This is a genomic window from Reichenbachiella carrageenanivorans (genome assembly GCF_025639805.1).
Lineage (GTDB): Bacteria > Bacteroidota > Bacteroidia > Cytophagales > Cyclobacteriaceae > Reichenbachiella > Reichenbachiella carrageenanivorans.
In genome coordinates, this window is sequence record NZ_CP106735.1 from 2327501 (window position 1) to 2558186 (window position 230686).

163 protein-coding genes and 2 rRNA genes (2 of these 165 cut by a window edge) are annotated in these 230686 nt (G+C 42.8%); 117 read left to right on the top strand and 48 right to left on the bottom strand.

Going from position 1 to position 230686, the window contains the following annotated elements; translation table 11 throughout:
* The 7 genes from N7E81_RS09280 to N7E81_RS09310 all read left to right on the top strand — a co-directional run.
* Positions 1 to 1455, top strand: a 23S ribosomal RNA gene (locus N7E81_RS09280) (it extends 1430 nt beyond the left edge of the window).
* A 129-nt stretch (positions 1456 to 1584) separates the two neighbouring features.
* Positions 1585 to 1696, top strand: a 5S ribosomal RNA gene (gene rrf / locus N7E81_RS09285).
* A 211-nt stretch (positions 1697 to 1907) separates the two neighbouring features.
* Positions 1908 to 3293: a sulfatase-like hydrolase/transferase gene (locus tag N7E81_RS09290; RefSeq protein WP_263053007.1), complete on the top strand. Its 1386-nt coding sequence runs from the start codon at positions 1908 to 1910 to the stop codon at positions 3291 to 3293.
* 177 nt (positions 3294 to 3470) lie between these two features.
* A complete protein-coding gene (locus N7E81_RS09295) occupies positions 3471 to 4724 on the top strand; it encodes an MFS transporter (protein ID WP_263053008.1) in 1254 nt (417 codons plus the stop codon).
* A 429-nt stretch (positions 4725 to 5153) separates the two neighbouring features.
* On the top strand, positions 5154 to 8273 hold the full coding sequence (locus tag N7E81_RS09300) for a SusC/RagA family TonB-linked outer membrane protein (RefSeq protein ID WP_263053009.1): 3120 nt from the start codon (positions 5154 to 5156) through the stop codon (positions 8271 to 8273).
* A gap of 20 nt (positions 8274 to 8293) precedes the next feature.
* Positions 8294 to 9997, top strand: coding sequence for a RagB/SusD family nutrient uptake outer membrane protein (locus N7E81_RS09305; protein ID WP_263053010.1), 1704 nt, complete (start codon positions 8294 to 8296; stop codon positions 9995 to 9997).
* Between the two features lie 41 nt (positions 9998 to 10038).
* Positions 10039 to 11637, top strand: a complete 1599-nt coding sequence (locus N7E81_RS09310; protein WP_263053011.1) for a hypothetical protein — start codon at positions 10039 to 10041, stop codon at positions 11635 to 11637.
* A 158-nt stretch (positions 11638 to 11795) separates the two neighbouring features.
* Here N7E81_RS09310 and N7E81_RS09315 read toward each other — a convergent pair whose 3' ends face one another.
* Positions 11796 to 15764 (bottom strand): hybrid sensor histidine kinase/response regulator transcription factor, encoded by a 3969-nt coding sequence (locus N7E81_RS09315; RefSeq protein ID WP_263053012.1) that lies wholly within the window; start codon positions 15762 to 15764, stop codon positions 11796 to 11798.
* A gap of 323 nt (positions 15765 to 16087) precedes the next feature.
* On the opposite strand from N7E81_RS09315, the gene N7E81_RS09320 reads away from it, so the two are divergent.
* The 12 genes from N7E81_RS09320 to N7E81_RS09375 all read left to right on the top strand — a co-directional run bounded on the left by N7E81_RS09320 (position 16088) and on the right by N7E81_RS09375 (position 38874).
* Positions 16088 to 17302 (top strand): glycoside hydrolase family 88 protein, encoded by a 1215-nt coding sequence (locus N7E81_RS09320; RefSeq protein WP_263053013.1) that lies wholly within the window; start codon positions 16088 to 16090, stop codon positions 17300 to 17302.
* Between the two features lie 16 nt (positions 17303 to 17318).
* Positions 17319 to 18869 (top strand): DUF4955 domain-containing protein, encoded by a 1551-nt coding sequence (locus N7E81_RS09325; RefSeq protein ID WP_263053014.1) that lies wholly within the window; start codon positions 17319 to 17321, stop codon positions 18867 to 18869.
* On the top strand, positions 18870 to 20405 hold the full coding sequence (locus tag N7E81_RS09330) for a hypothetical protein (protein ID WP_263053015.1): 1536 nt from the start codon (positions 18870 to 18872) through the stop codon (positions 20403 to 20405).
* 12 nt (positions 20406 to 20417) lie between these two features.
* Positions 20418 to 23555: a SusC/RagA family TonB-linked outer membrane protein gene (locus tag N7E81_RS09335; protein ID WP_263053016.1), complete on the top strand. Its 3138-nt coding sequence runs from the start codon at positions 20418 to 20420 to the stop codon at positions 23553 to 23555.
* 12 nt (positions 23556 to 23567) lie between these two features.
* Complete coding sequence (locus tag N7E81_RS09340) at positions 23568 to 25268, top strand: RagB/SusD family nutrient uptake outer membrane protein (RefSeq protein ID WP_263053017.1); 1701 nt, start codon at positions 23568 to 23570, stop codon at positions 25266 to 25268.
* 90 nt (positions 25269 to 25358) lie between these two features.
* On the top strand, positions 25359 to 26159 hold the full coding sequence (locus N7E81_RS09345; protein WP_263053018.1) for a YesU family protein: 801 nt from the start codon (positions 25359 to 25361) through the stop codon (positions 26157 to 26159).
* 13 nt (positions 26160 to 26172) lie between these two features.
* Positions 26173 to 27744: a sulfatase family protein gene (locus tag N7E81_RS09350; RefSeq protein WP_263053019.1), complete on the top strand. Its 1572-nt coding sequence runs from the start codon at positions 26173 to 26175 to the stop codon at positions 27742 to 27744.
* Between the two features lie 4 nt (positions 27745 to 27748).
* Positions 27749 to 29236 (top strand): sulfatase, encoded by a 1488-nt coding sequence (locus tag N7E81_RS09355; protein WP_263053020.1) that lies wholly within the window; start codon positions 27749 to 27751, stop codon positions 29234 to 29236.
* 37 nt (positions 29237 to 29273) lie between these two features.
* Positions 29274 to 30110, top strand: coding sequence for an alpha/beta hydrolase (locus N7E81_RS09360; protein WP_263053021.1), 837 nt, complete (start codon positions 29274 to 29276; stop codon positions 30108 to 30110).
* Between the two features lie 166 nt (positions 30111 to 30276).
* On the top strand, positions 30277 to 33027 hold the full coding sequence (locus tag N7E81_RS09365; protein WP_263053022.1) for a DUF4955 domain-containing protein: 2751 nt from the start codon (positions 30277 to 30279) through the stop codon (positions 33025 to 33027).
* 60 nt (positions 33028 to 33087) lie between these two features.
* Positions 33088 to 36144 (top strand): chondroitinase family polysaccharide lyase, encoded by a 3057-nt coding sequence (locus N7E81_RS09370; RefSeq protein WP_263053023.1) that lies wholly within the window; start codon positions 33088 to 33090, stop codon positions 36142 to 36144.
* 126 nt (positions 36145 to 36270) lie between these two features.
* A complete protein-coding gene (locus N7E81_RS09375) occupies positions 36271 to 38874 on the top strand; it encodes an InlB B-repeat-containing protein (protein WP_263053024.1) in 2604 nt (867 codons plus the stop codon).
* A gap of 526 nt (positions 38875 to 39400) precedes the next feature.
* Here N7E81_RS09375 and N7E81_RS09380 read toward each other — a convergent pair.
* Genes N7E81_RS09380 through N7E81_RS09390 form a run of 3 tightly spaced genes read right to left on the bottom strand, consistent with a single transcriptional unit; the run spans position 39401 to position 43389 of the window.
* Positions 39401 to 40936 (bottom strand): sulfatase family protein, encoded by a 1536-nt coding sequence (locus N7E81_RS09380; RefSeq protein ID WP_263053025.1) that lies wholly within the window; start codon positions 40934 to 40936, stop codon positions 39401 to 39403.
* Between the two features lie 10 nt (positions 40937 to 40946).
* Positions 40947 to 42332 (bottom strand): phosphoglucosamine mutase, encoded by a 1386-nt coding sequence (gene glmM / locus N7E81_RS09385; RefSeq protein WP_263053026.1) that lies wholly within the window; start codon positions 42330 to 42332, stop codon positions 40947 to 40949.
* A gap of 10 nt (positions 42333 to 42342) precedes the next feature.
* Complete coding sequence (locus N7E81_RS09390) at positions 42343 to 43389, bottom strand: LacI family DNA-binding transcriptional regulator (protein ID WP_263053027.1); 1047 nt, start codon at positions 43387 to 43389, stop codon at positions 42343 to 42345.
* 241 nt (positions 43390 to 43630) lie between these two features.
* On the opposite strand from N7E81_RS09390, the gene nagB reads away from it, so the two are divergent.
* From nagB to N7E81_RS09405, 3 genes are all read left to right on the top strand, one after another.
* The gene (gene nagB / locus N7E81_RS09395) at positions 43631 to 45550 is read left to right on the top strand and encodes a glucosamine-6-phosphate deaminase (protein ID WP_263053028.1); all 1920 of its coding nucleotides are present in this window, start codon (positions 43631 to 43633) and stop codon (positions 45548 to 45550) included.
* Positions 45551 to 45645: 95 nt separating this feature from the next.
* Positions 45646 to 46587: a nucleotidyltransferase family protein gene (locus N7E81_RS09400; protein ID WP_263053029.1), complete on the top strand. Its 942-nt coding sequence runs from the start codon at positions 45646 to 45648 to the stop codon at positions 46585 to 46587.
* Between the two features lie 10 nt (positions 46588 to 46597).
* On the top strand, positions 46598 to 47671 hold the full coding sequence (locus N7E81_RS09405) for a phosphotransferase enzyme family protein (RefSeq protein WP_263053030.1): 1074 nt from the start codon (positions 46598 to 46600) through the stop codon (positions 47669 to 47671).
* 235 nt (positions 47672 to 47906) lie between these two features.
* Here the strand turns inward: N7E81_RS09405 and N7E81_RS09410 are convergent, their stop codons facing one another.
* Complete coding sequence (locus N7E81_RS09410) at positions 47907 to 48923, bottom strand: LacI family DNA-binding transcriptional regulator (protein WP_263053031.1); 1017 nt, start codon at positions 48921 to 48923, stop codon at positions 47907 to 47909.
* Between the two features lie 118 nt (positions 48924 to 49041).
* Between N7E81_RS09410 and N7E81_RS09415 the strand changes: the two genes are divergently transcribed.
* The 8 genes from N7E81_RS09415 (at position 49042) to N7E81_RS09450 (ending at position 57398) form a co-directional block, all read left to right on the top strand.
* Positions 49042 to 50223 (top strand): DUF4861 domain-containing protein, encoded by a 1182-nt coding sequence (locus tag N7E81_RS09415; RefSeq protein ID WP_263053032.1) that lies wholly within the window; start codon positions 49042 to 49044, stop codon positions 50221 to 50223.
* Positions 50224 to 50244: 21 nt separating this feature from the next.
* Positions 50245 to 51084 carry a 5-dehydro-4-deoxy-D-glucuronate isomerase gene (kduI, locus tag N7E81_RS09420; RefSeq protein WP_263053033.1) on the top strand — a complete coding sequence of 280 codons (840 nt, stop codon included), beginning with the start codon at positions 50245 to 50247 and terminating at the stop codon, positions 51082 to 51084.
* A gap of 13 nt (positions 51085 to 51097) precedes the next feature.
* Positions 51098 to 51889: a gluconate 5-dehydrogenase gene (locus N7E81_RS09425; RefSeq protein WP_263053034.1), complete on the top strand. Its 792-nt coding sequence runs from the start codon at positions 51098 to 51100 to the stop codon at positions 51887 to 51889.
* Entirely contained in the window at positions 51879 to 52883 is a 1005-nt protein-coding gene (locus N7E81_RS09430) for a TRAP transporter substrate-binding protein (RefSeq protein WP_263053035.1), read from the top strand. The genes N7E81_RS09425 and N7E81_RS09430 overlap by 11 nt, the downstream gene beginning before the upstream one ends.
* Position 52884: 1 nt before the next feature.
* The gene (locus tag N7E81_RS09435; RefSeq protein ID WP_263053036.1) at positions 52885 to 53358 is read left to right on the top strand and encodes a TRAP transporter small permease; all 474 of its coding nucleotides are present in this window, start codon (positions 52885 to 52887) and stop codon (positions 53356 to 53358) included.
* 1 nt (position 53359) lies between these two features.
* Entirely contained in the window at positions 53360 to 54664 is a 1305-nt protein-coding gene (locus tag N7E81_RS09440) for a TRAP transporter large permease (protein ID WP_263053037.1), read from the top strand.
* Between the two features lie 656 nt (positions 54665 to 55320).
* Entirely contained in the window at positions 55321 to 56106 is a 786-nt protein-coding gene (locus tag N7E81_RS09445) for an SGNH/GDSL hydrolase family protein (protein ID WP_263053038.1), read from the top strand.
* Positions 56107 to 56192: 86 nt separating this feature from the next.
* Positions 56193 to 57398: a cation:proton antiporter gene (locus N7E81_RS09450; protein WP_263053039.1), complete on the top strand. Its 1206-nt coding sequence runs from the start codon at positions 56193 to 56195 to the stop codon at positions 57396 to 57398.
* Here the strand turns inward: N7E81_RS09450 and N7E81_RS09455 are convergent.
* Genes N7E81_RS09455 through uxaC form a run of 6 tightly spaced genes read right to left on the bottom strand, consistent with a single transcriptional unit; the run spans position 57367 to position 64612 of the window.
* Positions 57367 to 59004 carry a UxaA family hydrolase gene (locus N7E81_RS09455; protein WP_263053040.1) on the bottom strand — a complete coding sequence of 546 codons (1638 nt, stop codon included), beginning with the start codon at positions 59002 to 59004 and terminating at the stop codon, positions 57367 to 57369. The genes N7E81_RS09450 and N7E81_RS09455 overlap by 32 nt on opposite strands.
* The gene (locus tag N7E81_RS09460; RefSeq protein WP_263053041.1) at positions 59001 to 60428 is read right to left on the bottom strand and encodes a tagaturonate reductase; all 1428 of its coding nucleotides are present in this window, start codon (positions 60426 to 60428) and stop codon (positions 59001 to 59003) included. The genes N7E81_RS09455 and N7E81_RS09460 overlap by 4 nt, the downstream gene beginning before the upstream one ends.
* Before the next feature lie 6 nt (positions 60429 to 60434).
* The gene (locus N7E81_RS09465; protein ID WP_263053042.1) at positions 60435 to 61727 is read right to left on the bottom strand and encodes a TRAP transporter large permease; all 1293 of its coding nucleotides are present in this window, start codon (positions 61725 to 61727) and stop codon (positions 60435 to 60437) included.
* The gene (locus N7E81_RS09470) at positions 61714 to 62190 is read right to left on the bottom strand and encodes a TRAP transporter small permease (RefSeq protein ID WP_263053043.1); all 477 of its coding nucleotides are present in this window, start codon (positions 62188 to 62190) and stop codon (positions 61714 to 61716) included. Before N7E81_RS09470 ends, N7E81_RS09465 begins: the two co-directional genes overlap by 14 nt.
* The gene (locus N7E81_RS09475) at positions 62180 to 63199 is read right to left on the bottom strand and encodes a TRAP transporter substrate-binding protein (protein ID WP_263053044.1); all 1020 of its coding nucleotides are present in this window, start codon (positions 63197 to 63199) and stop codon (positions 62180 to 62182) included. Before N7E81_RS09475 ends, N7E81_RS09470 begins: the two co-directional genes overlap by 11 nt.
* Positions 63200 to 63202: 3 nt before the next feature.
* Positions 63203 to 64612: a glucuronate isomerase gene (gene uxaC / locus N7E81_RS09480; RefSeq protein ID WP_263053045.1), complete on the bottom strand. Its 1410-nt coding sequence runs from the start codon at positions 64610 to 64612 to the stop codon at positions 63203 to 63205.
* A 524-nt stretch (positions 64613 to 65136) separates the two neighbouring features.
* Here uxaC and N7E81_RS09485 point away from each other — a divergent pair.
* From N7E81_RS09485 to N7E81_RS09540, 12 genes are all read left to right on the top strand, one after another.
* The gene (locus N7E81_RS09485; protein WP_263053046.1) at positions 65137 to 68268 is read left to right on the top strand and encodes a SusC/RagA family TonB-linked outer membrane protein; all 3132 of its coding nucleotides are present in this window, start codon (positions 65137 to 65139) and stop codon (positions 68266 to 68268) included.
* 11 nt (positions 68269 to 68279) lie between these two features.
* A complete protein-coding gene (locus N7E81_RS09490; RefSeq protein ID WP_263053047.1) occupies positions 68280 to 69908 on the top strand; it encodes a RagB/SusD family nutrient uptake outer membrane protein in 1629 nt (542 codons plus the stop codon).
* A gap of 6 nt (positions 69909 to 69914) precedes the next feature.
* Complete coding sequence (locus N7E81_RS09495; protein ID WP_263053048.1) at positions 69915 to 71165, top strand: hypothetical protein; 1251 nt, start codon at positions 69915 to 69917, stop codon at positions 71163 to 71165.
* Positions 71166 to 71235: 70 nt separating this feature from the next.
* Positions 71236 to 72009, top strand: coding sequence for a rhamnogalacturonan acetylesterase (locus tag N7E81_RS09500; RefSeq protein ID WP_263053049.1), 774 nt, complete (start codon positions 71236 to 71238; stop codon positions 72007 to 72009).
* Positions 72006 to 73358: a pectate lyase family protein gene (locus N7E81_RS09505; protein WP_263053050.1), complete on the top strand. Its 1353-nt coding sequence runs from the start codon at positions 72006 to 72008 to the stop codon at positions 73356 to 73358. The genes N7E81_RS09500 and N7E81_RS09505 overlap by 4 nt, the downstream gene beginning before the upstream one ends.
* The gene (locus N7E81_RS09510; protein WP_263053051.1) at positions 73351 to 74568 is read left to right on the top strand and encodes a glycoside hydrolase family 88/105 protein; all 1218 of its coding nucleotides are present in this window, start codon (positions 73351 to 73353) and stop codon (positions 74566 to 74568) included. Before N7E81_RS09505 ends, N7E81_RS09510 begins: the two co-directional genes overlap by 8 nt.
* Positions 74569 to 74570: 2 nt before the next feature.
* On the top strand, positions 74571 to 75551 hold the full coding sequence (locus tag N7E81_RS09515; RefSeq protein WP_263053052.1) for a pectinesterase family protein: 981 nt from the start codon (positions 74571 to 74573) through the stop codon (positions 75549 to 75551).
* 22 nt (positions 75552 to 75573) lie between these two features.
* Positions 75574 to 77268: a glycoside hydrolase family 28 protein gene (locus N7E81_RS09520; protein WP_263053053.1), complete on the top strand. Its 1695-nt coding sequence runs from the start codon at positions 75574 to 75576 to the stop codon at positions 77266 to 77268.
* Between the two features lie 23 nt (positions 77269 to 77291).
* Complete coding sequence (locus N7E81_RS09525) at positions 77292 to 78764, top strand: right-handed parallel beta-helix repeat-containing protein (RefSeq protein WP_263053054.1); 1473 nt, start codon at positions 77292 to 77294, stop codon at positions 78762 to 78764.
* The gene (locus N7E81_RS09530) at positions 78757 to 79698 is read left to right on the top strand and encodes an alpha/beta hydrolase (RefSeq protein WP_263053055.1); all 942 of its coding nucleotides are present in this window, start codon (positions 78757 to 78759) and stop codon (positions 79696 to 79698) included. Before N7E81_RS09525 ends, N7E81_RS09530 begins: the two co-directional genes overlap by 8 nt.
* A gap of 135 nt (positions 79699 to 79833) precedes the next feature.
* Positions 79834 to 81063: a DUF4861 domain-containing protein gene (locus tag N7E81_RS09535; protein ID WP_263049356.1), complete on the top strand. Its 1230-nt coding sequence runs from the start codon at positions 79834 to 79836 to the stop codon at positions 81061 to 81063.
* A 2-nt stretch (positions 81064 to 81065) separates the two neighbouring features.
* On the top strand, positions 81066 to 81509 hold the full coding sequence (locus tag N7E81_RS09540) for a cupin domain-containing protein (protein WP_263049357.1): 444 nt from the start codon (positions 81066 to 81068) through the stop codon (positions 81507 to 81509).
* On the opposite strand, the gene N7E81_RS09545 is transcribed toward N7E81_RS09540, so the two are convergent.
* The gene (locus N7E81_RS09545) at positions 81510 to 85637 is read right to left on the bottom strand and encodes a hybrid sensor histidine kinase/response regulator transcription factor (protein WP_263049358.1); all 4128 of its coding nucleotides are present in this window, start codon (positions 85635 to 85637) and stop codon (positions 81510 to 81512) included.
* A 219-nt stretch (positions 85638 to 85856) separates the two neighbouring features.
* Complete coding sequence (locus N7E81_RS09550; RefSeq protein ID WP_263049359.1) at positions 85857 to 86420, bottom strand: TlpA family protein disulfide reductase; 564 nt, start codon at positions 86418 to 86420, stop codon at positions 85857 to 85859.
* A 140-nt stretch (positions 86421 to 86560) separates the two neighbouring features.
* Between N7E81_RS09550 and N7E81_RS09555 the strand changes: the two genes are divergently transcribed.
* From N7E81_RS09555 to N7E81_RS09570, 4 genes are all read left to right on the top strand, one after another.
* Positions 86561 to 88801: a Tex family protein gene (locus N7E81_RS09555; RefSeq protein ID WP_263049360.1), complete on the top strand. Its 2241-nt coding sequence runs from the start codon at positions 86561 to 86563 to the stop codon at positions 88799 to 88801.
* 123 nt (positions 88802 to 88924) lie between these two features.
* Complete coding sequence (locus N7E81_RS09560; RefSeq protein WP_263049361.1) at positions 88925 to 90793, top strand: hypothetical protein; 1869 nt, start codon at positions 88925 to 88927, stop codon at positions 90791 to 90793.
* Positions 90777 to 91253 carry a hypothetical protein gene (locus tag N7E81_RS09565; protein ID WP_263049362.1) on the top strand — a complete coding sequence of 159 codons (477 nt, stop codon included), beginning with the start codon at positions 90777 to 90779 and terminating at the stop codon, positions 91251 to 91253. Before N7E81_RS09560 ends, N7E81_RS09565 begins: the two co-directional genes overlap by 17 nt.
* A gap of 87 nt (positions 91254 to 91340) precedes the next feature.
* Positions 91341 to 92714: a pyridoxal-phosphate dependent enzyme gene (locus N7E81_RS09570; RefSeq protein WP_263049363.1), complete on the top strand. Its 1374-nt coding sequence runs from the start codon at positions 91341 to 91343 to the stop codon at positions 92712 to 92714.
* Between the two features lie 97 nt (positions 92715 to 92811).
* Here N7E81_RS09570 and N7E81_RS09575 read toward each other — a convergent pair whose 3' ends face one another.
* From N7E81_RS09575 to tamL, 6 genes are all read right to left on the bottom strand, one after another.
* Complete coding sequence (locus N7E81_RS09575; RefSeq protein WP_263049364.1) at positions 92812 to 93414, bottom strand: superoxide dismutase; 603 nt, start codon at positions 93412 to 93414, stop codon at positions 92812 to 92814.
* Between the two features lie 249 nt (positions 93415 to 93663).
* Positions 93664 to 94353, bottom strand: coding sequence for an HAD family hydrolase (locus N7E81_RS09580; protein WP_263049365.1), 690 nt, complete (start codon positions 94351 to 94353; stop codon positions 93664 to 93666).
* A 97-nt stretch (positions 94354 to 94450) separates the two neighbouring features.
* Entirely contained in the window at positions 94451 to 95833 is a 1383-nt protein-coding gene (locus N7E81_RS09585; protein ID WP_263049366.1) for an Ig-like domain-containing protein, read from the bottom strand.
* 255 nt (positions 95834 to 96088) lie between these two features.
* Positions 96089 to 96538 carry a DUF1987 domain-containing protein gene (locus N7E81_RS09590; protein ID WP_263049367.1) on the bottom strand — a complete coding sequence of 150 codons (450 nt, stop codon included), beginning with the start codon at positions 96536 to 96538 and terminating at the stop codon, positions 96089 to 96091.
* A 232-nt stretch (positions 96539 to 96770) separates the two neighbouring features.
* Positions 96771 to 97661 carry an oxygen-dependent coproporphyrinogen oxidase gene (hemF, locus tag N7E81_RS09595; RefSeq protein ID WP_263049368.1) on the bottom strand — a complete coding sequence of 297 codons (891 nt, stop codon included), beginning with the start codon at positions 97659 to 97661 and terminating at the stop codon, positions 96771 to 96773.
* Positions 97662 to 97671: 10 nt separating this feature from the next.
* Entirely contained in the window at positions 97672 to 100041 is a 2370-nt protein-coding gene (tamL, locus tag N7E81_RS09600) for a translocation and assembly module lipoprotein TamL (RefSeq protein WP_263049369.1), read from the bottom strand.
* Positions 100042 to 100224: 183 nt separating this feature from the next.
* On the opposite strand from tamL, the gene N7E81_RS09605 reads away from it, so the two are divergent.
* Complete coding sequence (locus tag N7E81_RS09605) at positions 100225 to 100965, top strand: TrmH family RNA methyltransferase (RefSeq protein ID WP_263049370.1); 741 nt, start codon at positions 100225 to 100227, stop codon at positions 100963 to 100965.
* Between the two features lie 44 nt (positions 100966 to 101009).
* Here N7E81_RS09605 and N7E81_RS09610 read toward each other — a convergent pair whose 3' ends face one another.
* Positions 101010 to 101891, bottom strand: a complete 882-nt coding sequence (locus N7E81_RS09610; protein WP_263049371.1) for a LysR family transcriptional regulator — start codon at positions 101889 to 101891, stop codon at positions 101010 to 101012.
* A 165-nt stretch (positions 101892 to 102056) separates the two neighbouring features.
* Between N7E81_RS09610 and hutH the strand changes: the two genes are divergently transcribed.
* The 3 genes from hutH to N7E81_RS09625 all read left to right on the top strand — a co-directional run bounded on the left by hutH (position 102057) and on the right by N7E81_RS09625 (position 105846).
* Complete coding sequence (gene hutH / locus N7E81_RS09615) at positions 102057 to 103619, top strand: histidine ammonia-lyase (RefSeq protein WP_263049372.1); 1563 nt, start codon at positions 102057 to 102059, stop codon at positions 103617 to 103619.
* Positions 103597 to 105273: a urocanate hydratase gene (hutU, locus tag N7E81_RS09620; protein ID WP_263049373.1), complete on the top strand. Its 1677-nt coding sequence runs from the start codon at positions 103597 to 103599 to the stop codon at positions 105271 to 105273. The genes hutH and hutU overlap by 23 nt, the downstream gene beginning before the upstream one ends.
* Before the next feature lie 96 nt (positions 105274 to 105369).
* Positions 105370 to 105846, top strand: a complete 477-nt coding sequence (locus N7E81_RS09625) for a nuclear transport factor 2 family protein (RefSeq protein ID WP_263049374.1) — start codon at positions 105370 to 105372, stop codon at positions 105844 to 105846.
* Here N7E81_RS09625 and N7E81_RS09630 read toward each other — a convergent pair.
* Both N7E81_RS09630 and N7E81_RS09635 read right to left on the bottom strand, forming a co-directional pair.
* Positions 105843 to 106913, bottom strand: coding sequence for an AI-2E family transporter (locus tag N7E81_RS09630; RefSeq protein ID WP_263049375.1), 1071 nt, complete (start codon positions 106911 to 106913; stop codon positions 105843 to 105845). The two genes, N7E81_RS09625 and N7E81_RS09630, sit on opposite strands and share 4 nt — an antisense overlap.
* Positions 106914 to 106946: 33 nt before the next feature.
* Positions 106947 to 107858: a DUF58 domain-containing protein gene (locus N7E81_RS09635; protein WP_263049376.1), complete on the bottom strand. Its 912-nt coding sequence runs from the start codon at positions 107856 to 107858 to the stop codon at positions 106947 to 106949.
* Between the two features lie 243 nt (positions 107859 to 108101).
* Here N7E81_RS09635 and N7E81_RS09640 point away from each other — a divergent pair, with 243 nt between their 5' ends.
* The 14 genes from N7E81_RS09640 to N7E81_RS09705 all read left to right on the top strand — a co-directional run bounded on the left by N7E81_RS09640 (position 108102) and on the right by N7E81_RS09705 (position 123704).
* A complete protein-coding gene (locus N7E81_RS09640) occupies positions 108102 to 108458 on the top strand; it encodes a PUR family DNA/RNA-binding protein (protein ID WP_263049377.1) in 357 nt (118 codons plus the stop codon).
* A 67-nt stretch (positions 108459 to 108525) separates the two neighbouring features.
* Positions 108526 to 109629, top strand: coding sequence for an AI-2E family transporter (locus tag N7E81_RS09645; RefSeq protein ID WP_263049378.1), 1104 nt, complete (start codon positions 108526 to 108528; stop codon positions 109627 to 109629).
* Positions 109630 to 110727 carry a redox-regulated ATPase YchF gene (ychF, locus tag N7E81_RS09650; protein WP_263049379.1) on the top strand — a complete coding sequence of 366 codons (1098 nt, stop codon included), beginning with the start codon at positions 109630 to 109632 and terminating at the stop codon, positions 110725 to 110727. It abuts the gene before it with no gap.
* A 164-nt stretch (positions 110728 to 110891) separates the two neighbouring features.
* On the top strand, positions 110892 to 113693 hold the full coding sequence (locus N7E81_RS09655) for a bifunctional aconitate hydratase 2/2-methylisocitrate dehydratase (RefSeq protein WP_263049380.1): 2802 nt from the start codon (positions 110892 to 110894) through the stop codon (positions 113691 to 113693).
* 154 nt (positions 113694 to 113847) lie between these two features.
* Positions 113848 to 116115, top strand: a complete 2268-nt coding sequence (locus tag N7E81_RS09660; RefSeq protein WP_263049381.1) for an aconitate hydratase — start codon at positions 113848 to 113850, stop codon at positions 116113 to 116115.
* Positions 116116 to 116249: 134 nt separating this feature from the next.
* Positions 116250 to 116723, top strand: a complete 474-nt coding sequence (gene greA, locus N7E81_RS09665; protein ID WP_263049382.1) for a transcription elongation factor GreA — start codon at positions 116250 to 116252, stop codon at positions 116721 to 116723.
* A 2-nt stretch (positions 116724 to 116725) separates the two neighbouring features.
* Positions 116726 to 117124 (top strand): HIT family protein, encoded by a 399-nt coding sequence (locus N7E81_RS09670; RefSeq protein ID WP_263049383.1) that lies wholly within the window; start codon positions 116726 to 116728, stop codon positions 117122 to 117124.
* Between the two features lie 9 nt (positions 117125 to 117133).
* On the top strand, positions 117134 to 118033 hold the full coding sequence (locus N7E81_RS09675; RefSeq protein WP_263049384.1) for a WD40 repeat domain-containing protein: 900 nt from the start codon (positions 117134 to 117136) through the stop codon (positions 118031 to 118033).
* 299 nt (positions 118034 to 118332) lie between these two features.
* Positions 118333 to 119163: a DivIVA domain-containing protein gene (locus N7E81_RS09680; RefSeq protein WP_263049385.1), complete on the top strand. Its 831-nt coding sequence runs from the start codon at positions 118333 to 118335 to the stop codon at positions 119161 to 119163.
* Between the two features lie 3 nt (positions 119164 to 119166).
* Complete coding sequence (gene folB, locus N7E81_RS09685) at positions 119167 to 119520, top strand: dihydroneopterin aldolase (protein WP_263049386.1); 354 nt, start codon at positions 119167 to 119169, stop codon at positions 119518 to 119520.
* Between the two features lie 72 nt (positions 119521 to 119592).
* Positions 119593 to 120678 (top strand): DUF4097 family beta strand repeat-containing protein, encoded by a 1086-nt coding sequence (locus N7E81_RS09690; RefSeq protein ID WP_263049387.1) that lies wholly within the window; start codon positions 119593 to 119595, stop codon positions 120676 to 120678.
* A gap of 171 nt (positions 120679 to 120849) precedes the next feature.
* On the top strand, positions 120850 to 122067 hold the full coding sequence (locus N7E81_RS09695) for a di-heme oxidoredictase family protein (RefSeq protein WP_263049388.1): 1218 nt from the start codon (positions 120850 to 120852) through the stop codon (positions 122065 to 122067).
* A gap of 4 nt (positions 122068 to 122071) precedes the next feature.
* A complete protein-coding gene (locus N7E81_RS09700; RefSeq protein ID WP_263049389.1) occupies positions 122072 to 122479 on the top strand; it encodes a QcrA and Rieske domain-containing protein in 408 nt (135 codons plus the stop codon).
* 64 nt (positions 122480 to 122543) lie between these two features.
* The gene (locus tag N7E81_RS09705; protein WP_263049390.1) at positions 122544 to 123704 is read left to right on the top strand and encodes a hypothetical protein; all 1161 of its coding nucleotides are present in this window, start codon (positions 122544 to 122546) and stop codon (positions 123702 to 123704) included.
* 126 nt (positions 123705 to 123830) lie between these two features.
* On the opposite strand, the gene N7E81_RS09710 is transcribed toward N7E81_RS09705, so the two are convergent.
* Both N7E81_RS09710 and N7E81_RS09715 read right to left on the bottom strand, forming a co-directional pair.
* Positions 123831 to 124130, bottom strand: coding sequence for a hypothetical protein (locus tag N7E81_RS09710; protein ID WP_263049391.1), 300 nt, complete (start codon positions 124128 to 124130; stop codon positions 123831 to 123833).
* Between the two features lie 396 nt (positions 124131 to 124526).
* On the bottom strand, positions 124527 to 126281 hold the full coding sequence (locus N7E81_RS09715) for an ATP-binding protein (RefSeq protein WP_263049392.1): 1755 nt from the start codon (positions 126279 to 126281) through the stop codon (positions 124527 to 124529).
* A 216-nt stretch (positions 126282 to 126497) separates the two neighbouring features.
* Between N7E81_RS09715 and N7E81_RS09720 the strand changes: the two genes are divergently transcribed.
* Entirely contained in the window at positions 126498 to 127175 is a 678-nt protein-coding gene (locus tag N7E81_RS09720; RefSeq protein ID WP_263049393.1) for a SiaB family protein kinase, read from the top strand.
* A gap of 67 nt (positions 127176 to 127242) precedes the next feature.
* On the opposite strand, the gene N7E81_RS09725 is transcribed toward N7E81_RS09720, so the two are convergent.
* Together N7E81_RS09725 and N7E81_RS09730 are read right to left on the bottom strand one after the other, a co-directional pair.
* Positions 127243 to 128409, bottom strand: coding sequence for a BamA/TamA family outer membrane protein (locus tag N7E81_RS09725; protein WP_263049394.1), 1167 nt, complete (start codon positions 128407 to 128409; stop codon positions 127243 to 127245).
* A gap of 46 nt (positions 128410 to 128455) precedes the next feature.
* Positions 128456 to 128884: an OsmC family protein gene (locus N7E81_RS09730; protein ID WP_263049395.1), complete on the bottom strand. Its 429-nt coding sequence runs from the start codon at positions 128882 to 128884 to the stop codon at positions 128456 to 128458.
* 220 nt (positions 128885 to 129104) lie between these two features.
* Between N7E81_RS09730 and N7E81_RS19395 the strand changes: the two genes are divergently transcribed.
* Genes N7E81_RS19395 through N7E81_RS09745 form a run of 3 tightly spaced genes read left to right on the top strand, consistent with a single transcriptional unit; the run spans position 129105 to position 130754 of the window.
* Positions 129105 to 129260, top strand: coding sequence for a Lacal_2735 family protein (locus tag N7E81_RS19395; protein ID WP_263049396.1), 156 nt, complete (start codon positions 129105 to 129107; stop codon positions 129258 to 129260).
* A 4-nt stretch (positions 129261 to 129264) separates the two neighbouring features.
* The gene (locus N7E81_RS09740; RefSeq protein WP_263049397.1) at positions 129265 to 129492 is read left to right on the top strand and encodes an SRPBCC family protein; all 228 of its coding nucleotides are present in this window, start codon (positions 129265 to 129267) and stop codon (positions 129490 to 129492) included.
* Complete coding sequence (locus N7E81_RS09745; protein ID WP_263049398.1) at positions 129483 to 130754, top strand: cryptochrome/photolyase family protein; 1272 nt, start codon at positions 129483 to 129485, stop codon at positions 130752 to 130754. Before N7E81_RS09740 ends, N7E81_RS09745 begins: the two co-directional genes overlap by 10 nt.
* Here N7E81_RS09745 and N7E81_RS09750 read toward each other — a convergent pair.
* On the bottom strand, positions 130751 to 132235 hold the full coding sequence (locus tag N7E81_RS09750; protein WP_263049399.1) for a dihydrolipoyl dehydrogenase family protein: 1485 nt from the start codon (positions 132233 to 132235) through the stop codon (positions 130751 to 130753). The genes N7E81_RS09745 and N7E81_RS09750 overlap by 4 nt on opposite strands.
* Before the next feature lie 217 nt (positions 132236 to 132452).
* Here N7E81_RS09750 and N7E81_RS09755 point away from each other — a divergent pair, with 217 nt between their 5' ends.
* The 10 genes from N7E81_RS09755 to N7E81_RS09800 all read left to right on the top strand — a co-directional run bounded on the left by N7E81_RS09755 (position 132453) and on the right by N7E81_RS09800 (position 147703).
* On the top strand, positions 132453 to 132956 hold the full coding sequence (locus N7E81_RS09755) for a paraquat-inducible protein A (protein WP_263049400.1): 504 nt from the start codon (positions 132453 to 132455) through the stop codon (positions 132954 to 132956).
* Complete coding sequence (locus tag N7E81_RS09760; RefSeq protein WP_263049401.1) at positions 132957 to 133718, top strand: hypothetical protein; 762 nt, start codon at positions 132957 to 132959, stop codon at positions 133716 to 133718.
* Positions 133719 to 133808: 90 nt separating this feature from the next.
* A complete protein-coding gene (locus tag N7E81_RS09765; RefSeq protein WP_263049402.1) occupies positions 133809 to 134876 on the top strand; it encodes a DUF4421 domain-containing protein in 1068 nt (355 codons plus the stop codon).
* Between the two features lie 59 nt (positions 134877 to 134935).
* Positions 134936 to 135376 (top strand): IPExxxVDY family protein, encoded by a 441-nt coding sequence (locus N7E81_RS09770; protein WP_263049403.1) that lies wholly within the window; start codon positions 134936 to 134938, stop codon positions 135374 to 135376.
* A gap of 16 nt (positions 135377 to 135392) precedes the next feature.
* Positions 135393 to 136814: a pyruvate kinase gene (gene pyk, locus N7E81_RS09775; RefSeq protein ID WP_263049404.1), complete on the top strand. Its 1422-nt coding sequence runs from the start codon at positions 135393 to 135395 to the stop codon at positions 136812 to 136814.
* An 82-nt stretch (positions 136815 to 136896) separates the two neighbouring features.
* Positions 136897 to 138717: an ABC transporter substrate-binding protein gene (locus N7E81_RS09780; RefSeq protein ID WP_263049405.1), complete on the top strand. Its 1821-nt coding sequence runs from the start codon at positions 136897 to 136899 to the stop codon at positions 138715 to 138717.
* Entirely contained in the window at positions 138701 to 139996 is a 1296-nt protein-coding gene (hemL, locus tag N7E81_RS09785) for a glutamate-1-semialdehyde 2,1-aminomutase (protein WP_263049406.1), read from the top strand. Before N7E81_RS09780 ends, hemL begins: the two co-directional genes overlap by 17 nt.
* 17 nt (positions 139997 to 140013) lie before the next feature.
* Entirely contained in the window at positions 140014 to 142536 is a 2523-nt protein-coding gene (priA, locus tag N7E81_RS09790; RefSeq protein WP_263049407.1) for a replication restart helicase PriA, read from the top strand.
* A gap of 199 nt (positions 142537 to 142735) precedes the next feature.
* Positions 142736 to 146959 carry a CHAT domain-containing protein gene (locus N7E81_RS09795; RefSeq protein WP_263049408.1) on the top strand — a complete coding sequence of 1408 codons (4224 nt, stop codon included), beginning with the start codon at positions 142736 to 142738 and terminating at the stop codon, positions 146957 to 146959.
* Positions 146960 to 147055: 96 nt separating this feature from the next.
* Positions 147056 to 147703 (top strand): YdeI/OmpD-associated family protein, encoded by a 648-nt coding sequence (locus N7E81_RS09800; protein WP_263049409.1) that lies wholly within the window; start codon positions 147056 to 147058, stop codon positions 147701 to 147703.
* 127 nt (positions 147704 to 147830) lie between these two features.
* On the opposite strand, the gene N7E81_RS09805 is transcribed toward N7E81_RS09800, so the two are convergent.
* The 4 genes from N7E81_RS09805 to smc all read right to left on the bottom strand — a co-directional run bounded on the left by N7E81_RS09805 (position 147831) and on the right by smc (position 155352).
* A complete protein-coding gene (locus N7E81_RS09805) occupies positions 147831 to 150830 on the bottom strand; it encodes a chondroitinase-B domain-containing protein (protein ID WP_263049410.1) in 3000 nt (999 codons plus the stop codon).
* A 485-nt stretch (positions 150831 to 151315) separates the two neighbouring features.
* Positions 151316 to 151477, bottom strand: a complete 162-nt coding sequence (locus N7E81_RS09810) for an Ig-like domain-containing protein (protein WP_263049411.1) — start codon at positions 151475 to 151477, stop codon at positions 151316 to 151318.
* Entirely contained in the window at positions 151449 to 151769 is a 321-nt protein-coding gene (locus tag N7E81_RS09815) for a hypothetical protein (RefSeq protein ID WP_263049412.1), read from the bottom strand. The genes N7E81_RS09810 and N7E81_RS09815 overlap by 29 nt, the downstream gene beginning before the upstream one ends.
* A 34-nt stretch (positions 151770 to 151803) precedes the next feature.
* On the bottom strand, positions 151804 to 155352 hold the full coding sequence (gene smc / locus N7E81_RS09820) for a chromosome segregation protein SMC (RefSeq protein ID WP_263049413.1): 3549 nt from the start codon (positions 155350 to 155352) through the stop codon (positions 151804 to 151806).
* 147 nt (positions 155353 to 155499) lie between these two features.
* Here smc and N7E81_RS09825 point away from each other — a divergent pair, with 147 nt between their 5' ends.
* Positions 155500 to 155985, top strand: a complete 486-nt coding sequence (locus N7E81_RS09825) for a hypothetical protein (protein WP_263049414.1) — start codon at positions 155500 to 155502, stop codon at positions 155983 to 155985.
* On the opposite strand, the gene nadE is transcribed toward N7E81_RS09825, so the two are convergent.
* The 4 genes from nadE to N7E81_RS09845 are packed head-to-tail and all read right to left on the bottom strand — an operon-like array spanning position 155982 to position 160128.
* The gene (gene nadE / locus N7E81_RS09830; RefSeq protein ID WP_263049415.1) at positions 155982 to 157844 is read right to left on the bottom strand and encodes an NAD(+) synthase; all 1863 of its coding nucleotides are present in this window, start codon (positions 157842 to 157844) and stop codon (positions 155982 to 155984) included. The two genes, N7E81_RS09825 and nadE, sit on opposite strands and share 4 nt — an antisense overlap.
* 18 nt (positions 157845 to 157862) lie before the next feature.
* Entirely contained in the window at positions 157863 to 158582 is a 720-nt protein-coding gene (gene rnc / locus N7E81_RS09835; protein ID WP_263053071.1) for a ribonuclease III, read from the bottom strand.
* A gap of 23 nt (positions 158583 to 158605) precedes the next feature.
* On the bottom strand, positions 158606 to 159859 hold the full coding sequence (gene fabF, locus N7E81_RS09840; RefSeq protein WP_263049416.1) for a beta-ketoacyl-ACP synthase II: 1254 nt from the start codon (positions 159857 to 159859) through the stop codon (positions 158606 to 158608).
* Between the two features lie 32 nt (positions 159860 to 159891).
* Positions 159892 to 160128, bottom strand: a complete 237-nt coding sequence (locus N7E81_RS09845) for an acyl carrier protein (RefSeq protein ID WP_263049417.1) — start codon at positions 160126 to 160128, stop codon at positions 159892 to 159894.
* Between the two features lie 315 nt (positions 160129 to 160443).
* On the opposite strand from N7E81_RS09845, the gene infC reads away from it, so the two are divergent.
* The 3 genes from infC to rplT all read left to right on the top strand — a co-directional run bounded on the left by infC (position 160444) and on the right by rplT (position 161665).
* Positions 160444 to 161004, top strand: a complete 561-nt coding sequence (infC, locus tag N7E81_RS09850; RefSeq protein ID WP_263053072.1) for a translation initiation factor IF-3 — start codon at positions 160444 to 160446, stop codon at positions 161002 to 161004.
* Positions 161005 to 161026: 22 nt separating this feature from the next.
* Complete coding sequence (gene rpmI, locus N7E81_RS09855) at positions 161027 to 161221, top strand: 50S ribosomal protein L35 (protein ID WP_263049418.1); 195 nt, start codon at positions 161027 to 161029, stop codon at positions 161219 to 161221.
* 99 nt (positions 161222 to 161320) lie between these two features.
* A complete protein-coding gene (gene rplT, locus N7E81_RS09860; RefSeq protein ID WP_263049419.1) occupies positions 161321 to 161665 on the top strand; it encodes a 50S ribosomal protein L20 in 345 nt (114 codons plus the stop codon).
* Positions 161666 to 162102: 437 nt separating this feature from the next.
* Here the strand turns inward: rplT and N7E81_RS09865 are convergent, their stop codons facing one another.
* The 4 genes from N7E81_RS09865 to N7E81_RS09880 all read right to left on the bottom strand — a co-directional run bounded on the left by N7E81_RS09865 (position 162103) and on the right by N7E81_RS09880 (position 168782).
* On the bottom strand, positions 162103 to 163185 hold the full coding sequence (locus tag N7E81_RS09865) for a phytase (RefSeq protein WP_263049420.1): 1083 nt from the start codon (positions 163183 to 163185) through the stop codon (positions 162103 to 162105).
* A 1-nt stretch (position 163186) separates the two neighbouring features.
* Positions 163187 to 164164, bottom strand: coding sequence for a hypothetical protein (locus N7E81_RS09870; protein WP_263049421.1), 978 nt, complete (start codon positions 164162 to 164164; stop codon positions 163187 to 163189).
* 17 nt (positions 164165 to 164181) lie between these two features.
* Positions 164182 to 166917 (bottom strand): TonB-dependent receptor, encoded by a 2736-nt coding sequence (locus N7E81_RS09875; protein ID WP_263049422.1) that lies wholly within the window; start codon positions 166915 to 166917, stop codon positions 164182 to 164184.
* A 182-nt stretch (positions 166918 to 167099) separates the two neighbouring features.
* Positions 167100 to 168782 carry a tetratricopeptide repeat protein gene (locus N7E81_RS09880; protein ID WP_263049423.1) on the bottom strand — a complete coding sequence of 561 codons (1683 nt, stop codon included), beginning with the start codon at positions 168780 to 168782 and terminating at the stop codon, positions 167100 to 167102.
* 192 nt (positions 168783 to 168974) lie between these two features.
* Between N7E81_RS09880 and N7E81_RS09885 the strand changes: the two genes are divergently transcribed.
* Positions 168975 to 169763 (top strand): RMD1 family protein, encoded by a 789-nt coding sequence (locus tag N7E81_RS09885; RefSeq protein ID WP_263049424.1) that lies wholly within the window; start codon positions 168975 to 168977, stop codon positions 169761 to 169763.
* Positions 169764 to 169793: 30 nt separating this feature from the next.
* Here the strand turns inward: N7E81_RS09885 and N7E81_RS09890 are convergent, their stop codons facing one another.
* A complete protein-coding gene (locus N7E81_RS09890; RefSeq protein WP_263049425.1) occupies positions 169794 to 170357 on the bottom strand; it encodes an RNA polymerase sigma factor in 564 nt (187 codons plus the stop codon).
* Between the two features lie 38 nt (positions 170358 to 170395).
* Here N7E81_RS09890 and N7E81_RS09895 point away from each other — a divergent pair, with 38 nt between their 5' ends.
* The 4 genes from N7E81_RS09895 to N7E81_RS09910 are packed head-to-tail and all read left to right on the top strand — an operon-like array spanning position 170396 to position 174538.
* A complete protein-coding gene (locus N7E81_RS09895; protein WP_263049426.1) occupies positions 170396 to 171154 on the top strand; it encodes a C39 family peptidase in 759 nt (252 codons plus the stop codon).
* 3 nt (positions 171155 to 171157) lie between these two features.
* Positions 171158 to 172594 (top strand): RimK family protein, encoded by a 1437-nt coding sequence (locus N7E81_RS09900; protein WP_263049427.1) that lies wholly within the window; start codon positions 171158 to 171160, stop codon positions 172592 to 172594.
* Position 172595: 1 nt separating this feature from the next.
* The gene (locus tag N7E81_RS09905; protein WP_263049428.1) at positions 172596 to 173852 is read left to right on the top strand and encodes a carboxylate-amine ligase; all 1257 of its coding nucleotides are present in this window, start codon (positions 172596 to 172598) and stop codon (positions 173850 to 173852) included.
* Positions 173831 to 174538: an N-formylglutamate amidohydrolase gene (locus tag N7E81_RS09910; RefSeq protein ID WP_263049429.1), complete on the top strand. Its 708-nt coding sequence runs from the start codon at positions 173831 to 173833 to the stop codon at positions 174536 to 174538. The genes N7E81_RS09905 and N7E81_RS09910 overlap by 22 nt, the downstream gene beginning before the upstream one ends.
* A gap of 86 nt (positions 174539 to 174624) precedes the next feature.
* Here the strand turns inward: N7E81_RS09910 and N7E81_RS09915 are convergent, their stop codons facing one another.
* Both N7E81_RS09915 and N7E81_RS09920 read right to left on the bottom strand, forming a co-directional pair.
* The gene (locus tag N7E81_RS09915) at positions 174625 to 175845 is read right to left on the bottom strand and encodes a M56 family metallopeptidase (protein WP_263049430.1); all 1221 of its coding nucleotides are present in this window, start codon (positions 175843 to 175845) and stop codon (positions 174625 to 174627) included.
* A complete protein-coding gene (locus N7E81_RS09920) occupies positions 175838 to 176215 on the bottom strand; it encodes a BlaI/MecI/CopY family transcriptional regulator (protein WP_263049431.1) in 378 nt (125 codons plus the stop codon). Before N7E81_RS09920 ends, N7E81_RS09915 begins: the two co-directional genes overlap by 8 nt.
* Before the next feature lie 157 nt (positions 176216 to 176372).
* Here N7E81_RS09920 and N7E81_RS09925 point away from each other — a divergent pair, with 157 nt between their 5' ends.
* The 10 genes from N7E81_RS09925 (at position 176373) to N7E81_RS09970 (ending at position 192415) form a co-directional block, all read left to right on the top strand.
* Positions 176373 to 176801: a Fur family transcriptional regulator gene (locus N7E81_RS09925; RefSeq protein WP_263049432.1), complete on the top strand. Its 429-nt coding sequence runs from the start codon at positions 176373 to 176375 to the stop codon at positions 176799 to 176801.
* Between the two features lie 25 nt (positions 176802 to 176826).
* Positions 176827 to 179166: a TonB-dependent receptor gene (locus tag N7E81_RS09930; protein WP_263049433.1), complete on the top strand. Its 2340-nt coding sequence runs from the start codon at positions 176827 to 176829 to the stop codon at positions 179164 to 179166.
* Positions 179167 to 179211: 45 nt separating this feature from the next.
* Positions 179212 to 180048, top strand: coding sequence for a DUF4625 domain-containing protein (locus N7E81_RS09935; RefSeq protein ID WP_263049434.1), 837 nt, complete (start codon positions 179212 to 179214; stop codon positions 180046 to 180048).
* A gap of 96 nt (positions 180049 to 180144) precedes the next feature.
* Positions 180145 to 181197: a S66 peptidase family protein gene (locus N7E81_RS09940; RefSeq protein ID WP_263049435.1), complete on the top strand. Its 1053-nt coding sequence runs from the start codon at positions 180145 to 180147 to the stop codon at positions 181195 to 181197.
* 525 nt (positions 181198 to 181722) lie between these two features.
* A complete protein-coding gene (locus N7E81_RS09945; RefSeq protein WP_263049436.1) occupies positions 181723 to 182274 on the top strand; it encodes a TetR/AcrR family transcriptional regulator in 552 nt (183 codons plus the stop codon).
* Positions 182275 to 182330: 56 nt separating this feature from the next.
* Positions 182331 to 183635, top strand: coding sequence for a TolC family protein (locus N7E81_RS09950; protein WP_263049437.1), 1305 nt, complete (start codon positions 182331 to 182333; stop codon positions 183633 to 183635).
* A 6-nt stretch (positions 183636 to 183641) separates the two neighbouring features.
* Entirely contained in the window at positions 183642 to 184772 is a 1131-nt protein-coding gene (locus N7E81_RS09955; protein WP_263049438.1) for an efflux RND transporter periplasmic adaptor subunit, read from the top strand.
* A 30-nt stretch (positions 184773 to 184802) separates the two neighbouring features.
* Entirely contained in the window at positions 184803 to 187964 is a 3162-nt protein-coding gene (locus N7E81_RS09960) for an efflux RND transporter permease subunit (RefSeq protein ID WP_263049439.1), read from the top strand.
* Positions 187965 to 188438: 474 nt separating this feature from the next.
* The gene (locus N7E81_RS09965) at positions 188439 to 191345 is read left to right on the top strand and encodes a CBM96 family carbohydrate-binding protein (RefSeq protein ID WP_263049440.1); all 2907 of its coding nucleotides are present in this window, start codon (positions 188439 to 188441) and stop codon (positions 191343 to 191345) included.
* A 2-nt stretch (positions 191346 to 191347) separates the two neighbouring features.
* The gene (locus N7E81_RS09970) at positions 191348 to 192415 is read left to right on the top strand and encodes a peptidylprolyl isomerase (RefSeq protein ID WP_263049441.1); all 1068 of its coding nucleotides are present in this window, start codon (positions 191348 to 191350) and stop codon (positions 192413 to 192415) included.
* A 23-nt stretch (positions 192416 to 192438) separates the two neighbouring features.
* On the opposite strand, the gene N7E81_RS09975 is transcribed toward N7E81_RS09970, so the two are convergent.
* A complete protein-coding gene (locus N7E81_RS09975; protein WP_263049442.1) occupies positions 192439 to 196593 on the bottom strand; it encodes a two-component regulator propeller domain-containing protein in 4155 nt (1384 codons plus the stop codon).
* Positions 196594 to 197396: 803 nt separating this feature from the next.
* On the opposite strand from N7E81_RS09975, the gene N7E81_RS09980 reads away from it, so the two are divergent.
* The 20 genes from N7E81_RS09980 to ftsZ all read left to right on the top strand — a co-directional run bounded on the left by N7E81_RS09980 (position 197397) and on the right by ftsZ (position 225536).
* The gene (locus tag N7E81_RS09980; protein ID WP_263049443.1) at positions 197397 to 198665 is read left to right on the top strand and encodes a hypothetical protein; all 1269 of its coding nucleotides are present in this window, start codon (positions 197397 to 197399) and stop codon (positions 198663 to 198665) included.
* 126 nt (positions 198666 to 198791) lie between these two features.
* Complete coding sequence (locus N7E81_RS09985; protein ID WP_263049444.1) at positions 198792 to 200591, top strand: glycoside hydrolase family 2 protein; 1800 nt, start codon at positions 198792 to 198794, stop codon at positions 200589 to 200591.
* 407 nt (positions 200592 to 200998) lie between these two features.
* Positions 200999 to 203941 carry a SusC/RagA family TonB-linked outer membrane protein gene (locus N7E81_RS09990; protein ID WP_263049445.1) on the top strand — a complete coding sequence of 981 codons (2943 nt, stop codon included), beginning with the start codon at positions 200999 to 201001 and terminating at the stop codon, positions 203939 to 203941.
* 38 nt (positions 203942 to 203979) lie between these two features.
* Positions 203980 to 205626: a RagB/SusD family nutrient uptake outer membrane protein gene (locus tag N7E81_RS09995; protein WP_263049446.1), complete on the top strand. Its 1647-nt coding sequence runs from the start codon at positions 203980 to 203982 to the stop codon at positions 205624 to 205626.
* A 143-nt stretch (positions 205627 to 205769) separates the two neighbouring features.
* Positions 205770 to 207254, top strand: a complete 1485-nt coding sequence (locus N7E81_RS10000) for a glycoside hydrolase 5 family protein (protein WP_263049447.1) — start codon at positions 205770 to 205772, stop codon at positions 207252 to 207254.
* 95 nt (positions 207255 to 207349) lie between these two features.
* Positions 207350 to 208945, top strand: a complete 1596-nt coding sequence (locus tag N7E81_RS10005; protein ID WP_263049448.1) for a sulfatase — start codon at positions 207350 to 207352, stop codon at positions 208943 to 208945.
* 460 nt (positions 208946 to 209405) lie between these two features.
* Positions 209406 to 209744 carry a hypothetical protein gene (locus N7E81_RS10010; protein WP_263049449.1) on the top strand — a complete coding sequence of 113 codons (339 nt, stop codon included), beginning with the start codon at positions 209406 to 209408 and terminating at the stop codon, positions 209742 to 209744.
* Positions 209745 to 210287: 543 nt separating this feature from the next.
* Complete coding sequence (mraZ, locus tag N7E81_RS10015) at positions 210288 to 210731, top strand: division/cell wall cluster transcriptional repressor MraZ (protein WP_263049450.1); 444 nt, start codon at positions 210288 to 210290, stop codon at positions 210729 to 210731.
* Entirely contained in the window at positions 210728 to 211636 is a 909-nt protein-coding gene (rsmH, locus tag N7E81_RS10020) for a 16S rRNA (cytosine(1402)-N(4))-methyltransferase RsmH (RefSeq protein WP_263049451.1), read from the top strand. The genes mraZ and rsmH overlap by 4 nt, the downstream gene beginning before the upstream one ends.
* 2 nt (positions 211637 to 211638) lie before the next feature.
* Positions 211639 to 212010 (top strand): FtsL-like putative cell division protein, encoded by a 372-nt coding sequence (locus N7E81_RS10025; RefSeq protein ID WP_263049452.1) that lies wholly within the window; start codon positions 211639 to 211641, stop codon positions 212008 to 212010.
* Positions 212007 to 214103, top strand: coding sequence for a penicillin-binding protein (locus tag N7E81_RS10030; protein WP_263049453.1), 2097 nt, complete (start codon positions 212007 to 212009; stop codon positions 214101 to 214103). The genes N7E81_RS10025 and N7E81_RS10030 overlap by 4 nt, the downstream gene beginning before the upstream one ends.
* Positions 214100 to 215566 (top strand): UDP-N-acetylmuramoyl-L-alanyl-D-glutamate--2,6-diaminopimelate ligase, encoded by a 1467-nt coding sequence (locus tag N7E81_RS10035; RefSeq protein WP_263049454.1) that lies wholly within the window; start codon positions 214100 to 214102, stop codon positions 215564 to 215566. Before N7E81_RS10030 ends, N7E81_RS10035 begins: the two co-directional genes overlap by 4 nt.
* Before the next feature lie 3 nt (positions 215567 to 215569).
* A complete protein-coding gene (gene mraY, locus N7E81_RS10040; protein WP_263049455.1) occupies positions 215570 to 216784 on the top strand; it encodes a phospho-N-acetylmuramoyl-pentapeptide-transferase in 1215 nt (404 codons plus the stop codon).
* Positions 216785 to 218161, top strand: a complete 1377-nt coding sequence (murD, locus tag N7E81_RS10045) for a UDP-N-acetylmuramoyl-L-alanine--D-glutamate ligase (protein ID WP_263049456.1) — start codon at positions 216785 to 216787, stop codon at positions 218159 to 218161. It begins immediately after the preceding gene.
* Positions 218158 to 219315 carry an FtsW/RodA/SpoVE family cell cycle protein gene (locus N7E81_RS10050; protein ID WP_263049457.1) on the top strand — a complete coding sequence of 386 codons (1158 nt, stop codon included), beginning with the start codon at positions 218158 to 218160 and terminating at the stop codon, positions 219313 to 219315. The genes murD and N7E81_RS10050 overlap by 4 nt, the downstream gene beginning before the upstream one ends.
* Positions 219315 to 220424: an undecaprenyldiphospho-muramoylpentapeptide beta-N-acetylglucosaminyltransferase gene (gene murG, locus N7E81_RS10055; RefSeq protein WP_263049458.1), complete on the top strand. Its 1110-nt coding sequence runs from the start codon at positions 219315 to 219317 to the stop codon at positions 220422 to 220424. The genes N7E81_RS10050 and murG overlap by 1 nt, the downstream gene beginning before the upstream one ends.
* A complete protein-coding gene (gene murC / locus N7E81_RS10060) occupies positions 220421 to 221803 on the top strand; it encodes a UDP-N-acetylmuramate--L-alanine ligase (protein WP_263049459.1) in 1383 nt (460 codons plus the stop codon). The genes murG and murC overlap by 4 nt, the downstream gene beginning before the upstream one ends.
* Complete coding sequence (locus tag N7E81_RS10065) at positions 221800 to 222564, top strand: cell division protein FtsQ/DivIB (protein ID WP_263049460.1); 765 nt, start codon at positions 221800 to 221802, stop codon at positions 222562 to 222564. The genes murC and N7E81_RS10065 overlap by 4 nt, the downstream gene beginning before the upstream one ends.
* Positions 222565 to 222572: 8 nt before the next feature.
* Positions 222573 to 223883, top strand: coding sequence for a cell division protein FtsA (gene ftsA / locus N7E81_RS10070; RefSeq protein ID WP_263049461.1), 1311 nt, complete (start codon positions 222573 to 222575; stop codon positions 223881 to 223883).
* Positions 223884 to 223970: 87 nt separating this feature from the next.
* The gene (ftsZ, locus tag N7E81_RS10075) at positions 223971 to 225536 is read left to right on the top strand and encodes a cell division protein FtsZ (RefSeq protein ID WP_263049462.1); all 1566 of its coding nucleotides are present in this window, start codon (positions 223971 to 223973) and stop codon (positions 225534 to 225536) included.
* Between the two features lie 365 nt (positions 225537 to 225901).
* Here ftsZ and N7E81_RS10080 read toward each other — a convergent pair whose 3' ends face one another.
* The 5 genes from N7E81_RS10080 to N7E81_RS10100 all read right to left on the bottom strand — a co-directional run.
* A complete protein-coding gene (locus N7E81_RS10080) occupies positions 225902 to 226972 on the bottom strand; it encodes a hypothetical protein (RefSeq protein ID WP_263049463.1) in 1071 nt (356 codons plus the stop codon).
* A gap of 148 nt (positions 226973 to 227120) precedes the next feature.
* Positions 227121 to 227642, bottom strand: a complete 522-nt coding sequence (locus N7E81_RS10085) for an NADPH-dependent FMN reductase (RefSeq protein ID WP_263049464.1) — start codon at positions 227640 to 227642, stop codon at positions 227121 to 227123.
* 280 nt (positions 227643 to 227922) lie between these two features.
* Positions 227923 to 228207, bottom strand: coding sequence for a hypothetical protein (locus tag N7E81_RS10090; RefSeq protein ID WP_263049465.1), 285 nt, complete (start codon positions 228205 to 228207; stop codon positions 227923 to 227925).
* 222 nt (positions 228208 to 228429) lie between these two features.
* Positions 228430 to 229947: a leucine-rich repeat domain-containing protein gene (locus N7E81_RS10095; RefSeq protein WP_263049466.1), complete on the bottom strand. Its 1518-nt coding sequence runs from the start codon at positions 229945 to 229947 to the stop codon at positions 228430 to 228432.
* Between the two features lie 8 nt (positions 229948 to 229955).
* Positions 229956 to 230686, bottom strand: the end of a protein-coding gene (locus N7E81_RS10100; RefSeq protein ID WP_263049467.1) for a hypothetical protein. The gene runs 1216 nt beyond the window's last position; only the last 731 of its 1947 coding nucleotides appear in the window; its start codon lies off the right edge, out of view; its stop codon occupies positions 229956 to 229958.

The following is a 230686-nucleotide window of genomic DNA, read 5'->3' on the forward strand; positions in this document are numbered from 1 at the left end:
TACCATACTCAGTGATGGGGTGACGGAGTAGTGAAAGCGCTGCGAACTGACGGAATAGTTCGTTGAAGAGTGTAGGTATTGGACCGGTAGGTAAATCCGCCGGACTAGCTGAACTTGATAGTACCTTGATCCTTCGGGAGACGGGATAATGCGCCTAATCAGACTTCCAAGAAAAACCTCTAAACTTATGAATATGGTACCTGTACCGCAAACCGACACAGGTAGTCAAGGAGAGAATCCTGAGGTGCTCGAGTGATTCATGGCTAAGGAACTAGGCAAAATGGCCCTGTAACTTCGGGAGAAGGGGCGCCAGCTTCGGCTGGCCGCAGTGAAAAGGCCCAGGCGACTGTTTAACAAAAACACATGGCTTTGCGAAATCGAAAGATGATGTATAAGGCCTGACACCTGCCCGGTGCCGGAAGGTTAAGGGGGGGCGTTATTGACTTCGGTTGAGAAGCGCTGAACTGAAGCCCCGGTAAACGGCGGCCGTAACTATAACGGTCCTAAGGTAGCGAAATTCCTTGTCGGGTAAGTTCCGACCTGCACGAATGGTGCAACGATCTGGGCACTGTCTCAGCCATGAGCTCGGTGAAATTGTAGTCGCGGTGAAGATGCCGCGTACCCGCAACGGGACGGAAAGACCCCATGAACCTTTACTATAGCTTCACATTGGTATTGGGTAAATGATGTGTAGGATAGCTGGGAGGCTTTGAAGCTGTGTCGCTAGGCATGGTGGAGCCGTTGGTGAAATACCAGCCTTTATTTATCTGATGCCTAATCCGACTATGTCGGAGACATTGTGTGGTGGGTAGTTTGACTGGGGTGGTCGCCTCCAAAAGAGTAACGGAGGCTTTCAAAGGTACCCTCAGCACGTTTGGTAACCGTGCGTAGAGCGCAATAGCATAAGGGTGCTTGACTGTGAGGCCAACAAGCCGATCAGGTACGAAAGTAGGATATAGTGATCCGGTAGTTCCGTATGGAAGGGCTATCGCTCAAAGGATAAAAGGTACTCTGGGGATAACAGGCTGATCTCCCCCAAGAGCTCATATCGACGGGGAGGTTTGGCACCTCGATGTCGGCTCGTCACATCCTGGGGCTGGAGAAGGTCCCAAGGGTTGGGCTGTTCGCCCATTAAAGTGGCACGCGAGCTGGGTTCAGAACGTCGTGAGACAGTTCGGTCCCTATCTGTTGTGGGCGTAAGAAATTTGAGAGGCTCTGACTTTAGTACGAGAGGACCGAGTTGGACGAACCTCTGGTCTACCGGTTGTGGTGCCAACTGCACCGCCGGGTAGCTACGTTCGGTGAGGATAAGCGCTGAAAGCATCTAAGTGCGAAACCCTCCTCAAGATGAGATTTCTTTTAAAGGTCGTTATAGACGATGACGTTGATAGGCTACAGGTGTAAAGGCAGTAATGTCAAAGCTGAGTAGTACTAATTACCTGTAAGCTTTCTATAACAGTGTTATATCATTCTTTCTTTCACAATATTCATGTCAAGTTTACTTTGTTAAGCATGAACTTTAAGACATTAAATGAGTAGGCAAAAGAGTCTAAGATCTATTTAGATAGATGCTCATTAAGATTTTATGGTGATTATTGCGAGTGTGTCCACCTCTTCCCATTCCGAACAGAGCAGTTAAGCCACTCAGCGCCGATGGTACTACGGTAATACGCGGGAGAGTAGGTCGTCGCCAGTTTTTATCAAGACCCTGATTATAAATATAGTCAGGGTTTTTTTATGCCCTCTTTTATCCAATTAATAAAAATAACACAAGAGAAGATGGGTAATATAGTGCAGGATAGAGGTAAGCTGTGTTGGTTGTTCATAAATGGATTCTGCTAAGATTGCATCTGTACCTTAAAAAGATACTTTTTAAGGTACAGATTAAGCCGAATACATTTTAAGCTATGAAAAACAGGAAATACATCCTCTTGCTACTCACATTTTTTAGTGTCCGAGTCGGGCTAAGCCAATCAAGTGATCAACCCAATATTATCTTGCTGTTCTCAGATGATGCTGGGTTTGCAGATTTCGGGTTTCAAGGAAGTACAGATATGAAAACGCCATATCTGGATAAGCTAGCTAAAGATGGTGTCGTTTTTTCACAAGGTTATGTATCAGATGCAACTTGCGGCCCTTCTAGGGCAGGTTTAGTTACTGGTAAATATCAACAGAGGTTTGGTTATGAAGAAATCAATGTTCCAGGCTATATGAGTAAAAATTCGGGGCTGCTTGGTGATGATATGGGTTTGCCTCTTGATCAAATAACCATGGCGGATTATTTGAAAAAACTAGGTTATAAAACAGCACTTTATGGTAAGTGGCACTTGGGTGACGCAGATCGTTTTCACCCACTCAATAGAGGATTTGACGAATTTTATGGCTTTAGAGGGGGCGATCGCAGTTACTTCAATTACAAAGACATGTCTAAAGTTTACCATGACAAGCAAATGGAACGAGGTTTTGGTCAGTTTGAAGAACCTGAGAAATATGCCACTGATGCTTTCGCAGACGAAGCTGTAGATTTTATCGAGCGCAATAGGGACAATCCATTTTTCATTATGCTATCTTTTAACGCGGTGCATACGCCAATGGAAGCCACTGAAGAAGACCTTGCCCTATTTCCTGAGCTTACTGGTAAACGCAAAGAATTAGCGGCTATGACATTGGCATTGGATAGAGCCTGTGGTCGAGTGTTGGACAAACTTGAAGAATTAAAATTAGACAAAAACACGATTGTGGTATTTACAAACGACAATGGAGGTCCAACTGATAAGAATGCTTCTAGCAATAAGCCTTTGAGTGGTACCAAATCTAATCACTTAGAAGGCGGTATCCGAGTGCCATTTGTGATGAAGTGGCCAGATGAGGTAAAGAAAAAATCAATATATGACTTACCAGTAAGCACGTTAGATCTACTTCCAACCTTTTATGTCGCAGGAGGCGGTGATTTGGCTGACCTCAAAGATATAGATGGGGTTGACCTACTGCCATACATTACTGGGGCTCATGAGGGGAGGCCTCATGAGCAGATGTATTGGAAAAAAGAAACACGAGCAGTGTATAGAGAAGGAGATTGGAAATTGATCAGGATGCCAGACAGACCTGCAGAGTTGTATGATTTGTCGAAAGACATTGCAGAGCACAATAATTTAGCGGAAGCTAATCCTGAAAGAGTGAGAGAGATGTTTAAAAAACTGTTTGAGTGGGAGCTGACTCTCGAAAGACCCTTGTGGCTATTGGATAGAAAATACGAGAAGTACGATGTCGATCGTATGGACAAATACAGGTAAACAGAGAATAGATTTAGTATGTTTAGTTGAATAAAGTGAGAGAGGGAAAGGAGAAGAGTTTTTGTGATGTCCTATTAAAGTTCGCCCGGATAGAGACTGGATGAAGACAAAAACTCTCTTCTCTTTCACTTTATATAGCAGTAGCTAGTCTTTGTAAGAACAAAACACAAAACCTTCATGAAAACACACACTACATCAAGAGCTGCCTGGGTTGTATTCAGTGCTGGTGCATTCTTTTTCTATAGTTTCATTCAGATGACACTATTTAGTACGGAGGCTATGAAGACCCATTTTATGGGTAAACTTGCTCTGGAATCAGCTGCGGACTTTGGGAGTTTTGCTGGTACATTTTTGTATGGCACGGTGTTACTGCTCTTACCTATAGGTGTATTGCTGGACAAAATATCTGTTCGAAAAACCATTATAGCGACGCTGCTACTTATGGTTGTTTGTACATTCGCTACCGCCTTTACTTCTGATGTGAAAGTTGCTATGGCTTTGAGATTTCTCATGGGAGTAGCCCATTGTGTGGCATTTATGGCGCCATTTAGACTAGCACCTCGATGGTTCCCATCTAGTCAATTGGCTTTAGTAGCAGGGCTGGTTGTGACTTTTGCTGTCTTTGGGGGATGGGTTTCTGGAGCTCCTATGCTGATGCTGATTACTGCTTTGGGTGGACATTCCACACTTTTAGTTAATGGACTCTTAGGAGTGCTGATACTAATAATCATTCTGATTTTCGTGAAAGATAGCCCTGAAGTAGAAACTAACGAATCCTCAACTGGAAGCCTTTCTTTAGCCGAAGGATTGAAATTGGCTGCTGCCAATAAACAAAACTGGTTAGCAGGTTTGTTTATTGGTTTCCTCAATTTATCCGTATTGTTACTAGGTGCTATTTGGGGCACAACTTATCTCAAATTTGTAAACCCAGATTTTAGTGAATCGACCTATACGGGCATCATAGGTATGATTTTTATCGGTACCATGATCGGTTCGCCAGCGTGTGGGTGGCTGTCGGATAAACTTCAGTCCCGTAAAAAAGCCATGATCGGTGGTGCGGTAATGTCATTAATCGTTATGTTGTTGATTATGTTTCCGTTGGATACATCTGCAGGGTATTTCTATTTTATTTTCCTTCTTTTAGGCTTGATTACGTCTGCCCAAAGCATAGGCTACCCTGTGATCGGTGAGTCGAATGAAGATCGAGTGCTCGGTACTGCCAATGGCTTGTCAGCAGTAGTTTTGATGGGGATGGGAGCTATTGGTCAGCCGTTGTTTGGCTGGTTCGTAGCTCAATTTGGGGGTGCGGCTGGGGCTACTCCTATTCAGTTGCAAGGAGCTTTTCAGACGGCTATTTGGATGATGCCGGTTGCATTTGTAGGAGCTATCCTATGTGCTGTGTTTTTGCGAGAAACTTTTCATAAAGCATAACCCCCTTTTTCTAGTTTGTAAATAAGGCCTAAAAAAAAGGTGCCATCAATTTTTATTGATGGCACCTTTTTTTTGCTCTTTCAGTGACTTGTTCAGCAAAAGGTTACCCTAGAGTAGGTCGAGGTATAATAGTTTCAGTGCATAGCTACACCTACACTAAATACACACTAAACAATAATTAGTTGTAATAGTTGGGGTAAAATAGGTTAGGTGATGGGTAAATATTATCATTTCTTGAGCTATTAGCTCATTTACATTTGTTAATAAGTAAAGTGAAGAAGACCCGAAAGGCGAGCACTTTGCTGGAATAAAAGCAAAAAATGAAGAGACCAATTGTGTGATCTAATTAGTGTTTTATGACCAGATACTACACTAATCAAACAATCCAGACAATTGACTCTCCATTGGATAACAAACTAAAATTAACGTATGAAATTAAAATTACTCTTAAAAAGGAGGACAAACTTTAAAAAACTAATGACAGCCATGGTGCTTACATTGAGTTTTGGGTTTGTTCAGGCCCAGAGTCACACAGTCAAAGGCGTCGTGACAGGAGAAGGCGATGCGCTACCAGGTGTAAATGTAATCATCAAGGGTAGCACAGTAGGTACAGTGACCGATATAGACGGTCAGTTTCGGATAGAAGCAAGCCCAGAAGATGTGCTAATCTTTAGTTTTGTAGGGTTTCTCACCCAAGAAGCATCTGTGCAAAATAGAAGTACAATAGATGTAATACTAGAGTCAGATGCACAGTCGCTAGATGAAGTGGTCGTTGTGGGTTATGGTACACAGAGCAAAAAGGAAGTAACAGGAGCGGTGAACAATGTAAGTGGCGAAGCTATTTCTAGAATACCTACTCCAGATTTAGGAACTGCTCTTCAAGGGCAAGTTGCTGGAGTCAATGTGCAAGCATCGAGCGGGAGTCCAGGGGAGCCCGCTAATATTCAGATTAGAGGAGTAGGCTCATTGGGCGCGGGATCTCTTTCGCCGCTGTATGTGGTAGATGGTATCCCTTATCAAGGTAATCCTGATATTCCGCCAAGTCAGATCAAGTCTATTGATGTGTTGAAAGATGGAGCTGCAGCCGCTGTTTATGGGGTTAGAGCTTCCAATGGAGTCATTATCATTACCACAAAAACAGGAGAAGCAGGAAGACTCAGAGTGGACTTCAATGCATGGGGTGGTGTACAAAATATTACTTCTGGTACAGCTTTGATGAATGCTGAAGATCAATTTTACTTTGACGAAGTTAAAAGTGAAGGTTTGGGAATCGAGTCGACCGTATTGGCAGTAAACCCACGTGCATTAGAAAACGATACTGATTTTGTAGGTGCCATTCAAAATGACAACGCAGCGATACAAAACTATGAGATGAATGTCTCTGGTGGGCAAGGCGATGTGACTTTCAATACCAATGTAAATTACTTTAATCAGGAAGGTGTTTTGATCAATTCAGGATTTGAGCGTTTGTCTACAAGACTTACAGGCCAGATCAAAAAGGAAAGGTTTAAAATGTACGCTAGTGTGGGAGTAACCAACGAAAATAGACAACGTGAGCCATGGGCACTCTATGAAAATGCGATTCGTCAGATGCCTTGGAATACTCCCATTGAAGACCTGCCAACCAATGGAGATATCATTCAGGTTCCAGATCAAAACGAAATTACATATAGCTATTTATCTGGAATCCTAGAGAATACCGATGAGCAAAATACACGTCGAGTAAATGTTGCCATGAATGCTTCTTATGAAATATTGAAAGGGTTGTCTTATCAGGCAAGAGTAGGGTACAATACTACCAGCTCTATACGAAAGCAATTTCAACCAAAGTATATCATTCTGGATTCGAAGGGAAATTACAACCCTACAGCTTCTAGACCACAAGCTAGATTGAACGAAGATTATACATGGAATAATAGAAGTGTGCTAGAGAATATTTTGTCTTATAATAAGGATATAGGAAAGCACAACATAGGATTGACAGGTGTACTCTCGTATGAAAAATTTGAAAGTAAAGTGGCTGGTATAGGAGTGACGCATTCAGAGAGTGGAAATAACGACATACAAACACTTGGTGCAGCTGTATCCTCGTCCAATCCTACAAGTTTCAATTACAACAATACATCTATAGGGATGATGTTTAGAGCGCAGTATAGCTACGATAGTAGATACTTGTTGTCTGCAAGTTTGAGACGAGATGGTTCATCGGTATTTAATGAAGATAATTATTGGGAGTTTTTCCCAGGTGTGTCTGCTGGGTGGAATATTAGTGAAGAAGCATTCTGGAATGTAGATCCTATCGATGGTTTTAAACTTCGAGCGAGCTACGCAGGAGTGGGTAATAACCGTGTGGGCAATGAATATGTAGCTAACTCGACTGTAGATGGAGGGATCAACTACCTATATGGAAGTGCTCAGACACTTACACCAGGTTTGATACAGAGAAGTATGGCGAACCCAGACATTAGATGGGAAACGCAAACCTCTACCAACATTGGTATCGACTTGGCGATGTTAAACAACAGATTAGAATTTACTGCTGATGTGTATGAGAATAAGAAAAATGATATGATCCTAGCCAAGCAATTGCCTCCGTCATCAGGTACGGAAGTGACTGGCGCTGCAAACAGCTACAATAGAGTAACTGTTAATGGGGGTGAAATGATCAACCGAGGATTAGAATTGGCTCTTTCATATAGAAATCAGACAAGTTCTGGCTTGAGATATAGCTTCTCTGCGACTTTTACTAAGAACAACAATGAAGTAACGGATCTAAACGGTATTGAGAGAGGATATGCTGATGGAAGACCGTTGTTGACGCACAACTGGGCGGATAATGTGACTTATCTAGCTGTAGGTCATGAGGCTGGTGCATTCTTTCTTGTTAAAACAGACGGAATCATCAAAACAGATGAAGAACTAGAGGCTTATCAAAAATATGATCCTAATGCGAGGAAAGGTGATGTTCGGTATGTCGATCAGTTGACAATAGACTCTAATGATGATGGTATCCTAGATCTAGGAGATAGTACGATTAATGATGGTGACAAAATCTATTATGGCTCAGGACAAGCAGACTTCGAAATGGGGCTCGTATCTACTGTAGAATTCAAAAATTTCGATTTCTTTATCCAAGGCTACTATTCTCATGGTGCTGAAATATACAATGGATCTAGACTATATGCTTATGCCGAAGGTAGACATCAAGAGCAAATGGGAATGTGGAGTCCACAAAATCCTGATTCTGATATACCTACATATAGAAACAGACAAGATGAAAATGTACGAGCACAGTCAGACTTGTTTTTAGAAGATGGCACTTACTTCCGTATTCGCACCATTACCCTAGGGTATAATTTCAAGATGCTAGAAAAACATGGACTCACTAAAGCTAGAGTTTATGTGTCAGCAGTCAACCCTTTCACATTCACCAAGTACACGGGATATGATCCAGAAGTGGGTGGTGATGGCCTATTCTTTAGGGGTGTAGATAGAGGAAACTACCCAGTTTCGCGTCAGTTTCTCATAGGTGCCCAATTAAGTTTCTAATCAGATAAGATCTAAGAATTATGAAAAAGATAAAAAATACGATACTGTCTGTGATCGTCTTGAGTGTCCTGATACTTTCAGGTTGTGATCACGATGATTTTTTGACAGAAGTCAATCCGAATGCAATTACATCGGATACTTTTTGGAAAACCCAGTCTGATGCTCATGCAGCATTGACGACTGTGTACGCTGCTCTTCAGTTTCAAGCAGTGAGTGGTGGCCAATTACAATATGAAATGGCTAAAAGTGACTTAGGAGGTACCAACGATTGGACTCGTCATTATCCATATACTGAATTTTCGGTGTCTGATAGCGAAACGCCAGTATTACAAAGATGGTCTGAGTTATATATGGGTGTATATCGTGCCAATCAAGTCATCAACAATATCCCAACTATGGATGTTTTAGAAGATGATGAAAAAGAGTTGATCGTAGCGCAGGCAAGGTTTTTACGAGCTTTCTTTTATTTTGATTTGGTGCACACTTTTGGTGAAGCCGTGTTGACTACAGCTTCATCAGGTAAGGAAGAAGATGTTCAAGTAGGCTTGTCTACAATAAAACAAGTGACTGATTCTGTCATTGTTCCAGATCTGATATTTGCTAGAACAATACTCCCTAATACATGGGAAGATGCTGAACTCGGTAGAGTGACTTGGGGCGCCGCTACGGCATTACTAGGCAAATCATACCTATACAATGAAGATTGGGACAATGCTTCCAAGATGTTTTTGGAAGTGATAAATTCAGGGTTATATAGCCTAGTTTCTGACCCTTTGGACAATTTCAATGATGTTACTTTCAATAGCGAGTCAATATTTGAAGTGCCATTTGATGGATCAGTTAACGCAGGTACGCCCAATTCTCATTATGTTGATGACAATCAGTTTAATTCTGGAGGAGAATCTACCTCTATGTCTAGATGGTTTGCTCCCTATTCATTGGGTGGCTGGCAAGTAGTAATGCCCACTTATTGGTTGCATGAATTGATGACAGCAGATTCTATCCCTGGCTCCACAGGACACTCGAGTAGATATACAGCAAGTGTTGCTGGTAGAGATGCTGAAGGCCTGTACTATGGAGAAACAGCAGCAGACCTAAAAGTAGCTGTACCTAGACGATGGACATTTGGAGAGAGCTCTTATGTGAAAAAGTACACCAATTGGTATCACTTAGGGGTAGAAAGCAACGAATGGAGATCATCTATCAACTTTAAGCATATTCGCCTGGCGGATGTATACTTGATGTATGCCGAGGCAGTTTTGCAGAAAGACGGGAGTGCTGGTGTGGCCACTGCTATTGATTATATCGATAGGGTGAGAGCGAGAGCTGGGGTCGTCTTGCTCCAAGATTATATAGATGCCAACAACACCATTCCTCAACTACACATAAGTATGGAATTGTATGGTACCAGACCAGAAGTAGCACCGACTGCGGACAATATCATGACTCATCTCCGTATGGTAGAAAGACCTACAGAACTTTGCTATGAAAATCTAAGATGGAAAGATTTGGTGAGATGGGGTATTGTAGCGTCTGTCTTCGATATGCACCATAAAGATGAGGTAGCAAGAACGGCTTTAGGCCCTGACCCTGCTCGCGCTCCATTATTTATAGAGCAACGTATTCGTCCTGATTTTGTGAATAATTATGCGTTTTATAATTCAGATGCACATGATTACTTCCCAATTCCAGCGACTGAAGTACAGACGAATGAAGCATTTTAATAATAAAAAGAGAAATGATGATAACGCATATATATAAAGAAATGAAAAAGTACGGAGTGCTTATGGTGCTGGTACTTTTAGTAATCAGTTCGTGTGGAGAAGAGTTTAATACTCCAGTAGTGATCGAGCCGAGTCATAGTGTAATCAAGGTCTCTCAGTCGAGTAATGGAAACATACTTAATGTGGGTGGTAGTATTGATTTTGCAGATGTATCTCAAGGTATTTCAAGTAGAGAATGGGTATTTCCGAGTACTGATGTAGAGATTGAAGGAGAAATCACAGATTCAAAAGTGAAAGTAACCTTTCTTAAAGTAGGTAGCTATGAAGTAGAATTGCATCAGGAGTTTATGGATTCTGCCTATGTAGAACGAGGTGATGATAAAATAGGAATGATGTATGATACCACTATCGCTGTGACAGTAATGCCTGCAGTAGAGGTATCAGCACTGAAAGCCAATTTGCTAGATGGAGCAGGCGTAGTAGGAACTGAGATCGACCTTGATGCAGATACTCCTACTGAAATTCCTTTTGGTAGTATTATCCGTTATGCATACACTGCAACAGGAAATCCTACTGAAGTTATTGGTGATTTTGATGGAGCTGAACTAGTGGCAAATGACTCTGAAAATAGTACGTTTGATGTGAAGTACAACGGGCTAGATAAAGTGTTTAGCATATTTCCAGTTTTTCGAAGACCACAGCCAGAAAGTAGAGATACCTTATACTATACTGATATTGTGAAATGTGTAAGGTCGACAGAACCCGTTACATTGATTGAGGTGTATGCTAAGGATAGTGACCTAGGAATAGAATTCTCTAGAGGTTTGGATAAATCTTCTGTAAAAACAGACCAATTCAGCGTTACGATCACAACAGCAGGAAGTGGAGATATTACACCAGAGTTTGAGGCCAAAGTTGATCCGAATAATTCGAGTGTGGTTTTATTAACCATGACAAATGATGAATTCTACAGCGATGATATGGTGAAAGTGACTTATAGTGGTGCATCACTTGAAACGGCAGATAAAGCTCCAATTGATCCTTTTGCAGACGAAGAAGCAACTATTATTGAGACCAATTTGCTAGAGGAAGCTAGTTACGATTACGACATGGAAGATGCAGGCGTGACTTGGGTCGCTGGTACTACCGGTTGGCTAGGGGGTGATTTCACCAATACATTAGAAAAAACTACTGTGAGAGCCACAAAAGGAACTACTAGTCTCAAAATATCTGTAGACCCATATAGTTCGGGGGCTTGGGGCAATGGTACCATCGTAGAGCCGACCATAGGTGGAGCACTCCAAAGGTTTCCATATACTTCGGAAGGAGACAATAAAGTGAAAGTGGCGTATGATGTATTTTTAGAAGCCAACGGAGGGGGTATTGACCCATCGGTACCTAATCAGTTTGCGACTAATATGAGGATGTATATCAACTGGGGAGCAGGAGGTACAGAAACCGCCCAATCTCTAGGAGGATCAGCTACGGGCGCATGGCAGGAACTCACTGATATTGTGACGATTTCAGATCCTGGCAATGCTCCATTTAGTATGGCCATTAAAATTGCTCAAACGGGCGAGGAAGTATTTACGGCATATATAGACAATATTAGAGTGACTAGATGGAACCCTAGACCATAGTCTTACCAGCCAACGTTCATTTAAATAAGTAGAAGCCTCCCTTATTCTGCATAGTAGGATAGGGGAGGCTTTTGTTTTATAACTTTTGAGGCTGAACAGTTTTCTACATCCGCAGTTCTGTTTTGAACTTGTACGAAGCAAACAAAAACTATTTCAGCTTACTCCAAATACTTAGAAGGAGATTTTCCAAAGTGTTTCTTAAAGCTTCGGCTAAAATAATGAGGGTTAGAAAAACCACAGGAATAAGCGATTTCGGCAATAGTTGCCTCAGGTTGTGTGGCGATCAGATGTGCTGCTTTTTTTAGCCGCATGGTCATGATAAGCTCATTGGGAGTCTGACCCGTGATGGCTTTTATTTTGGCAAACAAGTTGGTGCGGCCTAGCATCATATCTCTGGAGAAGGCCGCCACATCATACTTCGTGTTGCTCAGGTTTTCATTTATTGTTGTTTCCATCTTCTCCAAAAACTCTCTGTCAATCCTATTTTTGGCCATTTTTGATGTAGTAGATACAGGGTCTACGGCAAATTTCTTCTGTATGGCTCGGTGATTATTGAGGATGTTGTTGATTCGCGCTACCAGTATTTTAGTGTTGAATGGTTTGGTGATATAATCGTCGGCACCTGTTTCCAGTCCCTCTATTTTGTGTTCTACGGCAGTACGGGCAGTGAGCAAGACTACTGGTATGTGAGAGGTCGTAAGATTAGTCTTTAGTTTACTGCACATTTCAGTACCACTCATTACAGGCATCAGCACATCGCTGAGAATCAGATCTGGCTGTAGGGTTTGTGCTCTTTCAAAACCTTCTTGTCCATTGCAGGCTACATGTACCTCGAAGGATACCTGCATCAGTTCTTGTAAAAATTGGCGTACCTCATCGTTGTCTTCTACGACTAGTATGGTAGAAGTTGCATGTGTTTTTACAACCGTTTCTGTATCGGGGACATCCTGGGTTATTACCGCAGGGGCAAACTCAAGTTCCTCCGAAATGATCGGAGTGTCCAAGTCTTCAGTGTGCAATTCAGAAGCATCAAAATGGATATGCCCAGTAGGAATATGTACGGTGAATGACGTGTGGTCATTTTTCTCACTCATCACAGATATACTGCCTTTGTGTGCCGTGATAATGCCTTTGGATAGGGCTAGACCAATGCCTGTACCTTGCTTGCTTTCGGTGGATAAGTGATCCAATTGGTAGAACCTGTCAAATATTCTATCTAGGCTTTCTTGTGGCATGCCTACGCCAGTATTGATGATTTCGACAGCCATTTCAGTGTCCTGAAAATAGAGCTTAATAGTGATCTTTCCTTTTTTTGGAGTGAATTTGAAGGCATTTGAAAGCAAATTGTAAAAGACTTTTTCAAGTTGGGGTTTGTCATACCAGAGTTCTACAGTAGGTAGGTCGTTTTCTAAGGTATAGTCAATCTCTGCGTGCTGAGCCAATTCGACAAAGCTCAAATAGATCTCCTCAATGAATGGAATAAAATCATGCTTCGATGCTTTGATTTTAAGATGACCTTGCTCTTGTTTTCTAAAATCTAGAAGCTCCGAAATGAGGGTCTTCAGTCGTAAAGTGTTTTTATGAATATTGAGCACTTTCTTGTAAGTAGATGGGGATAGGTTTTGTTTTTCGAGCAGTAGGTCTATCTGTCCAGCTATGAGCGTGAGTGGCGTTCTGAATTCATGAGAGATGTCTGTAAAGAATCGAAGCTTAGATTGGTTGAGTTGTACATTCTGATCTAGTTTTTGATGCTCCATTTCTAGTTCATCTTCAAGCCTTTTCCTAGATAGGTATTGTTGATTGAAGAGAAAAAGGATACCAATGGCTACCAATAAATATATGATATAAGCTGTTCTTGAGAGATAAAACGGCGGATTCATCTTGATTTCCAATCGTGCTTCCAAGGTAGGTGCGTTGATGTTTCTTACACGGAAGACGTACTTACCATCGTCCAAGCTGGTATAGGTGGCTTCGCTATTCTGTGAGGCAGTCACCCATTTTTGATCAAACCCCTCTAGTTTAAATTCTAATGCTTGCTTTTCTGATTTGGAGAAAGCCATATCCGTAAAGCGGATAGTGATCGCTGAGTGAAAATGACTAAGGTCTATACTTTTGGTTTTGAAAATACTCTGACTCAGAATTTCGGGATGAGTCGTAGGATCTACTTTTTCGTTGTTGATGAATAGCTCACTTATTTGTGGCGTTTTCTTGCTCGATTTGTTGAGTACAGCTTGTTCGTTGAACGAGGCCATGCCATTGAAGCCACTGACAAAAACTTCCCCGTCGGAGGTGATAAATAGCCCGCCTTCGTTGAGCTCATTGAGGGGAAGTCCATTGGCGTAAGTGATGTTTTTGAAAGTCTTCTTGTCTACGTTGAAAAAGCTCACCCCTTTATTGGTGGCGAGAATAAGCCCTCCAAACCTGGAAGCAGCTATGCTAAATACAATATTGCCAGGGAGCCCTTGGTCTGTGTAGTATTTGATGAAATCATTGCTTTTAGGAAGAAATTGGTTGAGGCCATTGGCCGTGGCAATCCAAATCCTGGAATAGTGATCTTCGAATATTTGATAGACAAAATTATTGGCCAGACTTCGCTCATCATCTGGTTTGTGAGCAAACGATAAAAATTCGCCATTGCGCATAGAATAACGGAAGAGCCCCGAATATTCCGTGCCGATCCAGAGGTATTCTTCGGAGTCTATAAATAGACTGATGATACGCTCGTTGATACGCTCATTGATATAATCGGGTAGAAACTTTGAGAAGGTTTGATGCTCAGGATCAAAGTGAATGACTCCGTAAATCGTACCAAGGATAAACCCGTTTTTGTATGAAATGAGTGTGGATATGTCTCCTACAGGTAGTGAATCTGGATTGTATTTGGCATCGAGATAGGAGGTGAATTTTTTCGTTTCCAAATCCATCTTATTCAATCCTCCACGGTGAGTACCGATCCACAATATCGAATCTCCTTGGTTGAGAAGCCCTTTTACATTGTTGTGAGAGATACTGTTTTTGCCTGGTGTGTACTTGTAGTATTCAAATTTGTTTTGTTTTCGGTCGAAGAAGTTGAGGCCTCCACCATCGGTACAGATCCATAGGTTGTGGTTTTTGTCTTCGATCATGCGGCCTACTACTCTGAAGTTGATACTTTCATGGTTGGTCGTGTTTTCGGGGTAGAAGGAGAAGATGTTTCGAGTAGGATTAAAAAGATTAGCACCACCATAATAAGTGCCTGCCCACATGGCACCACTTTGATCTTTAAACAACGACCAGATAGAATTGTGAGACAGTCCATAAGGACGGCTTTTATCCACTGCGTAGTGCTTGATTTGTCCCTCTTTGGTGATTTCGTCTAGCCCATAAAATGTACCGACCCAAATATTGCCGTGATCATCTTCTTGGATGCATCTTACAAACTCATGACTCAGTTGATCGCCACTGAGGTGCTTTATCAGACCTGAGGGGTCGCGTTTGAGCAGGCCGTTGTTGTCAGTGCCTATCCAGATGTTTTGTTCGGAGTCTATGAAAATGCTTTTGACCTGCACATGGTTCATAAGTGTGGTCTGTGCAGTTGCATTTAGTACCAATAGACGATGGTTAGTACCTATCAGTAGTTGGTCTCCATGAGGTTCTATTTCAGAGATGATTTCATCGGCTCTGAGAACTAATTTTTTGGGAATGTATTGTTTGGAATCTTGATCTAGTAGATAGGCATCTTTTTCTGTGATTACCCAAATCCCTCCATGATATATACCAAACGATTTGAGACCAGGCTGTGGATAGTTGGTTATTTGCTCTGTGTGGGTATCAAAGCGATTCATTGCATTAGGAGTGAGTATCCACACATCATCACCATGCGTTTTTATTCTTTTGATTTGATTTTCAAAAAGTGAATTTTTAGAGTCACTGCCAGTAGAATAGGTCGTCATGGTAGTGCCATTGTATCTATTCAGACCATTGCGTGTACCTAACCAGATATTGCCTAGTGCATCTTGGGAGATGGCCATCACCGAGATCTGGCTCAGACCATCTTCTAGATCGATGTGTTCGAAGTTGATGACTTGGGCTTGAAGGTGGGTGATTGACCCGATCAGGGTCGCAAATAGTACAAAAAAAATCCTCATTTGATTAACTGCTATAAATACTTTTCTTTTGCATTTCCTTCATGTAAATGAATAGTCTGAAAAGTGGCTTTCATTTCAATAGCCAATCTAATTCCTTTTTTTAATATGATGAATCAGAATGATTTGACAGATGTCAATATCGTTCGGAATGCTTGTACAAATGTACAGATTGACCAAAGATTTAAACTCCTACCTTTTCTGATGCCTGAACTAACCTATTGTACGAAAGTGCAAGAGGTATGGATGATTGTGTACAGACTTGCTTAGTGCTCAAAGTAGTTTTGGGTTAGGAATTTTTAGAATAATCACAAATAATGAAAACAATGAATTGGTTAGCCATCATATCTTTCGCAGTTGTCGTCGCAGGATGTACCAGTAGTACTGGCAAAAACAGCGAGCGAGTAGAAGACCATACACTACAGAGTGTAGAGCAGCAGCTGAGCTTACTACTTGCCACGGCAGAGGAAGCAAATAAAAATCCACGTACTATAGACGAAGACGGTGAAATCCACTGGGCGACTAAAGCACCTACTTCCAATCGTCTTGGTGGTTTCGATTGGACCTTAGGTTTCTTCCCTGGTAGCTGTTGGTATATGTATGAGTATACCCAAGATGAAAAATGGAAAGATGCGGCGATCAAATTTCAAAGCCTTCATGAAAATTTTAAAGACCTAACAGGGTCTCACGATATGGGCTTTGTGTTCAACTGCTCTTATGGCAATGCCTATCGCCTGACCAAAGAAGACAAGTACAAGGAAGTGATGATTGATGCTGGTGATGCCTTGATTCAGAGATTCAACCCTACAGTAGGCTGCATCCAAAGCTGGGATGTAGACAAAGGATGGCAAGCCACTAGAGGTTGGAGGTATCCTGTCATTATAGACAATATGATGAACCTAGAGTTGTTATTCGAGCTAACCAAACTGACAGGCGATTCAAAATACAAGGAAGTGGCGATATCTCATGCCGATAAGACTTTACAAAATCATTTTAGAGCAGACTACAGCTCCTACCATGTGGTAGATTATGATCCAGAGACAGGCGCTGTGCGCAAAAAAAACACCGCTCAAGGTTATGCACATGAGAGCGCATGGGCGAGAGGACAGGCATGGGGGTTGTATGGATATGTAGTATGCTATCGATACACCAAAGACCCAAGGTATTTGGAACAGGCCATAAAAATCGCAGATTTTATTCAGTCATTTGATGGCACGCCTAAGGATGGGATTCCGTATTGGGACTATCAGGCACCTGAGATTCCAAACGAACCAAGAGATGTGTCGGCAGCAGCGATTACCGCCTCGGCCTTGGTCGAACTCAATGGGTACACGAAAGATGCTTACAAGCCTTTTGAAAATAAGTTGATGACCTCATTGGCTTCTCCTGCATATACGGCCAAAGCAGGCGAAATCCACAACTTTGTGCTGAAGCACAGCGTGGGTAGCATCCCGCACAACAACGAAATAGACGTGCCTCTCAACTACGCAGACTATTATTATATAGAGGCACTTGTACGTCAATACGAATTAAGTAAATAATACAAAACACACAACGATGAAAAACTACTTAGCATTAATAGGCTTACTAGTAAGTGCTCAGTTGGTGGCACAAGAATCTCCTCTGTGGGAAGATTTTGTGCAGGCCAAGAAGGACGGGACAGAAGCCATTTTGCCAGACTTTTCTTATGCGGGATACCATAGGGGAGAGAAAGAAGTACCCGATGTCAATCATAAAGTATTCAATGTACAGGATTTTGGTGCTGTGGCCAACGACGGAAAGTCTGATCGGCAGGCAGTAGAAGAGGCCATAGCCGCTGCCAAGGCTAACAAATCTGGGGTGATATTTTTCCCTAAAGGAAGATATGATTTCAATACAGCAGGAGAAGAAAAGAAATCCATTCTAGTGAATGCAAGCAATATTGTGTTCAGAGGCGAAGGTTCAGGAGCTGGTGGTACTTTGCTTTTTATGAACGAAGACATGCCTCCCGCAGATCCAGATAAGATGTGGACGTGTCCGCCCATGTTCAAATTTGCAGGAAGTGGAAAAGATGAGAAAGTAGCCAATGTGGTAGCCGATGCTGGCAGAGGTACTTTCAGTGTCGATGTAAATAATGCCAAATCTATTAAACCTGGTACGTGGGTGAGGCTGGCCGTCAAAAATGCAGACCCTGAGTTTGTGAAAGAAGAGATGGCTCCTTATCCGATTTATGAAGAATGGACCAAACTCAACGAGGGGGGTGTCATTATAAACGAATACCACGAAGTAGACAAAGTAAAAGGCAATACAGTCTTTTTCAAAGAACCGATACTTAGGGCTGTGAGTGCCAAGTATGGATGGAAAATCTATACCTATGGTCATGGAGAAGAAGTAGGAGTGGAAGATATCGCCTTCGAGGGCAACTGGCACGAAGATTTTGTGCACCACAAATCTGCACTGCACGACACCGGCTACACCCTGATGCAGTTTAGCCGATTGACCAACTCATGGATGAGAAACTGTAAGTTCACCAACTTCAATAGTGTATTTAGCACTGGGCTTTCGGCCAATATCTCCGTCTATAATTGTGACCTCACGGGTACGCCAGGGCATAGTGCCATGAGTGCCAATGGGTCTAGCCGCGTGTTTTTTGGTAAGATCAATGACACAGCCGAGCACTGGCATGCTACGGGTATATCTAATGAATCTATCGGCACAGTGATCTGGCGCAATACCTTTTCGGCCAATAGCTGCTTCAATAGCCATGCTTCACAACCTAGAACTACATTGTTTGATTGTACTGAAGGAGGCTTTTTCTTAGGTCGTGCAGGTGGTGCTAAGTTCAACCTGCCCAACCACTTGAGAGAGCTGGTTTTGTGGAATTTTAAAGAAACGGATGAGGCTGAAGAAAACTTCGAATTTTGGTCTTCCCAAACGTGGTATTGGAAAATAATACCACCGATAGTTGTCGGCTTTCACGGAAGTGGGACTACTTTTTTGCCCGAACAAGTCGGCATATTAGAGAGCGTGGGTACACCAGTGAAGCCTGAATCGCTCTACGAAGAACAACTTAAATTGAGGTTGGGTAGTTTGCCCAACTGGCTTGTTACATTAAAAACTACTAATTAAATGAGAAAAATTTTACCAATTGTTGCCATTTTCAGCTGGCTGTTTATGCTTGGCTGTGTGGAGGACACATTTATGGATGATGCCTCCAGTGTGAAAACGCCCGAAGCACCTAGTGGACTGACGTACACGCCAGTGATCAATGCGCGGGAGTTTACCAGAATTTTATCTGGCCCACCAGTAATGAATACGGCTGGTTTGATTCCGACTTTCGAAGTCGTAGAAATCAAAGATGCCGACAAAAATACGCTCGACGAGAGTTATACCCAGTTTGTAAGTGTAATAGATACCTCTATGGTTGTAACCAATCTGACAGAAGATGATTGGTTTGTCGACGCGAGTGGAGATACTGTCAAACAAACGACTTCAATCAATTTCCAAGACATTGGCACGATAGTCATCGGAGATGGCAACACTTTCGCTAATGGCACTTATTATTTTACTGTAAAGGTGACTACCCAAGATGGTGAGCAGTTGTACTCTTCTGTTTTCGAAGATGTTTTCGAATTGCAGGTAGGTCCTAAGCTAGCCACAGACTTGTTGTATATCCCTACTACGCAAAACTTGCTAATCGGTCAGGATCAGAAAACGACAGAGCCGATCGTGTATAATGCGAACAGCGACATCAGGTTTGAGCTGGCCAATTACAAAGACACACTGGAGATAGACCCAGTCACTGGTAAGATATCGGTAGCAGACAATTATATCTCTATTTCTGGAGCGGATGAGTTTTCTCCAACTGTCAATGTGGTGAGTAATATATCTGAGGAAGTAGTTTCTTTTGATGATGCGATCACCGTTTGGGTGTCTAATTTTCCGGTGTATATACCTAAGGATACAGTGATGATCTATTACCCTACTTTCCAAGCAGAAAGTACGCTATATGGCTATCAAGTAGAGATCGAAGAACTAGGCTTGGTAAGCGAGCCATGGAAACGAGTAGGAGCTACTGCACAGACAGCTGAAGACCGTCCAGATGAAAATACCGCTCAGCGTATGCTGAAACTACAGGTCAACTCAGGTACTGCTTCACAGCCTCATACTTCGTGGTTGATTATCAACTCTCAAGATTTAAGTAAGTATGAATTAGGTTTTAACCTAGAAGCTAAATTTTATATTCTTAATCAGTACGTAGAGTATTTGCCAGATGGTACTACACCCTCTGAGCTTGGGATATTTATTTCTACCGATTTCTCCAATGACTTTGCATCAGCTAGCTGGACTAGAGTAGACGACCAAGTAGAGAGTATCATATACGACGGTAGCGGATACCCAGAGGCCAATGCCTTTATGGGATTGCCATATCCTGGAGATCAAACAGGCGTAGATCCTGATGGCCGCAAGGACTTGACTAAAAACGCAGATGGTACATGGACGAAGTGCCGCCTAGACTTGGCGCCATATAAGAGTGAGACTAATGTGACTTTAGCATTCAAATTCATTTCCAATTTTGAAGGTGAAATAGTCTTTACAGACGGGCACTCAAGAGGAGGGTCTCACAATGTAGCAGATGTGCATTTTATGGCTTACGAACAATAAGAATCAGAGAACATGAAGAAATTTATAATAACAATACTAGCACTATCTTTCTCATTGGTCGGCTGGGCACAGCAGCATCAGGTGAGTGGTAAGGTAGTAGACGAAAGAGGAGAGGGTTTGCCAGGTTCTTATATCCTTGTCAAAGGAGGAAATGTAGGCGTAGTCACAGATGTAGATGGTAATTACAGGTTAGATAAGTTATCAGACACAGACGTACTCATTTTTAGCTTTTTGGGATACAAATCTCAGGAAATAGCGATTGCTGGACGTAGCGTAGTTGATGTGAATTTAGAACCAGAGGCTACCAGCCTACAGGAAGTGGTCGTGGTAGGCTACTCAGAGGTGAAAAAGAGAGATGTCACAGGTGCAGTAGGACAGGTAGATACAGAAGATATCATGAAGACTGCCACCTCCAATTTCGATCAGGCACTTGCCGGTCGGATAGCAGGGGTACAGGTGACTGCTTCTGATGGTACGCCAGGGGGAGCAGCTCAGATTGTGATCAGAGGAGGAAACTCCATTACTGGAGACAACTCACCACTATATGTGATAGATGGAGTGCCTTACGAAGGATTCGATCCAGCCAGTTTAAGTTCACAAGATATCAAGTCATTTGACGTACTGAAAGATGCATCTGCTACAGCTATTTATGGATCTAGAGGTGCCAATGGAGTGATCGTGATTACGACCAAAGGAGGACGAACAGACGGCAAAACCGATGTGCACTTAGGGATTTCTCAAGGGGTTCAATACATACCTAAAAGATTAGAAGTCCTTAGCCCATATCAGTATGCTAAGTATCAAGAAAACGTAGCTTATGCCAAAGACGGCTATGGCGTGGGTACATACACTAATCAGTATAGAAAAAACTGGGGAGACCCAGAAGCCTACAAAGGAATGGAAGGTACTAGCTGGCAAGATGAAATTTTCAGAGAAGCCTCTCTGAAAAAATACAGCTTGTCTATGAACGGAGGTAATAAAACTACCTCGATCTACTACAGTGGAGAGTATGTGGACCAAGAAGGTACGTTGGTCAATACAGGGTTTAAGAAAATCATAAACAACCTCAAGTTTACCCACAAGCTCAATGATAAACTACAAGTACGTGGGGCTTTGCAGTACAGCTATATCAACAGAAGCGGTATCAATATTTCAGGTAACACTTACACCAGTATCATTAGAGATGCGATTCAGTTTAGACCGATAGACCCGATCAATGATGATGGGTTGATCGATGGGTATGACGAAAACGACCCTCAGTTTCAGTACCTTTTCAATCCTTTGAAAAACTTGCAGAATACGACCAGAAACTATCGTTACGATGTGATCAGAGGTAATGTAGATTTAATTTATAAAATCATCAAAGGGCTTACTTTTAAAGCATCTGGTGGTTTTCAGTCTGACAACAGAAAAGAGAATGTATTTTATGGTGCAGAGACGCAGCAAGGATTCAGAGGCAATGATCACGTGAATGGTACCATTACCAATCGTCGTTATCAGACACTCACTACGTCAAACACATTAAACTACAAGGTCCCACTATCTAAAGCACATGATTTGCAGGTGTTAGGTGGATTCGAAGGACAGGCCAGATTGTATGATTACGCTTGGTTGAAAAGTTCAGAAATCCCTACCGATGCCTTTGGTATAGACAACCTCGGTTTGGGTACTTCGCCAGCTATTCCACAGACCTTCAGATCAGAAAACACACTATTGTCGTACTTCGGTAGAGTGAGCTATTCGCTTAACGATAAGTACTTGTTGACAGCCAATTTCAGAGCGGATGGATCATCCAAGTTTTTAGAAGAAAATCGATGGGGTTACTTCCCGTCATTTGCAATGGCTTGGAGATTGGGTGACGAAGAGTTTATGAAACCTGTAGGTATCATTTCAGACTTGAAAGTGAGAGCTGGTTGGGGACTTACAGGAAACAACCGAATCGGAGATTACGATGCCTACAACTTGCTCGGAGTCACTACCAGTAGTGGATATGTGTGGGGTACAGGTGAAACCTACGTGCCAGGTGCACAGCAGACTAACTTGGGTGTGCCAGATTTGAGATGGGAGACTACAGCTCAGTCTAATATTGGGGTTGATTTCGGCTTTATGGCACAGCGAGTCCAAGGTTCCGTTGACGTCTATCTCAAGCGTACCAAAGATCTATTGCTGAATGCAGAAATGTCGTTGAGCACTGGGTTCGACAAGGTAAGACAAAACATCGGAGAGGTAGAAAACAAAGGTTTGGAGATCAGCCTGACGAGCACCAATGTGAGGTCTGGCAAATTTGAATGGCGATCTAATTTCAACATTGCTTTCAATAGAAACAAAGTAATTCAACTCAACGAAGGCCAAGAAGCGATATATACAGATCCTGAATGGAACAACGGGTTTGCAGAATATCAGTACATCACCAAGGTAGGCGAGCCAGTAGGTCAGGTCTTTGGGTTGGTCTACGATGGCCTTTATCAAATGGACGACTTTGTATGGGATGCACAGACGAACAACTACATACTCAAAGAGGATATACCAGACAACGGTACTTCGCCTGTAGCTCCTGGTAGTATCAAGTATGTCGATGTAAACGGTGACGGTACCATCAATATCGACGACAGACAGATCATAGGAAATACCCAAGCCAAGCATACAGGTGGATTCTCCAACGATTTCAGACTTGGAGGATTCGACTTGCAAGTATTCTTTCAGTGGTCGTATGGTGCAGAGATACTTAATGGTAACCAAGCAGCTTTTGCTACACCTAGTGGCTCTTCGTTGAGTGGCTTCCCAGAGTTGCTCGATGCATGGACTCCTCTCAATACCGATACAGATGTCAATACCGTAGTATATAACCTGGTCTATGGTGCACCGCCAAAAGGCAACCAAATAAGTGATAGATATATTGAGGACGGGTCATTCATTCGACTAAAAACGGTATCGTTGGGTTACAACTTGCCAGCTTCTTTGCTGGAAAGAATCAAAGTGAAATCTTGTAGAATTTCTGTGTCTGCACAAAATCTCAAGACTTGGACCAACTATTCTGGCTACGATCCAGAAGTATCAGTGGGTAAGTTCGGAGCGCTCACGCCCAATTTAGATTATTCAGCATACCCTCAGAGTGTTACTATTTCTGGTGGCTTGGATATTACATTTTAAGACAGCGACAAGATGAAAAAGATAAAAGAACATAAAGCAAATTGGCTGAAGCACATAGGAGTGATGGTACTCCTGATGATAAGTGCGAGTAGCTGTAAAGAATACCTCGAAGTAGAACCTTATTCTGATTGGAATGCAGATGAATTTTACTCCAACGAGGACGAAATAGAAATAGCACTGGCAGGGATATATTCTATTCTTGCTTCTGATGAAGTGTATGGACAAGCGATGACAATCATCATGGAGTCAGGTACTGATGAGGGCTATTACAACCGTAGATACAATGAAAACTGGACGGTAGGGCTCTACCGTCATACTGCTGCCGATAATTATGTGGCAGGCTTGTGGAAAACGCTCTATTCCTGTATCAATCAAGTCAATCTATTCGAAGAAAAAATGGATAGGTCGGCATTTGAAGAAGAAGTGGCTAATCAATATTTAGCAGAAGTGAGATTTCTTAGAGCGTTGGCTTATGCCAATCTTACCAACTGGTATGGCGAAGTGCCTTTGAAATTGACTCCAGTCACAGATCAGAGCGACAATGATCAGGCTGTAGCTACATTGGGTGAGTTGTATGCGCAAATTATCGCAGATTATACTTTTGCCACTGAACATTTGCTGAGAGCAAGCGATCCAAATTATATCCCAGGCAGAGCCAACAAAGCGGCTGCTCATGGTTTACTCGCTAGAGTGTATTTGAAAATGTCGGGTTATCCGTTATTCGAAAATCACTACGAAGACGTAATGGCGCAGTGTGATAGTGTATTTGCAGACGGTTATCACGGTCTTACTCAGGCTACTGGTACCAACGACGGCTATCGCGAGCATTTCCTCAATTACATAGAGAATACGTACAGCCCACAAGAAAGCTTGTTCGAAGTCTCATTTTCTTATTTAGGAGAATTGGGTCTTACAGTACACGGCAGATTGGGTGGATTGAACGGCGTAGTATTTGGTTATGGTGGAGGTCAGGAAGGATACCCTTCGGCCTATGCGATGTACAATGCCTCACCAGTGATGGATAACATCTATGATGATCCTGACGATGTAAGGTTGGCTTGGAATGTGGCTAGTTACCAGTATACAAATGGTGGTGATATCAAACGAGTTACTGGGCCATTGGCTACACAGCATTGCCCTGCCAAATACCGAAGATGGGAGCCATTGGATTGGGCTGATCTCGATATTACACCAGCTTCGGGAACATTAGAGCCCTACAAAATACTAGAGACGGCATCTACACTCAATAGAAACTTTACCTCGATCAATTTCCCTGTGTTGAGATATTCGGATGTGTTGCTCATGTATGCCGAAGCTGCCAACGAGCACAACGGTACACCTACAGTCAAAGCTTTGGAATCACTCAACCAAGTGAGAAACAGAGCAGGGTTAGCCAATATCGAAACCATAGCACCAGTAGTAGCGACTAATCATGACTTGTTCTTCAAAGAGATCGTAGATGAGCGTTTGCGCGAATTGTGTTTCGAAGGTGTGCGTAAGCACGATTTGATTCGCTGGGAATTACTAGATGATAAATTGGCTGAAACAGCCGCTGCTATCAAGGCCAGTCCAGACTATAATCCAGGAAACGAAGATCAAAACGCTTTCTTGAGAGCGTCCAACAACTTTGATCCGTCTAAGCACCTCTCGTTGCCTTACCCGCTACAAGAAGTGACCATCAATAAGCTCTTGGCTCAAAAGACAGGGTGGTAATTGGTTCTAGGTTATTGAAATAATTCACAACAACAATTCATACAACGACCGAAAGCATATTTCGGTCGTTGTTTTACTATATCACACCAAATGAAAGTAATTAGACCTCAATGGATCATGGCTTTGATGGGCTTGATATTCTTTCTAGAGACTTATGGCCAAAGTCAAAAAGCACAGACTTTCGATAGACTCCTATCGGCCAACTGGAAAGAGGTCTTGGTAGAGGAGGGTACTAGCCCTTGGCAGGACCAATGGTTTTTGGATGGTCTGGAGGCTAGGGTAGAGCAGACGCCAGGTGGTTTTTCATTCTATGCTGGTCCAGATCAGTTCAATGACAGTAGCCATGCTGTACTTTGGACCAAAAAATCATTCAAAGGAGATATCAAGATCGAATATGATTTCACTAAACTCGACGATCGTTTGGTCAATGTAAACATCCTCTATATTCAGGCCATGGGGCATAGCCCAAAACCTAAAGACATTCGCAAATGGGCAGACCAGCGTACCGTACCTGCTATGCGCTTATATTTCGACCATATGGACGCATATCACATCAGTTATGCTGCCTTTCATACGGTCAACTCAGATGAGCAAGCTGATTACCTACAAGCTCGACGATATATGCCCGAGTGGGAGCAAGGGCTTAAAAATACAGCATACGGACAACGCTACGAAAAGACAGGCCTTTTTCAAACAGGCGTAACGTATCACCTAGTAGTAATAAAAAAAGGCAATGACCTGTATATGCAAGTGACGGGTAAGGACGAAGATCGTTTGTTCCATTGGCAGGACAACAGTTTTCCTTTGATTAACGAAGGGCGTATAGGACTCAGACAGATGTATACACGGCATTCAAAATATAGAAATTTTAAGATCTCAACAGCTAAATAATTAATACAAAAACATGAAACTATTTACATACCTATTGTTGATCTCTACCTGTATCAGTTTTCAGAGCCGAGCCACTGAGCCGGCCGATGGAGAGAAGAAAAAGAAACCCAATGTATTGATCATCTTTCCAGACCAATTGCGCAGGTATAGCGCTGGTTTTTGGTCTGAGGAACCTTATAGAGATCAAGTGATAGGCAAGCCAGATCCTGTGGTCACGCCCAACATAGACAAGCTCGCTAAAAATGGTGTAGTGTTTACTCAGGCAGTGAGCAACTTCCCGCTTTGTAGCCCATACCGAGGCATGATGCTGTCGGGCAGGTACCCTGAGCAAAATGGTATTTGGAACAACTGTAGACAAGACAGAAACGAAAGTCTAAGAGATGATATTCCCACCATTACGGATTTGTTTTATGATGCTGGATACAACACTTCCTATTTCGGAAAATGTCATTGGCTGAAAAACGACCCGCTTTTCGACGAAAACGGCAACTATAAGGGAACCACAGAGGCACCTGGCGGGCACTATGCCAATCAGTACGATACTTACATCCCCAATGGCCCATCACGGCACAGTATTGAGTATTTCTACCAGTCTGTGAAAGATGAACACTACAACCCTATGGTGTATGCTAGTGACCCAGCGGCAGTAGGTGGCAAGTCTGATGGTGAGTTGTATCTGCCCAAGACATTTTCAGCTAAAAACGAAGCGGATCTTATCGTCGATTACTTAAAAAATCAAAACAAACAAAGAGATAACGACAAGCCGTTTTGCATGATTTGGTCGCTAAACCCCCCACACAATCCATGGACGGATGAAAGTACAGACATGGAAGCGCTACATGAGCATTACGACACAGACAAATTCCCTAAAGTAGATCAGTCGTTGGTAGTAAGAGAAAATGCAGACTTAGAAGTAGCCAATTACGCCAGACACTACTTTGCCAATGTGACGAGCGTAGATACCTACATTGGCCAAGTATTGGATCAGCTTAGCGCAATGGGAGAACTGGACAATACGATTGTGATCTTCAGCTCAGATCACGGCGAAATGCTCGGTAGTCATGGAAAAGAAGGTAAAAACACAGTAGAATTAGAGGCTATGGCCATTCCATTTATCGTGCATTACCCTGATAGACTCAAAGGAGAATCTATCACAGATTTGCTCATCAGTGTGCCAGATGTATTGCCTACCACTATGGGATTAGCTGGTTTGAATAAGCAAATACCCAAAGGAATAGAAGGGTACGATTTTTCTGATTACCTAGAAAACCCTGCCAAGAGCAAAGTGAAAAAGCCAGAAGCAGTATTGGTGATGCTAGGCAATGCCAGAGGCGTACTGTCGGATAGATACACGTTATGCCTAAGAGAAAACAAAAAAGCATGGGCAAAAAAGCAAGGAACAGATTTGGCGGAATCTTTTATGTATGACAATGTAGAAGATCCTTATCAGCTCAATAAAATTCCTTTGGATCAAAAGCCAACAGAGTCCAAAGCGCTATTAAAAATATTAGCCGAAGAGCTCAAACGCACCAACGATCCTTGGTACCAAAAGAAAAAATACAGCGAAGTCATCCCTTACAACTAAGCCGATGAGTATCCTTCGAACAACCTGTATACTGGCATTACTTGTAGTGGCTTTGGTCGCTTGCAAACAGCACAAACCAGAGGTGAAACCGCCCAATGTGCTCTTTATCGCAGTAGATGATCTCAATGATTGGGTGGGAGCACTAGGGGGACACCCTGATGCACTCACCCCCAACATAGACAGGCTGGCAGCTCGTGGCGTTTTGTTTGAAAATGCCAATTGTCAGGCACCATTGTGTGGCCCATCTCGGGCATCTATCATGACGGGTCTATTGCCATCTACTACAGGTATCTATCAGCACATTGCAGACGATCAGATCAAAAAAAGCAGTACATCATTGGCGCAAGCTCAGTTGCTTCCAGAATACTTTGCCTCGCATGGCTACAAAACTATGGGAGTAGGCAAGCTCTTGCATAGTGGAGATGAAGCAGGTGCTTTTCAGCAATTCGGAGGAACCTTCGGTATGTTTGGTCCTTATCCAGAGCGGAGATTTAAGTTCGACCCAGAGTGGTTTGGTCAGCCCAAAGGCACGGTTACCGACTGGGGAGCTTTTCCGAGTCAGGACGAATCTATGCCAGATTACAACATTGCCCAGTGGGCGATAGATCAGCTTCAGCAGTCGCACAAAGATCCATTCTTTTTAGGTGTAGGGTTTGTGCGTCCGCATGTGCCGTGGTATGTGCCACAGCAGTGGCTGGACAAGTTCGAACTAGACAGTATCGATCTGCCGCCTTATTTGGCTACTGATTTTGAGGACATCCCTGCGATAGGTCAGGCCATAGCAGAAGTGCCCATGATGCCAACTGCCGAATGGGCCAAGCAGTCTGGAGAATGGAAAGCCGCAGTACGCGCCTATTTGGCTTGTATGGCTTTCACGGATCATTATGTGGGCGAGGTGCTAAAGGCCTTGGCGCAAAGCGAGTATGCCAACAACACGATAGTGGTGTTGTGGTCGGATCATGGATATCACTTGGGTGAAAAAAATCGCTTTGCTAAGCATTCGCTATGGCAACGCTCCACACATGTGCCGCTTATTTTTGCAGGTCAAAATCTACCTCAAAACAAGAAGGTAGAGGCCGCAGTAGGGCTGATCGATATGTACCCAACACTCGCCGATCTGTGTGGATTGCCTGTAGTAGATCAGCTAGACGGACACAGTCTACGACCTTTGATCGATCAACCCAACCAGGCGTGGCCTTATGCTGCCATTACGACCTACGGAGAAAACAATCACAGCATAAAACTAGGAGCATACAACTATATCAGTTATGAAGATGGTACAGCAGAACTCTACGATCATCAGACAGACCCAAACGAATGGTACAATGTGGCTTCTGATACTGCCTATGCATCGGTGGTAGCCGAACTGAAAAAGCAACTGCCTCAAGTAAACGCAGCACAGGTAGAGCACAGCCTGAGCAAGGTCAATGCCTACTTTCGGAATAAGAAACTGGTAGAATACCCCAATGCCTTCGACGAGCCAAAGGAATGAATAGGGTAAAGCATACGAAAACAAAAGTGATCGTTCGATGAGACGAATAGCAACCGTAGTATTATTGGTACTTGTAGGTGTGAAAGTTGGTTTGTGGGCTGCGCCAGACAAAATTTTGAAAAATAATAATGACATGACACAAAGCAAATCGCAGCGAGATACTTTGATTCAACTTTATGATTCATCATTAGTTCAGGAGCCAGAGATATTGAGGGATACGGAGCATCGAGTGCTCAAGTATACGAAAGTGTCAAGCCCCGTTGTAGAGCTTTTTATACCAAATCCAGCGAAGGACAATGGGAAAACGCTGATTGTGTGCCCTGGAGGAGGCTATCAGCTATTGGCGATGGATCTCGAAGGCTATGAGGTCGTAGATTGGCTCACTGGCCTTGGGTATTCAGTTGGCTTGCTGCAATACAGTGTGCCTCAGCAAAAAGATCGGGCCATGCAGGATCTGAAAAAGGCAGTAGATCAGGTACGCCAATGGATGGCCGTACAAGGCAAGTCTAAACTGGGAGTGATGGGTTTTTCTGCAGGAGCACACCTTTCCCTTCGGTCGAGTAGTAGCACCAAAGAGGCGACGCCAGTTGCTGATGTAGATTTTGTGTTGGCAATCTATCCAGCCTATTTGGATCACGAAACGCCGATTGAATGGGGTATAAATAAAAACATGCCTGATACTTTTATATTCAGTACGGCAGACGATGGATACGGGCAAAAGATACCTGCATTTGTAGATGCCTTGTCGAAAATTGGAATAAATCCATTTGTTAGAATACTGCCAGACGGAGGACACGGCTATGGCCTAAGAAAGGGCAATGTAGCAGCAGAGACTTGGCCCAAATTGGCAGAAGCTTGGATGGCCAAGCAATAGCTTGTTTTGTAGCACTTTGGGCTCTTGCCAGCCATTCTGAACTATTGTTCATCAAATCTGAACGTATCTGCAAAGCCTCACAGGTCGCTTTAGCTAGTTTTACCTCATGCAACACAAGTGTTTCGAAAGTACATGTGTGTAGAAAGCTATGGTAAAAAGAAAGAATATGAAACTAACGAAAATACTAATACTGGTCTTGGTTTGGTTGCCAGTGGGCTCATCTATGGGTCAAAATCCAAGTGCTCTTTGGGAGGCTTATGTGAACGCAAGAGCCAACGATACAGAACCAGAATTACCTGATTTTTCTTATGCTGGATATCACAACGGTGAAGATCCAATACCTACCACTTTTTCTTATAAGGTCTTTGATGTAACAGACTACGGGGCTATCCCCAATGACAATATTTCGGACAAAAACGCTTTTATGCAAGCCATTCAAGCAGCGGAGGCCAATGGGGAAGGCGTTGTGTATTTTCCAGCAGGCGATTTTTTGATTAACGAGTCGTCGGACGACATCAATCAAATTATTTATATCAAAAAAAGCAAGATCGTAATCCGAGGAGCAGGCTCTGGCCCTGATGGTACCAAACTGATCCAAAACAGCTATACCGAGCCGTCTAATCCCAGTCAGATGTGGACTTCTCCCTTTTTGATCCAGTTTGTGCCAGCGAGTAAAAGCACTTCAAAAATATCCGACGTGACGGCCAATGCTACACGAGAAACTTTCAGTGTACAACTCGCCAATGCATCCAATGTTTCTGTAGGGCAGTGGGTGCGATTGGTACTTTCGGACAATGATCCCGATCTGATCGAAGAAGAATTTTCGCCCTATGATATAGATCCTCTATTTACAGGAATCAATACTAAAGTAGAGCTCAAAGAAGTACATCAGGTAGCTGCTGTAAATGGCAACACGGTCACCTTCAAAGAACCCATTCACCGTTCTGTCAATACTCAATACAATTGGTATTTGGAAACCTTCCCTCATTTGGAAGAAGTAGGCGTGATGGATTTGGCTTATCAAGGAGGGTTTAATGTCACCTTCGTACACCATAGAAGCTGGCAAGACGATTCTGGATGGAGTGGCATTCAGCTCAATCAAGTAGTGAATGGTTGGATCTACAACGTAGAATATTCGAACATGAGTCAGGCAGGTCAGTTCAAACTCTCTGGTTATTGTTCTGGGTTGAACAACAGATACGTAGGCAATCCAGGACACGACTTTGTAACCTCCAATGCCAGTACGGGTACAGTGATTGGTCTCAATGCCGACTATACCACGGGTGTGTGGCATGGTTGCGGATTGGCGGCAGCGGCCATTGGCAATGTCATTTGGAAAAACTACCAACCAGCGTCTAGCGGTGTGGAAATTCACTCTTCTCAGCCTAGAGCCAATTTGCTAGATGGTGTAGTAGGTGGGTTTGGGTTCAATATGGGCGGAGCTGTAGGCAGTTTGCCCAATCACCTCAGGCACTTAGTTGTTTGGAATGTTGACGCTACGGGTGCTCAGGTGGACAAAGATCCTTATTATGTGTATTGGGAGCCAGGGACGGGTGCTGGGCACAAGCTGGTGATGCCTATCGTATCTGGTCTCAAAGGTTTCGAATCGATGCCAGGACAGACACAAGTAAACGAATCACCAGGAGAGCATGTAGATGAAGCCTCGCTGTACGAGCATCAGCTTACTCACAGGGTAGGTTCACTGCCTTCCTGGATCAGTAGCTCATCCAATAGCCTCTTGTCGATCAAGGTAGATGGCAAAGCATTGGACAATTTCGATCAGCGTCTCATGCGATATCCTATAGTGGCATCTACTATACCAGAGGTAACTGTAGTGCCAGAGGTAGCAGAAGCTATTGTAGATATCCAATACCCATCTACATTACCTGGTAGTATAGAGATCAAAGTCACCTCTACTACAGGGATAGATAGAATTTACATGCTGGATTTAGAATTGTTTTCTTACACAGAGACGCTCGATAAAATACCAACCGAAGGCTGGCAAGAGACTACTTATACTGGAGACAATGACTTCAAGTGGACTGTAGATGGTCGAGTGATCGATGGATATCTGGATGGCTTTAGTCGTTCGATGTATTTTAACTCAGGTGAAACAGGCCTTACTTCAGAGGCCATTGCTGGAGGGATTCGCTCATTCAGCGCACGCTGTCTTAATAAATGGGACGAGGGGAGTGTTAGAAAACTAGAGTTGCTAGTGAATGGTAATGTAGTAGGCTCTCAGACACACTCGGATGATGCTAAGTATGATTTTGTGGTGGAAGATATTTTTATAGAAGGCGATGTAGTGATAGCCATCAGGAATGCCTCAGCAACTAGTAGCAACAATGCCGTGGCCATTGATGATATCTCATGGGTGCCTATGGAAGGTGATTTCGCTTCTGGCAATAACTACCTGTCTGATATTCTGGTAGACGGCAAATCATTGGAGGTATTCATTAGGCAAGTAACGGAATATACAGTACCTGTGTCCGAAGTGCCTGAAGTGACTGCTGTGGCAGAAGACACTAAAGCTGAGGTACAGATCAAGCAAGCAGCATCTTTGTCGGATAAATCCATCATTACAGTTGTGGCAGAGAACGGAACAAAGCGAACATATGAACTGTCGTTTTTTTATAGAGAGGCCTTGACGGTAAATGAGCGAGAAGCAGCGTCTTTGGTTGTTTTTCCTAATCCAGTAGCCATCGGGCAAACCTTGTTTTTACAAACGAAAATACAGAGAGGAGAAAAGCCTATTGTGATGCTTACCACCCTTTCGGGAGAACAAATACCTTTGACGGTAGCCCTTTCGTCTAGCGGCTATGGGCTCACATTGCCGAGTACTTTGCGATCAGGTATGTATTTTCTGACTGTGAGCGAGGGCGCATCAAGGCAAGTCACGAAGCTGCTTGTGCACTAAGCCGTTTCGAACCAAGGAATCCAAACCAACCATTTTTAGCACGAATTTTTTTAAAGGAATATGAAGGGATTATTTAATAATGTAAGGGTTTGGGTGAGGGGAGCGATTCTCGCAGGTTTGGGTACGGTGGCTATACACAGCTTAGAAGCACAGGTTATAGCATCGTTCGAATCTACTTCGGACTTGGAGAAGTACAGCTCTAGCGGAGGCAGCCGCTTGTCTCTGAGTGGAGATAGGTACAAGTTTGGTAGTCATGCGTTGCATTGGGAATGGACAGGACAAAGCACGATCAGTACCGAGGATTTCTTGATCTTGTCTCACGACGAGAGTCCTCTTAAATACGGCGATCATTTCCCTGCTAGTCCTACTTTTTGTTTCTCTATTTACAATGAAAAAGCACAAGAGACTCCGCTCAAATTTACTTTTAGCAAAGGGGTACAATCAGAGGTTTGGTTCTCGATAAACTTGGACTTTACAGGGTGGCGTACACTTTGGGTGCCGTTTCATGAAATGGAAGGCCAAGCTCCTCAGCGAGGAGAAGAAATCGCCTACGATGGTCTTACGATGTCAGTAGATGAGACAACTAGTTCGGGTAGCATTTACTTCGATGATATCATCTATTCGCAGTTTATCGACGATAGACATGCCTATCCAGATCAGTTAGTGCCTTTTATCAAAAGAGACAAAGAGCCAGGGGCAGATCATTGGATGCCACTCATCAGAGATATAAACAGAATTAACCATGTCGAGTTGGTTCCTCTGGAGCCGAATACCCTTGCTGAGTTGGCTAAAATAGAATCACGTATGAGTAGCTACACCGCATTAGCTCCTAGATACAAAATCTATATGGATCGTTTGGAGAGTGATTTTGATAAACTAGAACTTAAAGAAATTGATGGGCGAGTAGTAGGGCCTCCGCTCACATTTAGTCATTCAGAATTTTCATATGGCAAAAATGAAGTAAACAACGGCAAGCACAACGACATCATGGACTTTGGAAAGACGATGAAGTCCTTGGGTACCTACTATGATCGGGCAGATGCTGGTCAGCGTACTAAAATCGAGGAGATGTTTGTGCTCGGTACTAAATACTACTTAGATCAAGGCTGGCAAGAAGGGGCCTCTGGTGGTACCAGGCATCACATCGGGTACAACACTCGTGAGTTGGCATTGGGCTTCTTTGTGATGCGGGAGGCACTTGAAGACAACGGCTTGATCAATGAAGTAGGCGCAAGCCTCATGTGGCTGTTCAATCTAGGTAAAATACTAGGGGACGAAAGTGAGTTTCACGCCAATATAGATTATCTCAATACACAGGCTTTTTATCACCTGATGCTCATATTCTTGACCGATGACAAAGCCAAGCAACAGGCTCTTCTGCTTGCCTATTCCAATTATATGTCGATTGTACTCGCGCAAGACGATGAAAAGGGCGTGTTTAAAGTAGATGGCACGGGTTGGCATCACAATGGACACTATCCAGCCTATGCACTGGGTGCTTATCGCAATGTGCCATCTATCATCCAGGCACTATCGAGTACTTCGTTTTCCATTAGCCCTGAAGGGCATGCCAATTTCCGAAAGGCATTTATGGCTACCAGACTTTATAGTCATGGGTATGATATCGGATTCGGTAATGCTGGTCGTCATCCATTAGGCACAGATATTCGATCGCTTCGTGAGGCTTATTTGCAAATGACTAATGCGGGAGCGCCAGGGAGCACATCTGGTATAGACAAGGAGGTGGCAGCGGCTTATTTGAGTCTTTGGGGTGAGGAAGATCCCATTTCGGCACGTGTATTTGCAGCCCTCAATGGCGTAGAGAAAGAGGAGCTGTCAGGTTATTATACCTTCCCCTATGCGGCCACTGCTGTGCAAAAGAAAAACAACTGGGCGGCCATAATCAAGGGCTATAGCAAATATGTGTGGGCTTCTGAGATTTATGTGACTGACAATCGCTACGGGAGATACCCCGCCAATGGCACCATCCAGCTCTACAACGAAGGAGGCAATGAAGGCAGTGGTTTTGCTCACGACGGGTGGGACTGGAATCGCTACCCTGGAGCTACAGTGATCAATCTGCCCTTCGAAGAACTCGAACCCGAAGCAGCACTGATCATGTATCGATCTGGAGAGACCTTTGCTGGAGCAGTAGAGCAAGATGGCAACGGTGTGTTTGGAATGATACTGAGTGAAACGAAGGGGTCGAATGCCGATGGTCCAGAGGTTAATATCGGTTACCCTGGACATCTGAAAGCTAAAAAATCAGTCTTTTCATTTGGCGATAAATTGATATGTATTGGTACAGATATCTCTAGTATAGATGCTGAGCACCCTACCCAGACCAACTTGTTTCAAGTGGCGCTGCCAGATCAGAAAATGAAAATCTTGTCGTCCGAAACAGATCTTGGCTCTTTTCCAGAGACCCATCAGCTAGAAGAATCCAAGCAGGCCTGGGTGATCGATCCTTATGGTAATGGCTATCACTTATTAAGCGCACGAAAAGTGCATTTGCAAAAGAAACACCAGCAGTCTTATCACAATAAGTACTCCGTGAGAACGGGAAAGGCTTCTGGTAAAACAAAAGGGCAAAACGAAACCGAAGGGGATTTTGCTACGGCATGGATCGATCATGGCTTGGCGCCAAAGGGAGCGTCTTACCAGTATGTGATCTACCCATCGCTACCAGAAGACCAGTGGAAAAAATTTGGGGGCGCTTTGAAAAAAGAGAAAAGTTACGAAGTGCTACAAGCCAATGGTCAGGCGCATATTGTAAGAGATAAGAACAATCGTACGACGGGGTATGTGATCTATGAAGCGAGTGAGAACCTAACACATGGGCCGCTCACGGCTACGACTGATCCTCTGCTCATGATGATCAAAGAAGCGAAGGGGCAACTCCTAATTCAGGTGGTACAACCCGATCTGAATTTTGAAGGCCATGGCAATAAATATGAGAACATGAGTAGGCCAGTGACGACCACATTTTCAGTGTCTGGCGTATGGAAAAAAGCCAATGATTCGGACGATGTGCAGGTAAAAGTAGAAGGGAGTTTTACCCACGTGACCGTGACTTGTGTGCACGGCTTAGCAACTAAGGTACGATTAGTACGATAAGCTAGCACGATCGTTCAAATCGTGCTCCTGGGCTTTGTATGAGCATTATTAGTCTGTTAATTACACTGCTGATAATGAAGAAATGACTCGCTTTTTTCCGGTCATTGAAAAATAAAAACATAGCTTATGAAACATTTTACAAGAAGAATTATAGCCTTGATACTGCCAGTTTTATTGGCCACAGGAGCTAGTGCACAAGATGAGATAAGATGGGATGGAGGAGGAACTTCTACCGACTGGGATGATGCTGCCAACTGGGCTGGCGATGTCCTTCCTACTGCAGAACAGATCGCAGTTTTTTACTTAGGAGGAGTAGTAACCGAATATACGGTGACAGGCTCGAATGCTACCGCTCCAGCAGGACTAAAGGTCAATACTGACGTGACCGATGATAGTAAAGCCGTTTATTTGAATGGTAATTTTAATATTGGAAACGCTAACCCTACGCTGGCGACTAAAGGAACGGTTATTATAGACCCTAAAGGTAAATTGGTAGTAGGTGATGGCGGTACACTTACTATTCAATCTACTACTGGTGTTTTGCCTGCCATCGATTTGGATGGTACTTTGGAAGTGTCTGGTACGATCAATATTCCAGGTACAACAGACCAAATAGGAGTAGATGCTCGAAATGTAGGCTCTCTAGTCACGATCAAGAATGGAGGAGTTATCAATGTGTCAGGTGGTAAATTAGGTTTCTCGTGTTACTTAAATGGGGGATTTACTCAAGCTGCAGATTTTCTTATAGAAGCTGGTGGCGAATTCAATGTCTCAGGCACGACTGATCACGCCATTTTCTTGCAAGATGGTTATACTATGGTGAACTATGGTGAAATAAATATCAGCTCAGATGGAATGACCGACGTAGATAAGTATGCCATGGAAATTGCAGATGAAACATCCTCTTTCAAAAACATGGCAGGCGGTGAGTTATCCATTGTTAATACAGGGGAAGCTAGATCGATTAGTCTGAAGTCTGGCGCGATTACCAATGCTGGTGTGATGAACATGACAGGAGGGGCTTCTTATAAAAACAGTTTGATTCTTGATGATTTCACCAATGAAGTAGGAGGAATTATTAACCTAAATGGAGATAATCAAATTAGACTAAACGATGCAGCTAATGCTGTATTTACTAACAATGGCTATATCAAATCTAATGGAGAGGGCTCGGTATTTAATCTAGTGGCAGAGTCGGGTGCTGCGATCAACAATGCCTTTTATTACTATGCAAACAAAGATTGGCCAAGTACTGACAATGGTTCGCTCCATCAAGACAATGGCGTGGAGGTAGATGCCAATGGTGATTTTGAGGTTGACCCATCTGGATCAGCTACTTTCAATGTAGGCATCAAGACCGCCTACGATTGGTTTGAGGAGGCAGCTAATACCACGGCGATCGGCTCCAACGACGCCAGTGGTGCAGTCACGCTCACACCTACGGCGGATTGTGACTTTACTTTCTACACAAGTTATGGAGACCTAATCACCATGACTGTAGTCGAATACGAATTTGGATCTACTTGCACAGGAATAATTACCATGGCAGCGACCAATGGTAGCGTGACCTTAGCGGGAACTACCGTAGGTACTTCGGGCATCAGGTATCCGCTCAATCAAGTCAATGCTTACACGGCAGTGCCAGAGGTTGGATATGAATTTAAAGATTGGACTTTCAGCAATGGTACGGCGACTACTACAGCTAATCCATTGAACTACACCATTACAAAAGACGAAACAATTACGGCTAACTTCCGATTGTTGAATTATGACATCACTGTGGCTACGCCTGCCAATGGCACAGTAGAGTTGAGCGGGAGTACAATAGACAATACGCCAAATAATTATGACGCCAATACACAAAATGTGTACACAGCCGTGTCAGCGTCTGGCTATAGATTTGTGTCATGGGCATTTAGTGGTGCTACGGCAGAGAGTACTGCCAATCCGTTGACCTACACTGTATTGGAAGACGAAACCATCACTGCTGTGTTCGAATTAGTTCCTGAGCAATTCGATATTTCTGTAGTGAGCGACAATGGTCTAGTGACTAAAGATGGTGTGACAGCAGCGAGTGGCCCAGTCGTGACCGACAAAGACGCCATGAGTGAGTACGAGGCTACGCCTGCCTTTGGCTACGAGTTTGTCAATTGGACATTTAGCGGAAGCACAGAGACAACCACAGACAATCCGATGACCTATACGGCCAAGGAAGATGAAGTAATTACGGCTAATTTTTCGTCGATTATGTTCACTATTGTGGCCAAAGCGGTGAACGGTACCGTGACACCTGAGGCAGGGCAGTACGCTAAAGGCGTGCCGCAGACATTTACCGCCACACCTGCAGCAGATGCGAAATTTGTTGGCTGGTTTGGTGATGTAGAAGGTACAGAGCTGAGTATCACAGTGACGCCAAACCAAAACATGACGCTCACTGCGTTGTTTGAAATTCCACTAAGCACCGAAGACCTAACGATCGATCATCAGTCGAGCATCTACCCAGTACCTGTGCGTAACGAAGGTTTTAACATTGATCTATCTAACGTGCAAGCCAAAGGTGATTTGGAGGTAAAGCTTTTTTCTACCCAAGGACAAGTGGTCTATCAAAAGCGAGCAAAAGCAGGGCAGAAATTGTTTGTGCAGCGAGCAGCTGCTTGGCAAACAGGTCTTTATTTGGTAAGTATCACGGGTAAAGATCATCAAGAAGTAAAGCGAATCACCATCCAGTGATAGCGAATATAGCAGATTAAAAACACTACTCGTAAAGTAGATTTGGTTAAACTCCACGGATTAGTTTCGTGGAGTTTTTTCTTTTGTAGAAGTTGGATTCGCCAGCAGTGGCTGGGTATGGATCAGTCTGTAAAGTTGGGGAATTACTACTTCGATAATTGATGTCCAATTTAAAAACGATCCTTTTTATCAAGAAAAAGGACGAGTCTCCATGGCTTTAATGGTGGTAATCAAAATTAGTTTAACCTGCATGATGGATTAGGACTTGGTAATGAGCGGTTAAAAAGTGATAAATCAGGAGGTTTCACCGCTATGGTGATGAGTAAAACGAAACGAAGTGTCTGATTTGAAGCTGTTTAATCTCGGAATAGATTTCTTAATGCATCATGCAGGTTAAACTGGATATATATTCAGGTCTCCCCAGAAATACGGAGTGATTCCTGAGTCTTGGTGAGCCAAAAGATAGATGTTGATGCTGGCTTTGTAGTCTATAGTCCCTTCATCAAATGCTTCTGGATTTCACCAATTACCATTGAATGGGCTGGTAGTCTAAATAGTCTTCCCCTCTGATTTCTACAAATGCATCAAGCATTTGCTTTAGCCTTTCAGGTTCTGTTTCAGCGAGGTTGTGTTGCTGAGCTACATCCTCTTTTAGGTTGTAAAGCTGGAATGTGGTGTCGTTGCCAATTTCAATATTCACATCAGTCAATAATTTTCGTCCACCATAAGGAGGAATCATGATCCAATCACCTTCACGGTAGGCGGTGCGAGTGGTTGCTTCTATTACAAGTGCTTTTCTGCCCGTATGAGTTTGTCCCAGCAAAGCACTCAAGAGATCCTGACTGTCGCTAGTGGCTACTTCAGTGCCCACCAATCTAGCCAAAGAGGCTAAGAGGTCCATTTGGCATACGAGTGCTTCTGATACTGTAGGTTTTATTTTCCCTTTCCAGTAGGTAGCTAGTGGTACGCGAGCACCAGCGTCGAATAGACTGTATTTGCCCCCGCGCAAACCGCCAGTAGGTGTGTGGTCGCCCAGCAGCTCCACGGCTTGATCGTCATATCCATCATTGAGTACCGGGCCATTGTCGCTAGAGAATATAAGCAGGGTGTTTTCGAGTAAATCTTCTTCTTCCAATGTTTTCATCAATTCACCTATACACCAATCGGCCTCTAGAATTACATCACCACGAGGCCCTAGTTTAGATTTTCCTGCAAATCGAGGGTGAGGAATGCGTGGTACATGAGGCTGTTGCATGGCGTAGTAGAGGAAAAACGGCTCGGTTTTATGTGCTTGGATAAATGCCTGAGATTTGGCTAGAAAATGATCGGCCATGTCTACATCTTTCCATCGGGCAGTAGCTCCTCCTTTCATGTAGCCGATACGAGGTACGCCATTTACTATTGTGTTTTGATGGCCAATGAGCGGTTTCATCGTGAGTTTTTCTGGGTGAGATACTGCTGTGGGTACATCTGCCAATGGCTGCTTGTAGCTCACCGTTATTGGATTGTTTGGGTCAAGGTTGGCTACATAGCCATTGTCGATATAGACAGTAGGTACTCGATCTTGCGTAGCGGCCATGTAGTAGGCATCGTCAAACCCTACCTCATTCGGCCCCGGAGTAATCTGCTCATTCCAATCTACCGAGCCATCTCCTAAGCCCAAATGCCATTTGCCTACAAGGCCAGTGGCATATCCGCCTTTTTTTAGCATTTTAGGTAGCGTCATTTGAGCGGTATCGATGATTAGTGGTGCGGTACCTGAGAGTATTTTAGCATTTTTCCGCCAAGGGTACCTGCCAGTGAGTATTGCATATCTACTGGGTGTGCATGTTGCCGAGGAGGCATAACCGTTGATAAACTTGACCCCACCATGGACCAATCTATCGATATGTGGGGTTTGAAGTTCGGTAGCTCCATAGCTACTAAGGTCACCATATCCCAGATCGTCTAAGTAGATCAGGATGATGTTGGGTTTGATCACATCATGTGTGGCTTCTTTTTGGGAGGTACAGCCCAAAAGGAGACTCAGGCCGACAAGGTAGAAGAATGGAAATCTATTCATGGTTGTAGGATTATGATAAATGTTTCTGAATGTATGAGGAAGCTAGATCAAACAAAGCAATGGCTTTGCTTTCATTTTCCGACTCACTATAGATACGGATGATCGGTTCTGTGTTGGATTTTCGTATGTGAATCCACTCATTGCCATAGTAAACTTTGAGTCCATCCTCCGTGTTGATCGGTTGGTCTGCAAAATCTTTCTGTAGTTTGGAGAGTAGAGTATCTACATCTATTTTAGGTGTCAGTGTGATTTTATTCTTTGCGATAAATGAAGCAGGAGCATCTGCGCGGAGCTGCGAGACGGTGCTTTTGCATTTAGCTAGATAGGTCAAAAACAGGGCAATGCCTACCAGTGAGTCGCGACCATAATGTAATTCGGGATAGATGATACCGCCATTGCCTTCGCCTCCGATTACGGCATTTACGGCTTTCATTTTGGCAACTACGTTCACTTCGCCTACAGCAGAATCGTGCCGTGTTTGTCCATGTTTTTCGGCTACTTGTGCCAGTCCAGCCGAGGACGACATGTTGGATACTACATCGCCAGGAGTCTCCTGCAGTACGTAATCGGCCACAAGTATAAGCGTATATTCTTCTCCTATAAAATGGCCTTTCTCATCGATGATTGCCAGGCGATCTACGTCTGGATCCACCACAAATCCTACGTCATACTGCCCCTTTTTGATCAAATCGCAAAGATCTGTCAGGTGCTCAGGCAATGGCTCTGGGTTGTGAGGAAAGTGGCCTGTAGGCTCACAGTAGAGCTGCTCTACGGTAGTCACGCCCAGTGCTTCTAGTAGTGGAGGAATAGATATTCCGCCAGTAGAGTTGACTGCGTCTATGGCTACGCGAAGGTTGCTTTTTCGGATCAGGTCGGCATCTACGAGGGGTAGTGCCAGGATATCGTCTATATGCGATGCGATGTGTCGATCCGATTTAGTGATTTTGCCCAGGTCCATCACATCGGCAAAGTCGAACTGATTGGCTTCAGCCAAGGCGATGATCTGTTCTCCTTCTGCGCCTGAGAGAAATTCTCCCCATTGGTTTAGGAGTTTGAGGGCATTCCATTGTTTGGGGTTGTGACTGGCGGTGATGATGATACCACCGCCAGCATTTTCTTTGGGTACTGCTACTTCTACAGTGGGGGTGGTAGTGAGACCGATATCAATGACTTCTATTCCCATGCCTACGAGTGTTTGGGCGATCAGCTGGCTGATCATCTCTCCTGAAATTCGGGCATCTCGTCCGATCACTATTTTTTTGTTGTTGGGAGACGCCTTGCAGACCCACTGGCCGTACGCTGCCGCAAACTTCACAGTGTCTATAGGAGTTAGGTTTTCTTCTGGCTTGCCGCCAATGGTGCCTCTGATGCCAGAGATAGATTTGATTAAAGTCATGGTGTACTTTTTATTTTATGGTATCTAGGTTTTCTTTTATGATAATATCTAAGGGTAAAAAAGTGATGGCTGGCATCTCTTTGTTTAGAATGAGGTGATCGGCTAGGTTTTTTGCTGCTAGGCTCACCTGCATTTTTGGATTTTGATAAATCAGGTAGTCGATTGTGCTTTTGGTCAGATATGTTCTATTTTCCTGTATCAGATCATACCCAATCAGTAAGCAATCAATGTCGTTGTTGGCTAGGTACTGTGCCACTTTGTAGCACTTGGAGTTGGTCACATAGACCGCTACGATTCCTTTCTGTGTTTGAAAGACTTCATCAAAGTAAGAGAATAGCTCAGAGGCATCGTCTTTCTGAATATTGACTGTAGTGAGTTTGTAGCCTGCGTTTTCGGGTTTGCTGTAAAAATCGAAAAACCCAGCTTCTTTCTTTTGCATATGCAGTGCATTAGATACACTTTCATCGAAGTGTACGATCAGGATGTCTCCTTTTGTAGCGGTCGATTTTTTTATTAGACTGGCTGCTACCTGTCCGCTTTGAAATAGATCTTGCCCGATAAACGGCTGTGCACATTCTTTGAGTTGCGTGTTGAAAGTCACACATGGAATGTCTTGTTCTTTGCATTGCGTAAGGAATGCAATAGACTCTTGATAGAAAAATGGAGCGAAGATCACGCCATCAGGATGGGCATCGAGTAGTGCCTGGCTTTGATTGATAAAATCCTCCTTGTCCTTGGGGTCGAAGTAATAGCTGGCTACCTCGATGCTAAATAAGTCCATGGCGTCTACTGCTTGCTCCAGACCTTGCTGAGCAAACTGCCAATATTCATCAAGTTCGGGCGATGGAATTAAAAAAGCCATGACAGTTATTTTATTGGCTTGTAAAGCCTTAGCAAGCTTATTTGGTTTATAGTCTTGCTCTTCCAATACCTTCATCACCTTCTCTCGGGCTTTGTCCGAGACCTTGCCACGCCCATGCAATACCCGATCTACAGTGCCACGCGATACATCGGCCAACTTGGCGATGTCTTTGGTAGTGAGTCTTTCTTTTTTCATATGCTTCGTCTTGTCTGAAGGTAAAAGTAAATACCCGCAGTGGAGGATTCTAAATGATTGTGCAAGTATAGTCAATATTTATAAATGTTCATGTGAACAATATTAATGTGCACGTGAACAAAACTAAATTATTTCTTGTTTTTAATCTTCGAATGTGTCAGGTTTGTAATCAATTAGAGAAGATTGGTGTCTATGACCCGTCTCTGTTTTAGTAAAAAAGTAACCCCAAATAGCAAGTCGTATGATATCTGAAAAAGTAGATTATGGAAAAGGGAGTGTTGAAAGACTGCCTGTTAGTGTATTTAAATCCAATCAGATTGGGAGTATAGCTGTAGCGGAGCAGATCGCCCGAATTATTCGTAGCAAAGCAGCCAAAGGCCAGCAGGCTGTTTTGGGGCTGGCTACTGGATCTAGCCCGATCAAAGTGTATGATGAGCTGATACGAATGCACCGCGAAGAGGACCTTTCTTTTGAGCATGTAGTTACATTCAACTTAGATGAATATTATCCCATGAGCAATCGCTCGACCAAGGGGTATAATTATTTTATGCACGAGCAATTGTTTAATCATGTAGATATCAAACCAGAGAATATACACATTCCTAATGGTGAAATTTCGATACAAGAAGTGCATGACTATTGTGCCGACTATGAACGAAAAATAGACGAAGCGGGAGGTTTGGATGTGCAATTGTTGGGTATCGGGCGTACAGGTCATATCGGGTTCAATGAGCCAGGGTCACATTTGGAGTCTCGTACTCGTCTGGTCAAGTTGGCTTCGCTTACTATACAAGATGCCGTCAATGATTTTGGGCGAGAAGAGCTTGTGCCCAGTCGTGCCATTACCATGGGAGTTCATAGCGTGTTTAAAGCCAAAAAAATTATAATGCTCGCTTGGGGTGAGAAAAAAGCACCAATCGTAAAAGAAGCTGTAGAAGGCGAAGTGAATGAAAAAGTGCCTGCTACTTTCTTGCAAAAGCATCCAGATGTAGAGGTGGTCCTCGATGAGCATGCCGCTTTACATTTGTCGAGAGTCAAGACCCCTTGGGTTTCTTCTGTATGTGATTGGGACGCTCGACTTACCAAGTCTGCCGTGATTTGGTTGAGCAGAAAACTCAACAAGCCTATTCTAAAATTGACAGACGAAGACTATCGACTCAATGATCTCAATGATTTGCTGGCACTCTATACCGACAGTCAGGCTCTCAATGTCGAGATTTTCAACGCCTTGCAACGTACCATCACAGGTTGGCCGGGAGGTAAGCCAGGTGTAGACGATAAAAACAGGCCTGAACGAGCAGAGCCACAGCGTAAGCGTTCGATTGTATTTAGTCCTCACCCAGACGACGATGTGATCTCTATGGGAGGGACATTTCTCAAACTGGCTGAGCAAGGGCATGACGTGCATGTTGCTTATCAGACCTCTGGCAACATCGCTGTATTCGATGACGATGCTCGCCGATTTATGGAATTTTATAAGGACTTAAATCATGTATTGTCAGAAGACACCAAGGCCGCAGATCAGCATTTTGATGAGGTAGTCGCAGGGCTAGCCAACAAAGAAAATGAATACACAGATTTGCCGCTAGTCCGTACCATCAAAGGACTTATTCGCAAAGGAGAAGCTGCGGCAGGTGCTCGATTTGTAGGCTTGGCAGATGATCATATGCATTTTCTCAATATGCCTTTTTATGAAACAGGAAAAGTGGATAAAAAAGGGCTCGGAGAGGAAGATATCGACATCATCGTGCAGTTGCTCAGAGAGGTAAAACCTCATCAGGTATTTGCTGCAGGAGATTTGAGAGACCCGCACGGGACGCACAAAGTTTGTCTGGATGCGATATTGGCGGCATTGGCCATTGTAAAAAAAGACGATTGGGCCAAGGACTGTTACCTATGGCTCTACCGTGGGGCATGGCAAGAGTGGGATATAGAAGAGATAGAAATGGCCGTGCCGCTCAGTCCAGTAGACTTGATGAAAAAACGAAAGGCCATTTTCAAACATCAATCTCAAAAAGATTCTCCAGTTTTCCCAGGTGACGACAAGCGGGAGTTTTGGCAGCGATCAGAAGATAGAAATAGGGAAACTGCCCGAGGGTATGATCAATTGGGCTTGACCGAATACGAAGCCATGGAGGCCTTTGTTCGATACGAATTCTAAAAACATGTTGTTGAAAGGGTCGATCCTTGCCGCGGTGTTTGCAGGCTTGGTGTATTTACTAATTAGACTTTGGTCAAAATTGAATATTGAAGAAAATGAAGAAGGAAAATAAACCTGTATTGGTCGTGTTGGCTGCTGGCCTAGGAAGTAGATATGGTAGCCTCAAGCAAATGGATCATTTTGGTCCATCAGGGGAGACTATTGTAGATTATGCGATATATGATGCGATAGCCGCGGGGTTCGACAAGATCGTTTTTGTGATAAGAAAAAATTTCGAAGAAGAATTCAAAGAAATATTTGGACCCAAGATGGAAGGGCGAATCAAAGTAGCCTATGTCTATCAGGAGCTAGAAAACTTGCCAGCAGGACTGGATGTGCCAGCTGGGAGAGAAAAACCATGGGGTACTGGGCATGCTGTGATGATGGCCGCTTCAGAGGTAGATCAGCCTTTTGCGATTGTGAATGCAGATGATTTTTATGGACGTACGTCTTTTGATAAGATTATTGACCAATTGAAAGCCATGGACAATAGTAAGTTGGATGCTTGCTTAGTTGGGTTTGTACTGAAAAATACGCTTTCAGATCATGGGCGTGTGTCCCGAGGGGTTTGCAAAGTGAATGATGCAGGGTGTTTGGATACCATTACCGAAAGGACACATATTTACAAGAAAACAGAAGGTGGAGCTTATTATGAGGAACAGGGGCAGCGCACAGATTTGACAGGAGAGGAATGCGTGTCTATGAATTTGATGGGCTTTACTTCCAAAGTGTTTGATGATATGGAAGACGCTTTTGTGGACTTTTATCATGTACAAGTTGGAGACCTAAAGGCTGAGTTTTTCATTCCCACGGTGTTGGACAATGTGAGAAAATCTCAAATTCCTGTTACCGTACTGACGAGTACTGAGCAGTGGTTTGGAGTGACTTACAAAGAAGATAAACCGATCGCGCAAGCCAATTTGAAGGCATTGGTACAGAAAGGAGTTTACCCAAACAACTTGTGGGCAACTACAGGGGAGGAATTAGAAAAGAACTAAAATCAAAAACATGAAAGAGATCATATCGCAGTTTTTTGGTGACAAAAAATTTAGTAAGGCCATTCCATTTGGTTCGGGACATATCAACGATACCTATAGAATAGTGGGAGTAGAAGGGGTGCAAGAGGATTTTTTGCTGCAGCGGATCAATCATCATGTTTTTCAGGACGTCCCCTTGCTTATGGGCAACATGGTGGCTGTCACGGATCACCTCAACAGAAAGATCGTAACTTCAGCTGAGTTGTCAAGTACTACACAGACGATTGATATTATACCTGCGATCAACGGGCAAAGCTTTATTGAGGATGGTTCTGGGGATTTTTGGAGAGTGATGGTTTTCCTCAAAGGGTATGAGTCTTACGATCTAGTTGAAACACCCGAACAGGCTTATTATGGTGCTCGTGCTTTTGGGCAGTTCATGATGATGCTGGATGATTTCGATGCGAGTACATTGGGAGATGTGATTCCTGATTTTCACAATATCATCAGTCGATTGACTGCTTTTCAATCGGCTGTATCTCAAGATGTTGCTGGTCGGGTAGCCAGATGCCAAGATGAGATCAAGTATGTGCTTTCATTGGCAGATCAAATGTGTGGCATCGAAAAGCTGAAACAATCGGGTGCTATTAGGCAAAGAGTCACTCACAACGACACCAAGTTCAACAATGTACTGTTGTCTGCCGACCACCAGCGCAGCTGTGTGATCGATCTGGATACTGTGATGCCCGGAGTGGTGCATTATGATTTTGGCGATGGGGTACGTACGAGTACAGGCACCGCAGCAGAAGATGAGCTTAATTTGGATAAAATACAGTTCGATATGGAGAAGTTTGAGGCCTTCGCTCATGGTTATTTAGAAATGACCCGAGAGGTGTTGCAGCCAATTGAGCTCGCCCATTTGGCCTTGTCAGGTCCCTTGCTCGCATATATTATGGGGGTACGTTTTCTTACGGATTACCTCAGTGGAGATCATTATTACAAAATCGCCTACGAGCAGCATAACTATGATCGAGCCCGAAACCAGCTGACATTTACTAAAAGAATGATGGAACGCCTCCCAGACATGGCTGCTATTCTAGCATAGTGGCCTTAGGAGGCACAAGGTCAAATCGGTACTATATGACTTGCTTGGTGGCTTCTCTGTGTCAGTGTTTGGCTTTTCTGTACCAGCCGTTGGACAATGTTTTAATCTCTTAGGGCTTCATGGGGCACAAGAGGAATTTGAAACTATACCCTTTGTGCATTTCGCTTTAGCTTCTACAAACCTCTAGTGTCTAGCCATCTTGCGTCATGACCTCATACGCTTGCGCTGATAGAGTTCACCCTTTTTTAAGAGACGAAGCTCTCACTACCAGATGAGCTGGCACCAAGCGGTCTGTGTCGGGCGACGGCTTAGTCGACAATTCGCCCAGTAGGGTTTGCATTGCTACTTTTCCTATTTCTTTTGGGTTTTGATTGACAGAGGTGAGGGCAGGGCTAAGGTAGTTGCCCAGCGGCTCGTTGCTAAAGCCCACGAAGGCGATGTCCTCAGGTATCTTCACACCCTTTTCTATGAGCAACTGCATAGCAGAAATAGCCGTGAGGTCATTGGCACAAAAGATACCATCTGGTCGCAGGGGCATATCCAAGACCTGCTGAGCGAGTAGTTTGCCATCTGCTTCTTTCAGTGCACTGGTCAGTATTAGCTCTTCAGACACCACAAGGCCGTGGTCTTTTAGGGCTTGACAATAGCCTTGTTTTCGATCGTGGTAGATGCTGATTTGGTCCGATCCAGTAAAATGTACAATGCGTCTGCATCCTTGATCGATCAGATGTTTGGTGGCTTCATAGCCCATCTGAAAATCATCAATATGGATGGTTGGCAAGCTCAGCCCATTGCATTTTCTGTCAAAAAGCACAAGTGGTACTTCCTGATTCAATACATGCTTGAGGTGATCCGTGTTTTCGGTTTCCATAGAAATAGATACCAGCAGCCCATCTACCTGATATGAGAGTAGCGTTTGTATCATCTGCTGCTCGCGCTCGATCTGGTCGTGCGACTGACAAATAATGACTTGATAGCCGTTTTCAGTCGCGTGCTCTTCTATTCCTGCTATCACAGTAGAGAAAAAATACCGAGAAATATAAGGAACTACCACCCCAATGGTTAGTGTGCGCTTGGAGCGCAAATTAGAAGCCACCACATTTCTAGAATAGCCCAGTTCTTTGGCTTTCGCCTGAATGAGGTCACGTGTTTTTTGTTTTACACGTGGGCTATTAGCCAATGCTCTAGACACCGTAGAACTGTCAATGTTCAGCATTTTGGCTAAGTCATGGATGGTTACTTTTTTTTTCATGTAGCGAATTTATTTAAAAAATTTCCCATAAAATACAATCGATTGTATTTTTTATCAATACTTTTGAGGATAGTTAGACTATTAGTGATGAACCCTAACATAAAAAAACACAACAGTTATGATTAAAAATATTGCATACTTGATGAGTCTATTTTTGTCAGTGTCGGCCTGTGTGCAGCAGCCACAAGGCATAGAAGTGGTCGTGACCAACGCACTAGACGAAGATAGAACTAGTGAGGTCGTCACCATTTCGATAGACCAATTGAAATTGGAGGAAGGCCAGTCTTTGACCGACTTTGGTGTATTCGACGAGTTGGGTAGCCAGCTCATCGTGCAGCCTGTAGACAGCGACGAAGATGGGCAAGTCGATGGGCTTTTGTTTCAGCCATCTGTAAAAGCACAATCTAGCAGCACCTATGTGTTGAAGCCCATAGGTGCTATTAATCAACAAGTCGCAGACTCTACGTGCTTTGCGAGGTTTGTACCAGAGCGTACAGATGATTACGCATGGGAAAACGACCGAGTGGCCTTTAGAACATATGGGCCTACGGCGCAGCGCATGATCGAAGAAGACATTCCAGGTGGTACACTATCTAGTGGTATCGATTGCTGGTTGAAAAAAGTAGATTACCCGATCATCAACAAGTGGTACAAAGCCAACGACGAAGAGCCAGGCGCCTATCATAAGGATAGAGGCGAAGGACTTGATAATTTTCACGTAGGGTCTAGTAGAGGCTGTGGAGGTATCGCAGTGCGAGACAGTGGGGCGTATTTCATTTCCAAAAATTTTATCGCTTGGGAAACCAAAGCTATTGGGCCATTGAGCACGTCATTCGATTTGGAATATGAAGATTGGACGGCTGGAGAAAAGGTGATTTCTGAAGTGAAGCATATTTCGCTAGACAAGGGGAGCAACCTGTCTAAGTTTACAATAGAAGTGGGAGGCACGGCCGAGATCTCGGCTGGGTTGACTTTGCATGAAAATGACGGCGAGGTGACCATCAACGATGCGTACGGATGGGTGAGCTACTGGCAGCCACATGCGGACAGCTATTTGGCGACAGCCCTGATCGCTGCCCCAGATGCTTATATAGGTGCCGAGACATATCTGACAGACGAAAAGGATTTGAGCAATGCCTTTATGCATTTGAAAGTGGCTGATGGGTCTGTGACTTACTACACAGGGTTTGCTTGGCAAGAAAGTGGACAATTTGCCAACAAAGAGGCTTGGGAAAACTACCTAACGGCATTTGCCAAGCGTCTCAAACAACCATTGAAAGTAGAAATTAAAAAGAATTAAGAATAAATAAATCATAGAAAAATGAGTACAACATTCGAAACAAGATATGCTTCTAGCCCAGAGGCAGTAAGCAAATATGGGACAACAGCTCTCAGAGACGAATTTTTGATAGATAACCTAATGGAAGCTGGTAAGGTAGTATGGGTATACACCCACTATGACCGCTACATGGCTGGTTCTGCAGTGCCTACTTCTGCCTTGAAGTTAGAAACCATAGATCCGTTAAAATCTGATACTTTTTTAGCACGTAGAGAGCTTGGAATTATCAATGTAGGCGGAAACGGTAGCGTGACGGTAGACGGCGAAAAGCATGAGTTGGGTTACAAAGACGCCCTATACATTGGCCAAGGAGCCAAAGACGTGGTATTCGAAAGCAACGACGCGGCTAACCCTGCTAAGTTTTACCTAAATTCAGCACCTGCACATCACGCATTTCCTACTAAGAAAGTGACATTGGCGGAAGCCAGCAAACTAGACCTAGGTACACCAGAAACGGCCAACGCTCGTACGGTAAATCAAATGCTGATCGGTGGTGTGGTAGATACTTGCCAGTTACAAATGGGAATGACTGAATTGAAATCAGGAAGCGTATGGAATACCATGCCAGCTCACGTACACGACAGAAGAATGGAAGTATACTTCTACATCGAAGTGCCTGAAGGTCAGTCGGTATGTCACTTCATGGGACAGCCACAGGAGACCAGACACATCTGGATGCAAAACGAAGAGGCGGTGATCTCTCCCCCTTGGTCTATCCACTCAGGCGCAGGTACGTCTAACTACACTTTCATCTGGGGAATGGCTGGAGAAAACCTCGACTACGGCGATATGGACGTAGCAGCAATCAACGATTTGAAATAAAAAAATTAGAACAATGTCAATTAAATTATTCGATACCAGTGGAAAAGTGGCGCTCGTGACGGGCGGCACGCACGGATTAGGGATGGCTATGGCCAAAGGCATAGGCCTATCAGGTGCGACGATCATAGTAAATGGCAGATCTCAAGACACAGTAGATGAGGCAGTAGCCCAATACCAATCTTGGGGCATCACGGCGCATGGATATGCCTTCGACGTGACCGACGAAAAAGCAGTAGATGCAGCCCTTACTAAAATAGAAAACGAAGTAGCACCAGTAGATATCCTAGTCAACAATGCAGGGATCATCAAGCGTACGCCTTTGTTGGAAATGGAGTTGGAAGATTGGAATGCAGTGATCGAAGTGGATCTGACTGCTCCATTCATCGTGTCTAAGCGAGTGGTGAAAGGCATGATCGAGCGTGGTCATGGCAAGGTGATCAATATCTGCTCTATGATGAGCGAATTGGGTAGAAATACCGTGGGCGCTTATGCAGCGGCCAAAGGTGGCCTGAAGATGTTGACCAGAAACATGGCGACCGAGTGGGCGCGTCACAACATCCAAATCAACGGCATCGGGCCAGGTTATTTTGCGACTTCGCAGACGGCTCCTATCAGAGTAGATGGTCATCCGTTCAATGATTTCATCATAGGCCGAACACCTGCAGCCAGATGGGGAGACCCTTCTGACCTCGAAGGTGCAGCAGTATTTTTGTCTTCGAAAGCGAGTGATTTTGTCAATGGGCAGATCGTATATGTAGACGGAGGTATTTTGGCTACTATTGGTAAACCTGCCAATGAGGCCTAATCAGTATAAAAAGAAAACCCTTTCGGGTTTTGCCCAGTGGATGGGATGGTTTGGTGTCCTGTTGGTGCTTAGTATGGGGTGCACTTCTCGCAATGAGAAGGTACTCTTTCTTGCGCACAATTTGCCAGAGACCCATCCCGTTCACAAAGGGATACAGTTTTTTCAAAGCGAACTCAGCAAGCTGTCTTCTGGCACTTTAGAGGTTCATATCTTCCCCAATAGTCAGCTAGGGAGTGAGCGAGAAGCATTGGAACTACTCCAGATCGGTACCATCGCGATCACCAAAGTGAGCTCCGCTGTAATGGCCAACTTTTCGCCTGAATACAAAGTGCTCGGCGTGCCTTATCTCTTTAGAGACAAGCAGCACTTTTTCGATGTGCTCGAAGGCGAAGTAGGACAGCAGATGCTCGATGGTAGCAGCGACTACTTGCTCAGAGGTTTGTGCTTTTATGATGCAGGCAGCCGTAGTTTTTATACCAAAAAACCGGTGAGAGTACCTGCGGATCTCGAAGGGCTGAAAATCCGAGTGATGAATCACCAGTTGTCCATAGATATGGTCAATAATTTTGGTGGATCGGCTACTCCCATGGCTTCGGGCGAACTCTATACCGCCTTGCAGCAAGGTGTAGTGGATGGTGCAGAAAACAATGCGCCTACTTTTGTTTCGTCTAATCAGTTTGAAGTATGCAAATACTTTACGCTGGATGAGCACACCTCTATTCCTGATGTGATGGTGATTAGTACCAAGTTTTGGGACACACTCTCTGATCAGGAGAAAAAATGGGTAACTCAGGCAGCTAAAGCTTCGGCACAGGCACAGAAAAAATACTGGGAAGAATCTGTGACAGCGTGTATGGAGATACTTGAAGAAAATCAAGTAGAAGTCATTCGGCCAGACAAAACCTTGTTTTATGAAAAATCAATCCCTCTCATCGAGGAATTTGCTAAAGACAAGGATATGAAAATTATAATTGATAAAATCAAATCTTATTGAATTGATACTACTCGGCAAAGCTTATCAGACGATCAATCGTGTACTTGAAAAGTTCATGGTCATCATTTTTTCGTTGTTGATTGTGGACGTACTCGCACAAGTATTTTCTAGATATTTACTGTCCTATTCTCCTTCGTTTACCGAGGAGTTTGCACGGTTTTCATTGATCTGGCTCAGCTTGCTGGGCATGGCCTATCTCACGGGGCAGCGCGAGCACCTCACGATGGACTATGTGTATCAAAAATTCTCTGAACAAAACAAAAAGAAAGCGACCATCTTTATAGAGTCTATCATCATCCTATTTGCTACAGTAGTGATGCTGATCGGAGGAGGCAATTTGGTTTATATCACATTAGACTTGGGTCAATTGTCGTCTGCCTTGCAAATACCGCTAGGCTATGTCTATATGGTAGTGCCGGTGAGCGGACTACTTATCGTTTTCTATTCTATTCACAACATCTCTAAGGTATCCTGATATGGAAGTCGAAATTGCTGGTATTCTTTTCTTGTTTGTAAGCTTCTTCGGACTGCTGGCCTTGGGTGTGCCAGTCGTGTATGGTATTGGTATTTCTACCACCTGTACATTGCTACTCAGTGTGAGTGGTATGCCTGCGCTTACTACTGTGGCTCAGCGGATGACCACAGGTATTGATAGCTTTTCGCTATTGGCTATACCGTTTTTCGTGTTGGCTGGTGAGCTGATGAAGCAGGGTGGTATAGCCAATCGCTTGATCAATTTGGCCTATGCCTTGCTAGGGCGATTGCCTGGAGGGATGGCCTTTGTGAATGTGCTTTCTGCTATGATGTTTGGCGCCGTATCGGGATCTGCTGTAGCGGCGGCTTCGGCCATAGGTGGCATCATGACCGATCGTATGGAAGACGAAGGGTACCCACGCGCCTTCAGCGCATCTGTCAATATTACCGCATCGACTACAGGACTGCTCATTCCTCCGAGTAATGTCTTAATTATTTATGCCCTAGCCAGTGGGGGGACAGCTTCTGTAGCTTCCTTGTTTTTGGCGGGCTATGTACCTGGTTTTTTAGTAGGCTTTGCGCTTATACTCACCGCAGCTTTTCAGGTACACAGAAAGAAATTGCCGAAAGGCGAAAAAGTAGGCTTTGCCAAAACACTGACTTATCTGAAAGAATCTTTTTTCAGTCTTATGCTTTTGGTTGTGGTGGTAGGTGGTATCGTAGCGGGTATATTCACCGCTACAGAGGCCGCAGCGATTGCGGTGTTATATGCGGGTATTTTGGCCTTTATCTACAAGACCGTGACGGTCAAAGACCTTCCTTCCATTATCCTCAATAGTGGCAAGACCACTGCGCTGGTCATGGCGGTGATTTGTACTTCGATGGCGATGTCTTGGTTGTTTTCGTTTCAGAGCATTCCGCAGTTTATTTCTAGTTTGCTCATCGACAATCTGACCAATCCGATCGTGATCATTTTGATTATCAACCTGACCCTACTGATTGTAGGTACGTTCATGGATATGTCGCCAGCGATTCTGATATTCACACCTATATTTTTGCCTGTAGTTACTTCATTGGGCATGGATCCTGTGCATTTCGGGATGGTCTTGGTACTCAACCTATGCATTGGTCTTTGTACGCCGCCGGTAGGTACTATTTTATTCGTAGGTAGTGGTGTAGCCAAAGTGAGTGTGTCGAGCGTCATCAAGCCCTTGATTCCTTTTTTGGTAACGATGATCGTGGTGCTGCTCCTCGTGACCTACATACCACAGATTTCGCTATGGTTGCCAGGTCTCTTCGGGATGTAACTTAGCACAATACTAATAATAGCATTGGCTTTTCTGCACGCCGTGGGAGATTACCCGATAGCGCCTTTCTGCGTCTGACGCTTCGTATTTCTGAAGGGAATCTGAATGTATATTCAGTTTAACTAATTTCGATTACCACCATTAAAGCCATGGAGGCTCATCCTTTTTCTTGATAAAAAGGATGCAAAAATCAAGAAAAATTTAACCTGCATGATGCATTAAGAAATCTATTCCGAGCTTAAACAGCTTCAAATCAGACACTTCGTTTCGTTTTTCTCATCACCATAGCGGTGCTATGCTTTCTTCGCAAAACTTCCTGATTTATCGCTTTTTAACCTCTCATCACGAAGTCCTAATGCATCATGCAGGTTTAAAGGCGCAAGGCCATTACCCACATCGCCACCAATTTTTCGCCAGCCCACCGAAGGGACTAATATTTAAATTGATGTTCTAATTTTCGTCGCCCCTGCTGTTCGTGTTGTCACCCACAGGCTGCTGGGGATGGGGTGTCTGGCGTGCCTCTCCCCCAGTCATATCGCAGTGAGGCATGAGTGGAGATATCTCATGAGCGTGTCTGCCTCGCGATGGAGGCAGTGGCTACCGAGCGGGTGCTACAACCAGAGGAGGGGAGTCTTAGTACGTGTGTTATTGCGTGAATGACAATCCATAAAACCATTCCTTTCGTATATCAATGCATGATGAGTTATTTTCATGTGATTAGGTCTTGGCTTTGGATGGTCATTTGTTTGTTTTTGATGGCTTGTACGGAGGATGAGCCACCTAAAAATACTCCAGGATATAGCCCCAATGGAGGACTGGAAGGCACTACCGAAACGGGGTTTCATTACTTGGCACTGGGCGATTCTTACACCATCGGACATGGGGTGTCCAAGAGTCAGTCTTGGCCTGTGCTGTTGACAAAGGCACTACTGGAGGCAGAGGTGTCTATGGCTGATCCTGAAGTCATAGCGGCCACGGGATGGACAACTAGTGATCTGCTGCGTGCCATTAAGAGTAAAGACGATCTACGAGAGACTTATGATCTCGTTTCTTTGTTGATAGGTGTAAACAATCAATTCCAAGGAAGATCATTGAGCCAGTTTGAGCAAGAATACAGGGCATTACTCAGCGAAGCTCTAGCGTTTGCAGGTAATAATAAAAATAGAGTCTTTGTTTTATCTATCCCCGACTATAGCGTGACCCCTGTGGGAGCAAGTAGGGATGTTGAACAAATCCGTCAGGAGATCGACGCCTTCAACGCCTCTAAAAAACGGATCACAGAAGAGATGGGTGTGCAGTATTTCAACATTACTGGCATATCGCGAGATGCTGCCAACAACCCTGCTCTTATCGCTAGTGATGGTTTGCATCCATCTGGCAAGATGTATCAGTTTTGGATGGAATCTATTTTCTCTAGAATAAAGAATATGCTCATGAGCTAAAACTGATTTGATCTCAATATTTCTGTTTCCAACAAATATTTATACTGTCATGATGTGTTAGATTTGATTAGAAATTTAATCCGATTATGCTAGCAGTTATAGAGAGCAACCCTTACTTGCTCAAATTTGTATCCATGACACTCGCCGTGGTGATTGTGGGCTTTTTTTTGAAAATGCTCAAGCAAACGCACGTGATCGTTTATATCATCACTGGAGTGGTGGTGGGGCCACATGTGTTGGGTGTATTTACTGACGCCGAACTGATCACTTCATTAGGCTCACTGGGTTTGATCCTGCTGCTTTTTTTCATTGGCATGGAGATTTCTCTACAGAAGCTCGTGGCCAATTGGAAGATATCTGTGATAGGCACCATCCTCCAAGTGATATTTAGCGTGCTAGCAGTATGGCTCATAGGCCAATATTATGACTGGTCTATGGCTAGAATATTGACCTTAGGGTTTGTGGTGAGCTTGAGTAGTACAGCCGTGATTGTGAAATTACTTCAAGACTCTGGAGAGATAGATCATCCCGTGGGGCAAAATGTACTGGGCGTATTGCTAGTGCAAGATGTACTGATTGTGCCTATGCTCATTTGTATGAGTTACTTGTCTGGCACAGAGACTTCCGTGTCAGAGATTGCTTTGCAGTTGGTCGGAGGGGTACTCCTGATTGGGTTCGTTCTGTTTTTGTTTTACAAAAAGGAAATCAGACTGCCCTTTCACAAGACCTTGAAAAGTGACCACGAACTGCAAGTGTTTTTTGCCTTTGGCCTATGTTTCGGGTTTTCCACCATTTCGGGTTTTTTCGGACTGTCTACTGCCTTAGGAGCTTTCATTGCAGGTATTTTTGTAGCTACATCCAAGTCTACCAATTGGTTTCATAAAAGTCTATATTCCTTTAAGGTTCTTTTTGTGGCACTATTTTTCATCTCCATTGGCATGTTGATAGATATCCACTTTTTGTGGGAACATTTGGTTGTGATAGGCGCTTTGGTGATTGTAGTTTTTATTTCCAACAACCTGATCAATGCGTTAATTATGCGTGGATTTAAAATGAGCTGGAAAGACAGTCTCTATGCAGGTGCTTTGCTTTCGCAAATAGGGGAGTTCAGTTTTGTACTGGGGCAGTTGGCTTATTCCAATGAGATCATTACCAACTTTGGTTATCAGACCATTGTGGCAGTGATCTCATTGACGCTTCTGCTCAGTCCGTTTTGGATCGGGCTGACGAAGCGTTTTACAAGTACAGCGGAGGTGTCTTCTACAGCGACACGCCACGCTTCCAAGGAATAAAATCCTCTTGGTTCATCAGTACAGCTTTAGCAGCTACCTGTCCACTGGCTATCTGAATGATTTGATTGAGCATTTCTTCTCCCATTTCTGCTATCGTCTTTTTGCCTTCGATCACCACACCTGCATTAATGTCGATGATATCGGGCATGTGCTCGGCCAGTTTGGTGTTGGACGATACTTTCAGTATTGGCGCGATCGGGTTACCTGTAGGCGTACCCAGTCCTGTGGTAAACAAAACAACATTGGCACCAGAGCCCACTAGGCCAGTCGTAGACTCTACGTCATTGCCTGGGGTGCAGAGTAGGCTGAGGCCATTGTTGTTGGCATACTCGGTGTAGTCTAGTACATCCACTACGGGCGATGTACCGCCTTTTTTGGCTGCTCCGGCCGACTTCATGGCGTCCGTGATCAGGCCGTCTTTGATATTGCCGGGAGAGGGGTTCATGTCGAACCCAGAGCCTACATCCTCTGCCGATTTGGCGTAAGCCCGCATCAGGGAGATGAATTTTTTGGCATGAGCTGGATCCTTCGTGCGGTTGATCAGCTCTTGCTCCACACCGCACAACTCTGGAAACTCTGACAAGATGGCTTTGCCGCCCAAGGCGGTGATCATGTCCGATACATGGCCTAGCGCAGGGTTTGCCGAAATACCCGAAAATCCATCCGATCCGCCGCATTCTAGCCCGATGGTGAGCTTAGAGAGCGGTGCCGGCTGGCGCGTGATTTTGTTGGCTTCGATCAGCCCTTTGAACGTGTCTTTGATTGCGTTCTCGATCAGGTCGGACTCCTTGCCCGTTTCCTGCTGATCAAAGATCAGGAGCGGTTTGGTGAGCGTACCCGACGTGTCGGCTATGGCGCTTTGTAGGATGCTTACTTGGGCATTCTGACAGCCCAGGCTGAGCACAGTAGCCCCTGCTACGTTGGGGTTTTTGAGGTAGCCAGCGAGTAGTCGGCAGAGCGTGTCGCTGTCTTCGCGTGTGCCACCGCAGCCCGCTTGGTGCGTTATGAATTTTACTTTTACGTTTTCAAACAGCTCCTTTTTTTCTGCTTTGATAGCTGTCTCTAGTTTGATTTCGTCGAAAGACGCGCCGTTTTTATATTGGTCTACGAGGGTAGAGGCAAAGTCATTGTAGGCGTTGCTGTCTTCGTAGCCGAGGGCCTTTTCGAAGGCCTTTTTGATGGTGAGTATGTTTCTGTTTTCACAGAAAACCAATGGAAAGACTAGCCAGACGTTGTCTGTGCCCACTTGGCCGTCGGCACGGTGGTAGCCGTCGAAGGTGCGCTGCTCGAAGCGGCTCACATCCGGAGCCGCCCATTGGAAGTCGCTCGTGGCTTGGTCTGTAAAGGAGGTGGCTTTGTGTGCCGTGTTTTCGACTGTGATGGCTTGTCCTGCCAGGATGGCCACCTTGGCTGTGCCTACTACCAGACCGTACATGTACATTTCGTCGCCTATGGCGAGATCGTGCAGGGCAAACTTATGTTTGGCCTGTATGTCTTGCTTGAGGCTGACCTCGGCTCCGTTGATACTGATGGTAGCACCTGTTTGGAGGTCGGTCAGGGCTACGCCCAGATTGTCCGACTCGTTTATTGTGATGGCTTTTTTCATGCTTTTGTTGTTAGAAAGTCTGAAATAGTGGCGCCGTCGAGTAGTTGTTCAAACTGGGTTGTAACTAACTCGCCAAGCCCAGCGATTTGGTTCAGGTCTCGGTTCCAAAATTCTGTTTTAGCTAAGATTGACTGAATGATTTGCTCAGGGCTATGAGTGCTTTGTCTGAGGTATTTGAAATACTCCTTTACCCCTTCGTCGTCCTGTATCTCATAGGAGGAGAGGTAGAGCCTGATCAGATGAGTAAGTGCAAGTACCAGTCCTTGTGGCAATTCTCCATTGGCGGCTAGTGCATCCAATAGAGAAGGCAATACACGTACTTTGTATTTCGAAATAGAATTGAGTGAAATGCTTTTGAGTTCGTGTCTGATGTATGGGTTTCTGAATCTTTCGATCACTTCCTCGGCGTAGGCTTCTAGCTCTGCTTTTGGGAGAGCTATCGTGGGAGCTATTTCGTCAAATATGATTTGCCGTACAAATGCCCCTACCACTTCGTCTTCTACGGTTTCTTTTACTGTTTCTAGGCTGTTGAGCAAGCCTACGGGTACCATAGACGTGTGGGCGCCGTTTAGGATTCTTACTTTTCGTACACGGTAGGGCGTCAGATCCTTGGTATAGATCACGTTGAGGCCGCACTGGTCGGCAGGGAATGCTGCTTGTATTTCTTTGCTGCCTTCGATTACCCACAGATGAAAAACCTCAGAGGATACAATCAATTGATCGTCGAAGCCAATAGCCGCCTGAATGTCGGCCACTTCGTCTCGTGGATAGCCCGGTACGATTCGATCTACCAGCGTATTTGCAAAATAGTTGTGCGTATTTACCCATTCCGCGAAAGCGGCGGGCAAGTCCCAAAGACTAGCATAGTTTAATATCGCCTCTTTCAGCTTTTTACCATTTTTGTCGATCAGTTCTACGGGGATAAACTTTAAGCCTTTGCTTGTATCTCCACTGTAGTGCTCATATCTCGCCCATAGGAGCTGGGTCACCTTGCCAGGAAATGTCTCGGCCAGTTGGCCCGCACTTGGCTGGTCGTCTGCTTTGTACACGATGCCCGCTTCGGTGGTATTGGAGATCACCACTTCTAGGTCTTCGGAGATAGCTAGTTGGTCGTATTCGGCTCTGGCCTCAAACGGGCTGATCGCTGTCTGAATACAGGAAATCAATCGAGTCTGGCTTGTAGCTTTTCCGTCTTGTAGGCCACGGTAGATGTGGTGATACAGGTTGTCTTGCTTGCGAAGCATGTCGGTCATGCCTTGGGCAATGGGCTGCACTACGGCTACACCGGCGTTGTACCCATGGTTTTCGTTCATCAAGTCAATCATCCAATCGGCAAATGCACGTAGGAAGTTGCCTTCTCCGAATTGGAGAATTTTGATCGGTAAAGGTGTGGTGGGTACGGTTGTTCTATTTAGTGCTTTCATAATTTCTTATTCAAATAATTGTGGTAAAAACAGACTGATCTGAGGGATGTAGGTGACCAAAAGCAAGACGATGACCATGGCTATAAATAGCGGAATCAACGGCTTGATCACTTTGTCGAGCGAGATACCCGCCACACCGATCCCTACAAACAATACGGAACCTACGGGAGGCGTACAGAGTCCGATACATAAGTTCATCACCATGATGATCCCGAAATGAACGGGATCTATCCCAATCGCAGTGACTACAGGTAGGAATATGGGAGTGAAAATCAAAACGGCGGGTGTCATGTCCATGAAAATACCTACGGCTAGTAGTAGCAGGTTGATCAATAATAGGATCACGATCGGATTGTCCGACACGCTGAGTAGACCCGCTGTGACGGCCTGTGGGATATTGGCATACGCCATGACCCAAGACATGCTCATGGAGCAGGCGATCAGCAAGGCCACCACGGCAGTAGTGCCTATTGAGCTTACTGTGATATTTCTAATTTTATCGAGCGTCAGTTCTTTGTAGATGAGCGACAAGACGAAGGTATATAGTACGGCAATACCCGAGGCTTCGGTAGCGGTGAAGATCCCGACCACAATACCACCAATCACTACGACGAGCATCATCAGGCTAGGGAAAGCATGAATGAAGGTGATGAGAATGGTTTTGAGTGTTGACTTTTCTCCTCTTGGATAATTTTTGATTTTGGCGTAGACCGCCGCTACTAGCATGAGCGCCAGCCCCATCAAAATGCCTGGAATATAGCCCGCCAAAAACAGTGCGGCAATAGATACACCACCACTGGCGAGTGAATATACGATCAGAATATTGGATGGCGGAATGACCAGACCAGTCGTAGACGATGCGATGTTGACCGCTGCGCTGTAGGACTTTTCATATCCTTCTTTTTCCATGCGAGGCCCCAAAGTGCCGCCGATGGCAGACACTGCCGCCATGGCCGATCCAGAGATCGCACCAAAGAGCATCGCGCCGATGATATTGACATAGGCCAAGCCGCCAGGAAACGACCCCACGAGTGCCTTGGCAAAAGCGATGAGCCGCTGAGCGATACCGCCCTGGTTCATGATCTGGCCTGCCAGTATGAAAAATGGGATGGCCAACAGCGAAAAACTGTCTAGTCCTGTGGCCATGCGCTGTGCCATGGTCGTATAGGCAGGCATCTGATCGATATTGACTAGGATAGTCAATAAAGAAGACAGGCCTACGCTATAGGCTACAGGTACGCCTATGACTAGGAATACCAAAAAGCTGATGACTAAAGTATATATCTCAAGATGCTCCATGATTGTCTTTTAGCTGAGTGAAAAAATCTGAAAGGGCATAAAAACAGATGAGCAATCCGCTCAGCGGAAGTGCCAGATAGACATAGCCTAGCGACAAGTGCATGGCAGAAGAGGTCTGCCCGAGCTGAAACGAAATGATGACAAGTCGAGTGCCCCCAACAATCAAAGCGACGATCGAAAAGGCCGATATGAGTATTCTGATGGTCAGTTGCTGTATGTGTTTTTGCTGCGTGGTGAGTTTTCGTTCGAGCAGTTCTATGGCTACGTGCATGCCTTTGCCGGAGGCATAGGCGGCACCGAGTAGCCCTACCCAGATGAGTAAATACCTAGACAGTTCGTCGGTAAATGCGCTAGGGTCGTTGAGCAAGTACCTGGAGGCTACCTGCCAGAGTACATTGAGTACCATCAGGCCTAATAATAGGCTGAGGCTGATCTCTAAAAATTTATCCAACTTATTTCTCATCTTCTTCTTCCGTTTTTAGGGTTTGCCCAATGGCGTCAATATCTTTTATGAGCTGATACAGTTCTGGCTCGGACTGATACTGCTCGTAGAGCGGTTCTACTTTTACCTGAAAGGGTAATTTTTCAGGGTAGTAAATCGTAACACCGGCTGCTTTTACTTTTTCGAGGCTTTCGGCTACCGATTTGGCCCATACCTGTTTTTGATAGATCACGGCACGGTCTGCAGCTTCCTGTAGCCATTCTTTTTGCTGATCGGTGAGCCGATTCCAGAGGTAAGTGCTCACGATGAGTACATCGGGTATGGTGGTGTGCTCATCTATAGAGTAGTGCTTGCAAATCTCGTAGTGACGAGAAGTGTAAAAGCTTGGCGGATTGTTTTCTGCGGCGTCTACTACGCCCTGCTGCAGTGCCGTGTAGAGCTCTCCAAACGATACAGGCGTAGGAGTACCACCTAAGGCACTCACCATGTCGAAGGCCGATTGGCTATTCATCACGCGTACTTTCAATCCTGCCAGCTCTTCAGGAGACTGTATGGGGGCATCTTTGGAGTAAAAACTCCGGCTACCTGCATCAAAAAAGCATAGGCCGCGGAGCTTGTAGTTGCTGCCTTTCATTAGTAGTTTTTTGCCAATCGCTCCCTGTAGTACACCAGCTGCGTGAGCGGAGTCTCTAAACAAGTAGGGCAAGGTCAATACTTTGATTTCAGGCACGAAGTTTTCCAAGGCACCTGCCGACACTTTGGTCATATCTAAGCTGCCGATCTGAAGGAGCTCTAGCAAGTCTCTTTCTTTGCCGAGCTGCCCATTGGCGTATATTTCCATGGTAAATGCTCCCTCCGAAATCTCGTCGAGCAGTCGGGCCATTTCTACCATCCCGATGTGTACGGGGTGGGTTTCGTTGAGTTCGTGGGCTAGCTTTAGCACGCGGCCTTCTTTCTTATTGGCACAAGAAAGAAGGCACGTACTAAATACAACTAAAACAAAACCTATCCATTTATTTTTTATTCTCATCAGCTATTCTTTAAGGTCAAAATCAAAGTAAGCCTTCGCGTTGTGATAGCATATGTCTTTTACCATCTGGCCGAGGAGGGGAATATCGTGTGGCAGTTCGCCGTTTGCTACATCTGTGCCGAGCAGATTGCAAAGGATACGGCGGAAGTACTCGTGTCTGGGGAAAGACAAGAAGCTGCGCGAGTCGGTGAGCATGCCTACAAATCGGCTAAGCAAGCCCATGTTCGACAGGGAGTTCATTTGTGCTTCCATGCCAGTTTTTTGATCCAAAAACCACCAGCCCGTGCCGAACTGGATTTTGCCTACGGTCTCCCCGTCGTTGAAGTTGCCAGCCATAGTAGCCATCAGGTCGTTGTCGCGAGGATTGAGGTTATATAGTATCGTCTTGGCCAGTTGGTTGGAATCATCCAGTTTATTCAAAAACTTAGACAAAGCCACCGCATGGTTGAAGTCGCCAATAGAATCGAACCCCGTGTCTGGACCGAGCTCTCGGAGACCACGATCGTTGTTGTTGCGAAGCGCACCTAGGTGAAACTGCTGTGTCCAGCCTTTGGCGTGGTACATTTTGCACAGTTCGAGTAGGAGGTGAGCTTGTAGTGCCGCCACATCGGCTTCCGCCAAATTTTGTCCACCTCTTACCTTAGCAAACAGGCGATCTACAGGAGCAGACTCGTCGAGTAGCGGTATGGTATTGAAGCCCAAGTCGGACAATCTGCCGCCCAACTGATGGAAATAGTCCACTCGGCTTTGTAGCGCGCTCAATAGATCGTCCAAATTCACGATCTGAGTATTACAGACACTGGCCAGTTGATCTAGGTAGCTGTTGTAGCTCTCAGCATGATCCACACCCAATGCCTTGTCTGGTCTGAACGACGGGAAGACATTGAGACTGGAGGAGGAATTTTGCACTTGTTTGTGATAGCGCAGGTCATCTATAGGGTCGTCTGTAGTACAGACTACTTCTACGTTCATTTTTTTGAGGAGCCCTTGACAGGAATAGGCAGAGGACTGCAGTTGCTCGTTGGCTGCGGTATAGATGTGGGCGGCGGATTTTCCGTCGAGCAAGTCTGAGATACCGAAGTAGCGCTGGAGTTCGAGGTGTGTCCAGTGGTAGAGCGGGTTTCTCAAGGTATAAGGTACCGTCTCAGCCCACTTCTGAAACTTCTGATCATCTGGCGCTTCACCTGTAATGTATTTTTTGTCAATCCCATTGGCACGCATCGCTCGCCATTTGTAATGATCGCCACCGAGCCATGCTTCTGTGATATTGCTAAACTGATGGTCTTCGGCGATATACGCTGGGATGAGATGATTGTGGTAATCTATAATAGGCATATCCGCCGCATAGTCGTGGTACAACTCTTCAGCGACTGTATTAGCTAGTAAAAAGTCTTTGTCTAAAAAATTCTTCATCTTGTTTTCTTCTACTTGACGTGGAGGGTATCACACGTCAGAATTCAACCTTTCTTACATACTGTTTGTGATCTTCAAGATTAGCTGATATTGGTACTCAGGGCTATTCACCAATTACCATTCTCTATTCAGTATTTATAGAAGAGCTCGCCAGAATCTTGAAATAATGATTAAATCAGGTTTGTTTCCACTAGATAGTAGAGTCGCAGTCGAACCCTTTTTAGCCGTTTGTTGGGCTATGTTGCCATCGATAAAAGGGGGGGGCTGATGAGACTGTTTTCTATTTATTTCACTATATTATTGTAATCTTTTTCAGAAGTAATGCCGTCTGATAAAGGAAATAATCACCCTCCATCTTTCCTAAGCCGTGTTTTTTCCACCTTTCCAAAAAATGCTAGGCATATGTTAAGTATTGAATATTGATTCGGTCATCATCTGATCAGATTTGAATATTCCGAATTGTATCCGGCCAGACTGAAGGACACAACGAGGAGCTTAACATAAGTCAAACTAAATAAGATGATATGTACACAAAATTACGCATGTATTGTTCTTCTCAGGTGAGGAGGAAATTTTACTTGGGACTCATGTCTCTACTGGTTTCTACAGTAGCCATGTCCCAGAGTACAGTGACCGGAGTGGTGACTGGTCCAGATGGCGAGAGCCTTCCGGGAGCCGCAGTAATTGCAGAAGGTACCACGGCAGGAGCGGTGACCGACCTAGAAGGTAAGTATACCTTAGCCGTTCCGGAGGAAGCTACCAACCTTAAGATCAGTTTTATTGGATACGCAGCTCAGTCTGTAGTCATTGGTAGTCGTACGACCATCGATGTGGTACTACAAGAAGACAATGAGATGTTGAGCGAGGTGGTGGTGATTGGATATGGTACACAAAAGAAAAGCGATCTGACTGGTGCTATTGTAGGCGTAGATGATCAAGTGATCAACGAACGTGGTGTTACCAGCCCTATGCAAGCCCTACAAGGCAGTATAGCTGGTGTGCAGGTAGGCAATTCCACAGGACGCTTGGGCGATGGTTTTAATGTTACCATTCGAGGAAAAAACACCTTGACTAGTGAAGATAATTCGTCGGCTGCAGCCCCATTGTATGTAGTGAATGGTGTGGTGGTAGACAATATCGACTTCCTAAACCCACAAGACATTGCCAGTATGGATGTATTGAAAGATGCAGCCTCGGCAGCTATCTATGGATCTCGAGGGTCTAACGGTGTGATCCTAATCCAAACCAAAGGCGGAGTGAATGTGCCTAGCGGTACTACGTTCTCTGTAGAATCTTATTACGGATTCAAAGAAGCCACAAGACTGCCAGAAATGATGAGCTTAGCCAAATGGAAAGAATACCATACAGGTGCTTATATGGCAACTACCAAAGATTACGATTTGCTCACGCCAGAGGAGTATTATGGTACCAAAGTAGTGTCTGATGGTTCTAACTCAGTCTTGAGAAGGCGTTTTGACGAACTCGACGGATTTGATTGGTATGATGCTGTGCTTCAGTCTGGCACACAGTCTAACAATCACATTTCTATGAATCATAGAGATGGAGGGTCGTCTTACTCTTTAGGCTTGGGGTATCAAAACGAAACAGGCAACATCACCAATGAGTCTTTGGATAAGTACACCATCAGGGGTAGTATAGATCAAGAAATCGGCAAAAAATTCAAAGTAGGTGCTAGTTATTCTTCTTCACTTATGAACAATGAGCGAGGCAACCCTAACGCCATGCAGGATGCTTTCCGTCTGAATCCTTTTCTTTCACCTTGGGCTATCGATGCCAATGGAGATGAAATCGTAGGAGAGTTGTTCAATCAACCAGGAAAACTGCTGTACCCTGATGGTACGAGAGCCATCGATAAGACGAGTACATTTAATCCGCTATTGGAAATCGCCAATGCTACAGACAATACCAGACAGTGGAACAACATTGGGAATATGTATTTGCAATACCAAATCACCGATTGGTTGAAAGTAAAATCTTCCTTTTCTACAGGATACAAGTCTTATAGAAGAGGTAAGTATTGGGGAGCGAGAACCGACATAGGATCTAAGAACGGGTTTTTGCCTTCTTCAGAGTTGAAAAATTTCGAGAACTTCAATTATGCATGGGACAACCAAGTGGACGTGACCAAGACGATCGGCAGCATGCATACTTTCAATTTTATGGGGCTACAGAGTATCTATGTAGACCGTACAGAAAGTTCAGAAATGTCTTCTTTGCAGCAGCCATTCGAAACAGGTTTCTATAATCTAGGTTCTGGACAGCAGAGTACTTATAACGTGAGCAACTATTTTAGAAAGAGTCAGTTAGCTTCGTTTGCCATGCGATTAAACTATGTATTGGCCGACAAGTATATCTTTACGGCGACCAATCGCTGGGATGGCTCTTCGCTCTTGGCTGAAGGTAGAAAATGGGAGTCGTTTCCATCCATTTCTGCCGCCTGGAAAATCGGTAACGAGGCCTTCCTAAAAGGAAACGCTGTAGTTTCTGATTTGAAATTGAGAGCTAGCTACGGTACCACTGGCAACAATAACATAGCGCCATATGCTTCGGTAAACACCCTAGATCAACAAACTTATTATGATTTCAATGGCTCATCTGCTAATGGCTGGGTGCCAAAAAACCTAGCAAATAAGTTCTTGACTTGGGAGAAAACGAAAGAATTCAACCTTGGATTGGATTACGGGTTCTTCAATCATAGAGTCACAGGTAGCATCGACTGGTACACACGTACTTCGGATGAGCTACTTGTAGAGCAGCAATTGCCACTCGAAACAGGCTACCCTGCGATTACTGCCAATGCAGCATCTGTGAAAAACACTGGAGTAGAGGTGATGTTGAGCACGGTCAATGTACAAACGACTAAGATCAGATGGGAAACAATCTTCACCTTTGGGGCGAATAAAAATACAATAGAGTCGATTTACGGACAGTCGGAAAACGACGATGTTGGAAACAACTGGTTTATTGGAGAATCTATTGATTCGCACTACAACTACAAGTTTGATGGCATATGGCAAGCAGACGAAAAGGACTTGGCTACTCTTTACAACCAAACAGAAGGACAAGCCAAGGTGGTAGATGTAAACAACGACGGTGTGATCGACCCTACCGACGATCGAATGATATTGGGCTCGTCTGATCCGAAGTGGACAGGTGGTTTGATTTCTAGATTGAATGTGGGAAACTTTGATTTGAACATTACGGTGTATGCTAAGCATGGATCGCTGGCTTTTAGCAACTTTCACAGAAACTTCGAAGACGTAACAGATAGAGGTCGTCAGAAAGCCAACATAGACAGCTGGTATATCCCGGCCAACAATGTGGGGGTTCCTGCACAAGCATCCAACACTTACCCGCAGCCAAGAAACGGTGGGACTTACTGGGAAAACGAACTGGTGGGTTATTACAAAGACGCTTCATTTGTTAAAATCAACAATATTTCATTGGGCTATACTTTGCCAGATGCATTGTTAGAAAAACTGAGACTTCAGCAGTTTAGAATTTATGTAAACGTGCTGAACCCATTCACTTTCACTGATTACAACGGATGGGATCCAGAGTGGGCCGAGGCTTCATTTGGTTCTGGTCGTGTGAGTACGATGACTACTCAGTTGGGTCTAAGTCTAAAATTTTAAATTAAAGAGACATGAAAAATATTATTTCAATACTAGCACTGACATTACTTTTTCTAGCAGGTTGCGAAAGTTTCTTAGAAGAAGAAAATAAGTCGAACGTGACAGCAGAGGAGTTTTATGTCACAGAAGAAGGATACTCTGCATTGATAAATGCCAACTATTCGGCTCTGAGAGAGATATATGGAGATTTTGCTTGGCTGTTTTGCGCAGGTACAGATATGTACTCAGAAGGCAGGGATTCCGAGCCAGTAGGCTTGAGCCGATATTCTAATTTAAATTCTTCGTCTGAAGGGGTAGATCATTTGTACAAAACATGCTTTACAGCAGTACAAAGAGCCAATACGGCGATATACTATGCTTCATTGACAGAGCCTACAGCTGATCTGGATCAAAGAGTGGCAGAAATGAAAGCTTTGAGAGCACATGCCTACTTCCTATTGGTACAGACTTATGGAGGCGTGCCTTTGATCACAGATTTGATTGCAGATGCTATTGTAACTTTCGATAGAAGCAGTGCTGAAGATATCTATACGCAAATCGTAACAGACCTTACTGAGGCATTGCCAGTAGTGAGTGCTGGAGCATTCGATGGTAGAGTCAATCAGAAAACAGTTCAGTTCTTATTAGCCAAAGTACTTTTGACAAGAGGGTATGAAAGTTTTGCAGGTGCTACTGATTTTGCAGATGCGGCTGCTTATGCTGATGCAGTTATAGGTGGACAGGCACTCGACATTCCTTTCAACGACTTATGGTTGCCTACTAACGAAATGAATGCAGAAACGATTTTTTCTGTGCAGTTTGATCAAGGCTCTACCAGCGCCGTACAAGGAGAGTTGGGCAACAGACAGCAAAACTTCTTCGGTTCGTACACTGGAGGAACAGAAGTGGCAGGCAAAGCGCCTTATAAAAGCTACAACCTGTGTCCTAACAATTTTGCTCTGAGCCTCTTTGAGCAAGGAGACGAAAGATGGGAAGGCACTTTTATGACTACCGTATATGATCGTTATTTTGATTATTTCGATGTAGAAGACAAGTCCACTCTGGATGTAGCGCATTTTTATGCACCAGCGTGGTACACCGCTGCAGATAAATTAGCCTTTACTACGGCCAATCCTGATGCGACTTATCATGACTATGGAACATACGATCCAGAAGGCGCTGATATCTCTGGAAACTGGGCGACGATTATCGTTAAAAAGTTTGATGACCCCAAGGCACAATTTGGCGCCAATGGCGACAAAGGAAGAACAAGTAATAGAGACGTAGTGATCGCCAGATTAGCTGATGCCTATTTGGTAGCTGCCGAAGCTTATTTGCAAGCGGGCGATGCGACTACAGGTTTAGCCAAGCTCAATGTGGTACGAGCCAGAGCCAACGTAGCCAACGCTACTGCTGGTGAATTCGATATCGATTACATCCTCGATGAGCGTGGTAGAGAGCTGCTAGGCGAGTACCACAGATGGTTTGATTTGAAAAGAACAGGTAAGCTTGTAGAGCGAGCAGCGGCGCATCACATGTGGATCGAAGCGTCCAATTTCGTAGGAAACGGAGGCGAAATGAAAGTCCTCAGACCTATACCACAGTCCGCTTTGGATCTCAATCAGAATAAGGATTTTGCCCAAAATCCAGCATATAACTAAAAGATCATGAAAAATATATTTTATTCAATTATAGCGTGTTTGGCACTCGCCATGGCAGTGTCATGCACAGACGATAATAACGGAATCGATCAACCCATAGTGATTGATTTAGATCAAATGCCTATCGATTTTGCTCCAGTAGACCTAGATGGCGAATGGACCAAGTTGACAGGAAGTGTATCCTCAGACGTAGATTTAGCTAAAGTTTCTTTCGTAGCTGTGTCTGGCGACAAAGAAGAAGCCTTTCAAGAGGTTTCTTCTTTCGATGGCGGAAGCAGGTCTTACGATTTTGAGGTAGAAGTGCCTTGGACTGTAGATGTAAGCTTTGTGAAAGTCATTGCCGAAAACACCACTGGCGATGTAGTAGAAATCTCCAGAAAAGTTTTGATCAAAGGCGGCCCAGTCATTGATATCGAAGCTACTGAGTTTGTGATTGATCTTTCGGTAAGTGCTAAAGATACTATTCAAGGGACAATCAAATCAGAATCAGGCTTGTCAGAAGTATTAATTACGGTGACTAAAAAAGGAGAAGAAAGCACATATAAAAAAATCAACCCGTCAGGGGCTGATGCCAACGAGCTGAATCTCTTTGAGATCATCACTTTCGATTTGGATCACGAGGCTTTCAATATTCTAGCTACTGATGCAAAAGGCAATACAGCCTCGCACGACATCACGGTATCTGTAGTAGAATCTCCTGTGTATACTATGTTTGCCTATAGCGATATCGAACTACATGGTACAGACAAAAGAAAAACAGGGGTGGATATTGGCGTGTCGCTGAGCGACGGTAAGTCGCATGCTTACGATCCGATCATAGCCGATGCCAATGGTTTGGATATCGACTTCATGATTTCGAGTGCTGATTCTGGCTCTCCTCAAGTGAGGTATTTCTCTCCTGCCACTGAGTATGGTGACAAATTTAAACTAGGTACTGAAGGAAATGCAGATATAGTATTGAACGATACTCAGTTTTCTAAACTGGACAGAGGAGATGCAGCCTTTTTTGCTGCGGCTACCGCCGAAAGTATACAAGCCATGTCTTTGACGGATGAAGGTGCAGATGCTACAGATATCCTCAAAGATATCAACCATGATGACAATGGTGTAGATATCATCAATGGCAAAGTAGTCTATTTCGAAACTGCTTGGGGCGCGCAATGCTTGGTGATGATCACAGAGACCATAGATAATAATGGAAATAGAAAAGGAGATAGCTACATGCTAGACTTCAAAGTAGTCTACCAGACTAACTAAGAATGAAACACCAGCTGGGATGCGAGTCCTGGCTGGTTATTTTTCTCATTTCGACTAAATGTTATCTATCATGCGATTTTTTCAAATCTGCCTGCTAGCGCTGTGCCTTATGGCGTGCCAGCCAGAGCAATATACCCTACATCTTATTGGCGATTCTACCATGGCCAATAAACTCAATCCTGCAACTAACCCTGAGAGGGGATGGGGACAGGTATTGCCAGAATACTTCACTGATCAGGTAGAGGTAATCAATCATGCGGTGAATGGACGGAGCAGCAAAAGCTTCTATACGCTGGGGCATTGGGCCAAGGTCGACGTACAGCTACAGGCTGGAGATTACCTCTTAATCCAATTTGCTCACAACGACGGAAAAATGACAGATAGTGTCCGTTTTACCAACCCATATACAGGCTATAGAGCTTATCTTAATTTTTATATCAATGAAGCAAGAAAAAAGGGAGCCATTCCAGTCTTGCTTACTTCAGTAACTCGAAGAAAATTCAATAAGCAGGGAAGTTTAATCGATACGCACGCACCTTACACAGAGGTCATGCGAACCATTGCCAGAGAACAAAAAGTCGATTTGGTAGATATGCAAATGCTGTCAGAAGCAGCCATCAAAAACCTTGGGAAAGAACCCTCCAAGGCCATGTATCTGTGGTATGAGGTTGGGGAGCACCCATATTATCCAGAAGGGATCACAGACAATACTCATTTTAGTGTGGCAGGAGCCCACCTAATGGTTAAGCTGGCACTATCAGGTTTGGCAGCATATGACTTCCCTTTTCTGAAGGCACTCAATCAGCCACTTCCAGAGCCGCAAATAATAATAGGTAAGATATGATGAGCAAAACAACGTCTACATACCGCTTTTGCCTCTTGTTGTATGGCTGCTTGCTAGGTTCAAGTATGAGCTGGGCACAGCCCTTGGCTTTTCCTGGAGCCGAAGGGCATGGCAAGTTTGTGACTGGAGGCAGAGGAGGAGTAGTCATTTATGTTACCAACCTCAACGACGATGGGCCAGGTAGTCTACGCGAAGCCATCAAGCAAACAGGCCCTCGAACAATCTTATTTGCCGTGTCTGGCAATATAGAACTGCAATCCCGACTAGACATAAAGTCTGGTGATCTCACTATTGCTGGGCAGTCTGCTCCAGGCAGTGGTATTTGTATCCGCAATCAACAAGTCTCGATCAAAGCAGACAACGTAATCATTAGGTACATCCGCGTTAGACTAGGAGATCGGTCGGGTGTAGAGGCAGATTGCATAGGAGCAGTTCGCCATAAAGATATCATATTGGATCATTGCTCCTTCAGCTGGGCAACGGACGAAGTTGCCAGTTTTTATGACAATGAAAATTTTACACTTCAGTGGTGCCTCATTACAGAAAGCCTAGCGGAGTCTGTACATAAAAAAGGACGCCATGGTTATGGCGGAATTTGGGGAGGAAAAGGAGCCAGTTTTCATCATAATTTACTGGCACATCATACCAGCAGAAATCCCAGATTTTGTGGTGCACGCTATCACAAACAGCCCGAGAGAGAGCAGGTAGACTTCTGGAATAATGTCATTTACAATTGGCAGTTCAACACCGCCTATGGCGGAGAAGAAGGCAACCATCAAATGGTTAATAATTATTTCAAACCAGGCCCTGCTACACACAAGAGCAAGAAAGCTCGAATAGTAGCACCTTCAGAACCTTACGGTAAATATTATGTGTCTGGCAATGTCGTAGAGGGCGATTCTGTCATTAATGCAGACAACAGCAATGGGGTAGTGGGTGACGTGCCAGCGGAATTTTTGCCATTGAGCCCTATGTGGCCCATGCAGGAAGAGATAAGCTCAGCCGCTACAGCATATCCCGAAGTACTGGCCCATGCAGGAGCATCTTATGCGCGAGACGATTTAGATCAGCGTGTAATAGATGAAGTGCTAAACGGGCAAGCCTCTAAAGGCCCTAAAGGGGATGGTATCATCAATACGCCAAGTGAAGCAGGAGGATGGCCAGTACTCCTCTCCAAAAAAACTTTGAAAGACACCGATCAGGACGGCATGCCTGACGATTGGGAAGTAGCTAATGGATTGGATAGAAAAGATCCTTCTGATCAATCACGTGCAGATAGACACGACTACTATACCAACTTAGAAATGTATCTCAATGAATTAATCCTAAAATCAAGACCACATGAATAAGCTAATAAATGTACTCCTTTTAGTTATGCTTTCAGCCTGTAGCCAATCGGTCGGCGAAAGAGTAGAAACCATTGATGTGGCGAAGCCATTGACCATCTATGAGCAAATGGCTAATTCTGAAATCATCAGAAACCCTGATCCAAGGTTGCTGGATTTTAGGAAAGCCCCTAAATGGGAGTATTCCAATGGGCTGATCTGTAGCGCCATGCTCAAAACATGGCAGGCTACTGGTAATAAGAAATACTACGATTACGTGAGATATTATACGGATTCACTTATCAACCCAGATGGGAGTATCAAGACGTATCATAAAAGTGACTTCAATATCGACCGGGTCAACTCTGGTAAAATTCTATTCACATTATATGAAGAGACTGGCGACGAAAAATACCGGTTGGCCATAGATACACTTCGAGATCAAATGAGAGACCAGCCGCGTACGTCGGAAGGTGGGTTTTGGCACAAAAAAATATACCCATATCAGATGTGGTTGGATGGATTGTATATGGGATCCCCCTTTTTGGCACAATACGCCAAGGAGTTCAATGAGCCTGCATTGTTCGACGACGTGGCACTTCAAGTGGCTCAAATAGAGAAGCATACTTACCATGTCGATAAGCAATTGTATTACCATGGCTATGATGAAAGCCGTGACCAGCGATGGGCAGATCCTGTCACGGGTCTTTCGCCAAATGTATGGGGCAGAGCCATGGGTTGGTATGCTATGGCCTTGGTCGATATCTTGGATTTTTTCCCAGAAGATCATCCAAATAGAAAAGATATACTGGCCGCTATCGATCGTATGGCCGCAGGACTGATCAGATATCAAGATGACGAAACGGGATTGTGGTGGCAGATCATGGATAGACCTGGAGACAAAGACAACTACCTTGAGGCTTCTTGTTCAAGCATGTTTACCTATTTCTTCCTCAAAGCGGTAGAAAAGGGTTACCTACCTGCCGATCATAAAGCGGTGGCTGTCAAGTCTTATGAGGGTATAATGGCTCATTTCATTGAAACGAACGACGATGGTACGGTGAGCCTCACGACCAACTGTGCAGTAGCTGGACTGGGAGGCAATCCTTACAGAGATGCCTCCTACGAGTACTATGTAAACGAACCTAAACGAGACAATGACCCTAAGGGAGTGGGGCCATTTATCATGGCAGCTATTTTATACCAAAATCAGAAAGCAGCAGAAACTAACTAAGTATGAAGTACCTATTGACCTTATGGTGTAGTGTAATCTATGTGGCTAGTATGGCGTTGCCACAGGAGGGCAGCTATGATCTGATTGTAGGGCAGGATCAGTCTAGTGATTATCAAAGCATACAAGCGGCTATCGATGCCATTCCTGATTTTCGGAAAGCCGTTACTACCGTTTTTATCAAATCGGGAACCTACAAAGAAAAATTGGTTTTGCCAGCTTCCAAGGTTAATGTGACTTTCATTGGAGAAGATGCAGAGACAACCATTATCACCTTTGATAATTATGCAGATAAACTCAATTGTTTTGGAGAGAAAATGGGAACGTCTGGGTCGGCTAGTTTTTACGTGTTTGCAGATGGTTTCAATGCTGAAAATTTGACTTTCGAAAATACCGCAGGCCCAGTAGGGCAGGCAGTGGCTATACGTGTAGATGGCGATCGAGTTTTTTTCAAAAACTGCCGTTTTTTGGGCTATCAAGACACACTCTATACTTATGGGAAAAAGAGTCGACAGTATTATCTCAACTGCTACATCGAAGGCACTACAGATTTTATATTCGGAGCATCTCAGGCAGTATTTGATCGATGTACCATTTATTCAAAATCAGGAGGACACTACATCACCGCAGCCAATACGACTATAGAAGTAGCTTATGGTTATGTTTTTCTTCAATGCAAATTGGTAGGAGATGCGCCCAAACACGATGTGTACTTGGGTAGGCCTTGGCGAGACGACGCACGTACAGTATTCATTTCATGCGAAATGGCTGAACATATCAAACCAGAAGGTTGGCACAACTGGGGCAAGCGGTATGCAGAAAAAAGATCTTATTACGCAGAGTATCAATCTACTGGAGCAGGCGCCAATGCTGCACAACGAGTCAGTTGGTCACATCAGCTGACCGACAGTCAAAAAAATAGATATACTCTAGGTAGTGTGTTTGGGGATTGGAACCCAATAGATACAGAAATAGTGAAGCCATGATAGGCAAAACAGTAAACTAAATATGACGATGGTGAGTTTTAGGAAATTAGTAATGATCGGTCTGCTGACAACTTTGAGTGCAGCAGGTATCAACTATACAGGAGATACAGAAGGACAAGCCACAGATTGGCTGTATAAAGGAGTGGAGTTTGACATGCCCAAGGTACAAGAAACTACCTTTCCAGACTATCAAGTCAATGTCTCGGATTTTGGAGGCAAAGGCGACGGTCTTACCGACAATACTGAGGCTATTGCAGCAGCCATTGCGGATGTGTCTGGCAAAGGAGGAGGCAAAGTAGTGATAGCCAAAGGCATCTGGCTGACAGGACCTATTACCCTCAAAGACAATATCAATCTACATGTAGAGGCAGGTGCTTTGGTCTTGTTTTCTGATGATTTCGATAAGTACCCCCTCATTGCGACCAGCTTCGAAGGCTTGGAGACTTATCGATGTATATCACCTATTAATGGTAAAAACCTGACCAATATCGCCATTACTGGCCAAGGGATATTCGATGGGTCTGGCGACTCTTGGCGTGCAGTCAAGCGAAGTAAACTCACGATAGGACAATGGAATCAGAAATTGAAATCAGGTGGTGTACTCAGTGATGACAAGCAGACTTGGTATCCAAGTGAGAAGTCGAAAAAAGGAGATACTAATGGCAATTTTAATGTGCCAGACTATGAGACTATTGAAGAGTTTGAGGCGGTAAAAGACTTTATGCGCCCAGTCATGGTGAGCCTCATCAGTTGCAATCGCGTATTGCTCGATGGACCTACATTTCAAAACTCCCCAGCATGGAATCTACACCCACTAATGTGTGAAAATGTAATCCTTAGAAACCTCACTGTCCGCAATCCTTGGTATTCGCAAAATGGAGATGGGTTGGACTTAGAATCTTGCAAAAATGTGCTGGTGTATAACAATAGTTTCGATGTGGGCGATGACGCTATTTGTATCAAATCTGGAAAGGATGAAGATGGCTTAAAGAGAGGTATTCCTACACAAAACGTAATCATCAAAAACAATGTGGTGTATCATGGTCATGGTGGATTTGTAGTAGGAAGTGAGATGTCTGGTGGAGTCAAAAATATGCATGTGTCCAATTGTACTTTTATCGGTACCGATTGTGGGCTTAGGTTCAAAAGTACACGTGGCCGTGGAGGTGTAGTAGAAAATATATACATCTCAGACATTGATATGATAAATATAGCGGGTGAGGCTATCCGTTTCAATTTGTTTTATGGAGGAGAATCTCCTGTGTCTGAAGAGGGCGAGACGGGGGAAAATGTACAAAAAGCAGTGCCAGTGCCAGTGACGCGCACCACGCCATCTTTTCGCAATATTTATATGAAAAACATCACTGCAACAGGCTCTGGTGTTTCGGGATTTTTCCAGGGATTACCTGAGATGAAACTCCAAAACATCCAATTGGAGAATGTAAACTTAGAAGGAGAGCGAGGTATCACCATTATAGACGCCGAAGGCTTCGATTGGTCTGGCGTGAGTGTGAGTGTGACTAAAGGCAAGCCGATCACTTTATACAATACAAGTAAAATGAATTTTAATGGATTGTCTGTAGATGGGGTGCAGGGGAAGACTTTGATCAATGTGTATGGCGACAGTCAAGTAGAGTTTTCAAACACAAAAATAAAGCGCAATGAGATTTTTGTAGGTAGTGAAGTAGGTAAGAAAAATGTAAAAGTGAACAAATGAAAAGAATTGATCAAATTGCAAGAATGATAAAATTATTGCTTTTAGTGACGCTGTTTGGTGCCTGTGGCGAAGAAAGCGAGCAAGAGATGGAGGACATAGGAAAGACAATATATGCCGAATCTATCCAATTGACTGCGCAGGATCTGGTGACCGATACCCAGCGTCAAATTACAGTTGCTTTTCAGCCTGTGAATACAACTGACCAGTCGGTGAGCTGGGCCGTATCAGATGAGGCGATTGCGGAGATCTCAAGTACAGGCCTTCTGACAGCCAAGGCCAATGGCTCTGTCACGGTAACAGCCACGGCTAATGACAAAGGAATGGTGACAGGACAAGTGATTTTGAATATCACGAGTGTACTGCCCTCAGCCCATAATGACATTGATGTGTCTACAGTTGATGAACTCAAATCGGCACTAAATGTCGCAGAAGCAGGAGATGTCATCGTACTCGAAGGCGGTACATACACCATGACTGAAAGGATTGTACTAAATACATCTGGTACGGCTGCCGAATTTATTGTTGTGATGGCAGCAAGCACTACGGCAACAGAAAGGCCCGTTTTAGATTTTTCTAATTTGTCCGAAGGCCCGTCTAATCAAGGTATTCAGCTCAAAGGGGACTATTGGCATTTCAAAGGCATCGATATCCGCAAGGCGGGAGACAATGGTATGCAAGTCAAAGGCTCAAACAACATCATTGAGTTTTGCTCTTTTTATGAAAATTCAGATACAGGTTTGCAATTAGACGAAGGTGCAGCCGACAATTTGATCCTCAATTGTGATTCGTATTTCAATGCAGATTCTAAGGTTGAAAATGCCGATGGATTTGCGGCTAAGCTCACCGTGGGAAGCGGTAATAAATTTGTGGGCTGCAGGGCTTGGCAAAACCTCGACGATGGTTGGGATGGGTATCTTCGAGACAACGATAATGTAAAGACTACTTACGAAAACTGCTGGGCTGTGAAAAATGGTTTTTTGAAGTCTGGCACAGAGGGAGGAGGAGACGGCAATGGCTTCAAAACTGGAGGTAGCGACGGCAAGGATTTGACCCACAATGCTGTGTACAAAAATTGTATCGCTGCGGGCAATGTAAACGACGGATTCGATCACAATAGCAATCGGGGCACAGTGACTCTTCATAACTGTGGCGCTTACGACAATGGCACCAATTACAATTTTAGTTCTACTAACCCACTTTCCTATTTGGAGGTAAAAAACAGCGTGGCTGTAGGGACTGTAGGCAGCCTCAATGCCAGTACCAAAGACCTCAGCCACAACAGCTGGCAGTCGCCGCTGAGTGGGACTGCGGATGATTTTAAGCGCCTAGATATAGACTTATTGCTCGGCGACAGAAATGCAGACGGCAGTTTGCCTGCTGTGGATTTTATGAAACTAAAAGCGGAAAGTGACCTTATAGATGCTGGGGTTGATGTCGGGCTGCCTTTTGAAGGGACTGCGCCAGATGTAGGACCATTTGAGCAGGTCAATGAATAGCATAAGCATATGGATAAGGCGTATTTCAGTTTTGATTGTAATAGGCCTTTTTCTAGTTGTTACTTGTGCTGGGCAGTCTTACCCTAGAGATACGAGCTACACAGCTCAGAGCGCATTTCAGAAGTACAAACGACAGTTTCCGACAATTCAGCTAGCAAAGCCCTCCGAACCAGGTCGGGTCAGGGTTCTGAAAGATATTCCATATTCTTGGACAGGAAATCGTTTTTTGACGCTCGATATTTTTTCAATTGCGGAAGCAGAACCCAAACGGTTTCCCATGATTTTTATGATACACGGGGGCGGATGGAAGTCGGGTCACAAAAACATGCTGTATCCATTAGCCTCTGATTTAGCGCAAGCGGGATACCGGACTTGTGTGGTAGAATATAGGTTGTCACCTGAGTCCAAATACCCTGCAGCACTCAAGGACATCGCAATGGCTATGCAGTGGGTAGTGGCTCATGCCGATACACTGGCTGTAGACACTAGACAAATGGTGCTTTTGGGCTGCTCATCTGGTGCACAGTTAGCCACACTGTTGGGCGTGTCTAGTCTGTGGGAGGTACCTAAGGTGCAGGCGATTGTCAATCTTGATGGAATATTGGCATTTCATCACCCAGAGTCGCAAGAGGGCATCGCTGCCGCACAATGGCTTGGAGGTACCTATGAGGAAGTGCCTGATCGTTGGGAGGAGGCTTCCCCACTGCATCACGCAGATGAAAATGACCCACCTATTCTGTTTGTTCACAGTCAGTACCCGAGATTTCAAGCGGGCAGAGACGATATGATGACGAAGCTACAAAATGAACAAATAAAAGTGTATGAATGGCCAAATTCGCCCCATGCCTTCTGGTTATTCGATCCTTGGTTTGCACCTACAGTAGCTTATATCGATGTGTTTTTAGCTCGTGTATTAGCTGATCAGGTAGACTGAAATGTTTTTTTTCCTATGTGAGTAATAGAAAATGTACAGTCTCAGTTATTGCTAGGGTTTTGGTGATTATTGAATAATCGATTAGGGAGCAGGCGTCTACTTTTGGTTTAATTAATAGGAATAATTACACTGAAAATGAAAATAAAATATTATTTGGGAGTTGCCCTTGCAGGCTTGATCGCTGGGTGTGGATCTAATGCACAAACCAACCAAAAAGTAGACGATGGGTTCATCATTCAATTGCGTAACCCCATGGTGAAAAACAGGAACGAAATGGTGGTCTTGTCTGACCCTAATTTATTTGTCAATTCGCTTGCGCCTGGTGCAGTTACTATCAAAAGCAACGCAGCAGAGCTTGTAGATGTCGATGGAGACAGCAAAGCAGATCGCTTGATTATGAATCTGGATCTGAGCGCAGAGGCTTCTTTGTCGATGGCATGGCCGACTGATATTGAAAGAGAAGTTATGCCAGTCAAAAAAACACAAGCTGAAATCTCTCACAAAGTAGGAGGAGAGTGGCAAGGTAGAAAGTATATAGGAGGCGAATTTCTGAATGTGGACTATCTGCGTGTACCCGATGAGCATACCGACCATTCTTATTTCATTAGATACGAGGGGCCAGGTTTGGAAAACGACCTGATTGGCTATCGATTTTATCTCGATTGGAGAAATGCGATGGATATCTTCGGCAAACGAGTAGATACGCTTGTGCTGCAGGTAGTGGGGCAAGATGGTTTCGATTCTTATCATGAAAATGCTCCATGGGGGATGGACATTCTCAAAGCAGGTAAGTCGCTCGGCATTGGAGCTATTGGTCAATACATCGATGGTAAAGTTGAACACTTTAAACAAACCGATTCGGTAACCTGTGAGATTGTAGCAGATGGCTTACTGTCTGCCGCAGTAGAAACGAAATATTATGGCTGGCAGACTTCCAACAAGACCTGCAATTTGACCTCACTAATGACTATCGAAGTGGGGGATCGTTCGGTTTGTCATCAGCTGACTTTCGATCATCCTATCGAAGATTTTTGTACAGGAATCGTAAAGCACGACTCAGCTACAAGTTTTACATCCTTGGTGGGGTCTAGTGGATGGGCTTACTTAGCCACTTATGGCAAGCAAAGCCTCTCCAATGACAAGTTGGGGTTGGCCATTTTTTATAACACCAAAGATGTATCGGAGGTGTTAGATTCGTCTTATGATCACTTGATCGTGTTCAAACCTGTGGATACGCTCAGCTATTACCTGTTAGGTGCTTGGGAGCAAGAGGAAAATGGTGTAGGTAGCATGGAGGAGTTTCAGCAATACCTAGACGACAAACTGGTGCGATTGAATCAGCCAATAGAAATAACAATCAACTAATCATGAATATGAAGTTATTGAAAGAAAAATTAGCCCTAGGCTGTCTGTTATATGGTTTAGTGATTGGTCATGTTAAGGCACAGGAACGTTCCGTTCCGGCCTTAGACCTGTCCGATTGTGTACGTACTTATGATCCTGCAATAGCTTCGACGACTAAAGTTGGTCACCAGTTTTGGTTTGTAGATAAGCAATTTTTGGATGGGCGCACACTCAAGTTGAGTGCAGTAGCACCAGGCAAAGCTACGCATCCGCCACATCAGCACGAGGAGGATGAGTTTTTTTTAGTGCTCGAAGGGCGAGCAGAGTTTTTCCTTGACGGAAAAACCAAAGTGGTGGAGCCTTACACCACGCTGTATTGTCCCCCATTTTCTATGCATGGCATTCGGAATGTGGGCGAGGTAGAACTCAAATATTTGGTAATTAAAAAGTATAAGCTAGGAGAATAATTAGCTTTTGCTCTGCTCTGCAAACTGAGTGGGAGTAACTCCAAATTCATTTTTGAATGCCCGAGTAAAGGAATTGGGCAAGTCATAACCCACCATGTAGCCAACCTCAGATACGTTGATTTTGTTTTGTTCTAGCAATTGTTTTGCACGAGTCAGACGGAAGGATTTGAGTAGTTCCATGGGTTTTTTGTCTGTGAGCTGCTTCACTTTTCTAATAAAGTGCATATGGCTCATGCCAATCATATTACACATCTTTCCAATGTCGAATTGAGCATCAGATACATGAGTTTCCATCAAGGAAGCTATGTTTTCTAAGAAAGCCTCATCTACAGAGGTTACTTGGATCTCCTTGGGTTTAAATCGTAAGTCGGCAGCAAATCGTTGCTTCATTTCATCGCGAAATTCCAGCAAATTGTTCACGCGAGCCAGTAGCAACTCTGGCAAGAAGGGCTTTACAATATACGAATCTGCCCCAGACTCATAGCCAGAGATGCGCTTTTCATCTAGCGCTAGCGCAGTGAGTAAGATCACGGGCAAGTGGCTGGTGGTAGGGTTTGCTTTTACTTGATCACAAAACGAAATACCATCTAGTTCGGGCATCATGATATCACTGATGATCAAATCTACATACTCCCGATCGAGCAGGTCGAGACCAGCTTGTCCGTTGTCGGCCTGTAATACCACATAGTTTTCTTGTAGCAAGCTGGTGATAAAGAAGCGCATGTCTTCGTTGTCTTCTACCACGAGTATGCGTTTGCTTTCATTATTGGTAGAAGTAGTTGAGTTTTTTAGCGGTACTTCGGCAGCTAGCAGACTAGCATCTACTGTCTCTCCTAGTTTGAAGTCACCCCATTCTGGACGGGCAGCTTCGGGTCGCATATTTTCAGGTATATACACGGTGAAAGTCGTGCCTTTGCCTGGCGTACTTTGATAAGTGATTTTACCTTGATGAAACTCGACCAGATCTTTGATGTATGAGAGCCCTATACCGCTGCTTTCTTGTAGCTCATTTTTGATAGGGGCTTTCCCCACACTAAACCTTTCGAACAAATGGTCTTGTAAGTCTTGATCTATGCCTGTACCATCGTCGCTCACGATCATGCGCACATACTGACTAACGCCACCCGTTCCATCATCCTTGAGCAATTTCACGTTGATTTTTCCATTGGCAGATGTGTATTTCATTGCGTTGGATAGCAAGTTGAATAGAATCTTTTCTATTTTGTCCTGATCAAAATAGAGGGTTAGTTTTTCAAAATCGGACTGAAATCCTAGTCGAATTTCCTTTTCTATGGCCTTGTTGGTAAACAGGTTTTTGGTGTCTCTGACAAACTCGACTAAATCCGTTTGGTGCAGCTGTAGCTCTAGTGTTCCAGATTCTATTCTGCGGATTTCGAGTAATTGATTTATGAGTTTTTGTAGGCGGAGGGCATTTTTCTTAATCAGATTATAGAAGCTGAATTCATTAGACTTGGCATCAGATTGAGAGGTGAGCCGCTCGATAGGCCCTAAGATCAAACTAAGTGGGGTTCTAAATTCATGTGTGATATTGGTGAAAAACCTCATTTTGGCCTGAGAGAGTTGATCGATTTGCTGTATCAGCTCTTCGAGCGAATCTTTTTGCTTTTGAATTTGAACATTTTTGGTTTCAAGTTCTTCGTTTACGGTGTGAAGGGAACTGTTTAGTCTTTCTAGTATTTGTCTTTTTTTGATGATTTGATATTGGTAAAAACCAATAGCGATCAAGAAAGAAGAGATCATTAAAACAAACCAAACTTGTTTCCAAATCGGAGGCAAGACTACAAAAGAAACTGACGCTGGAGTTAGATCGATGTTTCCTTCCTTGTCCATCGCTCGAACCTCAAATAGATAGTGGTCGTCGTCTAGTCCAGTAAAAGTATGGCTATGCAGCGGAGTGAAAGGTGACCAGTCGCCTTTGTTTAGACGGTAAGAATAAAGCAGGTCGCTGGCTTCTGTTTTGTTGAAATAGTGTCTGCCAGACCAAAATACAGTGGTATTGCCTGATTGGTCTACTTCTTCGGAATAGATCTCGATGGCTGTCTCAGGTGCGATACTGTCTTTTACAAAACGATGGGTCATAAACTTGTCTTGCACCGTTTGGTTGGGCTTTTTGCCTGTGTATATTCGTCGTTTCCATTCGCGAAGAGAGCGGCTGATCCAGATTTCGCTCGATTGCCCTAGGTGAATAGAACCTCCTTCGTAGGATAGTGTGAGAGAAGGAGGGAAGGTGTTGTTGATCCAGAAGTCACCGTTGAAAAAACTATATCCACGGTCGGTTCCCAGCCAGATTTCAGTACTGTCTTTGACAGCCAGACTTATGATGTTGTTACTGATCAATCCGTTTTGGACGGAGTAGTTTTTCCAACCCCCTTGGGCTGTGTTTATGAAGAGTCCGTGCTGGCGAGAGGCTACATAGAGAATGCCATTTATGTCATTGCATACGTCATTCACATAGTTGTTTAGATCTGGTGTGTTCGTATAGTGCCATTGTCCACCATCAAATGCGCATAGCCCTGTGCCTCCTATCCATAAATTGCTGTCCCGTGTTTGTGCAATACCATAGGCATTGAGTTGGTTGAGACCCAAGGTTCGAGACCTGAAGTAGTTGAGTTGACGGTCACCGCTGTAGGGGTTTACGATTTGTACCAGGCCGCCCGTTTGGCCGAGTTCTAGAAAAACGTCGGTGCTTCCACCTACCCAGATAGATCCGTCTTGAGCTTCTATAATGGCTCGGTAATCGAGTCCCCAAGAGATGGAATCGATTAAGATATTGTTCCAGCGATTGTTGGAGAGGTAGCCTGCGCAAGCTTGTTCGTTTTGGCTACCTATAGCCCAGACAACATCCTTAGAATCGGCATAAAGGCTCACCGCGCCGTTCATCATGAGATGTTTTTGGTTGTATTTTTGCCAAACTTCTCCATGGTTGGATATGGCCTGTCCAGAAATATCCAAAAACCAATGGGTGCCATCCGATTGTGTACATTGGTAATTGAGGTTTTTGTAGGTTTTCCATTTTTCATCAGATAGATCCACGCGATAGACCTCAGACTGATAGCCTAGTACCCAGAGATCAGTCTCATGACCGGTATGCAATACGATGTGCCCCTGAGGGATATTGAGGGTTTGGGAGCTGTATTTGCTCCATTCTCCATTATGATCCATGGCGTATAAGTTGCCTATACCGCTCAGCCAGAGTTTGCCATCCTTGGTTTCTAGAATACTCTCGGAGTATTCGTCATCTCCGAATTGTTGACCGTAAGGTACCTCTTCCCATCGATGGTTTTTGTACCGGATAGCAGGTAGTCGGTTCGATTTGTTGATAATCCAAATGTCGCCATTAGACACCTTTAGAATTTTCTGTTCATAGCCCAGTTGTACGTGGTAGTATTTGCTAAAAAGATTGTAGTGGACTACTTGTTCGGATAGGATTTCCTTTTCGGAAAACATCATGATGTCGCCTTTTTCATCTTCTAATAAATAAGTTACTGCGATCCAGAGTTGGCCTGGTGATACTTCGAATACATCAGAGATATTGTCGAACTGTCCATGAATGAGGAGCGTAGAGGGGATTTCTACAAATTTAAAATTAGGCAGGTGGTCCTTTATATGGCTCCAGTTTTTTGCTGTGGTGAGTAGATAAGACTGGTCTGGTGTCACAAATACAGCACCGTGTGTGGTGCCACAGACCAGATTGCCACTGGCCAGTTGGATGATGGATTTGAAGTTGAATTGAATCTCTGCATGAGTTTGAAACAGATTTTTCCATTGGTCTTTAGCAAAGGTGAAAAGCCCGTCGGAAGTGGCAGCATAGATTTGGTCATTTTTATCTAAGAATACCTTTTGGACGGGAAGTCCGGATAGACCCTCTTTGTTGCCATAGGTGTGCCAGTCGAAGCCATTATAGGAAACTACACCAGAGTCTAACCCAAACCAGTATGTGTTGCTTTGCCGCGAAGAGGTCATGGACCGGACGCCTTTGTCGTCCAATTCAGGAAAGTAGGAGTAACGCCAATCCTCAAGCATTGGGTCTGCAAATTCTGGTTCATAACTTTCTTGTGCAGTGGCACATAAGGGTAGCCACACCATGACTAAAACCAATTTCCTCAAATCAACCATTTATCTGTTCCTACTGTAATTCTAAAACTACCCAGCTAGATGCATGACTACACCATTGGGCATGACTATGAATTGTAAAATACTTAATATGAATGTCTAAACTAAAATCAAAAAGAAAAATGAATATCGAATGTTGAATGCTGTATAGTCAGGGGCGGATCTGCCTATTTTCAGACAAAATAGTATGGGAAAGACAAGAAGCTCATGCGGTTATTCCCCACGCAGCAGCAATTCCCTGAAACTTTCTGTGTCATATTTGACCATACCTACACGTTTAGCTATGATTTTTCCTTTTGGAGAAATGACAAAAGTGGTAGGTATCGAAGAGCTGGCAAATACTTGCGGCAGAGGAGAGACCAACTGGTAGATAGGAAAGGTATAGCCCTTTCGCTCCATGAAGTTTTTTGCTTTGTCAAAATTTTTATCCTGACTGATCAGGACAAAGGCAACGTTTTCATTTTGCATCTTGAGGTATAGGTCATGGATGTCGGGCATTTCTGCTAAGCAAGGTGGACACCAAGTCGCCCAAAAGTTGAGAAAGATAGTTTTGCCTTTGAATTGGGTAAATGGCAGAGATTCATTTTGCTCGTTGAGGAGCTGAAAGTGGTAGGCTGCATCTGCTTGCTCATTTTCTTCTATGTGCTCAGGTCTCAATAACCCTGTAGTCAGAATGATTTGCTGGAGAAATCCGGCCACCTCTGTGTGAAGTCCTGTAAAATAGAGCGCACCTATTATACCCAAAATAATACCCCACTCTTTCAATAGTTTTTTCATAAAATTCTGTCATTCACTTCATTCCCACGCATGTGGAAAACTTCTTTGAACATATACAAAAGTAGAGGGATATTAATTCCAAGAGGTGATTAAATTTGATGCACTCAATTTTTAAGTATCAAAAAAAACAATAGAACCGAATGAGTCAAAAGCACATTTCTCTCATTGCCACAGAGCATAATGTTTCAGTTTCAGGTGTTGCAGCCGTAGTAGCCTTATTAGACGAAGGGGCAACGGTTCCGTTTATTTCTCGGTATAGAAAGGAGCAAACCGGGAGTTTGGATGAAGTGGCCGTGGCCTATATTAAAGATCGTATTGCTAAGTTGCGAGACTTAGATAAGCGAAGAGAAGCGATTCTGAAATCTATAGATGAGCAAGGCAAGCTGACTGATGAGCTGAAAAAGAAAATTGAAGCGGCGCTCACCATGACAGAGCTAGAGGATATCTACCTGCCCTACAAGCCCAAACGAAAAACTCGTGGCTCTATGGCCAAAGAAAAAGGACTGGAGCCATTGGCAAAAGTTATTTTTGACCAAGGCTTGGGAGACCCCGTCGAGCTGGCACTACAGTATGTAGATGAGGAGAAGGAAGTGAAAGATGCTGAAGAAGCCTTGCAAGGAGCTAGAGACATCATTGCTGAATGGGTGAGTGAGGATGCTGAAGTTAGAGCAGGGCTTAGAAAGTTGTTTTTGGACAAGGCGGTGATCAAGTCTACCGTCATGAAAGGCAAAGAACAAGAAGGACAAAAGTATAAGGACTATTTTGAATGGGAAGAACCTTTGAAAAAATGTCCATCTCACCGATTGTTGGCGATGAGACGTGGCGAAAAAGAGATGATTCTCTCTCTTGATATTTTTCCAGACGAAAATGACGCCAATTTCTTGTTGGAAAAGAAAATAATCACAGGGCAGAACGCCAATGTAGAGCAGGTTAAAATCGCTCTTAAGGATGCCTATAAGCGTTTGCTCAAACCATCGATGGAGACAGAGACCCGTGTATCATCAAAGAAAACAGCCGACGACGAAGCGATTCAGGTATTCTCCGAAAATTTGAGGCAATTGTTGTTGTCTCCAGCTTTAGGACAAAAGAATGTATTGGCGCTTGACCCTGGTTTTAGGACTGGTTGCAAGGTGGTGTGTTTGGACAAACAAGGTAAGCTGCTAGAGTTTGAAGCCATCTTTCCACACGAGCCACAGCGTAGAACGGCCGAAGCTGCCGCTACCATCAAACACATGGTAGAAAAACATCAAATAGAAGCCATTGCCATCGGCAACGGCACCGCGAGTAGGGAATCAGAGAGTTTTATCCGATCTATAGGATTGCCCTCGCATATCATTGTTGCGATGGTGAGCGAAAGTGGTGCCTCTATTTATTCTGCGTCGGAGGTTGCTCGTGAGGAGTTTCCCGACCAAGACCTTACGGTAAGAGGAGCAGTTTCGATTGGGAGAAGGATGATGGATCCACTAGCTGAGCTCGTAAAGATCGACGCCAAGTCGATTGGGGTAGGGCAGTATCAGCACGATGTAGATCAAAACTCCCTAAAACATTCGCTGGACGAAGTGGTAGAGCGCTGTGTAAACGGCGTGGGTGTAGAACTCAACACCGCCAGCAAGCAGTTATTGACTTATGTATCAGGGTTAGGGCCTCAGTTGGCAGAAAATATCGTGAAGTATAGAAACGAAAATGGGCCATTCAAAAACAGAGCAGCAGTAAAAAAAGTACCTCGCATGGGCGACAAGGCTTTTGAGCAAGCTGCTGGGTTTTTACGCATTCGCGAAAGCGACAACGTACTAGATGCCAGTGCCGTACATCCAGAGCGGTACGCTACGGTGGAGAAAATGGCTGCGGATCTCAACAGTACCGTAGCAGAGTTGGTAAAGGACTCGGTTGTACGTGCCAAGATCGACCCTAAGAAATATGTGACTGATGAAGTGGGACTACCTACTCTTAAAGACATCATGGATGAATTGGCCAAGCCTGGTCGTGACCCTCGTGAGCAATACGAAGTGTTTAGTTTTCAAGAAGGAGTAAATGCCATCAGCGACCTGAGAGAAGGCATGAAGTTGCCAGGAATCGTGACCAATATCACCAAATTTGGTGCTTTTGTGGATGTGGGCGTGCATCAGGATGGATTGGTACATGTGAGCCAGTTGTCGGACTCGTTTGTGAGCGATCCTGCTGCCGTGGTAAAACTTCAGCAGCAAGTGCAGGTGACAGTCACAGAGATCAATGTACCGCAAAAGCGTATTTCCCTGTCTATGAAGTCAGACCCATTTGGTAAGCCAAAGAAAAAATTTGAGCGTAAGCAAGAAGCCAAACAAGAAGCACAAGGAGACTTGCAATCCAAATTAGCGATGCTCAAAGGAAAATTTAACAGCTAGGAGCTCGTTTAAATAATATTTGTAAAAGGTTTTTGCTAGAAAAATAGTCTAATTTATGCTAGGAAAAATCTTTTACTACTTTTGTAGTACATACACCAAACAATCAATCAGAAAGAGATCGAAATGCAGAAATCATTCATACTAGTGCTCAGTATAATATCTTGTTGTGCCTTCCATTCTTCTTTTGCTCAGAAAAAGTACAAATACGACAAGGATATATTTCCTCTTATAGAGGCTAAAAATTACGATCAAGCTATACCTATGCTTTGGGAATATTTGTCGGATCCTAAAAACGCAGAAGAACCAAATGCTAACCTTCAAATTGGCCTTTACTATGAAGGGTTGGTCAATGATTATCACATTGTATCAGATTCTACCGCTATTTTGGGAGCTACAGATACCGCTGTAGTATATCTCACCAAGGCCAAAGCTTATATTACTGAAAAGGAACTGAAAAAGAACGATGAATTCTATCAGGCCTTTTATAGAAGAGATTTGAGAACAGGAGACTTTGGGATCAAAATATCAGATGTACAGCTCGACATCGAAAAGAAACTGCAAAGCTTGAGGAATATAAACAAGTATGCCAAGTCTATTTATGCAGATTTGTATAGCGTCAACGCTGCCAATGCCTATTCTCTAGCGGCTTATAAGGCTTTTGCGGCCAACTATCCAGATATTAAAAATTTGTATATGATGGCCACACAAGAGACCGAAGATAGTCTGGTTGTCATCTTGGATAAAAACACTGAAATCAAAGAGAAGTTTGAAAAAGTACGTGATGCAGTAAGCCGTATTGGCAAAAAAGGCTATAGTCCAGAGTTGGAGTTTAAGAAGATAGAAGCCTATGGTGAAGACGGCATGACTTCGGTGGATTTCTTTGCCAATGACGTAGTCGCTTGGAACTATGGAGATTGGGCTTATGAAGTGGAGGACGTCATTAGAAAAGATGTCTCAACACTGAAAAACAAAATAATAACGATCAATGAGGAGCTGAAGACTCAAGGAGAAAAGATTAACTCTGGCTCTGGAATCTTGGATGCTCCTATTGTGACTTCGTTAGATGCAGATTTGATCAGTGCTATCAATGACTATGATAGCAATTCACTAGGACTGGATCTATTGAGTATTTTGATAAATAAAAACAAGTTTGACTATCTCACTAGTGAAGTGCTCAATGAGCGTTTGGCGGATAGTGAAGATGTGGATTATCAGTTGGCAGTATCCGATAGCCTGATGCAGTTGATCAACTTGATGGATGCTTCGGTAGCTACATTGGTAGAACCAGGTATCACGGTAGGAGCTAAAAAATACCCTAAACTGGTAAATGATAGTTATGGTGGCGAAATGGGGTTGATCAAGTACCGCAAGGGGCTAGAGACACAGCTTGCTTCTGCTCGCAGCAAATGGCTCGCCTACAACGAACAGTATAGACTCCGTGCCAGATGGGGCGTGAGTGCAGATGGTGCCGATTCATTGTATTTGATCCCTCGAATGGACTCTACTTTTGTGCCACACGATTTTTCTAAGTTCTATTCAATTGTGTCTATGAAAGACGATTCGTCTAACACTTATGTGGTTGGGCTGGAGTTTCAAGGGGCATCTGATCAAGGTTTTGTAGCCAAGGTTAATAATGCCAGAAATATCGTTTGGAAGAAAAATTTTGCTTTGACAGGCTTTGAGTACAGCGACAGTGAGTTTTTAGTGAATGGCAAATTTGTGCCTACACAAGCAGGCTCAATAGCAGTCTATATTTTCTCACTTGTGCCAAGTTCTAAAAACAATATCATCACGGTATCTGTAACTCCAGGGGGAAATACCAACTGGGTAAATCAATTAAAAATAAGCCGTGCACCTGTAGATGTTAAGTTCAATGACATCGTGAAGGAGACCATCTTCTATACCAAGACAGAAGCAGAGTTGGAAAGTGGTGGAGGAGATCCAAACGATCCTGGGTATTTTGTAGTAGATAGAAGTGGCAACGTTAGATAATCACTATTCTTTTATTGGATTGGTTCTGCTGATGTTTTTGGCGCAATGTGGCGTGAAGGACATCAGCAGATCATTGGATGATACACAGACCAACCGTTTGCTGTCGGCAGGAGATGAAAAATCTTGGGTGCTGGTGAGGCGTATCGAAGACGGCTCAGATGTATTCGGCTCGTGCCTAGAAGATAATGTTCTCACTTTTGTAGATGCTTCGGCAGTGGATTCACTATACCTCATGGGGCGAGTGGCTAATTGTGGCGGCGCCAGTAGTGTAGATACACTCTACAAAGCAGAATATACCATGGATGTAGATGACAGCGATGTTTTTCAAAATACCATCTCACTGACTGAGGAACAGCATGCTAGCATAGGCCTATTTTCTGTCGATGACTTGACATCCACTTCGCTCAAACTCACGTATACCTTGGACGGAAAGCAAATAGTCGAGCGATATACTTACTAAATTGACCTCTTCCTTATTCAAATTTGCCAGATGGGTAGGATTGCCTATTTATCTTTCTAATTTTGCCTTCAGAAATAAATCTCAATTATGAAATTTCACAATTCAATAATCGAAACGATTGGCGATACGCCTTTAGTAAAGCTCAATAGCCTAGCAAAAGGCGTAAAAGGAACCATACTTGTAAAACTCGAATACTTTAACCCGGGTAATTCTATGAAAGATAGAATGGCCTTGAAGATGGTCGAAGATGCAGAAAAAGCGGGCATTCTCAAACCAGGAGGCACCATCATAGAAGGCACTTCAGGCAATACAGGAATGGGTTTGGCTCTGGCAGCAATTGCCAAAGGGTACAAATGTATTTTTACTCTGGCAGATAAGCAGAGTCCAGAAAAGATAGACATTCTACGTGCCGTAGGTGCGGAAGTACACGTTTGCCCTACCAATGTAGAACCCGAAGATCCTCGTTCGTATTATTCTGTGGCGAAAAAACTCAATGCGGAGATTCCTAATTCATTCTACCCCAATCAGTACGACAACTTGTCGAATGCAGTTGCACATTATGAAAGCACAGGCCCTGAGATCTGGAGAGATACAGCAGGCAAAATCACACACTACGCAGCTGGTGTAGGTACTGGTGGCTCTATGTGTGGTGTAGCCAAATACCTAAAAGAGCAAAATCCAAATGTGACCACCGTGGGTATAGATACCTATGGGTCAGTATTCAAGAAATATAAGGAGACTGGAAAGTTCGACGAAAACGAAGTATATCCATACCTCACTGAAGGTATCGGAGAAGATATTCTACCTAAGAATGTAGACTTCGATTTGATCGATACTTTTGTGAAAGTAACCGACAAAGACGGCGCTTTGATGACCAGAAGATTGGCCAAAGAAGAAGGCATGTTTGTAGGGTGGTCATGTGGATCTGCCGTACACGGAGCCATAGAATATGCTAAAGAGAACCTAAAGGAGGATGATGTGATGGTGATCATTATGCCAGATCACGGAACCAGATACCTAGGCAAGATATATAACGACAACTGGATGAAAGATCATGGCTTTACGGAGACCGGGTCATTTGCTACAGCTAGAGATATTATAGCTAGCAAGAATGGACAAGGTGAATTGTTCACCATTGAAAGCTCTGCTAAGATTGGAGATGCCATTGCGACGATGAATGACCATGGCATCGATCAAGCACCAGTAGTTGAAAAGGGACAGTTTGTAGGCAGTATATCGGATGCTAAAATCCTAAAAGCATTGATTGAAAATCCTTTACTTAAAGATCAGCAGATCTCAGAAATCATGGATGCTTCATTCAAATTTATAGCACTAGACAATACCGTAGACGTGATGTCTAAGGTGCTGGACAAAGACACGAAAGCGCTGCTGGTGAGAGACGACAACAATCAGGTGCACATCCTCACACAAACGGATTTGCTAGTGAGCTTAACGAAGTAAGTAAAAGACCATTTATGTGAGCTTACTCACGTCAAAATAAAAAACGCCATCGTAGATCATCTACGATGGCGTTTTGCTTATAGTTTTATTCGGTTGCTTATTTAGCAGCAGCGAATCTCTTGTTTACTTCTTCCCAGTTGATCACGTTGAAAAATGCAGTGATGTAGTCAGGACGTCTGTTTTGGTAGTTGAGGTAGTACGCGTGCTCCCATACGTCTAAGCCCAAGATAGGAGTGCCACCACAGCCTACGCCTGGCATCAATGGATTGTCTTGGTTGGCAGATGAGCATACTTCTAGTTTGCCATCTTTTACGCAAAGCCAAGCCCATCCAGATCCGAATCTAGTAGCGCCAGCTTTAGCGAAAGCGTCTTTGAAAGCGTCGAATGAGCCGAAAGCTTCGTCGATCGCACCAGCGATGTCGCCAGTAGGATTGCCGCCGCCATTAGGGCTCATTACAGTCCAAAACAAAGAGTGGTTGAAATGTCCACCGCCGTTATTTCTTACAGCAGGTACGTCAGCGTGCTCTGCACATAGCGCTTCGATAGATTTGCCTTCCATGTCTGTGCCAGCAATAGCGCCGTTCAGGTTGGTTACATACGCGTTGTGGTGTTTTCCGTGGTGGATTTCCATGGTGCGTACGTCGATATGTGGTTCCAATGCATCGTGTGCGTAGGGTAAAGATGGTAATTCAAAAGCCATGATAACTCTATGTTTATGTTAAAAAATTCCTTTCAGTAAAATTAGGTGTAAATCTATAATATTCTAAGCCAAATGATCACTCTATTCTATCTATTGATAGATAATTGAAATAATGGCGGATAACGGCCAGATAGAAGGGAAATAAAGTGGCCTCGTCAGCTTGGATAGGTCCTCAGTCTAATTTTATAGCCTTCTAAAGTTGACATACGAAGAGAAGTAGCTATGGTTGACTATTTGACCTGAGCACCGCTATTCTTTTTTTTTAAAAAAAGGAAGCAGATCCGTGAGGCGGGTGAGCGAATGAAAGTTTTCGTGTATGATTTCGCGGTCTACATGCTCATGTGCCCAGGTGACGTGATAGGGGATGTGAAAGGCCGTGCCGCCGAGTGCTAGTACAGGTAGTACATCTGATTTTAGCGAATTGCCGATCATAATAAAATCGTTTGGGGAGATGTCGAGACGACGGATTAGGCGCTCATAGTCGAGTGTTTTCTTTTCGGACATGATTTCGATGTGGTGAAAATATTTTCCTAGGCCAGATTTGGTGAGCTTGCGATGCTGATCCAGCAGGTCGCCCTTGGTGGCTAGTACCAGCTTGTACCTGCCATGCAAGGCCTGTAGTACTTGTTCCACATCATCGATTAGCTCCACGGGCATTTGCAGTAGCTCCTTGCCATACTGGATGAGCTTCTGGATGTCGGCTAGCTCGATGGTGCCTTCGGAGATCTCCATGGCGCTCTCGATCATAGACAGCGTAAAGGCCTTGATGCCGTAGCCATACAATTCCAGATTTTGCATCTCTACTCTAAAAAGCTCCTTGGCGAGGGCATGCTCGGGAAGATAGCTTTCCAGTAGGGCATAAAATTTCTTTTCGGTTTCTCTAAAATAGGACTCATTGTGCCAGAGGGTATCGTCGGCATCGAAGGCGATTATTTTCATGGGATAAATGTAGCCTGCTCAGCCTTTTCTTTTTTAGTCAGGTCATAAAAAAAGACCAAGGGGTGCCTTGGTCTTTTGGTTTAAGTTTGATGAGAGTCTAGCATCCATTATAGTCTATCACCACATTAATAGTGTGAGACAGACTTGTACCATCAGTAGTTGTAGCCGTTATTTGTACTGTTTCATTAGTAGGAGAGGAAGCCTTTGCTCCAAGAGAAAGAACCCCATTATTACTTACTTCTAGCATGTCAGGTTTTGAAGAACTCCATATGACATTGAAAGAAGTTTCATATTCTGGTTCGATGTTTAGATAGAGTTTGTAAGTGCCACATCCATTGAAGTTTAGTGAGCCTTCTATTGTTTCAAAATCATTATCCAGAATGGAGATGCTTTCAGCCAACTTGTAAATTTCAAATCCTACTTCTTTATAGGCAGGTTCGGGATCGTCGGTTGCTGTGGCACTTACGCCTAGGCGGGTGCATTCGTTATTATATCTTTGAGAGGGAGTGATCACGCCGTTTTGGCTTATTGTGGCATAATCGGATATAGGAATTTCTGAGGCTAGTGTTCGTACGTTTTGGCAGCTGCCATTTGGCACGTATACGATATCCCATTCTATGACTTGATTGGTGGCATTTGTGGGATCTATGGTGAACTTCATTTGTTTGGATTTGCCTATGTAGGTTTCAAATAGTTTGTTTGGGTCTAGAAAAATCGCTTTGACCTTGATGAAAATAATCTCAACGGGGATTTTTTCTGATACTTCTACACCTCCATTGGCAGTAGCTACCACATAGAGTCCGCAGTCGTCGCAGGCTTTGTGGCCTGTCAGGGTCAGTGTTTCTATATCTAGGCTTGCGTAGTCGTCGACCGTGATCTCGGGGCCTTTTGCATAGCTTCTTCCGGTTTCCTCTGTTGGTTCGTAGACCAAAGACCAAATGATCGATTGATCAGTGGCATCAGCGGGAGCTACTGTAGCGGAGAGTTGTACTTTTTCATTTCCAGTAATGGTAATTAAAGTGGAACTAGGGGAAATCGTGAGGCCAGTTACCTCGACTGTTGCTGGTTCTTCCTCTTCCTCTTCTTCCTCTTCCTCTTCTTCCTCTTCCTCTTCCTCTTCTTCCTCTTCCTCTTCCGTCTCTGCTACCACATTTACTTCTATAGTCGCCGTATGGTTGGTGTTGGTTTCGGTGGCTTCTATGGTGGCGGATCCGATGCCTACTGCAGTGAGGATGGTGCCGTTTACGGTCACTACTTTCTCGTTGTCCGAGGTTAGGGTGATTTTGGCTTTGCTGGCATCTTCACCTACAATGGCGAGTAGATCTTTGAGGTCTACAGTTTCTCCTTCTACTACTTCTACGGATGCTTGGTCGAAAGATAAGCTGGTGATTTTGAAATCTGGGTCTTCATCGCCTGTGCAGCTTACTGCGACTAGGCTGATCATCAATAGGCTGAGGATCGATTTTTTTAAATTGCTCATGAGAATATAGGTTTGTTATTTAGTACAATTTAAAGTTTTTATTGAAATATAGTAAGTGAACTCGGCGATAGTTGATGAATACTCGATGACGAAGGGAGTGTCTTCGATGGTTGAATATCAATGAGTTAGGATTTGGCCTTGTAAGAAGGGGGCTTCTTCGGGCGGCCTGCGAGTCTCATATGAGATTTCTACAGTCGTGTCTCTTTGCGAAATGACTTTTGTGAGTGTATAAAAAAATGATGGGCTTTTACATATTTATCCTATCATCTCCAGTTCTACAAATCGAAAGGGGATATCACATACGATTTCGTAGTCCTCGCCTGCTTCGATCATATCTTCGTCGTTTTCTTCATAGTACCAGATGATTTTCACTTCTATGCCGTTGGCTTTTATTTGTTTGAGGATTTTCATCAGATCAAAAAGACATTTGGCTGTGCTACTGTTGAAGTAAGTGAGGCTCACATGTACTGATAGTTTGTTTTTGCCTGTTAAGGGGTAATTTTTTAAACCTAAAAAAACTAGGTTGTAAAATTTGATGGTGTCTTCTGGACTGGATTTGCCTTTGATTAGAAAGAGTTGTTTTTCTGGGTCGATAAGAATGTAAGGCGTGATTTTGGAAGGGTATATTTTGAGTTTTGATGTTTGTGTTAGGTGTTCTTTGTAGAGCAAAGTCGTGACATGGGGACTTTTCTTTTTCGTTTCCATAGCTGCTGTTAGTAGTCATTAACCATCCAAATTACGGTGAAAACGGTGGGTTGATAAAAGAATCCATATTACCAAATGATGAATATAACGTGAAGGCTAAGTAGCAAAGTCTATGTAAAAGGCATAAGGTACTCGAAGCTAAACTGCTGGGTGTAGCAAAGCTTCGAGTGGTGCTTGTACTTAGTCTGGTTGTACGCAATATTTAAGGCAGATATATGTGTGCTTCGTAGGTTTAGACCCAGTCTACTCCTTTTTTCAGTAGGTTCAAAGTTGTTTGTTCTTTCGAACCAATAGCTGGTACGTGGTTGTAGGCCCAGTTGGCTTGTGGAGGGAGGCTCATCAGGATAGATTCGGTACGCCCGTCGGTGTCTAGTCCGAACTTGGTGCCTTTGTCCCAGACGAGGTTAAATTCTGCATAACGGCCTCTACGGAGAAATTGCCACTGTTTTTCGTTTTCGCCAAAAGGCAAGTCTTTGTTTTTGGACATTAGCTCAGTGTAGATAGGAGCAAATTGACTGCCTACGTCTTGCACAAATGCCCAGCGATCCTCCAGACTAAAGTTCTCATTGGCCGACAGGCGATCGAAGAAAATTCCGCCTACACCTCTGGTTTCTTTGCGGTGTTTGATATAGAAATAGTCGTCGGCCCATTTTTTAAATACTGGATAGTAGGAGGTGTTGTGGCGGTCGCAGCAGGCTTTGAGTTGGGCGTGGAAGGCTTTGGCGTCGGGTTCGTCTACATAGTGAGGGGTCAGGTCTATCCCGCCGCCAAACCAACTGGTGCCGTTGCTCATTTCGAAATAGCGTACGTTCATGTGAATAATAGGCACCATGGGGCTATGTGGATGCATCACGATAGATACGCCTGTGGCGAAGAAATCGGCCTGTTCTAGGCCTAAGGCTTCTAGTATTTTAACTGGCGTGGGGCCTTCTACGGCTGAGAAATTGACTCCACCCTTTTCGATGATGTGTCCCCCAGTGATGACTCGGGTTCGGCCACCACCACCTTCAGGCCTTTGCCATAGGTCTTCTTGAAATTGACCTTTGCCATCAGTTTTTTCTAAGTCCATACAGATCTTGTCTTGTAGGCTTTTGAACCATTCTTGTATCTCTTCCTTGTTCATGATGCTTTGCTTAAAACGGATAACCTATCCCCAGATTCCAAACCAATCTTTTGTAGTTGTCATAGTCGGGTAGTTCGAATCCTCCTCGTGAGAGATTGTTGCCGTGTCTGTTTTGACTGCCAGGGTCATATAATTTCCAAGCGGCGTCGAGTCGGAGGAGCAAAAAGGAAAAGTCCAGCCTCACGCCATAGCCGCCGCCTATGGCTATTTCTTTCAAAAAACTATCGAATTGGAATTGGCCGCCGGGTCTTACGGCTTCGTCTTGCATGGTCCATACATTGCCCATGTCTATAAAGAGTGCGCCGAATAGGAAGCCAAATATTTTGTGACGAAGTTCTATACTCGTTTCTAGTAAGATTTCTCCTGGTTGCTCAAAGTTGTTGCTGTATACTCCTGTAGAATCTATGGGCAAGTAAGACCCAGGACCAAGTCGTCGTGGTTCCCAGGCACGAATACTGTTGCTGCCACCAGCGAAGAAGAATTCTTCGTAGGGGAGTGTTTTGTTAGCCCCATAAGGTACAGCTACACCTAAGTGGGCACGGTACGCCATGGTTATTCTTGAGTTGATAGGTGAGGAATGTCGGTAGTCGATGTCTACTTTGGCGTATTTGAAGTACTCAAGGTTGCGGTCGGAGGCTTGTTTGGCTATGGCACTGTAGAGATTGCCGCCAGATTCTATTTGATACCTGAGGTAGGCAGATTTTTCTTGGCGATTGCCATATTCGTTGATGTTGTGCGTGACCGAAAACCAAGTGCTACTCACAAAAGAGGGAAGGAAAGAGTTTGTCAGGTTGTTGCCATTTTCTTCTAGGTCATCGAGAAATGCTTGATACTCGTCGGTCACGTTAGAATCGATAAAACTGATGTCAGCGATATTGAGCGAATAACTGCGACGTTTTTTGTAGTTCTGCCAGCTTAGAATGAGCGAAGTGTTTACGTTGGTTCGGATGTATTCAGGTCTGTTGGTGTAGTTTAGACCAAAAGATAGTCGTGTTTTTGGGTTGAGTCTACCCAGTTTGGATTTGAATTCCGATCCGATCGGCAACATAAACTGAGGGAAGGTGAAGGTTAGATTTGCCCCGTAGTCTAGTGATGAGTAGGGGTTGCCAGTATCTGTAGCACCTGAGAGTCCTTCGAATCCTACTCGCCCGCTCAGTTCCATTACTTCCAACCCTTTGAAAGTGTTTCTGTTTTTGATGGAGGCATTAAAAAACGGCCCTGGTAGTCCTTTGCTTACATTCAATCCTAGCTCGGAAGAGGTCTGAAACTTCTTGAGCGGACTGGTGAATACGTTCGAAATGAATTGTCCCCCAGTGGTGTCGTAGTTCACATTGATGAATTTGAAAATGTCCATATTAGAGAGCTGTTTTTGCGTTTCTAATGTGTTGGATTTCTTGTATAGTTCGCCAGGTTTGAGAAAGATTCTTCTGTCGAGTATTTTTTCAGAATAGCGTTTGCTATAAAACTGATAGGTCACACCTTCAAAAGCTTCGTTTTGGCGATTGGATGCTAGTCCAGAGATGTCGGCATCGGTGGTGAATATGACCGAGTCTATGGTGTAGATTTTGTGTGCTGATAGGTTGTTTGGGTTTCGAACGGTGAGCCCGATGATTACTTTCTTGTCGCTCAGATATGAAGAGTCTACTACGAAAGTGATAAACTGCCTATTGAAATTGTAGTAGCCATTGTTGAGCATCAGGTCATTGAGTCTGTCTCTTTCTTTTACTAGATTTTCTTGTTCGTAATTTTCTCCTTTTTGCAGGGTAGATTCTGCTAGGTTTTCTTGTATTCTGTTGTAGATAGCGGTGTCGGGTATATTAAAGAAAATAGAATCGATCACATAGGGCTGATTGCGCTCTATGGTGTAGATGCTGGACACCATTTTGTACGTTTCCTCAGAGGTGTGGCTTACTTTGGCATTGAAGTAGCCTTTCGTCTCCATATAGTTCTGGATCTTGCGGACAGTTTCATTTTCTTTGGCGGTGTCATATATCGCTAATGGCTCTCCCATACGCATTCCGAAATTGCCTTCCTTGATGTTTCGGTGCTGTTTGTTCACCTTTTTGTTCATCTTGTCTCGCAAGTTTTCCTTCTTCTTTTCCTTGTCGGTCTTGGCTATTTTTTTAGTGAATTTGGTCTGTATTTTCACTTTTTTTTGTTCGTATTTTAGCGAATCATAGCGTTTCAGTCCGCCTTGATACAGATCTACATAGGGAGACCAAGGAATAAAAAGGATCTTCCGGTTGGGTTTGTAGGCATAGAGGGATTCGATTTCGTCTTTGTCCAACTTCTCCGCACCGTCGAGCTTTTGCTCTACGAGTAAGTTTTTGCCTGCTGGCAAATACCTGCGCCCCATGCAGCCCGTCAATAGGAAAAACATGGCCATAAGTATGGGCCCATATGAAAGTTTGAAGTTGTTGATGTTTTTCTCTGTCTAGTCGATTGTCGATGGCCTTGATTTACTGATTATCCATTAAGTTTGGAAAAATATCAGCTGTCGGTTTTAGATCGCCTTTGAATGCCGCGCAAAAGCTAATCTTTGATAAATAAAGCACAACAATTGATGATTTCAAATCGAGAGTCAAAATTCATTAAATCCCTACAATTAAAAAAATTCAGACAGCTGGAAAATCAGTTTGTAGTAGAGGGTGCCAAAAATGTGCTTGAACTGCTCCAGTCTAATCTAGAGATTGTAAATGTATACGCTACCAAGGACTTTCAAGACAAACATAGCGTAGAACTCAGTCAGGTTTCTTCTTTAGTAGTGGAAGCCAAGGCAGCTGAGCTCAGCAAAGTGGGTACGTTCACCAATAATAATTCGGTGTTGGCGATAGCCAAAATACCTGTAGCTATTGAGATAGACTCATCTCAGTCTATTTTGGCATTTGATCGTATCAAAGATCCAGGTAATTTAGGGACTGTCATCCGAATCGCAGATTGGTATGGGTTTAAGCAAATCGTGTGTTCACCAGAGTCGGTCGATTGCTACAATCCCAAAGTAATTTCCGCTACTATGGGATCGTTTGCGCGGGTGCGTGTACACTACACGTCACTAGCGGGCTTGCTACCTACTGCCCAGCATGTGTATGGGACTACCCTTCAGGGCGACAACATCCATCAGCTCAAGTTTCAGGAGCCAGCCATCGTAGTCTTTGGCAATGAATCCGAAGGCTTGCATGAAGAGTTGAAACAATACCTTACCCAAGAAGTCTTTATCCCCGGCTATGGTGAAGCAGAGTCCTTGAATGTGGCAGTGTCCACAGCTGTGTTTTGTGATAATTTTAGGCGATTATTGAAGAGGTAGGCTTGGTGGATTTGCTCCCGTTCATCCTGCTATATTCTACTTCCCTAACCGAGCAATGATACAAATTTTTTGATCAACTCATTGGAAGTGCTTTCTTTCCAAATCAGGGAGAGATAAGTGATTTGCTTTACATTTTTCAATTCAATGAATTTGATGTCGAGGTCAAAACCATGCTGTAGGGAGGTGGGAACGATGGCTACTCCGAGCCCATTCTCAACCAGTCGAAAGATGGTGTTGGCGTGTACCGACTTGTGGGATATCTTTGGCGCAAAGCCATGATCGTCGAAAATACTCATCACCTTGTTGTAATACGTACGGCTGTAGTCGCTAGAAAACAGGATGAAATTCTCTTGTGCAAATTGACTCAAGTCTTTGAAATTTTGCGTGTCGATTGGATGTGCTTTGGGTAGCACAATTGAGAAATTATCTTTGAATATCTGCCTAGAAGCAATGCCATCAGGCGCTTGCTTAGCACGAATAAATCCGATGTCGAGCTTGTTGTGCTCGATAGCAAAAATTTGATCTTCATTCGACATCTCTTCCAGAGAGGTGTGGATTTTAGGAAATTGCTCTTTCAGTTTCAGTAGCAAGCGCGGAATCACGGCCTGCATGGCCGATCCTACAAAGCCGATATTTAATTCGCCTTCTTCCCCTTTGTCTATCAGCTTGATTGATCGTTTGATAGACTCTAGTTGATTCAAAAGGTTGGAACTTTCATCATAGAGGTATTTGCCAGCATCGGTCAGCTCTACAGTTCGTTTATTTCGGATAAAGAGCTGTACGCCCAGTTCGTCTTCGAGTTGTTTGATCTGCCTGCTGAGGCCAGGCTGCGTGATAAACAACCTTTCAGAGGCTTTTCGGAAATGTAATTCCTGTGCTACAATCATGAAATAGCGCAAGTGCCGGAACTCTATTTGATTACTCATGGTTATCAATTGTTGATCTACAAAGTATTTTCAGTAATCAAAATTAGCCTTTAATATTGTTTCGTAAATGAAAACATAGACTTTTTCATTTATGAGGAATTAGTAAAAACGTTATGTTTTTGTAGCTCCTTAATAGCAACAACCCAATTGATAAACCAATAGATCATGCCGATTTTCAATTATGGAATTGATCATTTGACCCCAGGAGTAGCGATCGATATTGCCGAAGGCCGCATGATAGGAGTACTGAATGAGGAGGCCATCCAAAAGATTTTGGCCAGTCGCCAAAATGTACTTGATATCACCGAACAGGAAAAGATCGTGTACGGAGTCAATACAGGCTTTGGCTCGTTGTGTACCACTATCATTTCCAAGGCCGATACAGGCCGATTACAGGAAAACATCCTACGTAGCCATAGTGTGGGGGTAGGTGCAGAAACGCCGCTAGATGTGGCTAAACTTATGATGATTCTGAAAGTGCATGCTCTCTCCAAGGGCTACTCTGGTGTGGCACTCGAAACTTTGGAACGTATCATCTGGCATATTGAAAACGACTTCATTTCTTATGTGCCGCAGCAGGGTTCTGTGGGAGCATCTGGAGATTTGGCGCCATTGGCTCATTTGTTTTTGCCTCTGATAGGCGAAGGCAAAGTATGGAAAAATAAAAAGTGGATCAGCACACAAGAGCTCTTTCAGCAAGAAAACAAAGCTCCTCTGGCGCTAGGCCCGAAAGAAGGTTTGGCGCTGATCAATGGCACACAGTTTATAGCGGCTTATGCACTCAAGGGGTTTGTAAGGATGGCCAACTGTCTGGATACGGCAGACATCATAGGAGCCATGAGTTTGGAGACACTCAAAGGGTCGATGAAACCTTTTGATAAGGAACTTCATCAGATCAGACCCTATCAAGGGTCTATCTATGTGGCTGATCGCTTGGAGAAACTGGTGGAAGGTTCTGAGATTATCAATTCTCATCAAAACTGTAGCAGGGTGCAAGATCCATACTCGTTGCGTTGTATGCCACAGGTGCACGGTGCCTCTCGCAATGCTTGGCTACACCTCAAAGAAATGCTGACCATCGAGCTAAACTCTGTGACGGACAACCCCATCATTTGTAGTGTAGACAAGACCATCAGTGGAGGCAATTTTCACGGGCAGCCTATGGCGATGCCGATTGATTATGCTTCGCTGGCTTCCGCCGAAATCGGCAATATTTCAGATCGAAGAGTGTACCTTATGCTAGAAGGAGATGTGGAGGGGTTGCCTGCTTTGCTGATGAACAACACTGGATTGAATTCAGGGTTCATGATTCCTCAATACACCTCAGCGGCCTTGGTTAGTGAAAATAAAGGCCTTTGTTTCCCTTCGAGTGCTGATAGTGTACCTACTTCTCTAGGGCAAGAAGATCATGTCAGTATGGGGTCTATCGGTGGCCGAAAGCTCAATACTATTTTGGACAACCTAGAGAATATCTTGGGAATAGAATTGTTCTGTTCTGCACAAGGGTTTGACTATAGAAAACCCTTAAAATCAAGTGCGATTTTGGAAGAAGTACATGCACACATCAGGGAGCATATCAGCTTTGCTACTGAAGATAGGATCTTTGGCGACGATATGGCTAGAGCCACTGAGCTGATTAGAAATAAAGAAATAGTAGCTGTAGCGAATGGTGCAGCGGATCGACATCACATCAACTTGTACAATCATGAAGTATTCGGAATTTATTAATCAATACGCAGCGCACCCTTACTACAAAGCACCTACGGGCGCTCAGCTGCATGCCAAATCTTGGCAGACAGAAGCCGCTCTTCGTATGCTGCTCAATAATCTGGATGCTGAAGTGGCCGAAGATCCTGCTGAGCTGGTGGTCTATGGTGGTACAGGTCAGGCGGCCCGAAACGTAGAGTCGCTGCACAAAATCATTGAGCTACTACTCAAACTAGAAATAGACGAAAGCCTACTGGTGCAATCAGGCAAACCTGTGGGTATTGTACGTACGCATGCCGAAGCACCTAGGGTCTTGATCGCCAATTCCAATTTGGTGCCTGCTTGGGCTAACTGGGAGCATTTTCAGTCACTTAAAGAACGAGGCCTAATGATGTATGGTCAGATGACGGCTGGCAGTTGGATATATATCGGTTCTCAGGGGATTCTACAAGGTACGTACGAGACTTTTGTGGCCTGCGGAGAAAAACATTTTGGCGGAAGCCTAAAAGGGAAACTGGTGGTGACAGCAGGCCTGGGAGGTATGGGGGGTGCACAGCCATTAGCAGCGACCATGGCAGGGGCTACCTTTCTAGGGGCGGATATAGACCCTGCTCGCATTCAGAAAAGATTAGGTACGAAATACATCGATAGGATGACCCACGATTACGAAGAAGCACGTGATTGGGTGATGGAAGCTAAGGCCAAAGGTGAAAACCTGTCTGTAGGGCTAGTCGCTGATGCAGGAGATATGCTGGAACGATTGATAGCAGATGGTATTGTGCCTGAGGTGCTGACAGATCAGACGTCGGCTCATGATCCTGTATTTGGCTATGTACCCAACGGGCTGACACTAAAGGAGGCTGCCGTGCTGAGAAAAACGGATCAGGAAAAATATAAGACGCTTTCGCTAAAAAGTATGGCGAGACATGTGGGCTTGATGCTCGATTTGCAGAAAAAGGGTAGTAAGACGTTCGACTATGGTAATAATATTCGAGCGTTTGCCAAGCAAGGAGGAGAACCCAATGCTTTCGATTTTAATGGGTTTGTTCCAGAGTATGTGCGTCCATTATTTTGCGAAGGCAAGGGGCCGTTTAGATGGGCGGCCTTGTCGGGAGATCCTGAAGATATCTATGAGACGGATCAGGCCTTGATGGAGGCATTTCCAGAAAACAAACACATGATCAACTGGTTGCAACAGGCACAGCAAAAAGTGGCTTTTCAAGGCTTGCCTTGTAGGATTTGCTGGTTGGGTATGGGTGAACGAGAAAAAGCGGGGCTGATATTCAATGATTTGGTGAAAACAGGGAAGGTGAAAGCGCCTATTGTGATTGGTCGAGATCATTTGGATTGTGGCTCAGTAGCTTCACCAAATCGAGAAACGGAAGGCATGAAGGATGGTACGGATGCTGTTTCTGATTGGCCTTTACTCAATTTGATGTCGAATGCTACGGGTGGAGCTACCTGGATATCCTTTCACCATGGTGGAGGAGTAGGGATGGGGTATTCGCAGCATGCAGGGATGGTGGTGTTGGCAGATGGGACCGATCGGGCAGAGCAATGCTTGCGTCGTGTGCTGCACAATGATCCAGCCATGGGCATTTTTCGCCATCATGATGCTGGGTATGAACAAGCCTCAAAGTTTGCCGACGACTTCGATTTGAATGTTTGGAAGTAAATAATCAAAGAGGTTGCTTCGAGTAATCTCTTTATTTAAAGCTAGTATTAGCTATCTTCGAGTCTACTCGCTAATACCCAGTACTAAAAAATAAGTATGCAGATCAAAGCCCATGTAGCTCTAATCGAGAAGTTTTATACCGCATTTAGTCAAAAGGATGCTAAGACGATGGCGGCATGTTATCATCAAGACTTGGCATTTGAAGATCCCGCTTTTGGCGTATTGAATCACAGACAAGCTTGTGCAATGTGGGTGATGTTGCTCAGTGGCAGTAGTGATATTGAGATCTCTTTCAAAAATGTTTGGTCAGAAAATGAATTTGGAGGGGTGGACTGGGAGGCCAAGTATCTGTTTTCTAAAACAGGCAGAAAAGTACACAACGTGATAGATGCCAAATTTGAATTTAAAGATGGTTTGATTGTCGGCCATAGAGATCACTTCGATTTTTATAAGTGGAGCCGTATGGCGCTAGGTATGTCAGGGGTGTTGCTAGGTTGGACTGGTTTTTTGCACCGAAAAGTTCAAGCGCAGTGTGCACAGTTGCTATCTAAGCATATGGCGGAGCATTGCTAGTCCTTTTTTTCCTCTTTCCCAAAATGAATTTCCCCATTCTTAGACAGCAGAATGGCTAGTGGACGTGTGTTTTCGAATTGTCCAAAAATAATGATCAATGTCGCTGTGATTGGTACGGATAGGATCATGCCGACGACTCCCCACATAAAACCCCAAAGCGTAAGGCTAAGTAGTACTACGAGCGGGCTGATGTTGAGCCGACTGCCCATGAGACGTGGGTCTAGGACATTGCCTACGAGTACTTGTATGCTGCCTACAGCTATCAGTACTGTTAGGGCTACACTGGTTTCTCCATATTGAATCAACCCAAACAAGGCTGGAAATACAGTGGCTACCACAGATCCTACAGAAGGGATGAAGTTGAACAAGAAAATAAGGAATGCCCACAAGGCAGGGAGTTCAATGCCAATGATGAGTAGGGCGAAATAACTGATCAATCCAGTGAGAAAACTGGTAAAGATCTTTACGGAAATATAGTCGTCGAAGAGGTTGGTTACAGCTTCTACTGTTCCGTATATGTTGCTGCCCGCTACAGTGGTTTTCAGTACTTTTTGTATTTTTTTTTGGAAAAGGGTCTCTTCTAGAAGGAGAAAAACCACATAAATTAAAATGATAATAAACTGACCGATAATGCCTGCAAAAGATCCTGCATAGCCCATGATACTGGATTTGTATTCTGAGATGAGTGCCATATAGGTTTCGTCCAAATTGTCTATTCCGATAAGGTCTCCCACATTGAGCAAAGCACGACTGATGTTGTCACTATACATAGGGATGTTGTTGGTCAGGTGTTGAATGTTGGTGCTTATGATTTTTCCAATGGAGTAAATCAATAAAAAAACGGTGGCGGTACTTATGGAGGTGACTAACCATTTGGGCAGTTGGTACTTGCCAATCTTGATTTTGCTTACCAGATCTCTCAATTTTTTTACAACGTACCAGATCAGTATGGCAATAGAAAATACTTTCAAAAAATTTTGGAAGTACATCAGGGTGCCTATTGTACCTGCGACTACGATCATCCAATAGGCAACATTGGCTAGTTTGAGTTCTTTGCTTTGTTCCATTAAGTTTAAAGTTAGAGAAATTGACAGCTTTCGCTATCGCATTTTGGCTCTTTTGGTGAGATAGGTACTGAGTATTTTGTCAAATCCGCCTTTGATGTCTGCATCCACAAAGTCAATTTTAAGTTGGGAGCATTTCAGGAAGATATTTTTGAAAGCTTCGTCCATCTGTTGCTTATACACTTTTTTGATTTCTGTAGGGGTCAGTTTTACCACCTGACCTGTTTCTAAATCTTCAAATCGATAAGGGCGATCTTCAAATTCAAAATTGAGTTCGGTTGCTTTGTCATTGACATGAAAAAGTAACACTTCGTGTTTGTTGTGCTTCAGGTGATTCAACGCAGAGAAGATTTCTTCTTGGTTGGTTTCGTTTTGTAGCATATCGGAAAATATGACTACGAGGGAGCGTTTGGGTATTTTTTCTGCTACTTCATGGAGTACTTGCGCCACATTGGTTTTTTGTTGTATAGCTGGCTGGTCAAATAGTCGTTGATAGTGTTTAAGCAAGTTGTGCAAGTGTGTGGAGGTAGATTTGGCGTCGGATTGGAAGTCTATTTTTTCACCGAAAGTAAAAAGGCCAACAGCATCTCGTTGCTTCTGTAGCAAAAAGGAAATCGCAGCACCTGCCAGTATCGAAAATTTGATTTTGCCATATTCGGGCTTGGGGTAGTACATAGAAGATGAGGCATCCAGTACCATATAGCACCTAAGGTTAGTCTCTTCTTCGTATCTTTTAGTGTATAGTCGGTCGGTCTTGGCATATACTTTCCAGTCGATGTGGCGTGTACTTTCACCATAGTTGTAGAGTCTGTGTTCTGCAAATTCTACCGAAAACCCATGGTAAGGAGATTTGTGCAATCCAGTAATGAAGCCTTCCACCAGTTGCTTTGCCAAAAGCTCTACATTGGCATACTCTTTTAGTTTATTGATGTCGATATCTAGCTTCACTTTTTATTGATTTGTATGGTCTACGCATGCAAGATAGAAATGATCGGCTTTGTTGCCAATATTATAATTCCAAAGCGCTTTTGAGTATAAATTTTTAATGGAAAAATGGGTCAGGGTTAATCTAGCCTATAATATATGTAGTCATTTGCTTTTGTGAAAAAAAAAAGATTATATTTAAAGCTTTTAAAGAATTTTATTGATCATCAAAATCTAAATTCTAGCAACTTAAACATACCGATTAAAGTGGAAGATCATAAGGATAACGACAGAGCAGAAATATATTCTGAGAGAGTAAGAGCCGGGAAAAGAACCTACTTTTTTGATGTAAAGTCCACACGTTCAAACGACTATTATTTGACGATTACCGAAAGCAAAAGGCGCTATAAGGATGATGGATATTTCTATGAGAAACACAAAATATTCTTGTACAAAGAAGACTTCAATAAATTTGTACAGGCACTCAACGATACAGTCAATCATGTAAAAACAGAGCTAATGCCTGAGGTTGATTTCGAACAATTTGACAGAGAAAAAGAAGAAAATGAGGAGGGTGTTGTCACAGTCAACTCCAGCGATGACAGTGAATTGAAATGGGATTGATACATTTCTTGATAGAAGAATCTAAAAAGCTCTTGGGTACTCCTAGAGCTTTTTCTATTTTTAGGCCATGATCAGAAGAACACTTGTTTTTATCGTAGTATTTGTCGCGTTGTTTGTATTCTGCGCCTGGCTATTCAGCGACATTTTCATATACCTGTGTATCTCTATCGTACTGGCTACTATCTTAAGACCGCTGACCAATTTGATTAGTAGGACATATATTTTTCGGGTGAGATTGCCGCGAGTGTTGGCTATCTTGATGTCGTATTGTGTAGTTGTGGGCGTGGTCTTTTCATTTGTCTTATTATTTATTCCACTTATTGTAGAACAGGTTAACGTGCTTTCTAGAGTGAGCTTTGATGAAGTGTATTCCAATCTCTCCCAACCCTTAGTCTCCATCGAAAACTTCCTGATAGACTATCAGCTGGTGAGTGAAGACGAACACAGTTTGACTGAGACCATACGTTCGAGTGTCTTTGAATTTGTGAGTCACCTCAACTTTAGAAATATCATCAATAACTTATTGACTTTTACGGGTGGTTTCTTTGTCAGTGTTTTAGCGATTGCTTTCATTACCTTTTTTCTCTTGTTGGAAAATGGACTTTTGAGTCGTCGACTGATCGCCATTGTGCCCAATCAATATTTTGAGTTGTTTATTTCCGCCATTCATAAGATAGAGCATTTGTTGTCCAACTATCTAATCGGGCTCACCTTACAGATGATGGCGATCTTTTCCATCGCAGGACTAGGACTCTCTATTTTGGGAGTAAAGTATGCGTTGACGGTAGCTGTTTTTGCGGCTGTAGCTAATTTGATACCCTATATGGGGCCATTGCTAGGGGCTAGTTTTGGTATAGTTGTAGGACTTTCTACTAGCGGACATTTTGCACTTGATCAAACCACCGTGATTCTTATTTTAAAAATAGCATCTGTATTTGCTGTTGTGCAAGCCGCAGACAATGTACTGCTACAGCCGCTTATCTTTTCAAAAAGCGTAAAGGCACATCCATTAGAGATTTTTGTTGTTATCTTTGCGGCCGCAAGTTTAGCGGGTATTCCGGGTATGATTGCCGCCATTCCTGTATACACGATTATACGTGTTTCGGTAATGGAAATTCGTGACGGATTCAAGAGCTACAGAATTTTTCAAGTTTCAAAAAATATTATATAAATGGGATTGCAATGCGGGATTGTGGGTTTGCCTAACGTAGGTAAATCAACCCTTTTTAATGCATTATCAAATGCAAAGGCAGAGGCTGCCAATTTTCCTTTCTGTACCATAGAACCCAATGTAGGGGTGATCTCCGTGCCAGACGAGCGACTCGGGGTTCTAGAGAAGTTGGTCAATCCTCAGAAAGTATTGCCCACCGTCATGGAGTTTGTCGACATTGCAGGGCTCGTCAAAGGAGCCAGTAAGGGAGAAGGACTTGGGAATAAATTCTTGGCTAATATCAGAGAAGTGGATGCCATCGTTCACGTGACTCGCTGCTTCAACGACGACAATATTGTGCACGTGGATGGAGTAGTCAATCCAGTCGCAGATAAAGAAGTAATCGATACCGAACTTCAATTGAAAGACTTAGAGTCGATCGATAAGAAAATATTAAAGATAGCCAAGCAAGCTAAATCAGGCGATGCAAAGTCTAAGGCGCTGCTCACTATTTTAGAAGAATATAAAGCCTTGTTGGAATCGGGTAAAAACGCTAGGTCTCTAGAATTAACCCCTGATAGAAAGGAAGCGATTAGTGATTTGCAACTACTTACAGTAAAGCCTGTGATCTATGTAGCCAATGTGGAAGAAAATTCAATCCTGACAGGTAATGCGCATGTAGAAGCATTGAAGGCCTCAGTGGCAGACGAAGACGCACAAGTGGTCATGGTTAGTGCAGCTATCGAATCTCAAATTGCCGAGTTTGATGATGCAGAAGAAAAAGAAATGTTCTTAGGGGAGTATGGATTGAAGGAATCTGGTTTGGATAAACTTATTCGTGCAGCCTATGAATTATTAGACCTAATTACCTATTTCACTGCAGGAGTGACTGAAGTGAGAGCTTGGACAATCAAAAAAGGTTGGAAAGCACCACAGGCAGCAGGCGTTATTCATACAGACTTTGAAAGAGGCTTTATCAAAGCGGAGGTCATTAAAATTCCAGATTACGTGCAGTACGGATCTGAAGCCGGGTGTAAAGAGGCTGGTAAGCTAGCCATCGAGGGCAAGGAGTATGTAGTGAAGGATGGAGACGTGATGCATTTTAGATTTAATGTCTAATGAGATCAAACCTCTAAGGGTTAAAAACTACGTAGTTTCTCATTTTTAAGGGTTTTTGGTATGAATTGGATGCAATTCTTCGTTATTTTGCAGCCTTAAAAATTAACATTAGACCCACCGATTTAATTTTTAAAAACAAACTTACAACGTAAATAGCAGCGATTATGGCACTGGATCTTGATATGCTAAAAAAGCATTACAACGATTACATCGAGGAGATTGAAGAACGAAAAGGACAAGGGCTTAACCCCAAGCCAATAGAAGGCGCTGAATTGACAAGTGCAATTATTGCGCAAATCAAAGATTCAGGCAACGAACATAGAGAAGATTCTCTTAATTTCTTTATTTACAACACATTGCCTGGTACAACAAGCGCAGCTGGCGTAAAGGCAGAATTTCTGAAGGAGATCATTCTTGGTGAGTCTGTAGTTGAAGAAATTACTCCAACCTTTGCTTTTGAGCTTTTGTCGCACATGAAAGGCGGCCCTTCGATAAAGGTGTTGCTGGATTTGGCATTGGGTGAAAATGCAGCGATTGCCAAAGAAGCTGCGGAGGTGCTTAAGACACAAGTATTTTTATACGATGCAGATATGGCACGTCTGGAGGATGCCTACAAGGGAGGAAACGCCATCGCTAAGGATTTATTAGAAAGTTATGTTAAAGCGGAATTTTTCACCAAACTACCAGAAGTAGAAGAGAAAATAGAAATCGTTACTTTTATCGCAGGTGAAGGAGATATTTCTACGGATTTGCTATCTCCAGGTGCAGATGCACACTCTCGGTCAGATCGGGAATTGCACGGTCAGTGTATCTTTGAGCACAATAAAGACATGCAAAAAGAGCTTTCAGCTTTAAAAGCTCAACACCCTGATAAGCGAGTGATGCTGATCGCTGAAAAAGGTACCATGGGTGTGGGGTCTTCGAGAATGTCTGGTGTAAACAACGTGGCATTGTGGACAGGCGTGCAAGCTAGCCCTTATGTGCCATTTATCAATATTGCACCAGTGATTGCTGGTACCAACGGTATTTCACCAATTTTCTTAACTACTGTAGGAGTAACTGGTGGTATCGGGATTGATTTGAAAAACTGGGTAAAGAAAACAGATGCAGACGGCAATGTCGTAGTAGATGCTAATGGAGAACCCGTATTAGAAGAGGCATATGCTGTAGCCACAGGTACAGTCTTTACAATTAATACAAAAGACAAGAAATTGTATAAAGGAGATCAAGCAGTAATGGATATTTCTGCTTCGTTGACTCCTCAAAAAGTAGAGTTTATTAAGGCAGGGGGGTCATACGCCGTGGTCTTTGGAAAGAAACTACAAACATTTGCCGCCAAGACTTTAGGGGTTGAAGTACCTACGGTATTTGCTCCTTCAAAAGAAATCTCTATTGAAGGACAAGGCTTGACAGCAGTAGAGAAGATTTTCAATAAAAATGCAGTTGGAACAACGCCAGGCAAGATCTTGCATACAGGTTCTGATGTACGTGTTGAAGTAAACATCGTAGGATCTCAAGATACAACAGGATTGATGACTTCACAGGAGTTAGAGGCAATGGCTGCTACAACCATTTCTCCTATTGTTGACGGTGCTTACCAATCAGGCTGTCATACAGCTTCAGTTTGGGATAATAAATCTAAAGCCAATATCCCAAGGTTGATGAAATTCATGAACGATTTTGGTTTGATTACAGCACGTGATCCGAAAGGCGTTTATCCAGCGATGACTGATGTGATTCACAAAGTACTGAATGATATTACCGTAAGTGATTGGGATATCATTATAGGAGGAGACTCCCATACGCGTATGTCAAAGGGGGTTGCATTTGGGGCTGACTCTGGTACAGTTGCTTTAGCACTAGCTACAGGAGAGGCGACGATGCCAATTCCAGCCTCTGTGAAGGTGACATTTAAAGGTGAGATGAAGAGCTACATGGATTTTCGCGACGTGGTGCATGCCACACAACAGCAGATGTTGAAGCAGTTTGGCGGAGAAAATGTATTTCAAGGGAGAATAATCGAGGTTCATATCGGAACTTTGACTGCCGATCAAGCATTTACTTTTACAGATTGGACTGCAGAGATGAAGGCCAAAGCGTCTATCTGCATCTCAGAGGATGAGACTTTAATCGAATCATTGGAGATCGCTAAGTCTAGGATCCAAATCATGATAGATAAAGGAATGGACAATAAAAATGCTGTTCTTCAGGGATTGATCGACAAAGCGAATAAGAGAATTGAGGAGATTAGATCAGGTGAAAAACCAGCATTGACTCCAGATGCTAATGCAAAATATTTCGCAGAGGTAGTTGTTGATTTGAATGAAATCATTGAACCAATGATTGCTGACCCTGACGTAAACAATGCAGACGTGTCTAAACGCTATACACACGATACCATCCGACCACTTTCTTATTACGGTGGTGATAAGAAGGTAGATTTGGGATTCATCGGGTCTTGTATGGTGCACAAAGGGGATATGAAGATTTTGGCACAAATGCTGAAAAACATTGAGTCGCAGCAAGGAAAGGTGGCTTTCAATGCTCCTTTGGTTGTTGCTCCTCCCACCTACAACATCGTAGATGAATTGAAAGCGGAAGGCGATTGGGAAGTATTGCAAAAGTATTCAGGCTTCGAATTTGATGACAATGCACCAAAAGGTGCTGCTCGTACTAAGTATGAGAATATGTTGTATTTAGAACGCCCTGGGTGTAATCTCTGTATGGGTAATCAGGAAAAAGCCGAGCCAGGAGATACGGTTATGGCTACTTCTACTCGTTTGTTCCAAGGAAGAGTAGTGAAGGATTCCAATGAGAAAAAAGGAGAATCATTACTTTCATCTACGCCAGTAGTCGTACTCTCTACAGTGTTGGGAAGGACGCCTAATCTGTCAGAATACGAAGCCGCAGTGCAGGGTATTGACTTGACTAAGTTTAAGCCATCTGGCAAGCTATTGGTGAAGTAAGGGGCAGATATTGATTGTAGGTAAAAAGCTCGTTTCGTATATCGGAACGAGCTTTTTATTTATCCGCTCTCGTAGTTATATTCATAACTACTTTAATAAGATCACGTTTAACCTTAACTTAGAGTATTATACATAAAGTAAAAAAATACGTGCTATGGCATTTGATATCGATATGATTAAAAGGGTTTACGCTACTATGGGAGAGCGTATCTCTAAAGCCAAAAAAATGACGGGCAAACCGTTGACGTTGGCAGAAAAAATATTATACACACACCTATATGATGGGCAGCCTACTGAGACCTATAAAAGAGGAGAGTCTTATGTGGATTTTGCGCCAGACAGAATAGCCTGTCAGGATGCTACTGCACAGATGGCTTTGCTACAGTTCATGCAGGCAGGCAAGGCAAAAGTAGCAGTTCCTACCACGGTTCATTGTGATCACCTGATTCAAGCCAAAGTAGGTGCTACCGAGGATTTGCAAAATGCCATCAACACTTCTAATGAAGTATTCAACTTCTTGGATTCAGTTTCTAACAAATACGGTATAGGTTTTTGGAAACCAGGAGCAGGTATCATTCATCAGGTAGTATTGGAGAATTATGCCTTTCCAGGAGGAATGATGATTGGTACGGATTCTCATACTGTAAATGCAGGAGGACTGGGTATGGTCGCTGTAGGTGTAGGAGGAGCAGATGCCGTAGATGTTATGGCGGGCATGGCTTGGGAATTGAAATTCCCTAAACTGATCGGAGTAAAACTTACGGGGGAGTTGAATGGATGGTCATCTGCCAAAGATGTGATTCTGAAAGTAGCAGGTATTCTAACCGTAAAAGGGGGGACAGGTGCGATTGTAGAATACTTTGGCGAAGGAGCTAAAAACCTGTCTTGTACAGGGAAAGGAACCATCTGTAACATGGGTGCTGAAATAGGAGCAACGACTTCTACTTTCGGATACGATGAATCCATGGAAAGATATTTAAGGGCTACAGGTAGAGCCGAAGTGGCTGATTTGGCTAATGAAATCAAGGAACACTTGACTGGTGATGAAGAAGTGTACGCCAATCCAGAACAATATTTCGATCAAGTGATTGAGATCGATTTGTCTACTTTGGCTCCTCATGTAAATGGCCCATTTACGCCAGATTTGGCCACGCCAATTAGCGAAATGAAAGCCAAAGCGGAGGTTAATGGATGGCCCACAAAAGTAGAATGGGGACTGATTGGGTCATGTACCAACTCTTCTTACGAAGATATGTCTAGAGCAGCGTCTATTGTAGAGCAAGCTGTAGCGCATGGGATCAAACCAAAAGCGGAATTTGGAATTAATCCTGGTTCTGAGCAAGTAAGGTATACTATCGAAAGAGACGGTATTATTGAGACTTTTGAGAAAATGGGTACCAAGGTGTTTACAAACGCTTGTGGCCCCTGTATCGGACAATGGGCGAGAACAGGCGCTGAAAAAGGGGAGAAAAATACAATCGTTCACTCTTTCAATAGAAATTTTGCAAAAAGAGCGGATGGCAATCCAAACACGCATGCATTTGTGACCTCGCCAGAAATGGTAGCTGCTATAGCTATATCGGGAGATCTAGGGTTTAATCCAATTACGGATACTTTGACCAACGAAGCAGGAGAACCCGTAAAACTGAACCCGCCAAAAGGGGACGAATTGCCGACTAAGGGGTTTGATGTAGAAGATCCAGGCTACCAAGCACCAGCAGAAGATGGCACGGCGGTGCAAATTAGTGTGGCAGAAGATTCTAAAAGATTGCAGTTATTGGCTGGTTTTACCCCTTGGGATGGAGAAAACATTACAGGAGCAAAGCTGTTGATCAAAGCACAAGGAAAATGTACTACTGACCATATCTCTATGGCTGGGCCATGGCTGAGATTTAGAGGTCACTTGGATAATATCGCAGACAACACGTTGATCGGAGCAGTGAATGCTTTCAATGGAGAAACCGATCGCGTAAAGAGTCAATTGACTGGAGAATATGGATCAGTTCCGGCGACTCAGAGGGCTTACAAAGCCGCAGGTATCCCCACGATCGTAGTGGGTGATCAAAACTATGGCGAAGGGTCTTCTAGAGAGCACGCGGCAATGCAGCCAAGACATTTGGGTGTAAGGGCTGTATTGGTGAAGTCATTTGCTAGGATCCACGAAACAAACTTGAAAAAACAAGGAATGCTCGGGCTAACATTCGCAAATGAAGCAGATTATGACAAGATTCAAGAAGATGACACATTTGATTTTATCGATTTGAAGGATTTTGCTCCAGGAAAGCCTTTGACACTCGTAGCGAAGCATGCGGATGGTTCTGAAGATACAATTGTAACGAATCATACCTACAATGCTGGACAGATTGAGTGGTTCAAAGCTGGATCAGCTTTGAATTTGATCAAAACACAAAACAACGGATAATTGAAACGATGAAATCAGGTGGTTAGAAGCCAACTGAATCGATAATTATTTCGTAATTTTACATTGTATTCAAGAAAATAGTAAGCAACGGTTTCAGAGATGAGGCCGTTCTTTTTTATTATAAATCAAACAACATGAGTATATCATATTATACAGAAGCGGGGCTTCAGAAGTTGAAAGATGAACTGAACGAACTGAGGACTCACGGAAGAACGGATATTGCAAAGCAGATTGCAGAAGCAAGAGATAAAGGTGATTTGAGTGAAAATGCAGAGTATGATGCGGCAAAAGATGCTCAGGGTCTGCTAGAACTTAAAATCGCAAAATTGGAAGCAGTAGTGGGGAATGCTAGAGTCATAGACGAATCTCAAATAGATACCTCTAAAGCGTCTATACTTTCTACAGTAAAGATCAAAAACAAAAAGAACGGCATGGAAGTGAAATATACGCTCGTGGCCGAGGAAGAAGCAGACTTGAAATTGGGTAAAATCTCCGTAAAATCTCCGATTGGTAAAGGTCTGCTGGGTAAGAAAATAGGAGAAGTAGCAGTCGTGGAAGCACCCGCTGGAAATATTGAATTCGAAATTCTAGAAATAGGATTAGCCTAATCATGCCAAGCATATTCTGTAAAATTATTAGTCGAGAAATACCAGCACACATCGTTGCTGAAAATGATGACTATCTGGCATTTCTAGATATCAATCCTTTAGTAGAGGGACATTGTTTAGTGATTCCGAAGACGGAGGTTGATTATATCTATGACCTCTCAGATGACGTGCTTGCTGGTTTGCATTTGTTTGCAAAAAAAGTAGCGTTAGGGTTGAAAAAAGCCATTCCGTGCGAGCGGATTGGCATGAGTGTTATAGGGCTTGAAGTGCCTCATGCACATGTGCACTTGATCCCAATGAATACGATGGACGATATGAATTTTGCTCGTCCTAAGCTGAGATTAAGCACAAATGAATTGGCCACAACCGCCGCAACCATCAAGTCTGCCATAGAGATATAAATAGACCGAATGGTCCAAATAGAAAAAGTCATAACTTATACAGGGCATTCAGATGCCGTCTATACCCTAGAATGTGGCGTGGAGCCACATCAGTTTTATTCGGCTGGTGGCGATGGCAATATTGTAGAATGGGATCTCAATCAAACAGACGCAGGAAGGTTGATTGCCAAAGTGAATGCTTCGGTTTATTGTCTTCGGTTGGTCCCTGAGCGCCATTTACTCGTAGTTGCGCAGAATTACGAAGGGATTCACCTTATAGATGTCTTGTCTCACAAAGAAGTAGGTTCATTACGATTTACGGATTCAGCCATTTTTGATATGAAAGTGGTCGGTGACTTATTGCTAGTGGCGACTGGAGAGGGCAAATTGATCGTGATTGATTTGCCTAAACTTAAAGTGGTGCATGAACTGGAAATCTCTGATCAAAACTTACGAGATCTATTAATTACAAGCGACGGACATTGCCTAGTGGGATCTAGTGATGGATATATTAGAAAATATCGCATATCAGATTTTCAATTGGTTAAAGAAGTAGAAGCTCATAGCAATTCTGTTTTTACACTTTTACAAAAAGGAAATACCATCATAAGTGGAAGTAGAGACGCTCGGTTGAAGTTCTGGGATGCGACTACGCTTCTTGAAGACGAGTCGATCAATGCGCACATGTATGCGATTAACGACATTGCTGAACGAAAAGATGGTGCCTATTTGGCAACAGCCAGTATGGACAAAACCATTAAGGTATGGGATTACGCACAGCGCAAGCTGATCAAAGTGATAGATAAAGCAAGGCATCAAGGGCATTTGACGTCAGTGAATAAATTGCTCTGGATGGAGTATAAGGACTTTTTGATATCATGTAGCGATGACCGTTCTATTGGGGTATGGCGCATTGATATTAAAAAATAATGATTATTATTGCATATATAAGCCGCCCATTAAGTAAATAAACTACCAGTTTGTACGTAATGAATAAGCGTGTTAAGATTGCTAGGTGTAGAAAACTAGGAGTCAAGACAGCTTTGACAAGACATCTTTCGGATAAGGTGATTCAATCATAATTGATCCCTTTGGTGTTTATTTAAACGATCTATTAGACAGATGAAATCAGTTATTACGTGTTTGACCTTCATTAGAAGGATGAACCAAAGTATAGCGATAGGATCAACTCTGGTAATGCAGAGGTCTTTGAAAAGAAATTTGGACACATGAAAATTACTCCATTAGAAATTAGGCAAAAAACGTTCGAGAAAGCCTTTCGTGGGCTTGATAAGGACGAGGTAACGGCATTTTTATTATCCCTTTCACACGAATGGGAGCGGTTTCTTGACGAAAACAAGGAATTAAAACAACAGCGTGAAAAACTGGAAAAAGAAGTTCAAAAACTACGAGAAGTAGAAACGACTTTATTTAAGACGCTAAAAACAGCAGAAGATACTGGTGCTAATGTGATCGATCAGGCGAATCGTACAGCGGCACTTCACATGAAAGAGACGCAAATCAACGCAGATGCTATGATTAGTGATGCTAAAAATAAGGCGCGTACAATCATAGAAAAAGCCGAAATGGAAGCTCGAGAAGTCATGGAAGAAATGACTAATGAAGTGAAAGAACTCGAAGAAAGTTATCGTATTATCGAGAATCAAAGGGAAAATATCATTTCACAACTCAAGATACTTTCAGGTGATGTAATGTCTAAGGTGGATAATATCAAACTTCAGGAGTCTGGTATTGAAACACACGTGAAAAAGGTGAAGCAGTTGCTTCGTGAAACTTCTGAACGCGTGAGTAATCATTCGGATGAAAGCGTATCTAAAATAGATTCGATCAAACTTGATGAGGTGAAAGCTCCCGTGATCAAAACGGAACGAGTAGAAGAACCAAAGCAGGAAGACCCTGATCGGACGATCGTAAAGAAAAACTACATCTCAGAAGAGAATCCAATTGCCAGAAATATCCCTGCAGTACCTGCGCCAAAAACTAAGAAGGAAACAGTAGCAGACGGAGGCTTGTCTTTTTTTGATGAACTGGAAGATTAATCAATGACTATAATAAAGCTGGAGGGTTTGGACTTCTTTGCCCATCACGGGTATTATGAAGAAGAACGTAAGGTGGGAAATAAGTATACGGTAGATGTAGAGGTTGTTTTGGCTTCTACTACATTTACCGACGATGATTTGGATCATACGATCAATTACGAAGAAATCTATATGACCGTTTCGGCGATCATGTCTGTATCTACCAAACTATTAGAAACACTGGCCTCTGCCATATGCAGAGAATTGCTTTTGCAATTTCCATCAGTAGAGCAAGTTAATGCAGTGGTGAGTAAGCATAACCCTCCGATAAAAGGCGTATGCAATAAAGCTTCAGTTGCTATTTCTCAAAGCCGATAATTTCTTACCTCCTTCTTGCAACCTTCTTTAGTGATTCATCTCTTTGTGTTGTATCTATTACAATAGAAAGTCATGAAAAAACTATACATATACTCCCTCGCCTTGTTTGGGATCTTACTCTCATATGAAAGTATCGCGCAAAAACAGAAATTTTCTTACAATGAGACGTACCAAGTTTCTAATTCACCCACACTTAGTATCAGTTCTCAGGATGGAGATATTGACATATATCCATCTGATAAAAATGTGATAGAGGTGTTTTACATTGTCAAACAGAACAATGAGGTATTGGACATAACTTCAAGTCAATTAGAAGATGATTTTATAATTGAAATATCTTCAGGGGTCGACTATTTGAATATTTCTGTGAAGCAGCGATACGAGTACCGAATGATGGATTGGAGTGATCGCAAGAAAATCTCCTTCGAGATTTATACACCTTTCAAGACTTCATGTGATTTACTTTGTTCAGATGGAGATATCAAACTTCTTGGCTTGTCTGCAGATCAAAAATTGCGCAGTAGCGATGGAGATATTTCAGTAGATAAGGTAAAGGGCTCTGTGTATGCGAAGACGTCTGATGGTGATCTGCTAGTGCGAGAGATCGTAGGGAATGTGGAGCCGCTAACGAGTGATGGGGATGTGAAGTTGGTAAATATTACGGGAGATGTAGATGGACGAACCTCGGATGGAGATGTGGATATTCAAGGAGTTAAGGGGTTGGTATCAATGGTGACTAGTGATGGTGATATTAATGCAGAAGCCATAGTTGGAGATTTGAAACTTACTAGTAGTGATGGAGATATTCGCTTAACGCAATCTCGAGGAGCGATGATACTTAGCACTTCAGATGGCAACATATCCTTTAGAGATCTGGCAGGATCTCTGAAAGCACGTACTTCTGATGGGCAGGTCAAGGGTAATATGATTAGTTTGGACGGGGATTTAGAACTACGTACTTCTGATGGTAATATAGAAGTGGAAGTGCCTGCTGATTTAGGATTGAATTTACTCTTGAGAGGAGAATCAATACGTACCACGTTGAGGGGATTTTCAGGTGTGTCTAAAGATCATGTAGTAGATGGAGAGATAAATGGAGGAGGAATTCTTATCAACCTTCATGCATCGGACGGATATGTGACTTTGACTTACGAATAAGATTAAAAGAACTAAAGCTTCAGAAAAGGGTCTCTTGCAATATGCAAGAGACCCTTTTTTGTTCATTAATAATCTTCATTAAAATACAATGTTTGATAATTCTAATTATATATTTAGATAAGTCTAAAAATAATTGTAGATTTGCATGTAAAATAGATTAGAATACTAGAAATGAAGAAAATATTACTTCTTGGATTAATGTGGGGCATGCTGCTGCAAGGTTGTGAAGAGTTGCTACCAAGTGCTCCCGCTAGCAATGAAATATTGGATGGTCCAATCGAAGGCTTGTCGGCAGCTCAGATGCATACGTTTTTGGCAGGAGATGAGGCTTTTTCAGAAGTGTTTGTACCTGAGTCTGGCTTGGGGCCTTATTTTGTTACGTCTTCGTGTGTGACTTGTCATCCTGGGGATGGTAAAGGACACCCTTCTTCAGGCCTTACTAGGTTTGGTAAGTTTACCAATGGCAGTTTTGATCACATGCTGGCGCAAGGAGGGCCACAGTTACAGAATCATGCAATCCCTGGTTTTGAGGCAGAAACTATACCAGCAGAAGCTACTGGGATCACTGTTTTCCTAGCGCCTGCGGTTACAGGGATGGGGCTGCTAGAAGCAGTGCCCGATGCAGATATTTTGGCAAAAGCTGACCCTAATGACCTCGACTCAGATGGTATTTCAGGAGAACCAAATTATATCATACCTCCAGTTTTTTTCAAACCGAAAACTCATCATTTGGCAAATGCAGGTAGGTATATTGGTCGGTTTGGAAAGAAAGCGGGAGCGATCGATTTGCTAATGCAAACAGTAGGAGCATATAAACAAGACATGGGAATTACTTCTGATTTTGATTTAGAAGACCCGATCAATTTTAATGATTCAGAGATCGCTATAGGGCAAGTGGGAGACCCAGAAGTGTCTGCTTCAACAGTGAACCAAGTGGTGTTTTATTTGCAAACGCTCAAGCCACCGCTAAGGAGAAAGGCAGAGGATTCGGATGTCATAGAGGGGGAGATGCTGTTTGAACAAATTGGTTGTGCGACATGTCACTTGCCTACCATGACTAGTGGGCCTCATGCCGTGGAAGCCTTGGCCTATAAGACTTTTCACCCATATACAGACTTACTTATGCACGACATGGGGACAGATTTAGACGATGGTTATACAGAGGGGACAGCTATCACTTCTGAGTGGAAAACACCTGCGCTTTGGGGATTGGGGCTGTCTAAGAATGCACAGGGTGGGTTATACTTTCTGATGCATGACGGTCGAGCAGGGAGTATTGAAGAAGCCATCATGATGCATGGAGGTGAGGCTGCAGCTGCAGCTGAAAAATTTGAGGCGCTTGCTCAAGCCGACAGAGATTTTGTTGTTAGGTTTTTAGAATCACTTTAAAAAAATGGAACGCAGAGAGTTTATCCAAAAAAGTGGTGTAGCCTGCCTAGGAATCATAGTAGGTGGTGGTTTGCTATCGGCTTGCACCAAAGTGTATTATGCACAATATGTAGTGGAGGGTAGTCTGATCAAGGTGGCTAAGTCCGAGTTTTCAGATAGGTCTGCTGTAGTGATTCGAGATCATGGGTTGCCTGCTCCTATTTATGTAGTGAAAGACGGAGAAGTATATACCGCTGTCTTAATGTTGTGTACGCACTTGGGTTGTGAAATCACTCCGTTTGGACAAGAGTTGCACTGTCCATGTCATGGTAGTGAGTTTTCCAATACAGGGCAGGTGCTTGCTGGACCAGCAGAAAACCCGCTCAAAAAATTTAAAGTAGAAACCAAAAACGATTTTATCATCATTACCTGATAAGGGTGAAGTGACTTGTATTTTAATGAAAAACATCACCATATTATGTTGTCTAGTTGTGCTGATGAGTGAACAGGCAAGGGGGCAGGAATCAGACTCTTCGTCTTATACCAACTTAGAGGCTATATTCAATCGGCCGTTTATCTATGAGGCTCAGCGAGGGGTTTCATCGGCCTCCGTAGGGGGGTATGTAGAAGGCAATACCAACTATTTTAGTACAGATGGGGTGTCCGATGGGTTTAGTATGGAGCTTCGCCGGTTCAATATTTTCTTGTTTGCGGCTGTGCATGAGCGAATTAAATTTATATCCGAACTGGAATTTGAGCATGGTACAGAAGAAATAGCTCTAGAAACGGCTTTGTTGGATTTTGAAATTCATCCTGCTTTTGTGTTTCGAATGGGTATTTTATTGCCACCGATTGGATATTTCAATCAGAATCATGATAGTCCAAAGTGGGATTTTATAGATCGGCCTTTGGTTTCTACTCAGGTGATTCCGTCGACCTTGTCGGAAATGGGGTTTGGTTTTTATGGTAAAGTACCTGTAGGGCGGCACAAAATCACTTACGAATTATATCTTACCAATGGACTGAGTGATGGTATTATAGAGAATGCTAAAAATCGCACCTTTTTAGGTGCTGGCAAATCAGAAGAGATGTTTGCTGAAGATAATAATGGAACGCCTGCGCTTTCGAGTCGTTTTGCTTTTAGTGTACTGGATTTGGGTGAGTTTGGGGTGTCTGGCTACACAGGTATTTATAATACTTTCAAAATGGAAGGTGAATTTATCGATGAAAAGAGAAGGGTGAGTCTATTGGCTCTTGATTGTAATTTCAATTTGGCTAAGTTGAAGTTTGTAAGTGAGACGGCTTGGGTGTTTGTGCAGGTTCCAGATGATTATGGGCAGCAGTTTGGTCATCGCCAGTTTGGTATTCACCTAGATATGATTTATCCGATTATGAAGAGGGATTTTCTTGGGTGGGCAGGAGTGACTTTGAATTTGATTAACCGTTTGGAATATGTTGATTACAATTGGGATAATTTGGAATCTACAGGTACTAAGATTTATGATGAAACCTATGCGATAGTACCAGGTCTAAGTTTGAGGTTTTCGAGCAGTACTTTGCTTAGGTTCAATTATAGAAGGCAGTGGGATAGGGACTTTCTGGGCAACCCAGCCTCTAAGACAGCAGGTATTCAGTTTGGGTTTGCTAGCTATTTTTAGATAAAAAAATTGAGACCTGCCTTTAACACCCGTTTGGTGTACTAGAACAAGTCTCAATGTGCATAAGAAGAAAATTGATCTTTTGGTAATTGGATCGCCTTAAGAAGGACTTATCTAATTACCTTGTTATTGCCAAGGCTTGTAGTTTTTAGCTGCAGGGCCTTTTAGGCTAGTTCTTTGGGTATCTCTTTTGATCACTACCTTGTCTTTGTTGGTAGTGCTAGTTTCCCAAACTTTTTTGTTTTTTGCCTCTGGGCCTTTTACCACCTCCTTGTTGGCGTCTGTATAGACTACAATAGAAGGGCTGTCGTCTTGCCAAACTTTATAATTTTTTGCTTTAGGACCTTTGAGGTCATTTTTGCTTTGTGCCTGAGTCACTGCGCATACTGCTAAGCATACGGTGAGTGTAAATATTAGCTTTTTCATCGTGTAGTAATTTTGGTGTTTAACATCAAATTGACTGTCTGAATTACAAAGGCAAGATAGAGCCATTTTGAACCGCAGGAGGTCTATATAATTCCCTAAATTGCTCTCGGTATATTTACGGATATGCCCTCTAGTGGGTTTTAGGGCGCTTTTTCACGTGTTTATCGATAAGGGTATTTGTGGGTCTTCTTTTTGTCATAGCTCGGTTGAATTGCTAGTTTTTGGTTAAAAAAAAGACCTAAATATCATGAAAAAGCAAAAGCAATGTAGAAGGCGCTGTATTTTTCATCGCTCAGTATGATCAATGTTTTTTTAGCTGATTTTTATGGGGTGTATGTTTTGGAGGACAGGATATCCGCCAGAATGTTGTTTGCTAGGTACCTGGTCAGATGTATTTTATACGGCCTCTAGCTTCACAATGAAGGTTGTGCCGTGATCGGGTTTAGACTTCCATTCTAATTTGCCGCCAAGGAGCTCGGTGTATTTGGCTACGATGGACAAGCCAAGTCCTGTAGACCGTTCGCCCGCAGTAGGTTTGGCACTTAGGCGTTGAAATTTCTTAAACATCCGTTTTTGATCTTCTTCCGACAGCCCAGGGCCTCCATCAGTAAAATTGATAAAGTGGTATTTCTCTTTTGATTCTACGTTGATGGTGATGGATTGCCCTAGAGGTGAAAACTTGATGGCATTAGACAGTAAGTTTTCGAATACGTGAAACAGGTATTGCTCTAGTCCAAACACATAAGCTGATTGGTCTGTAGTTAGGTTGATTTTTATTTTTTTATCCTCAGCTTGTTTTCTGTAGTTGATTACCACTCGCTCTAATACATCACTTAAGTTGATTTTTCGGAAGTCATCAGTAGTTTTGGATTCAATGCGTTCTACATCAAGAATTCTAGTCACCATCTTATTGAGTCTTCGAGATTCGGAGGCGATATGTTCTATAGAGCTGATTTGACTTTTGTGAAGATTGTCGTCCATTTGCAGTAAACCAGCCAATGCGGTGATATTGTTGATCGGGGCTCGCAAGTCATGTGAAAGTATGCTTATGAAATTGTTTTTTTCTTCATCGAGTTCTAGGAGCTCATTGTTGCGTCGGCTGAGGAGCTCATTTTGATTTTCGATCATGCCTCGGTGGGCAGTTAGTATTTCGTTGGCTTTAGACTTGATTCTGTTTCTATTGAACAAGGCAAAGGCAAAAATTAAAGCAATAACAATACAAGCCAAGAGCATGTTGGTGACATAGGCTTGTCGTTGGATTTGTTTAGAGCGTTCGGAAAGCTCTTTGTCCACTAGTTCTTTTTCTTTGAGCAGGAGTACCATTTCTTCGTCTTCTCCCTTAGAGATACTCTCGATCAGGTCATAGACATCGTTGCCTAGGTATTTTTGGATTCCTTTGTTGCGGAGTACTTCATACTCAGGACTGCTCAGGTATTCGTTGATTGGGTTTTGCCAGTCGCTGCCTTTTTTGAAGATCACACAAAATCCCAGGCCTTTGATTGGTAGGATAGGCTGGCGTTTGATGGCTTTGTTTTGGTTTAATGCCAATAAATAATTTGGCAAATCCATGTAGCCAAAGCGCTCAGGTTGTTCTAGTATACCATTTAGGATATCATTACTAGACTGTTTGTATATGATATTGAAATCTATTTGATATTTATTTCGGATGTTTTTGAGGTATTGGTCGTAGGTGGTTTCTGCCACGGATACAGCAGTATGCTCGCTGAATACTTCTTTAAATTCTTCTATAGAATTGACCGTAGGGATATTTTTGTCAGATACCAGGACTTGAATGTCTGGGAAGTAGGGATTGGAAAAACCCACTTCTAAATCACGGTTTACTGTTCTTGAAATAATGTCAAGTCCAAACTCACCATTTTTAGGATTGTTTTTGATATGGCCAAACACATATTTAAAACTTTCTTGCGATTGCCAATTGAGATGGAGGCGGATGCCGTACTTATTCCAAAGGAAATACTTGAAGCCCACCATCATTTCATACTCTAACCCACGGAGGGAGCCATCGGCTTCTTCAATCAAAAAGGGCTCGGTGCTACGATAGTAAATGGTGACTGTGCCTTCTTTTTCTTTTTGTAGGGTTGTCCATGTCAAATCCGAGGCGGATACACTTGCTGAAATCAGGCAGTACAACGACGTAAAAAATAAACTTCTTATTACCCTCACCGCCCAAAGATAACCAATCTCTTTAGAGCTGAAATCATTGTTATATATTTTTGAAGCCGATTCAAATAATAGTAAAAAGAGGAAGTAAAACTTTCCAAATTTTAAATTATTGGAGTTTAACATATTAATTTTGTAGATTTAAAGCGGAGTGTACTTTAGCCGTAGTATTCGGTTTGCAGCTATATGGATAAGGAATCAAATGAAATACTAGGGGCCTTCGATGAATGGAAGGAAGAAAAATCTACTCAACACGACATGATTGAAGATGTAAAGAAAAAGAGCGAATTAGGAGCGGCATCGCAAGAGGTTAATAGCTTCGGTTTGTACAATAAAATATATAACGAGAATATTTTACTCATGTATAAAGGAGCCATCACATTCGACTTGGTGACTTCTGTGATAGAGACGCTCGATCGAAAGGTGAATATGACAGAGTCTGACAAAAAAGTACAGAAGCTGTTTTATAGTGCGGCAGTAGAGTGTGTGCATAATCTCTACCATCACATGGATGAAGTGAAAGGTCAATTTAGTGAGATCTCAGAACATGATGCGAAGTCTGGTTTGATCACTGTAATCGCCAAAGAAAAGTATTATAATATTATCACAGGCAATTTTATCCCTACTAAGCATACTTATGATTTGAAGGATAAAATAGAGGAGGTAAACAATACCGACAAAAACGGTTTGAGGACTTTATATAAAGAGACGCTCAGTAATGGTGAGTTTTCAGAAAAAGGAACTGCTGGCCTGGGACTGATACAATTGGCTCGTAAAACTGGAGAAAGGTTGAATTATAAGTTTGACAAGGTGAATAGCGAATACTCGTACTTTACTTTTCAGATTAAGATCAATCGATTCTAATCCTTTTTTCAAAAATATTTGTATTTGAAAATCCTGCTAGAAGCAGGATTTTTTGTTTTGGGAGCAGTTATCCTCGATTGTTCCAAGCAGAACCAAAGGTGAGGTAGTACCCGAAGTCGTTGTTGGACCAGGCTACATCTATACCCATTCGGAGCTTAAATACACGCACGAGTAAGTAGCGAAACCCCGTACCGTAGTTGTATACCCAATCGGCATCAGACCAGCTGATGTTTTCTGGTTGGGCTTTGCCTAAGCCTGTAAATATCACAGCACTCCATCTGCGGGAGACATCATAGCGTTGCTCCGTCTCTACTACGTAGGTGTTTTTGCCTTGGTATCTCGACAAGGGCACACCTCTCAAACTAACGCCAGGTTCCATATAAAATGGCGCTTTGCCAAACAGATGCTTAGTTTCGAATCTGAATCCACTCACCCATGCATCTGTGAATTGTAAGTATTGTAGAATTGAAAAGTTCAAATTTTGAAAATTATAATCGCTACCAGTCCAGTTGCCATTCATTCTAATATTTGTTGAAATGAAAGTGCCTTTGTTGGGGGTGAATATATTGTCTCTGGCATCGTATTCTCCCGCTATGCCGACGGTACTGGTTTGGTTGGTGATATCTGCTTCTGATATGAAATCAGGTAAATTGTTATAAGCGAATTTTGGAGATATTTTGGTGTACATGTACATATACTGTAGCCCAGCATAGATGTTGGTATTGCTGATCTCTTTGAGTACGGAAAGGAAGACAGGTGTCATCTCAAAATTGAAGGAAAACTCATGTTCTCCAAGATTTCCTACATCTCGGTAGTAATTCATGTTGACATTGCCAAAAGCTCCACCTACACGATATTTGATTCCGTATTGAGGAAGGGTAGCGATTCGCATAGCACCTAGTCCCCAGGTATGATTGGCTGTGTAGCCAGCAAATCCCGCAGTGATGTCTGGAGCTACATACTTCCCTTTTTCATGGTGTTTGTTAGGTTTGATGAAGATGGGCGTAAACATCATTCCAAAACTACCCAGCGCTGGCTCGGTGATGATTTGGGGTATAGGGATGAATCCAGAAGCTTGAATCAGCCATTGACTAAGGTCGAGTTTGTTGTCTAGTGTGTCTCTAAATAAGGCCTTCTTTTCGGCTTTTTTAGATTGTTCTTGTGCGTGGAGTGTTGTGCAGTGACCAACTAAAACTAGAAGTATAATGAGCAGTTTGTTAGGTTGAAAGCGCATATGGTAGAAGGTATACTTGTATGAGTTTTGATTTATGTAATATAATCTATTCGTTTTCTAATCTAGTCTCAATTTCGGCTTGTGCTTCGAGGGTGCGGTGTACTGGACAGCGATTGGCGATTTCCAATAGACGTTGTTTTTGTGAGCTTGTGAGTGCGCCTTCTAGGCTAATGATTCGTTCAAAAGCATCCACTTTTTGGGGTTGGTCTTCGCAGGTAGCACAGTCTTTTTTGTATTCCTTAGCATAGTTTACGCGTACACGAATCCGCGATACCTCCCATTCTTTTCTATTGGCATATAGCCTGAGAGTGATCGATGTGCAGCTGGCAAGTGCACCGCATAGGAGGTCGTATGGTGTGGGGCCTTTGTTGAGGCCGCCTATTTCTACAGGTTCATCAACCAGCCCCATGTGACCATCTGTGTTGAGTTGTGTGGTTAGTTCGTCTTTGGTGATTGCTACGGCAAATGTGCTCATGGTATATTCTGTTTTTATTAAAGATAAAACACATTTGTTAAGCAATAGTTGAAAGAAGCAGATGATCTGTTTTTAGTTTCTTGTTTGACTAGGGTTATCGTTGAAACTTTGATAGCGCTTACTTTTTTGTTTAAAAAAATAGTTATATTGTTAAACAAGATTGCGTTTGTACTCGTTTGCTTTCATTAGATCATTCGTGAAATATTTAACCCCAAGTTCTATGTTTAATTTTCTTAAAAAGAACCCCAAAAAGAAATTAGAAAAAAAGTATCACTTGCTACTTAAAGAGGCTCACAGGCTTTCGACAATCAATAGGGCTTTGAGTGATCAGAAAATAGCGGAAGCGAATAAGCTTTATGATCAGATGAACCCTTGATAAGATGGCTTTTTATCAATTTTTAAAAACACAAGTACTTGATGCAAGTATTGAAGAAGTGTGGGGGCTCATATTATCTCCTGACAACCTAAAAAAGATAATACCAGCCCATATGGGGTTTAATATTACGTCGCCTTACTCAATAGATAAGATGTATGAAGGGATGATTATTGCCGGGAGAGGCTTGGTTGGAGTTTGTAATAAAAGCAATAAGTGCATGATATGGAAATAGTAGCTTTTTGGTTTAGGCGTGACCTGAGATTGGAGGACAACACAGCTTTAAGTCATGCTTTGAAAACAGGGAAAAAAGTATTGCCTGTTTTTATTTTTGATGATCAGATTTTGGAGGGCTTGCCTCCAGATGATGCTAGGGTAACCTTTATATATGACACGTTGTGTGCTATGAATGTCGAGTTGCGTAGGTTTCAGAGTCAGATTTGTGTCAGGATGGGCAATCCAGTACTTGTATGGCAACAGCTATTGGATGAGTTTGAAATTTCTGCGATTTATATCAACGAAGATTATGAACCCTATGCTACGGCAAGAGATCAGGCGGTTTCGCAGTTGGCCGAGTCTAAAGGGGTTCCGTTGTTGCGTTTCAAAGATCAGGTGGTTTTTTCTCCTACTGAAATTGTCAAAGCGGATGGGCTTCCATATACTATTTACACTCCGTATAAAAACAAATGGTTGGCTAAATATGAAGAAACAAAAACACCTGAATTATTAGAGATAGACCAAACGGCTTTTCTTCAAAAGACACACGATTGGCCTTCTTTGAAGGCAATTGGATTTGTATCGAGTCAGATAAGCGTACGACCTTATGATCTTTCTTCTCTTTCTGATTACTCTACGCTTCGAGATTTGCCAGCCGAGGATGCGACTAGTTACCTCAGTGTTCATTTGCGGTTTGGGACGGTGAGTGTACGGCAAGTAATAAAGCAGCTTCAGGGTTCTGATCAGGTGTTTTTGAGTGAATTGATTTGGAGAGAATTTTTCATGCAAATATTATATCATTTTCCAGAAGTAGTTGGTCGAAATTTTAAATCTAAATATGATGGTATTCAGTGGAGGAACAATCATGATGATTTTGATAAATGGAAGCGAGGAGAGACTGGGTATCCATTGGTGGATGCAGGTATGAAGCAGCTGAATCAAACAGGGTATATGCACAACCGGGTTCGTATGGTGGTGGCTAGTTTTTTGTGTAAACACTTGTTGATTGATTGGCGCTGGGGTGAAGCCTATTTTGCAGAAAAGCTGCTAGATTATGAGTTAGCGTCTAATAATGGGAATTGGCAATGGTCTGCAGGTACTGGCTGTGACGCTTCTCCGTATTTTAGGATTTTTAATCCTACTGCCCAATTGAAGAAGTTTGATCCTAAGATGCAATATGTAAAAAAATGGGTAATGGAATGTTCATCACCCATTGTAGATCATGCGGTAGCCAGAGATAGAGCTCTCCGTGTATACAAAGAGGGCTTGAGGGCTAATTAAGCAAATTCTACATTTTTGATTTCTCCATTGGCATAGCTGGTGCAGCGCATGGCATCGCGAAGGACGCCTGGCTTGAGCATCGACTTGTTGAGTAGCATACGTACACACTCTTGGATTCCTTCTATAATGGATGGGTGAGGGTGGATCAGCTCGGCTAGCTCTTCTATACCTTTGTTCATGGAGATCAAGAGTGCCACTGCCTCTATCGAGCTAGAGGCGTGCTCGCCTACTACTCTCATGCCCAATACTCTCATTTCTTCGTCGTTGGATACGATGATTTTGATAAAGCCTTCTGTGTTTCGCATAGCGATGGCACGCGAGATACAGCTGTAGTCCAGGCTTACCACTTTGTGTGGAATGTTTTGTTCACGTGCCTTGATCTCATTGAGCCCTACGCCAGCTACCTCTGGGGCCAAGAACATGATGGTAGAGATGTTTTCGTAGATCAAATCTTTTTCGGGCTCTCCGAAAATTTTCTCGATCGAATACCTTCCTTCTAACTCACCTACATTAACCAGTGCAATGTCGGCCGTGATATCTCCTACTGCGTAGATGTTGGGTACAGAGGTTTGTGTCAAATCATCGATGATGCCACGGCTATCCATGTTGATTTTGACGGAGGCAGAAAGTAGGTTTTCGTAGTTCGGAATACGTCCTACAGACACTAATGCTTTCTCTACATGGAAAATTTCTTTGGAGCCATTGTCGTATTCTAGGGTGTACACCACCATGCCGTTTTCAATTTTCATTTCAACTAGCTTGGAGTTCCTATGGATCAGTACTTCTTTACTTTCTAGGTTTTGTTCGATCACATCTACGATATCTTCGTCTTCGAATGGAAGAATACGGTCACCTTTGTCGATCATGTGGACTTTCGTCTGTCCGAAATTTGAAAAGATGGTAGCAAATTCACATCCGATGACCCCTGCGCCTACAATCACCATGCTTTTCGGGAATTCTTTTAGGTTTTCTATACCGTCACTGGTTAGAATAATGTTTTCGTCGATAGGGATATTGTCAAGTTTTCTTGGTCGGCTACCAGTAGCCAAGATGATATTGTTGGCTTCTACTTCAAATTCGCCATCATCAGTCCGTACCACTACTACATTTTCACCTACTACTTTAGCTATTCCTTGTCGGAAATGAAACAAGTCGGCACCTGCATTGAGGTTGATGTTGTGCATGTGGTGTTCGAGGAGCTCTCTCCGCTTGTTTACTGCTTTGTTTACCTCTTCTTTCAGGATTTGAAAGTTGTGTTTGGGAGTTGGTACATTAGTAGACTTGCAGTGCATTCTTAGTGCAAATGCTTCTCGCGAAAGTTCCCACCATGTCTTGCTAGATAGTGCCCCGTTGTGTATGCCTGCACCACCGATCTTGTCTTTTTCTATGAGTAGTACTTTTTTTTTGAAATCTACAGCTCTCATAGCTGCGGCATAGCCTGCTGGTCCGCCACCTATGACACATACATCGTATTTATCCATCTTCAAATATCTAAGTTTATTAATTAGGGGTAGCTGATTGAGGCATATTCATGAAACATGAATATATATTTAATATTAGTAATAATTTGAGACTTATATCGGATAAACGGGGTTCTATTTTAATTCACCACAACAATTGTTATAATATGATTATACTTGTATAACCTGAGCTAAACTGTCCAAATCTGAATGTCAAAAAAATCAAAATAACCCCCCGATGCTTAAGAGAAATATTGCAGCATTAATCCTCACAATTGTGTCCCTAAGCCTGTTGTACCCTGGTCTTACTAAGCCCATTCTTCAGATTGTGATTTCAGCAGAATTGCCCATCATAGGCAAAACTACTTTCTATGAGCAAACGCAGAGTATTTTGCAAACGGTAGAGACCTTGTACAATACCAACAATAAGTTTGTGGCGATTCTTATTTTCCTTTTCAGTGTGGTGATTCCTTTTACCAAAGGGGTGATTATACTGTCTGTGTTGCTGGTTAAAAAATTCGCACTTAAGGCCAAGCTCTATCGCTTTGTATTCATCATAGGTAAGTGGTCTATGGCAGATGTGTTTGTGGTAGGTGTATTTATGGCTTTTCTTTCTACTCAGTCCAATGGTGCTATCGAGGCCGAGTTGCTAGAAGGTTTCAATTATTTTGCCTTTTACTGTTTGCTGTCTCTCTTGGGTGTTCAGTTAACGACCTTAGAGAAGCCCGTTACGATCCAATAAATGCTGAAAAAGCTAAAAATTCTTTTCCTATCCGTTCTTGCCATTGGTTTATCTTCTTTTCTCCTATATGTATATATGGATGAGGTTTTGCCGAAAGGGGAGCAGGGCGAAGCAGCCGATAAACTAGCAGATCAAATGCTGTCTGCGATTGGTGATGAAGCTTGGCAGAGGACGGGGGCTATTAGCTGGGCATATGAAGACCGTACTTATGTATGGGATAAGAAAAGGCATTTCACGAAAGTGGTCTACGAAGGACGCGAAGTTTTGATTGATATCAATGACCGCGTGGGGTATGTGGTGGCAAACGGAGAAGAGCTTGCTGAAGCAGATCAAAAAGCCCTATGCGAAAAAGCCTGGCGCTACTGGTGCAATGATTCCTTTTGGCTCAATCCAATCAGTAAGATATTTGATTCGGGTACACAACGTAGATTGGTCAATTGGCAAGGAGAAGAAGCGCTTTTGGTGACTTATACATCTGGAGGAGCTACGCCGGGCGATTCTTATTTATGGCTTTTAGACGAAAATAACAGGCCCAAAAGTTGGAAAATGTGGGTGTCTATCATTCCTGTCGGTGGTTTGAAATTTAGTTGGGATAGCTGGGAAACTCTGGAGACGGGTGTGCAAATATCGACTCATCATTTCAATCCGCTTCGTACCATTCGTATTCATGAGCCAGTGGCTGCATTTCATTTGAACCAATTGACAAATAGAGATATTTTCGCCCTCCTTTTATCGGATACCAGTCAGTTGGTGAATTATTAGTAGTTCATATATGGCAAATTTTCCTTTCGTGTCAAGGAACTATTTGATTCGATATGTTTTTGCTTGGGTGTTTATTGAATATTTTCGAATATGAAATATATGATACTATCTGTAGCAATAGGACTCAGTGCTTTGTCGTATGCTCAGCCTAGTACAGCTGATGTCAATGCATTCCAGCAAGATACCACATATATTGAAGCCTTTACTTCTCCACTTGACCTTACGACGAGGTTTTATAATTCAGTAAAGTACTCGCGGTATACCATTAGGGACAATAGGTATGCTGGTCGCTTGCAGTATAGATCCAATGAAAATCTTATACTAGGATTAGGCGTAAGCTATAGGAAAGCCTCCTTGAACTTGGGACTCAATTTCCCATTTGTGAATAGCTGGGATCAAGAAAAGAAAGGCAAGACCAAGTACTTGGATGCCCAGATTCACTACTATTTAGATCATTATGTTTTTGATGCTTGGCTGAGTACTTATAAGGGCTACTTTTTAGCCAACCCACACAGCCTAACTACACAGCCGTTGGATGACGATTCTTATCCCATTCGCCCACAAATAAGGAATACCAATTTAAGTTTTAGTTTGATGAGAATTTTGAATAGTAAGAAATTTTCGTTTCGCTCCACCTTTGCGCAAGACGAATGGCAAAAGAAGAGCGCAGGCTCCCTGTTGATAGGTGCTGAGTATAATATGGTATTTAATAGCGCAGATAGTTCCTTTCTTCCTTCTAATATGAAAAATCCAGATTTTTTTAGTGGATATGATTTTAAAAAAAATGCTGTTTTTAATGTAGGGATAAACGGAGGCTATGGACATACTTTTGTGATCGCGCGTCATTTTTTTATCACGTTGATAGGGACGGTGTCTGTGGGAGGGGCATACACGATGATGACATCTGCGTCAGATAATCAAGATGATTTGGATGGGCTTTCTTGGAATGCCAATTATTCATCCAAAGTGGGTATGGGCTACAATAGCAAGACCTTTTATATCGGTATAGCCACGGTGCAGGCATTTATGACCAATCACACGCCTGTTGATTTTGGTAAAATCACGTCAAACCCAGGAAATGTTAGAATAAATATAGTGAAGCGATTTGTACTGAATAAGCCAATTGATCTACCTATTCTCAATAAAATACTAGATTAATATTAATAGTTGCAATGAAAGTTTGAATTCATTGGAAATGTTGTCAATTTTGAACTTCAATGAGCCGATCAGTAAGAAAGCTAAAACTTAAAGCAGATTATAGCTATGATTTCCATCTGATTGGTATTATTTCTCAAGCCAAAGATTATACCGTTTCGTGGGCTATTAATAGAGCACTAAACATTGGTTTGAAGAAAGAGCCAGATCTTGAAGTAGATTTGAAAAACGCTGAAACACTCACTATTTCAAATTTCGTATTTGAGAATGATTTTCGGCGGTTTACTCTGATCACTAACAAGGTTGTGGTAGAAACTGCAATGACCCAAAAACTATTTGTTCCGTCTCTGGGAACTTTTGATTTTTTACTGAAAATAGAAGAGTTCGAAGAAACATCCGATTTGGAGATACTCTTTACCGCGTTGAGGAGGTCTGAAAAGATCGATTCGATCGTAAAGTTGGATGTGAATAAAATCAAGGAAAAAGAGAGTTTTTTATTCTAAACAAACACACATATTGATGCAATCGAAACGGGCGAAAATCATTGCCACATTGGGACCGGCAAGTGAGAAAAAAGAAGTTATGGTAAAATTGATTGAGGCTGGGGCAGATGTCTTTCGACTCAATTTTTCACATGGCACACACGAAGATCATTTGCAGAGAATTGCAATGATCAATGAGATCAACGATGAATTAGGAACTAATGTAAGTATCCTACAGGATCTTCAAGGCCCAAAAATCCGAATCGGAAAGATGGAAAATGGAGAAGCCGAAATCCAGCCTGGGCAGCAATTGATCATTGGCACGGAGGATATCATGGGTACTAACGAGAGAGTAAGTACCACCTACAAACCGCTAGCTACAGATGTAGTGCCAGGAGACCTGATCTTGGTAGACGATGGCAAAATCCAACTCAAAGTCGTGTCGTCTGACGGAAAAGAAGTAACTACTGAAGTTGTACACGGAGGCATGTTGAAATCTAGAAAAGGCATCAATTTGCCAAACACAGCTATTTCAGCACCTTCATTGACCGAAAAAGATAGAGAAGATCTAGAGTTTGGTTTGGAGCATGACGTGCAATGGGTAGCACTTTCTTTTGTGAGAAATGCAAAAGACATTACAGAGCTCAGAGACATCATTAAAAGCAAGGGTAAAACGACTAAAATCATTGCTAAAATAGAGAAGCCAGAAGCCGTAGCAGAAATAGATGGAATCATCGAAGCTACTGATGCAATCATGGTAGCCAGAGGAGATCTCGGAGTGGAGGTTTTGATGGAAGATGTACCTATGATTCAGAAAAGAATCGTATCCAAGTGTAACAAGTTGGGTAAGCCAGTAATCATTGCGACTCAGATGCTAGAGAGTATGATCGAAAACCCACGACCTACACGAGCAGAAGCCAATGACGTAGCCAATTCTATCTTGGATGGAGCAGATACAGTCATGCTTTCTGCAGAGTCTGCATCGGGTAGTTTTCCTGTAGAGTCCGTACAGGCAATGGCCAAGTGTATCATGTCTATTGAAGATAGCTGTAGCGTAGTGTTCAATAAATTCTGGGAAGACAATCAGAGCGAAACAGCTAAAAACGATATGCTTGTAAAATCCGCCTGTCAGTTGAGTAAATCGGTAGGAGCAAAAGCAATCATCGGAATGACTAAATCAGGGTATACGGCTTTCAGTTTAGCTAAAAACAGACCAGAAGCAGGTATTTTCATATTCACTAGCGATAGACAATTGCTTAAGACTATGAACTTGGTTTGGGGTGTGACAGGTTTTTATTACGAAGAGCAAAAGCCAATTGATGAGACTTTTGATGAAGTAGTAAACATACTCAAAGCGAAAGGTTTGATGGAATCAGGTGATGTGTATATCCACACTGCATCTATGCCATTGCACTGGCAAGCACATACCAATATGATGAAGCTGGATGTGGTAAAATAATTACCACATTCATAGATTGAGATACCCAAATTTTATAGTTTTAAGCCACATTTATTGATTTCCATTTTCAAATCAAACCGGCTTGTTACGACTATTAAAATTTGCCCTTCTTTATCCGTTATTTTCATTGCTTGCTATGCAAGCAATGGCACAGGATGAACAATCAGAATATCTAAAAGGCAAACAGTATTTTTCGGAAGAAAACTACGTGTTTGCCATGGATTATTTTAGACGTTTGGCTGGAGATGCCCAAAACCACGCCTTCAAAGAATACGCAGCATACTACTATGCCCTGTCTGCTTATCGCAATGGCGATACCACCAATGCCAAGTCTATGTGGCTCCAGATGGATGCCAAAAATGCGAATTGGAAACAAATCAGAGAAGTACATTATTGGCTAGCTGATCTCTATTTCGGAGAGAAAAACTACACAAAGGGCGTCTTTTATGCCAAAAAATCTGGTTTGAAAGAATCCGAGGTTTTAATGAAACAAATTTTGACCAAGGAGGATAGTCTTCCACTCTTGGAGCATGTGCATACTTTGTATCCAGACGATGAAATCATTGCACGTATCGTAGCGGATAGAGTCAATACGCAGCCCATGTCAGAGCGCGATTTTCAGTTGCTCAATGAATTGGTGAATGAATTTGATCTAAATAAAGCGATCTACGGTTTGCCAGAAATTGGTAAAAGCGAAATAAAATCTTCTTACAATATAGCCGTACTCTTGCCCTTCATGTTTGACGACTTGAGCTACACAGCAAAAGTAGAACGAAACAAGTTTGTGATGGAGCTCTATGAAGGGATGCTCATGGCTGTAGATACCCTCAATAGCAGTAGAACGTATCTGAATATTTTTCCTTACGATACCAAGCGAAATACAGAAATCACAGAGGCTATATTTGATGAGGTAGAGATGAAATCTATGGATTTGATCGTAGGGCCATTGTTTCCAGGCCCTTCACGAGTAGCCAACGATTTCAGTTTTGAAAATCAGATCAATATGATCAACCCTTTGATATCCAATTCGAGCGCTATTCAAAACAATCCGTTTTCTTTTCTATTCAAAGCAGATACGGAGACACAAGCACTTTCGGCAGCTCAATTGGCAATTGATAGTGTTAAAAATAAGTATGCTATGATCTTTTATGAAAACAATGAAAGAGACTCTCTCAATGCTTACACCTACAGCCAGCGCATACAAGAAGCGGGATTTGAGGTATTGATCAATGCTGCCGTAACGGACACAACCGTCCGACAAGCTTATGACCTACTCACCGAAAAATACGAAGTGAGCTATACCCAAAAGGAACTGGACTCCATTTATACCTTGGCAGACGGGCGGTATATAAAAGAAAGAAAATCAGTAGTGGTCAAAGACAGTGTTGAGTATTACGAAGAGTTTTTTAGAATTGCGCCCGATAGTATCGGACATGTATATGTGGCTTCGTCGAAGGCCTTATTTGCATCTAATTTCATTAGCGCCTTAGCTATTCGTGCCGATAGTACACAGTTGATCGGTCGGGGCAATTGGAAAGACTTCCCTACGCTTACACTAGAAGAAATGGAACGTCTGGGTATTTATTTTGTAGATCCAGAATTTGTGGATTTCACCTCTTACCCATTCAAGGTATTCAGAAAGGAATACATGAAAATGTACAAAACAGAACCCTCATTCAACGCCATAATAGGTTATGAAATGATGTATTACATGGGTACGATGTTGAAGAAATATGGGCATTATTTCCAGAAAGGAAATCCAGAGGTCGGGTTTATGAAAGGGCAATTGCTGCAGGGTACAGAATACAATTTCCGCAATAGCAACCAGTATGTGCCTATCACGATATTATCTAATTCAGAACAAAAAGTAGTTAATCCAAAGCAAAATGGACAAAACCAATAGTCTCAAGAGTTTTAAGCGAGCGCAAAGTCATATTCCGGGAGGGGTCAATTCACCCGTTCGGGCGTTCAAGGCAGTGGGAGGTGAGCCTATTTTTATGCAGTCGGCCAAGGGGGCCTATATGCACGACATAGATGGCAACAAATATATCGACTTGATCAATTCATGGGGACCTATGATATTGGGGCACGGCAAGGTGCAAATCGAGAGAGCTGTGATCGAAGCAGTAAAAAAATCTTTGTCTTTTGGAGCACCTACCAACGCCGAAATCGAAATGGCAGAGTTGATCGCTCATATGATGCCCAGCATCGAAAAGGTACGCATGGTCAATTCAGGTACAGAGGCTACTATGTCGGCCATTCGTCTTGGAAGAGGATTTACCAAAAGAGACAAGATTATAAAATTTGAAGGGTGCTATCATGGTCATGGCGATTCGTTTTTGATTGCAGCAGGTAGTGGAGCAGCTACGATGGGTGAGCCAGATAGTCCAGGTGTAACCAAAGGTACAGCCAAAGACACCATCACCGTACCGTACAACGACCTAGAAAAAGTGCGTGAAGTAGTGATGGAAAACCCAGATCAAATCGCCGCCATCATCCTAGAGCCTATTGCAGGCAATATGGGATGTGTCCCGCCAGTCAGTGGTTATTTGCAAGGACTGAGGACGCTATGCGATGAGTATGGAGTGGTGTTGATCTTCGATGAAGTAATGACTGGGTTTCGAATATCTAAAGCAGGAGCACAGCAATATTATGGTGTGAAACCAGACTTAACCACTTTGGGGAAAATCATAGGTGGAGGCATGCCAGTAGGTGCATATGGTGGACGAGCCGATATCATGGATATGGTGTCTCCGAGTGGTCCCGTATATCAGGCAGGTACCCTTTCGGGTAATCCAGTGGCAATGGCAGCTGGTTTGGCGATGCTCAAGTATTTGAATGAAAATACAGAAATTTATACCCGATTAGAGACGATGACCGAATACATCGTTCAAGGCATTAAACTCAATGTCCTGAAATTGGGATTGAAATACACGGTCAATTCAGTAGGCTCTATGTTTAGCCTGTTTTTTACCGATGAGAAAGTGATCGATTTCGAAGGAGCCAAGAAGTCTGATTTAAATATGTTTGGCAAGTACTTCAATGCCATGCTTAATAAGGGAATATACCTTGCACCTTCGCAGTACGAGACTTTATTCGTGTCTTCGGCTATAGATGAGATCGAAGCAGATCTGATTATTCAGGCTAGCTATGATTCGTTGAAAGAAATCCACAAACGATGAGGAACATCAATCAGTAATTGTCCCAGCTAGAGCTAAATAGTGAACTAGACGAAAATTTTGAGGAAAGAATCACATGGTTTGCCGATGTGATTCTCCCCATTCCTCTGCCAGGTACATATACCTACCGCATACCTAGGGAGTTGGAGGAGTATATCCAATTGGGGAGTCGTGTAGTGGTACAGTTTGGTAAGAAGAAAATCCTTACTGGCATTGTCAAGCTTGTGCATCAGAATGTACCTCAAGTCTATGAGGCCAAGTATGTGTTGGATAGTTTAGATCATGCCCCCGTGGTCAATAGCTATCAGTTAGATTTTTTTGCTTGGCTCTCCCAATACTACATGTGCACCATTGGTGAAGTACTCAACGCGGCTTTGCCTAGTGGCCTCAAGCTCACCAGTGAATCGCTTATTCAGTTGAATCCTGAGACTGCTATCGGAGATGCTGAGGCGTATAGCGAAAAGGAATTGGTCGTCTTAGAAGCGCTCAAAAGTAGTGATCGATTGAGTTTTGACCAGGTCTCTGATCTCTTGGGGGTCAAGATGATTCATGCTGTACTCAAATCACTTTTGCAAAAGGAAAGTATCTTGCTTTTTGAGCAAGTTAAAGATAAATTCAAACCCAAAACGGTCAAGACGGTTCAGCTTGCCGATCAGTTTATAGCTGATGAATCGGCGATGCAGATGCTGTTTGAACTGCTCGAAAAGAAACCCAAGCAGCAAGCCATTCTGCTCAAATATTTGAGCCTGATTCGCATTGATGAAATCAAGTCAGGAGAGCGGACTTTGTTGAAAACCGAGTTGCTTACAGAAGACCTTTCAGTGTCTTCTTACAAAACTTTAGTGAAGAATGGTGTTTTTGTAGAAAACGAAAAAATCATTTCAAGACTAGAGGAGATTACCAAGGTCTGGCAAGCCAGCCACCCATTATCAGCTGAGCAAGAAGAAGCTATGGGGCTAATTCATAAGTCTTTTGAGCAGAATAAACCTGTGCTATTGCATGGTGTGACAGGCAGCGGAAAGACAGAGATATATATCGACCTCATCCAACAAGCATTAGAAAATGGAGGGCAGGTTTTGTATCTATTGCCAGAGATCGCACTTACTACCCAAATCGTATCCAGATTGCATAAGGTGTTTGGTGGAGCATTAGGGGTCTATCACTCCAAGTACTCGGACAATGAGCGGGTGGAGGTATGGAACGGTGTAAACAACAGTAAGATCAATCTAGTGGCAGGTGTGCGTTCATCTGTATTCTTGCCGTTTAGCAACCTGAGCTTGATTATTATTGATGAAGAACACGAATCTTCTTACAAACAGTACGAGCCAGCACCACGTTATCACGCACGTGATGCTGCGATATGGCTCTCGCATTTGCATCAAGCTCATGTGCTGATGGGGACAGCCACACCCTCGATAGATAGTTATCAAAATGCACTTGATGGCAAATATGAGTTGGTGGAGTTGTCGCAGCGGTTTGGGACGGGTCAGTTGCCAGCCTTCGAATTGGCTAATATTCTGACCTCGCGGAAGAGTAAAAGAATGAAGGGTGACTTTACGCCAGAGTTGCTCGAAGGCATTAAGCAGACTTTAATAGATAAGGAGCAGGTCATTCTGTTTCAGAACAGGAGGGGCTACTCTCCATATCTAATTTGTCATGATTGTAACCACGTACCCAAGTGTCAGAGTTGTGATGTGAGCCTGACATATCACATGGGCAATAACGTGCTCATCTGCCATTATTGTGGACACAAGGAATCAGTACCTGCGATCTGTGATGCCTGCGGATCTACGGCTATTCGTACCGTAGGGTTTGGCACAGAGAAACTGGAAGAAGACCTGAAATTACTATTTCCAGAAGCACATATCCAACGGATGGATCAAGACACTACGCGAAGCAAATACAGCTACCAGCACATCATTGATCGCTTTGAACGAGGTGAAACAGACATACTCGTAGGGACGCAGATGTTGAGCAAAGGGCTGGACTTTGATAAGGTGTCTTTGGTTGGGATATTTGATTACGATCGTATTGTGCATTTTCCAGATTTCAGGTCACACGAGCGAGCATTTCAACTGATCACACAAGTGAGTGGACGGGCCGGCCGAAAAGATGACAAAGGCAAGGTGATACTGCAAACAGGCGAGCCAGATGAGCCGCTGTTGTATAAAATTAAAACAGGTGATTACAAATCCTTTTTTCAAACTGAAATACTAGAACGTCAAAACTTTCAGTACCCACCTTTCTATCGTTTGATCAAAATTATCCTCAAACACAAAGAAAAAAACATATTGCAACAGGCTACTCAGCAATACGCCAAGCGGCTTATTGGAGAACTGGGGCGTCAGCGTGTATTGGGGCCGCAAGAGCCTGTGATATCGAGGATTAGAAACTTATATATAGAAGAGATTTATATCAAAGTAGAAAAGAAAAAAATTAGTATATCCAAAGTGAAGGAGCTGATTTATAAGCTTGGATTAGAAGTGAAGCAGCATAAAGATTACAAAATGTTGCGTCTGTATTTTGATGTAGACCCTGTATAAAAGGCTAAGCAGTGATGGTGAATTTGAATAGATTGACCGTATCAGTCTGTCTATTCATCGAATATGAGTTGACCTCTTATTAATTCATGATTTTATCATGAATCTGTTGATTTAAAATTACTTAATTTTATAGGTAGAACCAGAATATAGGGTGAAAGTGAATATCAGCTTTTGCCTTATGATAAATAACTAATCAGACATGAAAAAAGTGAAGCAATCATCTCTCCTAATAATCCTGCTTATCTTAATTGGCACTTCTTCTTTTGCTCAGACTAAATATGACAAAAAGATGGAGAAAGCCGCCGACTTGTACGAAGTTGGAGATTACTCAGGTGCGCGAAATGAAATAGAAAAAATCAAAAAGAAGTCGACGAAACAAATTGGTGGAGTCAATGAGTTTTTACCGATAGCAAGAATCAAGGAAGCTAAGTACGACGTGGCACTTGGGATCTTAAGTGGAGTACACCAATCTGTAGCCGAAGGTTTGGAAATGAGTATAGTCGTCAATGGACCAGATTCAGAAGTACATGCGCTCTTGCTCAAAGAATCTACCGAAGTGATGGTGCTCTATGGTGACTTTTTGAAGGCGAAAGAATATTTAGATCAAGCCAGACCCATCTTGCTCGAAGCAGGTATGGATGAAAATTTGGCTGCTTCTATAGATGTATTAGATGCTCAAATCAAAGTAGGTCGTGGGTTTTACACTGAAGCAATCGAGTTGATCAACGGTAAAATGGATTTCTATCAAGGGAGAGCCATGTTGGATGACGGAGCTAAGAAAGCAGTAGAGCGGGAGCGTAAGCGAGAGTTTGCCCGAATGATGATGTTTAAAGGTGATGCTTATCGTAGAATGGGTAATTACCTCAGTGCGGATTCAGCCTTTGTATATGCTGATAATTGGATTCAGAAAAACCTAGGCAAAGCAGATATACTATATAGCGAAAACCAATACCTAAACACACTCTTGCTAGAAGAGAATGGTTTGGAAATAGGAGCAGTGGTAGATCTGTATGAAAAAGCCTATTTGCATACAGTAAGAAAATATCAGCCTTCACATTATGTGACCGTGCAAATTAGAGAGCGATTGATCAAGAGTTATATCAAAAATGATAACAAGGCTAAACTGAGCAATCATATCACCGAATTCAAAAAAATAATCAAACAAAATTACGACAAGAATAGCCTATATAGTGTGATGCTCGAAACCATCGATTATGATGTACTTTTGGGAGGTAAGGATGTGGGGCTTGAAAATGATGTGGCGGAGATTCTAGGAGCGGAGTCTGTGATCCCTAAGAACCACATCAAGCGAATCGAAATGTTGGAGTTTGCCAACAGCGTAGCAGTTATCAACGGACGTAGTGACAATTCTTTCCAATATATCAATCAGATATTGGAAATTAAGAAAGTGCTTTATGGAGAAGAATCCCCAGAGTATAATTTAACTAAAATCAAGTTGGCTAATTACTATGTAGACTATACTGAAAAATTTGCCGAAGCATTAGAAATATACAATACCAGTTGGGATAAGATTGTGAAAAAGGAGATCCACGAAGGTCATTTAGACTATGTGGATATATTGGATCATCAGGCGGTGTTTTATGAAGAAAATGATGAATATGCCAAAGCTTCAGAAATCTTGGACATAGCCCTAGAAGCCTCTAGAAGAAAGTATGACAATGAAGATGTAGAGTACGCTATAGAGTTGGACAAAATTGCAAACCTCCAATTTAAAATAGGGGAGTATGCTGAGGCAGAAAAAAACATCAATGAAGCACTACAAATTCTGGAAAAAGCAGATAGAGAATTAGCTGGAGGATACTATGCGCAGTCTCTGGTGACTCAGGCCACACTTTTTGCGATCAAAGGAGAATACGACGAAGCAGAAAGTAATATTTCTAAATCAGAAAAATTGAAAAAAGCAGGTGTTCGAACAATTGAAACCTCAGGTATCGAAATAGAAGATGAATTGGCGGAAGTTTATTTGGCTATTGGTAGATACCGAGATGCGGAAAAATTGATCGAACATGACCTGAAAAAGAAAGAAAGAAGGTTTGGGGCAAATAGTCGCCACATGAATGATCCTTTGATCTTGAAAGCAAGATTGAAAATGATCATGGGGGATTATACCATGGCTGAGCAATTAGCAAACCGAGCGTACAACATCACCTTCGGTATATTCGGAGGAGAGTCTTCTAAAATCACACCAAGTTTGGTTACATTGGCTAATATCAATACGACGATTGGTGATTATGATGTGGCTGCCTCTAGGCTAGAGCAAGTGATCGAAATTCGCGAAAAGCAGTTTGGTAGAGATCACATTGATGTGGCTCGTGCAGTGTCTGATTTGGCTTTGGTGAGGTTTTACAACGATGCTCCTACAGAGGAAGTCGAAGACCTCTTTTTAAGAGCAGAGAAAATAGTCGGGAAAAAATTGGGAGGATCTAACCCACACTATGCGGATGTATTGAAAAATCTTGCTGTCGTATATGTGGCTGAGCGCAGATTCGATGAGGCTTTTGTATATCTAGAAGATGCTGCTAACATCTGGGACAGAAGGATTGGAAGTAGAAACAATATCAACTCAGCAGCCATCAATATCCTACGTGGAGACATTTACTACAGTCAGCATCAGTATGGAGAAGCTTTGGGTTATTATGATAAGGCAAAAGATTTGTACGAAGACTTCTTTAGCAAATCTCATCCAGAGTATGTAAAAGCACTGTCTAAGATGAGCAAGACTTATTTTATGCAAGGAGACATCAAGCGGTCTCAAGAATCTATCGAAGAGGTATTGGCCAATTATTCTGTGTTTATCAAGGAATACTTTCCGTCATTGTCTGAAAGAGAGAAGGCCAAATTCTGGAATACGATCAAGCAAGACTATGAGTTTTACAACACGATTGTCATCAACTATAATAAGAAAAATACAGAGCTAGTTGGCTCATTGTACAACAATGCTTTGCTGACCAAAGCACTCTTGTTGAGTTCATCGATAAAAATTAGACAACGCATATTGTCTTCTGGAGATGAGACTTTGATCTCTACCTATCGTGAATGGGAAGCGAAGAAAGAAACATTGACACAAGTACTGTCTATGAGTACAGAACAAATGGCACAATCTGGACTAGATGGTAACCTGTTGCAAACAGAAGTAGAGGATTTGGAAAAGCAATTGAGCCAGCAATCAGAAGATTTTAGCTCTGGATTTGACTCTAAGGTTGTGACTTGGGAAGATGTACAGCGCTCGCTCAATCCTAATGAAGTGGCTTTGGAAATGGTACGATTCAGGGTGTTTGATCATTCGTTTTCTAATGACTCGATCATGTATGCAGTCATGTACGTGAAAAATGAAAAAAATAGTACGCCAGGAATGATCCTGTTGAAAAATGGGAAAGACATGGAGTCTAAATACTTGAAACTCTATAGAAACAGTATCAAATTTAGGTTAGATGATCAAAAGTCTTATGACAATTTCTGGCGACCTATTCAGGATGTGATAGGCAATCCAGGGCGTATCTATGTATCTGCCGATGGAGTGTATAATCAGCTGAATTTGGAGGCGATCAAGTTGGCTGATGGCACGTATGTACTGGATAGGTCTAACATTATTTTGATTAGTAATACTAAAGACTTGTATTACGATAAAATCACAACCAATGTAGTGCAGGAGGCGAATACAGCTGAGATGTTTGGTAACCCTACTTACTATGTGTCTACCAAACCAGGTAAATGGGCAGGAAGAGCTGCCAATTCTAGAGGAGGTAGTCCTGACGTGATTGGTCAGTTGCCAGGTACAGAAAAGGAAGTAACTGAGCTGAAAGATTTGCTGAGAAAAGACGGCTGGGTGACTACAGATCATAAGGAGCGCGAAGCCACAGAGGCCGCAATTAAAGCAATGAATAATCCTAAAATTTTCCATATCGCGACACATGGATTCTTTCAGCCTGACGCAGATTTGAGTGGAGAAGATATTGCGATGAATGACAACTTGGCTGCCCAAAATCCTTTGCTTAAAACAGGGTTGCTGATGAGTGGAGCTGGCGATATCTTGAATGAAACAACGTCTAACTTTAATGTTGATGACGGAATCTTGACCGCCTACGAAGCCATGAACCTAAACCTTGACAAGACAGACCTTGTGGTACTGTCTGCTTGTGAGACGGGGCTTGGTGAGATACAGGCAGGTGAGGGCGTTTACGGTTTGCAACGGGCTTTTTTGGTAGCTGGTGCACGTACCATTATCATGAGTTTATTTAAAGTATCGGATGAGGCCACACAAAAACTAATGGTGAAGTTCTATAGCAAGTGGTTGGAGACGGGAGACAAACGAGCGTCATTTATCCAAGCCAAACAAGAAATTCGTGATGAATACAAAGACCCAATTTTCTGGGGGCCTTTTATTATGATTGGATTGGACTAAGCAAAAAGAATATGGAATAAAAACATGCTTGCCTTCGATAGAGGGTGAGCATGTTTTTTTAAGAGGGTTGTGTATTAAGCGAAAAAATAGAATAAGATGAATGCTAAGGTTGATATCTTCTTTGAGAAACTTGAAAAGTGGCAAGAAGAGATGGGGCAATTAAGGGCTATCGTATGGGACTGTGGACTGACAGAAGAATTGAAATGGGGAGTGCCTTGTTACACAACTAAGGCTAATAATAAGGAAAAAAATGTGGTTTTGATTCATGGCTTTAAGGGGTACTGCGCACTTAATTTTTTCAACGGAGCATTACTGAAAGACACCGAAGGAATTCTTGTGCAGCCGACAGAACATGTGCAGGCTGCCCGTCAAATAAGATTTACACACTGGAGTGAAATCGTAGAGATGAAAGCGGTACTGAAAGCTTACATTTTTGAAGCCATCGAAGTAGAAAAAGCTGGCTTGAAAGTAAATCTTAAAACGACAGATGAATTCAGCGTGCCTGAAGAATTTCAAAAAAAGCTAAAGGAAATGCCATCCTTGAAAGCAGCCTTTGAAGCGCTAACGCCAGGTAGGCAAAAAGGCTATTTGCTTCATTTTGATCAGGCCAAGCAGTCCAAGACACGGGAGTCGAGGATAGCACAGTGCATGCCTAAAATAATGGCAGGCAAGGGGTTGAAGGACTGTACTTGTGGGCTTTCTAAGAGGCAACCATATTGCGACGGGTCTCATAAGTATATTTGATGATTTGTTGAGGTAACTAAGAGTTAGGTTTAATGCCTGTTCTTGAATAAAAAAACCTCCAAGAGTAGGTGTAAACTTTACTCTTGGAGGTTTTTTGTTTTAGTGGCTAGGCCCTTTGTATATAAGCTTAGTTAGCCACAAGCTTTATGGTGTATTTCACCTTGTTGGCAAGTACATGCGCGATGTAAACACCTTGCTTTGGCGCAGTCCATTCCACTTCATTGATGGTGCGGAAGGTAGCTACTTGATGTCCACTGATGCTGTATATAGTAATATAAGCTTCCTCAGTAGCCTCGAATTTGGTGGTGCGAGTAAAAGGATTCGGGTACACCTGTACGGTTCGCTCGCTTGGGTCTACTGTAGTGATGGTGATAGTCTCTCCTTCTTCATTTTCACCTTCGCCCTCTGTTTCCTCTTCCGTTTCTACTTCTTCTTCGGTCGCAACCCTTCCGTCACCTTCTGTATAGTCTATGGCATCGGGACCTACATGGGTGGCATCCATCAGTCCGTTGGTGATAGGGTCTGTCGAGTTGTACTCATCCGCACCTAGATCGCGAGTGGTTTCAGTTGCCTGTCCTTCGCTGTCCGTGGTGATATAGCTCATGGTATTGGTTACGGAGGCGTCTATGGCTGGGCTCAAGCTGGTGAGCTTATAGGTAGCATAAGGCACAGTCGCAGGACAGTTTGCTGCCGAAGCTCGACAATCGGATGATGCCAAGAGAGGATTTACATTGGCGGCTTCTGAAGCAGTAAATGTAAGGTCTCCCCAGGTGGCATCTCCTGTTGTATAGATTATATTGTCTGCAAAGGTGACCCCGTCGGCTGCTCCAGCTTCATGTAGTGTGGTTACAGGGTTTGTGTCTTGTACAATGATGTTGTTGGCAATCAGACAATTTACTGGAGGCTTACCCCAGTCTGTTCTGTACCCTATTTCAATATCCGAAGCATTGTTTACCAGGGTATTGTGGGTGAATTCTAGGTTTTCAACCAAGTAGTGTTTGGTGAGATCCGAAGAATTTGTCACGTTGCTGTTGGTAGCATCTCCTTGTGTCAGGGTGCATGCAGCATCCCAAAGCGAGCCAGTTAAGCCTTCAAAATAATTGTTGAAGATCTTGTGATCTTTGCCATATACTCTCACACCCCCACATCCTATGGTGTTTTCTTCGAAGATGGCGGTTTTCCCTTGGCCAAGGAAATAATTACCACTGACTTCACTGCCATCACCATGTCTGAGGGATACAGTACCTAGTGATTTTAAAAAGGTATTGTTTCGAATATAGTTTTGCCCTGATTTTACTGAGATAATCTCTGGATCGCCATCGCACGCTTCAAATAAGTTGTTTTCTACTGTGCAAAAAGCCGAACTCAAAGACAAATCACTCATTCCGATCCTGATGGTTTCCTTTTCGTTGGTCACACGAGGCCCATTGTTTCTGAAGTGATTGTGATCGATACGGTCGTATTGAGAGACTTGAGGTGTACCGCCATGACTTCCGTCAATGACCAACCAAGCGCCAGAGTCGTCCTTGCCATCAAATAGGTTGTGATCCACTCTGTTGTGATGGCTATTACAGGAAGTGGCTTCCCAAATGTCTCCGATTAGAATCAATTTAGATCCGTCATCCCCTGTGTTCTTAAATACATTCTGACTGATTCTGATATTGTTACAGCCTGTTAGTTTAAACAGCGTATATACTTCTACATCGAAATCAAAACCTTTGAATGTGATATAAGCACAATTGGTCAATGAAAAGTAACTAGATCCTGTGAATTTAGCTTCTCCGATGTTTGCGGCTTCTATCGAAACAGGGTAATCTGCCGTGCCTCCTAGGTTTTTTATACTTCCGCCTGCGCCATCGTAGGTGCCGTTGGCAAGGATGATTCTATCGCCAGGGAGCATGTCATCAATCGCATCCTCTAGTTGAGAGTTATTGGCTACGTTTACGATACGTTCGCTAAATGTGCCTGGTGTCATGACCGCAGATACAGTTAAGTCCTGATCAATTGTAATTACTTCTTCGTCAGAATTTCCAGTGATACCCGACCAGGAAGTGAATTCATATCCAATGGCTGGAACTATAGAAAAGGTGATTTCATCACCTACGTAGTATGGGCCTTCAGCTGGCGAGACTGTGATTGTACCTCCTGGGGGCTGAGTGATATCTATGGTGTATTCTGCAGGAGGATCAGTGTCATCTACAATGATACTGGCACCGAAGCTCACATTGTTGTCTACGGTGAACATGAAACTGGTGCTAGAGCCACTGAATCCGCCTGTCCATTTTTCAAATACATAGTGGTCGGCTACTTCGGTGATTGCTACGGTCACTTCAGTACCCACTTCATAGATTTCCTGATCAGGGGATAATGTGATTGTAGCGTTTTCAGGTTGAGTGACAGTAATAGTACGTTCAATTGAAGGAGCAGTAAATGCAATGTCTGTAATGACATCCGTGCCTACATAGATATAATCAAGAGCAATATCTGTGATGCCTCCTTCGGAGTATATACGCAAGGAGTGATACTCTTTAGTATCTGGTTCGCGATTGGTACTGTAATTTTCTCTAAAGTCGAGCGTACCATCGATTATATTTCCATTGACTGCAGCTTCGTAAGTCGCAGTGGCATAATTGGCACTTACGGATAATCGCATCCATTCACCCATGGTGTAGGACTCGGAAGGGACTGCTATTTTAGACCAACTACTGTAAGCGTTAAGTATACCTGAAGTACTTATTTCAAACATGAAGGTTCTTTTTGAACTTCCTCCAAATAAGTCATATCCCGAGATGATGATTGGCTCTACTGTATTGACTGTTAATACCTTAATCCAACAATCTATGTAGACTGTGCTGCCTAAACCTGTGACTTCGGGGTCGTAGGATAGGTGTTCAAGTGCTATTTCACTTTCTGTAGGTGTGCCGAATTGTACACCTTGGCTGCCTGTGCGGATGTAAGCAGGTGTTGTCACTACATTAGCTATGCCGCCTTCATGCATTTCCCAAGCGTCTTGCCCTTCCAATCCCCCCAATGTGTAGTCGTCGAAGGAGGTTGAAATAACAGTTTGCGCATAGGCAAACTGCGTTACTAGTAAGCATACTAGTAAATTTAGTAGTCTTGTTTTCATACGTTTTGTTTTTGCTGATAGATAAATCAATGCACTGGATTCGATACGTACTCCTCGGTAGGTGAAACTCGAAAAGTAACAGGTTTACTGATTGCAAACCTTGGCCGTGTTACTGAACTGGTCCTCACTTAGGAGATGATGCTCACCAATGACTGGTAAACCAATTTAAAAATTGAATATGGGTAAACCAATAAGTGGCTGTGTGAGAAAATTGGTTTTTCCCTAATAAAGGATTATAGAGCCTTTTTTGTAAAAAAAGAGGAGTAAAATAATTATTAAAATAATTGGTCAACCAATTTAAATATTTGATACTGCTGACATGAAAGAGCCAAAACAATATGGGTACAATGGAATTATTAGGTTCATGTCAAATGGGTCTTTGTTAAACAAAAAAAGGGAACTCAATTGATTGGGCTCCTTTTCTGTATGTTGTCGATGAGGCAGAAATTGTCCTCTACCCAACGCAAGATTATATTTTATCAAAGTCAAGGATCAGGAGGAAACACGGTAACCTCAATAGAACCTGTTATACCAGAACCATCAGTAGCTGTTATGGTAGCAGTTCCAGGAGAGATTCCTGTTACTACTCCTGTGTTTTCGTTGACCGTCGCAGATGGGTTATCTGATTCCCAAGTAACACTTTTCACGCTGGCATTGGCCGGTAAAATGGCAGTGTAGGGTTTCCGCCATAAATACTGCTGGAGATGACCCACCACGGTCTTCAGTAACCGTAATGCTGGTAACTAATACTGCTCCACCACCTGCAGTGATAGTTGCCGTCAGTTCGCCAGTGGTGCCTGATCCGTCATTGGCGGTGATGGTACATGTACCTGCCGATACGCCTGTTACCTTCGATAAAAAAGTAATTGTAAAAAAGGGTGAGCTAAACCATCGTTTTACTGATGTGAGGAGGGAGAGATATTGTTTTTTGATGAGCACTTAGTGCTGCTGGTTTTTGAGATCTGTTTTGGAGTTAATCCAGTTCTTTCAGGTCTACAGGTACTACGCGAGAGACTCCTTGCTCTACCATAGTAACACCGTAGATCACGTCTGTAGAGATCATCGTACGTTTGTTGTGCGTTACGATAATGAATTGGGACTCGTTGGAGAAGTCACGAATAATGTTGTTGAATTTGTCGATGTTGGCATCATCGAGCGGTGCATCTACTTCGTCGAAGATACAAAACGGAGCAGGCTTCAGTAGATAGATGGCAAATAGGAGTGAAGTAGCTGTGAGTGTTTTCTCACCACCCGACAATTGATTGATGCTGAGTGGGCGTTTGCCTTTTGGTTTGGCCATAATTTCGATGGCAGATTCTAATGGATCGTCTGGGTTGGATAGACGCAAATCGCATTGATCTTCTTCTGTAAACAATGATCGAAATACTCTAATGAAGTTGGTTTTGATACTTTCGAAGGCTTCTAAGAAGGTGCCCTTGGCTACTGCGTCTATTTCACTGATTGTTTCCATCAATGATTCCTTGGCTTTGAGTAGGTCTTCTTTTTGAGATACGATGAAATCATGTCGTTCCTTGATTTCTTCATAGGCTTCCATGGCCATGGGGTTGATTGGTCCCATGGTGTCCATGCGGTTTTTGAGTTTTTCTACATGAGCTCTGATTTCTTCTTCACTCAAATTTTGAATGGCGGCGCTTTTTTCTTCGTCCTCTTTGCCGTCTATTAGCAATTGGTCGATGTCGATGTTGAATTCGACCGATAATCGCTCTTTTACACCCGAGAGTTTCAGACGAGTTTCGTTGAGCTCGTTTTGTACTTCCATGGTACTTGCATCAGTTTGCTCACGTTCTCTTTGGATCTCTCTGGCTTCTTTTTCTACAGTTTCGATCAGTTCTCTTTCTGCGTAGTAGGCCTTTTCTGATTCGGTTACGGCGGTTTCGATAGACTCTTTCTCTTCGTACATTTCGATGAGTTGATCATCGTTAGAGTCAGATTTTTCTACAAGTTGCCTGACTTCCTCGTCTGTTTGCTTGAGTTCGGATTGGTTTTTTTCTATACGCTCTTTAGCCGATTCGAGATTGGCCTCTTTGTGTGTAATCTCTTGAATGATACTACTCACCTTGTTTTGTTGTTGGTGGTAGAGTATGTTTTCCTGATTAAACGCAGCAGATTTTTCGTTGAGCTGTTCGTTGTGTACGACAAGTTTTTCTTTGAAACTACTATTTCGTAGTTCGAGTTCTTCTAGTAGTTTTTGTTCGCTTTCCTTTTTAGGAGATAGTTCGGCGATCTCTTCGTTGAGCTCATTGATCTTTTCTAAGATATCTTCACTCTTGTTTGTGTTTTCTGTGAGCAGGTTGGCAAATTGCTCTTGTTTAGTAGTGAAGGATACATGCTCTTCTTTGATCTGGGCGAGTTCTGTTTGTACTTGTTCGAGCTGTTCTTCAAAGTTGTTCTCTTTGAAGCGATTCAAATCAGAGACTTTTTCTTCGAGGTTGGCTTTTACTTCGTTTAGTTTGGTGGTGAGCTTTTTTATTGAAGTGGAAAGCTTTTCTAGGTTTTTGGCACGTCCGATTCGTTTTCCTTCAAACAATCCTACGGACCCACCAGATATGCTAAACTGTCTGTCGATCACTTTGCCGCTTTTGGTGATTAGTACGGTGTCCTGATGTTCTATGCCTTCGGTGTCGTTGAAATTACTGATGTATACATTATCTAAAATGTAGCCGATCAGTTTTTTGTATTTAGGGTCGTATTCTACCACTTCAGTGGCAGGCACGGCATTTTGTATCAGTGCAGTGTGTGAGGGTTTGAATTTTTCAAATCGATCTAGAATAAAGAAATGTGCTTTGCCTTTAGAGGCGTCGCTTAGGATGTTGATTGCCTTGAAGGCTTCGGCTTCAGTGTCTACGATGTAGTAGTTCATGTACGATTCGAGATAGTTCTCTACCGTTACTCTATATTCTTCTGGACAGGTGAGTACATCAGAAAGAAGTGGTGCGTTTTTGCTCCAGCTGGTCTCTTTTTTTAGAAATTTGATGGCTTCAGGAAAGCCTTCTAAATTGTCTACTAATGACTTGGTGAGATTATATTCGTTTTGAGAAGCGTCTAGTTTTCTGTTGACTTGGGTCAGTTCTTCACGGATTACTTCTATGGTCTTTTCAGAATGAGTGATTCTGTTTTTGAGCTCTTCGTCTTTGGATTTGAGGTAGTCATATTGCTCTTGTTTTTCCTTTTTTTCTAATTCAATTTCAGCAATTCGCTTTTCGAAATTTTGAAGGTTTTCTGTTTTGCTAGAGGTGTCTGTAGCTGCTTTTTCTAGCTCTTGTTTTAGCGAGCTTACCTGTATCGATTTGATCTCTAGTGATTTGATCAGTTGATACACCTCTTCTTTTTTGTTTGTATAGTTTTGGTTGAGCTCCTCTCCTTCATTTTTAAAAGCTTCGTTTTTAGCTTTTTCTTCTTCGAAGTCCTGTTTGAGCGTTTCTAGTTTGTAAAAGATCTCGTTGAGTATTTTTTCTGCACTAATCTTTTCATTGCTCAGGCTCGATACAGAAAAGGATGCGCGTTCGCTGCTTTTTCTGTCTTGCTCTATAATCTCTTTGAGGCTATCACTCCGGCCGTTCAAAAATCGGAGTCGTTCATTTTTGATTTTTTTTTCGCTTTCGTACTGACGAATTTTGTTTACGTGCTCATTGAGTGTTTTCTGTCTCGACGCAAGTGTTTTCTCTTTGCTTACCAGATCTGCTTTAGATTTTTCAGCTTGTGCTTCTTTTTCTGCGAGCTGCTTGTTGAGGCTTGTTTTTTTGTCGTTATTGAGCTCAGATGCTTTTTTGAGTTCTTCTAGTTTTTCTTTTTGCTGCTGTAGTGTTTGCTTGGCGAGCTGTACACTATAGGTTTTGTAGTCTTCTTTTACTTGGTAGTATTTCTGTGCTTGTTTTGCTTGTCGCTCTAGTGATTTTAGGTTTTTATCTATTTCAAAAAGCAAATCTTCTACACGATCCAAATCTGCGTCGGTGTCGTTGAGCTTTTTGAGTGTTTCTTTTTTTCTTATTTTGAACTTAGAAATACCTGCAGCCTCTTCGAAAAGTCCTCTTCGAGAGTTGTCTTTGTCATTGAGGATATTGTCTACCATGCCCAGTTCGATGATAGCGTAGCTGTTAGAAGCGATCCCTGTATCTAGAAATAAGCTGGTGATGTCTTTTAGTCGGCAGGTGACTCCGTTGAGCTGATACTCACTTTCGCCTGAGCGATAATAGCGGCGAGTAATAGTAACGTTAGAGTATTCGGTAGGAAGGAGGTTTTTGGTGTTTTTAAATGAAAGAGATACTTCGGCTAGTTGTGTGGGTTTTCTGTTTTTGGTGCCGTTAAAGATGATGTTGTCCATCTTTTCTGAACGTAAAGATTTTACTTTTTGCTCTCCTAATACCCAGCGAATCGAATCTACCACGTTGGATTTGCCGCAGCCATTGGGTCCCACTATTCCAGTAATTCCTTCATCAAAGTTAATGACCACTTTGTCACCAAAACTTTTGAATCCTTTAATCTCTAACTTGGTCAGTTGCATCCAGTATACACTTTTTTCAGAACCAACAAATTTAGAATTATTTCTGAAACGGCTATCTAGCGAAATATCAAACTTATTAACAATTAAACCACATTCTGAACTGGTGGTTTATGGGAAGAATATTGGTTTTTTAATTACATTTGATTCATGGACGATTCAGTAATCTATTATCTGGTATTAGGGGCTATTTATCTTCTTTCGAAAGTATTTAAAAAGAAGAAAGAAAATGAGCCTGTAAATATGGAGGAGTATGATGAGGAACAATCGTCTAGGCCTGCCAAAAAAGCACCACCTACCTTTGAAGATCTCTTGAAGGAGTTGACTGGAGAAAGTAGCTCTTCTTATACGGAAGAGGAACGTACTCAGCCTTTGACGCCGGCTGAGCCTGTCTTGGCTACTGATATAATTGATTATCAGAGACAAAATATAGAGGCCGTAGCCCCTGATGAAATGATTGATATTGTACCTCACAAGCCTTTGGAGCGCAAAAAGATTGAATTTATGCGTAATGATAAATTTGCGCTAGAGGAATACGATGACGAAATGGCTGAAGGTATCGAAGAAATGCTCTCAGACTATGATGGTATTCGTCAAGCGATCGTTCTCAAAGAAGTGCTTGATCGAAAATACTAGGCTTCGTCTAATTGCTTTAATTCTTCTGCAAATCCTCCTGATAGAATAGGGAATCTGCACCACGTTTTAGGGTCTACGTTGAAATCATCAAGGTGAAAAGACGGTGCTAAACGCTCTCTTTTCCATTGATTGATCGACCACAATCTGTAAAATTTTCTAATGTAGTTTTTGAGAACCTCATGATCTATGTTTAGCTTTTGGGCTAAGGTCTGATAGACGATCAGTGGAGATTTTCGTTGAAAAATGCCCAAACGTTCTATTTCTACTAAGATAGGGTAGGGCATCAGGTCGTCCTCGTCTGTTTGTGTGTATGACTTTGGGCGTAGCTCAGCAGTAGGTGTTAGGCTGTTTACGGAAGCCAATCCGTCGTATCCTAATTCTTTTTCTGCATATCGAAGCCATTGTAGTAAGAAGGGCTTGTCTACGCCTGCTATCGGTGCTAGACTGCCGCTGGTGTCGCCATCCATGGTGGTGTAGCCTACATCGCCTTCGCTGCGATTGGAAGTAGTGAGTAGGATCGTGCCAGTAATATTAGCAACCATCCAGATCAATGGTGACCGAGTTCGAGCCTGTATATTTTGCATTGCAATATCATCTTGCTCCCAAGTAAGCTTTCGCCCAATGGCTTTTTCTACAAGGTCATGGTTGGTGCTTACCACCTCATCTATTTCCCAGTGTTTGAATTGTGCGCCAATAGATGCGGCCAGAGACCGAGCAGAATTGAGTGTGTCGTCAGATGAATTCTTTGTGCCTTGATAGGCTGTGATCAGTATCTTGCCTACGATGAATTGTACAGCCTCTTCTGTTGTCAATTCAGTATGCCAATCAGGAGTGAGGTGGATGGATTTGCAGAAGCGATCTACGCCTAACTCTTTCACGCCATTGCTTACTAATAGCGCCACCAATACCGCAATGGAGGATGAGTCCGCGCCACCACTCAGTGAGAGCGTATAACCTTTGGCTCTACTTTTTCTTAGATAGTCATATAGACCTAAAGAAGCCGCTTGAGCGAAATCTCGGTTGTTGTCTAGTGTGTCTACATGATCCGTTTGCTTATATTTCGTTTGTGTAGTATCCATGTCGAAATACAGCAATTGGTAGGACTGAAAGGAGAGCCGTTGGTTGGTCGCAAGTAATTGACCATGGCTGGCTAGTATGATGTCGCCATCGTAGATGACTCGACCTGATTCATTACCTAATTGGTTGACATACAGGTAATGGCAGTTGAATTTTTTACTGCTGTTTATGATTAGTTTCTCACGAATCTTATGTTTCCCGAAAGCAAAATGGCTTGCGCTAGGGTTTAGAATGAGTTCTACGCCTTTGTCATATAGTCTGCAAGCTGGGCGAATTTCATTCCAAGCATCTTCACAAATTTCAAAACCTATATGCACCCCTTTGATATGAAAGGTTTGATCTCCGATAGGGTAGGTCTGATTGTTGAGCGTGAGTTCTTTTACTTCTCCGCTAGGCCAGGGAGAAAACCATCTGTGTTCGTAATGAATGCCGTCATTGGCTAATATTTGCTTGGCATAGAAGCCTAGGATTTTACCGTTTTCGATCAGGCAAGTCGTGTTGTAAATTTTCTGGTCGTGGCGGATGGGGAGACCTACTGCTACGGATATATTCGTGCAAAGCGGAACGATTTTGTGTAGTTGAGTTATAGCTTCTTCTGTTAGCCACTCACTTAGAAAAAGGTCTTGACAACCGTAGGCTGTGATGGATAGCTCTGGCAGGCAAAGTAGGTTTACTTGTTGCTCTTTAGCAGCCTTAATGGCTTGCGAAATATTCGTAAAGTTATTGTTCCAATCTATGGGTGTTTGGTTGAGGCAGGCTCCACCGATACGAATTTGACTCATGAGCTGATTTAAGAAATTCTACTCAATATTAAGGATTTGACAGGATTTTTCAGCAGCGTTTTGTTCCGCTTTTTTCTTACTGAGGCCATAGCCTACACTGATTTCTTTTTTGCCTACAAATATCTTTGCTTCAAATTTTTTGAAATGCTTCTGGTTGTCTTTTTCCTCTACTTCAAATCGAAGGTCTTTATTTTCCTTTTGTGACCATTCTATAATTTTGCTTTTGAAGTTAGAGTTGTTGTTGATCATCTCATCCAAATCGATGTGAGGAATGATGAGCATTTTGAAGATGAATTTTTTTGTAGCATCAAAGCCTTTGTCTAGATAGACAGCACCTACCAGCGCTTCTAATGCATCTCCATAGATAGATTTAAAGGATTGTCCATTGGCATTGAGTTGGCCATTGTATCTGATGACATCAGCCAGTCCTATTTTTCTGGCCAGGTGATTCAGGTGTTCGCGATTCACCATGCGCGATCTCACTTCCGTGAGAAAGCCTTCGTCTTTAAATGGGTATTTATTAAAGAGGTATTCGGCTACAGCCATGCCTAGCACTGCGTCTCCCAAGTATTCTAATCGCTCGTTAGATTCTAAGTATCCCTTGCGACTTTCTTGCGCAGCCGAACTGTGCCTCATAGCGAGGGCATACAGTTTCAAGTTGGATGGATTAAACCCGACGATTCGTTTAATTAAAACGGCAAATTTCCGGTCCTTAGCGTTTCTGAATAACAGCAGCAGCTTTTATTGTTAGTTTCACAAAATTACCCTTCAAATTTACGGAAAATGATGGAAGTATTATGGCCTCCAAATCCGAAGGTATTGCTTAGTGCAATTTTAATATCTCTTTTTTGGGATTTGTTAAATGTGAAATTCAACTTAGGGTCAAACTGCTCGTCGTCGGTAAAGTGATTGATGGTCGGAGGAACTTCTCCGTTTTGTATAGCCATCACACAAGCCGCCGCTTCAATAGCACCAGCTGCCCCGAGGAGGTGGCCAGTCATCGATTTGGTAGAGGAGATGTTCAAGTTGTAGGCATGCTCCTTAAATACATTAAGGATGGCCATAGATTCACTCACATCACCAAGTGGGGTCGATGTGCCATGTACGTTGATGTAGTCTACATCTTTTGGTTTGAGGTTGGCATCTTTTAGCGCGGTGATCATCACATTGGTTGCACCGATTCCTTCTGGGTGTGGGGCAGTCATATGATACGCATCGGCAGACATGCCGCTGCCGATCAATTCGGCATATATTTTAGCGCCACGAGCTATTGCGTGGTCGTAATCCTCCAATATCAGTGAAGCAGCACCTTCACCTAGTACAAATCCATTTCTGTCTTTGTCGAATGGTCTTGAGGCCGTCTCAGGAGAATCATTTCTTTCGGATAATGCTTTTAGTGCATTGAATCCGCCGACGCCAGATTCGCACACTGCAGCTTCTGATCCGCCAGTGATAAATACATCTGCCATTCCCAATCGAATGTAGTTGTATGAATCGATAATTGCGTTGGTTCCTGAGGCACAGGCACTCACCGTAGTGAAGTTTGGTCCTCTGAATCCGTATTTAATAGAAATCATACCAGGGGCAATATCAGCAATCATCTTCGGAATGAAGAATGGATTGTATCGGGGAGTACCATCTCCGCTGGCGAAGTTCATTACTTCGTCTTGGAAAGTTTTCAATCCACCAATGCCAGCACCCCATATCACTCCAGCTCTGTTGCTATCTATTTTGCTCAGGTCGAGACCTGAATCTAAGACAGCTTCGTCTGCTACGATATGAGCAAACTGTGTGAACAAATCCATTTTACGAGCTTCCTTGCGATCGAAGTGATCGTTTGGATCGTAATTTTTCAGTTCACAAGCAAACTGGGTTTTGAATTTTTCCGCGTCGAAACGGGTGATGGGAGCAGCGCCGCTCACACCTTTAGAAAGTCCTTGCCAATACTCGGCGGCATTATTTCCTATAGGTGTGAGAGCTCCAATGCCGGTAACTACAACTCGCTTTAATTGCATAAATGCTAGTTCCCTTTTTAGGTATGTTTAAATTATTTTGCGTTCGCTTCTAGATATTCAACAGCCTGTCCTACAGTACCGATGTTTTCAGCTTGATCGTCTGGAATAGAGATATTGAACTCCTTTTCAAATTCCATAATCAATTCGACAGTGTCTAAAGAGTCAGCACCAAGGTCGTTCGTGAAGCTCGCTTCATTGCTTACTTCAGACTCTTCTACTCCTAATTTGTCGATAATAATTGATTTAACTTTTTGTGCTATATCAGACATTTTATTATTGTTTGGTTTAAAAATCTGTGCAAAGAAAGATATTTAAACCATTAATGCCAAACTAATTTTTGCAATCTCAGCTATAGATAAAATGCGGGTGAATTTTCGCTATTTATGTGTATCAAAGTCTCTGTAAAAGTTTTGCTGTATAATAAGGTGTCTTCGTATGGAGTCATTACCTTTGCCTAATGCTCCGTAAGGAGAAAATTACATGCAAATTAAATGTGCTATTACAATGCGCATATATTGTTTTTCTATAAATAATGTCGATATTTGCAGCTCGAAATTTTTTGTTAATCTAAAACTTAAGTAAAAATCGCTAAACAAAGATTCCAAAGACGTGGCTTTAGAGGTCGTGTTGAAGAACCCTACAAAGTAAATGATCGCATCACTGCCAGAGAAGTTAGGGTAGTTGGTGAAAATGTAAAGGTCGATGTATATCAGACTTCGCAGGCTATTAAAATGGCCCAAGATCAAGGGTTGGATTTAGTGGAGATATCGCCTAATGCAGATCCTCCGGTTTGTAAAATTACCGATTATTCGAAGTTTAAGTACGAGCAGAAAAAGAAGCAAAAGGAGATCAAATCCAAAGCACATAAAAGTGTTTTGAAGGAGATTAGGTTCGGCCCTAATACTGATGATCATGATTTTAATTTCAAATTGAATCATGCCATCAAGTTCTTGAAAGAAGGTGCTAAAGTGAAAGCTTATGTACATTTTGTAGGACGTACCATTGTCTTTAAGGATAGAGGGGAAATTTTGCTATTGAAATTTGCTCAATCTCTCGAAGAGCATGCTAAGGTGGAACAACTTCCTAAATTGGAAGGAAAACGAATGTTTTTGATGCTTTCTCCAAAAGTTCAAAAGAAGAATTAATTTTTTTTATTAATATATACAAATGCCAAAAGTTAAAACTAAAGCAGGAGCGAAGAAAAGGTTTAAACTGACAGGGTCTGGTAAAATCAAAAGAAAGCATGCTTTCAAAAGCCACATTCTGACAAAGAAAGAAACCAAGCAGAAGCGAAACTTGACTAAAACTGGACTCGTCCACAAGTCAGACGTAGCTAATGTTAAAGAAATGCTCAACATTTAATTCTGATTAGATCAGAGTTAGGTTCAAATTTTCACCAGAGTATTGGTCTTAAGAATCAGACGAAAGTAGGGTCGCCAATAATCAAAAAAGTTAAAAATTATGCCAAGATCGGTAAACACTGTAGCGAGTAGAGCTCGCAGGAAAAAGGTTCTGAAGTTAGCCAAAGGTTATTTCGGAAGAAGAAAAAATGTATGGACGGTAGCTAAAAACGCCGTTGAAAAAGGACTCGGATACGCATACCGAGACAGAAAGGTTAAAAAGAGAGAGTTCAGAAAGTTGTGGATTCAGAGAATCAACGCTGGTGCAAGAGAGCACGGTTTGTCTTACTCTCAGTTCATGGGGAAGTTGACTGCCTCTGACATCGAATTGAATAGAAAAGTATTGGCTGATTTGGCAATGAATCATCCAGAAGCTTTCAAAGCAGTAGTAGATCAGTTGAAATAAGCTGTAGCTGTTTTATAGATATGAAAAACCTCGACGCCTTGCGTCGAGGTTTTTCGTTTATAGACTTTAGATGAAACTAAGGATCAGTCTGTAAAGTTGGGGGATTACTGCATTGATAATTGACACCCAATATAAAAACTGTCTTTTTATTCTAGAAAGCGGAATATCAATGTAGACTTTAGTCACTTTGGCGGGATGGTGAAAAATTGGTGGCGATGTGGGTAATGGCCTTGCGCCTTTAAATTTTTCTTGATTTTTGCATCCTTTTTATCAAGAAAAAGGATGAGCCTCCATGGCTTGAATGGTGGTAATCAAAATTAGTTGAACTGGATATATATTCAGGTTTCCCCCAGAAATACGGAGTGATCCGAAACTAAATGGACAAAAAAAGGCGACAAATTGCCGCCCTTTTTAGAAATCAGATTACTTGTTGATATTTACTTGGTTACTTCAGCTTTAGGTGTCATTAATTCTTTCTCTATATCTCGCCAGTCGTAGATTTCAAAGGTTTTATTATCTGACATGGCTACAAAGAAGCCTTTTGGAAAGTCTTGGTTGAATGTAAGGTTTGATACCTCAGATCCATCGCTTTCCACTGCCTGAACGGGTAGGACTTGGATTAACTCATGGCTATGTGGGTCGTCTGGCGTACCTTCTCTTGAGAATACTCGAAAAGCATGAGCTTGTTGATCAGAAACTAGTAGGTACCCTGTACTGTCAGAAGTTTCGTAGATCGAAATGCCTTCTCGATCTTCTTGAAAACCATCTAAGCCAAAGAGACTGAGTTGCTCATCGCCCATGGCAGGATCTGCGTAATATTTGCGGATACCATAGAGTTCGTCTGAGTAATAGATGTAACCTAATTTTTCATCTACAGCGATGGCTTCTATTTCTCCATCCCCTCCACTAAACTGCCCGAATTTGCGAACTAACTTACCTTTGATCGAGCCTCCTTCTGCATATAGTATATATTGGTATAAATAACCATTACTAGGAGAGCCTTCTCCTTTGCGGCTAACTATGGCAAAGAGAGAATCATCAGTTGCTCGTTTGTAAAGTGCGATTCCCATGACCTCACGGCTTTCGCTGTCCTCAAAGACGGGTATGCCTCCGTTATCTAAAGGCTCCATATTGGGGATAGAGAATACCCGAATTTGTTTTTTTCCTCTTTCGGTGAATATAGCCAAATCTCTACGTTGGGTACTGTCCAGAGCAAATCCGTAGGTGATGTCTATATTGTTGGGTCGGTCAATGTTTTTGATTCGTTTGGTACTGTCTTCTTTTCCTTGAAGGTCAAAAACGAAGATACCCCCTTGTGAATTTTCACGCTTGTCCGTACCGAGAATAAGAGATTTTGCTGGGTCATTGGGATGAATCCAAATAGCGGGGTCATCACTATCAAAATTTACGGGGTCAGTCACGTACTTGGGGCGAATCGGTTCTGGGGTAGATTCTTTGTTGGGAGTGCTGCATGCAGCACATATTCCCAATAAGACCCATAATTTTACTGTTTTTTTCATGTTAGTCTTTTGTTAGATTGAAAACTTTTGAGCCGTCGAATAATTCATCTCCTTCTTGAAAATGGTCGTCACTATCTATCACTTTTACAAAAGTGAGAGTGAGGTTGTCTCCAGAAATCTCGTATGCAGCTTCGCTAATGAAATCGATTTCTTCTCCTTCATCATTGAAGAAAGAACCTTCCATTTCAAGTTCTCCTTCTTCTGCAGCGTAGTCTGCTTCAATTTCTACGATTAGATTTTCTGTTTCTGTTTCGGTCTCTCCATTTTCACAGGAAGTCACGTTTTCTTCTTCTATGAGCTCGATTTCTATTTTCATTTCCTCGAATTCAAATTCAAATTTCACTTCACCAGTGATTTCAGAAAAGCTTAAATCATTGAGATCTGAAGAGATACTACCAAAGACCGCTTTTAGATCAGTAAAACCAGTTTCGTCCAAATCCAAGACCCATTCACCTGCGAGGTCGTTGTCGAGAATTTCATATTCGAATTCGCTTAGGTCATTGACAACAACATTTTCTTGTGTATCAATGCTAGTGATTGCTAGTTTGAAACTTCCATCTGAAGCTTCTGACCCTGGTAGGTTGAATGCGACTACAATTTCAAACTCCTCAGGTACAGTGCCTAAATTTGCATCAACTGGAATAGTGATTGACTGGTCATCAAAAGTGATTTCACGTTCAAATTCACAATCTTCGTCTTCATAGATATATAGTACTTCGTCTATTGCTACATTGACAAAATCATCTTCGCCACTAAGTGTATAAGTCAATGTGATGGGCGAGCTTGGCAATTCATCAAGATAGTCTGCAAAAGAGATTTCTATTTTGTAATCTTCGGCATCTGCAAGATCAGCACCTTCTTCGTCGATGACGAGACGGTATGGGAAATCGGTGTCGTTAATTTCCACTTCTGGTTCATCTTTCGCACATGCTGCCAAAAATGTGATGGCAGCCAGTAGGAATATATATTTGATTTTCATGATTGTTTTTTTCGATATTAGAAATTGACTTTTACGCCTATACGAGACCACCAAGAATAAAACTCACGCTGTGAGGGATGATTTTCATTTCCTCCGATATAAGCTTCATAGGGCGCATTTGTAATGTTTAAAAATTCAGCAAAAACGTTGAAATGATCACTGATTTGGTAGTTGGCAGTAGCATCTACTTGAAGGCGACCTTTGATGTATTCGTCTTCGTCAGTATCTGCGCCAAGTTCTGCTAAGTATGCGCCAGCATAGTTGCCCGAAACTCTTGCGGTGAAGCCTTTTAGGCTATAAGATAAACTTAGGTTTCCTACGTGTTTGGCTTGTCCTGGTAAGTCGATTTCTTCGCTATCTCCTAGGCCAGAGCGATCCTTCAGTGTTGCGCTAGACGTGGTAAACGTATAGTTGGCATAAAGACCAAATCCTGACAAGAATCCTGGTAGAAAAGTTAAGTTCTGTTGATAGGCGATTTCAATTCCGGTCAGGCTTGCCTTTTGGCCATTGACGTCTTGCGTGAGCTCTATGGTTTGACCAAAATCTCGACCAAGGTAACTGTCTGTTTCGAATCGTCTTTTGTATATGAAACTGTCCAGATTTTTGTAGAAAATACCAGCTGATATCACACCTACGGTGCCGAAATAGTGATCCACCATCAGGTCTACGTTAATTGCGGAGACAGGCTTTAGAGCTGGATTGCCTATTGTGCCTTCTTTGTCTGCGAGATTAATTTCTTGGGCAGGAACAATAGATTCAAAATTAGGTCTTGCATAGGACATCGTTCCTGCCAACCTCAAATTGGTCATGCTGTTTAGGGCATATTTCAAATTGACTTGTGGTAATACGAATGTGTAGTCTGTTGTACCTTCTTCGGATACAATCTCATCTAGGTCTCCATCTTCGTCGAAAAATACGGTGTTGTATTTGTAGTCCACATTTGTCTGTTCAAACCTAACCCCACCAATTACCTGTAGTTTGTTGAACGTAACGTCTGTCATCAGATAGGCAGCTATTACGTCTTCACTAGCGGTATAGCTTTCTACACTTTCGTCTACTAGTTTGTCTTCTACTTCTAGTTCAAACCCATTTTGGTTGGCATTGAAAAACGTCATGACCTTGCCCATGTCAGGAGCTGCTGATAGACTATATCTGCCTCCTAGGTAATCGTTGTCGATTAGGCCACCACTAAACTTGTCTAGTGTGAAGTCTCCTGTTTCACCGTTGAAAGAGATGTCTCCACCTTGCCAACCGTATTTGTTGTTGGTTACTTCTAGTTCTTTGTCTTTGGCTCTGTATTTTCCTCCAAATTTGATGAATCCTTGATTTTGGCCAATCGCATAAGGCACAGCTACATTTACTTTTCCAGTGATGTTTCTGTCTTGGGAGTATGTATTGCCAGCTTCTAGTTCATCAAATTCATAGTTGGAATTGTCGAGATAGTCAAACTCACTATTGGTGCTAAATACGGGGTAGTCAGGTTGAAAGTCAATATTGATGGCGTCAGGCTCTCCTATGAAATTGACTTCATAATCGAATGGAGTATCTTGTAGAGCCAGTGCATATGACACTTCATAGTCAATGGTGAACTTTGGTAATACATGCTTGCCACCCAGATTATAACTAGAGACATCTTGCTTCTCGAATCTATCCTTTGTCAATCTTTCAATCTCATTGTCTTCGAATGGACTGTCGTCAGTGTTGGGTACAAATACGTACCTTCGTCTTACTTCTCTGTCAGTGAAGCTGTTGTATATTCCTCTGAAATAGATTTCACTGGTAGGATTGAACCGATAATCAATAGTTCCGCTAATGGCGCTTCTTGTTCTGCGTAATTCATAGTCTCTCAACTCAAGATCACTGTCGTCACGTTCCCATCCATCTGATCCCAAATCGTTGAAATAGTGGCTGGCGTTGAGCATAACTCCTAGTTTTTGTTCTAGCCCAAATCGCTGGCCGAGTAACAATGAGCCTTGGCTATTAACTTTACCTAGTTCGTTGTTGTAGCCGCCTAATAAGGTGCCTTGTATTTCAGGAGTTCCACTTTTGGCTTTTCGAGTGACCAAGTTGACAGATCCACCTACGGCATCACCATCCATATCTGGAGACAAGGTTTTGCTTACTTCGATAGACGATAGCTGCTCGGCAGGGATGGCGTCCAGTGCGACAAAACGTACGCCCGATTCTGGAGAGGGAATTTGTTCTCCATTGATGTTGATATTGGTAAACTGAGGAGACAAACCTCTCACGATCACATATCTACCTTCGCCTTGATCTCTCTGGAGAGTTACGCCAGGGATTCTTTGCAAAGCTTCTGCTACATTAGGATCAGGAAAACGGCTGATTTGATCAGCCGCTACTATATTTTTGATGTTACCAGAGCTTCGTTGTTGGTTGAGGGCTTTTTGCTGCCCTTGAAGACTTCCAAAAACAGTGACTTCTTCCAGCTCTGAAATTAATTCGCTTAGTTGGACGTCAACAAAAACATCGGTGTCTGCATTGGCTTCGAGTGTAATGTCGTTGTACCCCAAATAACTAATGATCAGGTTGATTTGCCCTGGATTGACACGCAGTACAAATTCGCCATCTACATCCGAGAGGGTGCCTGATGTGGTCTGGTCTACTTTGATGATGGCACCAGGCAATCTTTCACCAGTAGATTCATCAGTTACCGTACCTCGAATCACTATGTCTTGTGCTATTGCACTCAGCCCGATTAGGTTAATGATTAAAAATGTGAATAGTTGTTTCATGGTTTTATGTTCATAGTTGAAGCATTAATAATTTTTTGATGGGCAAAGGATAGTTGCAAGTGTGACTTGGGTATTAATGGGCAGTCAACAAAAGAGCAGCAAAAGCGCTAGGGGAAGGCATCAAAACGTAAACAGCTGTTTGTAATGTATTGATTGTCAATTGATTTGATGTTAATTCAGCGTTAACCTAGGTTGGTGATGTATGCATATAAATTTTCACCTTTTTCTAATCCTAGCTTTTTTCTTAGTCGATATCTAGCAATTCTTAGACTGTCATTGGAGATGTTCATGATAGATGCTATTTCATGTGAATGCAAATTGGCATGTATCATTGCACAAAGTCTGACTTCGGAGTTGGTGAGACCAGGATGATTCTTCCTTATGCGGTCGAAAAAACCCGTGTGAATCTGTTGGAAGATATTTTCAAATTCCTCCCAATCTTCGTCTAGGTTAAAATTCAGATCGATCGATCTTGTCAGTTTTCTTATTTTTTGATGAATATCTTCTTTTTCGCTTTTTTTAATCTTCTTTAGGTTGCTTCTTAGGCTTTCTAAAAATTCATTTTTTTGGATGATCTGTAGGGCAGATCTGCTCAGGGACTTGTTTTTCAACTCTAGTTCAAGTTGGAGTTTACTTTCTTCTAGGTGCTTGTTTTCAAGTTCTGTTTTCAGCTTTTCCTCATTCAATTGGGCATTGATCAGCTCTGCTTTGCTCAGTTCATTTTCCGTTTTTAGCAATTTTCTTTCTTTTCTGTTTTTAGCACCTCGCTGGCCAGACCCATAGACGATGAGTATGATCAAAATGGCCGATGCGCCAAATCCAATAATGGTAATTTGTCGGTTGGACGCTCGTTCTTTTTCTAGCAAAGAGATGGTTTGCTGTTTTTGTTCTAAGTCAAATATCGTTTGGGCATTGGCAATCTCTTTGGCGATTTCTTTTCCAAAAATGACTTCGTTGAGTTCATAGCTTTGATTGAGATAGTGATAAGCGCTATCGTATTGTTCACTGGCTAAGTAGTTTTTAGCCAGATCCCTTGCTGCGGATTGAATCTGGTAATCATTCTGTAGCAGCTTAGCTTCATTATAGGCCTGCCGAGTATAGCGAAGAGCCGTGGAGAGTTGATTTCGTTTTCGGTAGGTGTCTCCTATGTTGTTGAGGTTTATGATGGCTTCGCTTGTGTTGGATAGTGCTCTGTTGTAATCATAGGCTTTTTTGAAATTGACATAAGCTTCGTCAAAAGCTTCAAGGTCTTCATAGATACTTCCAATATTGTCGTAGATCACAGCCAGTTCGGTAGAGTCTACATAAGTAGAAAAATATTCAAGGGCTTTTTGTTGATAAAAGAGCGCGGAATCATACTGCTTAGATTTTTCATATAGATGTCCTATGAGCCCAAAGACATGAGCTTCTCCTGAATCCAGGTTTTGTAAATTGTATAGCGAGCGAGCTCGTCGCAGGTGTATGAGGCCCTGGTTATAGTTTTCAGACCTAAGGTATACTTGCCCGATGAGGCTATTAGTTTCAGCCAAGTGGAGCTGGTCGTTGATTTGATTATAAGCGTGGATAGACTCATGGAGGTGCTTGATGGATAAGTCTAAGTTTCCGATTTTGTAAAATACTGCTCCGAGCAAGTGGCTGCTTCTGGCTAGCCCATAGTGATAGCCTAGCTCGCGAGATAGAATGAGGGCACGACGGGTAAAAAACAATGAACTATCGCTGGTGAATTCGGGATTGGATTCTACTTTCTTGAGCAGGGCGTCTATCGTGGCGTTACTTTTTATATTGGAATCATTAGTCCTCAGTGAGCACCCAGAGAATAGCCAAGTGGCTATTCCTAAAATGGATAAGAAAGTACGTAGAGTCATTTGAAATTATGATGAAAAGTCAGAACAAGCAAAAATGACTATTATGATCTGTGGCGAGTAGTAAACCACGATATCAGTATTTTATCTTATTGTTAAGAAAAGTCGACCAATTGATTTTTTTCATTTGATACGAACAAAGCCCTGTGACTTTTATCAAATCTTGCGTCCAATGTCGAAAAAACTATTTGATGTATGTCTGATTTGATAAATACACTAAAAGCGTTTCACATGCATAGTCCCATCAACCTTAAAGCCTGTAGAGTGGCGGTCGAAGAGGACTTGATTGAATCCAATTCTTTGGAATTGTTTTTTGGCTTGGGAACCAATAAGTATGGGTTGATTTTTAGTTATGGAGTGTTGGTCTTTTACAACTGTGGTCAGCAGGAGATTGACGCATTGTATACTAAACTAGGACTGACCATAGCGGAGAAGGACAGTGATTTATACCAAGATGATTTTGGGATCAAACAGTCGGCAGGTGACTATCAAACTAGATTTGATCACATAGCCTTGCCAGAAATCAATGAGGCTGTTATACGCATAGCCATGCTAAATCTTGGGCAGAGTTTGGCACTCAAATATTATGATACCGTATCTCAGGATTTGCTCACTAGCGTGAGGGAATTCACGGCGCAGCTAGAGTCTAATGGACAATTGAAAATTGGTAGAAAAAGCATCCTGCGTTTCGTAGGCAAGGCCTTGAACACCCAAAACCGAATAGCCGAAAACTTATACATTTTCGATGCACCTCCAGCCACATGGGAGAGCGAATATCTGGAAAAAGTAAACTTGTCATTGTCCAAGCATTTCGACCTGAGCACAAGGTATCGCTCGATCGATAGCACCTTCAAGATTATCAAAGACAACTTGTCTACCTACATGGATCTCTATCATCACAAAGAGAGCAGTAGACTAGAGTGGATTATCATTATTTTAATTTTGGTAGAGGTACTGGATACTTTTATTTCGAAGCTACTGTAGGGAAGGCTATGGCGCGTTTCGCTGTAGTGGTTATTTCTTTAGTTTCTGGTAAAGCTCATTGACATGCGTACGTGCTCGTTTTAGTCGCATTTTTACGGCGCTTTCAGAAAGACCCAAGCTTTGTTGAATGTCTTTGATGGGGTGCTTCTCTTTGTATTTCAACAAGAGAAGCATTTTTTCCTCGGGAGAGATCAGCTCGAGCAGTTCTTCCAAGATCTGGATGGACAGAGCTTCGGGAATTTCGTCTACGCCTTCGATCATTTCGGCCACCTCATCGGCCATTTTTTCGGTAATTACTTTTAGGACTTGGCTTTTCTTGTTTTTTCGGAGATAGTCCATGCAGGTGTTGTGCACGATGGCGAATAGCCAAGTAGAAAAACGGGCTTCTCCTCTAAAGTCTTTAAGTTTTAAAAATACCTTGATCAGTATTTCCTGACATAGGTCTTCGGCGGTGTCATCGTCCTTGACATAGCTCTTACATTTTTTTAGGATGGTTTGTTCGTGTCGCTCAGTCAGTAGGGAAAAATAAGTCAAGTTTCCTTCGGTCTGAAGGATGCTGATTAATGCCTCGTCTGAAATTTTTTTATCAATCATGTAATGACTTGTGTGACTTTTCTAAAACCCTGCGTCCAATGTTGAAATATATAGAAAAGTACGTGTATAAAATGCAAACTGCGATTAAAGAAAAGATTTTGGATGTGAGCATCAAGGCACAGCCAAACGATGTCACCTGCGGGCCTACCTGTCTGCATGGGGTGTATAGCTATTACAAAGACGTCATTCCCTTGCACGAAGTCATCGAGCAGGTAGAACAGCTTTCTACGGGCGGCACGCTGGCCGTTTTGTTAGGTATTCATGCGCTAGACCGAGGCTATGATGCTACTATTTACACGTTCAATTTGCATGTGTTCGACCCTTCTTGGTTCAAAGGAAAGGTAGATCTAGTTCAAAAACTAGAAGCTCAAATGGCAGCCAAACCCGACAATGAAGTCTTGATAGCAGCAAGTCAAGCCTACCTTACTTTTTTGTCCTTGGGCGGAAAAATAAAATACGAAAGCCTGACACCTGCTTTGATTAGATCTTATCTGGCCAAGGATGTGCCGGTTTTGTCTGGGTTGAGTGCCACCTACTTGTATGACAGCCCGCGCGAGATTGGCGATATAGAAGTACAATACGACGATATAAAGGGAGAACCTACAGGTCATTTTGTGATTCTGAATGGATACAACCCTGATAGCCGACAGGTCTACATTGCCGATCCTTTGAAGTACAATCCGATCAGCGACGAACAATATTATAAAGTGAGCTACCAAAAATTGATCACCTCGGTGATGCTAGGCGTAGTGACCTACGATGCCAATTTATTGATGATAGCTCCAAAAGAAAACTAAACGATGTCAAAACTAATTATTACAGAAAACCCTGAAAAATGGAGCTTGAGCTTCGAAGGCGTGACCGTGGTCACGCCCACGACTTACTTCGGCAATCCAGAATATCAGGCCAAAAAGTTTAAAATCATTAACCTCTGCAAATCGCATCAATACCAAAGTGTAGGGTATTATGTGTCGCTGCTGGCAGAGGCGCGTGGGCACAAGGTCATCCCTGAGATTGCTACGTTGCAAGACTTTAGGTTTCCCTCGTTGATCAAAGATGATGCGGACGACTTCGAAGATCTCATCAACGAAAGTTTGAAAGGAATCAACGAAACCAAATTTACGATGAAGACCTTTTTGGGTTATGCAGACGACCCTGCGTTTAGCAATTTGGGCGCATTGATTTTCAACTTGTTTCAAGTGCCAATCATTCAGGCTGTGTTTGAGAAGAAGGAGAAATGGCAGCTGAAATCACTGAAGACACTGCACCTCAATGAAGTGGCCGAGGAGGAATTTCCGATGTTGCAAAAGGCACTTCACTTCTATCTGATGGGCAAAAACGTGGTGCGCAAAAAGTATGCGCGTAAGAAGTATGACTTGGCTATTTTGCTCAGTCCAGACGATCCTACACCACCTTCTTGCCCGAAGGCAATTCAGAAATTTATCTCAGAAGCAGAGAAAAAGGGGTTCAATGTGGAGATCATCACCAAAAACGATTTTGGTAAACTGGTGCAGTTCGATGCCTTACTTATTCGTGTGACCACCAATGTGAACCATTATACCTATCGCTTTGCCAAGAAGGCAGAGTCTGAAGGCTTGGTGGTTTTTGATGATCCAAACTCTATACTGAAGTGCACCAATAAAGTGTACCTTCATGAACTGCTGGTGGCCAACAAAATCAAGGTGCCCAAGTCGCACATTTTGCGAAAGGATCATCAGGAGATCCCAAGCGAATTCAACTACCCGCTGGTGATCAAGCAGCCCGATGGTTCGTTTTCTAAAGGGGTGAAGAAAATCGCCAATGCGGAGGAATTGAAACCTGCATTGAAAGAGCTATTTAGCAAGTCAGAGCTTTTGATTCTGCAGGAGTTTGTCCCTACAGCTTACGACTGGAGAGTAGGAATCATCGATGGACAGCCGCTCTATGTGTGCAAATACTATATGGCACAAAATCATTGGCAGATCGTGGATTGGAAGAAGAATGGAGAGCATCGGGAGGGCAAGAGTGAAACACTCAAAGTGGAAGATGCACCTAAAAAATTAATCGAAACAGCCTTGAAAGCTACTTCACTAATAGGCAAAGGTCTCTATGGTGTGGATATCAAAGAAATAGAAGGCGTCTTCTACGTGATAGAGGTCAATGACAACCCGAGCATAGATGTGGGGGTGGAAGACAAAGTGCTGAAAAATCAGCTTTACGCTAAAATAATGGATACTTTTTTACAAAGATTGAATTGAGATGAACACGAGAATGCACCTGTTTCAGCGCTATGGAATAGAGCTGGAATACATGATTGTAGACAATGATACTTTGGCTATTCGGCCCATTACGGACGATTTGATCAAGAGCGTATTAGGAGCGTTTAGCAATGAAGTAGATCGTGGTTTGGTCACTTGGAGCAATGAATTGGTACTGCATGTGCTGGAGTTGAAATGCTCGAAGCCAGAGCTGGATTTGGTGGCTTTGGCCGAAGGATTTCAGCAAAACATTCGGGACATCAATAAAAAATTGATGGCTTTCAATGCGCGCTTGATGCCTACGGCGGCTCACCCTATGATGAACCCAGAGAAGGAGACCTTTTTGTGGCCACACGACAACAATGAAATATACGATATCTACAATCGCATTTTCAACTGCAAAGGCCACGGCTGGTCCAATCTACAAAGCACACACCTCAATTTGCCATTTTATGACGACGAGGAGTTTGCACGTTTGCATGCCGCAGTGCGGTTGATTTTGCCCATTTTGCCAGCGATAGCGGCCAGTTCACCTGTGCTAGACGGCGCTGCCACAGGTTATCTCGATAAGCGTTTGGACTATTATCAATCCAATCAAAAAGTGATTCCTGAGCTTACTGGTAAGGTCATTCCTGAAAGGGCTTTTTCTAAGCGACATTATCACAAAATGATCTATGAGCCGATTCAAGCGGCTGTAGCACCTTACGATGAGCAGCATATTTTAGAGCCTGTATGGCTCAACTCCCGAGGGGCGATTGCACGCTTCGATCGTGGGTCTATAGAGATAAGACTGCTGGATATACAGGAATGTCCGAAGGCGGATATGGCTATCGTAGCGTTGATTATTGGTGTACTCAAGGTACTGGCAGCAGAGGTCACTTGTAGCGCCCATGAGCAGCAAACTTGGTTAGTTGCTCCGCTCAGCAAGATTTTTCAGCAGACTATAGTGACTGCTGAAAACACGGTGATAGCCGACGCTGCCTACTTGCAAGTTTTTGGGATGACGCAAGAGCAGGCTACAGCCAAGGAACTGTGGGTGCATTTGCTAGAGCTGGTCAAGGTGCACCATCCGGTGTTTATAGGGCCATGGCTGGATACGCTTCATCAGATCTTAGAAGGAGGCACTTTGGCTTCGCGAATATTGACTGCACTCGATGGGATCTATACCGAAGACAATATCAAATTGGTCTATAATGAGTTGGCGGATTGTTTGTCTAACAATGAAATTTTTGAGTCATGCGTAAAAGAAAAATTATAATCACGTGTGAACATGGGGGCAACTATATTCCACGTGAGTACAAATACCTGTTCGCAGCCCATGAGAAGGAGCTGAGTTCTCACAAGGGATGGGATATTGGTGCCTTAGAAGTGGCCAAGTACTTATCTCGGCACATTCCAGCACCGCTGTCGTATCAGCGGGTATCTCGACTATTGGTAGAAACGAACAGGTCTCTTCATAGTGATGAGCTGTTTTCTAAATATGCACATGAACTTGACAAGCCGATCAAGAAGTATATTTTGAATAAGTTTTACTATCCCTACCGCAATGCGGTGGAGAAAAACTTGGCAAAGTATATCGCCGAAGGGCATGAGGTGCTTCATCTCTCTGTGCACAGTTTTACTCCCGTATTGAATGGTATAGAACGTCAGGTAGATATTGGATTGCTTTGTGATGAGTCGCGCTGGCTGGAGTTGGAGTTTTGCCAAATGTGGCAAGCACAGATACAACAATTACTACCCGAGAAGCTAACTATGATCAATGTGCCGTACAACGGCGCAGATGATGGGTTTACTACTTATTTGAGAGAAAAATTTCCTGTAGAAAAATATATGGGAATTGAAATTGAGATCAACCAGAAATATGCAGGCACTGAGGATCAGTCGGTGATCAGGTCTGTGTTAGCCAATAGCTTGGTGATTTCGGAGAATTTAGTAGCAGAATAGATAAAGAGGCTGCTTCAAAAAACTTGTTTGTTTGATCTTTGAAGCAGCTTTTTTTATCTTAAGTCATACATTTGCATTTGTTGAGTTTATGATAGCTTAAATGTAATAGGTAAAATCATTTTCACTTTTACCGAATTGCCTTCTATTTTTCCTGGTGCCCAGTTGGTAGCTTCTTTTATGATACGAATGACTTCTTCGTCGCAGCCTGCACCTATGCCTTTTAGTACTGTAGGATCAGTGAGTTTTCCTGATTCATCTACGACAAATTGGACGAAAACACGGCCTTCTACTCCAGCCTCCTTGGCTTGTACTGGATATTTCATATTTTGACCAACCCATTCGTAGAAGCTTGGCATGCCACCTCTAGGCATGGGGAGATCCTCCACTTTGTCGAATATTTCATCAGCATATGTGGAAATCGTCTGAGCCGCTTCGATATCACTCTGATCACTCAATTCCTGATTGATGTCTTCGCATCCAAACACAAGGACTAAAGCGAGGCCAAGTGTAAAAGGTAATATTTGTTTGATTTTCATAGTTTGTTTATTTTGTTGATTTATCATTTTTATTCTATTCAATATGGAAGAGTTGTAAAAGGAGTGTGCCAACTCAAACCCATGAATTTTCAAGGTGTGAACCGCGAGGATTTGTATATAATGATCTTTGTCATGTGCATGCACGGCTTGGGCATCCGCCAAATATTCATGGTTGACTCGAGCCATTTTTTTTATGAAGTATAGTATTGGGTTGATCCAAAGTAGCGCACTGATGATCTCTAAAAAGAGAATGTCTATTGAGTGCATTTCACCTGCATGAACCTTTTCGTGTGACAAAATCAGTTCCTTTTCTCTTGTCTGCAAATCATCGCCAATGAAGATGGTATTTACGAAAGTGTACGCCTCTCGGCTGTTGGGCAAAGTGCAGAGTCTATAGTCTCCATACAACTCTGCCGTACGACTCATCACCCACAGTCCCATCGCTTTGGATACGACCCTGATCAACAAACCAGTAGCTATGAGTATATAGATGGTACTGAGTAGCTCCACGCTACTGAAGGCTCCTGTAGTACTTTCAGTATTAGAAATTTCTAAAGCATCCAATGTAATCGTGCCTACTGCTAGTGGCGAGGGTATTGAGTTGATACTCAGGTGGAGTAGAGGGACAATTAGTGAAAATACTACACTTGCGAGGAGATAAAATCTATTAAATGAAAAGGCTTTTTCCTGCCGCAAGGCCAAAAGAAAGAAAAGGGAAAGCACGGCCAAGCAAAGGCCCGATTCTAGGAAGTAATTGAATACATTATTCATCGTTGGAGGTTTTAGTGTCTTTTTTTGCGATTTCGATGAGCTGGTTTAGCTCGTTGATGTTTAGGTCGTTTTCCTTGGCAAAGAAGGAAACGAGATTTTTGAATGAGCCTCCAAAGTAGCTGTCCATGAAGTTGGATAGATAGAATTTGGAGTAGTCTTTCTTCGCTATCAGAGGGAAGTATTCATGGGTTTTGCCATAGGCTTTGTGATCTGCAAATTTTTTGGTCTCTAGTATCCTTACAATCGTAGATACTGTATTGTAGGCTGGTTTAGGGTCTGGTAACTTGGCAATGATGTCGTGCACCACACCTCGCTCTATTTCCCATAAGGCCTTCATTACTTGCTCTTCTGCTTTGGTCAGTTCTTTCATAGTTTTCTAATTACATTCTAAATGTATAACTAAATATTTAGTTATGCAACTATTTTTAGAGTCATAAAACTAAATAGTCGGGTTTTTGCGAGGAGGAGTGGATAAAGAATCTATATTTTAAATGCAATGACATTGCAAATTGGCTATCTTTGCACTTATGGAAACGAAAGGACGAAAAGAAATACTTAAAAGGCATGGCATGCGAGTGACCGACTGTCGATTAGACGTGCTCGATTTGTTTATCAATAGTAGACAGGCGCTGTCTCAAAAAGATCTCGAAGAAAAACTCACCGCATACGATAGAGTCACACTCTATCGTACATTGCACAGCTTTCTTGAAAGCGGAGTACTACACAAAATTCCTAATGATAACGGTATAGCTTCTTATGGTGTATGTTTTGATACATGCAGCCCTTCGGAGCATCATCATGATCATCTACACTTCAAGTGCAATTCATGCGGCCAGTTGGAGTGTATAGAAGAGGCCATTACTTTGCCTGCTATCCACTTACCCCAGCATTATCAGTTAGGTGCTGTAGATATCATCGTGAATGGCGTCTGTGGGGCGTGCATTGTGGAGGCTTGATACTATGAAGCATTTTTTGTGGTTAATGATAAGCCTACTCGTTAGTTTTTCGGCTTTGTCTCAGGTTCAAATTTCTGGGGTGATTTATGATGCAGCAAACAAAGAGCCGCTCCCAGGTGCAATGATCAGTATACATGAGCTGAACCTAGCAAAGGTGACAGACATAGATGGTCGTTTTTTATTCGAAAACATCCGTTTGGCTACTTATCATTTGCATGTCAGCTACATGGGTTACAAAGCCCAGACCATGGTGAAGACCCTGGGGCAGGGAGAAGATCATATCAAAATATATTTAGAACCTACCACATTGGAACTCAGTGAAATCGTAGTAGAATCTAATCACTACAAAACGGGCCCTAAAGAGCAAACCTTGCCCATGGAAATTCTGGATGCCGAATTTTTAGCTAAAAACAGAAAAGGGACTTTCGTCAATTCTTTAGAAGATATCCCTGGAGTCAGCGCAATTAATACTGGTGTAGGCATATCTAAACCCGTGATTAGAGGTATGAGCTTTAATCGGGTAATCGTAAACGACAAAGGAGTGAAGCAAGAAGGCCAGCAATGGGGGACAGACCATGGGCTGGAGATTGATATGTTCGAACCAGGACGAGTAGAGATTATCAAAGGACCAGGTTCGTTGATGTATGGCTCAGATGGTTTGGGGGGCGTGATCAATATTTTCCCACCAGCCATACCGCATGATAAAGAGATAGAAGGGGGAGTACAGGGGATATACAAGTCCAACAATCATTTGATAGGGACATCGGCCATGGTGCAAGGAGAGAAAAATGACTGGGTATATAGAGGCAGGTTTAGTACACAGGATTTTGGAGACTATCGTGTGCCTGCGGATCAGTTTACCTACAATGGCTACAGTTTACCTATCTACGACGAGCGCTTAAAGAATACGGCAGGAAAAGAAAGAAATTTTACTTTGATGTCTGGGGTTAAAAAAAATTGGGGTTATTCTACCCTGACGGTGAGCAATTTTCATCAAAAGGCAGGATTATTCGCTGGCGCAGTAGGCATTCCTCGATCGTACCAGCTGGAGCCAGACGGCTCTAGCAGAAATATTGATATCCCTTATCAAAAGACGAATCATTTTAAGGTGTCCTCTAATTCCAATGTCTTATTAGGAGGGCATTGGTTGGAAATGGACTGGGGGTATCAGCGAAACCAGCGCGAGGAGCACTCTGACCCTACAGCCCATGGTAGAGAGGAAGGTCCTGATGGCACGCTGGAGCATGGGTTGGATCTGCAGACTTTGAGCGTGAATACCCGTTATTTCTGGCGATCTTCGGAGTCTCACACACGTATTATTGGCTTGCAAGGACAATATCAATGGCATGATTGGGATGGTTTTGCCTTTCTTTTGCCAGCGTTTACGAGTAGTTCGGTTGGGTTGTTTGCCTATGAAGAATACAGTTGGGCAAGGCGATTTACCGCTACGGGAGGGCTGCGGTTGGATTATGCCACTCGTGATATCACTGGATATAGTGAATCTGATGGTACAGATTTTTTTCAGTACAATGAGGATTTGAATCGAGATTATTTCAATGTGTCGGGCGCGCTGGGACTTTCCTTTTATCCCAATGATTTACTCAATATGAAGCTTAATTTGGGGTCGAGTTTTCGAGTACCCACACCCAACGAACTGGCAATCAATGGGCTGCACCATGGCACTTTTCGGTACGAGCTGGGCAATAGTGACCTTACCTCCGAACGTGGCCTTCAGGTCGATTTTAGTTTAAGTTATCAGAAGAAAAATTTCAGTTTGGTCGTTACGCCGTTTGCTTCCTATTTCGATGGGTTCATTTATTTGGCGGCTACCACACAGTTTTCGTCGGATCTCAATCCCTTCTTGCCAGCGGAGAGCGGGCAGATCTACCAATATCGACAAAACGATGCCGTGTTTGCAGGTACAGAAGTGGCCATGGAATACCACATGTTAGATGAATTGCATTGGCGGGCAGCCTATGAATATGTCTATAATTATAACTTAGACACTAAACTACCCTTGCCCTTTACACCGCCAGGATCGCTATATACCGAATTGGAGTATGGGATCGAACTCAAAAGCTCATGGCTCAAGGATATTCACTTTGGTACAAATGCTAAATGGGTTTTTGATCAAAACCGTGTGGATCGTAATGAAAATACGACCCCTGGCTATTGGCTATTGGGCGCCAATGTAGGTATGGGACTGGCTATGGGGAAAAAGAATACGGCACAGCTGGCTTTTTCTGCTCAAAACCTGCTCGATAAAGAATACTACAACCATTTGAGCCGTTATCGTTTGCTCAATTTACCTGAGCAAGGGCGAAATTTTGTAATATCTCTGCACATACCTCTTGCAATACAATAACATTAACATTAATATTGCAATATTATTGCATAAATGAAAATTCAAATGAGAAACACGAAAAATTGGTTGATGATGATGCTGGCACTGCCAGTTCTGTATGCTTGCGACGAGAGCGATACAGTGGATACTATTGCGCCAGAGATTACCCTGGAAGACCCGATAAGCGGTGAGGCATTTGCTGCTGGAAGTACCATGCATGTGCACGGTGACTTGAGCGATGATCAAGGTTTGGCTACGTACAGCATTTCTATTCATAGCAACTTCGATGGTCACTCACATGGTAGAGTGCTTGCTCAGTTTGCATTTAGCGAAAGCTATGAGGCTGAAGGTACTGCTGCGCATATCGAGCAGGAGATTGAGATTGATGCTACAGCTACTGCTGGCCCCTATCATTTTATAGTAGAGGCGATAGATGCCGCAGGCAATGCTACTTCTTTTCAAGATGATTCGAGTATTGAGATAGAAATATGGATTGAAAATGAAGACATGGCCCATATTCATTTTACGGATGAAAATGATGTGGAAATTGATGAGATCGAGGGCGTATTAGGAGAAAACTTGCCAATTTATGGTGAAGTAGAAGACGAATCAGGTACGTTGGATCATGTGTACATTATGGTAGGTCACCTTGAGGAAGGTGAGGATGAGGATCACGACCATAGTCATGGCCGTGTGCTAGAGGATCATATTTTTGAAGAAGAGTATGAAGTAGAAGGTGAATCTTCCGTATTGCTGCAAGACTTGCTGGCTAGCGAATCCATTGTTGTTAATCAGGAGGATATGGATGAACTAGAAGATGGAGAGCATCTTTATTTGATCGTACAGGCAACCGACGAAGATGGTAATGTAAGCCGCAGTACAATAGAAATTCATTTTGATTGATTTGAATTGAAATATCGACTAACAAAAAAAGGGCACGAAGCCCTTTTTTTGTTAGTCGATATAAATGTCCCATTCTAATTACCTATTTTCGATCGTATGGATCGAAGAAATTTTGTCAAGAAATCAGCCGCTGCTTCTGCGGCTACTTTGCTCACGGTAAGTGTGGCAAAGGCACAGGCTAAAGACCAGCAAGCACTCATCAAGCCCAAAGCCTTGCAAAAGGGTGATACCATTGGGTTGATTACTCCTGCCAGTGCCGTGACACGTCAGGCCTTCGAAAAGGCAGTAGCCAATCTGGAAGCCATGGGGTTTGTGGTGCGCTATACGGACAACATGGCCGTGCGTAAAGGTTTTTTGGCTGGCACAGACCAGCAGCGGCTCGATGACCTGCACCGCATGTTCGAAGACCCAGCGATCGATGGAATCGTATGTGCGCGAGGTGGCTATGGTTCTGGTCGACTGCTGCCTGATATCAATTATGACCTGATCAAGGCCAATCCAAAGGTGCTCATCGGCTATAGCGATATTACGGCGTTGTTATATGGGATTCACAAAAAAACGGGTTTGGTTTGTTTTCATGGGCCAGTAGGAGCTTCGGAGTATTCGGACTTCACGACCAAGGGATTTGACCAGGTCTTGATGAGGAGTAAAAACAATGTGAAATATGAAGTGCCAAAAGACTGGGAGCAGCTTGCAGATCCAGCCTATCAGACCTTGCCACTTGTGTCTGGTCGAGCCGAAGGGGCTTTGGTAGGAGGCAATTTGAGCTTGATGTGTTCGCTCATGGGTACACCTTATGATATTGGTTTTGCAGGCAAGATTGTGTTTATAGAAGAGGTAGGAGAGTCGCCCTATCGAGTAGATCGCATGCTCACACAGCTGCTCAACTCAGGTAAGTTGGCTCAGGCCAAAGGCATAGCGATGGGTGTATTCAAGGGCTGCGAGACCAAACCAGATGATCCAGATTTTGCTTTGTCGACCAGCCTAGAAAACGTGCTTGCGGACCGATTTAGTGACCTGAAAATCCCAGTGCTCTACGGGCTGCCCATCGGACACATCGACGACAATGCTACATTGCCTTTTGGTGCTCGAGCAGAGCTGGATGTGGAGAAGGCTAGTTTGCAGCTGATGGAGGCTGGGGTGGTGTGATCGCCAAATTTATGATTTGGCGGAGCATCCAGAATGCAAAAAAATCTCTCATCTAGCACTGTCCGAGCATGATCTTACCACAGCATGTTAGCTATCGGATAAATCTAAGTTATTGCATTTCTAATATCTTCTCTTGTCGAGCCATTATAAAGGGTGTTTATTTTTGGCGAGATGGAGTTTAGCTTCTTCAAGCTTAATCTACTCTTGAATATAGTTCTCCACTTCGCATATCGTAAGTTCTTTTTGTTTTTAAGGAATAGTCTAAGTCTAACAAAAAGCATTTCAGTTTTATAACGTGCATCTGGTGGTTTTTTGGAGGGGTGATCTGCATCAAAAAAACGAACACCACATACATCAGAAAAGTCACACTACTGGCGTCAGCAGTTGGGAGTTGACAGGGTTAGGTGGTTGCTGGCTGTGGCTTATGGTCAAATGTTAATTTTTTTCACAAATACTTATTCCTTTTAGCAACCTTTTTTTCTTTATTGAGTAAAACCGAATGAACATTCAATCTATATTTGTAGAATGAGAGATAGAAAGCAAGCAATTTTTCAAAGCGCCCTCGAGCTGATCAACGATTATGGCTTTCATGGCATGTCTATGGGGCAGTTGGCCAAGCATGCCGATGTGGCTGCAGGTACGATATATCATTATTTCAAAAGCAAAGAGGAGATGATATGTGTGCTGTACGCTACCCATATAGAGCAGGTACAGGTTCGTTTGGAGCAAGCCAATGATCCTACACTGGCCTATAAAGATCGGTTTTATGCGATTTGGTGGGCGATGTACGATTATCATATCGAGCACTCCTATGTACTGAGATTTTATGAGCAGTTTGTCAACTCTCCGTATTTCAAGGATGTGAAAAGTAATCCTGTTTTGGAGTTGTTCGAAGACTTTTTGGAGGAGGGAATGGCAGCAGGGCTGATCACTAAAAGTCGTTCGGATATCCTTTCTAGTCTCATGATAGGCAATACGATTTCTGCTTTGAAAATGAAGTTTTATAAAAATCTCAACCTGAGCAAACTGGAGATCAACAGTATCATCGATTTGCTTTGGAAAGGACTATCAGCCTGATCGCTCAATAGTACTCATAAGAATAGATAAACAACAAGAAAGAAACATAGGTGAATATGAAAAAGAAATTGAGCATATGGCTCATGATGTGTGTATTAGGAGGTGCGACAGCCAGAGCCCAAGATAGTTTTACACTGGATCAGTGTATTGATTATGCCATGCAGCATAAGGCCGACATGGAACGAGCCTTGCTCGACGAGCGAATTGGGCAACACGAGATCAATGCAAGTTTGTCTGAGTGGCTGCCGCAGGTTACGGCCGATTTTACCTTGGCCAATAACCTGAAACTGCCCAGTACGGCCTTTGGGGATCAGGTCATTCAGATTGGTAGAAACTACAATTCGAACCTCATGCTTAGAGCAGAGCAGACACTCTATAGCAACGAAGTACTATTGGCCAGTAGGGCATCGAGTCATCGAAAGCAGCAGCTACAGCAGGACATCACCTATCAGAAGATTAATACCGTAGTAGACGTGAGTAAGGCCTATTACGATATCCTACTTACCCGTGAGCAGTTGAGTATCCTCAATAGCAACATCGTGCGACAGCAAAAGCAATACAACGATTCATACAACCAGTATGAAAATGGTGTGGTAGACAAGACGGATTATCAGCGAGCCAGCATTACATTGGCCAATTCTAAAAGTGCCAAAAAGCGTACAGAAGAGGGGATGAAGGCTAAAACAGCCTATCTCAAGCAGTTGATGGGTTATCCTGTGGACAAAAACCTAAACTTAGCGTTTGCGACCAAAGAGGTACTGAGAGAGGAAGTGGCACTAGATACCACACAGCTCCTTGTGGTGGACAATCGAGTAGAGTTTCGTCAGCTACAGACAGACTTGGAATTGCTCAAACTGAGTACGAGTTACCAAAAAATGGGACTGATTCCTAAAATATCGGCTTACGCCAATTACAACCCACAGTATTTTGATAATAGTTTTGGAGATCTATATAGCAATGCCTTTCCGACGTCTAGTATAGGTATTACGGCAAGTATTCCCATTTTTCAAGGTAATAAACGAAACCAAGAAATCAAGATGGCCAGCTTACGAGAATCGAGGCTGGAAGTGACTATGGCGGATGCCACCAGAGCCATCAATACAGAATATGTGACCTCACTGGCCAGATACAAAAGTGACTATACCGACATGGTGACACTCAAGAGCAATGCGGATTTGGCGCAAGACGTGTACAACACCATCAAGTTACAATACGATGAAGGCATCAAAGCCTATGTAGATGTGATCGTAGCCGAAACCGAATTACAGGCCTCACAGCTTAATTACCTAAATGCAGTTTACCAATTGCTATCTAGTAAACTAGATTTTCAGAAAGCCATTGGAGCAGTAGATATCAACTAAGAAATAATGAGTAAAGTATATAAGCAAATGAAAAGCATCAATAAGATAACCAATGGACTCCTTTTAGGCCTACTGGCCGTAGTGGCGATGGCTTGTAGCAGTGGCAACACTTCGCCCAGAGTACCTGGGCCAGCTGTAGTCTCTATGATAGACGTGACTCGTAGTGAAGTGACGGGTGTAGATACCTACCCTGCTACTGTAGTGCCTGTCAATGAAGTTGAGCTGAGGTCTCAACTCTCGGGCTATATCACCAAGATTTTTGTGAAAGACGGTGCAACTGTGACCAAGGGACAAAAACTCTATGAAGTGGATCGTACGAAATATGTAGCGAGCTACCAGCAAGAAAAATCAAACTTGGCAACTGCAGAAGCCAACTTAGCACGTGTAGAGCAGGATCTGAAAAGGTATGAAGCACTCTATGCCAAAGATGCAATAGCTAGTCAGAAAGTAGACTATGCAAAAGCAGACTATAAGTCGGCCGTGGCAGAAGTAGCCGCCGCCAAAGCCAGATTGTCTTCCTCTGCCAATGACCTACAGTACTCGGTGGTGAAAGCGCCATTTGCGGGCTCCATAGGCTTGCACCAAGTGAGAGAAGGCACGCAGGTATCGCCAGGACAGCCGCTGCTCAATACCATTTCATCGGACGACCCGATGGCTGTAGATTTTGTAATCAATGAAAAAGAAATTCCAAGGTTTATCAGATTGAAGAAAGAAGGGCAGATCGATTCTTTGTTTAGGCTGGCCTATACCAACGGAATGCAGTATCCCTATCAAGGACGCGTGTTGGCGATGGATCGGGCAGTAGGCCGTCAGACGGGTACTATTACGATTCGACTGAGCTTTCCTAACCCTGACCGAGAACTGATCCCAGGGATGACCATGTCGGTGAAAGTGCTAAATCAAGACCACGGAGACCAGATTACGATCCCGTTCAAAGCCGTAGTGGAGCAGATGGGAGAGTACTTTGTTTATGTGGAGCAAGAGGGCAAAGCGAATCAGTTGCGTATTCACTTGGGCACTGTAGTAGGCGATCAGGTGGTCGTACGCGATGGTCTAAAGGGAGGAGAACGCCTCGTAGTAGATGGGCTCCAAAAGCTAAGACAAGGAGCACCCATTCAGGCAGCTACTGCTAAGTAATCAATTTGATAAGATCACAAAATAACGAAGATGATATCTGATGTATTTATAAAACGCCCAGTCACGGCGATAGTCATATCCATATTGCTATTGCTCGTAGGGACGCTGGCCATTCTTAATCTGCCAGTGACGCAGTATCCAGAAATCACCCCTCCGGTGGTTTCTATATCGGGCAATTTTACAGGCGCAGATGCGCTCACTGTAGAGCAGACCGTAGCTACACCTGTAGAAACGCAAGTAAACGGTACGCCAGGTATGGCCTATGTGTCGTCCAATAGTACCAGCACGGGCCAGATGCAGATGAACGTAACTTTTGAAGTAGGTACGGATATCGATATAGCCACCCTAGATGTACAAAATAGGGTAAGCATAGCCGAGCCAAGTCTCCCTGAAGTGGTGAGAAGGTTGGGACTAGAGGTGCGAAAGAGAAACCCAAGTATCATGATGGTAGTGGGGATCTATTCGCCAGAAGGCACACATGACGTGGCTTATCTCGACAACTACACCAACATCTTTGTGCGGGATGCCTTGCTGCGTGTGCCTGGAGTGGGAGACGTGCGAGCACTCGGGCAGGATTTTAGTATGCGCCTTTGGCTCAAACCAGACAAGATGGCTCAATACGGTATCAACAACCAAGAGGTAAATGCTGCTATTCAAGAGCAAAACCTACAAGTGGCTGCGGGCAAAGTAGGCGCTATGCCGCAGGTAGATGAGCAGGCTTTCGAATATCCTGTCACTGTAAATGGTCGTCTGTCGACTAAAAAAGAGTTTGAGGACATCATCGTCAGAACTAACCCTGAAGATGGGTCTATAGTGTATCTGAAAGACATTGCACGGGTAGAGTTTGGTAGGTTTGATTATGGTCGGGCGTCGTTGGTCAATGGTCACCCTACAGCACTATTGCTGCTCTATCAGGCACCAGGTAGCAATGCCTTGGGTACAGCAGATGGAGTGAATAAAGTACTTGAAGAATTGAAAACGGCATTTCCGAATGACGTGGATTATGTGGTCTCTTTTGAGTCGGTTTCTGTGGTGGAGGTTTCTATCGAGGAGGTGCTACATACGCTAGGAGAGGCCTTGCTGTTGGTGATCATCGTGGTGTTTTTGTTTTTGCAAAGTTGGAGAGCTACACTGGTGCCTATCTTGGCGATTCCAGTGTCTATCATCGGTACATTCATCTTCTTTATCCCACTTGGCTTTACAATCAATACCTTGACTCTATTCGGGTTTGTATTGGCCATTGGTATTGTGGTGGATGATGCCATTGTGGTGGTGGAAGCCGTACAGCATTATATAGATCACGAGAAGCTTTCGCCAAAAGAAGCGACCAAGCGAGCCATGAAAGACATTACTGCGCCAGTGATTGCTATTGCCTTGATTTTGGCGGCGGTGTTTATCCCAGTAGGTTTTATCCCTGGTATTGTGGGGCGATTGTATCAGCAGTTTGCGATCACGATTGCGATCTCTGTTTTGATCTCTGCTTTCGTGGCACTTACGCTTACACCAGCGCTTTGTTCACTTATGCTGAGACCAATGAACCTGTCTGATAAATCTACAGGGATCAATCGTTTTTTCTTTCGGTTCAATGCTTGGTTTGAGCGTGTAACGCAGTCTTATGGGCAAGGAGTGAAAAAATCGATCAAAGCTACACCTATGGTTCTGGTGATATTGGCCTGTATTTATGTAGGCACGGTGGGTATGTTTGCCGCTAAGCCTACGGGCTTTATTCCTTCCGAAGATGAAGGTCGTTTGTTCATTGCCATGGAATTGCCGGAAGGCTCATCTACTGCCAGAACCTTAGAGACGATGGATAAGGTGGGTGATATATTGGCGGAGCACAAAGCCATCAAAAACTACACTGGTATTGCAGGTTTGAATGCGATCAACTTCTCATTCAAATCCAATAGTGCGACCTACTTCTTGCAAATGCACCCATGGGCAGAGCGAAAAGATCCTTCGCTTCAACTGCAAAGTGTAATCAATCAGCTCAACGGGCAGTTTGCAGGTATTCACGAAGCGGTCATTCGGGTGGTTTCGCCTCCAGCTATTCCTGGATTGGGTCAGACAGGCGGGTTTAGTTTTATGCTAGAGCAGCGTGCTGGTGGAGATGTAAAAGAACTCGAAAGCGTACTGGGGCAATTTCTCATGGCGGCCAATCAGCGGCCAGAGATCGCGATGGCGTATAGCTTTTTTACCGCTAGAGCGCCTGGGTATCATGTAGAAGTAGATCGTGAGAAAACCAAGAAGCTGGGAGTACGAGTTTCGGATGTGTTTTCTACCATGTCGTCTTTTATGGGAAGCCAGTATGTGAATGACTTTACACGTTACGGCCGAAACTTCCGTGTGGTGGCTCAGGCCGATACCCTATACAGAATGGACATTAAAAATCTAGAGAAATATTATGTGCAAAATCAGCGAGGAGAGTCTATTCCGCTGAGTGCGCTGGTGACTTACAAAGTGGTGGAAAGTGCGCCTGTAATCTCGCATTACAATCTATTTAGATCTGCGGAGATCAATGGGGGGGCTGCACCAGGCTACAGTAGTGGACAGGCCATGGATGCACTCAAAGAAGTAGCTGCCGAAGTATTGCCAGCAGGGTATAGTTATGACTTTTCAGGGCTGAGTAGGGAAGAACTCTCGGCAGGCAACAGTACGATTGTCATATTTGGACTGTCGATCGTGTTTGTCTTGCTGCTGTTGGCGGCTCTGTACGAAAGCTGGTCGGTACCGTTTTCGATTTTGTTTGCCGTGCCATTGGGTGCGTTTGGAGCGATCTTGGCACTCACGTTTTTGCCACACCTAAGCAACAATGTATATGCACAGATTGGATTGATCACGTTGATCGGCTTGGCAGCGAAAAATGCCATCCTGATTGTGGAATTTGCCAAAGAGCGGGTAGATGCTGGGATGGAGTTGATAGCGGCTACCATCGAGGCCGTCAAACTTAGGTTGCGTCCAATCATCATGACATCGCTGGCCTTTATTCTGGGTGTGGTGCCTTTGGCGATGGCGTCTGGTGCAGGTGCTGTGGCTCGTCAGACCATCGGGTGGACGGTGATCGGAGGGATGCTTGCCGCTACGTTCTTAGCCATATTCGTTGTGCCAGTATTGTATGTGGTCATTACCAAACTGGCCTATGGCAAAAAAGGATTGGCAGCGCTAGAGGCACAAGCTTCGAGTGAGCCTTCGTAGATAAAGATCATATATAGTTTATAGTTTTTGGTTGTTAGATAGGGCTGCTCGAGAGGGCAGCCCTTGTTTTGTTTATGGTTTTGAAAGTGGCAGTTTGCAGATCATTTGTTTGTCAGGTTAATGTTTGTGTGATCCTGTAAAAGAAAGGAATTCCCCCAGAATACTAGAGCTTAAAGTGTAGTGATTCAATTTGCCGTTGAACCTATGTAGTTCTACAGAAACTAAGTTTATCAAAGTCTTTACAAGACAGCCAAGCCGCTTGACAGGCCAAGTAACGGGGTATATGTAACAGGACTCTGGGTAAAAGGATACAGCGATATGAGAAATGTATCATGTATCAGGTAATTATGGATAATTATACTGCGCTCTTGCGTGAAGGATTTAGACAAGTTTGTGTTAGATCAAAAATTGACAACGATATTTTGAGGTGGGTTGAGATTCATTTCAAAATGCTAAATTTAAGAAAGCAAGACTATGAGTAAAATGTATACGGTTCTGTCCATCGTGGTGCTGAGTATTGTTATGCCATTGATGGGCCATGCACAAGAAGTACTTACTCCTGCAGCAGATAGCTATGTGCGGGGAGGAGATTTTTCCAATGATAATTATGGGGCTGAAGAAAAGCTGGATTGTAAATTAGGAGGGTCAGATGAGTGGACGAGAGAGACTTATTTAAAATTCGATTTGTCATCACTTACCGAGCCAGTAGTAGTGAGTGCTATCCTTAGACTCAAAGTAGCTCAAGGTGGTGGCGGTGGAGATATCGACACGCATACGGCCTTTTTTGTGGCGGACGATTCTTGGGTAGAAACTTCGATTACGTGGGACAACAAGCCCACGCCAGGAGCTGAGTTGGGAGGCGAAAGAAGCCCTGCAAAAGACGCTTGGTTAGAAATAGATTTGACTGATCAGGTAGAAATAGAATACGAAGGGGATCAGGTGATTTCTTTGGCGCTGAGTTCGAGTGGCGAAGAGGTGATCTACTACCATTCTAAAGAAGCTGTTTCTTCTGACGATCGCCCACAGTTGGTATTGGTGATGAGCAACGACCAAGTAGCGCCTGCCGCGCCTGTAGGCTTGTCTGCTACGGTACTTAGCGATAGCGAAATAGATTTGACATGGAATGCCAGCGCAGAAGGAGATTTAGCACATTACAATATCATGCGTTCGTCTGATAATGGTAGTACATACACGCAGATAGCTGAAAAAATCACAGCTACCAGTTATAGCGATATTGATTTATTGCCATCTACTACCTATTTCTATACGGTAACTGCGGTAGACGATTCTCGAAACGAATCTGATGCTAGCTCAGCTGTGTCTAAGACTACTGATGCACCACCTGCACCACCCGCAGCACCTACTGTGCTTGCTGTAGTTAGCAGTACGGGGTATCAGGTAAATCTGACTTGGACAGACAATGCGACAAACGAGCGTGGATTTTCATTAGAAAGAAAAACAACGGGAGACTTTGCTGAAGTAGAAGAATTAGATGAAGACCTTGTTAGTTTTTCTGACAAAGAATTGAACCCATCAACTACTTATATTTACCGAATACGAGCTTTCAATGCAGGAGGTAACTCTGCGTATTCTAATGAAGTTTCGGTGACTACAACGGCACCAGATTCTTATTATGTAGATGCCATTTCGGGTGACGATGGCCATGCAGGTACGAGTGAAGGAACAGCATGGAAGACTTTGCAAAAAGTGAGCAGCCATACTTTCCTACCAGGAGAGAAAGTACTTTTCAAAACAGGATCTGTATGGAATGAGAGATTGACCTTGAATGGCTCAGGTATCGAAGGAAGCCCGATCATAGTAGATATGTACGGTACAGGCAACAAGCCGATTTTCAATGGAGGAGGAGGTAGCCAAGGCTTGCCTACTGTTTTCTTAGAAAATGCCGAATATTGGGAAATCAACAATTTAGAAATCACCAACTCTGATGGCTCAAATACCTATCAAAGTAATTTGTGGGGTATCATGGTAGATGTAACAGAAGCTGGTGAGTTTAACCATATCTATATCCGCAATTGCTACATCCATATGATCAATGGAGAGGTGTCGTTGGCAGATGCGCCGAACGAAGGAAAAGAAACAGGAGGCATTACTGTCACGGTAAGCAGTGGATCGTCTGACCCAGCGTGGTACAGAGATTTGAAAATTCAGAATAACAGAATAGGAGGAGAACTAGGCGGTGACTTGGTGAGTGGTATGGGTATTTCTACCGAATCAACACACGGGAAAATCCAATTGGGAGAAGATCGTAAGTTGTTCCAGGAAGTAGTAGTGACCGAAAACGTGATCGGGCCTACAGGACGAAATAATGCGGTGATACGGGTAAGTGAGAAGGCTTTGGTAGAGCATAATTTGTTCAAAGATTCAAGTCGAAAAATGACAGGGCATAACGTGTACAACTATAACACGCTCGACTTTGTGATTCAGTATAATGAAGCCTATGGCAACGTAGGGCCATCTACCGATAAAGATAGAGGTGGATATGATGCCGATTATCAGTCGCAAAACACATATATCCAATACAACTATAGCCACGACAACAACTGGACACTGGGTATCATGAAAAGAGCAACTAACGAAAATGTTGTGTTTAGATACAACATCGCTCAGAACGATAAGCACTCCGTTTTCCGATATGGGTTTAATAGTGACAGAGGACTCACAGATGCACATGTGTATAATAATACCTTTTATGTCTCGTCAGATTATACCATCGAAGTATTTGGTGTGAGAACGGCTTTAAACACCGAATTTTATAATAACATTTTCTACTTCGAAAATGAGGCTACTTGGGGGACTAGTACACAAGGGCTCCCAATCAACTGTACTTTCGAAAACAACTGTTTTTATAACATTTCACCCAAAGGGACAAATTACCTCACGACCAATCCTAGTCTTGTAGATCCAGGTACAGGAGGTGAGGATATTGATTGGGATGAATATCCTAACATCTTACAGGGATACAAACTACAGGAAACGTCCATTTGTATAGATGCAGGTAAAGTGATAGAAAATAATGGCGGACAGGATTTTTGGGGCAACGCTCTATACAATGGTCTGCCAGATATAGGTGCGCATGAGTATGCAGAAGAGAAACTGGTTACTGCTACTGTAGATGTGCCTGCTCTGGTGCTTGCTTATCCTAACCCATTCGTAGATGAAGTCAACTTTAACTTGCCTGTAGATGCAGAAAGTGTTGTGATCTACGACATGTCAGGAAAAAGTATTGCCAATCTAAATACCGATGATGGAAGTAAAACCTTAACTTGGAGACCAGCAGCAAATGATTCAACGGGTACGTTGATCTACCATATCAACAGACGAAATGGTGATGCTATTACTGGTAAATTGATTAGAAAATAAGGATGAGATTTTTAATGACTTCGGTTATAAATAATAAGTTTTCAAACCTTCGACTCTCAGGAGTCGAAGGTTTGATTTTTATGTGCCTATGGGTGTTACAAGGATGCTCTCCAGCACAAAAGGAGTATTTTGTTGAGATAGATGATTTGCCAGTGACCGAAGCCGAGTTTAGGCTGTATCTCGACCGAAATATAGCCAGAACCTACAACTACTATTATCAAGAGTGGGGAGTAAATGCACATACTGAATTTTGGGAAACCAAGTATGGAGACAAGACCCCAAAGGAATATATCAAAGCAATGGCTCTAGCTCAGTTGGTTGAGATCAAATCTAGACAGCGTTTGGCCACTCAAATGGGGCTAATCAAAGAGTTTACCTACGATTCACTGCAGCATTGGTGGGTGCAGGACAATGCAAGCCGAAAACTCAAAAAAGCAAGTGGAGGGATTGTATACGGTCCTGTGGAGCGAAAATTCGAAGATTTTTACGACTATTTCTATGCTAGTTTGTTCAATAATCTCCAGGAAATGGCTTACGAAAAGCTATTCACGCCGAGTCCAGCCGAGATCAAAGCTTATTATGAATTGAATAAAGAGAAGTGGTTTGTCTATATACCAGAAGTAGAAGCAGAATATCTTGAATTTGAATTTGATGGATCGAAGGATAAAAAGCAGCTACTTTCGCAAGTTGAATCTGCCGAAGCGGCACTCACCAATGGCGCAGATATGCGTAGCATAGCGGCAGGTTACCCAAGAGGGCAGTACCGACATCAAACTTTTGTCAAGAGTGATGAGGTCTTAGGAGAAGAAGACGTAGAAGGCCAACTCAACGCTTGGGCATTAGGACTTGATACCAATGAAATCAAAACCTTTATAGGTCGTTCTACCATTTATTTGATGCATGGCATCGAAAAAGCAGCTCCTAAAGCGTATCCATATGACGAAATTGAAAGAGACGTCATTTGGTACTATCGCAAGAATCACTATCAGGAGTTGTTAGACAGCCTGAGTGCTCAAGCTAAGGTCGTGATCAATCAGGAGTCATTTGATCGTATGAAGGTCCAACCTTAGCGATTCTGCAGTTTAGTTATAGCTTAAGACACGTTTTTCTTATTGTACTCTGAAGGAGTCATGCCAAATTCTTTTTTGAAGCATGATCGGAAATAATCTGAATCATTAAACCCGACCATGTGTCGGATCTGATCGATGTTTACTTTCTTCTGAGAGAGCAGCTGCCCCGCTTTTCTGATTCGATAAGACCTGATAAACTCGTTGGGAGACATATTCATCAAGGATTTGATCTTGCGGTAAAAGTGTACCCTGCTGATTCCGATTTCTTTGCTTAGTCGATCCACAGACAAGTTTGTGTCCGAAATATTATCATCGATATATTTGATTGCATCCTTGATCAGGTTTTCCTCATGAGAGGAAATGTTTTCGGGCATTAACAATGATTTTTTCTCAAACTGCATACGGATTTTTTCTCTTCTTGAGATCAGCGTATTCACTCTGCTTTTGATGGAGTCTAAGTTTTTGTCGATTTCTATATACTCATCTGCATTTAGGTCGCGATGAAAACTATCGTCGCGCTTTTCTTTCATTAGGAAAATGATAGGAATATTCAATGTCCGCTCATCAGTCCTTATTTTCTGACACAGTTCTACGCCATCGATGATCTCTAGTTCCTCATTGATGATAATGAGGCTAGGCATTAGATCTAAGGCCACCTTCCATCCCTCCATGCCATCTTTGGTGGAGTAAATGTGGTATTGGTCTTGTAGCTGATTGCGTATGCTTTTAGTGATGTTTTCGTCTTTGTCGATTACCAAAATGTTTTGTCCATGATTGCCTTGGTCTGGATTAGATTCCTCGATTTTCTCTATAGGCTCGTAGTTTTCTTTTGACAAGGAAGTTTCCTCGTATTTCTTCAAAATTTCATCGGCTATATCTGACGGGTCGAAATGCTCGTGGCCAACTTTTAGAGAAATACACATTTTAGTCAACCCTGCTCGTTTTTCGTCTCCTTGGATACTTTCTACACTGATTGTGCCGTGGTGCTGACTAATGATTTTTTTGGAATGGTCTAGTCCTATGCCATCACTCATGGAGATACGGCTGCCATTTTTCGACAGGTGATAAAATCTGTCGAACAGGTGGGGGATATCTTCTGCCGCGTATCCCTTGCCATTGTCTTCGATAATCAAATCTATGCGCTCATTTACTGTTGAGCCTTCTGCATTTACATGCTTTTTGATGTACAGATTGAGCTTGCCATTTTCATTGCTGTGCTTAAAGGCATTGGACACCAGGTTGTTGATCACAAATACAAACTTGGTGGGGTCGATCCATACTGGAAATTCTTCTTCTTCAGCAATGATGTTGAAGTCAATGTTTTTGATTTTAGATAATTCAAAAAAATCGACTGCCGTATGCCGGGTAAATGATACCAAATCGAGATGTTGTATGCGCAAGATGCTGTTGCCGGTTTCTAGTTTTCGCACATCCACGATTTGATTGATTAGGTTTAGTATGTTCTCCGCATTTCGTTTAGCTATTTTGAGCCTTTTCTTTACCGCTGGCTCTACTTTTTGTGCAAGGATGTCTTCTATAGGAGACAAGATGAGCGTGAGAGGCAGTTTGAATTCATGTGAAATATTGATGAAAAACTGAGATTTGAGCTGAGACAATTCCGCTGCTTTTTTCTTTTCAAGTTCTTCCACCTTGAGTTTGTTTTTTAGTGCTTGCCAGGTAGCAGAAAAATGGTAGAACAAATACATCAATAGTAGTATCACTACGGTGTATATAACAAAAGCGAAGGCCGATTTGTAAAACGGAGGGTGTACGACGATATCGATCGAAGTATAATCTTCAAACCAGACCTGATTCGAGCTGCTGGCTTTAAGTTTTAGTGTGTATTTGCCTGGGGGTAGATAGTTTAAATTCAAGGTGTTTTCATCCAGCATTTGCCATTCTGGAGACAAGCCCTCAAGGAAATAAGAATAGTAGATGTGATATTGCTGGCTATAGTTGATTGTGGATAGAAATAACTTGATGATGGTTTCGTCATGATTGAATGCGATAGACTTTAGGTTCTGTACATTTCCATATTTAGCTAGGAGGTCGTCATTTTTCATGATGCTTTGCTGGTTGATAGACAAATCCTTCAACCAAACTTTAGGAAATACATGACTGGAATTGATTTTAGACGGATTGAATTTGATCAGTCCATTTCTGGTTCCAAAATACATTTCACCCTGGGTGGATGTTACAGAGGACCGGGGTAGAAACAATACCTCTGTGCCCAGGTTATTCACGGTAAAATCCACGATATTGAATTTGAGTGCATGAATATTTGTGGGGTGATTGGTTTCTATTTTAGAGATTCCTTCAAAGGTAGTTACCCACAGGTTTTGTTTTTCGTCTATTTCCATGGACTTCACTCTATTGCTGTACAGGCCTTCCTCTTTGGTCAAGGTCCTGTGTTCATTTGTCCTCGGGTCGTAAAATATAAGTCCCGAGTTTTCAGTGCCTATCCATAGTCTATTGTTGAGGTCTCGTTTGATGACTCGTATGTTACGATGTTCGAAATTTAAGTTTTTGCCATGGATCGATAGTGTTTGAGCAGTCTTAGAGTCAAACGCCGACAGACCTGCATTGGATCCAATCCAGATTGTACCATTTTCGGTGGCGTTCAATGCGAATATGAAATTTGAGGATCTGTTGAAATGGTTGTAGTACTGTGTGAATTCCTCTTTGTCTGGCTCAAAGCCGTAGAGCCCGCTGCCATTCGTTGCCACCCATATCTGATTATTGGCATATATGATATTGTTTATTTCCTTTAGACTGTTATCCAGATTGTCGTCTAGGGGATAGGTTTTTAGGATGTCATTGATACGGTCGTATTTGATGATTCCATCGCTGGTACCGATCCATATATTGCCTTTTCCGTCGTAGACCATGCAGCGAGTTCTAATGTCGTCGGCTTTGCGTACAGATATCGTTTTTTCGTTTTTTAGGCTATCCGAAGATGTAGGTAGGTAAAACAAGCCTTGGTTGGTTCCGAACCATAGGTTGTCGTCTTCTGTTTCTACTATCGAGCAGATCACATGGCTCGGGTCATAGTAGCTTTTTTTCGCACTGGTAGATTTGTTGACCAGTTCGAATGTACTGCCTTGACTTACAAAATGATAGATACCACCGTGGTAAGTAGCCACCCAAAAGCTACCATCGGCGGAGAGAAAGATGTCTTTGATGGAGCGGTTGAGCAGTAGGGGGGCTAGTTTTTCGGTTTTTGTATGAAACAAGTAAAGCCCATTCCTAGTGCCTATGAGGAGTTCGTCTTGCTGGTATTGTTTGATCACACGAATGGAGTTGGCATTGAGCCTATCGGCTATTCTAAATTTACTTTTCTTATCAGATTTTAGATCATATCGGGTAAGGCCTTTGTATTCGTTTTGATTGCCAATCCAGACTACACTGTCTTTTTCGTCGAGTACCAAAGATCTTGGGTTTGATTTTTTAGCATCAGTCAATATCTGGTTGGGATAGGGTTTGTTTGAGTATGTTTCGCCTTCTGATGAAATGACAGAAATGCCGAATTGGGATAACACCATCAAGTCTCCATAATAACTCATGATGTCCTTGACGTCCAACGCTTGGTTGTCATTATAGTTGTAGGTCCATTCAAACCGATTGAATTCACGATCTGTGATAGAGCCCATATACAGCCCATTGTTGGTACATATCCAGAGGTGATCATTGTCGTCTTCATAGATCTCTCTTATCAGGGTGTATCGCTCGTCTTCATTACTGCCGATAAGTGGAATATGAATAAATGAATTGTTTTGTTTCGACCATAGATTGAGCCCGCGACTGGTGCCTACCCATAGGTTGTTTTGACTGTCGTTGTATAGAGACCATACCCAGTTGTCTATCAGAGTGGTACTGTCTTGTTCGTCAGAAATAAAGGTTTCGGAGTAGGAGCCGTCATATTTGATGAGGCCATATTGGGAGCCAAACCATAGAAATCCGTCTTTGTCCTGTGTAATGGCATATACTGGATTGTCTAGCGATTCGATATGTGCATCTATGATGGGCAGCGACTGAGCCACTGCGGCTGATAGGTTGTATATACAAAGTGTAAAAAGCAGAGACAGAGACTTTCCGAGGGTATGGCTACTCAGATATGGTCTGTGTTTCCAAAGTTGGGTTAGATCTGTTACGATGTTTTCCTTACTTTTTTTGATCATGCTGCTATTCAATTTTAATCAATTCTTCTCTCGCTAAACTATTTGCTTCATAGCCTCTGTTCTATAGAGGGTGCAAAGCGGATAGGATGGTCATGGTTCAGTCTTGGTTGAAGTGTTTTTGAGTGGGTCATTGGCTAAAGACGACATTCAAAAACTTCCATTCATTGTTCCTTGCTGCTAAAGGCGCAATGAAGCTTGGATTCTATGAGGGTGTAGTTGGGAGTTTTACCTCTTTTAGTATGTCTTGTTTAGAATCCAGATAAGCAAGATATTTAATTCGCTGCCATTCTGATCCCATACGACAAGAAAAATGTTACACCCAGTTTACGTAGAATATTTATCAACATTAGCCTTTATAGAAAACCTTAGTTCAAGATAAAGTCTCATTTGTTGGCTCAAAACAATTTAAAACATGATTTATCCTTAAATCTTATTGTTCTAAGATACCTGAAATAATCAAATGTCGGGGGGTGATGTAACATCCATCTTGTATAAATGTAACCCTAAATATGACCAAGTATCCTCATCTGGGCAAATATGAACGATATGCCCGTTGTCGGTTTTCCTACATCGACCTAATATAGTGAAGCGAAAATGTTAAAATAAGATTAGTTGATATAGCTGGCTCGATTTGCAACTGAAGTATTCAAATCGAAATATCCTAACAAGTAGACAAACCATTGATAAAATGAAATTTCCAAAGAGAATAATATTGACAGGAATACTATTAGTATCAGGCATACTTCTAATCATTCAACTGTTTTTGTAAAAAGATTACTCATCAAAAAGAAAACTGTTTAATTATGAAAGCAAAACAATTACTTTATTCAACGATTACATTTATAATACTGGCGATTGTGTCATGTACTGATGAAATGGATAATGGAGGCATCACGGGTGATCCTGCCATCTTCTCAGGCGTGGAGACTGTGGATTTTGGAGATATTGTGGCAGGCCAGACAGCTACTGTATCTACCTATGTGATAGGAACTGGAATCGACGATGGGCTTGCGCTCACCGTAGAAGGAGAAGGCTACCTAGTGAGCAGGGATCATTTCCGTATTGTCACGGATACTAGCTTTGTAGACATCACTATTGCACCAGACTTGGAGGCTGCCTTGGGGGACAACCCTGGTACCATTACGCTTTCTGCGGGTAACATCACAAAAACCATCTCATTGTCTTCTACAGTATTGACCGCTTCGATCTTTACTTACGAGGAAGATGCGATAGATATGGGAGACATCTTGTTCGGTACAACAGAGTCTAAAACAGTAACCGTAGAAGGGCAGTATATCTCTGGAACTGTTGATATTACCACAACGGGTACTGGCTTTAGCGTGAGCCCTGCCTCATTTACCGAAGGCAACGGGCCACATGAAATCACAGTAACTTATGCTGCTAGCCCTACAGCATCGGCTGGTGAGGTGACTGGCGAGGTCGTTTTTAGTTATGGTGATGGGTTGACATCTGTTATTCCTGTAGTTACCAATATTACTTTGGTAGCTCCAGAGCCATTGACCGATGGTACAGTAGTTTATGCAAACGAATTTGACTTCCCAGGGACTCCTGCGGATGATGATCCTTTTGTGCTCGCAGACTTAGAAGGCCTATCTACTACGCTGTATGAAGGTGTGTCAGCCTCTTATGATCTAGTAGTAGCAGAAGGTGGTGCTGCAGGCAAAGAAGTAGATCATGCTATGTGTGTAGAGACGATATCTGGTACAACAGCTGATGAAGGAACAGGCTGTAATACTTCTGCGACTTTGAAACAATTAGGCACGAAGGTTACCATCTCTCTTGCTGGGTTGCCTCAACTGGAAGCGGATTATACATTGACTTTCTGGGCAAGACCAGCTGCTACTTCGGAGAGAGAGTTTGTCGTCAACTTTGGAGGGACAGAGTTTAAAAATACTTTCAATGGAGACGCCTCTAATAAGTTTTACAAATTTGAAGTAGAAGGGTCGTCTGACGAAGATGGGAAAATTGTTTTTGATTTTGCAAACAATACAGACAACACCTTTAGAGGAATTGACTTTGACCATGTCGAAATCGTAGCTGGAGGAATATAAGCTTTGGCTCTTGTATATTGATGACTTAAATATTGCGATGACTGCCTTCCTATCAGGAGGGCAGTCATTTTTTTACCACATCAATAGTGTAGATGTGGTTTTATCACTTTCAAAATGAATAATCATATGAGATTAAAAAAGAAAACGGTCGCCTTGCTCATCAGTGTGTTGATGCTAGCTGTGAGGATGGGAGAGGCACAGGGCCTTTTACAAAATGTATCGAGCCGTGTACACCAATCGTTGGATGGTACGTGGCAAATCATAGTAGATCCTATGGAAACGGGGTATTACAATCACAGCTGGAAGCCCAAAAAGAACGGTTATTTTATAGATGAGAAGCCAAAGACTGTTTCGGATAGAGTGGAGTATGATTTCGATACCAGTGATGAGCTGTATGTGCCTAGTGATTGGAATACACAAAATGACAAGCTCTACTATTATGAAGGGACGGTTTGGTATAGAAAGAAGTTTATAACCAAAAAAGAAGACAAGAAGAAGTATCACTTGTATTTTGGTGCAATCAATTATCGATCTATTGTCTATTTGAATGGCGAGCGTGTAGGTGAGCATGTTGGTGGCTTTACTTCGTTCAACTTCGACGTAACGGATTTGCTCAAAGCAGGTCAAAATACTGTGGTAGTGAAAGTAGACAACACCAGAGATAAGGACGGTGTGCCTACGATCAATACCGACTGGTGGAACTATGGAGGGATCACCCGATCAGTACTACTAGTAGAAACGCCACAGATTTTTCTCGAAGATTATTCCGTTTCGCTGAGTAAGGACAAGACGATCGAGGGGTGGGTAAAACTCAACGACAGCAGTGCGGGCAAAGTAGAGATATCTATAGAAGGTATAGGCAAACAGCAGGTGAAAGTGAAAGACGGGAAGGCCTCGTTCAAATTTGATAAAGCGCCTAAACTTTGGTCATTCGCAGATCCATACCTGTATCCTGTTACATTGAGCTTCAACGGGGAAACGATCCAAGACGAAATAGGATTCAAGTATATTGACGTAAAGGGCAAGGATATTTTGCTCAACGGAGAATCTGTTTTTTTGAAAGGGATCAGTATACACGAAGAGGCGCCTATAAGTACGGGTAGAGTTACTACTGCCGAAGAATGTCAGATATTGCTCGACTGGGCTCAAGAGCTGGGTTGTAATTTCATCCGACTGGCTCATTACCCACATAGTGAAACGATGGTGCGTATGGCAGAAAAAAGAGGTTTCCTTATCTGGTCAGAAATTCCAGTGTATTGGACGATCAATTATGAAAATGAATCGACTTATCAAAATGCCGAAAATCAATTGGCAGAAATGATCGATAGAGACAAAAACAGAGTAGGTATAGGCCTCTGGTCGGTAGCCAACGAAACCCCAGTAATAGATGCAAGAAATCAATTTTTGAATAAATTGATAAAAAAGACACGTGAGATGGATCCTACGAGACTGATCTGTGCTGCATTGGATACACACATTACTAAAAACGGGAAAAAGACGATCGACGACCCATTGGGAGAGTATGTGGATGTGATCGGGATCAATAGCTACTGTGGGTGGTATGGAGGCACACCCGAATCTTGTGAGGCATGGGAGTGGGCGTCACAGTTCGAAAAGCCCATGATCATGAGTGAAGTAGGTGCAGGTGCATTGCAAGGGTTGCATGGAGAGCAAAACGAACGATGGACCGAGGAGTACCAATCGGCAGTCTATAGATACAATATCGAAATGCTAAAGAATATTGACTTTCTGAGAGGAGTATCTCCTTGGATATTGATGGATTTTAGGTCGCCGAGAAGACCACTTAAAAGGGTTCAAAATGATTTTAATAGAAAAGGGCTAATCTCCGAACAAGGGATCAAAAAAGAAGCCTTTTTTATATTACAAGATTATTATAATTCTCAGCCTATCCAATTGAATAAATAGTTAGGTAAAACCAACCCGACAGGCCAACCGAAAAACTCAATTTTACTCAACAGATAAGCAACAGCGTATCGAAAATGAAAGCAGTCAAAAAGTGTAACTATGCGAATAATCCCTCTTGTTACACTTTTTGGCTATTCATTGTAACATGTACCCTGTCATTCTGTAACGAATAAACAATTGATGTTACCTCTAACCGGCTTAATCGCAACAATCAATAGGCTGTTTTGAGTTCACGAAGGACGATTATTACAGCCTAAATAATAAAACGTGAATAGGAAGAAAAAGAAGTTTGTTTGAATGGGCCAAGTCAAAATGGAAGCGGAGGTTTTCATTTGATAGACATGTCAAACGAAAGTTCAGATTTAGGTTTTTTTATTTTAATGTAATTTCTCACTTAAATAAATGATATGAAAAAGTTATTACTACTTGTTAAACTTGGCTTGATACTACCCGGGCTCCTTCTGGCATTTCAGCTGAAGGCCCAGAGTACAGTGAATGGGAAAGTCGTGAGCCAGGAAGATGGCATGGGTTTGCCAGGGGTGAGTGTATTGATTAAAGGATCAACAAAAGGTACAGTCACTGACATCGATGGTATGTTCAAAGTTAGTGCGAATCCTGAAGACGTTTTAGTTTTCAGTTTCATAGGCTATCATAGCCAAGAGCATGCGGTAGGTACCAGGTCACAGATCGACATCTCTTTGGAAGCTGATGTAGAGCAGCTTGAAGAAGTGGTAGTCGTAGGGTACGGTACGCAAAAAAAATCTGATGTGACAGGAGCTGTAGCTACTATGTCTCAGGACAGATTAGAAATGGTACCCAACACCAACGTAGCTCAAGCCCTACAGGGGTCAGTAGCAGGGGTGTCTATCGTTTCTAATTCTGCTGGTGCAGAAGGTAGCGATGCTGAAATTATGATTAGAGGTAGAAATACGATCTCAGCAAGCAACAGACCGTTGATCGTACTGGACGGCATGCCTTATAGTGGTAGTCTTTCTGAGATCAACCCTACAGATATTGCTTCGGTCAATATATTGAAAGACGCATCGTCTACAGCTATTTATGGGTCTAGAGGTGCTAATGGTGTAATCCTCATTACGTCTAAAAAAGGAGCTAAAGGAGCTGCCAGAATTAGCTATGCAGGATTCTATGGTATACAGCAAATGACGAATGTGCCAGACTTATTGACTTCGGAAGAATTCTATAAGTTTAAAAAGACAAGGAATCCAGCGTCAATCACGGCTTCAGAGGAGGACTTTTACCAAGACGGTAAAACCACCGATTGGATAGATGTAGCTACGCAGATTGGACACAAGCAACAGCATACGTTGACCGTATCTGGAGGAAGTGATAATGTGAAGTACTATGTGTCTGGTAGCTACCTTGATGTAGAGGGTATCGCTATCAACGACTTGTTTAAGAGATACAGCATGCGTCTCAACTTAGAAGCTAAGATTACAGATTGGTTGACGTTTGGCTCCAATACACAATTGTCTTTGTCAGACAGAAGTGGGCAGGATGCCAGCTGGAGTGGTGCTCAGGATGGAGCTTATTATATGAACCCATTGACTGAGCCATACGACGAAGATGGGAATCAGAAAATTTACCCTTGGGCGGAGTCTATTTATTGGGGCAACCCACTGTCTGGTTTGCTAGAAGCAGATAGTGATAAAAATTACAAAATTTTCACTAACAACTACTTGCAAATAGATCTGCCATTCGTGCCAGGGCTATCCTACAAGTTGAACACAGGTATCGAGTACGACCATAGAGATAGAAAAAACTACGCAGGTAGAGATACAAAAGCAGGATATGAGAATAGAGGGGTGTCAGATACAAGAACAGACTTGGATACCAACATTCTTATAGAAAACATATTGAACTATAAAAAGTCAATTGGTAGCCACAACTTGTTTTTGACTGCACTATATAGTTATCAAAACGATATCGAAGATATGGAAGGCCTAGATAGTAATGGTTTTCCTAACGATAAGCTAACTACGTATCAGGGTAATGTGGCTGCATTGATTGATCCTAAGTATGCTTACCAAGAATTTGTATTGTTGTCTACTATGTTGAGGTTCAACTACAACTACGACAACAAATACTATTTGACTTTGACTGGTAGAAGAGATTCTTATTCTGCCTTCGGTGCCAATACCAAGCATGGTATATTTCCTTCTGTAGCCTTAGGATGGAGCTTGCACAACGAATCATTTATGTCTGCCATACCTACCATCAGTACCTTGAAACTACGTGCGAGCTACGGTATCAATGGTAACCAAGCAGTAGACCCATACAGTGCGTTGTCACGAATGAGCGATCGGTCTTACTTAAACGGAAGTATACAGGCAGCGGGATACTATCCTAGTGCATTAGAATCTCCAGATCTGGGTTGGGAACAATCTGCTTCTGTCAATATTGGACTTGACTTTGGCGTTTTCAAAGATAGAGTACAGGGTAGCTTAGAACTTTACCAGACGAATACTACAGACCTGCTATTAGAAAGAGAAATTCCATCTACATCTGGTTTTACAATGACGGATCAAAATTTAGCAGAAGTCAAAAATAGTGGTGTAGAATTGACATTGAGTGCTAATCTAGTTAGGACAGGAGACTTCTCTTGGGATATTTCAGCCAATGCGGCATATATGAAAAATGAAATTGTAGACCTTTATGGTGACGGCGTAGATGATCCTTTGAATGGTTGGTTTATTGGTGAAGCTATCAGTACAAATTATTCTTACCAATTCGATGGTGTATACCAGGAGGAAGATTTTGCAGATCCTGATTTTGTACCAGCTATACCAGGTGCACAGCCAGGATGGGCCAAGGTGGTAGATCAGAACAATGATACACTTATCACTTCAGATCACGACCGTGTGTTTATCGGACAAACAGACCCTAAATTCATCACTGGCTTGCAAATGAATTTCAAATACAAAAACTTCGGTTTGTCTCTGTTTGCTAGAAGTGCTCATGGCATGACTAGAAGAAACACGCTGCTTAATGACGATGTTTGGAGTTCTGTTGAAAGAAATACTACCAATAAAAACTGGTGGACACCAGAAAATCCTACTAACGAATATTGGGCAAACCACGAAGATGCTAACGCTAGAGGGGTAGGTATCTATGAAGACGCTAGTTTCTGGAGGTTGCAGAATGTTACTTTCTCATATGACTTGCCAAAGACTTTGTTGGACAGGGTGAGAATCAACAACGCCAGGTTGTACGTGACTGGTAGTAATTTGATCACGGTTACCAATTTTGGTGGATTGGACCCTGAGCTAAGTAGCGCGAGAGAAATTCCACTACAAAGAGAGTTTGTTTTAGGTCTTAACATTGGATTATAATTCAATTAGACCTTTTTAAAACCAAAAAATACAGAACAATGAAATATCTAAAATATAGCTTAATGATAAGCCTTTTTGCAAGCCTATTCTTGGCTTGCTCTGAGGACGTATTGATAGAAAATCCTCCTCATATCATCGCAGCAGAAAACCTGTATGTGGATTTGGACGGTTTTGAAAATGGCCTGAATGGGCTCTATGCTCAGTTTAGAAGAGAGCGTGGTGGTGAAGAGTATGGTGGAGCCAATGATTTGTTGATCGACCCAGCTGTATCTGGTGTAGACAATTGCTATGGTAACAACAACAATGGATGGAATACAGTAGGTAATGATTTCACTAGAAATGTAGCTGATGAAAATCACAACAGAAATTTTTACGAATGGATTTATCAAACCATTAATTCAGCAAATACCATTATTGACCGAGCAGAAAACCCAGAGATCGAATGGTCGGAAGAAGAGAAAAATGGAGTATTGGCTGAGGCTCGTTTTTTCAGAGCTTGGGCTTACAGACACGCGACCTATATGTGGGGAGATGTGCCAATGAATCTCTCTGAAACTAAAGGATCTAATATCATTACCGATTGGGTGCGTTCGCCTATTGCAGACGTAAGAGCTCAAATGGAAGAGGATTGGTTGTTTGCGGAGGAGCATATGAGAGCACCATCTAATGATGGTAAAGTATCGAAATATGTAGCATCTCATTATCTAGCTGAGCTTTACTTGGCTATGGGAGAGAATGAAAAAGCAAGAGACAAAGCGCTGGAAGTAATGGCGGGTCCTTATAGCTTGATTACTAGTAGATATGGAATCACAGCCAATGAGCCAGGTACGCCTTTTACTGATATGTTTATCCACGGTAATTCAAATCCGTCTGAAGGTAATACCGAAGCCCTATGGGTGATGCAGCATGAGCCTGATGTAAACGGTGGTGGAGACAACTTGATGCGTAGATGGCATAGAAATCAATCTCATTCAGTAAGAGTAGACGGTACATCTGGTGCGATACTGATCACGGCAGAAAATGGAGGAAGAGGACTAGGAAGAATAGGTCCTACTAGATATGCACTAGAGTTATATGGCTCTACAGACGATCGTGGAGGTAAGTTTGCTTGGAGAAGCTATGAGATATTGAACAATCCAGATATAATCCCTGTAGGTACCAATCCTGAAACGGGACTTGCTTGGGCATTGGGTGATACAACCTACCACGATTGGCAAGGCCAAGATGAGAAGACGGATAACCCTTACTGGCCAAGTACACGCAAGTGGGACTATGCGTACGAGCTCGATCTTGCAGGATCAAGAAGCTACAATGATCAGATTTATTTGAGATTGGCAGAAACCAAGTTGATATTGGCTGAAGCTCAATTCTTGACGGGTGACGCACCTGGTGCAGCTGTCACGATCAATGAACTAAGAAATCGTGCCAATGCTACGCCGATTGGTGCAGGAGACGTGTCACTTGATTTTATCTTGGATGAGCGTTCTAGAGAACTGTACTCTGAAGAGCACCGTCGCTACACACTCGTGCGTATGGGCAAGTGGATGGACAGAACGATCCAATACAACCTCGTAGGTGGGCCAACCATTACGGAAAAGGATAAATTATTTCCTATTCCACAAGCAGTGATCGATGCCAACCTCACGCTACCGATGTCTCAGAATCCCGGGTATACGACAGAATAAGAGTAACAATAAAAGTAACTACAACAACAACTAGAGCTCCCCGCCAAACATGGCGGGGAATCTCTTTCTCATGATTACATTATTTTAAATATCCTCGAACCTAACTATTGCCTCTAACCTTCATGTTTATCAAAATTCTCAAAATGAAAAAGAGCCTTTTTGCAATTCTAATTACCGCGCTAGCGGGGTGTTCACCGTCTAATGATAAAAAAATAGATCAGGAGCAGGAATATATATATGTAGACGCAAAAGTGAAGGTGTATCACAAAGACGGCACACGGAGCTATAAGCCATACGAACCCTTTCAGACTCGCACAGTAGCATTGCTCAAAGACTACGAGACACCAAGCGAAAAGACTCCACTCAGTAAGTATGGGGGCATGCAGGAATACCAAACCGAGGCTACGGGCTTCTATCATGTAAAAAAAATAGATGATCGGTGGTGGGGCATAGACCCATCTGGCTATCGGTATTTTAATATTGCTCTCAATGGGGTAAAAAGAAACAGGTCTGAACGCAACAAGCAGGCCTTAATAGAAAAATTTGGATCCAATGAAAATTGGTTGAAAGAAACCGTAGCTCTGCTACAAGAGAATGGATTCAATGCTACGGGTTCATGGTCAGATCATGAGGCAATTATTGAATTGAATAAAACATTGGATCAGCCTATCGCCTATGCAATCAATTTGGATTTTATGGGTAGCTATGGATCTAAAAGAGGAGGTACTTATCAGCAATCTGGTCACAGGGGTTACCCCAATAATGCCATTTTCGTATTCGACCCCGAATTTGAAGCTTTTTGTGACGAGCACGCCCAACAGCTTTTGGCATACAAAGATGACCCCAATTTGTTTGGATACTTTTCAGACAACGAAATGCCTTTCAAGTTCAAGGCAATCGACAATTACCTCGGCCTACCAGAGACCGATCATGGCTATCTCGCTGCTAAAGCATGGTTAGACGAGCAAGGTATTACGCAAGAAGAAATCAAAAATGAACACCGTCACCAATTCATGTCGGTAGTGGCCGACAAATACTTCTCAGTAGTATCCAAGGCCATCAAAAAGCACGACCCTAACCATATGTATATTGGCTCTAGGTTTTATAGTAGCGAAAAAGATAACCAGATGTTTATGGAAACGGTCGGTAAGTATTTGGACGCTATTTCTATAAATTATTACAACAAGTGGACACCAGATTCTACTCAAATGGCCAACTGGGCCAACTGGTCTGGACGACCATTTATCATCACCGAATATTATACCAAAGGGGAAGATTCTGGAATGGGAAACAAGAGTGGAGCAGGCTGGATTGTTCGTACGCAAGAAGACCGTGGTCTTTTTTATCAAAATTACAACTTGGCTCTACTAGAGTCTAAAAACTGCGTAGGTTGGCATTATTTCAAATATCAAGACAATGATCCCCAAGACAAAACAGTAGACCCTTCTAATATTGATGCTAATAAAGGAATAGTCACTAGCGAATACGTAGTGTGGGAATCTATGCTTGAAAAAATGAATGAATTAAATCATCAGGTCTACCCAGTGATCGAACATTTTGATGAACAATCAGCGACTAGCAACGATTCTGGCGAACCTACAGTTGAAGCATCTTTTTCAGCTCCATGATAACTAGATAAGGTTTAACCTAGATAATACGGAGCTTATTCCACTCATTGAAATTGAGATGAGCCACCCTTATCGAAATAAAAATAACTCCTTCTATGAAAAGAATCTACACAGTACTATGGCTTATGGTGTGGGCTACCAGTTGTTCTACTACCAACGAAACAAAGAATACGCCACCTCCTAATGTACTCTTCATTTCGATAGACGATCTCAACGACTGGGAAGGGGCGCTGATGGGGCATGCGCAGGCGGTCACCCCAAATCTCGACAAACTCTTTGGCAAAGGGGTGCTGTTTGCCAATGCACACTGCTCACAAGCAGTCTGTACTGCGTCCAGAAACTCCGTGCTTAGCGGCATTCACCCGTCGTCTTCAGGATGGTACACCAATGGAGCCGCCATGAAAAAGAACTATGACGAAGTGATGGCAGATCACAAAATGCTACCACAGTATTTCAAAGACCAAGGTTACAATACATATGCTACTGGTAAGGTATATCACAATGGAGAATCTGATTTTAAGGATAAGACGGATGATTTTTGGACGGAGTATTCGCCTCGCTTCTGGAACAACATGGAGGAAAAGATAGAAAAAACAGGGTATGGCTATCGTGGCAAAATGTTTTATCCGTTTCCCAAAGATGGTGGGCAGTTGGTGCAGCTCTATGGCGAGGATACCATCAATAACCATTACCGACAAACCAACCGATTTTATTCGTTGGCAGGAGGGCCTTTGAGCGATGATGAAATTCCTGAGAAAGGCATGTATGACGAGCAAATTGCAGATTGGGCAATAGATAAAATCAGCCAAAAGCAAGACCAGCCATTTTTTATGGCAGTAGGTTTTATACGTCCACATGTGCCCTATACTGCTCCGCAAAAATACTTCGACTTGTATGATTTGGATGACTTGCAGATTCCTGTAGTGCCCGACGATGAGTTTGGGGATATTCCTATGATGGGCAAAGCCATCGCCTATGGATACTCGCCACGAGGAGGCTGGGGAGATGTGTCACAAAAAGAGGAAATTCTACCAGAGTTAGTACAGTCTTATTTGGCTTGTATTTCATTTATAGACGATCAGGTAGGCAGAGTGATAGATGCACTAGAAAAGAGTCCTAATGCAAATAATACCATCATTGTGCTGTGGTCTGATCATGGACAGCATTTAGGTGAAAAGCGCCATTTCAGAAAACAAGCCCTATGGGAAGAGTCTACTAAGGTGCCTTTGTTTTTTCAAGTGCCAGGTAGTCAGGTCAATGGAGCGAGAAGCCAACAGGTAGTGAGTCTGCTGGATATCTACCCGACTTTGGCAGAGTTGTGTGGGCTGCCTGTTTCCGAAAAACTGGAAGGAGAAAGCTTGGTGCCCTTGTTGGAAAAACCAACATCGACAAGAGAACAACCAGTATTGACGACTTGGATGTATAAAAATCATGCCGTGAGGAGTAACGATTGGAGATACATCCGATACCGTGATGGGAGCGAGGAACTATACAATCATCAACTGGACTCAGGAGAGCATGTCAATCTTGCTTCGGACAGTCAGTTTGCCAATATTATTGAAGAGCATAAGAAATGGCTTCCTGCACATGATGCGTTACCCGCAGGCGAAACCGAATGGAAAGGTGATAAATTGGATCGATTGGTGGCTGAATGGACTGCCAACAATTCTATACCCGACTGGTTAAAATAATCGTCATGTCTATGTTAGCAGAATACTAACACTTACTTTCTACCTACTACATATACAGACTGTATACCTCCTGCTGATTAATTCTATACGCTGGAGGTATCGTATTGCTTGTCTCTTCTTCCTTGTGTCATTTCGTTATGCTATTCTCTCCTAGAGAAGATAGGTCGCTGGCAAGTTTTAATTGTCTAATGTGTATTTGACAATTAAACCTTAGAAGCAAACATCTTCTACTTGCTTTAACCATCATTTTCAAGATAAAAAACTGCCAAGTAGCAGTTTTTTACATGCCTGTTTGTATGGTTGAAATTATCCGCTGAAATGGCCTGATAAATTCATCAGAATAAGGCTTCATTTCACCTTAGAAATTCTTCATCTCACCGGAATTTGCTTTCGCCAACCGAGAATCACCGCTATCCTTGCCTTGTAATTATTAAACACAACGAACGAAAATTACACACTTATGAAAGCTTTAACATTATTAGTAATCGCCACATTAACAATTTCATCTGCAGCTACAGCTAAGATTCACGGTGCTGATACTAAAGAAACTGCAGAAGTAAAAGCTAACATCGTGACTAGAAGCGATGACATGATTTTCGTACAGCTAGACAATCCTGTAGATAGCAAAGTGAGAATAGTAATCACTGATGAGGCAGGCGTAACGCTTCATAGAGAGACAGTGAAAAAAGATGTGAAGGTTGTAAAAAGATATGATGTGTCTAACCTGCCTGCAGGGACTTATTCATACACCGTATACAACGATAACTATAGCATCAAAAAAAATATTGAAAAGAAATGATTGAAGCCTTCGGGCTCATTTCAAAGATTTTAATCGTTAAGTAGTTTTGTTTTTGTATCATGCAAAGCATCCTCGCCTAGCCGCCAGGATGCTTTTTTTATTTTACCATTTCCACAACCCTCCAATAGACGAATTTTGATTTGAACAAAGCATTAGAAATCCTTCAAGGCAAGGAGCAGTGCGATCATCGCCATTAAAAAGGCTGATGATATTACTATTTCGTTTCCGATCCGTACCATGGGTTATGAAATCAAAGGAGGGAAAAAGCGATCTGATATGAGATTGCAGTCCGTTAATTTTAATTCATTAAAGTATGAAAAACAGACGGTAAAGCCTGATGATTAAGAATAAAGAATAGATCATTTTTAAGAATATGAACCCCGACTTGAGTCTAAGTCGGGTTTTTTTTATGACTCTTTTTTGGTGCTTTTGCCCATATATTTTCATTTTTTTCCATCTTGTGGTAAAAAGTGGTAGAAAGTGGTGGATAATTCCAAAACTTATTTAAGTTTGTAGTGGTGGTTTATATTTTTCTATAACTCTATGGCTTTTTTTACAAGCGAATATGAGTGTAAGTTAGATGCTAAGGGTAGATTGGTTTTACCTGCAAAGATTAAAGCCAATCTGCCCGAAGTATCTGGCAATGAGCTCGTTGTGATGAAGGGATTTGATCCCAACTTGGTCTTGTACACCATGATGGAGTACAAGAAAATACACAATAAGTTCGCTTCATTGAGCGATTTTGATGCCGCCCAGAGAAAGTTGAAAAGAAACTTCTTTCGTAGTGTAGCCCCAGTAGAATTAGATAGTGCCGGGCGTTTTTTGATACCTAAAGGCTGGATAGATCACGCCAAATTGGAAAAGAACGTGATGGTAGTGGGGGCAGGCAATACGATAGAGATATGGAGTCCCGACTTGTACGAGGAGTACTTGATTGAGGATAATGATGAATATTCGGATTTGGCCAAAAAATTTTTAGATGAATGAGTGAATATCACAACCCCGTAATGCTGAGAGAGTGTATTGAAGGGTTGGCGATCAAAGCGGACGGCATCTATGTGGACATTACCTTCGGTGGTGGTGGTCATTCCAAAGAAATTCTAAAGCATTTAGGGGAAAAAGGAAAGTTGTTTGCATTTGATCAGGACGATGAGGCCCGACTAAATGCTGAAGCTATAGACAATCGTTCTTTCACATTTGTTCAGGCTAATTTCAGAAACCTTAAAAAGTTTTTGCGTCTACATGGCGTGACTAAGGTCGACGGAATACTGGGGGACTTGGGTGTTTCATCCCATCAGATCAACACGGCAGAGAGAGGCTTTTCTACTCGCTTCGATGGGCCATTAGACATGCGGATGAATCAGAAGCAGGGAGTATCAGCGGCAGAGATACTCAATGCATACGATGAGCGTGAGCTGCATAGGATATTAGGTCAGTATGGCGAAGTCCGAAATGCGAAGACGCTCGCTGCTGCCCTGTGTGCAGAAAGGCATTTGGCACCATTCGAAACGATCGGCCAATTGCTTGGCGTATTGAAGAAGTTTGCCCCTAGAGGCAAGGAAAATAGATACTTCGCACAGGTATTTCAAGGGATCAGAATAGAAGTGAACGAAGAGATGAAGGCATTAGAAGAAATGCTGGAGCAGAGTGCTGAAGTATTGAATGAAAAAGGAAGACTGGTGATCATGTCCTACCACTCGTTGGAAGACAGGCCAGTGAAAAATTTTATAAACAAGGGTAAGTTTTTCGGTGAGTTAGAAAAGGATTTGTATGGAAATGTAAGCAAGCCGCTTCAAGCCATCACCAGAAAACCAATAACCGCAAGTGACAGTGAAATAAATGAAAACAACCGGGCACGCAGTGCCAAATTGAGAATCGCAGAAAAAAACTAAGCATGGCAACTAACACCTATAAGCATTCGCAGGGCACCGGCACAAGCCGGAGGAGCTTTTTTTCTCTTCTTGAAAACCTTATTAATGTCGAAAAATTCTTCGACAAGGGACTTCCTGTGCAGTTTCTTATGCCATTTTTATTTAGTACCGTGCTATGTATCATCTACATTGGCAATCTTCATTTTGCAGAAAAAAACATCCGAAAGGCCACCAAGTTGAGAGTGGCAGTAGAAGACCTTAGGGCAGATTATACCACGCTCAAGGCAGAGTATATGTATACCAGTAAGCAGTCTGAAGTGGCTAAAAAAGCCATGACACTTGGTCTCAAAGAAAGTATAGAGCCTCCATTTAAAATTATCCAAACCAACGAATGAGCTTTAAGTCAAACATATTGCTTAGAGTACGAGTAGCCTATTTGGTAGCGCTACTTTTTTCGTTTGCCATCATTTATAAAATAGTGGAGATCCAGAATCTGGATGGCGGTAAGTGGAAGAAGAAAGCGGAGAGCATAGGCTTGCAATACCGGAATGTGAAGGCCACCCGTGGCAATATTTATTCGGACAATGGCAGCTTGCTTGCGACTTCATTGCCTTTTTACAAATTGGCCATAGATCCAGCCTTGCCCAACGATCGAATATTTAATGCAGGTATCAATGAACTGGCCGAGCGCTTGTCTCGGCACTTCAAGGACTATTCCGCCAAGGACTACAAACGCCGTATCATAGATGCTAGACAGTCTGGGCGACGTTATCTCGCCCTCAATAGACAAGAGATTAACTATCAAACCAAGAAACAGATGTCGCAGTGGCCCATCTTCGAGGAGGGTAGAATGAAAGGCGGGGTAATATTTGAAAAGGTGGACAAAAGGTTTCGACCTTTTTCTTATTTAGGCTATCGTACCATTGGCACCATCAATGAAGACGACAAAGGAGTGGTAGGATTGGAATATAGTTTCAATAAAGACCTCATGGGTCGTAATGGCAAAGCACTTTATCAAAAAATATCTGGAGGTACTTGGAAGCCAGTGTATGACGGTACGGAAGTCAAACCACAAAATGGGTTAGACATCGTAACTACCATCAATGTGGATTTGCAAGATGTGGCTGAGTCGGCTCTGCTCAAAGCACTCACGCACAACGACGCCGATTATGGCTGTGTAGTTGTGATGGAAGTAGCTACTGGAGAAATCAAAGCCATTTCGAATCTAAGTAAAAGAAACGGCGGAGGCTATTACGAAAACTACAACTATGCTGTAGGTAGTCAAGGATCGAGAGAGCCAGGGTCTACCTTCAAACTAGCCAGTATGATCGCTTTATTTGAAGAGAAGAGTGTGGGACTTAATGATTCTGTGCAAACCGGCGATGGTACCATGGAGTTTTATGACCTCGTATTGAAAGATCATAAGCCAGGAGGATATGGGATGCTCACAGTACAGCAGGTTTTTGAGAAATCTTCTAATATCGGTACTGCTAAACTTATTGAAGACGAATTTGGAGATAAGCCACAAACGTTTATTGATTATCTCAGTAGCATGGGGTTGACGAAGCCATTGGGTTTTCAGCTGATCGGCGAGGGAAAGCCGTACATCAAAAGCCCTGCGGATTCTACTTGGAGTGGGGTTTCGCTTCCTTGGATGTCTCATGGCTATGAATTGACTATGACGCCACTTCATACCCTGACCCTGTACAATGCTGTAGCAAACAATGGTAGAATGATTCAGCCCATTTTGGTAAAACATGTCATGTCTGCCGACAAAAACATCGAAACGTTTGAGACACGTGTAATTAATAAAAAAATCTGCTCTCAGGTCACTCTTAATAAAGTCAAGGAAATGTTAGAAGGAGTGGTAGAAAGAGGAACGGCTCAAAATATTAGTGATTCATACTACAAAATCGCAGGCAAAACGGGCACAGCTAAGCATGTGAAGAATGGGAAATACATCAATAAATACTACACATCATTTGCAGGCTATTTCCCTGCCGACAATCCAAAATATAGCTGTATCGTGGTGATCGACAATCCCAAGAAATTCAGAATCTATGGTAGTGATGTGTCTGCGCCAGTGTTCAAAGACATTGCGGATAAGATCTATGCACTCGACGTAGAACTCAACGATCCTTTTGAAGGTCAGCAAGTAGTAGAAGGTGTCTTCCCTGTGATCAGAGCAGGAGAGCACGAAGATCTTTCGATGATTTGCAACATCATCGGTATATCGAATCACCTGACAGAAGAATCAGAGTGGGTGAAAGCACGGATTAATAACAACTCGATCGACTGGACCAAACTAGATACAAAAGAGTCGGTAGTGCCTGATGTCCGTGGTATGACTTTGCGTGATGCCTTGTATTTATTGGAAAACAAAAACTTGAAAGTGACTTTCACAGGAAGAGGCCGTGTGACAGATCAGTCTGTAGTGCCAGGGTCCAACACCAACAATGCCAATCAAATAAACTTGACCTTGGGATGAAAATAGTATTGAAGGACATATTGTACAAAGTGAATCTCACCTCAGTCGCTGGCGACATGGGATTGGAGATCAATGGTGTGCAGTTTGATTCCCGTAAGGTCAAAGCAGGAGATTTGTTTGTGGCTGTAAAAGGCACACAAGTAGATGGACATGCATATATCGGTCAGGCGATCAAGCAAGGAGCTATAGCAGTGGTATGTGAAGATATGCCTCACGAACCTGTGTCAGGTGTAACTTTTGTTGCTACTCAAAACTCAAGTCATGCGTTGGGCATTATTGCTTCCAATTACCATGGTAATCCTTCGAATAAACTAAAGCTCGTAGGTATCACGGGTACCAATGGCAAGACCACAACTGTGACTTTGTTGTACAAACTTTTTAGGTCGTTGGGCTATCCCGTAGGTATGCTGTCTACAGTAGAAAATGTGATCAACGACGAGGTGGTGCCATCTACCCATACCACGCCAGATGCATTGAGTCTCAATGAATTATTGGCCAAAATGGTCGGAGAGAAGTGTCAGTTTGCCTTCATGGAAGTGAGCTCTCATGCTATCGATCAGAATCGTATCGCAGGTCTGACCTTCGTAGGAGCGGTGTTTATGAATATCAGCCATGATCACCTCGACTACCACGCCACGTTTGAGAATTATATCAACTCGAAAAAGAAACTTTTTGATGAGCTACCAGCTTCATCATTTGCATTGGTCAATCTGGACGATAAGCGCGGACAGATCATGTTGCAAAACACCAAGGCGACACATTATTCTTTCGGTCTAAAATTTATGACTGATTACAAGGCTAAGGTGATTACCAATAGCTATCAAGGCTTAGAGTTAGACATCAATGGACAAAATGTATGGTTCAGATTGATAGGAAAATTCAATGCATACAATCTGTTGGCAGCGTATGCTGTAGCAGAATTACTTCACGAAGACAGTGAAGAGGTGTTGATGATGCTTTCAGGACTAGAGCCAGCGCCAGGTAGATTCGAAGTGGTGAAAGCCGAATCAGGAATCATTGCTTTGGTGGATTATGCACATACACCAGACGCTCTCGAAAATGTACTGCAGACCATAGACGGTTTTCGCTCGGGCAATGAACAGGTCATCACGGTAGTGGGCTGTGGAGGCAATAGAGACAAAGACAAAAGACCCGTAATGGCGTCTATCGCAGTGAAGTGGAGCGATAAAGTCATTTTTACTGATGACAATCCGAGATTCGAAGCGTCCAAAGATATACTCGACGATATGATGAAAGGAGTGGGAATGTCTTTTATGAAAAAAACATTGGTCATTTCTGATAGGAGAGAGGCGATCAAAACAGCATGCTCCATGGCCAACGATCACGACATCATACTGGTGGCAGGCAAAGGGCACGAAGATTATCAGGAAATAAAAGGAGAAAAAACAGCATTTGATGATCGCAAGATCTTGAAAGAAATGCTAGAACTATTTAGAAGTTAAGCGATGCTATACTACCTATTTGAATATCTCGATCAACAATTCAACCTCGCAGGGGCTGGTGTATTTCAATACATCTCATTTCGTGCAGGAGTAGGCATCGTATTGTCTCTTTTGATAACCATTTTCTTTGGCAAGCACTTTATCAAAATGCTCCAAAAGCAGCAAATGGGAGAAACCATTCGAGATCTGGGATTGCAAGGGCAGTTGGAGAAAAAAGGAACGCCTACGATGGGCGGCATCATCATTATCAGCGCCGTAGTGATCCCTACCTTGCTAGTTGCCAAGCTCGACAATATCTATGTGATCCTGCTTTTGGTGACTACCATATGGATGGGAATGATTGGTTTTTTAGACGATTACCTTAAAATCAAAAAGAAAAACAAAGAAGGCCTTTCGGGTAAATTCAAAATCATAGGTCAGGTAATTATAGGATTGATAGTAGGTATTACCATGGTCACCAACGAAGATATTTTGGTTAGAGACTTTAATAAATCTGGCCATGAGATAGAGACTACTGTGGTAGATTCTCAAGAATTCGAAGATGTGAAAAGTACGATCACCACGATCCCATTTGTGAAAAACAATGAGTTTCATTACAGGTGGTTGTTGCCAAATTTTCTAGAAGACTACACCAATGTACTGTATATAATCGTGGTGATATTTATTGTCACAGCAGTATCTAATGGTGCCAATATCACAGATGGTCTAGACGGTCTAGCCGCGGGCACATCAGCTATCATTGGTATCACTTTGGCTATACTAGCCTATGTCTCGGGCAACTTGGTTTTTGCTGATTACCTGAACATCATGTACATCCCTGGTTCTGGTGAGTTGGTGATCTTTTGTTTCGCATTTGTAGGAGCTTGCATCGGTTTCCTTTGGTACAATTCATACCCAGCGCAGGTATTTATGGGCGATACCGGTAGCCTGTCTATTGGAGGTGTGATCGCAGTATTGGCACTTGTGGTCAGAAAAGAACTTTTGATTCCTGTTTTGTGCGGGATTTTCGTAATAGAAAACCTATCTGTAATCATTCAGGTGAGTTATTTCAAATACACCAAAAAGAAATATGGAGAAGGCAGAAGGGTCTTTTTGATGTCCCCTCTTCACCATCATTATCAAAAGAAAGGTATACACGAAACTAAAATCGTGACCCGGTTTTGGACCACAGGTATTCTGTTGGCCATCTTGACTCTAGCAACTTTGAAACTGAGATAATTGAAAGAGCATAAAAACCATAGCGTAGCCATTTTGGGTAGCGGCGAAAGCGGCATGGGGGCTTTGCGTCTGGCTAGAAAGCATGGATTGAAGGCCTTCCTTTCGGATGCCCAAACAATCCCTGTGCAAAAGCAGAGACGTATAGAGGCTATGGGTGCAGGGTTTGAGCAAGGGGTACATACCTTGGATGAATTGCTCAAATACGATGAAGTCATAAAGAGTCCAGGGATTCCAGATACTGCTTTGGTCATCACCGAGTTGATCAAAGTTGGTAAACCTGTGATTTCAGAGATCGAATTTGCTAGCCGATATACAGAGGCTAAAATTATAGGCATCACAGGGTCGAATGGTAAAACCACAACCACACTGCTTACCACGCATCTGCTCAAGCACGCAGGTCTAAACGTGGCCAGTGCAGGCAATGTAGGCAACAGCTTCTCAGATCTCTTGGTAGACGAAAATCCTGATGTGATTGTACTAGAGCTTAGTAGCTTTCAACTCGATGGAGTGGTGGATTTCAGACCAGATATTGCTATTCTGCTCAACATTACACCTGACCACCTAGATCGCTACAATTACGATATGGAGCAGTATGCCGATGCCAAATGGCGATTGGTAAAAAACATGACTCAGGGCAGCGTACTCATCTATAATGCTGACGATGAAATGATCACCAAAAGGGTGATCGCTAGTGATTTGGCTTGCGCCAAAAATCAACTGACCACAAAATCTAAAACCAATAGCGGAGCTTATTTTCTAGAAGGTTATTTGATTTTCGATTGTGAAAAATCGATTCAAATTGTACCCGTAGAGGACTTGCCATTATTAGGAAAACACAACAAATACAACCAAATGGCTGCGATACTGGCAGCTATCGAGCTAGAGGTGCCTTTCGGCAAAATCATCGAGGCCTTGGCTACTTTTAAAAATGCGCCTCACCGTTTGGAACTTGTCGGCTATATCCAGGATGTAGCTTTCATCAATGATTCAAAAGCTACTAATGTAGATGCCGTCTACTACGCACTCGATGCTATGATCAGACCTGTAGTTTGGATCGCAGGTGGCGTCAATAAAGGAAACGATTACGCTCAGATTAAAAATCTGGTGAAAAATAAAGTAAATACCCTCATCTGTATGGGTGCCGACAATGTACACCTCATAGAGGAGTTTGCCAAGGATGTAGACACACTGATCGAGGTGAGGAGTGCAGAAGAGGCCGTGCAGCAAGCGACCGAATTGGCTAAAGCTGGAGAGGTAGTGCTACTGTCGCCTGCCTGTGCCAGTTTCGATTTGTTCAACAATTATGAACACAGAGGAGATTTATTTAGAGCAGAAGTATTGCGGTTGAAAAAAATAAAAGAAGCGGTGAAAGCATGATCAGAGAATGGACACATAAAAACCTACAAGGAGATCCGGTGATTTGGTTCATCGTGATTGCGCTGTCTGCTCTCAGCATTTTAGTGGTCTATAGTGCGACAGGTACGTTGGCCTACAACCAAATGGAAGGCAATACCGAGCACTACTTGTTCAAACATACGGCTTTGGTGATACTGAGTTGGGTAGCTATGTGGGTAGCGCACAAGGTGGATTATAGATATTATGCCAAGTTGTCTAAGTTGGCATTGTACATATCTGTGCCTTTGCTATTCATCACTTGGAAGTTTGGTATGAATATCAATGACGCCTCAAGGTGGATTACCGTACCATTCATCAATCAAGCATTTCAGCCTTCGGATTTGGCCAATTTTGCACTTATCGTTACGCTGGCATCTATGCTTGCCAAGCGCCAAGAAAATATTGACAGCATCAAGGAATCACTGATTCCGATGTTGATCTGGATTGGCTTGATCTGTGGCCTCATCGCTATGACCAACCTCTCTAGTGCGGCTTTGATCTTCGTGACCTGTATGGTGGTGATGTTTATTGGGCGTGTGCCTGTGAAATACTTGGCTATGCTTGTGTTGGTAGGGGTTATCGCTGGAGCTGCGGCTTTGGCTATCGGACAGCGAGCAGGTACCGCCATTAGCCGTATCGAGTCCTTCTTGTCCGAAGACGATATTCCATTTCAGGCTGAGCAGTCGTTTATCGCTATAGCTAATGGTGGTACCGTGCGATTTGCTCCAGGCAAAAGCCAGCAAAAGAATTTCTTACCTCACCCATATTCAGATTTCATTTTTGCCATCATCATAGAAGAATATGGATTGGTTGGCGGAGTAGTGGTGTTGTTTCTGTATCTGGCGCTGCTCTACCGGGGCACACGTGTAGTGGCGATGAGTAAACGTACCTATGGCGGCTTGCTTTCGGCAGGGCTCAGTTTTGCGCTAGTTATGCAAGCCTTGGTCAATATGGCTGTGGCAGTGGGCTTGGTACCTATCACAGGTTTGACTCTACCGTTGGTAAGCATGGGGGGTACGTCACAACTGTTTGTAGGGGTGGCGATTGGTATCATTCTCAGTGTGAGCCGAGGAGAAATCGAGGAAATAGGTACGTCGAGTGCAAATGAGTATAGAAAGGACGTGGAATACGCATAATGAAAGAGCAAAAGACATATCGTGTAATGATCAGCGGAGGCGGCACAGGTGGACACATCTATCCAGCGATTGCAATTGCTCATGCCTTGAAAGAAATCGATAAAAACATCGAATTCCTTTTCGTAGGAGCCAAAGGTCGTATGGAAATGGAAAAGGTGCCTGAAGCAGGTTACAAGATCGTAGGTCTCTGGATCAGCGGTTTACAGCGAAGCCTGACTATGAGCAATCTGTCATTCCCATTCAAGGTGATTTCGAGTGTGTGGAAGTCTTTCAGGTTGTTGAAAAAATTCAAACCCGATGTAGTGATCGGAGTAGGCGGGTATGCCAGTGGGCCATTGCTATTTGCGGCCAATAAAAAAGGTATTCCTACCCTTATTCAAGAACAGAATTCTTACCCAGGCATTACGAATAAGATGCTGGCCAATAAGGCCAATAAAATATGCGTGGCCTATCCAGGTATGGAAAGGTTTTTCCAAAAAGATAAGATCATAGAAACGGGTAATCCTGTACGGACTGATATCATGAATTCGGACAAAGTACGTCTCGAAGGTTTGTCTCAATTTGGTTTTAGAAGTGATAAAAAAACAGTCTTGATCATTGGCGGAAGCCTAGGTGCACGTACCATCAACAATACGCTGGCTGAAGGCGTAGAGCGATTGATCAACGAAGACATTCAGGTACTATGGCAATCGGGCAAGTTCTACTACGAAGAGATGAAAACACGTACTGCGCACATTGATTCTGAGAAACTTAGAATCATACCTTTCATCAAAGAAATGGATCGTGCCTATGGTGCTGCCGATGTGGTCATTTCTAGAGCAGGAGCTTTATCTATTTCAGAATTATGTTTGGTAGGCAAACCAGTACTTTTTGTGCCTTCGCCTAATGTGTCCGAAGATCACCAGACTAAAAACGCCATGGCTCTGGTAAGTAGAGAAGCTGCCGAAATGATTCGCGACGAAGACGCAGCAGAGCATTTGATCACAGAGACCTTGAAGCTGATCGGCAATGAACAGCAGCAAAAAATAATAAGTGCCAACATCAAAGAAATGGCCAAACCCAATGCGGCAAAAGATATTGCCCATGAAATAATTACAATGATCCAATGAAATTAGAATACCTACATAGCGTCTATTTTCTAGGGATCGGAGGGATCGGTATGAGCGCACTGGCACGTTGGTTTCACGCCAACGGGTTTGTGGTAACGGGATACGACAAAACCTCAACAGAGCTCACCGAAAAACTAGTCGAAGAAGGTATGGCTATTCATTTTGAAGACAACGTCAACCTCATTCCCGAAAAGGTGAAAAAGGAAAGGGCAGGTGCGCTTATTATTTATACGCCAGCGGTACCTAAGGATCTCGGCTTGTATCAATATTTCGTACAAGAAGGATTCGAATTGTACAAAAGGTCACAGGTGCTAGGCATGCTTACCGAATCGAAATATACGATAGCGGTAGCAGGTACACATGGCAAGACCACTACGTCTTCTATGGTGGCTCATTTGCTGAGATCTGCAGGGGTCGATTGCTCGGCTTTTGTGGGAGGTATCATGACCAATTATGATTCTAATCTCTTGATTGGTGAAAACAATGAAGTGATGGTCGTAGAAGCCGATGAGTTTGATCGCTCATTTTTGACCTTGCATCCAGACGTGGCCATCATTACGGCTACAGATGCAGATCATCTCGATATCTACGGGTCCAAAGACGCTTTGAAGGATTCGTTTAATGCCTTCATCAAAAATATTAAAGCCAACGGTCAGCTCTTTGTCGAAGAGAAAGTGGCTGGAGAGTTGGAACTCAATCCTAATGGTAATATCAACGTCAAGACTTATGGACTCAAGGGCGGTGAAGTGACCATTGGTGAATTGAAAATAGCGGATGCCAAATTTGCCTTCGACTATCAAAGTGCGCAGCGCAATACGGCTGGATTTGCGCTGGCTATGCCAGGTTATCACAACGTATCTAATGCCATTGCTGCCATTGCTTCGGTAAGTGATTTGATTACTAATGATCAGGCTTTGGTCGACGGATTGAATACTTACAAGGGCGTGAAGCGTAGGTTCGAATACATCATCCAATCAGACGATTTGGTGTTTATTGATGACTATGCACATCACCCAGAAGAAATCAAAGCACTGATCGAGTCTGTGAGAGCGCTTTACCCGACTAAGAAAATCACGGTTATTTTTCAACCACATTTATTCACACGCACCAGAGATTTTGTGGATGGGTTTGCGGAGAGTCTGTCTATGGCCGATGAGGTGCTTTTGTTGGATATCTATCCCGCTAGAGAATTACCGATCGAAGGGGTGACTTCAGAAATGATCAAAGAAAAAATGACGATTGCTGAGATCAAAAATTACGTCAAAGACGATGTCTTGACTTATTTCGACAATCACACGCCAGAGGTCCTAATCACTGTAGGTGCTGGTAATATTGATACCTTGGTTTCACCCATAAAACGCTTGTTGGAAAAGAGATGAAGTGGCTGATACACATATGGAAGACATTCAAAATCGGACTGGTATTGTTCGGTCTGGCGGTTATTATTGGATTTACTAATTCTCGCCAAAACGAACGATATGTCAACGATGTACATATTTTAATTGACAATCAGTTTGAAAACTATTTCATCAATCAGGAAGATGTACTGTCGCTTATTGACGAGCGTGGCAAAGATTATTTATTGAGTAGCAATTTTGGTAGTCTCAACCTAAAACAACTAGAAAATAGCATCGAGGCACACCAGTTTGTAAACGACGCACAGGCCTATATCGGCTTAGAAGGCAACATGTCTATCAAAGTTATTCAGAATCGTCCGATAGCTCGAGTGGTGGTGTCGAATGGATCTGATTACTACATAGGTGTAGATGGCGATATTTTGCCAGAGTCTGCACACTATACGGCCAGAGTTGTACTCATGTATCTGGCCAACGACAATTGGATAGATGGTGAAAACATCAAAAACTCTGAGCAAGGACAGGAGATCTTTGAATTGATACAATTCATCACACACGATGAATTTTGGAATGCGCAGATTTCAGCGATCAGAGTAGAAAAAAATCAAGAAGTGGTACTCGAACCACAGGTAACCAAGCAAGAAGTGATTTTTGGGAAGCCAGAAAACATCGAAAAAAAATTTAGAAAACTAATGACCTTTTATAAGCAAATCTTGCCCTACAAAGGCTGGAATACTTATGCATCGGTTAACCTCAAATTCAAGAATCAAATCGTCTGTAAATGATAAATGGTATGGAAACAAATGAAATCATTGTAGGTCTCGACATCGGTACAACTAAGATTTGTGCCATCGTAGGGAGAAAGAACGAGTTTGGAAAACTCGAAGTACTAGGTATGGGTAAGGCAGTGTCTGACGGAGTCATCCGTGGCATCGTGACCAATATCGATAAAACCATCAATGCCATCAAGAAGGCCGTGACAGAAGCTGAAGAGCAGTCTGGTATCGACATTCGGGTGGTCAACGTGGGTATCGCTGGACAGCATATCAAGAGCTCTGTGCATCACGGATCTATTATCAGACATACGTCTGACGATGAAATCACGATCGAAGATGTGAATCGACTCACCAACGACATGTATAAAATTGTGATCCCTCCAGGGAGTGAGATTATTCATGTGATGCCTCAAGACTATATCGTAGATTACGAAGAAGGCATCAAAGACCCTGTGGGTATGTCGGGTGTACGTCTAGAAGCAGATTTTCATGTGATTACAGCTCAGACCAATGCCATTCAAAATATAAACAAGTGTGTGAGACGCGCAGGCTTGGAGATCGATAATTTGATCCTTGAGCCTTTAGCGTCGAGCCTGTCTGTGCTCAGCGACGAAGAAAAAGAAGCAGGTGTATGCTTGGTAGACATTGGAGGCGGTACTACAGACATCGCCATTTTCCATGAAAACATCATCCGTCATACCTCTGTGATACCATTCGGAGGCAATATCATCACATCAGATATCAAAGATGGCTGTAATGTGCTGAATCATCAGGCGGAAATATTGAAGACCAAATTTGGTCAAGCGTTGGCAGAGATGGCCAATGAAAATGAGGTAGTATCTATCCCAGGGTTGAAAAATAGAGATCCTAAGGAGATTTCTGTAAAGAATTTGGCGAGAGTAATCGAAGCCAGGATGGAGGAAATCATCGAAATGGTACATACCAAAATCATCACAAGTGGTTATGAAAATAGACTAGCAGGGGGTATCGTAATAACTGGGGGTGGTTCACAATTGGTGTCCATCAAGCAGCTATTCGAATACATGACAGGACTCGATGCACGTGTGGGATTCCCTAATGAGCATCTGGGTAAAAGTAAAGTAGAAACCATCAAGAGCCCCATGTTTGCCACGTCAGTAGGTTTGGTGCTTTGTGGATTCAAGGCGCTAGACGATAGAGATCATAGATATTTCTTGGAAGACACTGTAGTGAGAGATTACGACAAGAGAAAGAAGCCTGCTGGTGGGTCAGATAATATCTTGAAAAAGATTTTGGAGAAAACCAAAGGCATATTAATAGACGATTTCGAAGACGGTTCAGCTCGATAATAAGGAACCTGATTTGGGATTTATAATAAATAGTAGGTAGTCGTTAGTTCGACTATTTCAAACAGAACAGATTAAAAAAAACACATCATGACAGAAAGTAGTTTTAAATTTGATTTGCCTACACATCATAAATCGATCATCAAAGTGATCGGTGTAGGCGGAGGTGGCAGCAATGCTGTAAACCACATGTTTAACCAAGGTATAACCGGAGTAGAATTTATTGTCTGCAATACGGATTCACAAGCCTTGAATATCAGTCCAATTCCGAATAAACTCCAAATAGGGGTAAACCTCACTGAAGGACTGGGTGCTGGCGCAAACCCTGAACAAGGGAAAAATGCAGCTTTAGAAAATAAAGAAGAAATTAGAAACATGCTCAGTGAAGATACCAAAATGGTGTTCGTTACTGCAGGTATGGGTGGCGGTACTGGTACAGGTGCAGCTCCGGTCATTGCTCAAGTGGCCAAGGAGTTGGGAATCCTGACGGTAGGTATCGTAACCGTTCCTTTCAAATTTGAAGGAAAGAAAAAAATGCGCCAAGCCATGGAAGGTGTGGATGCATTGAAAGCCAACTGTGACACCGTGCTTATGATTCTCAATGACAAGTTGACGGAGGCGTTTGGTAAGCTCACAGTTAATCAGGCATTTGCGCAAGCAGATAATGTATTGACCACGGCAGCTAAGGGCATTGCGGAGATTATCACTGTGCCAGGTTATGTCAATGTGGATTTTGAAGATGTAAAAACCGTAATGAAAAACTCTGGAGGTGCAGTGATGGGGTCTGCCGAAACTTCGGGAGAAAACAGAGCCATCAGAGCGGCAGAAGAGGCGATCAATTCGCCACTGCTTAACAACCAGAACATCGAAGGGGCTGAGAAAATCTTGCTATCGATTATTTCTGGAGATCAGGCAGAATTACAAATGGATGAACTGACAGAAATCACGGATTTCATGCAAGATTTGGCTGGCGAAGATGCTGAGGTGATTTTCGGTCATGGAGTGGATCCTGAGTTGAATGACAGTATTCGTGTGACCATCATCGCTACGGGATTTGAAAATGAGATGGGAGAAGTACCTTCAGCACCTCAAACTCCGAAAAGAGAGCCTTTAGCCAAAGAGGAGGAGGAAGAAGCTGCAAGGAAAGTGTACGACTTAGAGAGAGATGTTCAAATCAATCTATTTTCAAGTGAAACTCAGGAAGTAAGAGAAGATACTTTTGAAGAGGATTTTCAATTGAAGATGAAATCTTTGTCATTCGAAAAACCAGAACGATCACCTGAGCCAGAGCCTAAAATGGTGGAGGAAGAAGATCCTTTTGAAGTAGAAATGAGGAATCTTTTTGTAGAATCTCAGATCAAAAATGTACCAGTGGATGCACCACTCGAAGAACTAGAAGGCATGGCACACCCGCCATCTAAAAAGATTCTTTTGATGGAGCAATCCGAAGAGAGGAGACGCAGACTAGATGGTATCAACAACGACGAAGTAGATACCAATAGCTTTAAAGAAAAATTCGATGTACCAGCTTACCAACGTAAAAAGGTAAACCTGAGAAATGTACCAGCTTCTTCGGAGAGTTTGGTGTCTAAGTACAACCTGAATGATGATAATCAGCTAGGCAGCAACAAGTTTTTACACGATAGACCGGATTGATTCGCTATCTGTCATTTCGATGAGAGGCGGTGATCTGCCGAAGCAGAGAAATTTTTATGTTTCGATGGTATCATTAGTATGTAGTAAGATTTTTACTATCGCTCGACATGACAAATAGGGGTGGTTAGCCTTGTAAGGCTAATGCACACATCCACCTGTTCTTTGAGCAGCCTTTGATACTATCCCGAAAGACTATTTTCTGTCAAATTTTCACTATGCGGGAATGTATGTGCTTTTGAGCGAGCGCTTACTTCCCGCATGAGTGAAAAATATCTGTTAGGTAACACAGGGCTATATATTTGCCCTGTGCATACCTGACGATAGAAAATAATTTATTGAATACTGAAAGCGTGTATATGAAAGCTCTATTCCTCGCAATTGTTGGTGTTGAGATACTGGGTGAAAGTATCCAAGTCCTTCATGGAAGTGAGTGCTTTGAGCTCAGATTTGCTCAACGACGCAAATTGATCACACCCCTTAAGAAGGTTGGTCATGATTTCTTCATCATTCTTTTTATAAACGATCCATTGCTCTTTGGTGTCGTTGTTGAGAATAAAATACTCTTCAAAGAAAGCCCCTTCATCTTCCCCTTCACCCATTTGTACGGCACCCCCTACATGCTTTTGTGATGCTGCTGTACCTGCTGCATTGCCTAAATTAGTCAGGCCGTCCTTTCTATGCGTGGACTTGGGATTTTGGTAATAACTGTACTTTTGATCAAAAAAGAAAATTTCTGTGAAAACCATTCCTGGGTCAGAGGCGGAGATGGCTTGCACACCTTGTCTCAGCGAGGTGAAAGCTCTTTTCTGTCCATTGACTTCTTGCATGATGTGGTTTAGATCGAGTCCTTCGAGTACAAATTCCTTGTAGTTATTCTTCTCATCTACATAGATGAAATCTCGCTTGAATTGGGCAATCTTACCGACATACTTTCTGCCATCGTTGAAGAGCGCATAGCCTGGTTGTAAGTTCTTGAGTTCGTTTTTGCTCGTTTTCACCACGCCATCATTGAATGCGTTTACTGCGCCTTCTGTAGTCAGTTGAGTTACTTCTGTAATGGTTTCAGGTTGGAATGGGAATTTTCCAGTGGATTCGATGGCTTTTGGTGAGGATTGAGCCATAGGAGCTTTGTTAGGTATATAGGCAGGTTTTTTGTCAGGCTTTATACCTAACCCAAAGTAATCTACTTCCGCTCTGTCAAACTTGTATTTAGCCTTTTGGTCATCTACAAGTTTGATTTCTACTGTGTCTTGGTTTTCGACTTTGAGCTGGATTTCACCAACGTAGGACGTGCCATTTTTCAGCACTAGGTAGCCATTGTCGTATTTGGTTTTGATGATGGTTTTCTTGCCTGATACGGTCGTAGATGCAATTTTGTATTGTGCGTGTCCAGATAGAGATATCAATAGACAGGCGAGTGAAAGTAAAGTTTTCATTAATTCAATAGGTTTAAAGGGATTGATAAATATTTGAAAGGTAAGTCATCGCTGTTTTTTTCTATTAAAAATCAAACTCAAGTTTGAAATCGAATCTCTAAATCTATAGAAAATTGACGAAATCTAAATTTTATTGATTTCGACGGCTTTAGAACGCCAGTAGCTTATCTACCTGCTCCTCTAGTAGATCGTGATAGAGTTGAGAGAGTTTGTTCTCCGTCAGGTTGGCTTCTATTCGAGCCAGTTTAGGTTTTTGAGCCAGCACGTGCGTACCGCAGTAGTTGAATATATCTGTGAGATGGCTGAGCGCCAATCCGCCACCCTGTACGCCCGATGATATGCCCACGAGTGCTGCTTTCTTGTCTCTAAAGGTGTGAGGAAATGCCAGCCCGTCGATAAATGCCTTCAATACTCCTGGAAAGGAACCGTTGTACTCAGGTACAATGAAAACCATTTTTTCTGCTTCGAGCATTTGCTTCCTGAAGATGTTAAACACTTCATTTTTGCCAGACTGGTCGTAGAGCGCCGTTTCGGTGAAGTCGTCAGGTAAGTCTTCCAGATAGATCAGTTCGGTTGCCACTCCTTTGGATTGGAGTATGCCCTGATAGATGTGGGCTAGTTTTTTAGATACAGAGTTTTTCCTGTTGGTGCCGCTGACGATCGTAATCATAAAAATACGTGAATTTATAAACTGAGCCGCAAGATAAGAAATACCCATGAGCTACGGTAGCCAAGCGAGGATTGTCCTTTGCGACCTAGTAGGGTTGACTCAGCGATCCTTAGTGAGCTGAGTAGGTCTATCCATGGATTAGATGTCTAGGTGTTCAATCAAGGATCAGTCTATAAAGTTGGGTAGCGATGAGGATAATGGCCTTGTATTCGCTCTGGTGTGGTGATAAAGAAGAAAAGGCATCTATGTGAACTAACACTTAGATGCCTTCTGTTTCAGATTATTTGACAGTGATACAGCCGTCTTTGATCTCTATTTTGCTGTTGTTGGATAGGGTCACCCATCCGCATTCAGTTTTGATCTCAGCTTTGTCGCTTCCACCCTGGATCGTGATAGAGGAGGTACGGCTTCCATCAAAAGTAACAGTAGAGGATGATCCACCTATTTTCACATCAAATTTCCAGTCTTTTGAGTCTTTGTTGTAATACCTGATGGATACAGCAGCTTGCGCCGTATAGGCGAGTAGCATCAATGATGCGGCACAAATGAAAATGTATTTTTTCATTACTAATTGTTTAGGTTGATAAATGATTTAGCGTCTAAATTAAGGAAAACTGAACTAAATGACCCAGTAATATGCTTAGTTATTAATTCGTAAAATGGCGGATCGATTTTGGTTGAAAATCCGTGTGTGCGATGACCCTTGTGTGGGTATATGATTACTTCCATTTGTAATGGAAAGGGTATTTTTCTCTACTTTTTCACCATGGTGCTGTGGCTCTTGATATCACTCATAAAACGAGATATAGGTGTCAGGTAGGAGTTTTTTGATGCGCTCAATTTTGTCTTCATCATCGACTAGAGGGTTACGATCCAGATGGAGGAAACGCAGGTTTTTCAACTCAGCGATTTCGTCTGGCAGATCTTCCAATTTGTTTTCTCCCAGGTCGAGGTGCACCAGCGATTGCAACTGACTGATCTCTGCAGGGATGGATGACAAATGTGCCTCTCTTAAATTAAGAGATTCTAAGAGGGGTAAGGTAAGAGCTATTTTAGGGAATTCTTTACGGTAAGCTGACATACCTAAGTGAGTAATACTTTTCGGTAGTGATTTGGTTTCTTTGAGTACTCTATCACCTGTTTCATTAAGATTTAATTTTTTAAGGTTTTCAAAACCATCATCAAAAAAAGATTCTGGTAACTGAATGAAGATATATTTGTTTTTAAAATCGGTAATGCCTTCCATGGATAATTCTTCGAGATTAGGGAGGTCTTTGATGATGCTGTTGACTTGATCCATGTCTAGGTACCTGAAGTTGTCAATTTTGAGCGTTTTGAGTTTTTTGAGGTGACGAATGTTATCAGGGAGCATTCTGGGTTGATCACGTTCTCCTTCCATATAATTCATCGATGCGCTTAAGTCCAATATTTCGAGATTGGACAGGTGCGTTAGGTCTTCATTCAATAGCGCTAGATCCAGTTTCGTGTTTTCAGTGAAGATCAATTCTTTGAGCTGGGGATGTCTTCGGATGCTGGCTGGTAGTCTAGTCAGGTCAGTGTAGGAAATTCTTAACTTTTCTAAGTTAGAAAAGGAAGCAGCCTGATCGAGGATGTTGGTATAGTCCAGATTGGGGCAGTACAAAAAGGATAACTCCTCCAAATCGAGTTTGGAGAGGTTGTTGGGGAATTTATTGGTGTTGAGTTCATTGATGACAAGACTTTTGAGCTTAGGCATTTTATTGAACATATTAAAATGTTGCTTGAGGTCTAAAGAATCATTAACACCTAAAAGAATGGAATTGAGATTTTTGAATTGTGTGATTTCGGAAGGAATTTTTGAATAAGGAATTTCGTACAATCTTAATGTTTCAAGGTTTTGAATTTCTGAACATGTACGCAGCGCATTGGGTAAATCAAGCTGAGACAGGTCTTCCAGACCAATGCTTTTTATGACTGGTTTATTACTTGGATTTAGAGGTAGTTCTACGATGTCACAATCTATTATTCCTAAGTAGCTCAGATGGTTGGATTTTAGAACCTCTTCAAGGTGATGCTGATTAAGTCCATTACACCTGACTAATCGTAATTTTACAAGATTATTCGTTTCTTTGATATACTCTGAAAATCTCCCGTCTCGAGATCCTTTGATGTACAGGTCAAATACCGTTTCAGGCTCGTTGATGGCAGAGTATATATATTCTCTTCTGGAATATTCTATGAGTTCTTGTTCACTAAGCTGGGTTTTGGAATAAGGTGTAGTACAAGCAAAAAGCAGTAATGCACTGAGTAGGTATAGGTATTTCATGATATTAATTATGGGGTGTAGGTCCAGATACCAAGTGGGGTGGAGTCTACTACTGTGGCTTCCACTACTTCGAGGTCTACTTTGGTCTTTGTGATGCGGACGATCTGAAAAGTGATTTTTGGTGTACTCTTATTTTCCGCAGATATTTTCATTTGCACTTCTATTGTGTCATCTACATCAACGAGATCGGTGTTTTTAGTGATGCCGTCCATGGCTCGGGCGCTTCCTGTTTGGACTAGGGCATCTAGCCAGTGTTGTTTGTTGTCTTGGATCTCTTCTTGTTTTTGTGAGGCTTTGATCTGATTGTAGAGCTCATTAGAGGCAGCAGTTGAGTTTAGAGGCTGCAAGTCGGCCAAGCTATCCTTTTTCTTTGCAAGGTCTTTTTCCTTGCCGTAGGTTTCTGTCGCTGCTTGTACGAGTTGCTGGATGAGTTCTTTTTGTGTGAGCTTGAGCTTAGAGATGTTCTCTATGGCATATGCCGTCTGAAAGTCGAATTGTTTGAATTTCCAACTACTATTTTTTTTATCTGATTGTTCCGAGTCATTATTATCTTCCTTCCCAAACAACCAAGTAAAATCTCTCGATCCACTCACTTTGCCTACTTTGAGTGCGCCAGATAGTTTCATCTCGAATTCTTCATGGCTGCCAGTTTTGTAGTCTGATAAAAAACCTATGTCTTTTTTTGCGTCCTTCTGTGAATTCTTGATCGAGTCTTGGTTGATCTTGCTGGTACGAGTAG

Bases quoted from the DNA above. Each gene is read 5' to 3' on its own strand.
- N7E81_RS09800 (WP_263049409.1), top strand. From the start codon at position 147,056: ATGAATGCTAAGGTTGATATCTTCTTTGAGAAACTTGAAAAGTGGCAA.
- mraY (WP_263049455.1), top strand. From the start codon at position 215,570: ATGCTATACTACCTATTTGAATATCTCGATCAACAATTCAACCTCGCA.
- N7E81_RS09670 (WP_263049383.1), top strand. From the start codon at position 116,726: ATGCCAAGCATATTCTGTAAAATTATTAGTCGAGAAATACCAGCACAC.
- N7E81_RS09705 (WP_263049390.1), top strand. From the start codon at position 122,544: ATGAGTGAACAGGCAAGGGGGCAGGAATCAGACTCTTCGTCTTATACC.
- N7E81_RS09455 (WP_263053040.1), bottom strand. From the start codon at position 59,004: ATGAAAAAAGCCATCACAATAAACGAGTCGGACAATCTGGGCGTAGCC.
- N7E81_RS09610 (WP_263049371.1), bottom strand. From the start codon at position 101,891: ATGAGTAATCAAATAGAGTTCCGGCACTTGCGCTATTTCATGATTGTA.
- N7E81_RS09570 (WP_263049363.1), top strand. From the start codon at position 91,341: ATGAAATTTCACAATTCAATAATCGAAACGATTGGCGATACGCCTTTA.
- N7E81_RS09390 (WP_263053027.1), bottom strand. From the start codon at position 43,389: ATGAAAAAAGAAAGACTCACTACCAAAGACATCGCCAAGTTGGCCGAT.
- N7E81_RS09920 (WP_263049431.1), bottom strand. From the start codon at position 176,215: ATGAAAGAACTGACCAAAGCAGAAGAGCAAGTAATGAAGGCCTTATGG.
- N7E81_RS09405 (WP_263053030.1), top strand. From the start codon at position 46,598: ATGAAAGAGATCATATCGCAGTTTTTTGGTGACAAAAAATTTAGTAAG.
- N7E81_RS09750 (WP_263049399.1), bottom strand. From the start codon at position 132,235: ATGGATAAATACGATGTATGTGTCATAGGTGGCGGACCAGCAGGCTAT.
- N7E81_RS09690 (WP_263049387.1), top strand. From the start codon at position 119,593: ATGAAAAAACTATACATATACTCCCTCGCCTTGTTTGGGATCTTACTC.
- N7E81_RS09540 (WP_263049357.1), top strand. From the start codon at position 81,066: ATGAATATGAAGTTATTGAAAGAAAAATTAGCCCTAGGCTGTCTGTTA.
- N7E81_RS09490 (WP_263053047.1), top strand. From the start codon at position 68,280: ATGAAAAATATTATTTCAATACTAGCACTGACATTACTTTTTCTAGCA.
- N7E81_RS09425 (WP_263053034.1), top strand. From the start codon at position 51,098: ATGTCAATTAAATTATTCGATACCAGTGGAAAAGTGGCGCTCGTGACG.
- N7E81_RS09560 (WP_263049361.1), top strand. From the start codon at position 88,925: ATGCAGAAATCATTCATACTAGTGCTCAGTATAATATCTTGTTGTGCC.
- N7E81_RS09755 (WP_263049400.1), top strand. From the start codon at position 132,453: ATGCTTAAGAGAAATATTGCAGCATTAATCCTCACAATTGTGTCCCTA.
- N7E81_RS09515 (WP_263053052.1), top strand. From the start codon at position 74,571: ATGAAGTACCTATTGACCTTATGGTGTAGTGTAATCTATGTGGCTAGT.
- N7E81_RS09890 (WP_263049425.1), bottom strand. From the start codon at position 170,357: ATGATTGATAAAAAAATTTCAGACGAGGCATTAATCAGCATCCTTCAG.
- N7E81_RS09380 (WP_263053025.1), bottom strand. From the start codon at position 40,936: ATGAATAGATTTCCATTCTTCTACCTTGTCGGCCTGAGTCTCCTTTTG.
- N7E81_RS09725 (WP_263049394.1), bottom strand. From the start codon at position 128,409: ATGCGCTTTCAACCTAACAAACTGCTCATTATACTTCTAGTTTTAGTT.
- N7E81_RS09345 (WP_263053018.1), top strand. From the start codon at position 25,359: ATGAAAGTAATTAGACCTCAATGGATCATGGCTTTGATGGGCTTGATA.
- N7E81_RS09965 (WP_263049440.1), top strand. From the start codon at position 188,439: ATGAGTAAAATGTATACGGTTCTGTCCATCGTGGTGCTGAGTATTGTT.
- N7E81_RS09445 (WP_263053038.1), top strand. From the start codon at position 55,321: ATGACAATCCATAAAACCATTCCTTTCGTATATCAATGCATGATGAGT.
- N7E81_RS09370 (WP_263053023.1), top strand. From the start codon at position 33,088: ATGAAGGGATTATTTAATAATGTAAGGGTTTGGGTGAGGGGAGCGATT.
- N7E81_RS09320 (WP_263053013.1), top strand. From the start codon at position 16,088: ATGAATTGGTTAGCCATCATATCTTTCGCAGTTGTCGTCGCAGGATGT.
- N7E81_RS09985 (WP_263049444.1), top strand. From the start codon at position 198,792: ATGAGATTAAAAAAGAAAACGGTCGCCTTGCTCATCAGTGTGTTGATG.
- ftsA (WP_263049461.1), top strand. From the start codon at position 222,573: ATGGAAACAAATGAAATCATTGTAGGTCTCGACATCGGTACAACTAAG.
- ychF (WP_263049379.1), top strand. From the start codon at position 109,630: ATGGGATTGCAATGCGGGATTGTGGGTTTGCCTAACGTAGGTAAATCA.
- N7E81_RS09485 (WP_263053046.1), top strand. From the start codon at position 65,137: ATGTACACAAAATTACGCATGTATTGTTCTTCTCAGGTGAGGAGGAAA.
- N7E81_RS09955 (WP_263049438.1), top strand. From the start codon at position 183,642: ATGAGTAAAGTATATAAGCAAATGAAAAGCATCAATAAGATAACCAAT.
- N7E81_RS09410 (WP_263053031.1), bottom strand. From the start codon at position 48,923: ATGAAAAAAAAAGTAACCATCCATGACTTAGCCAAAATGCTGAACATT.
- N7E81_RS09930 (WP_263049433.1), top strand. From the start codon at position 176,827: ATGATAAGCCTACTCGTTAGTTTTTCGGCTTTGTCTCAGGTTCAAATT.
- N7E81_RS10080 (WP_263049463.1), bottom strand. From the start codon at position 226,972: ATGAAAACTTTACTTTCACTCGCCTGTCTATTGATATCTCTATCTGGA.
- N7E81_RS09360 (WP_263053021.1), top strand. From the start codon at position 29,274: ATGAGACGAATAGCAACCGTAGTATTATTGGTACTTGTAGGTGTGAAA.
- N7E81_RS09870 (WP_263049421.1), bottom strand. From the start codon at position 164,164: ATGAAAATCAAATATATATTCCTACTGGCTGCCATCACATTTTTGGCA.
- N7E81_RS10000 (WP_263049447.1), top strand. From the start codon at position 205,770: ATGAAAAAGAGCCTTTTTGCAATTCTAATTACCGCGCTAGCGGGGTGT.
- N7E81_RS10090 (WP_263049465.1), bottom strand. From the start codon at position 228,207: ATGAAAAAATACATTTTCATTTGTGCCGCATCATTGATGCTACTCGCC.
- N7E81_RS10030 (WP_263049453.1), top strand. From the start codon at position 212,007: ATGAGCTTTAAGTCAAACATATTGCTTAGAGTACGAGTAGCCTATTTG.
- rsmH (WP_263049451.1), top strand. From the start codon at position 210,728: ATGAGTGAATATCACAACCCCGTAATGCTGAGAGAGTGTATTGAAGGG.
- N7E81_RS09940 (WP_263049435.1), top strand. From the start codon at position 180,145: ATGGATCGAAGAAATTTTGTCAAGAAATCAGCCGCTGCTTCTGCGGCT.
- rpmI (WP_263049418.1), top strand. From the start codon at position 161,027: ATGCCAAAAGTTAAAACTAAAGCAGGAGCGAAGAAAAGGTTTAAACTG.
- N7E81_RS09325 (WP_263053014.1), top strand. From the start codon at position 17,319: ATGAAAAACTACTTAGCATTAATAGGCTTACTAGTAAGTGCTCAGTTG.
- N7E81_RS09875 (WP_263049422.1), bottom strand. From the start codon at position 166,917: ATGAAACAACTATTCACATTTTTAATCATTAACCTAATCGGGCTGAGT.
- N7E81_RS09550 (WP_263049359.1), bottom strand. From the start codon at position 86,420: ATGAAAAAACTATTGAAAGAGTGGGGTATTATTTTGGGTATAATAGGT.
- N7E81_RS10050 (WP_263049457.1), top strand. From the start codon at position 218,158: ATGATCAGAGAATGGACACATAAAAACCTACAAGGAGATCCGGTGATT.
- N7E81_RS09915 (WP_263049430.1), bottom strand. From the start codon at position 175,845: ATGAATAATGTATTCAATTACTTCCTAGAATCGGGCCTTTGCTTGGCC.
- N7E81_RS09950 (WP_263049437.1), top strand. From the start codon at position 182,331: ATGAAAAAGAAATTGAGCATATGGCTCATGATGTGTGTATTAGGAGGT.
- N7E81_RS10085 (WP_263049464.1), bottom strand. From the start codon at position 227,642: ATGATTACGATCGTCAGCGGCACCAACAGGAAAAACTCTGTATCTAAA.
- N7E81_RS09585 (WP_263049366.1), bottom strand. From the start codon at position 95,833: ATGAGCAATTTAAAAAAATCGATCCTCAGCCTATTGATGATCAGCCTA.
- N7E81_RS09885 (WP_263049424.1), top strand. From the start codon at position 168,975: ATGTCTGATTTGATAAATACACTAAAAGCGTTTCACATGCATAGTCCC.
- N7E81_RS09710 (WP_263049391.1), bottom strand. From the start codon at position 124,130: ATGAAAAAGCTAATATTTACACTCACCGTATGCTTAGCAGTATGCGCA.
- N7E81_RS09975 (WP_263049442.1), bottom strand. From the start codon at position 196,593: ATGATCAAAAAAAGTAAGGAAAACATCGTAACAGATCTAACCCAACTT.
- N7E81_RS09680 (WP_263049385.1), top strand. From the start codon at position 118,333: ATGAAAATTACTCCATTAGAAATTAGGCAAAAAACGTTCGAGAAAGCC.
- N7E81_RS09905 (WP_263049428.1), top strand. From the start codon at position 172,596: ATGAACACGAGAATGCACCTGTTTCAGCGCTATGGAATAGAGCTGGAA.
- N7E81_RS09355 (WP_263053020.1), top strand. From the start codon at position 27,749: ATGAGTATCCTTCGAACAACCTGTATACTGGCATTACTTGTAGTGGCT.
- N7E81_RS09590 (WP_263049367.1), bottom strand. From the start codon at position 96,538: ATGGAAACGAAAAAGAAAAGTCCCCATGTCACGACTTTGCTCTACAAA.
- N7E81_RS09530 (WP_263053055.1), top strand. From the start codon at position 78,757: ATGAATAGCATAAGCATATGGATAAGGCGTATTTCAGTTTTGATTGTA.
- folB (WP_263049386.1), top strand. From the start codon at position 119,167: ATGACTATAATAAAGCTGGAGGGTTTGGACTTCTTTGCCCATCACGGG.
- N7E81_RS10035 (WP_263049454.1), top strand. From the start codon at position 214,100: ATGAAAATAGTATTGAAGGACATATTGTACAAAGTGAATCTCACCTCA.
- N7E81_RS09730 (WP_263049395.1), bottom strand. From the start codon at position 128,884: ATGAGCACATTTGCCGTAGCAATCACCAAAGACGAACTAACCACACAA.
- N7E81_RS09365 (WP_263053022.1), top strand. From the start codon at position 30,277: ATGAAACTAACGAAAATACTAATACTGGTCTTGGTTTGGTTGCCAGTG.
- N7E81_RS10025 (WP_263049452.1), top strand. From the start codon at position 211,639: ATGGCAACTAACACCTATAAGCATTCGCAGGGCACCGGCACAAGCCGG.
- N7E81_RS09605 (WP_263049370.1), top strand. From the start codon at position 100,225: ATGATTTCAAATCGAGAGTCAAAATTCATTAAATCCCTACAATTAAAA.
- tamL (WP_263049369.1), bottom strand. From the start codon at position 100,041: ATGTTTTTCCTATTGACGGGCTGCATGGGGCGCAGGTATTTGCCAGCA.
- N7E81_RS09805 (WP_263049410.1), bottom strand. From the start codon at position 150,830: ATGAAAACAAGACTACTAAATTTACTAGTATGCTTACTAGTAACGCAG.
- glmM (WP_263053026.1), bottom strand. From the start codon at position 42,332: ATGACTTTAATCAAATCTATCTCTGGCATCAGAGGCACCATTGGCGGC.
- N7E81_RS09645 (WP_263049378.1), top strand. From the start codon at position 108,526: ATGATCAGAAGAACACTTGTTTTTATCGTAGTATTTGTCGCGTTGTTT.
- hemL (WP_263049406.1), top strand. From the start codon at position 138,701: ATGGACAAAACCAATAGTCTCAAGAGTTTTAAGCGAGCGCAAAGTCAT.
- pyk (WP_263049404.1), top strand. From the start codon at position 135,393: ATGCAATCGAAACGGGCGAAAATCATTGCCACATTGGGACCGGCAAGT.
- N7E81_RS09770 (WP_263049403.1), top strand. From the start codon at position 134,936: ATGAGCCGATCAGTAAGAAAGCTAAAACTTAAAGCAGATTATAGCTAT.
- N7E81_RS09655 (WP_263049380.1), top strand. From the start codon at position 110,892: ATGGCACTGGATCTTGATATGCTAAAAAAGCATTACAACGATTACATC.
- N7E81_RS09475 (WP_263053044.1), bottom strand. From the start codon at position 63,199: ATGAGAATAAAAAATAAATGGATAGGTTTTGTTTTAGTTGTATTTAGT.
- N7E81_RS09470 (WP_263053043.1), bottom strand. From the start codon at position 62,190: ATGAGAAATAAGTTGGATAAATTTTTAGAGATCAGCCTCAGCCTATTA.
- hemF (WP_263049368.1), bottom strand. From the start codon at position 97,661: ATGAACAAGGAAGAGATACAAGAATGGTTCAAAAGCCTACAAGACAAG.
- N7E81_RS09795 (WP_263049408.1), top strand. From the start codon at position 142,736: ATGAAAAAAGTGAAGCAATCATCTCTCCTAATAATCCTGCTTATCTTA.
- nagB (WP_263053028.1), top strand. From the start codon at position 43,631: ATGATATCTGAAAAAGTAGATTATGGAAAAGGGAGTGTTGAAAGACTG.
- smc (WP_263049413.1), bottom strand. From the start codon at position 155,352: ATGCAACTGACCAAGTTAGAGATTAAAGGATTCAAAAGTTTTGGTGAC.
- N7E81_RS09880 (WP_263049423.1), bottom strand. From the start codon at position 168,782: ATGACTCTACGTACTTTCTTATCCATTTTAGGAATAGCCACTTGGCTA.
- greA (WP_263049382.1), top strand. From the start codon at position 116,250: ATGAGTATATCATATTATACAGAAGCGGGGCTTCAGAAGTTGAAAGAT.
- N7E81_RS09675 (WP_263049384.1), top strand. From the start codon at position 117,134: ATGGTCCAAATAGAAAAAGTCATAACTTATACAGGGCATTCAGATGCC.
- N7E81_RS10005 (WP_263049448.1), top strand. From the start codon at position 207,350: ATGAAAAGAATCTACACAGTACTATGGCTTATGGTGTGGGCTACCAGT.
- N7E81_RS09980 (WP_263049443.1), top strand. From the start codon at position 197,397: ATGAAAGCAAAACAATTACTTTATTCAACGATTACATTTATAATACTG.
- N7E81_RS09450 (WP_263053039.1), top strand. From the start codon at position 56,193: ATGCTAGCAGTTATAGAGAGCAACCCTTACTTGCTCAAATTTGTATCC.
- N7E81_RS09520 (WP_263053053.1), top strand. From the start codon at position 75,574: ATGACGATGGTGAGTTTTAGGAAATTAGTAATGATCGGTCTGCTGACA.
- N7E81_RS09535 (WP_263049356.1), top strand. From the start codon at position 79,834: ATGAAAATAAAATATTATTTGGGAGTTGCCCTTGCAGGCTTGATCGCT.
- N7E81_RS09350 (WP_263053019.1), top strand. From the start codon at position 26,173: ATGAAACTATTTACATACCTATTGTTGATCTCTACCTGTATCAGTTTT.
- N7E81_RS09995 (WP_263049446.1), top strand. From the start codon at position 203,980: ATGAAATATCTAAAATATAGCTTAATGATAAGCCTTTTTGCAAGCCTA.
- N7E81_RS09500 (WP_263053049.1), top strand. From the start codon at position 71,236: ATGCGATTTTTTCAAATCTGCCTGCTAGCGCTGTGCCTTATGGCGTGC.
- N7E81_RS09400 (WP_263053029.1), top strand. From the start codon at position 45,646: ATGAAGAAGGAAAATAAACCTGTATTGGTCGTGTTGGCTGCTGGCCTA.
- N7E81_RS09900 (WP_263049427.1), top strand. From the start codon at position 171,158: ATGTCAAAACTAATTATTACAGAAAACCCTGAAAAATGGAGCTTGAGC.
- N7E81_RS09305 (WP_263053010.1), top strand. From the start codon at position 8,294: ATGAAAAAGATAAAAAATACGATACTGTCTGTGATCGTCTTGAGTGTC.
- N7E81_RS09495 (WP_263053048.1), top strand. From the start codon at position 69,915: ATGAAAAATATATTTTATTCAATTATAGCGTGTTTGGCACTCGCCATG.
- N7E81_RS09990 (WP_263049445.1), top strand. From the start codon at position 200,999: ATGAAAAAGTTATTACTACTTGTTAAACTTGGCTTGATACTACCCGGG.
- N7E81_RS09695 (WP_263049388.1), top strand. From the start codon at position 120,850: ATGAAGAAAATATTACTTCTTGGATTAATGTGGGGCATGCTGCTGCAA.
- murG (WP_263049458.1), top strand. From the start codon at position 219,315: ATGAAAGAGCAAAAGACATATCGTGTAATGATCAGCGGAGGCGGCACA.
- N7E81_RS09290 (WP_263053007.1), top strand. From the start codon at position 1,908: ATGAAAAACAGGAAATACATCCTCTTGCTACTCACATTTTTTAGTGTC.
- hutU (WP_263049373.1), top strand. From the start codon at position 103,597: ATGAAGTATTCGGAATTTATTAATCAATACGCAGCGCACCCTTACTAC.
- N7E81_RS09925 (WP_263049432.1), top strand. From the start codon at position 176,373: ATGGAAACGAAAGGACGAAAAGAAATACTTAAAAGGCATGGCATGCGA.
- N7E81_RS09945 (WP_263049436.1), top strand. From the start codon at position 181,723: ATGAGAGATAGAAAGCAAGCAATTTTTCAAAGCGCCCTCGAGCTGATC.
- N7E81_RS09310 (WP_263053011.1), top strand. From the start codon at position 10,039: ATGAAAAAGTACGGAGTGCTTATGGTGCTGGTACTTTTAGTAATCAGT.
- N7E81_RS09300 (WP_263053009.1), top strand. From the start codon at position 5,154: ATGAAATTAAAATTACTCTTAAAAAGGAGGACAAACTTTAAAAAACTA.
- N7E81_RS09460 (WP_263053041.1), bottom strand. From the start codon at position 60,428: ATGAAAGCACTAAATAGAACAACCGTACCCACCACACCTTTACCGATC.
- N7E81_RS09430 (WP_263053035.1), top strand. From the start codon at position 51,879: ATGAGGCCTAATCAGTATAAAAAGAAAACCCTTTCGGGTTTTGCCCAG.
- N7E81_RS09440 (WP_263053037.1), top strand. From the start codon at position 53,360: ATGGAAGTCGAAATTGCTGGTATTCTTTTCTTGTTTGTAAGCTTCTTC.
- N7E81_RS09505 (WP_263053050.1), top strand. From the start codon at position 72,006: ATGATGAGCAAAACAACGTCTACATACCGCTTTTGCCTCTTGTTGTAT.
- N7E81_RS09315 (WP_263053012.1), bottom strand. From the start codon at position 15,764: ATGAGGATTTTTTTTGTACTATTTGCGACCCTGATCGGGTCAATCACC.
- N7E81_RS09555 (WP_263049360.1), top strand. From the start codon at position 86,561: ATGAGTCAAAAGCACATTTCTCTCATTGCCACAGAGCATAATGTTTCA.
- N7E81_RS09895 (WP_263049426.1), top strand. From the start codon at position 170,396: ATGTTGAAATATATAGAAAAGTACGTGTATAAAATGCAAACTGCGATT.
- N7E81_RS09740 (WP_263049397.1), top strand. From the start codon at position 129,265: ATGGCTTTTTATCAATTTTTAAAAACACAAGTACTTGATGCAAGTATT.
- N7E81_RS19395 (WP_263049396.1), top strand. From the start codon at position 129,105: ATGTTTAATTTTCTTAAAAAGAACCCCAAAAAGAAATTAGAAAAAAAG.
- N7E81_RS09760 (WP_263049401.1), top strand. From the start codon at position 132,957: ATGCTGAAAAAGCTAAAAATTCTTTTCCTATCCGTTCTTGCCATTGGT.
- N7E81_RS10065 (WP_263049460.1), top strand. From the start codon at position 221,800: ATGAAGTGGCTGATACACATATGGAAGACATTCAAAATCGGACTGGTA.
- N7E81_RS10095 (WP_263049466.1), bottom strand. From the start codon at position 229,947: ATGAAATACCTATACCTACTCAGTGCATTACTGCTTTTTGCTTGTACT.
- N7E81_RS09465 (WP_263053042.1), bottom strand. From the start codon at position 61,727: ATGGAGCATCTTGAGATATATACTTTAGTCATCAGCTTTTTGGTATTC.
- nadE (WP_263049415.1), bottom strand. From the start codon at position 157,844: ATGAGTCAAATTCGTATCGGTGGAGCCTGCCTCAACCAAACACCCATA.
- N7E81_RS09625 (WP_263049374.1), top strand. From the start codon at position 105,370: ATGCAGATCAAAGCCCATGTAGCTCTAATCGAGAAGTTTTATACCGCA.
- uxaC (WP_263053045.1), bottom strand. From the start codon at position 64,612: ATGAAGAATTTTTTAGACAAAGACTTTTTACTAGCTAATACAGTCGCT.
- N7E81_RS09630 (WP_263049375.1), bottom strand. From the start codon at position 106,913: ATGGAACAAAGCAAAGAACTCAAACTAGCCAATGTTGCCTATTGGATG.
- N7E81_RS09510 (WP_263053051.1), top strand. From the start codon at position 73,351: ATGAATAAGCTAATAAATGTACTCCTTTTAGTTATGCTTTCAGCCTGT.
- hutH (WP_263049372.1), top strand. From the start codon at position 102,057: ATGCCGATTTTCAATTATGGAATTGATCATTTGACCCCAGGAGTAGCG.
- N7E81_RS09525 (WP_263053054.1), top strand. From the start codon at position 77,292: ATGATAAAATTATTGCTTTTAGTGACGCTGTTTGGTGCCTGTGGCGAA.
- N7E81_RS09295 (WP_263053008.1), top strand. From the start codon at position 3,471: ATGAAAACACACACTACATCAAGAGCTGCCTGGGTTGTATTCAGTGCT.
- rplT (WP_263049419.1), top strand. From the start codon at position 161,321: ATGCCAAGATCGGTAAACACTGTAGCGAGTAGAGCTCGCAGGAAAAAG.
- kduI (WP_263053033.1), top strand. From the start codon at position 50,245: ATGAGTACAACATTCGAAACAAGATATGCTTCTAGCCCAGAGGCAGTA.
- N7E81_RS09340 (WP_263053017.1), top strand. From the start codon at position 23,568: ATGAAAAAGATAAAAGAACATAAAGCAAATTGGCTGAAGCACATAGGA.
- N7E81_RS09575 (WP_263049364.1), bottom strand. From the start codon at position 93,414: ATGGCTTTTGAATTACCATCTTTACCCTACGCACACGATGCATTGGAA.
- N7E81_RS09960 (WP_263049439.1), top strand. From the start codon at position 184,803: ATGATATCTGATGTATTTATAAAACGCCCAGTCACGGCGATAGTCATA.
- mraZ (WP_263049450.1), top strand. From the start codon at position 210,288: ATGGCTTTTTTTACAAGCGAATATGAGTGTAAGTTAGATGCTAAGGGT.
- N7E81_RS09375 (WP_263053024.1), top strand. From the start codon at position 36,271: ATGAAACATTTTACAAGAAGAATTATAGCCTTGATACTGCCAGTTTTA.
- fabF (WP_263049416.1), bottom strand. From the start codon at position 159,859: ATGCAATTAAAGCGAGTTGTAGTTACCGGCATTGGAGCTCTCACACCT.
- N7E81_RS09660 (WP_263049381.1), top strand. From the start codon at position 113,848: ATGGCATTTGATATCGATATGATTAAAAGGGTTTACGCTACTATGGGA.
- N7E81_RS09865 (WP_263049420.1), bottom strand. From the start codon at position 163,185: ATGAAAAAAACAGTAAAATTATGGGTCTTATTGGGAATATGTGCTGCA.
- N7E81_RS09335 (WP_263053016.1), top strand. From the start codon at position 20,418: ATGAAGAAATTTATAATAACAATACTAGCACTATCTTTCTCATTGGTC.
- N7E81_RS09845 (WP_263049417.1), bottom strand. From the start codon at position 160,128: ATGTCTGATATAGCACAAAAAGTTAAATCAATTATTATCGACAAATTA.
- N7E81_RS09745 (WP_263049398.1), top strand. From the start codon at position 129,483: ATGGAAATAGTAGCTTTTTGGTTTAGGCGTGACCTGAGATTGGAGGAC.
- N7E81_RS09910 (WP_263049429.1), top strand. From the start codon at position 173,831: ATGCGTAAAAGAAAAATTATAATCACGTGTGAACATGGGGGCAACTAT.
- N7E81_RS09700 (WP_263049389.1), top strand. From the start codon at position 122,072: ATGGAACGCAGAGAGTTTATCCAAAAAAGTGGTGTAGCCTGCCTAGGA.
- N7E81_RS09415 (WP_263053032.1), top strand. From the start codon at position 49,042: ATGATTAAAAATATTGCATACTTGATGAGTCTATTTTTGTCAGTGTCG.
- N7E81_RS09580 (WP_263049365.1), bottom strand. From the start codon at position 94,353: ATGAAAATAATCGCCTTCGATGCCGACGATACCCTCTGGCACAATGAG.
- N7E81_RS09330 (WP_263053015.1), top strand. From the start codon at position 18,870: ATGAGAAAAATTTTACCAATTGTTGCCATTTTCAGCTGGCTGTTTATG.
- ftsZ (WP_263049462.1), top strand. From the start codon at position 223,971: ATGACAGAAAGTAGTTTTAAATTTGATTTGCCTACACATCATAAATCG.
- N7E81_RS09825 (WP_263049414.1), top strand. From the start codon at position 155,500: ATGGACGATTCAGTAATCTATTATCTGGTATTAGGGGCTATTTATCTT.
- N7E81_RS09720 (WP_263049393.1), top strand. From the start codon at position 126,498: ATGGATAAGGAATCAAATGAAATACTAGGGGCCTTCGATGAATGGAAG.
- N7E81_RS09935 (WP_263049434.1), top strand. From the start codon at position 179,212: ATGAGAAACACGAAAAATTGGTTGATGATGATGCTGGCACTGCCAGTT.
- N7E81_RS10010 (WP_263049449.1), top strand. From the start codon at position 209,406: ATGAAAGCTTTAACATTATTAGTAATCGCCACATTAACAATTTCATCT.
- N7E81_RS09970 (WP_263049441.1), top strand. From the start codon at position 191,348: ATGAGATTTTTAATGACTTCGGTTATAAATAATAAGTTTTCAAACCTT.
- N7E81_RS09765 (WP_263049402.1), top strand. From the start codon at position 133,809: ATGAAATATATGATACTATCTGTAGCAATAGGACTCAGTGCTTTGTCG.
- murC (WP_263049459.1), top strand. From the start codon at position 220,421: ATGAAATTAGAATACCTACATAGCGTCTATTTTCTAGGGATCGGAGGG.